205 protein-coding genes, 1 tRNA gene and 1 pseudogene (2 of these 207 only partly in view) are annotated in these 227924 nt (G+C 71.0%); 86 read left to right on the plus strand and 121 right to left on the minus strand.

The features are described 5' to 3' along the window. The 7 genes from FHY03_RS02550 to FHY03_RS02580 form a co-directional block, all read left to right on the plus strand. Positions 1 to 813, plus strand: the 3' portion of a protein-coding gene (locus tag FHY03_RS02550; RefSeq protein WP_183921694.1) for an ATP-binding cassette domain-containing protein. Its footprint begins 102 nt before the window's first position; only the last 813 of its 915 coding nucleotides appear in the window; its start codon lies off the left edge, out of view; its stop codon occupies positions 811 to 813. Further along, positions 810 to 2051 (plus strand): ABC transporter permease, encoded by a 1242-nt coding sequence (locus FHY03_RS02555; RefSeq protein WP_183928548.1) that lies wholly within the window; start codon positions 810 to 812, stop codon positions 2049 to 2051. The genes FHY03_RS02550 and FHY03_RS02555 overlap by 4 nt, the downstream gene beginning before the upstream one ends. Positions 2052 to 2240: 189 nt before the next feature. Further along, the gene (locus tag FHY03_RS02560; protein ID WP_183928550.1) at positions 2241 to 5537 is read left to right on the plus strand and encodes a carboxypeptidase regulatory-like domain-containing protein; all 3297 of its coding nucleotides are present in this window, start codon (positions 2241 to 2243) and stop codon (positions 5535 to 5537) included. 97 nt (positions 5538 to 5634) lie between these two features. After that, complete coding sequence (locus FHY03_RS02565; RefSeq protein ID WP_183921697.1) at positions 5635 to 6813, plus strand: sensor histidine kinase; 1179 nt, start codon at positions 5635 to 5637, stop codon at positions 6811 to 6813. Continuing rightward, on the plus strand, positions 6813 to 7616 hold the full coding sequence (locus FHY03_RS02570; RefSeq protein WP_183921698.1) for a LytTR family DNA-binding domain-containing protein: 804 nt from the start codon (positions 6813 to 6815) through the stop codon (positions 7614 to 7616). The genes FHY03_RS02565 and FHY03_RS02570 overlap by 1 nt, the downstream gene beginning before the upstream one ends. After that, positions 7613 to 8539, plus strand: coding sequence for a rhodanese-related sulfurtransferase (locus FHY03_RS02575; RefSeq protein WP_183928552.1), 927 nt, complete (start codon positions 7613 to 7615; stop codon positions 8537 to 8539). The genes FHY03_RS02570 and FHY03_RS02575 overlap by 4 nt, the downstream gene beginning before the upstream one ends. Positions 8540 to 8759: 220 nt before the next feature. After that, the gene (locus FHY03_RS02580) at positions 8760 to 10622 is read left to right on the plus strand and encodes an ABC-F family ATP-binding cassette domain-containing protein (RefSeq protein WP_183928554.1); all 1863 of its coding nucleotides are present in this window, start codon (positions 8760 to 8762) and stop codon (positions 10620 to 10622) included. 167 nt (positions 10623 to 10789) lie between these two features. Here the strand turns inward: FHY03_RS02580 and FHY03_RS02585 are convergent, their stop codons facing one another. From FHY03_RS02585 to FHY03_RS02600, 4 genes are all read right to left on the minus strand, one after another. Next, positions 10790 to 11062, minus strand: a complete 273-nt coding sequence (locus tag FHY03_RS02585; RefSeq protein ID WP_183921701.1) for a DUF3297 family protein — start codon at positions 11060 to 11062, stop codon at positions 10790 to 10792. A gap of 78 nt (positions 11063 to 11140) precedes the next feature. Further along, positions 11141 to 11527: a hypothetical protein gene (locus FHY03_RS02590; RefSeq protein ID WP_183928556.1), complete on the minus strand. Its 387-nt coding sequence runs from the start codon at positions 11525 to 11527 to the stop codon at positions 11141 to 11143. 157 nt (positions 11528 to 11684) lie between these two features. Further along, a complete protein-coding gene (locus FHY03_RS02595; RefSeq protein WP_260158619.1) occupies positions 11685 to 12140 on the minus strand; it encodes a nucleoside deaminase in 456 nt (151 codons plus the stop codon). A gap of 63 nt (positions 12141 to 12203) precedes the next feature. Further along, positions 12204 to 12425, minus strand: coding sequence for a hypothetical protein (locus FHY03_RS02600; protein ID WP_260158620.1), 222 nt, complete (start codon positions 12423 to 12425; stop codon positions 12204 to 12206). 181 nt (positions 12426 to 12606) lie between these two features. Between FHY03_RS02600 and rpmB the strand changes: the two genes are divergently transcribed. Then, complete coding sequence (gene rpmB / locus FHY03_RS02605; protein ID WP_183921704.1) at positions 12607 to 12903, plus strand: 50S ribosomal protein L28; 297 nt, start codon at positions 12607 to 12609, stop codon at positions 12901 to 12903. Between the two features lie 69 nt (positions 12904 to 12972). Here rpmB and FHY03_RS02610 read toward each other — a convergent pair whose 3' ends face one another. Then, on the minus strand, positions 12973 to 13938 hold the full coding sequence (locus FHY03_RS02610; RefSeq protein ID WP_183928558.1) for an esterase-like activity of phytase family protein: 966 nt from the start codon (positions 13936 to 13938) through the stop codon (positions 12973 to 12975). Positions 13939 to 14088: 150 nt separating this feature from the next. Here FHY03_RS02610 and FHY03_RS02615 point away from each other — a divergent pair, with 150 nt between their 5' ends. Beyond that, a complete protein-coding gene (locus FHY03_RS02615) occupies positions 14089 to 14448 on the plus strand; it encodes a glycine zipper 2TM domain-containing protein (RefSeq protein WP_183921706.1) in 360 nt (119 codons plus the stop codon). A 141-nt stretch (positions 14449 to 14589) separates the two neighbouring features. Here the strand turns inward: FHY03_RS02615 and FHY03_RS02620 are convergent, their stop codons facing one another. Together FHY03_RS02620 and FHY03_RS02625 are read right to left on the minus strand one after the other, a co-directional pair. Continuing rightward, positions 14590 to 14940 carry a hypothetical protein gene (locus tag FHY03_RS02620; RefSeq protein ID WP_311721290.1) on the minus strand — a complete coding sequence of 117 codons (351 nt, stop codon included), beginning with the start codon at positions 14938 to 14940 and terminating at the stop codon, positions 14590 to 14592. Further along, on the minus strand, positions 14940 to 15353 hold the full coding sequence (locus tag FHY03_RS02625) for a hypothetical protein (protein ID WP_183928560.1): 414 nt from the start codon (positions 15351 to 15353) through the stop codon (positions 14940 to 14942). The genes FHY03_RS02620 and FHY03_RS02625 overlap by 1 nt, the downstream gene beginning before the upstream one ends. Positions 15354 to 15509: 156 nt before the next feature. Between FHY03_RS02625 and obgE the strand changes: the two genes are divergently transcribed. The 7 genes from obgE to FHY03_RS02660 are packed head-to-tail and all read left to right on the plus strand — an operon-like array spanning position 15510 to position 22895. Beyond that, complete coding sequence (obgE, locus tag FHY03_RS02630; RefSeq protein WP_183921709.1) at positions 15510 to 16562, plus strand: GTPase ObgE; 1053 nt, start codon at positions 15510 to 15512, stop codon at positions 16560 to 16562. Between the two features lie 49 nt (positions 16563 to 16611). Next, positions 16612 to 17322 carry a Uma2 family endonuclease gene (locus FHY03_RS02635; protein ID WP_260158621.1) on the plus strand — a complete coding sequence of 237 codons (711 nt, stop codon included), beginning with the start codon at positions 16612 to 16614 and terminating at the stop codon, positions 17320 to 17322. A gap of 35 nt (positions 17323 to 17357) precedes the next feature. Then, entirely contained in the window at positions 17358 to 18461 is a 1104-nt protein-coding gene (gene proB, locus FHY03_RS02640; protein ID WP_183921711.1) for a glutamate 5-kinase, read from the plus strand. Further along, positions 18458 to 19363, plus strand: coding sequence for an NAD(P)-dependent oxidoreductase (locus FHY03_RS02645; RefSeq protein ID WP_183928562.1), 906 nt, complete (start codon positions 18458 to 18460; stop codon positions 19361 to 19363). Before proB ends, FHY03_RS02645 begins: the two co-directional genes overlap by 4 nt. A 43-nt stretch (positions 19364 to 19406) precedes the next feature. After that, a complete protein-coding gene (locus tag FHY03_RS02650; RefSeq protein ID WP_183921713.1) occupies positions 19407 to 19649 on the plus strand; it encodes an acyl carrier protein in 243 nt (80 codons plus the stop codon). 5 nt (positions 19650 to 19654) lie between these two features. Next, positions 19655 to 20929, plus strand: a complete 1275-nt coding sequence (spt, locus tag FHY03_RS02655; RefSeq protein WP_183921714.1) for a serine palmitoyltransferase — start codon at positions 19655 to 19657, stop codon at positions 20927 to 20929. A 49-nt stretch (positions 20930 to 20978) separates the two neighbouring features. Further along, complete coding sequence (locus FHY03_RS02660; RefSeq protein ID WP_183928564.1) at positions 20979 to 22895, plus strand: ATP-binding protein; 1917 nt, start codon at positions 20979 to 20981, stop codon at positions 22893 to 22895. 39 nt (positions 22896 to 22934) lie between these two features. Here the strand turns inward: FHY03_RS02660 and FHY03_RS20895 are convergent, their stop codons facing one another. From FHY03_RS20895 to FHY03_RS02670, 3 genes are all read right to left on the minus strand, one after another. Then, positions 22935 to 23063, minus strand: coding sequence for a hypothetical protein (locus FHY03_RS20895; protein WP_260158622.1), 129 nt, complete (start codon positions 23061 to 23063; stop codon positions 22935 to 22937). 6 nt (positions 23064 to 23069) lie between these two features. Continuing rightward, positions 23070 to 23384, minus strand: a complete 315-nt coding sequence (locus tag FHY03_RS02665; RefSeq protein WP_183928566.1) for a hypothetical protein — start codon at positions 23382 to 23384, stop codon at positions 23070 to 23072. 413 nt (positions 23385 to 23797) lie between these two features. Further along, the gene (locus FHY03_RS02670; RefSeq protein WP_183928568.1) at positions 23798 to 25816 is read right to left on the minus strand and encodes a S9 family peptidase; all 2019 of its coding nucleotides are present in this window, start codon (positions 25814 to 25816) and stop codon (positions 23798 to 23800) included. 119 nt (positions 25817 to 25935) lie between these two features. On the opposite strand from FHY03_RS02670, the gene FHY03_RS02675 reads away from it, so the two are divergent. The 5 genes from FHY03_RS02675 (at position 25936) to FHY03_RS02695 (ending at position 31526) form a co-directional block, all read left to right on the plus strand. Further along, on the plus strand, positions 25936 to 27588 hold the full coding sequence (locus tag FHY03_RS02675) for a M28 family peptidase (protein ID WP_183928570.1): 1653 nt from the start codon (positions 25936 to 25938) through the stop codon (positions 27586 to 27588). Between the two features lie 15 nt (positions 27589 to 27603). Next, positions 27604 to 28569 carry an agmatine deiminase family protein gene (locus tag FHY03_RS02680; protein ID WP_183928572.1) on the plus strand — a complete coding sequence of 322 codons (966 nt, stop codon included), beginning with the start codon at positions 27604 to 27606 and terminating at the stop codon, positions 28567 to 28569. 426 nt (positions 28570 to 28995) lie between these two features. Then, positions 28996 to 30324, plus strand: coding sequence for an amidohydrolase family protein (locus tag FHY03_RS02685; protein ID WP_183928574.1), 1329 nt, complete (start codon positions 28996 to 28998; stop codon positions 30322 to 30324). Positions 30325 to 30629: 305 nt separating this feature from the next. After that, the gene (locus tag FHY03_RS02690; RefSeq protein ID WP_132909494.1) at positions 30630 to 30896 is read left to right on the plus strand and encodes a DUF2312 domain-containing protein; all 267 of its coding nucleotides are present in this window, start codon (positions 30630 to 30632) and stop codon (positions 30894 to 30896) included. Positions 30897 to 30995: 99 nt separating this feature from the next. Continuing rightward, positions 30996 to 31526 (plus strand): PilZ domain-containing protein, encoded by a 531-nt coding sequence (locus tag FHY03_RS02695; protein WP_183928576.1) that lies wholly within the window; start codon positions 30996 to 30998, stop codon positions 31524 to 31526. Between the two features lie 239 nt (positions 31527 to 31765). Here the strand turns inward: FHY03_RS02695 and FHY03_RS02700 are convergent, their stop codons facing one another. From FHY03_RS02700 to FHY03_RS02720, 5 genes are all read right to left on the minus strand, one after another. After that, complete coding sequence (locus FHY03_RS02700; RefSeq protein ID WP_183928578.1) at positions 31766 to 33478, minus strand: long-chain fatty acid--CoA ligase; 1713 nt, start codon at positions 33476 to 33478, stop codon at positions 31766 to 31768. 40 nt (positions 33479 to 33518) lie between these two features. Continuing rightward, on the minus strand, positions 33519 to 33734 hold the full coding sequence (locus tag FHY03_RS02705; RefSeq protein WP_183921723.1) for a hypothetical protein: 216 nt from the start codon (positions 33732 to 33734) through the stop codon (positions 33519 to 33521). Positions 33735 to 34167: 433 nt separating this feature from the next. Then, entirely contained in the window at positions 34168 to 35832 is a 1665-nt protein-coding gene (locus tag FHY03_RS02710; protein ID WP_183928580.1) for a diguanylate cyclase, read from the minus strand. A gap of 347 nt (positions 35833 to 36179) precedes the next feature. Further along, positions 36180 to 38507 carry an ATP-dependent Clp protease ATP-binding subunit ClpA gene (gene clpA / locus FHY03_RS02715; RefSeq protein WP_183928582.1) on the minus strand — a complete coding sequence of 776 codons (2328 nt, stop codon included), beginning with the start codon at positions 38505 to 38507 and terminating at the stop codon, positions 36180 to 36182. Between the two features lie 129 nt (positions 38508 to 38636). Then, the gene (locus tag FHY03_RS02720; protein WP_183921726.1) at positions 38637 to 38834 is read right to left on the minus strand and encodes a DUF1192 domain-containing protein; all 198 of its coding nucleotides are present in this window, start codon (positions 38832 to 38834) and stop codon (positions 38637 to 38639) included. Positions 38835 to 38964: 130 nt separating this feature from the next. Here FHY03_RS02720 and FHY03_RS02725 point away from each other — a divergent pair, with 130 nt between their 5' ends. Further along, on the plus strand, positions 38965 to 39966 hold the full coding sequence (locus FHY03_RS02725) for an NAD(P)H-quinone oxidoreductase (protein WP_183921727.1): 1002 nt from the start codon (positions 38965 to 38967) through the stop codon (positions 39964 to 39966). Between the two features lie 158 nt (positions 39967 to 40124). Here the strand turns inward: FHY03_RS02725 and FHY03_RS02730 are convergent, their stop codons facing one another. Beyond that, positions 40125 to 41432 (minus strand): MFS transporter, encoded by a 1308-nt coding sequence (locus FHY03_RS02730; RefSeq protein WP_183928584.1) that lies wholly within the window; start codon positions 41430 to 41432, stop codon positions 40125 to 40127. Between the two features lie 205 nt (positions 41433 to 41637). Further along, positions 41638 to 43128 (minus strand): alginate export family protein, encoded by a 1491-nt coding sequence (locus FHY03_RS02735; RefSeq protein WP_183928586.1) that lies wholly within the window; start codon positions 43126 to 43128, stop codon positions 41638 to 41640. A gap of 182 nt (positions 43129 to 43310) precedes the next feature. Between FHY03_RS02735 and FHY03_RS02740 the strand changes: the two genes are divergently transcribed. Genes FHY03_RS02740 through FHY03_RS02750 form a run of 3 tightly spaced genes read left to right on the plus strand, consistent with a single transcriptional unit; the run spans position 43311 to position 47333 of the window. After that, positions 43311 to 45062: an ATP-binding protein gene (locus tag FHY03_RS02740; protein ID WP_221189951.1), complete on the plus strand. Its 1752-nt coding sequence runs from the start codon at positions 43311 to 43313 to the stop codon at positions 45060 to 45062. Then, positions 45059 to 46366 carry a sigma-54 dependent transcriptional regulator gene (locus FHY03_RS02745; RefSeq protein WP_183928590.1) on the plus strand — a complete coding sequence of 436 codons (1308 nt, stop codon included), beginning with the start codon at positions 45059 to 45061 and terminating at the stop codon, positions 46364 to 46366. The genes FHY03_RS02740 and FHY03_RS02745 overlap by 4 nt, the downstream gene beginning before the upstream one ends. A gap of 10 nt (positions 46367 to 46376) precedes the next feature. Next, entirely contained in the window at positions 46377 to 47333 is a 957-nt protein-coding gene (locus FHY03_RS02750) for a M48 family metallopeptidase (RefSeq protein ID WP_183928592.1), read from the plus strand. A gap of 220 nt (positions 47334 to 47553) precedes the next feature. Here the strand turns inward: FHY03_RS02750 and murA are convergent, their stop codons facing one another. Continuing rightward, positions 47554 to 48837 (minus strand): UDP-N-acetylglucosamine 1-carboxyvinyltransferase, encoded by a 1284-nt coding sequence (murA, locus tag FHY03_RS02755; protein ID WP_183928594.1) that lies wholly within the window; start codon positions 48835 to 48837, stop codon positions 47554 to 47556. Between the two features lie 138 nt (positions 48838 to 48975). Here murA and FHY03_RS02760 point away from each other — a divergent pair, with 138 nt between their 5' ends. Beyond that, positions 48976 to 49716 (plus strand): Crp/Fnr family transcriptional regulator, encoded by a 741-nt coding sequence (locus tag FHY03_RS02760; RefSeq protein WP_311721291.1) that lies wholly within the window; start codon positions 48976 to 48978, stop codon positions 49714 to 49716. A gap of 179 nt (positions 49717 to 49895) precedes the next feature. On the opposite strand, the gene pgmG is transcribed toward FHY03_RS02760, so the two are convergent. The 3 genes from pgmG to FHY03_RS02775 form a co-directional block, all read right to left on the minus strand. Next, entirely contained in the window at positions 49896 to 51272 is a 1377-nt protein-coding gene (pgmG, locus tag FHY03_RS02765) for a phosphoglucomutase/phosphomannomutase PgmG (RefSeq protein WP_183921734.1), read from the minus strand. 13 nt (positions 51273 to 51285) lie between these two features. Continuing rightward, positions 51286 to 51546 carry a J domain-containing protein gene (locus FHY03_RS02770; protein ID WP_183921735.1) on the minus strand — a complete coding sequence of 87 codons (261 nt, stop codon included), beginning with the start codon at positions 51544 to 51546 and terminating at the stop codon, positions 51286 to 51288. 376 nt (positions 51547 to 51922) lie between these two features. After that, positions 51923 to 52738, minus strand: a complete 816-nt coding sequence (locus tag FHY03_RS02775; RefSeq protein ID WP_183928596.1) for a division plane positioning ATPase MipZ — start codon at positions 52736 to 52738, stop codon at positions 51923 to 51925. A 95-nt stretch (positions 52739 to 52833) separates the two neighbouring features. Here FHY03_RS02775 and panC point away from each other — a divergent pair, with 95 nt between their 5' ends. Next, positions 52834 to 53676, plus strand: coding sequence for a pantoate--beta-alanine ligase (panC, locus tag FHY03_RS02780; protein WP_183928598.1), 843 nt, complete (start codon positions 52834 to 52836; stop codon positions 53674 to 53676). Positions 53677 to 53767: 91 nt separating this feature from the next. Beyond that, positions 53768 to 54058 (plus strand): SEL1-like repeat protein, encoded by a 291-nt coding sequence (locus FHY03_RS02785; protein ID WP_183921738.1) that lies wholly within the window; start codon positions 53768 to 53770, stop codon positions 54056 to 54058. Positions 54059 to 54469: 411 nt separating this feature from the next. Here FHY03_RS02785 and topA read toward each other — a convergent pair whose 3' ends face one another. The 3 genes from topA to katG all read right to left on the minus strand — a co-directional run bounded on the left by topA (position 54470) and on the right by katG (position 60685). Beyond that, positions 54470 to 57055: a type I DNA topoisomerase gene (topA, locus tag FHY03_RS02790; protein WP_183928600.1), complete on the minus strand. Its 2586-nt coding sequence runs from the start codon at positions 57053 to 57055 to the stop codon at positions 54470 to 54472. A gap of 224 nt (positions 57056 to 57279) precedes the next feature. After that, complete coding sequence (locus FHY03_RS02795; RefSeq protein WP_183921740.1) at positions 57280 to 58149, minus strand: 3-hydroxybutyryl-CoA dehydrogenase; 870 nt, start codon at positions 58147 to 58149, stop codon at positions 57280 to 57282. Positions 58150 to 58453: 304 nt separating this feature from the next. Beyond that, complete coding sequence (gene katG, locus FHY03_RS02800; protein WP_183928602.1) at positions 58454 to 60685, minus strand: catalase/peroxidase HPI; 2232 nt, start codon at positions 60683 to 60685, stop codon at positions 58454 to 58456. 333 nt (positions 60686 to 61018) lie between these two features. Here katG and otsB point away from each other — a divergent pair, with 333 nt between their 5' ends. From otsB to FHY03_RS02825, 5 genes are all read left to right on the plus strand, one after another. Then, the gene (otsB, locus tag FHY03_RS02805) at positions 61019 to 61774 is read left to right on the plus strand and encodes a trehalose-phosphatase (RefSeq protein WP_183921742.1); all 756 of its coding nucleotides are present in this window, start codon (positions 61019 to 61021) and stop codon (positions 61772 to 61774) included. Continuing rightward, entirely contained in the window at positions 61774 to 63555 is a 1782-nt protein-coding gene (locus FHY03_RS02810; RefSeq protein WP_183921743.1) for a glycoside hydrolase family 15 protein, read from the plus strand. The genes otsB and FHY03_RS02810 overlap by 1 nt, the downstream gene beginning before the upstream one ends. Then, on the plus strand, positions 63552 to 64946 hold the full coding sequence (locus FHY03_RS02815; RefSeq protein ID WP_183921744.1) for a trehalose-6-phosphate synthase: 1395 nt from the start codon (positions 63552 to 63554) through the stop codon (positions 64944 to 64946). The genes FHY03_RS02810 and FHY03_RS02815 overlap by 4 nt, the downstream gene beginning before the upstream one ends. A 104-nt stretch (positions 64947 to 65050) precedes the next feature. Beyond that, on the plus strand, positions 65051 to 66397 hold the full coding sequence (locus tag FHY03_RS02820) for a methyl-accepting chemotaxis protein (protein ID WP_183928604.1): 1347 nt from the start codon (positions 65051 to 65053) through the stop codon (positions 66395 to 66397). A 229-nt stretch (positions 66398 to 66626) separates the two neighbouring features. Continuing rightward, entirely contained in the window at positions 66627 to 66944 is a 318-nt protein-coding gene (locus tag FHY03_RS02825; RefSeq protein WP_183921746.1) for a PilZ domain-containing protein, read from the plus strand. On the opposite strand, the gene FHY03_RS02830 is transcribed toward FHY03_RS02825, so the two are convergent. From FHY03_RS02830 to FHY03_RS02895, 14 genes are all read right to left on the minus strand, one after another. Continuing rightward, entirely contained in the window at positions 66934 to 68694 is a 1761-nt protein-coding gene (locus FHY03_RS02830; RefSeq protein WP_311721292.1) for a glycogen debranching enzyme, read from the minus strand. The two genes, FHY03_RS02825 and FHY03_RS02830, sit on opposite strands and share 11 nt — an antisense overlap. Then, on the minus strand, positions 68691 to 70310 hold the full coding sequence (locus tag FHY03_RS02835; RefSeq protein WP_183928606.1) for an alpha-D-glucose phosphate-specific phosphoglucomutase: 1620 nt from the start codon (positions 70308 to 70310) through the stop codon (positions 68691 to 68693). Before FHY03_RS02835 ends, FHY03_RS02830 begins: the two co-directional genes overlap by 4 nt. Continuing rightward, on the minus strand, positions 70307 to 71881 hold the full coding sequence (gene glgA / locus FHY03_RS02840) for a glycogen synthase GlgA (protein WP_183928608.1): 1575 nt from the start codon (positions 71879 to 71881) through the stop codon (positions 70307 to 70309). The genes FHY03_RS02835 and glgA overlap by 4 nt, the downstream gene beginning before the upstream one ends. Position 71882: 1 nt before the next feature. Next, positions 71883 to 73142: a glucose-1-phosphate adenylyltransferase gene (gene glgC, locus FHY03_RS02845; protein ID WP_183921749.1), complete on the minus strand. Its 1260-nt coding sequence runs from the start codon at positions 73140 to 73142 to the stop codon at positions 71883 to 71885. A gap of 258 nt (positions 73143 to 73400) precedes the next feature. Next, positions 73401 to 75566, minus strand: a complete 2166-nt coding sequence (gene glgB, locus FHY03_RS02850) for a 1,4-alpha-glucan branching protein GlgB (protein WP_183928610.1) — start codon at positions 75564 to 75566, stop codon at positions 73401 to 73403. Continuing rightward, the gene (locus FHY03_RS02855) at positions 75563 to 77986 is read right to left on the minus strand and encodes a glycogen/starch/alpha-glucan phosphorylase (protein ID WP_183928612.1); all 2424 of its coding nucleotides are present in this window, start codon (positions 77984 to 77986) and stop codon (positions 75563 to 75565) included. The genes glgB and FHY03_RS02855 overlap by 4 nt, the downstream gene beginning before the upstream one ends. A 36-nt stretch (positions 77987 to 78022) precedes the next feature. Further along, positions 78023 to 78934 (minus strand): YihY/virulence factor BrkB family protein, encoded by a 912-nt coding sequence (locus FHY03_RS02860; RefSeq protein ID WP_183921752.1) that lies wholly within the window; start codon positions 78932 to 78934, stop codon positions 78023 to 78025. Between the two features lie 284 nt (positions 78935 to 79218). Next, on the minus strand, positions 79219 to 79572 hold the full coding sequence (locus FHY03_RS02865) for an iron-sulfur cluster assembly accessory protein (RefSeq protein WP_183921753.1): 354 nt from the start codon (positions 79570 to 79572) through the stop codon (positions 79219 to 79221). Further along, entirely contained in the window at positions 79572 to 80042 is a 471-nt protein-coding gene (locus FHY03_RS02870) for an SUF system Fe-S cluster assembly protein (RefSeq protein ID WP_183928614.1), read from the minus strand. The genes FHY03_RS02865 and FHY03_RS02870 overlap by 1 nt, the downstream gene beginning before the upstream one ends. Positions 80043 to 80067: 25 nt before the next feature. Further along, positions 80068 to 81288: an aminotransferase class V-fold PLP-dependent enzyme gene (locus tag FHY03_RS02875; RefSeq protein WP_183921755.1), complete on the minus strand. Its 1221-nt coding sequence runs from the start codon at positions 81286 to 81288 to the stop codon at positions 80068 to 80070. A 316-nt stretch (positions 81289 to 81604) separates the two neighbouring features. Next, positions 81605 to 82672 (minus strand): SufD family Fe-S cluster assembly protein, encoded by a 1068-nt coding sequence (locus FHY03_RS02880; RefSeq protein WP_183928616.1) that lies wholly within the window; start codon positions 82670 to 82672, stop codon positions 81605 to 81607. Between the two features lie 229 nt (positions 82673 to 82901). After that, complete coding sequence (sufC, locus tag FHY03_RS02885) at positions 82902 to 83645, minus strand: Fe-S cluster assembly ATPase SufC (protein ID WP_183928618.1); 744 nt, start codon at positions 83643 to 83645, stop codon at positions 82902 to 82904. A 158-nt stretch (positions 83646 to 83803) separates the two neighbouring features. Beyond that, the gene (gene sufB / locus FHY03_RS02890) at positions 83804 to 85267 is read right to left on the minus strand and encodes a Fe-S cluster assembly protein SufB (protein WP_183928620.1); all 1464 of its coding nucleotides are present in this window, start codon (positions 85265 to 85267) and stop codon (positions 83804 to 83806) included. Position 85268: 1 nt separating this feature from the next. Further along, complete coding sequence (locus tag FHY03_RS02895; protein WP_183921759.1) at positions 85269 to 85712, minus strand: SUF system Fe-S cluster assembly regulator; 444 nt, start codon at positions 85710 to 85712, stop codon at positions 85269 to 85271. 298 nt (positions 85713 to 86010) lie between these two features. On the opposite strand from FHY03_RS02895, the gene FHY03_RS02900 reads away from it, so the two are divergent. Then, the gene (locus FHY03_RS02900) at positions 86011 to 87042 is read left to right on the plus strand and encodes a quinone-dependent dihydroorotate dehydrogenase (protein ID WP_183928622.1); all 1032 of its coding nucleotides are present in this window, start codon (positions 86011 to 86013) and stop codon (positions 87040 to 87042) included. Positions 87043 to 87081: 39 nt separating this feature from the next. Here FHY03_RS02900 and FHY03_RS02905 read toward each other — a convergent pair whose 3' ends face one another. Then, entirely contained in the window at positions 87082 to 87657 is a 576-nt protein-coding gene (locus FHY03_RS02905; RefSeq protein WP_183921761.1) for a type 1 glutamine amidotransferase domain-containing protein, read from the minus strand. Between the two features lie 97 nt (positions 87658 to 87754). Between FHY03_RS02905 and FHY03_RS02910 the strand changes: the two genes are divergently transcribed. Next, on the plus strand, positions 87755 to 88798 hold the full coding sequence (locus FHY03_RS02910) for a DNA topoisomerase IB (RefSeq protein WP_183928625.1): 1044 nt from the start codon (positions 87755 to 87757) through the stop codon (positions 88796 to 88798). 1 nt (position 88799) lies between these two features. After that, entirely contained in the window at positions 88800 to 89960 is a 1161-nt protein-coding gene (locus FHY03_RS02915) for a mechanosensitive ion channel family protein (protein WP_183921763.1), read from the plus strand. A gap of 188 nt (positions 89961 to 90148) precedes the next feature. Here FHY03_RS02915 and FHY03_RS02920 read toward each other — a convergent pair whose 3' ends face one another. From FHY03_RS02920 to FHY03_RS02930, 3 genes are all read right to left on the minus strand, one after another. Next, entirely contained in the window at positions 90149 to 92101 is a 1953-nt protein-coding gene (locus FHY03_RS02920) for a beta-N-acetylglucosaminidase domain-containing protein (RefSeq protein WP_183928627.1), read from the minus strand. Between the two features lie 319 nt (positions 92102 to 92420). After that, positions 92421 to 93119, minus strand: coding sequence for a hypothetical protein (locus FHY03_RS02925; protein ID WP_183928629.1), 699 nt, complete (start codon positions 93117 to 93119; stop codon positions 92421 to 92423). Positions 93120 to 93254: 135 nt separating this feature from the next. Continuing rightward, the gene (locus tag FHY03_RS02930) at positions 93255 to 94796 is read right to left on the minus strand and encodes a sodium:proton antiporter (protein ID WP_183928631.1); all 1542 of its coding nucleotides are present in this window, start codon (positions 94794 to 94796) and stop codon (positions 93255 to 93257) included. Positions 94797 to 95217: 421 nt separating this feature from the next. Between FHY03_RS02930 and FHY03_RS02935 the strand changes: the two genes are divergently transcribed. Beyond that, positions 95218 to 98307: a glycosyl hydrolase family 28-related protein gene (locus FHY03_RS02935; RefSeq protein ID WP_183928634.1), complete on the plus strand. Its 3090-nt coding sequence runs from the start codon at positions 95218 to 95220 to the stop codon at positions 98305 to 98307. Positions 98308 to 98346: 39 nt separating this feature from the next. Here the strand turns inward: FHY03_RS02935 and FHY03_RS02940 are convergent, their stop codons facing one another. Next, entirely contained in the window at positions 98347 to 99936 is a 1590-nt protein-coding gene (locus tag FHY03_RS02940) for a sodium/sugar symporter (protein WP_183928636.1), read from the minus strand. A 264-nt stretch (positions 99937 to 100200) separates the two neighbouring features. Here FHY03_RS02940 and FHY03_RS02945 point away from each other — a divergent pair, with 264 nt between their 5' ends. Further along, positions 100201 to 100587 carry a hypothetical protein gene (locus FHY03_RS02945; RefSeq protein WP_260158624.1) on the plus strand — a complete coding sequence of 129 codons (387 nt, stop codon included), beginning with the start codon at positions 100201 to 100203 and terminating at the stop codon, positions 100585 to 100587. A gap of 228 nt (positions 100588 to 100815) precedes the next feature. Here the strand turns inward: FHY03_RS02945 and FHY03_RS02950 are convergent, their stop codons facing one another. From FHY03_RS02950 to FHY03_RS02965, 4 genes are all read right to left on the minus strand, one after another. Continuing rightward, positions 100816 to 102255 (minus strand): MATE family efflux transporter, encoded by a 1440-nt coding sequence (locus FHY03_RS02950; RefSeq protein ID WP_183928640.1) that lies wholly within the window; start codon positions 102253 to 102255, stop codon positions 100816 to 100818. Positions 102256 to 102321: 66 nt separating this feature from the next. After that, the gene (locus FHY03_RS02955) at positions 102322 to 103215 is read right to left on the minus strand and encodes a LysR family transcriptional regulator (protein WP_183928642.1); all 894 of its coding nucleotides are present in this window, start codon (positions 103213 to 103215) and stop codon (positions 102322 to 102324) included. Positions 103216 to 103438: 223 nt separating this feature from the next. Further along, positions 103439 to 104182 carry a TorF family putative porin gene (locus tag FHY03_RS02960; RefSeq protein WP_183921772.1) on the minus strand — a complete coding sequence of 248 codons (744 nt, stop codon included), beginning with the start codon at positions 104180 to 104182 and terminating at the stop codon, positions 103439 to 103441. Beyond that, positions 104183 to 104641, minus strand: a complete 459-nt coding sequence (locus FHY03_RS02965; RefSeq protein WP_183921773.1) for a hypothetical protein — start codon at positions 104639 to 104641, stop codon at positions 104183 to 104185. It lies immediately after the preceding gene. A 187-nt stretch (positions 104642 to 104828) separates the two neighbouring features. Here FHY03_RS02965 and FHY03_RS02970 point away from each other — a divergent pair, with 187 nt between their 5' ends. Further along, positions 104829 to 105278, plus strand: coding sequence for a DUF2721 domain-containing protein (locus tag FHY03_RS02970; protein WP_183921774.1), 450 nt, complete (start codon positions 104829 to 104831; stop codon positions 105276 to 105278). A 370-nt stretch (positions 105279 to 105648) separates the two neighbouring features. On the opposite strand, the gene FHY03_RS02975 is transcribed toward FHY03_RS02970, so the two are convergent. Beyond that, positions 105649 to 106776: a zinc-binding dehydrogenase gene (locus FHY03_RS02975; protein ID WP_183928644.1), complete on the minus strand. Its 1128-nt coding sequence runs from the start codon at positions 106774 to 106776 to the stop codon at positions 105649 to 105651. Positions 106777 to 106872: 96 nt separating this feature from the next. Between FHY03_RS02975 and FHY03_RS02980 the strand changes: the two genes are divergently transcribed. Next, positions 106873 to 107703, plus strand: a complete 831-nt coding sequence (locus FHY03_RS02980) for an arylamine N-acetyltransferase (protein WP_183928646.1) — start codon at positions 106873 to 106875, stop codon at positions 107701 to 107703. A gap of 142 nt (positions 107704 to 107845) precedes the next feature. Here FHY03_RS02980 and FHY03_RS02985 read toward each other — a convergent pair whose 3' ends face one another. Then, positions 107846 to 108835: a TauD/TfdA family dioxygenase gene (locus FHY03_RS02985; protein ID WP_183921777.1), complete on the minus strand. Its 990-nt coding sequence runs from the start codon at positions 108833 to 108835 to the stop codon at positions 107846 to 107848. A 46-nt stretch (positions 108836 to 108881) separates the two neighbouring features. On the opposite strand from FHY03_RS02985, the gene FHY03_RS02990 reads away from it, so the two are divergent. Continuing rightward, the gene (locus FHY03_RS02990; protein ID WP_183928648.1) at positions 108882 to 109832 is read left to right on the plus strand and encodes a hypothetical protein; all 951 of its coding nucleotides are present in this window, start codon (positions 108882 to 108884) and stop codon (positions 109830 to 109832) included. 138 nt (positions 109833 to 109970) lie between these two features. Here FHY03_RS02990 and FHY03_RS02995 read toward each other — a convergent pair whose 3' ends face one another. From FHY03_RS02995 to FHY03_RS20905, 4 genes are all read right to left on the minus strand, one after another. After that, positions 109971 to 111389, minus strand: coding sequence for a glutamate ligase domain-containing protein (locus FHY03_RS02995; protein ID WP_183928650.1), 1419 nt, complete (start codon positions 111387 to 111389; stop codon positions 109971 to 109973). Between the two features lie 68 nt (positions 111390 to 111457). Further along, positions 111458 to 111925: a hypothetical protein gene (locus FHY03_RS03000; protein WP_183928652.1), complete on the minus strand. Its 468-nt coding sequence runs from the start codon at positions 111923 to 111925 to the stop codon at positions 111458 to 111460. A 35-nt stretch (positions 111926 to 111960) separates the two neighbouring features. Continuing rightward, positions 111961 to 112641, minus strand: coding sequence for a hypothetical protein (locus tag FHY03_RS03005; RefSeq protein WP_183928654.1), 681 nt, complete (start codon positions 112639 to 112641; stop codon positions 111961 to 111963). A 108-nt stretch (positions 112642 to 112749) separates the two neighbouring features. Continuing rightward, the gene (locus FHY03_RS20905) at positions 112750 to 112878 is read right to left on the minus strand and encodes a hypothetical protein (protein ID WP_260158625.1); all 129 of its coding nucleotides are present in this window, start codon (positions 112876 to 112878) and stop codon (positions 112750 to 112752) included. A gap of 52 nt (positions 112879 to 112930) precedes the next feature. On the opposite strand from FHY03_RS20905, the gene FHY03_RS03010 reads away from it, so the two are divergent. Further along, positions 112931 to 113746 (plus strand): LD-carboxypeptidase, encoded by an 816-nt coding sequence (locus tag FHY03_RS03010; protein ID WP_183928656.1) that lies wholly within the window; start codon positions 112931 to 112933, stop codon positions 113744 to 113746. Positions 113747 to 114029: 283 nt separating this feature from the next. Here FHY03_RS03010 and groL read toward each other — a convergent pair whose 3' ends face one another. The 5 genes and pseudogenes from groL to FHY03_RS20915 form a co-directional block, all read right to left on the minus strand. Further along, on the minus strand, positions 114030 to 115673 hold the full coding sequence (gene groL, locus FHY03_RS03015) for a chaperonin GroEL (protein ID WP_183921783.1): 1644 nt from the start codon (positions 115671 to 115673) through the stop codon (positions 114030 to 114032). Between the two features lie 55 nt (positions 115674 to 115728). Beyond that, positions 115729 to 116016, minus strand: a complete 288-nt coding sequence (gene groES / locus FHY03_RS03020; protein WP_132909544.1) for a co-chaperone GroES — start codon at positions 116014 to 116016, stop codon at positions 115729 to 115731. Between the two features lie 129 nt (positions 116017 to 116145). After that, positions 116146 to 117561, minus strand: a complete 1416-nt coding sequence (locus FHY03_RS03025) for an MATE family efflux transporter (RefSeq protein ID WP_183928658.1) — start codon at positions 117559 to 117561, stop codon at positions 116146 to 116148. A 292-nt stretch (positions 117562 to 117853) separates the two neighbouring features. Further along, positions 117854 to 119614: a TonB-dependent receptor domain-containing protein gene (locus tag FHY03_RS20910; protein ID WP_311721293.1), complete on the minus strand. Its 1761-nt coding sequence runs from the start codon at positions 119612 to 119614 to the stop codon at positions 117854 to 117856. A 748-nt stretch (positions 119615 to 120362) separates the two neighbouring features. Further along, a pseudogene (locus FHY03_RS20915) lies at positions 120363 to 120848 on the minus strand (TonB-dependent receptor plug domain-containing protein); the annotation flags it as partial. A gap of 366 nt (positions 120849 to 121214) precedes the next feature. On the opposite strand from FHY03_RS20915, the gene sppA reads away from it, so the two are divergent. The 8 genes from sppA to FHY03_RS03070 all read left to right on the plus strand — a co-directional run bounded on the left by sppA (position 121215) and on the right by FHY03_RS03070 (position 129593). Beyond that, positions 121215 to 123092 carry a signal peptide peptidase SppA gene (gene sppA / locus FHY03_RS03035; RefSeq protein WP_183928661.1) on the plus strand — a complete coding sequence of 626 codons (1878 nt, stop codon included), beginning with the start codon at positions 121215 to 121217 and terminating at the stop codon, positions 123090 to 123092. After that, on the plus strand, positions 123092 to 123673 hold the full coding sequence (locus FHY03_RS03040) for a GNAT family N-acetyltransferase (protein WP_183921787.1): 582 nt from the start codon (positions 123092 to 123094) through the stop codon (positions 123671 to 123673). Before sppA ends, FHY03_RS03040 begins: the two co-directional genes overlap by 1 nt. A gap of 162 nt (positions 123674 to 123835) precedes the next feature. Beyond that, positions 123836 to 124276: a DUF805 domain-containing protein gene (locus FHY03_RS03045; protein ID WP_183928663.1), complete on the plus strand. Its 441-nt coding sequence runs from the start codon at positions 123836 to 123838 to the stop codon at positions 124274 to 124276. 226 nt (positions 124277 to 124502) lie between these two features. Continuing rightward, on the plus strand, positions 124503 to 125144 hold the full coding sequence (locus tag FHY03_RS03050; RefSeq protein ID WP_183928665.1) for a TonB-dependent receptor plug domain-containing protein: 642 nt from the start codon (positions 124503 to 124505) through the stop codon (positions 125142 to 125144). Next, positions 125135 to 126841 carry a TonB-dependent receptor gene (locus tag FHY03_RS03055; RefSeq protein ID WP_183928666.1) on the plus strand — a complete coding sequence of 569 codons (1707 nt, stop codon included), beginning with the start codon at positions 125135 to 125137 and terminating at the stop codon, positions 126839 to 126841. The genes FHY03_RS03050 and FHY03_RS03055 overlap by 10 nt, the downstream gene beginning before the upstream one ends. Before the next feature lie 70 nt (positions 126842 to 126911). Then, complete coding sequence (locus tag FHY03_RS03060; protein ID WP_183928668.1) at positions 126912 to 128960, plus strand: carbon starvation CstA family protein; 2049 nt, start codon at positions 126912 to 126914, stop codon at positions 128958 to 128960. Then, a complete protein-coding gene (locus tag FHY03_RS03065; RefSeq protein WP_183921791.1) occupies positions 128957 to 129139 on the plus strand; it encodes a YbdD/YjiX family protein in 183 nt (60 codons plus the stop codon). The genes FHY03_RS03060 and FHY03_RS03065 overlap by 4 nt, the downstream gene beginning before the upstream one ends. 148 nt (positions 129140 to 129287) lie before the next feature. After that, positions 129288 to 129593, plus strand: a complete 306-nt coding sequence (locus tag FHY03_RS03070; RefSeq protein WP_183921792.1) for a helix-turn-helix domain-containing protein — start codon at positions 129288 to 129290, stop codon at positions 129591 to 129593. 199 nt (positions 129594 to 129792) lie between these two features. Here the strand turns inward: FHY03_RS03070 and FHY03_RS03075 are convergent, their stop codons facing one another. From FHY03_RS03075 to FHY03_RS03095, 5 genes are all read right to left on the minus strand, one after another. After that, entirely contained in the window at positions 129793 to 131190 is a 1398-nt protein-coding gene (locus tag FHY03_RS03075) for a Gfo/Idh/MocA family protein (protein ID WP_183921793.1), read from the minus strand. A 358-nt stretch (positions 131191 to 131548) separates the two neighbouring features. After that, complete coding sequence (locus FHY03_RS03080) at positions 131549 to 134011, minus strand: TonB-dependent receptor (RefSeq protein ID WP_183928670.1); 2463 nt, start codon at positions 134009 to 134011, stop codon at positions 131549 to 131551. A 414-nt stretch (positions 134012 to 134425) separates the two neighbouring features. Further along, the gene (locus tag FHY03_RS03085) at positions 134426 to 135445 is read right to left on the minus strand and encodes an SMP-30/gluconolactonase/LRE family protein (RefSeq protein WP_183928672.1); all 1020 of its coding nucleotides are present in this window, start codon (positions 135443 to 135445) and stop codon (positions 134426 to 134428) included. After that, the gene (locus FHY03_RS03090; protein WP_260158626.1) at positions 135442 to 136536 is read right to left on the minus strand and encodes a Gfo/Idh/MocA family protein; all 1095 of its coding nucleotides are present in this window, start codon (positions 136534 to 136536) and stop codon (positions 135442 to 135444) included. Before FHY03_RS03090 ends, FHY03_RS03085 begins: the two co-directional genes overlap by 4 nt. Positions 136537 to 136593: 57 nt before the next feature. Next, entirely contained in the window at positions 136594 to 137028 is a 435-nt protein-coding gene (locus FHY03_RS03095; protein ID WP_183928674.1) for a helix-turn-helix domain-containing protein, read from the minus strand. 55 nt (positions 137029 to 137083) lie between these two features. Here FHY03_RS03095 and FHY03_RS03100 point away from each other — a divergent pair, with 55 nt between their 5' ends. Continuing rightward, the gene (locus FHY03_RS03100) at positions 137084 to 137692 is read left to right on the plus strand and encodes an NAD(P)-dependent oxidoreductase (protein WP_183928676.1); all 609 of its coding nucleotides are present in this window, start codon (positions 137084 to 137086) and stop codon (positions 137690 to 137692) included. 221 nt (positions 137693 to 137913) lie between these two features. On the opposite strand, the gene FHY03_RS03105 is transcribed toward FHY03_RS03100, so the two are convergent. The 4 genes from FHY03_RS03105 to FHY03_RS03120 form a co-directional block, all read right to left on the minus strand. Further along, positions 137914 to 138225, minus strand: coding sequence for a DUF6496 domain-containing protein (locus FHY03_RS03105; protein WP_183928678.1), 312 nt, complete (start codon positions 138223 to 138225; stop codon positions 137914 to 137916). A gap of 233 nt (positions 138226 to 138458) precedes the next feature. Further along, positions 138459 to 139643, minus strand: a complete 1185-nt coding sequence (locus tag FHY03_RS03110; RefSeq protein ID WP_183928680.1) for an acyl-CoA dehydrogenase — start codon at positions 139641 to 139643, stop codon at positions 138459 to 138461. A gap of 7 nt (positions 139644 to 139650) precedes the next feature. After that, on the minus strand, positions 139651 to 141522 hold the full coding sequence (locus FHY03_RS03115) for a PAS domain S-box protein (RefSeq protein ID WP_183921799.1): 1872 nt from the start codon (positions 141520 to 141522) through the stop codon (positions 139651 to 139653). 218 nt (positions 141523 to 141740) lie between these two features. Beyond that, complete coding sequence (locus FHY03_RS03120) at positions 141741 to 144320, minus strand: TonB-dependent receptor (protein ID WP_311721294.1); 2580 nt, start codon at positions 144318 to 144320, stop codon at positions 141741 to 141743. Positions 144321 to 144794: 474 nt separating this feature from the next. On the opposite strand from FHY03_RS03120, the gene FHY03_RS03125 reads away from it, so the two are divergent. Next, complete coding sequence (locus tag FHY03_RS03125) at positions 144795 to 145502, plus strand: phosphatase PAP2 family protein (RefSeq protein ID WP_260158627.1); 708 nt, start codon at positions 144795 to 144797, stop codon at positions 145500 to 145502. Positions 145503 to 145630: 128 nt separating this feature from the next. On the opposite strand, the gene FHY03_RS03130 is transcribed toward FHY03_RS03125, so the two are convergent. Beyond that, positions 145631 to 146464, minus strand: a complete 834-nt coding sequence (locus FHY03_RS03130; protein ID WP_183928684.1) for a CoA ester lyase — start codon at positions 146462 to 146464, stop codon at positions 145631 to 145633. Beyond that, entirely contained in the window at positions 146461 to 147471 is a 1011-nt protein-coding gene (galE, locus tag FHY03_RS03135) for a UDP-glucose 4-epimerase GalE (protein WP_183928686.1), read from the minus strand. Before galE ends, FHY03_RS03130 begins: the two co-directional genes overlap by 4 nt. Positions 147472 to 147538: 67 nt before the next feature. Here galE and msrA point away from each other — a divergent pair, with 67 nt between their 5' ends. Continuing rightward, positions 147539 to 148084, plus strand: coding sequence for a peptide-methionine (S)-S-oxide reductase MsrA (gene msrA, locus FHY03_RS03140; protein ID WP_183928688.1), 546 nt, complete (start codon positions 147539 to 147541; stop codon positions 148082 to 148084). 494 nt (positions 148085 to 148578) lie between these two features. Here msrA and FHY03_RS03145 read toward each other — a convergent pair whose 3' ends face one another. Then, positions 148579 to 149517 (minus strand): L-threonylcarbamoyladenylate synthase, encoded by a 939-nt coding sequence (locus FHY03_RS03145; RefSeq protein ID WP_183928690.1) that lies wholly within the window; start codon positions 149515 to 149517, stop codon positions 148579 to 148581. 36 nt (positions 149518 to 149553) lie between these two features. Here FHY03_RS03145 and FHY03_RS03150 point away from each other — a divergent pair, with 36 nt between their 5' ends. Next, positions 149554 to 151224 (plus strand): acyl-CoA dehydrogenase, encoded by a 1671-nt coding sequence (locus FHY03_RS03150; RefSeq protein WP_183928692.1) that lies wholly within the window; start codon positions 149554 to 149556, stop codon positions 151222 to 151224. A 184-nt stretch (positions 151225 to 151408) separates the two neighbouring features. Here the strand turns inward: FHY03_RS03150 and FHY03_RS03155 are convergent, their stop codons facing one another. Genes FHY03_RS03155 through FHY03_RS03170 form a run of 4 tightly spaced genes read right to left on the minus strand, consistent with a single transcriptional unit; the run spans position 151409 to position 154600 of the window. Further along, on the minus strand, positions 151409 to 151894 hold the full coding sequence (locus tag FHY03_RS03155) for a hypothetical protein (protein ID WP_183928694.1): 486 nt from the start codon (positions 151892 to 151894) through the stop codon (positions 151409 to 151411). A 16-nt stretch (positions 151895 to 151910) separates the two neighbouring features. Beyond that, positions 151911 to 152267, minus strand: coding sequence for a GntR family transcriptional regulator (locus FHY03_RS03160; RefSeq protein WP_183921807.1), 357 nt, complete (start codon positions 152265 to 152267; stop codon positions 151911 to 151913). A 48-nt stretch (positions 152268 to 152315) separates the two neighbouring features. Beyond that, positions 152316 to 153032 (minus strand): SapC family protein, encoded by a 717-nt coding sequence (locus tag FHY03_RS03165; RefSeq protein WP_183928696.1) that lies wholly within the window; start codon positions 153030 to 153032, stop codon positions 152316 to 152318. Then, positions 153029 to 154600 (minus strand): tryptophan halogenase family protein, encoded by a 1572-nt coding sequence (locus FHY03_RS03170; protein WP_183928698.1) that lies wholly within the window; start codon positions 154598 to 154600, stop codon positions 153029 to 153031. Before FHY03_RS03170 ends, FHY03_RS03165 begins: the two co-directional genes overlap by 4 nt. 140 nt (positions 154601 to 154740) lie before the next feature. On the opposite strand from FHY03_RS03170, the gene FHY03_RS03175 reads away from it, so the two are divergent. After that, entirely contained in the window at positions 154741 to 157587 is a 2847-nt protein-coding gene (locus FHY03_RS03175) for a TonB-dependent receptor (RefSeq protein ID WP_183921810.1), read from the plus strand. Between the two features lie 181 nt (positions 157588 to 157768). Here FHY03_RS03175 and fghA read toward each other — a convergent pair whose 3' ends face one another. The 3 genes from fghA to FHY03_RS03190 all read right to left on the minus strand — a co-directional run bounded on the left by fghA (position 157769) and on the right by FHY03_RS03190 (position 160254). Further along, positions 157769 to 158599: an S-formylglutathione hydrolase gene (gene fghA, locus FHY03_RS03180; protein ID WP_183928700.1), complete on the minus strand. Its 831-nt coding sequence runs from the start codon at positions 158597 to 158599 to the stop codon at positions 157769 to 157771. Positions 158600 to 158613: 14 nt separating this feature from the next. Further along, positions 158614 to 158997, minus strand: coding sequence for a VOC family protein (locus FHY03_RS03185; protein WP_183921812.1), 384 nt, complete (start codon positions 158995 to 158997; stop codon positions 158614 to 158616). A gap of 150 nt (positions 158998 to 159147) precedes the next feature. Next, the gene (locus FHY03_RS03190) at positions 159148 to 160254 is read right to left on the minus strand and encodes an S-(hydroxymethyl)glutathione dehydrogenase/class III alcohol dehydrogenase (RefSeq protein ID WP_183921813.1); all 1107 of its coding nucleotides are present in this window, start codon (positions 160252 to 160254) and stop codon (positions 159148 to 159150) included. A gap of 111 nt (positions 160255 to 160365) precedes the next feature. On the opposite strand from FHY03_RS03190, the gene FHY03_RS03195 reads away from it, so the two are divergent. Continuing rightward, positions 160366 to 161511: a CaiB/BaiF CoA-transferase family protein gene (locus tag FHY03_RS03195; protein ID WP_183928702.1), complete on the plus strand. Its 1146-nt coding sequence runs from the start codon at positions 160366 to 160368 to the stop codon at positions 161509 to 161511. A gap of 149 nt (positions 161512 to 161660) precedes the next feature. On the opposite strand, the gene FHY03_RS03200 is transcribed toward FHY03_RS03195, so the two are convergent. From FHY03_RS03200 to FHY03_RS03260, 13 genes are all read right to left on the minus strand, one after another. Then, positions 161661 to 161873: a hypothetical protein gene (locus FHY03_RS03200; RefSeq protein WP_183921815.1), complete on the minus strand. Its 213-nt coding sequence runs from the start codon at positions 161871 to 161873 to the stop codon at positions 161661 to 161663. Continuing rightward, a complete protein-coding gene (locus FHY03_RS03205; RefSeq protein WP_183921816.1) occupies positions 161870 to 162082 on the minus strand; it encodes a hypothetical protein in 213 nt (70 codons plus the stop codon). The genes FHY03_RS03200 and FHY03_RS03205 overlap by 4 nt, the downstream gene beginning before the upstream one ends. Before the next feature lie 102 nt (positions 162083 to 162184). Further along, complete coding sequence (locus tag FHY03_RS03210) at positions 162185 to 163084, minus strand: flagellin (RefSeq protein WP_183921817.1); 900 nt, start codon at positions 163082 to 163084, stop codon at positions 162185 to 162187. 6 nt (positions 163085 to 163090) lie between these two features. After that, on the minus strand, positions 163091 to 164428 hold the full coding sequence (gene flgK, locus FHY03_RS03215) for a flagellar hook-associated protein FlgK (RefSeq protein WP_183928704.1): 1338 nt from the start codon (positions 164426 to 164428) through the stop codon (positions 163091 to 163093). Then, on the minus strand, positions 164425 to 164781 hold the full coding sequence (locus tag FHY03_RS03220) for a rod-binding protein (RefSeq protein ID WP_183921819.1): 357 nt from the start codon (positions 164779 to 164781) through the stop codon (positions 164425 to 164427). The genes flgK and FHY03_RS03220 overlap by 4 nt, the downstream gene beginning before the upstream one ends. Continuing rightward, positions 164781 to 165881: a flagellar basal body P-ring protein FlgI gene (locus tag FHY03_RS03225; RefSeq protein WP_183921820.1), complete on the minus strand. Its 1101-nt coding sequence runs from the start codon at positions 165879 to 165881 to the stop codon at positions 164781 to 164783. The genes FHY03_RS03220 and FHY03_RS03225 overlap by 1 nt, the downstream gene beginning before the upstream one ends. After that, entirely contained in the window at positions 165881 to 166597 is a 717-nt protein-coding gene (locus FHY03_RS03230) for a flagellar basal body L-ring protein FlgH (protein ID WP_183922041.1), read from the minus strand. The genes FHY03_RS03225 and FHY03_RS03230 overlap by 1 nt, the downstream gene beginning before the upstream one ends. A 20-nt stretch (positions 166598 to 166617) precedes the next feature. Continuing rightward, positions 166618 to 167409, minus strand: coding sequence for a flagellar basal-body rod protein FlgG (flgG, locus tag FHY03_RS03235; RefSeq protein WP_183921821.1), 792 nt, complete (start codon positions 167407 to 167409; stop codon positions 166618 to 166620). Positions 167410 to 167423: 14 nt separating this feature from the next. Further along, positions 167424 to 168176 carry a flagellar basal body rod protein FlgF gene (locus FHY03_RS03240; protein WP_183921822.1) on the minus strand — a complete coding sequence of 251 codons (753 nt, stop codon included), beginning with the start codon at positions 168174 to 168176 and terminating at the stop codon, positions 167424 to 167426. Positions 168177 to 168208: 32 nt separating this feature from the next. Beyond that, positions 168209 to 169489 (minus strand): flagellar hook protein FlgE, encoded by a 1281-nt coding sequence (locus FHY03_RS03245; protein WP_183921823.1) that lies wholly within the window; start codon positions 169487 to 169489, stop codon positions 168209 to 168211. Positions 169490 to 169531: 42 nt separating this feature from the next. Further along, positions 169532 to 170254 (minus strand): flagellar hook assembly protein FlgD, encoded by a 723-nt coding sequence (locus tag FHY03_RS03250; protein WP_183921824.1) that lies wholly within the window; start codon positions 170252 to 170254, stop codon positions 169532 to 169534. 2 nt (positions 170255 to 170256) lie between these two features. Beyond that, positions 170257 to 170667, minus strand: coding sequence for a flagellar basal body rod protein FlgC (flgC, locus tag FHY03_RS03255; RefSeq protein WP_132908352.1), 411 nt, complete (start codon positions 170665 to 170667; stop codon positions 170257 to 170259). A 4-nt stretch (positions 170668 to 170671) separates the two neighbouring features. Beyond that, positions 170672 to 171028 (minus strand): flagellar basal body protein, encoded by a 357-nt coding sequence (locus FHY03_RS03260; RefSeq protein WP_132908351.1) that lies wholly within the window; start codon positions 171026 to 171028, stop codon positions 170672 to 170674. Positions 171029 to 171536: 508 nt separating this feature from the next. Between FHY03_RS03260 and FHY03_RS03265 the strand changes: the two genes are divergently transcribed. The 9 genes from FHY03_RS03265 to FHY03_RS03305 all read left to right on the plus strand — a co-directional run bounded on the left by FHY03_RS03265 (position 171537) and on the right by FHY03_RS03305 (position 178111). Next, on the plus strand, positions 171537 to 172250 hold the full coding sequence (locus tag FHY03_RS03265; RefSeq protein ID WP_260158628.1) for a motility protein A: 714 nt from the start codon (positions 171537 to 171539) through the stop codon (positions 172248 to 172250). Beyond that, positions 172247 to 172768: a hypothetical protein gene (locus FHY03_RS03270; RefSeq protein ID WP_260158629.1), complete on the plus strand. Its 522-nt coding sequence runs from the start codon at positions 172247 to 172249 to the stop codon at positions 172766 to 172768. The genes FHY03_RS03265 and FHY03_RS03270 overlap by 4 nt, the downstream gene beginning before the upstream one ends. After that, positions 172765 to 173283, plus strand: a complete 519-nt coding sequence (locus FHY03_RS03275; protein ID WP_183928708.1) for a flagella basal body P-ring formation protein FlgA — start codon at positions 172765 to 172767, stop codon at positions 173281 to 173283. Before FHY03_RS03270 ends, FHY03_RS03275 begins: the two co-directional genes overlap by 4 nt. Before the next feature lie 78 nt (positions 173284 to 173361). After that, positions 173362 to 173658 (plus strand): flagellar biosynthesis anti-sigma factor FlgM, encoded by a 297-nt coding sequence (gene flgM / locus FHY03_RS03280; RefSeq protein ID WP_183921827.1) that lies wholly within the window; start codon positions 173362 to 173364, stop codon positions 173656 to 173658. After that, positions 173645 to 173956: a flagellar protein FlgN gene (locus FHY03_RS03285; protein WP_183921828.1), complete on the plus strand. Its 312-nt coding sequence runs from the start codon at positions 173645 to 173647 to the stop codon at positions 173954 to 173956. The genes flgM and FHY03_RS03285 overlap by 14 nt, the downstream gene beginning before the upstream one ends. A 223-nt stretch (positions 173957 to 174179) precedes the next feature. Continuing rightward, on the plus strand, positions 174180 to 175031 hold the full coding sequence (locus FHY03_RS03290; protein WP_183921829.1) for a lytic transglycosylase domain-containing protein: 852 nt from the start codon (positions 174180 to 174182) through the stop codon (positions 175029 to 175031). A gap of 4 nt (positions 175032 to 175035) precedes the next feature. Then, entirely contained in the window at positions 175036 to 177099 is a 2064-nt protein-coding gene (gene flhA, locus FHY03_RS03295; protein ID WP_183928711.1) for a flagellar biosynthesis protein FlhA, read from the plus strand. Beyond that, the gene (locus tag FHY03_RS03300; protein ID WP_183921831.1) at positions 177096 to 177887 is read left to right on the plus strand and encodes a sigma-70 family RNA polymerase sigma factor; all 792 of its coding nucleotides are present in this window, start codon (positions 177096 to 177098) and stop codon (positions 177885 to 177887) included. Before flhA ends, FHY03_RS03300 begins: the two co-directional genes overlap by 4 nt. Before the next feature lie 71 nt (positions 177888 to 177958). Next, positions 177959 to 178111, plus strand: a complete 153-nt coding sequence (locus FHY03_RS03305) for a hypothetical protein (protein ID WP_183928713.1) — start codon at positions 177959 to 177961, stop codon at positions 178109 to 178111. 301 nt (positions 178112 to 178412) lie between these two features. Here the strand turns inward: FHY03_RS03305 and FHY03_RS03310 are convergent, their stop codons facing one another. Next, positions 178413 to 179240 (minus strand): flagellin, encoded by an 828-nt coding sequence (locus FHY03_RS03310; protein ID WP_183921833.1) that lies wholly within the window; start codon positions 179238 to 179240, stop codon positions 178413 to 178415. Between the two features lie 412 nt (positions 179241 to 179652). Next, positions 179653 to 180477: a flagellin gene (locus FHY03_RS03315; RefSeq protein WP_183928715.1), complete on the minus strand. Its 825-nt coding sequence runs from the start codon at positions 180475 to 180477 to the stop codon at positions 179653 to 179655. 279 nt (positions 180478 to 180756) lie between these two features. Between FHY03_RS03315 and FHY03_RS03320 the strand changes: the two genes are divergently transcribed. The 7 genes from FHY03_RS03320 to FHY03_RS03350 are packed head-to-tail and all read left to right on the plus strand — an operon-like array spanning position 180757 to position 187617. Beyond that, positions 180757 to 182028 carry a sigma-54-dependent Fis family transcriptional regulator gene (locus FHY03_RS03320; protein ID WP_183921835.1) on the plus strand — a complete coding sequence of 424 codons (1272 nt, stop codon included), beginning with the start codon at positions 180757 to 180759 and terminating at the stop codon, positions 182026 to 182028. Further along, complete coding sequence (gene fliE, locus FHY03_RS03325) at positions 182025 to 182381, plus strand: flagellar hook-basal body complex protein FliE (protein WP_183921836.1); 357 nt, start codon at positions 182025 to 182027, stop codon at positions 182379 to 182381. The genes FHY03_RS03320 and fliE overlap by 4 nt, the downstream gene beginning before the upstream one ends. A gap of 1 nt (position 182382) precedes the next feature. After that, a complete protein-coding gene (gene fliF / locus FHY03_RS03330) occupies positions 182383 to 184125 on the plus strand; it encodes a flagellar basal-body MS-ring/collar protein FliF (RefSeq protein ID WP_183928717.1) in 1743 nt (580 codons plus the stop codon). Then, positions 184122 to 185150, plus strand: coding sequence for a flagellar motor switch protein FliG (gene fliG / locus FHY03_RS03335; RefSeq protein ID WP_311721295.1), 1029 nt, complete (start codon positions 184122 to 184124; stop codon positions 185148 to 185150). Before fliF ends, fliG begins: the two co-directional genes overlap by 4 nt. After that, positions 185143 to 185889 (plus strand): flagellar biosynthesis protein FliH, encoded by a 747-nt coding sequence (locus FHY03_RS03340; RefSeq protein ID WP_183928719.1) that lies wholly within the window; start codon positions 185143 to 185145, stop codon positions 185887 to 185889. Before fliG ends, FHY03_RS03340 begins: the two co-directional genes overlap by 8 nt. Beyond that, positions 185883 to 187214: a FliI/YscN family ATPase gene (locus FHY03_RS03345; protein WP_183928721.1), complete on the plus strand. Its 1332-nt coding sequence runs from the start codon at positions 185883 to 185885 to the stop codon at positions 187212 to 187214. Before FHY03_RS03340 ends, FHY03_RS03345 begins: the two co-directional genes overlap by 7 nt. After that, the gene (locus FHY03_RS03350) at positions 187207 to 187617 is read left to right on the plus strand and encodes a hypothetical protein (RefSeq protein ID WP_183928723.1); all 411 of its coding nucleotides are present in this window, start codon (positions 187207 to 187209) and stop codon (positions 187615 to 187617) included. Before FHY03_RS03345 ends, FHY03_RS03350 begins: the two co-directional genes overlap by 8 nt. A gap of 149 nt (positions 187618 to 187766) precedes the next feature. On the opposite strand, the gene FHY03_RS03355 is transcribed toward FHY03_RS03350, so the two are convergent. From FHY03_RS03355 to FHY03_RS03370, 4 genes are all read right to left on the minus strand, one after another. Continuing rightward, positions 187767 to 188084 (minus strand): hypothetical protein, encoded by a 318-nt coding sequence (locus FHY03_RS03355; RefSeq protein ID WP_221189956.1) that lies wholly within the window; start codon positions 188082 to 188084, stop codon positions 187767 to 187769. A 258-nt stretch (positions 188085 to 188342) separates the two neighbouring features. Next, positions 188343 to 188759, minus strand: a complete 417-nt coding sequence (locus FHY03_RS03360; protein WP_183928725.1) for a hypothetical protein — start codon at positions 188757 to 188759, stop codon at positions 188343 to 188345. After that, positions 188759 to 189829 (minus strand): hypothetical protein, encoded by a 1071-nt coding sequence (locus FHY03_RS03365; RefSeq protein WP_183928727.1) that lies wholly within the window; start codon positions 189827 to 189829, stop codon positions 188759 to 188761. Before FHY03_RS03365 ends, FHY03_RS03360 begins: the two co-directional genes overlap by 1 nt. Positions 189830 to 190147: 318 nt before the next feature. Continuing rightward, positions 190148 to 190774 (minus strand): TIGR02281 family clan AA aspartic protease, encoded by a 627-nt coding sequence (locus tag FHY03_RS03370; protein ID WP_183921843.1) that lies wholly within the window; start codon positions 190772 to 190774, stop codon positions 190148 to 190150. Between the two features lie 254 nt (positions 190775 to 191028). Here FHY03_RS03370 and thrS point away from each other — a divergent pair, with 254 nt between their 5' ends. The 5 genes from thrS (at position 191029) to FHY03_RS03395 (ending at position 197503) form a co-directional block, all read left to right on the plus strand. Then, a complete protein-coding gene (gene thrS / locus FHY03_RS03375; RefSeq protein ID WP_183929253.1) occupies positions 191029 to 193014 on the plus strand; it encodes a threonine--tRNA ligase in 1986 nt (661 codons plus the stop codon). 73 nt (positions 193015 to 193087) lie between these two features. After that, positions 193088 to 193426: a hypothetical protein gene (locus FHY03_RS03380; RefSeq protein ID WP_183928729.1), complete on the plus strand. Its 339-nt coding sequence runs from the start codon at positions 193088 to 193090 to the stop codon at positions 193424 to 193426. Between the two features lie 83 nt (positions 193427 to 193509). Next, positions 193510 to 194043, plus strand: coding sequence for a translation initiation factor IF-3 (gene infC / locus FHY03_RS03385; RefSeq protein ID WP_183921845.1), 534 nt, complete (start codon positions 193510 to 193512; stop codon positions 194041 to 194043). Positions 194044 to 194254: 211 nt separating this feature from the next. Beyond that, a complete protein-coding gene (locus FHY03_RS03390) occupies positions 194255 to 197065 on the plus strand; it encodes a TonB-dependent receptor (protein ID WP_183928731.1) in 2811 nt (936 codons plus the stop codon). 249 nt (positions 197066 to 197314) lie between these two features. Next, the gene (locus FHY03_RS03395) at positions 197315 to 197503 is read left to right on the plus strand and encodes a hypothetical protein (RefSeq protein WP_183921847.1); all 189 of its coding nucleotides are present in this window, start codon (positions 197315 to 197317) and stop codon (positions 197501 to 197503) included. A gap of 553 nt (positions 197504 to 198056) precedes the next feature. Here FHY03_RS03395 and FHY03_RS03400 read toward each other — a convergent pair. From FHY03_RS03400 to FHY03_RS03515, 24 genes are all read right to left on the minus strand, one after another. Next, positions 198057 to 199181: an OmpA family protein gene (locus tag FHY03_RS03400; RefSeq protein ID WP_183921848.1), complete on the minus strand. Its 1125-nt coding sequence runs from the start codon at positions 199179 to 199181 to the stop codon at positions 198057 to 198059. A gap of 120 nt (positions 199182 to 199301) precedes the next feature. Then, positions 199302 to 199802, minus strand: a complete 501-nt coding sequence (locus tag FHY03_RS03405; RefSeq protein WP_183928733.1) for a DUF2793 domain-containing protein — start codon at positions 199800 to 199802, stop codon at positions 199302 to 199304. A 166-nt stretch (positions 199803 to 199968) separates the two neighbouring features. Beyond that, positions 199969 to 202068 carry a phage tail protein gene (locus FHY03_RS03410; RefSeq protein WP_183928735.1) on the minus strand — a complete coding sequence of 700 codons (2100 nt, stop codon included), beginning with the start codon at positions 202066 to 202068 and terminating at the stop codon, positions 199969 to 199971. A 332-nt stretch (positions 202069 to 202400) separates the two neighbouring features. Continuing rightward, positions 202401 to 202928 carry a C40 family peptidase gene (locus FHY03_RS03415; RefSeq protein WP_260158630.1) on the minus strand — a complete coding sequence of 176 codons (528 nt, stop codon included), beginning with the start codon at positions 202926 to 202928 and terminating at the stop codon, positions 202401 to 202403. A gap of 110 nt (positions 202929 to 203038) precedes the next feature. After that, the gene (locus tag FHY03_RS03420) at positions 203039 to 203842 is read right to left on the minus strand and encodes a DUF2163 domain-containing protein (protein ID WP_183928737.1); all 804 of its coding nucleotides are present in this window, start codon (positions 203840 to 203842) and stop codon (positions 203039 to 203041) included. After that, a complete protein-coding gene (locus FHY03_RS03425; RefSeq protein ID WP_183928739.1) occupies positions 203839 to 206118 on the minus strand; it encodes a DUF2460 domain-containing protein in 2280 nt (759 codons plus the stop codon). Before FHY03_RS03425 ends, FHY03_RS03420 begins: the two co-directional genes overlap by 4 nt. Continuing rightward, positions 206118 to 206669 carry a tail tape measure protein gene (locus FHY03_RS03430; RefSeq protein WP_183928741.1) on the minus strand — a complete coding sequence of 184 codons (552 nt, stop codon included), beginning with the start codon at positions 206667 to 206669 and terminating at the stop codon, positions 206118 to 206120. The genes FHY03_RS03425 and FHY03_RS03430 overlap by 1 nt, the downstream gene beginning before the upstream one ends. Next, positions 206662 to 206886 carry a phage tail assembly chaperone gene (locus FHY03_RS03435; protein ID WP_260158631.1) on the minus strand — a complete coding sequence of 75 codons (225 nt, stop codon included), beginning with the start codon at positions 206884 to 206886 and terminating at the stop codon, positions 206662 to 206664. The genes FHY03_RS03430 and FHY03_RS03435 overlap by 8 nt, the downstream gene beginning before the upstream one ends. Beyond that, positions 206883 to 207212, minus strand: a complete 330-nt coding sequence (locus tag FHY03_RS03440; protein ID WP_183928743.1) for a GTA-gp10 family protein — start codon at positions 207210 to 207212, stop codon at positions 206883 to 206885. Before FHY03_RS03440 ends, FHY03_RS03435 begins: the two co-directional genes overlap by 4 nt. Next, positions 207209 to 207610 carry a phage major tail protein, TP901-1 family gene (locus tag FHY03_RS03445; RefSeq protein ID WP_183921855.1) on the minus strand — a complete coding sequence of 134 codons (402 nt, stop codon included), beginning with the start codon at positions 207608 to 207610 and terminating at the stop codon, positions 207209 to 207211. Before FHY03_RS03445 ends, FHY03_RS03440 begins: the two co-directional genes overlap by 4 nt. A 346-nt stretch (positions 207611 to 207956) precedes the next feature. After that, the gene (locus tag FHY03_RS03450; protein WP_183921856.1) at positions 207957 to 208355 is read right to left on the minus strand and encodes a DUF3168 domain-containing protein; all 399 of its coding nucleotides are present in this window, start codon (positions 208353 to 208355) and stop codon (positions 207957 to 207959) included. After that, the gene (locus FHY03_RS03455) at positions 208352 to 208540 is read right to left on the minus strand and encodes a hypothetical protein (protein ID WP_183928745.1); all 189 of its coding nucleotides are present in this window, start codon (positions 208538 to 208540) and stop codon (positions 208352 to 208354) included. The genes FHY03_RS03450 and FHY03_RS03455 overlap by 4 nt, the downstream gene beginning before the upstream one ends. Next, positions 208537 to 209052 (minus strand): hypothetical protein, encoded by a 516-nt coding sequence (locus FHY03_RS03460; protein WP_260158632.1) that lies wholly within the window; start codon positions 209050 to 209052, stop codon positions 208537 to 208539. The genes FHY03_RS03455 and FHY03_RS03460 overlap by 4 nt, the downstream gene beginning before the upstream one ends. A gap of 177 nt (positions 209053 to 209229) precedes the next feature. Beyond that, on the minus strand, positions 209230 to 210234 hold the full coding sequence (locus tag FHY03_RS03465; RefSeq protein WP_183928747.1) for a phage major capsid protein: 1005 nt from the start codon (positions 210232 to 210234) through the stop codon (positions 209230 to 209232). 125 nt (positions 210235 to 210359) lie between these two features. Continuing rightward, positions 210360 to 210785 (minus strand): HK97 family phage prohead protease, encoded by a 426-nt coding sequence (locus tag FHY03_RS03470; protein ID WP_183928749.1) that lies wholly within the window; start codon positions 210783 to 210785, stop codon positions 210360 to 210362. Then, positions 210782 to 211114 carry a DUF6127 family protein gene (locus tag FHY03_RS03475; RefSeq protein WP_183921860.1) on the minus strand — a complete coding sequence of 111 codons (333 nt, stop codon included), beginning with the start codon at positions 211112 to 211114 and terminating at the stop codon, positions 210782 to 210784. The genes FHY03_RS03470 and FHY03_RS03475 overlap by 4 nt, the downstream gene beginning before the upstream one ends. Next, positions 211111 to 212199: a phage portal protein gene (locus FHY03_RS03480; protein ID WP_183928751.1), complete on the minus strand. Its 1089-nt coding sequence runs from the start codon at positions 212197 to 212199 to the stop codon at positions 211111 to 211113. Before FHY03_RS03480 ends, FHY03_RS03475 begins: the two co-directional genes overlap by 4 nt. Before the next feature lie 454 nt (positions 212200 to 212653). Continuing rightward, positions 212654 to 213064 carry a low affinity iron permease family protein gene (locus FHY03_RS03485; RefSeq protein WP_183928753.1) on the minus strand — a complete coding sequence of 137 codons (411 nt, stop codon included), beginning with the start codon at positions 213062 to 213064 and terminating at the stop codon, positions 212654 to 212656. Positions 213065 to 213136: 72 nt separating this feature from the next. Continuing rightward, a complete protein-coding gene (locus FHY03_RS03490) occupies positions 213137 to 214444 on the minus strand; it encodes a DNA-packaging protein (protein WP_183928755.1) in 1308 nt (435 codons plus the stop codon). After that, positions 214441 to 215898: a hypothetical protein gene (locus FHY03_RS03495; RefSeq protein WP_183921863.1), complete on the minus strand. Its 1458-nt coding sequence runs from the start codon at positions 215896 to 215898 to the stop codon at positions 214441 to 214443. The genes FHY03_RS03490 and FHY03_RS03495 overlap by 4 nt, the downstream gene beginning before the upstream one ends. 150 nt (positions 215899 to 216048) lie before the next feature. Continuing rightward, positions 216049 to 216321 carry a hypothetical protein gene (locus FHY03_RS03500; protein WP_183921864.1) on the minus strand — a complete coding sequence of 91 codons (273 nt, stop codon included), beginning with the start codon at positions 216319 to 216321 and terminating at the stop codon, positions 216049 to 216051. A 74-nt stretch (positions 216322 to 216395) separates the two neighbouring features. Next, positions 216396 to 216908, minus strand: coding sequence for a hypothetical protein (locus FHY03_RS03505; protein WP_183928757.1), 513 nt, complete (start codon positions 216906 to 216908; stop codon positions 216396 to 216398). Positions 216909 to 217176: 268 nt separating this feature from the next. Then, positions 217177 to 217250: transfer RNA gene (locus FHY03_RS03510), tRNA-Gly, on the minus strand. A gap of 239 nt (positions 217251 to 217489) precedes the next feature. Beyond that, the gene (locus FHY03_RS03515; RefSeq protein WP_183928759.1) at positions 217490 to 218080 is read right to left on the minus strand and encodes an energy transducer TonB; all 591 of its coding nucleotides are present in this window, start codon (positions 218078 to 218080) and stop codon (positions 217490 to 217492) included. 217 nt (positions 218081 to 218297) lie between these two features. On the opposite strand from FHY03_RS03515, the gene FHY03_RS03520 reads away from it, so the two are divergent. The 4 genes from FHY03_RS03520 to FHY03_RS03535 all read left to right on the plus strand — a co-directional run bounded on the left by FHY03_RS03520 (position 218298) and on the right by FHY03_RS03535 (position 223657). Then, on the plus strand, positions 218298 to 220529 hold the full coding sequence (locus FHY03_RS03520; RefSeq protein WP_183928761.1) for a TonB-dependent siderophore receptor: 2232 nt from the start codon (positions 218298 to 218300) through the stop codon (positions 220527 to 220529). A 288-nt stretch (positions 220530 to 220817) separates the two neighbouring features. After that, on the plus strand, positions 220818 to 221297 hold the full coding sequence (locus FHY03_RS03525) for a DUF1440 domain-containing protein (RefSeq protein WP_183928763.1): 480 nt from the start codon (positions 220818 to 220820) through the stop codon (positions 221295 to 221297). A gap of 391 nt (positions 221298 to 221688) precedes the next feature. After that, positions 221689 to 222612, plus strand: coding sequence for a UDP-2,3-diacylglucosamine diphosphatase (locus FHY03_RS03530; RefSeq protein ID WP_183928765.1), 924 nt, complete (start codon positions 221689 to 221691; stop codon positions 222610 to 222612). Between the two features lie 10 nt (positions 222613 to 222622). Next, a complete protein-coding gene (locus FHY03_RS03535) occupies positions 222623 to 223657 on the plus strand; it encodes a glycosyltransferase family 1 protein (protein ID WP_183928767.1) in 1035 nt (344 codons plus the stop codon). A 232-nt stretch (positions 223658 to 223889) separates the two neighbouring features. Here FHY03_RS03535 and FHY03_RS03540 read toward each other — a convergent pair whose 3' ends face one another. Further along, positions 223890 to 224552, minus strand: a complete 663-nt coding sequence (locus FHY03_RS03540) for a cation transporter (RefSeq protein WP_183928769.1) — start codon at positions 224550 to 224552, stop codon at positions 223890 to 223892. 65 nt (positions 224553 to 224617) lie between these two features. On the opposite strand from FHY03_RS03540, the gene FHY03_RS03545 reads away from it, so the two are divergent. From FHY03_RS03545 to rph, 5 genes are all read left to right on the plus strand, one after another. Then, positions 224618 to 225010, plus strand: coding sequence for a helix-turn-helix domain-containing protein (locus FHY03_RS03545; protein WP_183928771.1), 393 nt, complete (start codon positions 224618 to 224620; stop codon positions 225008 to 225010). A gap of 132 nt (positions 225011 to 225142) precedes the next feature. Then, on the plus strand, positions 225143 to 225823 hold the full coding sequence (locus FHY03_RS03550; RefSeq protein ID WP_183921873.1) for a DUF1013 domain-containing protein: 681 nt from the start codon (positions 225143 to 225145) through the stop codon (positions 225821 to 225823). Positions 225824 to 226264: 441 nt separating this feature from the next. Next, positions 226265 to 227035, plus strand: a complete 771-nt coding sequence (locus FHY03_RS03555) for a 3'-5' exonuclease (RefSeq protein ID WP_132909714.1) — start codon at positions 226265 to 226267, stop codon at positions 227033 to 227035. Positions 227036 to 227190: 155 nt separating this feature from the next. Further along, positions 227191 to 227640, plus strand: coding sequence for a TM2 domain-containing protein (locus FHY03_RS03560; RefSeq protein ID WP_183921874.1), 450 nt, complete (start codon positions 227191 to 227193; stop codon positions 227638 to 227640). 200 nt (positions 227641 to 227840) lie between these two features. Next, on the plus strand, positions 227841 to 227924 hold the 5' portion of the coding sequence (gene rph, locus FHY03_RS03565) for a ribonuclease PH (protein ID WP_183921875.1). It continues 630 nt past the right edge of the window; 84 of the gene's 714 nt are visible here — the first part of the coding sequence; its start codon is at positions 227841 to 227843; its stop codon lies beyond the right edge, outside the window.

The raw sequence follows: 227924 nt of genomic DNA on the forward strand, positions 1-227924 counted from the left end.
ATCTACGGCGTGCTCGGCCCCAACGGTGCGGGCAAGACCACGACGTTGCGCATGCTGCTCGGCATCATCGAGCCCGACTCGGGCAAGCGCCGCCTGCTCGGCAGCGACGCCCCGCGCGACGTCGGCGACCGCGTCGGCTATCTGCCCGAGGAGCGCGGGCTGTACCCCTCGATGACCGCGCGCGAGGCGATCGCCTTCATGGGCGCGCTGCGCGGGCTGGAGTGGCGCACCGGCCGCGCGCGCGCCGCCGAGCTGCTCGAGGCGGCCGGGCTGGGCCACGCGATCGACGGCAAGATCCGCAAGCTCTCCAAGGGCATGGCGCAGCTGGTCCAGCTGCTCGGCGCGGTCGTCCACCGCCCAGACCTGCTCGTGCTCGACGAGCCGTTCTCCGGGCTCGACCCGGTCAACCAGGAGCGGCTGGAGGCGCTGATCCGTGCCGAGCAGGCGCGCGGCGCCACCATCCTCTTCTCCACCCACGTCATGCAGCACGCGCAGCGGCTGTGCGACCGGCTCGCGATCATCGCGCGCGGGCAGCGCCGCTTCGAGGGCACCGTCGACGAGGCGCGCGCGCTGCTGCCGCAGCACGTCCATTACGTGCCGCACCGCGCCGACCCGGCGATCGCCGCGCTGCTCCCAGCCGACGCGCGTAGCGACGGCGAGGGCTGGCGCTTCCAGCTCCCGCCCGACGGGATCGAGGCGGTGCTCACCCGGCTGATCGCGGCCGGTCACGGCATCGCCGGCCTGTCGATCGAGCGACCGGGGCTGCACGAGGCCTTCGTGCGAGTCGTCGGCGAGCAGGAGGCGCGCGCGTGACCCAGCTTCGCCGCCATCTCCGCCAGACGCTGACGATCGCGCGCCGCGACTTCGTCGCCACCGTCTTCACCCCGATCTTCCTGCTGTTCCTGTTCGCGCCGCTGATCATGGCGTCGTTCGGCGCGGTCGGCGGCATGGGCGCGGCGAGCGCGTCGGACAGTTCGGCCGCGCGCACCCGACTGGTGGTGCTGCTGCCCGCCGCGACGGCGCGGCGCGTGCTCGACGCCGACGCGCGCTGGCGACCGCTGCTCGCCGGCGACTCGCGCCAGCCGCAGGTCGAGGCGCGCGCTCCCGCCCCCGATCCGGCGCGTCAGGCCGCCGCGGCGCTCGCCGCGGGCGCGCACGGCCACGATACGGTCGACGTCGCCGCGGTGCTCTACGGCCCGCTCGATCGCCCGGCGGTGCTCTACGCCGCGGGCAGCCGCGGCGGCGCGCGCTACCTCGCCGGCCTCGCGCGCGATGCCGCGCTGGCCGAGCGCGCCGGCACCGCGCCCGCGGCGGCGACGCTCACCGCGGTGCAGACCAGCGCGCCGTCGCAGGGCGTGCGCAAGGCGACGGGCTTCTTCGCGGTATTCGGGATCTTCTTCCTCACGCTGTTCCTGTCCGGCCAGGTCGCCGGCACGATGGCCGAGGAGCGCAACAACAAGGTGATCGAGGTGCTCGCCGCCGCGGTGCCGCTGGAGAGCGTGTTCCTGGGCAAGCTGGTCGGCATGTTCGGCGTGGCGGTACTGTTCGTCACCTTCTGGGGCGTGGTGATCAGCCAGCTCGGCGCGCTGCTGCCCGGCGACATCGGCGATTCGCTGCGCACGCTCGCGCCCGCGGTGGGCGGCGGCTGGTTCGCGCTGCTGTTCGGCGGCTATTTCACCATGGCCTATCTGCTGCTCGGCTCGGTCTTCCTCGGCGTCGGCGCGCAGGCGGCGACGATGCGCGAGATCCAGATGCTGTCGCTGCCGATCACGATCATCCAGGTGGCGATGTTCGCGCTCTCCTCGGCGGCGATCTCGCATCCGGGCAGCTGGGTGGCGATGCTCGCCGAGCTGTTCCCGCTGTCCTCGCCGTTCGCGATGGCCGGCCGCGCGGCGAGCGACTCGGCACTGTGGCCGCATGCCGCCGCACTGGCGTGGCAGGCCTTGTGGGTAGCGATCTTCATCACCGTGGGCGCGCGGCTGTTCCGTCGCGGCGTGCTCCAGTCGGGCAGCCCGACGCCGGCGTGGAAGCGGCTGTTCAACCGCCGCTGAGTGGGTGGATCGACACCGTATACGGCATCTTCGCTGTCGCATTTATGCAACGCTCGGCGACAGTGTTGCAGCGCAGGACGAAAGCACTTTCCGCTGTCATGTAAGAGACATAATCGGAGGTCATCGGCGCGCCCAACGACGACGAATTCCGTCGCGCACCAGGCCATGCGCCATAGGGGACATCATCCGATGCGAAACAACCTTCTCGTAGGCGCGGCGCTGGTCGCACTCGTCGCGCCCGCCGCTGCCATGGCGCAGGAAACCACCTCGACGATCCGCGGCACCGTGACGGGCGACGGCGCCCCGGTGGCCGGCGCGACGGTCGAGGTCGTCAACGTCCCCTCGGGCACGCGCTCGACCACCACCACCGACTCGAAGGGCGGCTTCAACGCCACCGGCCTGCGCCCGGGCGGCCCCTATTCGATCACGGTCCGTGCCACCGGCTATGCCGACACCACCGTCACCGACGTGACCACGATCGTCGCGCAGACCTTCGACCTGCCGATCGAGCTGACCGCCGAGGGCACCGACATCGTCGTCACCGCGGCCTCGATCCCGAGCGCGCGCACCGTCAGCCAGGGCCCGGCGACCGTCCTCAACGCGGAGAAGATCGGCACCATCGCCTCGGTCAACCGCGACATCCGCGACCTGATGCGCCGCGACCCGCTCGCCCGCCTCGACGACACGCCCAGCGGCGGCCGTGCGGTCAGCTTCGCCGGCCAGAACGCGCGCTTCAACCGCTTCACCGTCGACGGCGTGCCGATCACCGACAATTTCGGGCTCAACCCGGACGGTCTGCCGAGCCGCCGCTCGCCGATCCCGCTCGACGCGATCGGCCAGTTCCAGACCAAGGTCGCCCCGTATGACGTGCGCGAGGGCAACTTCCAGGGCGGCGTCGTCAACGTCATCCTCAAGTCCGGCACCAACGAGTTCCACGGCACCGGCTTCTACTCCTATTCGGCGGACGAGCTGAGCGGCACCAAGACCAAGGCGGGCCCGGGCGTGCCCACCGGCGAGGTGATCCTGCCCAACTACAAGTATGAGAATTACGGCGCCGAGCTCTCCGGCCCGATCATCAAGGACCGGTTGTTCTTCATGGTCGCGGGCGAGCGCCTGCGCGCGCCGCGCCCGATCGCCGAGGGTCCCAGCGACGCCAACGCCGGCACCACCATCCCCAACCTGTCACTCGCCGACATCAACAACGTCTCGGCGATCGCGCAGTCGCGCTACGGCTATGACACCGGCGGCGTCGTCAGCAGCAACCAGGACAAGGACGACCGCCTCGTCGCGCGGATCGACGCCAATCTGTCGGACACGCAGCGACTGGCGCTGACCTACAGCTACGCCGAGGACTCGATCGTCCTCACCAACAACACCAGCGCCAATCCCAGCTCGCCCAGCCTCGGACTCGCGTCCAACGCCTATCTTCAGGGCAACAAGCTGCACACCGGCGTGATCCAGCTGAACTCGGACTGGTCGGACAGCTTCTCCACGGAGGCGCGCGGCTTCTACAAGAAGTACACGCGCATCCAGGACCCGCTGCAGGGCCGCGGCTTCGCCGAGATGCGCGTCTGCACCGCACCGACGTCGGACCGCGCCAACCCCGGCGCCGCGGGCGCCGGCGCCTCGCTCAACTGCGCGCCGGGCTATGCCACGGTCTCGTTCGGTCCGGACGTGTCGCGCCAGTTCAACGCGCTTAGCACCGAGACTTGGGGCGGTACGCTCCAGGCCCGCGTGACCCGCGAGGGCCATGACCTGCGGATCTTCACCGACATCCAGCACGTCGACGTGTTCAACGCTTTCCTCAGCTCGTCTAGCCCGCGCGCCGGCACCACCGGCTCCTATTATTTCGACTCGCTGGCCGACTTCCAGGCGGGCAACGCGCAGCGCTTCGGCTACACCAACGCGGTGCCGTCGCTCGATCCGAACAACGCCGCGGCGCAGTTCAACTATTGGCAATATGCCTTCGGCGTGCAGGACGTCTGGAGCATCACCCCGACGCTGAACTTCGCCTACGGCATGCGCTACGACCTGTACGGCAGCCACAGCCGCCCGCCGCTGAACGCCACCTTCACCCAGCGCTACGGCTTCACCAACCAGGCGTTCCTGTCCGGCCGCGGGCTGTTCCAGCCGCGCTTCGGGTTCGACTGGAAGCCGGTGCGTGAGATCAGCCTGCGCGGCGGCATCGGCATCTTCGGCGGGGGCGCGCCCGACGTCTACACGTCGAACAGCTTCTCCAACACGGGTATCGCGTCCAACGTGATCGACGTGCGCCAGATCAACAACGGCACGTACGAGGGTACCGGCCTGCCGTCGCAGGCGGTCGGCCAGGCGATCCTGAGCAACGTCAACGGCGGGACGATCCCGACCGCGGCGAACACCTATCTGGCCGGCGGCGTCTCGGCGGCGGCGACCAACGCGGTGGCGCCGAACTTCCGCCTGCCGTCGCAGTGGCGCGGCACGCTGTCGCTCGACTACACGCCGCAGTTCCTCGGCGGCGGCTGGACCTTCGGCGGCGACTTCTTCTGGTCGGACGTGCGCGACCAGGTGTTCTGGACCGACATCCGCTCGGTCCCGACCGCGGCGCGCACCCCCGACGGTCGCGTCCGCTACACCTCGCTGACCACGCCGACGGACACGTTCAACGACATCCTGCTGACCAACACCGGGCGCGGCCGCAGCTACGTCGGCGTCGCGCGGATCAACAAGCAGTTCGACTTCGGTCTCTACCTGGGTGCGAGCTACACTTACCAGAACATCAAGGATCGCACCCCGGCGACTTCGTCGACCGCCGGCTCGAACTATGCCAACGGCGCCTTCCTCGACGCCAATGGCGCGGCCTATGGCACGTCGAACGACGAGGTCCGGCACAACTTCAAATATGACGTGACGTTCGATCACGCCTTCGTCGGCGACTACAAGACGCGCCTGTCGCTGTTCGGCGAGACCCGCATCGGTCGCCCGTACAGCTACACGATGCAGGACACGTCGAGCGGGCGCAGCGCGATCTTCGGCACCACCGGTTCGAACTCGCGCTACCTGATGTACGTGCCGACCGGGATCGACGATCCCCTCGTCACTTATGACAACCCGACCACGGCGGCGACGCTCAACCAGTTCTTCGAGGACTCGGGGCTGGCCAAGTACCGCGGCAAGATCGCACCGCGTAACGCGTTCAACTCCAAGTGGTTCACCCGGATCGACCTGCACGTCGGCCAGGAGGTCCCGACCTTCGTGGGCAACTCGCGCTTCGAGGTGTTCGCGGATATCGAGAACTTCACCAACCTGCTCAACAAGAACTGGGGGCAGATCCGCGAGTATCAGTTCCCCTATACCGCGGTGGCGGCGCGGGTGAGCTGCGTGACGGTGGGCAGCAACACCTGCGCCCAGTATCGCTACGCACTGCCCAACGCGACGCCGAGCGACACGATCTACGCGTCGCAGTCGCTCTACACGATCCGCGTCGGCGCCCGCTTCACCTTCTAAGCTCGCCGCCCGTTTGACCCGACCAGGCCGCCGTCCCAGTCCGGGGCGGCGGCCTTCCTTTTGCGCCAAGCGGTTCGCCGGTGTAGAGGGGGACGCGATGGCGACCTCCGCGACCCATGCGCCCCCCGCGCCTACCGCTTCCGCCCCGCCCCCGACCAGCGCAGCCGCGCCGGTGCGCCAGCTGCCCGCGCGCCAGCTGTTCGTGCGCCCCTTCTTCGAGGACAAGGCTGCCGCCTTCTGGAAGCTCCAGGCGGCGGGCTGGACCGGCTACATGCTGCTGCGCTCGGTCTCGTCGCTGTCGGTCAGCTTCACGCTCAAGTCGATCGTGCCGGTGATCATCGAGTCGATCGTGGGCTACTGCATCACGCTGCTGCTCTCGACGCTGTACGGCTTCTACCGCCGGCTGCCGCGCGTGACGGGCATCATGCTGTCGATCTTCACGCTGTCGGCCGCGACCTTCCTCTACGCCACGCTCGACGCTTTCTCGTTCAGCCTGATCAAGCTCGCCGCGCCGGGCATCGACCTGTCGGTGCTGCTCGCCACGCTGTTCCTCAACTTCACCGTGCTGGCGGGCTGGTCGGCGCTGTATTTCGGCATCAACTTCTACCTGATCGTCGAGGACCAGATCGATCAGATGGAGCATCTCGAGAACCAGGCCTCGAGCGCGCAGCTGGCGATGCTGCGCTACCAGCTCAACCCGCATTTCCTGTTCAACACGCTCAACTCGATCTCGACACTGGTGCTGCTCAAGCAGACCGAGCGCGCCAACGCGATGCTGTCGCGGCTCGCCTCGTTCCTGCGCTACACGCTCGCCAACGAGCCGACCGCGCACGTCACCGTCGCGCAGGAGGTGGAGACGTTGAAGCTGTACCTCGAGATCGAGAAGATGCGCTTCGAGGAGCGGCTGCGCCCCAAGTTCGAGGTCGACGCGGCGGTCGAGAAGGCGCGACTGCCGTCGCTGCTGCTCCAGCCGCTGGTCGAGAATGCGATCAAATATGCCGTCACGCCGCAGGAGGATGGCGCCGAGATCTGCGTCACCGCGCGGCTCGTCGGCGACAGGGTGCTGCTCGGCGTATCCGACACCGGTCCGGGCTTGATGCCGACCAAATCGCGGCCAAGCCTTTCCACCGGCGTCGGCATCGCCAATATCAGGGAACGGCTGGCACAGGCTTACGGGCCTGACCACCGCTTCGATGTGCGGGCCATGCCGACGGGCGGGTTCGGGGTCGAGATCGAGATCCCGTACCAGCGCGACGTACCGAATAGAGAGGTGTGATGACCATTCGTACCATCCTCGTCGACGACGAGCCGCTCGCGATCCAGGGGCTCGAGCTCCGCCTCGCGGCGCACGACGACGTCGAGATCATCGCCAAGTGCCAGAACGGGCGCGAGGCGATCAGCGCGATCAAGACCCACAAGCCCGACCTCGTCTTCCTCGACATTCAGATGCCGGGGTTCGACGGTTTCTCGGTGGTGCAGGGACTGATGGACGTCGAGCCGCCGCTCTTCGTGTTCGTCACGGCCTATTCGGACCACGCGATCCGCGCCTTCGAGGCGCAGGCGACCGATTATCTGATGAAGCCGGTGGAGGAGGCGCGGCTGGCCGACACGCTCGACCGCGTGCGCCAGCGCCTGTCCGAGCGGCAGAGCGTCGGCGAGGCGGAGAAGCTAAAGGAGGTGCTCGCCGAGCATGCGCCGCAGGCGGCCGCTGAGATGGGCGACGGCGGCGGCGACGCGGTCAACGCCAGCCGTTTCGAGAAGATGATCAACATCAAGGATCGCGGCCAGATCTTCCGCGTCGACGTCGACACGATCGAACGGATCGACGCCGCGGGCGATTACATGTGCATCTACACCGGCGACAACACGCTGATCCTGCGCGAGACGATGAAGGATCTCGAGAAAAGGCTCGACCCGCGCCGGTTCCAGCGCATCCACCGCTCGACGATCGTCAACCTCGACCTCGTCAAGCAGGTCAAGCCGCACACCAACGGCGAGTGTTTCCTGGTGCTCGACTCGGGCGCGAGCGTGAAGGTGAGCCGCAGCTACCGCGACGTGGTGGCGCGCTTCGTCCATTGAGCGACGCGCCCGTCCGCGTCGACGCGCTCTACCGTTTCGCGCGGCTCGACGACCCGCACGCGCTGCGTGGCCCGCTGCTGGAGATCGCGCGCGCGGGCGGCGTGCGCGGCACGCTGCTGCTCGCGAGCGAGGGGGTGAACGGCACCGTCGCGGGCACGCCCGCGGCGCTCGACCGGCTGCTCGCGCCGATCCGCGCGCTGCCGGGTGGCGCGCTGTCGCTCAAGCACAGCTGGGCGGACGCCCCGCCATTCCACCGGCTCAAGGTAAAGGTGAAGCGCGAGATCGTCACGATGGGCGAGCCGGTCGACCCGCTCACCGAGTCGGGCCACTATGTCGCGCCGGCCGATTGGAACGCGCTGATCGACGATCCCGCCACGCTCGTGATCGATACGCGCAACGCCTATGAGGTGCGAGTCGGCAGCTTCGCCGGCGCGGTCGACCCGGGCACCGCGAGCTTCGCCGACTTTCCCGCCTGGTTCCGTTCCAACCGCGACACGTTGCTGGCAGGCAAGACGCGCGTGGCGATGTTCTGCACCGGCGGCATCCGCTGCGAGAAGTCGACCGCGCTGCTCAGGCGCGAGGGCATCGAGCAGGTCCACCATCTCGACGGCGGCATCCTGCGCTATCTCGAAGAAGTGCCCGCGGCGGAGAGCCGCTGGTCGGGCGAATGCTTCGTGTTCGACCAGCGCGTCGCGGTCGGTCACGGCCTCACGCCGGGGACGCACCTGCTGTGCCACGCCTGCCGTATGCCGGTGAGCCCGGGCGACCGCGCCTCGCCGCTGTATGTCGAGGGGGTGAGCTGTCCCGCCTGCCACGACTCGCGCGGCGACGCGCAGCGCGCCGGCTACGCCGAGCGCCACCGCCAGCAGCGGCTCGCCGAGGCGCGCGGCGAGGCGCATGTCGGACGTCAGTTCGAGGGGTAAGCGGTGTTCCTGCTCATGCAGGAACCCGGGGTTACTCAGCGACGGGCCCGCGCCCCCGAGGCTCCTGCGTGCGCAGGAGCACGGTACCCGCTCCGCTCCGCCCCGTTAGGGCGTCCCCCCTCTTCCGTCATCCCGGCCTTCGCCGGGATGACGGAAGAGGGGGGAGGTGCCCATCCAACCCACCTTCCCGCCCCCGCCGCGATCGGGTAGACGCGCGCGCATGCTCAACCTCAACGGCATCACCGTGCGCCTCGGCGGGCGCACGATCCTCGACGGCGCGACCGCGGCGCTGCCGCCCGGCAGCCGCGTCGGCCTGATCGGGCGCAACGGCGCGGGCAAGTCGACGCTGGTGCGCGTCATCGCGGGCCAGCTCGAACCCGACGACGGCTCCGCGGACATGCCCAAGGGCGCGCGGCTCGGCTATATCGCGCAGGAGGCGCCCGCGGGCGACGCCACACCCTTCGACACGGTGATCGCCGCCGACCTCGAGCGCGCCGCGCTGATGATCGAGAGCGAGACGTGCGAGGATCCCGACCGGCTCGGCGACGTCTACGAGCGGCTGATCGCGATCGACGCTTATACCGCCCCCGCCCGCGCCGCGCAGATCCTGATCGGCCTCGGCTTCGACGAGGAGATGCAGCAGCGCCCGCTCGACAGCTTCTCGGGCGGGTGGAAGATGCGCGTCGCGCTTGCCGCCCTGCTCTTCTCCCAGCCCGACCTGCTCCTGCTCGACGAGCCGTCGAACCACCTCGATCTCGAGGCGGTGATGTGGCTGGAGGACTTCCTCAAGGGCTATCCCGCGACGATCGTCGTGGTCAGCCACGAGCGCGACTTCCTCAACAACGTCGTCGACCACATCCTTCACCTCCAGGGCGGCAAGATCACGCTGTACCCGGGCGGCTATGACGCGTTCGAGCGCCAGCGCGCCGAGCGCATGGCGCAGCTGGAGGCAGCGCGTGCCAACCAGGCGGCGCAGCGAGAGAAATTGCAGTCGTACATCGCCAAGAACTCGGCCCGCGCGTCGACCGCCAAGCAGGCGCAGAGCCGGCAGAAGATGCTCGCCAAGATGCAGCCGATCGCGGAGATGGCGAACGATCCGACGCTGTCGTTCGGCTTCCCCGATCCGAGCGAGCTGCGTCCGCCGCTGATCACGCTCGATCTCGCCAGCGTGGGTTATAACGCGACCCCGATCCTCAAGCGGCTCAACCTGCGGCTCGATCCGGACGATCGGATCGCGCTGCTCGGGCGCAACGGCAACGGCAAGACCACGCTGGCGCGGCTGCTCGCGGCGCAGCTGACCCCGCTGGAGGGCGCGATGAACGCGACCCCCAAGATGAAGGTCGGCTATTTCACGCAATATCAGGTCGAGGAGCTCGACACCGACGACACGCCGCTCGAGCATATGACGCGCATCATGAAGGGCGCGACGCCCGCCGCGGTGCGCGCGCAGCTCGGCCGCTTCGGCTTCTCGGGCGACAAGGCGACCACCAAGGTGGGCAAGCTCTCCGGCGGCGAGCGCGCGCGGCTGGCGCTGGCACTGATCACGCGCGAGGCGCCGCACCTGCTGATCCTCGACGAGCCCACCAACCACCTCGACGTCGACGCGCGCGAGGCATTGGTGCAGGCGCTCAACGCCTATTCGGGCGCGGTGGTGCTGGTCAGCCACGACCGCCACATGCTCGAACTCACCGCCGACCGGCTGGTGCTGGTCGACGAGGGCACCGCGCGCGAGTTCGACGGCAGCCTCGACGATTACATCGCCTTCGTGCTCAAGGGCGATCCCGCCAAGCCGGGGATGAGCAAGGCCGAGCGCAAGGCCGACAAGAAGGCTGCGGCGGAGCGGCGCGACCGCGACGCCGCCTTGCGCAAGACGGTGCGCGAGCTGGAGGCGGAGATCGCGCGGCTTACCGCGGAGCGCTCTGGCATCGAGCGCGCGATGGCGGACCCGGGCGGCGCAGACCCGCGCTGGCGCGGCAAGCCGATGGGCGAGCTGAGCCGGATGCGCGGCGACGTGCAGGCGGTGCTCGACACGGTCGAGCTGCGCTGGATGGAGGCGAGCGAGACGCTGGAAAGCGCGAACTGAGGGGGCGGCTGGGGTTCAATCCTCCCCTGAAAGGGGAGGTGGCGCGCGTAGCGCGACGGAGGGGTGACCCCGTCGGCGAGCGTCGCTCGGCTCACCACCGGCGACACCCCTCCACCATGCTCTTCGGGCGCGGTCCTCCTCCCCTTGCAGGGGAGGAATGAAGGGGCTTACTCGCCCGCTCCCTCCGCGCCTTCATCCTCGCCGCCGCGCTCGAACCAGGCCTCGACCGGGCCCGTGAGCTTGATCGTCAGCGGACGGCCGTGGCGGTCGACCTTCTTGCCGAGCGCGACGCGAATCCAGCCCTCGGACATGCTGTATTCCTCGACGTCGCGGCGCTCGACGCCCTTGAAGCGGATGCCGACCCCGCGCTGGAGCGCGGCCTGGTCGAAGTGCGGGCTCGACGGGTCGATCGAGAGATGGTCGGGAGGCGTGTCGGTCATGGCGCGGCGCCATGCCGCAATCTGCACGCTCAGGCCAACAAAAAACGGCGCGGGATCGCTCCCGCGCCGCCCGATGGGTCAGTAGCCGTAACCGTAGTAACCGCGCGGCCGATCATAGTCGCGGTAATAACCGCGCGGCTCGTAGTAATAAGCCCGCGGCGGCGGGGCATATTCGCGATAATAGACGCGGGGCGGCGGCGCCGGGTAATAGCCGCGGTCATAATAGCCCCGATCGGCGTAATAGTCGCGGTCGTAGCGGTCATAGTAACGGTCACGGTTGTTGCTCGACGCGATCGCCGCGCCCAGTCCCAGCCCGATCACGCCGCCGATCAGCGCGCCCGCCGCCGTATCACCGCCGCGGTCGCGATGGCGCCAGTAGCGCTGCGCCTGGGCAGGCGCGGCGCTGGTCAGCGCGGTTGCGACCAGCACGGTGGCGAGCCCCGCCTTCTTCCACAGTCCCGACATCTCAAGACCTCCTCAACTCGGTTCGCATGATGGGTCCAACGCAGAGTGATGCGAGCCTGTTGCGGGAGTTAACCGAGCCGCGGTGAACCGTGCCGGAATGTGGCGTTCATCGAGCGTCTAGGTGGCGGGCGTGTTCGGGCAGGCCACGTCCGATCGCTCAGCCCGCGCGCCGCGCCGAGAAGAAGTCGCGGAGCAGCATCGCCGACTCGCCCGCACCGATGCCGGCATAGACTTCCGGGCGATGGTGACAGGTCGGCTGCGCGAAGAAGCGCGGCCCGTGCTCCACCGCGCCGCCCTTGGCGTCGTCCGCGCCAAAATAGAGCCGTGCGACCCGCGCGTGCGCGATCGCGCCAGCGCACATCGCGCAGGGTTCGAGCGTCACCCAGAGGTCGCAATCCTCCAGCCGGTCGCGGCCGAGCGCGCGCGCGGCGGCGCGAATCGCGAGCATCTCGGCATGGGCCGTCGGGTCACAGAGCGCGCGCGGCGCGTTGGCCGCCACGGCGACGACCTGTTCGCCGCACATCACCACGGCCCCCACCGGCACCTCGCCGCGCGCCGCGGCGTCACGCGCGGCGTCGAGCGCCTGACGCATCGCGGGAGGCAGCGGGAACATGCCGGCGCACCTAGCGTGCCGCGCGCTCCTCGACCACCCCGAGCGGCTCGACGCCGCTCAGGGTCAGCGCTGCTCGCCGGGCTTCTGGATGTCCACCTTGGGCACTTCGACCGTCTTGTTCTCGGTGCCGACGCTGACCTTGGCGACGTCCGCCTCGAACTTGGGCGCCTGGCCGCCCTCGAGCCGCGGCAGCTGCGCGGTCTGCGTCTGATCGAACTTGACGAACCCCAGCATCATCGCGGCGAGCAGCACCAGGGCCGCGATCCCCACCAGAGCGAGCAACATGCGCATGTGATATCCTCCCGATCGGTACGTTAGCGCAACAACGCTTGTGCCGCTACAACGCGCCGCCGGGAGCGAGGTTGCCGCTGGCCCGAGTTGGCCGAACGCGTGATCGCTTGACCGATCCGCCGCCGCGGGCTATCGCGCCCCACTTTCCGGGCAACCGATATTCAGGATCGATCACATGTCGCGCATCTGCGAGCTGACCGGCAAGGGCCGGCAGGTGGGGCACAACGTCTCCCACGCCAACAATAAGACCAAGCGCACGTTCCTGCCGAACCTGCAGAACGTCACGCTGCTGTCGGACGCGCTGGAGCGTTCGGTGTCGCTGCGCGTCTCGACCCACGGGCTGCGCTCGGTCGAGCATAACGGCGGGCTGGACAACTGGCTGGTCAAGACCTCGGACGACAAGCTGTCGCTCAAGGCGCGTCGCCTGAAGCGCGATATCGTGAAGAAGCGCGCAGCCGCCGTCGCGGCCTGATCCGCTTCTCCGATCCGATCGATCGCGGCCCGCCGTCCCCGTGACGGCGGGCCGCTTCGCGTGCGCGGCTCAGCCGAGCCAGCGGAACTTGGCGAGCACGGTCGGGCGCCAGCGTGACATGTCATTGTCGGTGACCACCCAGATCATCGTCGCGCCGCGCTCCACCGTCACCGCTATGCCCTCGGCATTCTCCCGCTCCATGATCGGGCTGAGATCGGCCACGATCGGTCCGGCGAGCAGCGCGCCGGGGCGGATCGAGTCGCGCGCGATCCGCACCAGCACCGAGTCGAATCGCAGCGGTGGGAAGTGCCAGCGCCGGTTGAGCACCAGCACATCGCCGTTGGGCAGCACGGCGGCGTCGCTCGGCGCGAAGCCCTCGGGCGGGCGATAGTGTAGCGGTCTGCCATAGTCGCCGGACACGGTCGGATCGCCGTCGAACAATAACGCGTTGCGCGGCTCGATCATGCCCCGCCAGCCTTCCTGGATAACGAGGAAGCGGCCGTCATTGAGCCGTACCAGCGATTCGGGTCCGGTATTGGCGCCCCAATAGCGCATCGGTCGGGGCGCCACTGCGCCCAGCGCGTGTTGAAGGTCGGGGGCGTAGCGCCAGATCGCGTTCACGCGCTCGTAGCCGATCCAGACGACGCCCGTGGTCCGGTCGAGCACCAGCGATTCGCTGTCTCTATCCTCCTTCATCCAGCCGGTACCGGGCCCCTCGCGCAGCGTGACGATCGCGCGCTTGCGAAGGTGCCGGCCCGCGATGCTGAGGCGAAGAAACTGGCCGCCGTCGCTCAGCAGCACCGCCTCGTCACCGCGCAGCGCCAGCGCCGAATAGCCGCCGAAGGCATGGTCATCCGAGCTGAGCGCGAGTGCGCCGACCGGTTGGAGCAGGCCGATCCGTCGTGGCCAACCGCCCGCCGGCGCGAGCCAGCGCGCCCGCACCGTGGCGTCGGGTGACAGGACCGGCAGCCGCGCCTCGCCCGTCCAGCCCGGCACCAGCAGCAGCACCGCGAGCAGGGAGAGGAACCAGCGCATCGCGGCGCTCTACGGGAGGCATGCCGCGGGGGAAAGGAGGATGAACCTTCGATAACGGGCGCATTCAGGGTCGGCTCAACGCGACTCGAGCATAACCGCATCATCGACGGGAAGCCCCGCCGACCGGAACAAGCAAACGGGAGATGACAGATGTTCAAGAATCTCGCTCTGGCTGGCGCCGCGCTCGCGATGGGTACCGCCGCGATCGTGCCGACCGCCGCCGACGCGCAGCGTTACGGCCGCTATGACCGCGACTATCGTGACTATCGCTACGATCGCAGCAGCTACCGCGACTATGACCGCCGCGGCGACTCACGCCGGTACAATTACAACCAGCGCTGCTCGGGCGGCACCACCGGGACGGTGGTTGGCGCGATCGCCGGCGGCCTGCTCGGCCGGGTGATCGACTCGCGCGGTGACCGCACGCTCGGCACGGTGCTGGGCGGTGTCGGCGGCGCGGTCGCGGGCAACGCGATCGAGAAGTCGAACAACCCGCGGTACTGCCGTTAACTTCTTGCGGTTACAGGGGCGGGCGTGGCCGAGCGGCCTCACCGTCCCGACCGCCACGAGTTCCCTCGCGTAGAGTAGGAGGGCGCGGGTCCGGTACCTTCGGGTGCCGGACCCGTAGTCATGTGGCGGGCGACCGCCGCCTCACTGATAATGGCCGAGCCGCTCGAATCCCGAGTTGGTCTTCGCCATCTTCATCAGCTTGCGGATCTGCCCGCGCGCGTGACGGTCGAACTTGCGATCGTCGTAGACGCCGCGCCAGATGAACTCGTCCTTGTCCTGCAGCGCCTTCAGCGCGGCGGTCAGCGAATCCTGGCTGTCGCTCGCCCCACCGCGCAGCAGCGCCGCGCACACCATCTCCTCGGCCGCGGCCTGGTCGCAATCGTCGTGGCCCACGCGGCCGTGGCGTTCGGCGGTGACCTGGTCGGCGCGCGCCGCCTCGATCCGGCGCTCCAGCCAGAGGCGCACCGCAGCTGCGTCCCACACCGCCGCCATCATGCCTCCTCCGCGTCCGCGGCGAGCACCCGCGCGATCTCGTCTTCGCCCAGGCCGAACACCGCGGCGAGTCCGGCGACGCTCGCGCCGCGCGCCGCGAGCGTGCGGATCCGCTCGCCGTCGACCAGCGTAGCATAGCCGCTGACGTCGCGGTCCTGCCGCACCACGTCGCGCCGCCCCGAGCCGCGCTTGCGCTCGGCGGCGGCGCGATGCGGGTCGCGCTCGGCCAGCGCCGCCGCGGCCTCGCGGCGCGAGCGGCGCGCCGCCTCGCGCTCCTGCGCCTGCGCCTCGCGTGCGGCCGCGCGCGACTCGAGCCGTGCCGTCATCGCCTCGGCGCGCATCGCGGCGCGTGCCTCGCTCGACCGGGCGCGCTCCTCGGCGCTCGGTCCGGCGTCGCGGCATTCGCCAGCCATCACTGCTCCGCCCCGGTTCCAGCTGCTGTCGACCAACGTGCGCTCCATCGGCGCCCGATGCGCCGTCGTCTGCTCCTACGGCCAGCCCGGAGCGGCAGGCAACCCGCGCCCACGCGCCTGTCGCTTTCACCGCCACGACGCGGTACGGAGCGCGCCATGCATTTCCTCGATCAGGCAAAGATTTTCGTGCGCTCGGGCGCGGGCGGCCCCGGCGCGGTCAGCTTCCGGCGCGAGAAGTACATCGAATATGGCGGCCCCGACGGCGGCGACGGCGGCAAGGGCGGCGACATCGTCTTCGAGGCGGTCGCCGGGCTGAACACGCTGATCGACTTCCGCTACACCCAGCATTTCCGCGCGCCGCGCGGCACCGGCGGATCGGGCAGCAACCGCACCGGTGGGGGCGGCAAGGACCTCGTCATCAAGGTGCCGGTCGGCACGCAGATCCTCGCCGACGACGAGGAGCGCACGCTGCTGGCCGATCTCACCAAGGTGGGCGAGCGGATCGTGTTCCTGCGCGGCGGGGACGGCGGGCGCGGTAACGCCAGCTACAAGACCTCGACCAACCGCGCGCCGCACCAGCACGGCACCGGCTGGCCCAGCGACGAGGCCTGGGTATGGCTGCGGCTCAAGCTGCTCGCCGACGCGGGGCTGGTGGGCTTGCCCAACGCGGGCAAGTCGACCTTCATCAACCAGGTCACCAACGCCCAGGCCAAGGTGGGCGCCTATGCCTTCACCACGACTCGTCCGCAGCTCGGCGTGGTGCGCCACAAGCAGCGCGAATTCGTCGTCGCCGACATCCCCGGGCTGATCGAGGGCGCCGCCGAGGGCGCGGGCATCGGCGACCGCTTCCTCGGCCATATCGAGCGCTGCCGCGTGCTGCTCCACCTCATCGACGCCAATGACGACGACGTGGCGGAGAGCTACCGCATCGTGCGCGACGAGCTGGCAGCCTATGGCGGCGGGCTCGAGGACAAGCCCGTCGTGGTCGCGCTCAACAAGATCGACACGCTCGACGACGAATTGATCGCGGCGCTGGCGGCGGAGCTGGAGGAAGCGAGCGGCGCCGAGGTGATCCCGCTCTCGGGCGCGAGCGGCGTCGGTGTCGACTGGGCGCTCGACAAGTTGCTCGAGGCGATTCCGACGAGCGGGTCGCCGGTCGACGACGACGGCGAGGAGGAAGCGCTGGAATGGTCGCCGCTGCGGGGGTGAGACGAGGACGGTAGAGGGCATCATACCCTTTCCTGCCGTCATCCCGGACTTGGTCCGGACTCACCAGCCCGCAGGCATCGCCGCACTTGAGTGCGCGGCGCCGTGGATCCCGGACCAAGTCCGGGATGACGGCAGTGGCAGGTCGACTATTCGTGAGGATAACGCGCCGCGCTTACGCCGCTATGATGGTGAGAGTATGTCCGCGGGCATCATGCCAATCTACGCGCCGCTCACGGCCGAGCCCTTCCTCTCGATCGACTTCGGCGAGGAGAAGGCGGAGCTCGACCGCGGCGTCATTCGGATCATCACTGGCGCGACCAAGCGCCATGGCGAAGTGGCCGGCAACGTCCTGACCTTTCTCGCGACCAGCCTACGTGGTTCGGGGTTCGCCGCCTATTCCTCGCAGCTGGCGACACGCATCGGCGACCTTTCGGTACGACGACCCGACGTGGCCGTCTTCCACGGCAAGAGCGACCCGTCCTACGACAACGAGCGCGCCTTCGCCGATCCTTACGTCCTCTTCGAGGTCATCTCCGGCAGCACCGTGCGTACCGATCTCACCGTCAAGCTGGAGGAGTACAGAGCCCTTCCCAGCGTCGACACGATCGTGTTCGTCGACATCGCGGCCGAGCGCCTGCGCGTGCTCCAGCGCACCGGGCCGCGCGCATGGAACGACGTCGCGCATGACTCGCTGCTCGATCTCGCCCTGCCCGCGCTGAACCTCACCCTCCCTCACGCCGAGATCTTCGCGCGCGATTGAGCCCGGCGCACGCGCGCGCTACCGCTCGCCGCGCCATGTCGCTGTTCCCGCCCACCGCCTGCCCGCGCCTGATCGTCAAGATCGGCTCGGCGCTGCTCGTCGACGACGCCGGCGGCGTGCGCCGCGCCTGGCTCGAGACGATTGCCGCCGCCATCGCCGAGCGCGTCGCCGCCGGGCAGCAGGTCGCGGTGGTCTCCTCGGGCGCGATCGCGCTCGGCGCACGCCGGCTCGGTCTCGCCAAGGGCGGGCGCGCCAGCCTGGAGGACGCGCAGGCGGCCGCCGCGACCGGGCAGATCGCGCTCGCCGGCGTGTGGGCCGAGGTGCTCGGCGCGCGCGGGCTGACCGCGGCGCAGATGCTGGTGACACTCGGCGATCTGGAGGAGCGGCGCCGCTACCTAAACGCCGCGGCGACGCTCAACCGCTTGCTCCAGCTCGGCGTCGTGCCCGTGATCAACGAGAACGACTCGGTCGCCACCGAGGAGATCCGCTTCGGCGACAACGACCGGCTCGCCGCGCGCGTGGCGCAAGCCGCGGCGGCGCAGGGCGTGGTGCTGCTCTCCGACGTCGACGGCCTGTACGACCGCAACCCCGCGCTGCCCGGCGCTCAGCACATCGCCCGCGTCGAGCGCATCGACGCCGCGATCGAGGCGATGGCCGATCGCGGCTCGGCCTCGGGCATGGGCTCGGGCGGGATGGTCTCCAAGATCGCGGCGGCGCGGATCGCCAATGCCGCGGGCGCGGCGCTCGCGATCGCCTCGGGGGGCGCCGAGGCGCCGCTGTCGGCCGCGGCGCGGCACACGCTCTTCGTCGCCGAGCGCGCCGCGCCCGCGCGCAAGGCGTGGCTCGCCGGCGGGCTGACCGCGCGCGGCGCGCTCCACGTCGACGCCGGCGCGGCGCGCGCGCTGACCGAGGGTCGCAGCCTGCTCGCCGCCGGGGTGACGCGGGTGGAGGGCGAGTTCGCGCGCGGCGATCTCGTCACCATCGAGGGCCCGGCGGGAACGATCGCGCGCGGCCTCGCCGAATATGACGCCGGCGAGGCGGCGCGACTGCTCGGACGGCGCAGCGACGAGCAGGCGGCGATCCTCGGCTATGCCCCGCGCGCCGCGCTGGTCCACCGCAACCATATGGCGCTGCTGTGATCCTGGCGCTGACCGGCGCGACCGGCTTCGTCGGCGGCGCGCTGCTGCAGCAGGCGCTCGCCGCCGGACACCAAGTGCGCGCGCTGGCGCGGCGGGCGCAGGCGGAGCGGGACGGCGTGACCTGGGTGGCGGGCGCGCTCGACGAGGCGGCGGCAGTCTCGGGGCTGGTGTCGACCGCCGACGCGGTGGTCCATGTCGCCGGCGCGGTGAACGCACCCGACCGCGCCGGCTTCGCCGCTGCCAACATCGAGGGCACGCGAACCGTGGTCGAGGCGGCCAAGGTTTGGGGAGTCGCGCGCTTCGTCCACGTCTCCTCGCTCGCAGCGCGCGAGCCGAGGCTGTCGAATTACGGCTGGTCGAAGGCGGGCGCGGAGGCGGAGGTGGCCGCCAGCGGGCTCGACTGGACGATCGTCCGCCCGCCCGGCGTCTACGGCCCGGGCGACATGGAGCAGCGCGACCTGTTCCGCGCGGCGCGGCGCGGCATGGTGCCCTTGCCCCCCAACGGCCGGCTCTCGATCATCCACGTCGACGACCTCGCGCGGTTGCTGCTGACGCTTGCCGAGCGGCCGGGAACGGGTGCGCACGCCATCTACGAGCCCGCCAGCCCCGACGGCGCGCTGCGCTACACCGAGTTCGCGCGCGCGATCGCCGCCGCGGTCGGTCGCCGCGCGCTGCCGCTGCCGCTGCCCGCCGCGCTGCTCCGCCTCGCCGCGCGCGGCGACGCGCTGTTCCGCGGTTCGGGCGCAAAGCTGACGGCCGACCGCGTGGCTTATATGGTCCACCCCGACTGGACCGCCGATCCGGCCCAGGCGCCCCCGGCCGAGCTGTGGCGCGCGCGGATCGGCGCGGCGGAGGGGCTGGCCGCCACGGCGCGATGGTATCGCGCCCAGGGCCTGCTATAGCGCGGCCCGACATCCGCCGCATTTCAAGGCCACAGCCGAGCCCATGACCGACCGCAGCACGATCCTCGACACGCTCCGCACGCAGATCGAACCCTTCAACAAGAAGGGCATCGAGATCACCGAGGCGACCACCTTCCAGGGCGATCTGGAGTGGGACTCGCTCACCGTCATGGACTTCGTCGCCGCGATCGAGGACGAGTTCGACATCATCATCACGATGAACATGCAGGCCGAGATCGAGACCGTGGGGCAGCTCGCCGACGCGGTCGAGAAGCTGCGGGGCTGAATACGATGACCGAGACCGGCCTCCAGCCCGAGGCGCTGCCCGAGACCGTCGCGCCCGCGCCGACCGCGCACGACCTGTTCGCCAAGTTCGACCCGCTGATCGCCGAGCGCGACAAGCTGATGTCGTCGGGCGTGCGCGATCCCTTCGGCATCGTCATGGAGGAGGTGCGCTCGCCCACCACCGCGGTGATCCGCGGGCAGGAGACGATCCTGCTCGGCACCTACAATTACATGGGCATGACCTTCGACCCCGACGTGATCGCGGCGGGGAAGCGCGCGCTGGAGCAGTTCGGCAGCGGCACCAATGGCAGCCGCATGCTCAACGGCACCTTCCGCGACCATGTCGACGCCGAGGACGCGCTGCGCGAGTTCTACGGCGCCGCGCACGCGATGGTGTTCTCCACCGGCTATCAGGCCAACCTCGGCGTGATCTCGACGATCGCGGGCCGCGGCGAATATGTCATTCTCGACGCCGACAGCCACGCCTCGATCTACGACGGCTGCAAGATGGGCGACGCCGAGATCGTCCGGTTCCGCCACAATTCGGTCGAGGACCTCGACAAGCGGCTCGGCCGTTTGCCCAAGGAGCCGGGCAAGCTGGTCGTGCTCGAGGGCGTCTACTCGATGCTGGGCGACATCGCGCCGCTGCGCGAGATGGTCGCGGTGGCGCGCAAGCACGGCTGCATGGTGCTGGTCGACGAGGCACACTCGATGGGCTTCTTCGGCGAACACGGCCGCGGCGTGTACGAGGAGCTGGGCCTGACGCTCGGCGACGACGTCGATTTCGTGATCGGCACCTTCTCCAAGTCGGTCGGCACCGTCGGCGGCTTCTGCATCTCGAACCATCCCAAGTTCGAGGCGCTACGCCTGTCCTGCCGCCCGTACATCTTCACCGCCTCGCTGCCGCCGTCGGTGGTCGCCACCGCCGCCACCTCGGTGCGCAAGCTGATGCACGCGCACGACAAGCGCGCGCGGCTGTGGGACAATGCGCGGCGGCTGCACGGCGGGCTCAAGACGCTGGGCTTCCGCCTGGGCACCGCGGCGCCCGACTCGGCGATCGTCGCGGTGATCCTGGAGGACCAGGAGCAGGCGGTGGCGATGTGGCAGGGGCTGCTCGAGGCCGGGCTGTACGTCAACGTCGCGCGCCCGCCCGCGACGCCGACGGGCACGTTCCTGCTGCGCTGCTCGATCTGCGCCGAGCACAGCGCCGAACAGATCGACCGCGTGGTCGCGATGTTCGCCGCGGCGGGTCAGCAAGTCGGGGCGATCACGGCGGCCTGAGCCGGGCGTTTTAACCTTTAGTAAGGTAAACGGCGGTAAACCGCCGCCGGTGACCGACGAGGACGCCGAGCGCGGAGGCCCGACCTCCACCTGGGGGACGATCGCCCTGTGGGTGTTGGGCCTGCTGGGCGTCGCGGTGCTCGCCGCGCTGCTGCTGACGCTGCGCGAGGCCAATCATCGCCGCGACGACGCGCTGGCGGCGCAACGCCACAGCTACGACGTGATGATCCTGGTCCGCACGCTGCAGGGCACGATCGCCCGCTCGGAGGCATCGCTGGGCCGCTACGTCATCTCGGGCGACCAGCAGCTCGGGCGGCTCTATTTCGAGGACTGGCGCCGCGCCGACGAGACGATCGACCGGCTCGAGAAGCTGACGCACGACAATGCCGTTCAGTCGCGCCACCTCGGCGAGATCCGCGACGCTTTCCGCGAGCGCGGCGACGAGCTCGCGCTCACCGCGCTGAACACCAACTATCGCAAGAACAACCAGGCGCTGGCGCGCTTCTACCACAGCAGCAAGGCCGACTCGCTGACGCGAATCAACGAAGGGCTCGACGCGCTGGTGGCGCAGGAGCGCGTGCTGCTCGAGGCGCGCACCAGCCACGCCCAGGCCTCGGTGCGGCGATCGAGCATCATCGCCAAGGTGCTCGCCGCCTTCGGGCTGCTGCTGGTGGTCGGGGTGATCTGGCTCGGTTGGGCGGTGGTGTCGGCGCTGTCCGAGCATGCGGTGGCGCGCGCCGAGGCCGACGCGCAGCGCGACCGTGCGGAGGAACTCGCCAGCGCAGTGGCGCAGGCGACCGAGGAGCTGCGCGCGCAGGAGGCGCGCCTGCGCCAGATTCAGAAGATGGAGGCGGTGGGCCAGCTGACCGGCGGCATCGCGCACGACTTCAACAATATGCTCGCGGTGGTGCTGGGCGGGATCGAGCTGGCGCAGCGCGCCGTGACGATCGACCCGAAGACCGCCGCGCGCCATCTCTCGAGCGCGCACGACGGCGCCCAGCGTGCCGCCGCGCTCACCCAGCAGCTGCTCGCCTTCGCGCGCGAGACCGCGATCAACCCCGAGCCGATCGCCGCCGCGCCGCTGTTCGAGGGGCTCGCGGACCTGATCGGGCGAACGCTGGGCGACGGCGTCACGGTCCGGTTCGGCGACGAGAGCGACGGCTGGTGCACGCGCGCCGACCGGGTTCAGCTCGAGAACTCGCTGGTCAACCTCGCGGTCAACGCGCGCGACGCGATGGAGGGGCGCGGCACGCTCACGATTCGCGCGCTGCGCCGCACCGTCGCGAGCGCGGATTACGTCGCGCTCGCGGTGAGCGACACCGGCTGCGGCATGACACCCGACGTGGTCGAGCGCGTGTTCGAGCCCTTCTTCACCACCAAGCCGGTCGGCAAGGGCACGGGTCTGGGGCTGAGCCAGGTCTTCTCCTTCGCGCGCGGACTGGGCGGCGACGTGTCGGTCGACTCGGTGGTGGGGCTCGGCACCACGGTGACGCTGCTGCTGCCGCGCGAGCGCGCGCAACCCACGGCGTCCGCACCGCTGATGCCCGTCAGCGCGGCGCCGGTCGCGCCCGTGCAGAACCCGGCGGGCCTGCACATCCTGGTGGTGGAGGACGACCCACGCGTGTTGCCCGCGACGATGGATGCGCTCAGCGAGCTGGGGCATCATCCCCGCGCGTGTGACGACCCGACCCGCGCCGCCGCACTGCTCGCCGGGATGGACCGGGTCGACCTGATCCTCTCCGACGTGCTGATGCCGACGCTGACGGGCCCCGAGATGGTCGCCGAACTGGCCGCGACCCACGCGCGCGTGCCGGTGCTGTTCGTCACCGGGTTCGCGGGCGGCGCCGACGAGGCGATCGACCTCGGAGGGCACCCGGTGCTGCGCAAGCCGTTCACGCTCGCCGCGCTGGAGCGCGCGGTGGCACAGGCCGCGGCCGCGCGGCGGGAAGCGCGCGCGGCGGCGTAGGGAAGCGAGATCCTGCCCTTGAAGGGGAGCAACCGTCTTTCAGGCGGTCCAAGGCTGATCATGTTTGAGCGTGGCGTTGAGGGTGGTGAAGGGCTTTCGGTTGGCGGCGACGACGCTGAGCTTGGATGGCTTGCCGGCTTCGGCGATGCCCCGTTTGAAGGCCTTCATGACGGGCTAGTGCTGACCGGTCACAAGGGCGGCCATGTAAGCGGCGTCGTGCAGCGGTTTGCGGCCGGCGGTGCGTCGCTGGCCACGGGTGGTGCCGCTCTCGCCGTCGAGCGCGGCGAGCGCGGCGAGCGCGGCGGATTCGTAGTCGCCGCAGGCCTCCAGTCCGACCGCTTCGGACTTCAGCCCCGCCACGTGCCGCACCCAAGCCTGGATACCCTCGTCATCGTTGGAGAAGCTCAACCACTCCTGGCTCGGCCACAGGCGTAGATGGGGCCTGGCCTTGCTCACGTCGCTCCCGACGAACACCGGCTGAGACGTCATCTTTGCTCCCTTCGTCGCGCGTGCGGGGTAGAACCCCTCGCAACCGTGCGGGCTGATGAAGATCCGTCCGGGCCATGCTCCCCTGCGGTCTCGGCAACCTGGATGGTAAAACGCGCTCGCGAACGGCGCGGGGTGGGTCACCGCCTACCCAACCCGCAACCGCCTCTATGCCTCATTCTTGAGATACAAGGCGTCAACGCGTCAGCGCTGACGGAGGGGTTTCGCCGGTCTTGAGTCCACCTGCCCCTCGTCGACCGGCTCATCCGTCCGTGAGCGCTGACGCGCTGCCGTGCGGGGGAGGATCAATCGCACACCGTTTCTGGGAAGGTCCCGGCGCCCAGGAGCGCGGCGCAGAGCCATAGCTGCGAAGGCGCACAGGTCACGATGTACCCCATCTCGCCTCCTCCCCCCCGTCACTTCGCCGCGAAGGCGGCGCGCAGGAAGCCGTCGCTCTTGCGCAGCATCTCGGCGCGTGCGCGGTCGTCGTCGAGCTGGTGGTCCAATCCCTCGTACACCACCAGCATCGAGGCCTTGCCCGCGCCGCGCAGCCTCTTGTCCATCAGCTTCGACTGGCCCACCCCGACGTTGAGGTCGCGGTCGCCGTGGAACAGCAGCACCGGCGCCTTGAAGCGGTCGGCGTGGCGCGCGGGCGAGCCCTTGCCGATATTCTCGCCCGAGCCGATCTGGCGTTCGACCATGGCGTGGTTGCTGAAGCCCTCGCTCTCCTGCTTGGTGCGGCCGAGGTCGGTCACCGGCGCGATCGCCACCACCGCCTTGAACAGGTCGGGGTCGACGACGTTGCTCTGCAACGCGGCATAGCCGCCGTAGGACCAGCCGACGATGCCGAGCTTGGCCGGATCGGCGATCCCCTGCTTGACCAGCCAGCGCCCCGCGTCGCTGACGTCGCCGATCGCCAGCTCCCACGAGCGGAAGCCGTTGTTGGCGAACCAGGCGTCACCGTAGCCGGTCGAGCCGCGGAACTGCGGCTGGAGCACCGCATAGCCCGAGGCGGCGAAGAACTGGACGAGCCAGTCGAAACCCCATTCGTCGCGATAGGCTGGCCCACCGTGCGGCATCACGATCGCGGGCAGCCCCTTGGTCGCGCCGCCGGGTGGCAGCGTGAGATAGGCGGGCACCATCGTGCCGTCCACCGCGGGGAACTTGACCGAGGTCATTTGGCCGAGCGGCACACCCTCCAGCTCGGGACGCGCCGCGATCAGCGGGTCGAGCGTGCGCTTGGCCTTGGTGTAGAGGTAATACATGCCGGGATCGACGTCGCTGCCGGCATAGACCAGCAGCCGGCTCTCGTCCGCGGTGGCACCGACCAGGCCGATCAGCGGCGACTTGGGCAGCGCCTTCGCCAGCTTGGCGGCGAGCGTCTTGTACTCCGGATCGAAATAGTCGGTCTGGCGACGATCGGTCACGTAGGTGGCGCCGATCACGCGCCCGTGCCGCCCGATCCGCGCGATTCCGCCGACATCGACCTCGGGATTGCTCCACACCAGGTTCGCCTTCATCGAACCGTCGAGCGCCACGCTGTAGAGCGCGAGTCGCCCGTCGAGCCGCCGGGTCGCGAACGCCACGTCGCGCGTGCCGTCGACCGCGAGCGGCTCGAGCACGCTGGGGCCGTCCTGGCGCGAGGTGCTGAACGGCTTCCACGCGTCCTGGCCGGTCGCGCGATAGCTGTAGACGGTGTCGCCCTTGAGCTCGCCGTCCTCGCGCCGCGGCATCGTCTCGCGGACGCGGATGTGGCCCTGGCCGTCGGCCAGCCAGTCCTCGGCGTCGGCCACCGGGCGCTCGATCAGCTGCGCCTTGCCCGTGCTGCTGTCGACCAGCTCGACGCCGAGCCCGTCGCGCGACACCGAGCTGGCGTTGAAGCCGTCACCTCGCTCCGGGATGAAGTCGCGCTGCATCAGCACCCAGCCGTCGCCCCCGCGCCAGTCGATCACGTCGCCGTCGAACTGGTTGAGGCGGGTCGCGCCGAGCCGGCTCTTGCGGCCGAGGTACAGCGGGTGGCCGCCGTCGGCGTCGAAGGCGAACAGCCGCGAATAGCCCACCTGCTTGTCGTAATAGTCGGCGACGCCGCGGAACTTGCAGACGAGCCGCGCGGAGGAGGCCCAGCCGCACATCGACGGGGTCAGTCGCTCGCCGTTGCCGAGGTCGACCATCTCCTCGCGCTGCTTCGCGACGTCGATCAACCGCACCGCGCTGCCGCGTCCCGAGGTCGCGCTGATATAGGCGATGTGCGCGCCGTCGGGCGCCAGGCTGACCTGGCCGACATGCTCGCGCGCGCCGAAGCGGCTCGCCAGATCGCCCGTGGTGGGCGCCGCCGGCGCCGACGCGCCGTCCGTCCCTGCCGGCGCCGCGCTCGCGGCCTGGCCGGCGAACCCCGCGAGCAGCGCGCACAGCGCCGCCCCCGTCTTCCCCTTCATCACATCTTCCCCCTGTTCCCCATCACAAATCTATCCGGCGCCGCGCGCGCCGCAAGGCCCGCGTGGACAGCGCTGAGCCAGCTTGGCATGAGGCGCCGGTATCCTCCCGGAGTACGTCCATGCGCCTGCGTCTCTCGTCCCTGTCCCTGCTCGCGCTCGCCGCGGCGAGCGCCGCCGCGGCGCAGACGGTGCCGACCGCGCCGATCGCCGAGCAGACACTCAAAGAGGTGACGAAAGAGTTATCGTCGGACGCGTACGAGGGCCGCGCGCCGGGCACCGCGGGCGAGGAGAAGACGGTCGCCTATCTCGCGAAGCGCTTCGCCGCGGCAGGGCTGAAGCCCGGGAACAAGGGCAGCTGGTTCCAGGACGTGCCGCTGGTCGAGCTGACCGCGCGCAACGTCTCGCCGCTCGTCTTCAAGGGCGCGGGCGCGCCGCTCAGCCTCCAGTACGGGCCGCAGATGGTGGTGGGCAGCCATCGCATTGCCCCAAGCGAGGAGGTGAAGGACAGCGACGTCGTCTTCGTCGGTTACGGCGTCAACGCGCCCGAGAAGGGATGGAACGACTATGCCGGGGTCGACGTGCGCGGCAAGACGGTGCTGATCCTCATCAACGATCCCGACTGGCGCACGCCCACCGTCGGCGGCACCTTCAACGGCCGCGCGATGACCTATTACGGGCGCTGGACCTACAAGTTCGAGGAGGCGGCACGACAGGGCGCCGCGGCCGCGCTGATCGTCCACCAGACCGAACCCGCGGCCTACGGCTGGAACGTGGTTCAGTCGAGCTGGACCGGCGCGCAGCAGGTCGCCGACGCGGCCGACGGCCATGCCGACCAGAGCGCAGCGATCGGCTGGATCCAGTACGACCAGGCGAAGGCGCTGTTCGCGCGCGAGAAGCTCGACTTCGACCAGCTCGCCGCCGCGGCCGCGCGCAAGGGCTTCCGCGCCGTGCCGCTCAAGGGTGTGACCGCCTCGGTGTCGTTCGACGAGACGGTGCGCAAGCACATGTCGCGCAACGTCGTCGGCGTGCTGCCGGGCAAGACCCGCCCCGACGACTACGTCCTCTACAGCGCGCACTGGGACCATCTCGGCCATTGCGAGGCCGCGCCCGACGGCGACGACATCTGCAACGGCGCGATCGACAATGCCAGCGGCACCGCCGCGCTGGTCGCGCTCGCCGAGGCCAACGCCAAGGCCGGGCCGGCGGCGCGCAGCCAGGTCTTCGTCGCGGTGACGGGCGAGGAATCGGGGCTGCTCGGCTCCGAATATTACGCCGCCAACCCGCTCTACCCGCTCGCGCGCACCGTCGGCGGGGTCAATATGGACGCGCTGTCGCTCGCCGGCCCGGCGAAGAACGTGGTGGTGGTCGGCAAGGGCAAGTCCGAGCTCGACGCGTACCTCGACGCGGCGCTCAAGGCGCAGGGACGCTATGCCTCGGACGAGCCCACGCCGGAGAAGGGCTTCTACTATCGCTCCGACCATTTCAGCCTCGCCAAGCGCGGCGTGCCGATGATCTATTTCGACGCGGGCGACGATCTGGTGGCGGGCGGCAAGGCCGCGGGCGCCGCCGCGGCGAAGGACTATGAGGAGCACCGCTACCACGGCCCCAAGGACGAATATGATCCGAACTGGAACTGGGCGGGGACGGTGCGGGACGTGCAGCTCTATTACTCGATCGGTCGCGCGCTGGCCGAGAGCGACGCCTGGCCCAACTGGGTCGCGGGCGACGAGTTCCGCGCGATCCGCGACCGCAGCCGCGCCACCGCGCGCTGAACAGGAGTGACGACCGTGTCCCGTACCCCGCTGCCCGAATGGGCGCCGCACCAGGCGGTGTGGATCGGTTTCCCGAGCCATCCCGAGCTGTGGCAGGACGATCTCGACCAGGCGCGCGACGAGGTCGCCGCCTTCGCGCGCGCGGTCCATGCCGAGGGGCGCGGCGAGCAGGTGCTGCTCGTCGCCGCCGACGCCGAGGCGGCCCCGGCGGCGCGCGCGCTCGCGCCCTTCGCCGAGGTGCTGGTGCAGCCGTTCGGTGACATCTGGCTGCGCGACACCGCCCCGATCGTCGACGGCGACGGGCGCGCGCGCGACTTCCAGTTCAACGGCTGGGGCGGCAAATACGACCTGCCCGGCGACGACGACATCGGCGCGCGGCTGGCGCGCGCGCGCGGGCTGATCGTGCTGCCGTGCGAGTGGGTGCTCGAGGGCGGCGCGATCGACGGCGACGGCACCGGTCTGGTCGTCACCACCGAGCAGTGCCTGCTCAACCCCAACCGCAACCCCGCGCTGACCAAGGAAGCGGTGGAGCGCCGGCTCGCCGCGGACCTGGGCTACACGCGCGTGCTGTGGCTGGGCGACGGGCTGCTCAACGACCATACCGACGGCCATGTCGACAACCTTGCGCGCTTCGTCGGCCCGAACCGGCTGGCGCTGCCGGTCGGCGCGGAGAACGACCCGAACTGGCGCGTCTACCAGGACGCCGCGGCGCGCGCGCGCGCCGCGGGGGTGGAGGTGGTCGAGATCCCCTCGCCCGGCCGCGTGCTACGTGACGAGGAGGTGGTGCCGGCGAGCTACATGAACTTCTACATCGGCAACGCCGCGGTGGTCGTTCCAGTGTACGGCACGCCACAGGATGAGGCGGGCGTCGCCGCCGTGCGCGCGCTCTTCCCCGATCGCGAGGTGGTCGGGCTGCGCGCCGACGCGATCCTGACGGGGGGCGGCAGCTTCCACTGCATCTCGCAGCAGATCCCGGCGTAAGAAGGGGTAGCGGGGCGCGGGAGGAGGCGGAACGAAGCCGGGGGTCGCTCTCTGCTAGCGGGTTACTCCTCCGCCCCTCCCGGCACCTCTCCACCATACTCCCCGCCCGTATCTCTCCGCCATCGCGCCTCTCCGCCCACCGTCCCTCTGCCTTTTGGCTCGTCGCCTCTCGCCCCCCCTCGTCATCCCCGCGCAGGCGGGGATCCATAGACGCTGACGTGGCGGCCCTTGCACGAGCGTCAGCGTGTCTGGATCCCCGCCTTCGCGGGGATGACGTTAGGGGCGTGAGGGGGAGGAACAGGGACGTGGATGGGGGGGAGCATGACCAGGCGGGCACGGAGCAGGCGTCGCCTCTCCCACTCACATCACCCCCGTGACGAACCCCGCGCGGCAGCCTAGCCTCGCCCCACCAAAACAGGGGGCAACATGCCGAGAATACTCGCCGTCACACTCGCACTCGCGCTCGCCGCCGGGGCCGGCGCGCAACAGCCGGCCCCGCCCGCGGCGTCCGCCACGCCCGTACCGACGCTCATCTACGTCCACGCCGGCCAGCTGCTCGACCGGCCCGGCGAGCGCCCGCGCGGTCCCAGCACCGTGATCGTGCGCGACGGCGTGATCGCCGAGGTGCGCGACGGGCTCGTCCCGCCGCCCGCGGGCGCGCGGCTGGTCGACCTGTCGCGTGAATTCGTCCTGCCGGGACTGATCGACATGCACGTCCACCTCTGGGGCATCGGCGGCGACCCGCTGCGCGAGCGGCTGACCCGGCTCAACACCGACTCGGCCGACGACCTGATGACGGCGGTGGTCAACGCGCGCCGCACGCTCGAGGCGGGCTTCACCACCGTGCGCGACCTCGGCGGTGATCCGCGCGGCATCCGCGCGCTGCGTGACGCGGTCGAGCGCGGCGACGTGGTCGGGCCGACGATCGTCAACGCCGGGTCGATGATCTCGGTGACCGGCGGGCACGGGGACGGCGGCAACGGACTCGCCGAGGAATGGGCCGACGCGGTGCACGCGCATCAGATCAACGTCTGCGACGGGCCGGACGACTGCCGCCGCGCGGTGCGCGCGCAGGTCGGGCTGGGCGCCCAGGTGATCAAGTTCGCTGCGACCGGGGGCGTGCTGTCGAACGTCGCCGGCGGGCTCGGCCGCGCGATGACGCCCGAGGAGATGCGCGCCATCGTCGAGACCGCGCACGCGCTGGGGCGCAAGGCCACCGCGCACAGCCACGCCGCCGAGGGCACCAAGGCGGCGCTGGAGGCGGGCGTCGACTCGGTCGAACACGCCAGCTACCTCGACGACGAGACGATCCGGCTGTTCAAGGCGCATAACGCCTATCTGGTGCCGACCGAGATCGCGCCGCTGGCGGCGCTCGCGCAGGCGCGCGCCGGTGCGCTGCCGCCGGCCACCATCCCCAAGGCCGAGGCGGCGGCGGCGGCGCTCCACGCCAACCACAAGAAGGCCTGGGCGGCGGGGGTGAAATTCGCCTTCGGCACCGACAGCGGCGTGTCGCGCCACGGCGACAACGCCACCGAGTTCGCGCACCTCGTCGACCTCGGCATGACCCCGGCGCAGGCGATCCGCAGCGCGACCGTCGCGGCGGCCGACCTGCTCGGCCGCGACGACCTGGGCGTGATCGCGCCGGGCAAGCGCGCCGACCTGATCGCGGTCTCCGGCTCGCCGCTCGACGACGTGCGTCGACTGGAGGCCGTCGACTTCGTCATGCACCGCGGGGTGGTGGCGAAGGGTGGGTGAGCGGAGAGTAAAACCCCTGACCCGTTCGTGCTGAGGAGGCACTGAGCTTGGCGAAGGGCCGTCTCGAAGCACCTGATGCCGCAGACGGTAAAGGCGCTTCGAGACGCGACTTCGACGGGCTCAGCCGCTCCTCAGCGCGAACGGAGCGCCACTCCCTCACTGCGTCCGCACCGCCACACTTGAGCCCGCGCGCGCACCCGGATAGACGCGCCCCCTCACCCGATCAGGGGCGAACCTCGCCGTCCGCCGCAGTGCGATTCGCCTGCGCCCGCGGGCGGCGTCATATTTTCGAGGAAGACAGTGAGATGGCGGAAGAGCGGGGCGAGGGCATGGGCGGCGGTGCGGTCGCGGCGGACGAGCTGCGGCTGCTGATCGAGCGCGCCGAGCGGCTCGAGGAAGAGAAGAAGGGCATCGCCGACGACATCAAGGACGTCTTCGCCGAGGCCAAGAGCCGCGGTTATGACGCCAAGGCGATCCGCCAGATCATGAAGATCCGCAAGCAGAAGCGCGAGGAGTACCAGGAGGAGCAGTCGATCCTCGAGGTGTACATGCAGGCGCTCGGGATGCTCTGATCGCCGAAACGGGTCACGATCGCTGCCGCGTTAACGGCTTCTTCGCGCCGCCGGTGGCATAGCCGCCATCTGGTTCAGCGATGAGGGAATGCGACGACGGTGCTCGCGGCGCTACAATCTGGCTTTCGCCCGCGCGAGGAGCGGATCACGGTCCTGATCCCGTCGCGGATGCGGCTGGGGGCGAAGTGGGTCGACGTCGTCATTCACAACGTTTCGTCGCGCGGGCTGATGGGCGGTTGCGACGAGCCGCCGCAGTCCGGCAGCTATGTCGAGATCCGCCGCGGCACGATCGTGATCGTCGGCCGCGTGCAATGGGCCAAGGGCCGCTTCTTCGGCATCAAGTCGCAGGAGCGGCTGTCGGTCAAGGCGCTGGTCGACGAGCCGCGGCTCGCCAGCCGGCCGCAGCAGAAAGCCGAGCCGGACGCCGGCGAGCGCCGCGCCGAGCGCCGCCTCGCGCACGAGGCGCAGATGGCGCGCCAGGTGGAGCGCTCGCGCGCCTTCGCCTCCGCCTTCCAGTTCATCGTGATGGCACTCGTCGGCGTGACGCTGGCGGTGATCGCGGCGCAGGGCGTCTACGGGCTGCTCTCGCGCCCGGCCGACGCGATCGGCGCGGCGCTCGAGGGGAAGTAGGGAGGCCGACTGGCGCCTGCACACGCTGTGCGGTGCGGACGCGTTCTCGCCGGACGATCGCGTGAAGGGATCAGCAGCGGCACCTGCGCCGACCTCCCACTTGCGTCATCCTGAACTCGTTTCAGGATCTACCGTCCCGCGAACGCCTCGCCTGTTGGGTCAGCGGCACAGTGGATCCTGAAACGAGTTCAGGATGACGGCGGGACGACGTCGACGATCGCGTCGACGGCGCACTCGCCTCAGCTCGGCGTGATCGGCGGCGATGCCATCTCGGCACGGATCTCCGCCACCAGGTCCTTGCGGCTGAGCTTGCCGATCATCGTCTTGGGCAAGGCGGCGCGCACCACCACGCGGTCGACGCGCTCGTGCTTGCCCAACTGCGGGTTGAGCCAGTCGCGCAGCGCCGCGCCGTCGATCGCGCCCGCCTCCTCGGTCAGGGTGACATAGGCGCGCGGCACCTCGCCGCGATAGGTATCGGCCATGCCGATCACCAGCGCCTCGCGCACCGCCGGATGATGGTAGAGGATCGCCTCGATCTGGCTCGGGAAGACCTTGAACCCGCCGACCGCGATCATGTCCTTGAGCCGGTCGACGATGGCGATGAAGCCGTCCGAGTCGATCGTGCCGACGTCGCCGGTGCGCAGCCAGCGCCGCCCCTGCGAGTCGAGCGCGAAGGTGGTCGCGTCGGCGTCGGGACGGTTCCAATAGCCCGCCATGATCTGCGGGCCCAGCGCGACGATCTCGCCGGGCTCGCCCGGCGGCGCCTCGCGCGTGGCATCCTCCTTGTCGACCAGCCGGATGCGGGTCGACGGCAAGGGCTGGCCGATCGTGCCGGGCTTCTGCGGCGGATCATAGGGGTTGGTGGTGAGCACGCCGGTGCTCTCCGACAGGCCATAGCCCTCCACCAGCGTCGAGCCGGTCGCCGCCTCCCAGCGCACCTTCAGCTCGGCGTTGAGCGGCGCGCCGCCCGAGATGCAGACGCGCAGGCTGGTCAGGTCGGTCTTGGCCAGCGAGGGATGGTCGAGCAGCGCCTGGTACATGGTCGGCACGCCCGGCAGCGAGGTCGGTCGCGTCCGCGCGATCGCGGCTAGCGCCTGGCCGGCGTCGAAGCGCGGCAGCAGCACCATCTCGCCGCCGGTCACGATCGTGCGGTTCATCACGCAGGTGTTCGCGAAAACGTGGAACAGCGGCAGCACGCCGAGGATGCGATCGGTCTGGTCCCGGTGCGGGTCGAGGCAGGCCACCTGGCGAGCGTTGGCCGAGACATTGGCATGGGTCAGCATCGCGCCCTTGGGCACGCCGGTGGTGCCGCCGGTGTACTGGATCAGCGCGACGTCGCGCTCGGGCGCGATTGCGGCAGGGGGCAGCGCGCCGTCGTTGGCGATCAGCTGCGAGAAAGCGAGCACGCGCGGGTCGGCCGGGCGCGGCGCCACCTCGCGCCGCTTCAGCAGGCGGTAGGCGACCGACTTGGCGGGTGGCAGCACACCCGCGACCGAGCCGACCACCAGCCGCTCGAGCCCGCTCTTGTCGAGCACCGCCAGCGCGTTGGGCAGCAGCGCGGTGGCGGAGAGGGTGAACAGCAGCCGCGTGCCCGAGTCCTCGACCTGGTGGCAGAGCTCGTCGACGGTGTAGAGCGGCGAGAAGTTGACGACGGTGCAGCCCAGCCGCAGCGCGCCGTGATAGGCCGCGAGATAATGGGGCGTGTTGGGCAGGAACAGCCCGATACGATCGCCCTTGCCATAGCCGAGCGCGGCAAGGCCGGTGGCGACACGCCGCACGCCGTCGGCGAGCTCGTCGTAGCTATAGTGGCGCCCGAGGAAGTCGATCGCGGGGCGCGAGCCGTGCTGGCGTACCGAATCCTCGAACAGGTCGATCATCGATCGCGGCGCGAAGCCGGTGGCCCAGGGCACCGGGTGGCAATAGGCGTCCTGCCAGGCGTGCTCGTCCGTCATTGACATCGCTGTAAGCAACCGCGCCGCCAGCGACAAGCGGTCAGCGTACCAGATATTCTCCGAGCAGGACGACCGCGGCGGCGAGCGGGCGCAGCGCGGGGGCGGCGTCGGCTGTCACGCGCGGCAGATGCGCGCCGTCGGCATGGATCGTGAGCGTGCCGATCATCGGCGTCTCGCGGTGCGCCATGGCGAGCAGCAGCAGCGCCAATCCGCCGATCACGGCGCGGCGGCGACGAAGGTCTGGCGGCTGGGTCATGACAGGACTCGCTGTGGTGTGTGCGGAGCTTAGCGTGGCCGTACCGATGCGGGAAGCGGGGGTGTAAGGAAGCGTCGCGCGCCGGCGCCGGATGAGACGTAGGGTTGCCTGGAGCCGTCATCATGCCAGTACGGCGCCCCCCTCCGCCGTTCCGTCGCCGGGGTTCGCCGAGACGCTCGTCGCTGACCGCGCCCGCTTCCTCCTCCGTCATCCCTGCGAAAGCAGGGATCCAGACGCGTGGAGCGCCGTGAGAAGAACAGAACGTCAGCGTGTCTGGATCCCCGCCTGCGCGGGGATGACGAATGGAGGGGTGAGACAACCGCTTTTCGACAGGTCTTCTGTACGAGGCGCCCAGCTCGGATCAGTCAGGCTCCCGCCCTCCACGCCGCGCCGCGCCACCATGGACCCAGCCCTAGCTGTCTCCAGCTCTCGACTAAGCCGCCGCGGCCCAGCGCACGCGATCGCGACCCGCCGTCTTGGCGGCGTAGAGCGCGTCGTCGGCGCGGCGATACAGTCGCTTCCACTCCGCCTCGGTCGCGATCGTGCCGCGCTCGCTGCCCAGCGAGGCGGTGACGGCGAGATCGAATGGCATCCGGGCCGCGCGCACCGCGCCGAGGATCTGGTCGGGCAGGTCGTCGCGCCCGGCGCCGGTCAGCACCGCGAACTCCTCGCCGCCCACGCGCGCCACCAGCGCGTCGTCGGGCACCACCGCGAGCAGCGCGCGCGCGAAGACGCGCAGCACCTCGTCGCCGCCGTCGTGGCCGAGCGTATCGTTGACCTGCTTGAAATGATCGATGTCGATCAGCACGAGCAGCTGGGGCTCGGCGCGCCCGATCGCCTCGCGCAGGAAGCTGCGGCGGTTCATCAGCCCGGTCAACGGGTCGCTGTCGGCGAGCAGCCGCGCCAGCATCTCCTGCTCGCGCGCGGCGTCCCGCTCCTCCACCACCAGCTTGATGCGCCACGCGATCACCAGCGCGCTGCATGACGCCTCGAGCGCCATCGCCAGCAGGGTCGAATTGTCGATGAAGAAGTTCCAGCGCACCAGCCCCGCCGCCTGCGCGACGCGCAGCCCGGCGAAAGCGAGCGGCGTGCCCCAGGCGAGCATGAACACGCGCGCGTGCGGCGTGTCGGCGCGCCAGCCGCGCCACAGCAGCGGCAGCGCCAGGGCTGCCACCGCGGCGAAGCTGGCGGTCAGCGCGGCGTCGAGCCAGTGCGATGCCCGGGGCATCAGCGTGCAATAGAGCGTCGCGGTCACCAGTACCGCACCGACCGACGACGTCGCCGTGCGCCCGACCCAGCCGGCGAACACGCGCGGGTGGAAGAAGCGCCGCGCGAACAGGATCGCGAAGCTGAGCGCCAGCGCCAGCAGCGCGGTGTTGAGCCGCAGCCGCAGGTTGTTGTCCATGCCCGTGAGCTGGCCGAGCAGCCCGGAGGAGCTGACACCATAGGCCAGCAGGCACAGCACCATCGCGCAATAGGGCGGGTGGAAGCGCTGGCGCAGCGCCGCGCCGAGCGCGAGGTTGGACATCAGCAGCGCCACGCACAGCCCGGCGAAGGCGGCGTAGAAGGCGGCCATCGCCACCTCCATCCGCGTCGACTGCGCCGGCGTCGCGACGCGCGGGTCGATGACGATGCCGCGCGTGACCGGCGCGCCGCGAACATGCCACAGCAGCGCGACGGGCCGCGCGGCATGATCCGGCAGCGCCAGCTCGAACACCGCGCCGAGCTTGAGCCGCTGCCACGCGGTCGCGCTGGTGAAGCCGGTCGAGCGTGTCGTGCCGTCGGCGTAGCGGACGTGGAGCGTCGCGGCGTCCTGCCAGACGCTGGCGGAGCGGATCAGCGAGCCGCGCGCGATCACGGGCAGGCGCGGCGCGAGCACCCAGTAATCGCCCGGTCCGGCGCTCCGCTGGTCGCTGGTGCAATCGAAGCCGCGCGGATCGGCGAGCACCGCGGCGGCACGTTCATGGGGCAGCGCGTGGCGGAAACAGGTCGCGAGCGGCGTCCCCGCCAGCGCCGCGGCCGGGGGCGCGAGCGCGACAAAGGCGCCGAGCAGAGCGAGCGCGCGCGCGATCCAGCGGATGACCGTCCCCCCGTTCATGACAATCGGCGTAACAGGGCCAACCCGAAGGGAAGGTTAACGGCGCGATCATATGTTGCGTGATGCGACGAGAAAAAGCGCGCGTCGCCGCCGCACCTGCCCAGGTCATGTCGGACTGTGTCGCTTCACTGGAGCGGAAGGCAACGGGAGGCAACGTAGCCAGCCGTCGTAAAGGGTGTTCCCCGGCGGAGGCCGGGGCCGAGCCGGGGACGGTCATGGCTCTCACCACCACCTTCCCACCCGGACCTCGGCCTTCGCCGGGGAACAATGTTCCATGCGAGGAGAGTGTCACCTCTCTGGACGGCGGCGGGGAACGCTCGTCCCCCGCCCCCTCGTCAGCCCTCGCCTCAGCCCGCCTCGACCGGCGCGGCCTTACCGCCCTTCTTCTTGCCCGGCTTCTTCGGCGCGGCGGGCTCGATCGCGAAGGAGAGCGCGCCCTCCTTCAGCTTCACCGTCACCTCGCCGCCGTGGACCAATTTGCCGAACAGCAGTTCCTCGGCGAGCGGCTGCTTGATCTTCTCCTGGATCAGGCGACCCATCGGACGCGCGCCGTACAGCTTGTCATAGCCCTTGTCGGTCAGCCACTTCTTGGCCTCGTCGTCGAGCTTGATGTGGACGTCGCGGTCGGCCAGCTGGAGCTCCAGCTGGAGGATGAACTTGTCCACCACGCGCGCCACCACCTCGGGCGGCAGGTAGCCGAACGGCACGATCGCATCGAGCCGGTTGCGGAACTCGGGCGTGAACATCTTCTGCACCGCCTGCTCGTCCTCGCCCTCGCGGGTGAGGTTGCCGAAGCCGACCGTCTCGCGCGCCATGTCCGCCGCGCCCGCGTTGGTCGTCATGATCAGGATGACGTTGCGGAAGTCGACGGTCTTGCCGTGCTGGTCGGTGAGCCGCCCGTTGTCCATCACCTGCAAGAGGATGTTGAACAGATCGGGGTGCGCCTTCTCGATCTCGTCGAGCAGCAGCACGCAGTGCGGGTTCTGGTCGACCGCGTCGGTCAGCAGGCCGCCCTGGTCGAAGCCGACATAGCCCGGGGGCGCACCGATCAGCCGGCTGACCGAGTGGCGCTCCATATACTCGCTCATGTCGAAGCGCTGGAGCGGGATGCCCAGGATGGTCGAGAGCTGCTTGGCCACCTCGGTCTTGCCGACGCCGGTCGGGCCGGAGAAGAGATAGTTGCCGATCGGCTTCTCCGGCTCGCGCAGCCCCGCGCGCGCCAATTTGATCGCCGACGACAGCTTCTCGATCGCGGCATTCTGGCCGAACACCACGCGCTTCAGGTCGGTCTCGAGCGTCTCGAGCTGCTTCTTGTCGTCGGTCGACACGCTCTTCGGCGGGATCCGCGCCATCGTCGCGATCACCGCCTCGATCTCCTTGGCGGTGATCGTCTTCTTGCGCTTCGACGGCGGCACCAGCATCTGCATCGCGCCGACCTCGTCGATCACGTCGATCGCCTTGTCGGGCAGCTTGCGGTCGTTGATGTAGCGCGCGCTCAGCTCCACCGCCGACTTGATCGCGTCGGGCGTGTACTTGACCGAGTGATGGTCCTCGAACGCCGAGCGCAGGCCTGCGAGGATCTTGATCGTGTCCTCGATCGAGGGCTCGTTGACGTCGATCTTCTGGAAGCGCCGCAGCAGCGCGCGGTCCTTCTCGAAGTGGTTGCGGAACTCCTTGTAGGTGGTCGAGCCGATGCAGCGGATCGTGCCGCCGGACAGCGCCGGCTTGAGCAGGTTGGACGCGTCCATCGCGCCGCCGCTGGTCGCGCCCGCGCCGATCACGGTGTGGATCTCGTCGATGAAGAGCACCGCGTCGGGCAGCTTCTCCAGCTCGTTGACCACCGCCTTGAGCCGCTCCTCGAAGTCACCGCGGTAGCGGGTGCCGGCGAGCAGCGCGCCCATGTCGAGCGAGTAGATCACCGCGGGCTTGAGCACCTCGGGTACGTCGCCCTCGACGATCTTGCGCGCCAGCCCCTCCGCGATCGCTGTCTTCCCGACGCCGGGATCGCCGACATAGAGCGGGTTGTTCTTGGAACGCCGGCACAGGATCTGCACCGTGCGGTCCACCTCTGCCATGCGGCCGATCAGCGGGTCGACCTTGCCGACCTTCGCTTTCTCGTTGAGGTCGACGGTGAACTGCTTGAGCGCGCTCTCGCCCTTCTTGCCCGACGTGTCCGCCTTCTCCTTCTTCTCCTCCTCGGCCGCGCCCTTCACGCTGGTGGCCTCGGGGGTGGCGGCGCCCTTGCCGACGCCGTGGCTGATGAAGCTGACCGCGTCGAGGCGGCTCATGTCCTGCTGCTGGAGGAAATAGACCGCGTAGCTCTCGCGCTCGGAGAAGAGCGCGACCAGCACGTTGGCGCCGGTCACCTCGTCGCGGCCGGACGACTGGACGTGCAGGATCGCGCGCTGTACGACGCGCTGGAAGCCCGAGGTGGGCGACGGGTCGGTCGTGGCGTCGACGCGCAGCGCGCCGAGCTCGGTGTCGAGGTAATGCGCGACCGTGGTCTTGAGCTCGCCGAGGTCGACGCCGCACGCGGACATCACCTGGCTGGCGTGCTCGTCGTCGATCAGCGCGAGCAGCAGGTGCTCCAGCGTGGCATATTCATGGCGGCGCGAGGAAGCGGCCTCGAGCGCCTTGTGCAGCGTGGTCTCGAGAGCGCTGGCGAATGAGGGCATCAGATTACTCCTAGCGAGCCGCGTGAGGACACGCGGCCCATCGTCACGAATGTCGTGATTGATTGGCCCCGCATCAAGCGCTGGCCTCCGCACCGGGAGCGATCGTTCGCCAGCCCAGTGCGCCAGCGTTCATCGCTTGAATAGCGCGTCCGCGCTTGCGCGATGGTTAACGGCCCCGTCTATTTTGCGCCGGACCCGCGCGATCTCGCCCTCCAGCGCGTCGGCGCGCGCCTCCAGCTCGATGACCGAAAGTCGGTCGAGATCCTCGCGCAGCAGCGCGGCGAGCGGGTCGTCCCGCTGCGGGCCGAGGATGTCGTCTAGGTCCATGTGCGGATCGTCCTACCGGGGCGGCGCGGAGTCAAGCCGCGGCGAACCCGAGTGTGGCGTGCGCGTTGACGCCCTCGCCGCGCCGGCCATAAGGCGGGGAAGACGCCAGAATGAAAGGGTTGCCCTAGCGATGACCGACCTGCCCGAGGTGATGCTGGCGATCGATCCCGCGGAGTCCGGCGGCCCGGAGGTCCTGGTGCCGGTCGAGCGCGCGGTGCCGCGACCGGGCGCGGGCGAGCTGCTGGTGCGAGTCGCCGCGGCGGGGGTCAACCGTCCCGACGTGCTGCAGCGCCAGGGCAACTATCCCCCGCCCCCCGGCGCGCCGAGCGTGCTCGGGCTCGAGCTGGCGGGCGAGGTGGTGGCGCTCGGCGACGGCGTGGAGCCGGTGCTGCTCGGCCAGCCGGTCTGCGCGCTCGTCGCGGGCGGCGCTTACGCCGACTATGCGCTGGTGCCCGCGGGCCAGGCGCTGCCCGTGCCCGAGGCGCTGTCGATGACCGAGGCGGCGGCGCTGCCCGAGACGCTCTACACGGTATGGACCAACCTCTTCGAGCGTGCCTTCGCGATGGAGGGCGACACCGTGCTGGTGCACGGCGGCACCAGCGGCATCGGCACGATGGCGATCACGCTCTCCAACCTCTTCGGGCTGGAGATCATCGTTACCGTCGGCTCGGACGAGAAGGCCGCGGCGGCGCGGCGGCTCGGCGCCGACCATGCGATCAACTATCGCTCGGAGGATTTCGTCGCGCGCGTCCGCGACATCACCGAGGGGCGCGGCTGCGCGGCGGTGCTCGACATGGTGGGCGGCGACTATGTGCCGCGCAACCTCCAGTGCCTCGCCGAGGACGGCCGCCACGTCTCGATCGCGGTGCAGCGCGGCGCCAACGCGACCGTGCCGTTGTTCGAGATCATGCGGCGGCGGCTGACGCTGACCGGCTCGACGCTGCGCGCGCGCGACGCCGGCTTCAAGGCGCTGGTCACCGACGAGATCGCGCGCACGGTGTGGCCCTTCGCCGCGGCGGGCAAGCTCAAGCCGGTGATGGACCGCAGCTTCCCGCTGGCGGAGGCCGCCGAGGCGCACCGGCGGATGGAGAGCGGCGACCATATCGGCAAGATCGTGCTGACGATGGGGTGAGCGGCCCTTAGGTCCTCCCCGCATGGCGGGGAGGGGGACCAGCCGAAGGCTGGTGGAGGGGGGCGTCCGCATACGAGGCGGTGCGTTCGCGGAGATCCCCCTCCACCACTCGCCTACGGCGAGCGGTCCCCCTCCCCGTACCGGGGAGGATCTTGCCCTCAATCCTCCGCGATCAGGCTCGCCTTGCCCGTGTCGCGCATGCGCAGGTAGACCAGCAGCGACACGCCGATCATCACCGTGACGTACCAATAGAAGCCCTGCTCCCAGCCGTGCTGCTTGAAGCTCAGCGCGACATATTCCGCCGTTCCGCCGAAGATCGTGTTGGCCAGCGCGTAGGGCAGCGCCACCCCCAGCGCGCGGATGTGCGCGGGGAACAGCTCCGCCTTCACCACCGCGTTGATCGAGGTATAGCCGGTAACGATCACCAGCGCCGCCATCACCAGCAGCCCCGCGACGGTCGCGTCGCGCGTGTGCTCCAGCGCGGAGAAGATCGGATAGGTGAACAGCACGCCCGCCACGCCGAACGCGACCATCAGCGGCTTGCGCCCGATCCGGTCGGACAGCCCGCCCGCGACCGGCTGGAGCAGCATGAAGGCGAACAAGGTCACCGCGTTGATCTGGGTCGCGGTCTCCTTGGAGAAGCCCGAGGTGTTGACCAGAAACTTCTGCATGTAGATCGAGTAAGCGTAGAAGGCGAGCGTGCCCCCGGCGGTGAGCAGCATCACCAGCGCCGTCTCGCGCGGATGGCGGCGCAGCAGCGTGCCGAAGCCCGACTTGGGCGCGTCGCTCGCCTTGACCTTCTCGAAACTCTGCGTCTCGGCCAGCCCGCGGCGCAGCCAGAACACCACCAGCGCCAGCACCGCGCCAATCGCGAAGGGGATGCGCCAACCCCAGCTGGTCAGCGCCTGCTCGCTCATCACCGATTGCAGCACCACCAGCAGCAGGATCGCGAGCAGCTGCCCCGAGATCAGCGTGACATACTGGAATGACGAGAAGAAGCCGCGCCGCTCCTTGCCCGCCATCTCGGACAGATAGGTCGCGCTGGCGCCATATTCGCCGCCGACCGACAGCCCCTGCATCAGCCGCGCCAGCACCAGCAGCGCGGGCGCGCCATAGCCGATCGTCTCGATGCCGGGGGAGCAGGCGATGATCAGCGAGCCGGTGCACATCAGCGTCACCGACAAGGTCAGCCCCGCCTTGCGCCCGCGGCGATCGGCGTAGATGCCCATGATCCACGCGCCGATCGGGCGCATCACGAAGCCCACCGCGAACACCGCCGCCGCGCTCAGCAGCTGCGCGGTCGGATCGTCCTTGGGAAAGAAATGCCTGACGAAATAGAGCGTGAACGCGGAATAGACGTACCAGTCGAACCACTCGACCAGGTTACCGGTCGAGCCGCCGATAATCGACTTGAGCCGGCCGGCGACGGGGGCGGCCTCGGGGGCGGTGGGCGGCGCGACGGCCATGGCGTCTCTCCTCATCGTGTGTACGTTATCGCGTCGGTGGTGGAGGCGCCAACAATCCTCCCGCTTGGCGGGGAGGGGGACCGCCGCGCGCCAGCGCGGTGGTGGAGGGGGCTCCCCGCGAAGTGCAGCGCCTGCGGAAGCCCCCCTCCACCAGCCTGCGGCTGGTCCCCCTCCCCGTGCCGGGGAGGATCGTCGAACTGCCCCATCAGAACCGCAGGCTCAGCCACGCTGCGAGGAAGTCCGAGCTATTATACCCCGCCCGCGTCAGCGCGTCCTTGGCGATCAGATGCTCGTAGCGCCCGGTGACGCTCACCCGCGGCGTCACCGCCCAGATCGCCTGGAAGCGCATCAGGTCGGCGATGCGCCTCCCCGCCACGTCCTGCGTGCCGGCGAAGGCGGCGCCCGAGGCGCGGTACACCGCGTCCTTCTCCGTCGCGCGCCACGCCATCGTGTACTCGCCCGTGACGCGCAGCGCCTTGACCGGGCTGAACGAGACGTTGGGCGAGACCGACATCAGGTTGGTCGGCGTCAGAAACAGCTGGTAGCTGTAGTAGATGTTGTTGCCGTAGAGCCCGCTCGCGGTGCGCAGCGTGCCGCCGTCATAGGCGCCCCCGCCGCTGGCATAGTCGAGGTGGACCCCGACCCGCGGCGCGCTCGCCGCCTTGCCGAGGCGGTAGGTCTGCGCGACGAAGGCCTGCCACGCGCTGATCGGGCGATCCCCGAACGTGCCGCCCTGATGGTTCACGGTCCAGTCGACCGTGACCGGCCCGGCGTCGCCGTAGAGGTGGAGGCCGTAGAACATCCGCTCCTCGCGCGCGACCGTGCCGTTCCAGCTCGCCGCGCGGTTGCGCAGCCGCCAGACGAAGGGGTCGAAGAACAGCTTGGAGCCGCCGAGGAAATCGCTCGGCACCGCATAGCCGAAAGTGACGCCGCTGAAGCGCCGCGCGCCGTCGGTGCGGTCGTCGCTCAGCTGCTGCTGGCCGTAGGCGATGTAGCGCAGGTCGAACACGTCGGCGCGCACGCGCCGGCCGCGCGCATAGGCGCGGACGCCGTCGAGCACGAAGTGGAGCGTGGGATCGTCGCGCACCGAGGTGAGCAGGTTGGGCCCGTCGGAGAATTCCTGCCGCCCGGCGCGCACGCCCACGGACGCGCCGCCGATCGTGCCATAGACCTCGCCGAAGCCCTGCGACAGCGTCAGCGCGTTGCGCAGGTTGCCCGCGGGCGTGCCGATGTTGACGCCGTCCACCCGCGCCTTGGCGAGCTCGCCGAAGACGCGGACATGCTCGCCGAGGTGGAGGTCGGCGCCGGCGAAGACGCGCAGCCGCTCCTGCCGCTGCGCCGCGCGGTCGCGCAGGTCGGGGTTGGTGGTCGCCTGGACGCGGTAGCGGAGCTCGCCCGAGAGCGAGAGATAGACCGAGCCGTCCTCAGTCAGCGGCAGATACTTGAGCCGGTCGAGCGGGTCGTCGCGCTGGTCCGCATCGGCCATCGCGCGCCAGTCCTCGGCCCAGCGCGAGACGTTGTACTTGCCCTGCGCGGTGCCCTCGCCGATCCCGGCAGCGGGGTATTCCGACGCGATCGGCGTCGCGGGCGCGGCCTTGCCGCCGCCCACGGGAGCGCCCGCCTGCGCGCCCGCGGGCGCCGCCGCCAAAAGCGCGGGGGCGAGCAGCGCGCTCGACATCAGTGAAACTCGTATCATGACCTCTCCACGGGCTGGCGGCTCGACCCGGCGTGACGGCGGCCGTCGCTCTCGCGGCCATCGTACGTCGCCGCGACCGGGCGGGCGAAAACACGCTCATCCTAGGATTTCCGCGGCTCTGGGCACGACGAGGCGCGGGTTTCCGCATGGTCTCGGCGACCCCGATGCGGTATCCCGCACGCGTGTTCCCACCGCGTCGCCCCGGTCTGCTGCTCGCCGCGCTCGCGGTCGTGCTGCTCGGCGCGCTGTTCTATCTCGCCGCGGCGCACGTGACGCGGCAGCGCGCGCTCGACCGGGTGGAGGACGAGGCGCTGCGCACCGCGCGCCAGCAGGCGCGGCTGATCGACAGCGAGCTCGCCAAGTTCCGCCTGCTGCCGATCGTGCTGAGCGAATATGGCGACCTGCGCGACGCGCTGGTGCAGGGCGCCGCCTCCCGCGCGGCGACGCGGCTCGACGACAAGCTCGCCTCGCTCGCGCGGCGCACCGGCGCGCCGGTGATCTACGCGATCGACTCGCGCGGCCTCACCGTCTCCGCGTCCAACGCCGCCGGCGCGCAGAGCTTCGTCGGCCACGACTACCGCTTCCGCCCCTATTTCCAGCAGGCGATGCGCGACGGCGCGGCGGAGCATTTCGCGCTCGGCAACGTCAGCGGGCGGCCCGGGCTGTTCATGGCGCGGCGGATCGACGGCGCCGCGGAGCCGCTCGGCGTCGTGGTGGTGAAGGTCGAGTTCGACGCGATCACGCGCGCCTGGGCCAATGATCCCGGCGAGACCCTGCTCGCCGACGAGCGCGGCATCGTGCTCGCCGCGACCGACCCGCGCGCCGCGCTCCACGTGCTCGCGCCGCTGCCCCCCGCGACGCTCGCCGCGATCCGCCGCACCGGCCAGTTCCTCGATCGCCCGCTCGCGCCGACCCGCTACCGCCTCGCCGGCAGCGACGCCGTCGCGCCCGATGGCGCGCCGCTGCGCCTCACCGCGGTGCCCGCGGCACATGCGGGCTGGCGGCTGCTCCATCTCGTGCCCGTCACGCGCGCGCTGCGCGACGCCGCCAATCTCGCGCGACTCGCCACCGCCACCGCGGTGCTGCTGATGGCGCTGGTCGCGGCGCTGTGGCTGTGGCGGACCAGCCGGATCGCGCGCGCCACGGCGGATCGCGCCCGGCTCGAGCAGGCGGTGGCGGCGCGCACCGCCGAGCTCAGCGCGGCGATGGCGCGGCGCGAGGACGCCGACCGCCGCTTCCGCGCCGCGCGCGAGGAGCTGGCACAGGCCAACCGGCTCGCCTCGCTCGGCTCGATCACCGCGGGGCTAGCGCATGAGATCAACCAGCCGGTGGCGACGATCCGCACGCTCGCCGAGAACGCGCGCCACCATCTCGCGCAGCAGCGCACCGAGCGCGTCGCCGCCAACCTCGACAGCGCAGTGGCGCTGACCGAGCGGATCGGCACGATCACGCAGGAGATGCGTCGCTTCGCCCGCCGCGGCAGCGGCACCGCGGGACCGATCGCGCTCGACGACGTGATCGACGGCACGCGGCTGCTGGTGGGCGACCGCCTGCGCGCCGCGCGCGTGGCGCTCGACTGGCCCCCGCCGGGACAGCCGAACGTGTTCGCCGGACGCGTGCGGCTCGAACAGGTGCTGGTCAATCTGATCAACAACGCGGTCGACGCGCTCGCCGGGCGCGCCGACCCGCGCGTCGCGCTGACCGTGACGACGAGGGAGGAGTGGGTGGAGCTGACCGTGGCGGACAACGGGCCGGGGATCGACCCGGCGCTGGGCGACGAGGTGTTCAGCCCCTTCGTCACGGGGCGCCCCGACGGGCTCGGGCTCGGGCTCGGCATCGCGCGCGACATCATCGCGCAGTTCGACGGCACGCTGCGGATCGTTCCCTCGCCGCTCGGCGGCGCGGCGTTCCGCGCGACGGTGCGACGCGCATGAGCGAGTCACCGCTCCGCGTCGTGCTGATCGACGACGACGATGGCCTGCGCACCGCGCTGGCCGACAGCTTCGCGATCGCCGGCATCGACGTCGAGCCGTATGGCGACGCGCGCGCAGCGCTGGCGCAGCTCGACGCCGATTTCCGCGGCATCGTCGTCAGCGACATCCGCATGCCCAGGATGGACGGCCATGCGCTGTTCGAGGAGGTGGCGGCGCGCGATCCCGAGCTGCCGGTGATCCTGATGACCGGCCACGGCGACATCGCGATGGCGGTGGCCGCGCTCAAGCAGGGCGCGTTCGACTTCATCGCCAAGCCCTTCGCCGCCGACCATCTGATCGCCAGCGCGCGCCGCGCGCTCGAGATGCGCCGGCTGGTGCTGGAGAACCGCCGGCTGCGCGTCGCCGCGGCCGAGGCCGAGACGCATTACCCGCTGATCGGCGACACGCCCGCGATGGTGCGGCTGCGCGACACGATCCGCCAGCTCGCCGACGTCGACGTCGACGTGCTGGTCGAGGGCGAGACCGGCACGGGCAAGGAGCTGGTCGCGCTGCTGCTGCACCGCTGGAGTCACCGTCGCGCGCGCCAGTTCGTCGCCGTCGACTGCGCCGCTTTGCCCGACGCGGTGGCGGACGAGGCGCTGTTCGGCAGCCGCGCCCAGCCCGGCCGGGTCGCCGACGCCGACCGCGGCACGCTCTTCCTCGACGAGATCGACAGCATGTCGCCCGCGCTCCAGGGCAAGCTGCTGCGCGTGGTCGAGGAGCGCGAGCTGCCCCAGCCCGGCGGCGCGCCGCGCGTGGTCAACCTGCGCGTCGTCGCCGCGGCCAAGACCGATCTCGCCGCCGCGGTGGCCGAGGGACGGTTCCGCGCCGATCTGCTCTACCGGCTGGAGACGGTGCGGCTGCGCATCCCGCCGCTGCGCGAGCGCCGCGCCGACGTGCCGCTGCTGTTCGCCTATTTCCTCGGCGAGGCGGCGGAGCGGTTCGGGCGGGAGCGGCCCAACATCGACCCCGCGGTAGAGGCGCGGCTCGTCGCCGACGACTGGACCGGCAACGTCCGCGAGCTGCGCAACTATGCCACGCGCGTCGTGCTCGGGGTGGCGGAGGGGACGCCGAGCGCGGCCGACCAGCTGCCGCTCGCCGAGCGCGTCGACCGTTTCGAGGCGGCGACGATCCGCGCCGCGCTCGACCGGGTGCGCGGCGACGTCGGCGCCGCCGCCGCCGAGCTTCAGCTCCCGCGCCGCAGCCTCTATGACAGACTACAGCGTCACGGCATCGAGCCGGCGGCGTTCCGCCAGCGCGAGTGATCCTGCCCCGATGCGTCTCCTGTTCCTGTTCGCTTCCCTTCTCCCCGCCGCGCTGCTCGCCGCCGTTCCCGCCGCGGCCGAGCCGACATTGCTCGAGGTCGACCAACGGCTCGCCGCGATCGCGTGGCGGCTGACGACGGCCAACGCGCCCTTGTGCCGCGACCAGCAGCCGGTGATCGGCGCCACCCTCCACGCCGCCGACCAATATCCCCCCGCGTTGCGTGCCGCCTTCGCCGCGCCGGTGGCGGTCGAGCTGGTGGTGCCGGCCGCCCCGGCGGCGACCGCGGGGGTGGCGGCCGATGACGGGCTGATCGCGATCGACGGCACCGCGGTCGCGGCGCCGGCCGGCGGTGACTCGACGACGAGCGTGACTCGCGATGCGGCGCAAGCGCTGCTCGCGTCGCGCCCCCCGACCGCACCGCTCGCGCTGACGCTCCGCCGTGCCGGCGCCGAGCGGTCGGTGACCGTGCAGCCGCGGGTGGGCTGCCGCGTCGAGTTCGAGGTGCTCGCGGGCAACAAGCTTGGTGCCTCGTCCGACGGTCGCGTGGTGCAGGTCGGCGGGAGATTGTTCGAGCTGTTCGGCGACGATCAGGTAGCGGTGGTGGTCGCGCACGAGCTGGCCCACGCCATCCTGCGCCACCGCGCGCGGCTGGAGGCGGCCGGCGTTAAGTGGGGGCTGTTCGCCGAACTGGGTCGCAACGGCCGGCTGTTCCGCCAGACCGAGACCGAGGCCGATCTGCTCGGCGCCTATCTGCTCCGCAACGCGGGCTGGGACCCGCAGCTGGCGGTGCGCTTCTGGCGCGAGGAGGGCGGCAAGATCGACGGCGGCTTCTTCCGCAGCCGCACCCACCCGTCCGCCAAGGCGCGCGCCGACGCGATCGCGACCGAGCTGGCGACGATGCCCGCGAACGCGCCGCTGCCCTATGCACCGCCGCTGCTGGCGAAGCGCGACGCGCCGCTGGGGTGAGCGACGGAGGGCGGGCGGATGGCGCGACAGGTGAGGGGATGCGCCTCCTGCCTCTGCCGTCATCCCGGACTTGTTCCGGGATCCACTCGTCCGCGAGCGGAACGCCTTCCGAGTACGCGGACCGGTGGATTCCGGAACAGGTCCGGGATGACGGCGCGGGTTTGAGGATACGGGAGAAAGACTCAGAGAAAGCGCGCGAGGACGCGCGCCCGCCGCCTTATCACCCCCCCGAGTCGCGCTCGATATCGGCCCCCACCGCCGACAGCTTCTCCTCGAGCCGCTCATAGCCGCGGTCGAGGTGGTAGACGCGCGCGACGCTGGTCTCGCCCTCCGCCACCAGCCCGGCGATGATCAGGCTCATCGACGCGCGCAGGTCGGTCGCCATCACCGGCGCTCCGACCAGGCGATCGACCCCCTTCACCACCGCGGTGCGGCCGTGCACCTGGATGTCCGCCCCCATCCGCGCCAGCTCGGGCACGTGCATGTAGCGGTTCTCGAAGATCGTCTCGGTCAGCACGCTGGCGCCCTCGGCCTTGCACAGCATCGCCATGAACTGCGCCTGCATGTCGGTCGCGAAGCCCGGGTAAGGTGCGGTGGAGAGCGTCAGCGGCGCCAGCTTGCCCTCGCTCGTCACCACGATCGAGTCGCGCCGCTCCTCGATCCCCACGCCCGCCGCGCGCAGCGCGTCCAGCGTCGCGCCCATGTCGGCGGCGTTGACGTTGGCGAGCTCGACCGTGCCGCCGGTCACCGCCGCGGCACAGGCGTAGCTGCCTGCCTCGATCCGGTCGGGCATCACGCCATACGTGGCGCCGTGCAGCTCGGCGACGCCCTCGATCTCGAGCGTCTCGGTGCCGATCCCCTCGATACGCGCGCCCATCGCGACGAGGCAGCGGCACAGGTCGACGATCTCGGGCTCGCGCGCGGCGTTCTCGATGCGGCTGCTGCCCCGCGCGGTCACCGCCGCCATCAGAACGTTCTCGGTCGCGCCCACCGACACGATCGGGAAGGTGTAGCGCCCGCCCTCGAGGCGGCCGCCCGGCGCGGTGGCGGTGACATAGCCGGCCGACATCTCCAGCTCGGCGCCGATCGCCTGGAGCGCCTTGAGGTGCAGGTCGATCGGGCGATTGCCGATGGCGCAGCCGCCCGGCAGCGAGACCCGCGCCTGCCCCGCGCGCGCCAGGATCGGGCCGAGCACCAGGATCGAGGCGCGCATCTTGCGCACGATGTCATAGGGCGCCTCGGTCGAGCTGAGCTGGCCGGCGCGGATCGTCATCACGCGGCCGAAATCCTCCGGCCGGCTGCCCTCGATCGTGGTCGAGGCGCCGAGCTGGTTGAGCAGATGGCCGAAGCCGTCGACGTCGGCGAGCCGCGGCAGGTTGCGCAGCGTCAGCGGCTCGTCGGTGAGCAGGGCGCAGGGCATCAGCGTCAGCGCGGCGTTCTTGGCGCCGGAGATGGGAAGACGACCGTTCAGGCGGTTACCGCCGCGGATAAGAATGCGATCCATCGCCCCGCTCTATCGAAGCCCCGCGCGGTCGCCAAGGATGAGCGAACATGGTGACCCCCGCGTGCGCTTGATCGGTTTTAATGCACGTTGGTCGATTGCCCGCGTAACGAACGCACAGATCAAGGGGATATCCACCGGGTGCCAGCGCGTAGCCTCGCCGACAGGATCGGCGACATGATAATCCTCACCGCGCCCGAGCGCGCGGCGCTAGACCAGCTGGGTGAGCGCGAGCGCACCGTCCGCAAGGGGATGACGCTGGTGCGGGAGAATGAACGCTCCACCGAGCTGTTCGCGCTGAAGAGCGGCATGCTGATCGCCTATGTTTTGCTGGACGACGGCAGCCGGCAGATCCTGCGCTTCATCTTCCCCGGCGACCTCACCGGCATGGCGGTGATCGCCTTTGGCAAGGCGCCGCACGCGCTCCTCGCGCTGGCGGACAGCGTGGTGGTGCCGATCGACCGCACGCAGGTAGCCGACATCGTCTTCCGCTTCCCCCGCGTCGCGCTGGCGCTCGCCGCGCTCGAGCAGGTCGAGCGCGCGACGCTGACCGATCGTCTCGCCGGTTTGGGTCGGATGTCGGCGCGCGCGCGCGTCGCGGCGGTGCTGCTCGACCTGCGCGACCGCATCCGCCGCCAGGACGAGAACACTGGCGACACCTTCGCGCTGGGGCTGACGCAGGAGGAGATCGGCGACGCCACCGGTCTCACCGCGGTGCACGTCAACCGCATGCTGCGCCAGCTCGAGGAGCAGGGACTGATCGCGCGCTCGGGCGGCCGGGTGACGCTGCTCGACGAAGCGCGGCTGATGCGCAGCGCCAACCACGTCGACCGGCTCGCCGCGGTCGACCTGAGCTGGTTGCCAGGGCCGAGCGGGGGGTAGCGCGGCGGCGGCGACGCTCGCTTGCCAGCTCTCTGCCGTCATCCTGAACTGGTTTCAGGATCCACTGTGCCGCGCGTTCAACGACCGTCGCGCTCGCAAAACAGTGGATGCTGACCCAAGTTCAGCATGACGTCAGCGAACGGAGCGAGGCCGTCTCGTCATAGTCCCCGCGCGTCGCGCTACCGCCGCACCCCGCTCGCCGCCAGCTCCGCGTCGATCGCCGCCACCAGCCGCGCCAGCCCCGCCTCGTCGCGCGCCTCGGCGCGCAGGGTCAGCGCCGCCTGAGTATTCGACGCGCGCAGCAGCCACCAGCCGTCGTCGACCGACACGCGCACGCCGTCGGTACGATCGACGCGCGCGGCAGCGGCGTCGAGCCGCGCCGCCACCTCGGCCACCACTGCGAGCTTGCGCGCCTCGTCGACCGGGACGCGCCACTCGGGCGTGGTGCAGCGCGGCGGCAGCGCGGCGCGCAGGTCCGCGAGCGGCTGACCCGCGCGCCGCACCGCGCGCAGCAGCCGCACCGCCGCGTACAGCGCGTCGTCGAAGCCGTAATAGCCGTGCGCGAAGAAGATGTGGCCCGACAGCTCGCCCGCGAGCGGCGCGCCCACCTCCTTCATCTTCGACTTCATCTCGCTATGGCCGGTGCGCCACATCAGCGCCTTGCCGCCCAGCGCGGCGATGCGGTCGAACAATGCGTCGCTCGATTTCACGTCGGCGACGATCGTCGCGCCGGGCAGCTCCTCGAGCAAGGGCGCGGCGAGCAGCGCGAGGATCTCGTCGCCCCACAGCACACGGCCCGCGGCGTCGACCGCGCCGATCCGGTCGCCGTCGCCGTCGAAGGCGAAGCCGAGGTCGAGCCTCTCGCGCGCGATCAGCGCCTTGAGGTCGGCGAGATTGGCCTCGACCGTCGGGTCGGGGTGATGGTGGGGGAAGTTGCCGTCGATCTCGCAGAACAGCAGGTGGTGCTCCCCCGGCAGGCGCGCGGTGAGCGCGCGCACCACCTCGCCCGCCGCGCCGCTGCCCGCGTCCCAGCCGACGCGGAGCGGCCGTCCCTCGCCGCGCTCCGGATCGCCCGCGAGCAGCCGGTCGACATAATCGGCGCGAACATCGCGCTCGCTCACCCTGCCCTGCCCGCTGGTCCAGTCGCCCGCCGCGGCGAGGCGCGCCAGGTCGGTGATGTCGTCGCCGAAGAAGCTGTCGCCACGGAGCACCAGCTTGAAACCGTTGTCGTCGCGCGGGTTGTGGCTGCCGGTCACCTGCACCCCGCCGTCGACCCCGAGCGTCGCCGCGGCATAATAGAGCATCGGCGATGGTCCCAGCCCGACCCGCACCACGTCGACGCCGCCCTCGCTCAAACCGCGCACAAGCGCCGCCTCGAGCGCGGGCGAGTGGGTGCGCCCGTCGTAACCGACCGCGACGCTGGTCCCGCCGGCGCGCCGCAGCCGCGTGGCGAAGCTGCGGCCGACGGCATAGGCGTCCGCGTCCGACAGGTTGGTGCCGACGGTGCCGCGCACGTCATATTCGCGCAGGATCACGGGGTCGAAGCGGTGGCTCATGCCGGCGATCCCGTCAGTCGCGGCGCAGGCGCGCGAGCAGCGTGTCGCGCGCGGCGTTGGCCTGGCGCGCGCGCTCGGGCGAGCCGCCGCGGTCCGGGTGGATCTCGGAGATGAGGCGACGATGCGCGGCACGGATCGCCGCCTCGTCGGCGTCGTGCGTGACGCCGAGCAGCGCCCGCGCCTCGGCCAGCGGCGAGCGCTGACGCTTGGGCGCCGGGCGGAGGAAGCGCCAGGCGGCGTAGACGATCGCGAGGAGGAGGAGCCACTTCAGCATAAGCGTGAGTCGGCGCCGGCGAGTGTCCAGTCCGGGCGGCAGGGTGCGAGGACCACCGATGACCCCGCCCTGCTCCCCCGCGAGGCGTCATCCTGAACTCGTTTCAGGATCGACCCGTCCGTGACTTCCGCCGCATCTGAGTACGCGGCACAGTGGTGCACGCGCGAGATCGTGTCCCCCGGAAACGATCTTGGCTCACCGGGGGTGAGCCAAAGCGCGTACACGAGACAAGTTCGGGATGACGGGGGGTGGTTGGAGAAGGCGCTCGCCTCATACGCCACGTGCTCCTGCGCACGCAGGAGCCTAGGGTCACGCAGCGTAGCGGTCGGCGCTCTGGGTTCCTGTCTCAGCAGGAACACGGCCTCTTCCCGCCCCCTCACGCGAACAGCGGCATCGTGGACTCGGGCAATGCCAGCGCGGCCATCATCTCGCGCAGCTCCTGGCGCGCGGCGACGTGGCTCAGCCCCATCCCGCCGAACGCCTTGGCGTCGAGCAGCGTCAGCCCCTTGGGAAAGAGCTCGCGGTAGATCACGCGCTCGCCCAGGCCCGGGATGATGCGGAAGCCGACGCGCCGGGCGAGCTGGTCGAGCGCCTCCGACACGCGGCGCATGTTGCGCGCCTCCAGATATTGCAGGCGGTTGCGCAGCACGACCCAGTCGATCGTGGTGCCGTCCTCGCGCGCGCGCGCCTTGCGCGCGTCCCAGATCAGCTCGGAGTAGAAGCTCGGCCGGGTGACCTTGTAGGTCTCGGGATCGACCTGTCCGATCAGGTCGAAGTCGACGAAACTGTCGTTCATCGGCGTCACCAGCGTGTTCGACAGCGCCGCCGCGAGCCGCGCCGCGGGGTCGTCGCGACCGGGCGTGTCGATCACCAGGAAGTCGTAGCCGTCGGTGAAGCGCTGGTAGAGCTCGGCGAAGATGCCGTCGGCGCGGCCGTCACCCGTGGCGTGATCGGGCAGCGGCAGGTCGATCGCCGAGCGCTGCACCGTCGACTCGCGGTTCTCGAGATAGCGGCCGAGCGTGCGCTGGCGATGGTCGAGGTCGATGCAGGCGACGCGCGCGCCCTTCGCCGCGAGCGCGATCGCGACATGGACCGCGGTGGTGCTCTTGCCCGTCCCGCCCTTCTCGTTGGCGAAGACGATGACGTGCGTGCGCCCGCCCGGCGCCCCCGCGCCCGGGCTCTCGTCGTGCACGCCTGCAACGGTATCGGACAATTCGTCGCATCCCTGATTGATCGCGGTTCGTCGCGACCATAGAACCCGACGCCGCGAGTTTCGAGGGGTAACGGGTGGAGATATATCGGGAGCTCGCCGGGCTCCGCGCGGCGCTGGAAGCGGCGCGCGCGAGCGGCCGCGAGGTGGCGCTGGTGCCGACCATGGGGGCGCTGCACGCCGGCCATATCGCGCTGGTCGAGGCGGCGCGCCGGCCGGGCACGACGGTGGTGGCGTCGATCTTCGTCAATCCGCGCCAGTTCGGCGCGGGCGAGGACCTGTCGCGCTACCCGCGCAAGGAGACCAGCGACATCGCCATGCTGGGTGAGGCGGGCTGCGACCTGCTGTGGCTGCCGCCGGTGGAGCAGATGTACCCCGACGGCTTCGCCACGACCGTCTCGGTCAGCGGGGTGAGCGAGGGGCTCGACGGCGCGGCGCGGCCGGGCCATTTCGACGGCGTCGCCACCGTCGTCGCCAAGCTGTTCAACCAGGTACGCCCGACGCGCGCCTATTTCGGCGAGAAGGACTTCCAGCAGCTCGCCGTGGTGCGCCGCTTGGTGGCCGACCTCGACTTCGACGTCGAGATCACCGGCGTGCCGACCCAGCGCGAGGACGACGGGCTCGCGCTCTCGTCGCGCAACGTCTACCTCTCACCCGAGGAGCGCCAGAAGGCGGTGGCGCTGCCGCGCGCGCTTGGCATCGCGGCCCGCGCGATCCGCGGCGGCACCGACTCGGCCAAGGCGCTCGACGACGCCACCGCGACGCTGACCGCGGCGGGGTTCGAGGTCGACTATGTCGCGCTGGTCGACGCCGAGACGCTCTCGCCCGAACCGGCGGCGGGTCGGCGGCGGCAACTGCTCGCGGCGGCCCGGCTCGGCAACACGCGGCTGATCGACAATCTCGCGGTCGATCCTGGATAAGTTCGACTGAAGTCGCATTAACCGATTAACCAATTAGAGACTCGAATCAGCGAAAACACCCTCATTCCAAGGATTAGAGGGGTAGTCCGAGATGCTGACCGATTTCGAGGGCGCGCTGCTCGCCCGCCGTACCGCCGAGGCGACCCGCGGCAACGAGGACGCCGCTTATGACCTGGGCGTGGCCTATTCGACCGGCACCGCCGGCGCGACGCTCGACCTGATCGAGGCGCACAAGTGGTTCAACCTCGCCGCCGCACGCGGCCATGAGGCGGCCGCCGCGGCGCGGGCCGAGGTGGCCGAGGACATGACCGCGCGCGAGATCGCGACAGCGCAGCGCGCCGCGCGCGACGTGCTCGCGCTGGGTACCCGCCGCGCCGCCTGAGCCACGCTGACCCGAGGCACCCGGTCGATAACGGCGCCGCGGCGACAGGCGTGATGCTCCTCCCCTGCCCTCTGCCGTCATCCTGAGCTCGTCTCAGGATCCACGGTCCCGCCTACCCAGCGGCGCGAGGAGAGCGCGGACGGGTGGATCCTGAAACGAGTTCAGGATGACGAATCGCGAGGTTGTGAGCCCTCTCAATCCTCCCCGGCACGGGGAGGTGGCAGCGCGAAGCGCTGACGGGAGGGGGCGCGCCGCGAGCGAGCCGGGTCGTGCGGGGCGAGCCCCCTCCACCACTCGCCTTCGGCGAGCGTGAGGGCTTTGGCTTGCCCCCGGCAAGCCAAGATGGTGTCCGGGGGACACCATCTCGCCCTCGCGCCCCCTCCCCGCCTAGCGGGGAGGATCGGAGCGCTCCTACTTCTTCGCCGCCGCCTTCTCCGCCGGCGCCTTCTTGGCGGCAGCCTTTTTGGCCGGCGCCTTCGCGGCCCCCGCCTCCTTCGCCGCGGCCGGCTTCTTCGCCGACGCCTTCTTCTTGACCGGCTTCTTCGCCGGTGCCGCGGCGGCGCGGTCGTCGATCAGCTGCGCTGCCTCCTCCAGCGTCAGCTGATCGGGCGCGATCGTCTTGGGCAGGGTCGCGTTGGTGGTGCCATCCGTCACATAGGGCCCATAGCGCCCCTCCATCAGCCGCAGCTCGGCCTCGGTCCGCGGGTGCGCGCCGAGCACCTTGAGCGGCGCCCGCGCCGCGCCGCGCTGCGGCCGCCCGCCTCCCGCCGCCGCCTCGGCGAGCTTCACCACCGCGGCGTTCATGCCGGTCTCGAACACCTCGGCGGTCGATTGCAGCCGCGCATACTTGCCCTCGTGCACCAGGTACGGGCCGTAGCGCCCGATGCTGGCGGCGATGTCCTTGCCCGTCTCCGGGTGCTGGCCGATCACGCGCGGCAGGTGGAGCAGCTTGAGCGCCATCTCCAGGTCGAGCTCGCCGATGTCCTTGGGGATCGAGGCGCGTTTCGCGTCCTTGCCGTCGCCGAGCTGAATGTACGGGCCGAAGCGCCCGGATTTGCGCTCGACCGGCAGCCCTGTCTCGGGATCGTGGCCGAGCTGCTCGGGGGTCGCGTCCTCGGTCGCCTCGCCGCCCTGCGCGAAGCGGCGCGTGAACTTGCACTCGGGATAGTTGCTGCACGCGATGAACGCGCCGAACTTGCCGCCGCGCAGCGCCAGGCTGCCGACATGGCATGCCGGGCACAGCCGCGGGTCGGTACCGTCGGCCTTGTCGGGGAAGAGATAGGGCGCGAGGAACTGGTCGAGCTGCGCGGTGACCTCGCTCGGCTTCTGCTCCATCACCTCGGCGGTACGCGGCTTGAAGTCGCGCCAGAACGCCTCGAGCACCGCCTGCCACTGCGCGCGCCCGCCCGAGACGTCGTCCAGCTCCTCCTCGAGGCCCGCGGTGAAATCATAGCCGACGTAGCGCTCGAAGAAGCGCTCGAGGAAGGCGGTCACCAGTCGGCCGCTCTCCTCGGCGAAGAAGCGGTTCTTCTCGACGCGGACGTAGGCACGGTCCTTGAGCGTCTTGATGATCGAGGCATAGGTCGAGGGCCGGCCGATCCCCAGCTCCTCCATGCGCTTGACCAGCGACGCCTCGGAGAAGCGCGGCGGCGGCTGGGTGAAATGCTGCTCGGCCTCGACACCCTTCTTGGCGGGCGAGTCGCCCTCGCGCAGCCGCGGCAGGCGCCGGGCGTCCTCGTCCTGGCTATCATCTTGCCCCTCCTCGTAGAGCGCGAGATAGCCGGGGAAGAGCACCACCTGCCCGGTGGCGCGCAGCACGTGGCGCCCGGTGCCGTCGGCGAGCTCCACCGTCGTGCGCTCCATCCGCGCCGAGGCCATCTGGCTCGCCAGCGCGCGCTTCCACACCAGGTCGTACAGCCGCGCGTGGTCGCCCGAGCCGACGCGGTCGCGCGAGAAGTCGGTCGGGCGGATCGCCTCGTGCGCTTCCTGCGCGTTCTTCGCCTTGGTCTGGTACATCCGCGGCGTGTCGGGGACGTAGCCGCCGTCGTAGCGCGCGGCGATCGCGGCGCGCGCGGCGGAGATGGCGCTGCCGTCCATCTGCACGCCGTCGGTCCGCATATAGGTGATCGCACCGTCCTCGTAGAGCTGCTGCGCGATCCGCATCGTGTGGTCGGCGGAGAAGCCGAGCTTGCGCGCCGCCTCCTGCTGCAGCGTCGAGGTGGTGAAGGGCGGCGGCGGATTACGCGTCGCCGGCTTGGTCTCGACCGACTGGACCGAGAAGTTGCCGGCCTCGACGTCGGCCTTGGCGCGCAGCGCGTCGCCCTCGTTGCCGATCGAGAGCCGGTCGAGCTTCCTGCCCTCCCATTGCACCAGCCGCGCGACGAAGGGCGTGCCGTCGTGCTCGAGGTTCGCCGTGACCGACCAATATTCCTGCGCGCGGAACGCCTCGATCTCGCGCTCGCGCGAGACGATCAGCCGCAGCGCGACCGACTGGACGCGCCCCGCCGACTTGGCGCCGGGCAGCTTGCGCCACAGCACCGGCGAGAGCGTGAAGCCGACGAGATAGTCGAGCGCGCGGCGCGCGCGATAGGCGTCGATCAGGTCGGTATCGAGCTGGCGCGGGTTGGCCATCGCCTGCGTCACCGCGGGCTTGGTGATCGCGTTGAAGGTGACTCGCTGGACGTCCTTGGGTAGCACCTTGCGCTTGGCCAGCACCTCCTGCACGTGCCACGAGATCGCCTCGCCCTCGCGATCCGGATCGGTCGCGAGGATCAGCCGGTCGGCGCCCTTGGCGAGATCGGCGATCGCCTTGAGCTGCTTGGCCTTGTCCGCGTAATTCTCCCATTCCATCGCGAACCCCTCGTCGGGGTTCACCGACCCGTCGCGCGGCGGCAGGTCGCGGATATGGCCGTAGCTCGCGAGCACGCGATAGTCGGAGCCGAGGTACTTTTCGATGGTCTTCGCCTTGGCGGGCGATTCGACGATGACGAGCTGCATAAGCGGTCGGTAGCGGTCCTTACGTGTACGCGCGAGGGTGGGTGGCCGGAACGGGCACGTCAAGCGAGGGGTAAATCCTCCCCGGCACGGGGAGGGGGACCGCCGGCCGCAGGCCGGTGGTGGAGGGGGCTCTCCGCACACGAATCCGGCTCGTATGCGGAAGCCCCCCTCGACCATCGCTGCGCGATGGTCCCCCTCCCCGTGCCGGGAAGGATCTTAGCGTCTCACCGCGTCGGCACCGGCGTCTCGCCGCCGTAATCGTAGAAACCGCGGCCGCTCTTGCGCCCGTACCAGCCCGCCTCGACGTACTTCACCAGCAGCGGCGCGGGGCGGAACTTGGGATCGCCGGTGCCCTCGAACAGCACGCGCGTGATCTCCAGGCAGGTGTCGAGCCCGATGAAGTCGGCCAGCGTCAGCGGCCCCATCGGATGGTTGAGCCCGAGCTGGCAGGCGGCGTCGATGTCGGGGATCGTCGCGACGCCCTCGCCCAGCGCGAACACCGCCTCGTTGATGTACGGCATCAGCACGCGGTTGACGATGAAGCCCGGCGCGTCGCTGGCGTGGACCACGCGCTTGCCCAGCCGCGCGGCGAAACGCTCGATCGCGGCGACGGTGGCGTCCGCGGTGGCGAGGCCGCGGATCACCTCGATCAGCCCCATGACCGGGACGGGATTGAAGAAGTGGACGCCGATGAAGCGCGCCGCGTCGGGCGCCGCCTGCGCCAGCCGCGTGATCGGGATCGACGAGGTGTTGGTCGCCAGGATCGCGTCCGCGCCCAGCACCTCGCCGACGCCGGCGAAGATCGCGCGCTTGATCTCCTCGCGCTCGGTCGCCGCCTCGATCACCAGCGCGCAGTCGGCCATCGCGTCATAGCCGGCCACCGGCTCGATCCGCGCGAGCGTGGCGTCGCGCGCGGTGGCGTCGATCTTCTCCTTGGCGACGTCGCGGTCCAGCCGCTTGGCGACGCCGTCGCGTCCCTTGGCGGCGCGCGCCTGATCGACGTCGGCGAGCAGCACGTGCGCGCCCGCCGCGGCGGCGACCTGCGCGATCCCCGCCCCCATCTGCCCCGCGCCGATCACGCCGATCCTGTCCATGTCCGTCTCCCGTGCGGCGCGTGCGCCTCTCATGCCGGCGACGGCTCGGCGGCCGCCGCTTCTCGGCGAGCGCTGTAGCGGGCCGGGAGTGGGAGGTGAAGCGGCGCGGCGTACCATGCCGCCGCTTCTGCTAAGGTGAAGCCGGACCGTGCTCCGGCGAACGCCGGAGCCCAGGGTTGCAGGGACGACGCTCGTGGCCCTGGGCTCCTGCTTGCGCAGGAGCACGGTAGCGACACAAAGGACTGGATCAGGTTATCACGGAAGACGCGACCCCGCCGACGTAGAGCGGGGTCGCGCCGTCAGCTCAGGCGGACAGCTTCTGGCTGAACGCGTCGGCCGGCTTGAGCTGGTCGATGCGATCGGCGTTCATCACCTTGTCCCACGCCTTGACGAAGTCGCGGACCATCTTCTCCTTCGAGTCCGACTGGGCATAGACCTCGGCCTGGGCGCGCAGCTCGGACTGCGAGCCGAAGATCAGGTCGACGCGGGTGGCGGTCCAGGTCGGCGCCTTGGTCTTGCGGTTCAGGCCCTGGAAGCGGTTGTTCGACTCGGTCGCGACCCACTCATTCTCCATCGTCAGCAGGTTGACGAAGAAGTCGTTGCTCAGCACGCCGACGCGGTCGGTGAACACGCCCTCCTTGGCGCCGAAGGCGTTGGCGCCGAGCACGCGCAGCCCGCCGACCAGCACGGTCATCTCCGGCGCGGTCAGCCGCATCAGCTGTGCCTTGTCGACCAGCGCCTCCTCCGGAGCCATGAAGGCGCCGTCCCAGTAATAGTTGCGGAAGCCGTCGGCCATCGGCTTGAGCGCCTGGAACGAGTGGGCGTCGGTCCACTCCTCGCTGGCGTCCATGCGGCCGGGGGTGAACGGCACCTCGACGTCGACGCCGCCGTCACGCGCCGCCTTCTCGACCGCAGCGGTGCCCGCCAGCACGATCAGGTCGGCGATCGACACCTTCTTGCCGCCGGTGGCAGCGGCGTCGAACTCGGCCTTGACCTGCTCCAGCTTGGGCAGGACCTGCGCCAGCAGCGCGGGATCGTTGACGTCCCAGTCCTTCTGCGGCGCGAAGCGGACCCGCGCGCCATTGGCACCGCCGCGCTTGTCCGAGCCGCGGAAGGTCGAGGCCGAGGCCCAGGCCACCGACACCAGCTGCGGCACGGTGAAGCCGAGCCCAAGCAGCTTGGACTTGAGCTCGGCGATCTCGCCCGCCTCGATCACGGGATGGTCGAGCGCCGGGATCGGGTCCTGCCAGATCAGCACCTCCTGCGGCACGAGCTTGCCGAGGTAGCGCTCGCGCGGCCCCATGTCGCGGTGGGTCAGCTTGAACCAGGCGCGCGCGAAGGCATCGGCGAACTCGTCCGGGTTCTCGAGGAAGCGGCGCGAGATCTTCTCATAGGCGGGGTCCGCTCGGAGCGCGATGTCCGAGGTGAGCATCGTCGGGCGGTGCTTCCTGTTCGGATCGAACGCGTCGGGCACGTCCTCGGGGGCGTCCTTGGCGATCCACTGGTGCGCGCCCGCGGGGCTCTTGGTCAGCTCCCATTCGAAGCCGAACAGATTCTCGAAATAGCGGTTCGACCATTGCGTCGGCGTCTGGCTCCACGTCACCTCGAGCCCTGAGGTGATCGCGTGCGCGCCGACGCCGCTCTCGAACTTGCTGCGCCAGCCGAGCCCCTGGTCCTCGATCACCGCGCCCTCGGGCTCCGCACCGATGAACGACGGGTCTCCCGCGCCGTGCGTCTTGCCGAAGGTGTGGCCGCCCGCGATCAGCGCGACCGTCTCCTCGTCGTTCATCGCCATGCGGCCGAACGTCTCGCGGATGTCGTGCGCCGAGCGCGCCGGGTCGGGCTCGCCGTTGGGCCCCTCGGGGTTGACGTAGATGAGGCCCATCTGCACCGCGCCGAGCCCGGGGTGGAGCTGGCGCTCGCCCGAGTAGCGCTCGTCGCCGAGCCACGTGCCCTCGGGGCCCCAGAACAGCTCCTCGGGCTCCCAGGTGTCGGCGCGGCCGCCGGCGAAGCCGAAGGTCTTGAACCCCATCGACTCGAGCGCGGCATTGCCGACGAGCACGAACAGGTCGGCCCAGCTCAGCGCGTTGCCGTACTTCTGCTTGATCGGCCACAGCAGGCGGCGGCCCTTGTCGAGGCTGGCATTGTCGGGCCAGGAGTTGAGCGGAGCGAAGCGCTGCTGCCCGCCGCCCGCGCCGCCGCGCCCGTCGGTGATGCGATAGGTGCCCGCCGAATGCCAGGCGAGCCGGATGAACAGGCCGCCGTAGTGGCCGAAGTCCGCGGGCCACCAGTCCTGCGAGTCGGTCATCAGCGCCTTGAGATCGGCCATCACCGCGTCGAGATCGAGCGTCGCGAACGCCGCGGCATAGTCGAAGTCGGCGCCGAGCGGGTTGGAGCGCGGCGAATGCTGGTTGAGCGCGGTGAGGCTGAGCCCCTCCGGCCACCATTCGCGATTGCCCTGGCGCTTCGAGCGATTGCCCCCGCCGTGCCCGACCACCGGGCAGCCGCCGCCTACTTCGCCCGTCTTCGCGTCCATGCTCGCTCTCCTCAGTCGTGGCCCGCGCGCTCGTGCGCGGCGGTACGCCACCGTTAATGGCGGGATAGGACGTTCCGATGACGCGAGTAAAATCGATTAAAGGCGTGACTTTGACGGAGTGGGTCGATCAGTGACGCAGTCCTCCCCGCATGGCGGGGAGGTGGCAGCGCGAAGCGCTGACGGAGGGGGCTCTCCACCAACGCTTCGGCTCGTGTGCGGCGAGCCCCCTCCACCACCGGCCTGCGGCCGGCGGTCCCCCTCCCCGTGCCGGGGAGGAATTTGCGCCCCCGCACCCCATTGCATCGCCCCGCACATGCCGTCACCACGCGCGGCATGACCGCGCTCTCGCCCCCGCCCGCCGACCTGCTCGACGGCGCCAGCCTCTTCCTCGACTTCGACGGCACCCTGGTCGAGATCGCCGATACCCCCGACGCGGTCGCGGTCGCGCCGCACGTGCCGTCGCTGCTCGCACGCCTCATCGACGCGCTCGACGGGCGCGTCGCGATCGTCAGCGGGCGGCCGGTGGCGGAGGTGCGTGCCCTGCTCGCCCCCGCACTGCTCACCGTCGCCGGCAGCCACGGGCTGGAGATCGCGGGCGCCGACGGCGGCTGCTACGCCCCCGAGCGTCCGCCCGCGCTCGACCAGGCGCTCGCCGCCGCGCGCGCTCTCGCCGCGCAGCACCCCGGCGTGCTGATCGAGGACAAGCCCTTCGGCGTCGGCCTCCACTATCGTCAGGCTACCGACGCGCAGGCCGCAGTCACCGCGCTCGCCGACGAACTCGCCGCGACGCACGGTCTCATGGTGCAGCACGGCAAGATGGTGGCCGAGCTGCGCCTGCGCGGGCGCGACAAGGGCAGCGCGGTGGACCTGCTGATGGCGGAACCCGCGCGGCGCCACACGCGTCCTGTGTTCATGGGGGACGACGTGACCGACGAGGCGGGCTTCGCCGCCGCGCGTGCCCTGGGCGGCGCGGGCGTGCTCGTGGGCCCGGCGCGCGACACCGCCGCCGCCTATCGGCTCGACGACGTCGCCGCCGCGCTCGCCTGGCTCGCCGCTGCCTGTCCCTCCCCTCACCCGACGGAGACATGATGACCAACCTCGACCTGTGGCCGATCGGCAATTGCCAGGTGAGCGCGCTGGTGGACCGGCAGGGGCGCTTCGTCTGGGGCTGCGTGCCGCGCGTCGACGGTGACCCGCTCTTCTCGTCGCTGCTCGGCGGCGAGGCGCCCGACAGCGGCTATTGGGGCATCGAGATCGAGGACAGCGTCTCGGTCGAGCAGGAATATATCCGCAACACCCCGATCCTGGTCACGCGCCACGTGGACAGCCACGGCGGCGCGATCGAGGTGATCGACTTCTGTCCGCGCTTCCAGCGCGAGGGGCGCACCTATCGCCCGGTCGGCTACGCACGGATCATCCGCCCCGTCGCGGGCAGCCCGCGCGTGCGGGTGAAGCTGCGCCCCACCTGCGGCTGGGGCGGCGGCTGCCGCGAGCAGATCGGCGGCTCCAACCACCTGCGGCTGCTGCTCGACACGATCGCGCTGCGGCTCACCACTACCGCGCCGATCGCGATGGTGCAGGGCGAGCACGCCTTCCGCGTCGAGCGCCCGCTCCACTTCTTCCTCGGGCCGGACGAGAGCTTCCAGGGCGATCTCGCCAGCACCGTCGACCTGATGCTCTACCGCACCACGCAGGAGTGGCAGGGCTGGGTGCGCGGGCTCGCCGTGCCGCTGGAGTGGCAGGAGACGGTGATCCGCTGCGCGATCACGCTCAAACTGTGCCAGCACGAGGAGACCGGCGCGATCGTCGCGGCGCTGACCACCTCGGTGCCCGAGCACGCCGGGTCGCAGCGCAACTGGGACTATCGTTACTGCTGGATCCGCGACGCTTATTACACCGTGCAGGCGCTCAACCGGCTCGGCGCCCTCGACGTGCTGGAGGGCTATCTCGGCTACCTCCGCAACATCGTCGACGCGGCGCGCGGCGGGCATATCCAGCCGCTGTACGGCGTGCTCGGCGAGGCCGAGCTGCCGGAGCGGATCGAGGAGCAGCTCGCCGGCTATCGCGGCATGGGGCCGGTGCGCGTCGGCAACCAGGCGGCCGAGCAGATCCAGCACGACGCCTATGGCCAGATCGTGCTCTGCTCGGTCCACGCCTTCTTCGACCATCGCCTGTTCCGGCTGAGCGGCGTCGAGGATTTCGAGGCGCTGGAGCGAGTCGGCGAGCGCGCCTGGGCCTATTACGACCAGCCCGACGCGGGCCTGTGGGAGCTGCGCACGCGCCAGAGCGTCCACACCTATTCCAGCGCGATGTGCTGGGCGGCGTGCGACCGGCTCGCCAACGCCGCCGAGCGGCTCGGGCTGGCCGAGCGCCAGGCGGTCTGGGCCGAGCGCGCGCAGGTGATCCGCGACCGCATCGAGAGCGCCGCCTGGCGCGAGGAGACGCGGCGCATGTCCGCCACCTTCGCGGGCGACGACCTCGACGCCAGCGTGCTCCAGCTGCTCGACCTGCGCTTCCTCGAGGCGGACGACCCGCGCTTCCTCGACACGCTCTCCGCGATCGAGACGGGCCTGCGGCGCGGCTCGACCATGTTGCGCTACGACACCGAGGACGATTTCGGCCTGCCCGAGACCGCCTTCAACGTCTGTACCTTCTGGCTGATCGAGGCGCTGTACCTCACCGGGCGCAGCGACGAGGCACGCGCCCTGTTCGAGGAAATGCTGACTCGCTGCACCGCGGCCGGGCTGCTCTCCGAGGACATCGATCCCCACAGTGGGGAACTGTGGGGCAACTATCCGCAGACCTATTCGCTGGTCGGCATGATCAATTGCGCCGCCATGCTGAGCAAACCGTGGAGTAGTATCCGTTGAGTCGACTGATCGTCATCTCGAACCGTGTCACCGCTCCAAAGGGCTCGACCTCGGGCGCGCAGGGCGGGCTGGCGGTGGCGATGGCGGCGGCGCTGCGCGACCGCGGCGGGCTGTGGTTCGGCTGGTCGGGCGAGCAGACCGACCATTTCACCGGCCACATCAACTTCCAGCGCAACCAGGGCGTGACCACCGCGACGGTCGACCTGGAGGAGCAGGACGTCCAAGAATATTACGACGGCTACGCCAACCGCACGCTGTGGCCGCTGTTCCACTATCGCATCGACCTGGCGGAATATGAGCGCGAGTTCGCCGGCGGCTACCAGCGCACCAACCAGCGTTTCGCCGACACCGTCCGCCCGCTGATCGAGCCCGACGACCTGGTGTGGATCCAGGACTATCACATGTTCCCGCTCGGCGCCGAGCTGCGCCAGCGCGGCTGCCGCAACAAGATCGGCTTCTTCCTCCACATTCCCTGGCCGCCGCGCCGGCTGCTCGGCACCCTGCCCAACGCGCAGGAGCTGGTGGAGACCTTGTTCGCCTACGACCTGATCGGCTTCCACACCGCGGAGTGGCTCGACTCGTTCCGCGACTTCGCGGTGCACGACATGGGCGCCACCGTCGACGAGGACGGCATCGCCCGGCTGGGCGACCGCTGCGTCAAGCTGGTCGCCTGCCCGATCGGGATCGACGCCGCCGAGTTCGCCGAGATGTCGAAGGGCGTCGCGGCGCGGCTCGCCTATCGGCGCATGCGCGACAGCGCGACCGGACGCGACATGATCGTCGGCGTCGACCGGCTCGACTATTCCAAGGGACTGGAGGAGCGCTTCCTCGGCTATGAGCGCTTCCTGATCGAGCATCCCGAGGAGCGCAAGGAGGTGTTCCTCCTCCAGGTGGCGCCGCCGAGCCGCGTCTCCGTGGAAAGCTACCAGCGCATCCGCACCTCGCTCGAGCAGATCTCGGGGCGAATCAACGGCGAATATGCCGACGTCGACTGGGTGCCGATCCGCTACGTCAACCAGGGCTATCCGCGCGACCAGCTCGCCGGCATCTACCGCGCCGCCAAGATCGGACTGGTGACCCCGCTGCGCGACGGCATGAACCTGGTGGCGAAGGAATATGTCGCCGCGCAGGACCCGGCCGACCCCGGCGTGCTGGTGCTGTCGCGCTTCGCCGGCGCGGCCGAGCAGATGCCCGAGGCGCTGCTGGTGAACCCGTATAGCGCGGAGGAGGTGTCCGACGCGATCTGGCAGGCGCTGCGCATGCCGCGCGACGAGCGCGTGCGCCGCTGGGAGGCGCTGATGGAAGGCGTCCAGTCGCAGGACGTGACCTGGTGGGCGAGCGAGTTCCTCGGCGCGCTGGAGCGGGTCGAGATGAAGGAGCGAGCGGCGTAGCGCCACCGACGCGATTCTCCTCCCCACCCCGGGTCAGACACGCCGCTGCACCGCGCGCCGCTGCACTAGGATAGTGAAAGGGGTCGGGAGGGGGCAGCATCAACGTGCGCAGCTGGACATCGGGCCGTCGCGGCCAATCCACCGCCGAACTCTATTTCGAGGCGTCGCCTGAGGCGATCTACATCGTGCAGGACGGCCGTTACGTCGACTGCAATCCGGCCACGCTCCGCCTGTTCGGCCGCACGCGCGAGGAATTCATCGGTCAGCCGCTGGGGCTCACCTCGCCCGAGCTGCAGGCCGACGGCGAGCCGACCAAGGCCGCGGTCGGCGCGCTCATGAAGGAGGCGCAGCGCGCCGGCGTGGCCCGCATGCCGTTCCGCGGATTGCGCAAGGACGGAACGCAATTCCCGGCGCTCGTTTCGCTCTTCCTGGCCCAGCGCCACGGCCGACCGGCGATGATCGTGACCTGCATCGACATCAGCGAGATCGACGCGCTGATCGGCGCGATCACGGCCGGCCTCGCGCGGCTGGCCGGCGGCGACCTCAGCCAGCCGATCGCGACCGCGCTGTCGGAGCGCTACGAGCCGGTACGCGCCGCGTATAACCAGGTGCTGGTCGATCTCCGCGCGATCGTAACCGCGGTGCGCGAGCGGGCCGGCGCGATCGAGGCGGAGACGCAGGTGATCCGCGCCGGCGCCGAGTCGCTCGCCGAGCGGACTGAGCGCCAGGCCGCCGCGCTGGAGCAGAGCGCCGCCGCCTTGCAGGAGCTCACCCGCGATGTCGCCGCCGCGGCGGAGGACGGCACGCGCGCCGATCAGCTCGCCGCGGAGGCGAGCGCGGCGGCCGCGGCGAGCGGCGACGTGGCGCAACGCGCGATCGCGGCGATGCACGGCATCGAGCGCAGCGGCGCCGAGATCGGCGAGATCATCGCGCTGATCGACGGCATCGCCTTCCAGACCAACCTGCTCGCGCTCAACGCGGGCGTGGAGGCGGCGCGTGCGGGCGACGCCGGCCGCGGTTTCGCGGTGGTGGCGGAGGAGGTGCGCGCACTGGCGCAGCGCTCGGCCGAGGCCGCGCGTGAGGTGAAGGCGCGCGTCGGCGCGGTCGGGGGCGAGATCGCCACGGGGGTGCGGCTGGTCGGCGAGACCGACGCCGCGCTGCGCCACATCCTGACGCGCGTGGACGACGCCCGCGCGCTGGTCGCGCGCGTCGCCGACAGCGGGCGCAAGCAGGCGGCGGGGCTCGGGCAGGTCAATGCCGCGGTGAGCGAGATGAGCCGGATGACGCAGGACAATGCCGCGATGGCGCAGCAGACCGACGCCGCCTCGATCGACCTGGCCGAGCGCGCCGCCGACCTCGGCCACCAGCTCGCGCGCTTCCGGCTCGAACGCGCGGCGCGACCCTCGCCTGCCCCACCGCGGCGCGCGACCCTGACGCGCCACGGGAGCTGAGGTTCGCCGCAGCGCGCGATCGGCCGCGACATCACGGGCGATCATGCCAGCGCTTGGCTGCTCGAAGCGGTGCCGCTGCCGCCCCGCCATGTGCCGCCGGTGGAGCACGCGCTGCTCCGGCTCGGCGGGCGTCACCCGCTCCACACCTTTCGCCGCGTTCATCCCGCCTTACCGATCGTTAACCAGCAGATGCTACCTTCCGTCCCGACACCAAGGGGGGATGTTCCGCGTGGCCTCGCAGCCCAGTATCGACAACCGGCGCGACCCGCGCTTCAGCACCGAGTGCCGCGCGATGGCGCGCGTCGCGATCTCGGTCACCATCCTCGACGTCTCGGCGAACGGGCTGCGCGCGCGCATCTCTTTGCCGCTCGCCGTCGGGACCTTGCTCAAATTGTCGCTGCCGGGGGGCAGCGAGCATCACGCGCGGATCGCCTGGAACGACGGTGACGTGTTCGGCTGCGAGTTCATGAAGACGCTGAACTCGCACGAGTTGCGCCGAGTCGTCGAGGCGAGCAGCAACGCCGCACCGGTCGCGATCAGCGGCTGAGCGGGGTCGCGCGTAGCTCGACCTGCCGCGCCGTCCGGTCGACGCGGACGGTGAACTCCGGCAGCCGCAGCTCGACACCGTCGGCGCCCTCCCAGTCGGCGTCGCGCATCGGCGCGCCGTCGAGCCGATACCAGCGCGCATCGTGCCGTAGCGTCGGATCGCGCAGCGCGGGTAGCGCGCGACGCCGTGCCGCCAGCGCGGCGACGACATCCTCCAGCGCGACGTCGCGTCCCGCCCAGTCGAGCCAAATGGTGGCGTTGTCCTGCGCATAGGCGTTGTTGTTACCGCGCTGGGTGCGGCCGAACTCGTCGCCCGCGGTGAGCATGATGGTACCACGGGTGGCGAACAGCGTTGCCAGCAGCGCGCGCGCGTCGGCGGCACGCCGCGCCCGTACCGCGGGATCGTCACTCGCACCCTCGACGCCGTTGTTCCACGCGATCTCGCCGCCGTGGCCGTCGCGATTGTCCTCGCCGTTGGCGAGGTTGTGGCGCTCGGCGTGCGCGACGAGGTCGGCGAGCGTGAAGCCGTCGTGCGCGGCGACGAAGCTTACCCCGCGCGTGCGCTCGGCGCCGAACACGTCGCTCGATCCCGACAGCCGCGTCGCCAGCGCCCCCGCGCCGCCGTCGCCGCGCCAGAAACGGCGCACGTCGTCGCGGTAGCGGTCGTTCCACTCCCACCAGCCTTCCGGAAAGGCGCCGAGCTGGTAGCCACCCGGCCCGGTGTCCCATGGCTCGGCGATCATCACGCGGTCGTGGAGCAGCGGGTCGGCGGCGATCTCGGCGAAGATCGGCGCGTCGGCGGCGAAGCCGGGGCCGCGCGCCATCACCGTGGCGAGATCGAAGCGGAAGCCGTCCACCCCCGCTTGTGCGACGAAGTGGCGCAGCGAGTCGCACACCAGCGCGCGCACCCAGCCCCGCGCGAAATCGAGCGTGTTGCCCGTGCCGGTATCGTTGATCAGCGTGCCGTCCGGCGCGCGCGCATAAGCGCTGTCGTCGAGCCCGCGCAGCGACAGCGTCGGGCCGAGCCGGTCGCTCTCGCCAGTGTGGTTGAAGACCAGGTCGAGGATCGTGCCGATCCCCGCCGCGCGCAGCGCCGCGACCGTGGCGCGCAGCTCGCGCATGCCGCCGGGCACCAGCCGCGGGTCGAGCGCCATCGGCGCCCCTGGGTTGTAGCCCCAGGCGTTGCGCAGCCCGAGCGGCGGCAGGTGGCGCTCGTCGATCCAAGCGGTGATCGGCATCAGCTCGACCGCGTCGACCCCGATCTTGCGCAGGTGCGCGATCACCGCGGGGTGCGCCAGCGCCGCGACGGTGCCGCGCTGCGCCGCGGGCACCTCGGGATGCAGCATGGTGAAGCCGCGGACGTTGATCTCGTAGATCAGCCCGCCCGCACGCGTGAGCGGCGGCAGATCGCGCGGCGGCAGCGGCGCGCGCACGATCGCCTTGGGCACCAGCGAGGCGGTGTCGGCGCCGTACGCGGCCAGCCGCGGATCGTAGGCGAAGGCTCGGTCGAGCTCGGTCGCGTGCGGGTCGACGAGCAGCTTGGCCACGTCGAACGGCGCGTCGCCCTCGGCGCGGAAGCCGTAGCGCACACCCTCGCCGACGCCGGTGACGTGGACGCGCCAGTCCTCACCGTCGCGCGCCATCGCGACGCGCTGTTCCTGCTCGCCGTCGAACAGGCACAGCCACAGCGCCGCCGCGGCGGGCGCGCGCACCGCGAAGGTGACGCCGCCCGCCTCGATCGTCGCGGTCACGTCACGACGTCGGGGCGCTCGCGGCCGGTGTGCTGGCGGATCGCGGCGAGCTGCTCGGCCGCGGCGACGATGTCGGCGAGCATGTCGGCGGTCTCGGCGTCGAGGTCGCCGCCCGCGGGCTCGTAGCGCTCGAGGTAGACGCGCAGCGTCGCGCCGCTGGTGCCCGTGCCAGAGAGACGGAAGACGACACGGCTGCCGCCCTCGAAAAGCACGCGCACGCCCTGGTTGCGGCTGGTCGAACCGTCGGTCGGGTCCTCATAGGCGAAGTCGTCGGCCTCGGCGATCGTCAGCCCGGCGACGCTCGTTCCCGGCAGTGTCGCCAGCTTGCCGCGCAGCTCGCGCATCAGCGTGTCCGCGGCGGCGCTGTCGACGCCCTCATAGTCGTGGCGCGCGTAATAGTTGCGGCCGTAGGTGGCCCAATGCGCGCGCGCGATCTGGTCGACGCTCTTGCCCGTCGCCGCCAGGATGTTGAGCCACAGCAGCACCGCCCACAGCCCGTCCTTCTCGCGGACATGGTCGCTGCCGGTGCCCGCGCTCTCCTCGCCGCAGATCGTCGCCATGCCCGCGTCGAGCAGGTTGCCGAAGAACTTCCAGCCGGTCGGCGTCTCATAGGCGGGGATGCCGAGCTTCTCGGCGACGCGGTCGGCCGCGGCGCTGGTCGGCATCGAGCGCGCGATGCCCTTGAGCCCGTCCTTGTACCCCGGCGCGAGATGCGCGTTGGCGGCGAGCATCGCGAGGCTGTCCGAGGGCGTGACGAAGCGGTTGCGCCCGATGATCAGGTTGCGGTCGCCGTCGCCGTCCGAGGCCGCGCCGAAGTCGGGCGCGTCGGCGGACATCATCAGCTCGTACAGCTCATGCGCGTGGACGAGGTTGGGGTCGGGATGATGGCCGCCGAAATCCTCCAGCGGCGTACCGTTGCGCACCGTGCCCGGCGCGAAGCCGAGCCGGCGCTCGAGGATCTCGATCGCGTACGGCCCGGTCACCGCGCTCATCGCGTCGAACGCCACCGTCAGCCCGGCGGAGCGGATCGCGGCGAAGTCGAACAGCTGCTCCATCTGCGCGGCATAGTCGGCGACGGGGTCGATCACCTCGACCGCCATGCCCTCCACCGTGACCTCGCCGAGCGTGTCGAGGTCGATGTCGGCGCTGTCGGCGGCGTGCCACTCGCTGAGCGACACCGTGCGCGCGTGGATCGCCTCGGTCACCTTTTCGGGCGCTGGGCCGCCGTTCGCGACATTGTACTTGATCCCGAAGTCCTCGTCGGGGCCGCCGGGATTGTGGCTCGCCGACAGCACCAGCCCGCCGAGCGCGCCGCGCTGGCGGATCACGTTCGAGGCGGCGGGGGTCGAGAGGATGCCGCCCTGCCCCACCACGACGCGTGCGAAGCCCGCGGCCGCGGCCATGCGGATCGCCTTCTGGATCACGACCCGGTTGAGGTAGCGACCGTCGCCGCCGATCACGAGCGTCGCGCCCTGCTTGCCCTCGACCACGTCAAACACCGACTGGATGAAGTTCTCGGCGTAGTTCGGCTGCTCGAACACGCGCACCTTCTTGCGCAGCCCCGAGGTGCCGGGCTTCTGGTCGTCGAACGGCGTGGTAGCGGTGGTGACGATCATGCGGCGAGCAGCTCCCTGTACAATGACGCGTAACGGCGACCGCTCGTCGCCCATGAGAAATCGGCCGCCATGCCGGCGCGCTGGATCTGCTCCCAGCGCTCGGCATCGGCGTAGAGGTCGGTCGCCAGTGCGATCGCACCCACCAGTGACTCGTAGGTGACGGTATCGAACTGAATACCCGTGGCAACACCGGCCGCGAGCGCGGCGGCATTGGCGTGGATCACGGTGTCGGCGAGCCCGCCGGTGCGCGCCACCACGGGGACGCAGCCATAGGCGAGGCCGTAGAGCTGGGTCAGTCCGCACGGCTCGAAGCGCGACGGGATCAGGATCGCGTCGCTGCCCGCCTGGAGCAGGTGCGACAGCGCCTCGTCATAGCCGAGCCGCACGCCGATCTGGCCGGGGAAGCGCTCGGCGGCGTCGCGGAAGGCCTGTTCGAGCCAGGCGTCGCCCGAGCCGAGCAGCGCGAGCCGCGCGCCGCGCTCGACCAGTGCAGGGATCGCGTCGGCGAGCACGTCCATCCCCTTCTGCCACGTCAGCCGGCTGACGACGCAGAAGATCGGGCCGTCACCGGCGTCGAGGTCGAAGGCCTCCTCCACCGCGCGCTTGTTGGTGACGCGGCGGGCGAGCGTGGCGGCATCGTAGCGCGCCGGCAGCGACGGGTCGGCGGACGGCGACCACACCGCGGTGTCGATGCCGTTGACGATCCCGCTGACGCGGCGCTGGCGCGTGCGCATCAGCCCCTCCAGCCCCATGCCGAAATCGGGCGAGAGGATCTCGCGCGCGTAGGTCGGGCTCACCGTGGTGATCGCGTCGGCGGACTCGAGCCCCGCCTTGAGGTAGCCGACGCCGCCATAATATTCGACACCGTCGACCGCGAAGGCGTGCGCGGGCAACGCCAGCGAGGCGAAGATGCCGGCGTCATAGCGCCCCTGGAAGGCGATGTTGTGAATCGTCATCACCGTGCGCGGCACGTCCGCCGCGGGCGGCGCGAAGCGGAGATAGGCCGGCGCCAGCCCGGACTGCCAGTCGTGCGCGTGGAGCACGTCGAAGCGCTCGCTCCCCACCGCGCCACCCGCCACGTCCGCCGCGGCGCGCGCGAAGGCGGCGAAGCGGCGCCAGTTGTCGTCCCAGTCGCGCGCGGCCGGGTCGCCGTACGGCCCGCCCTCACGCGCGAAATAGCCGGGCGCGTCGAGCACGAGCAGGCGATGTCCCGCGATCTCGCCCTCGAGCAGCTGCGCCGGCGCGCCGAGAAGGTCCGGCCAGCGGTGCAGCGGCGCGCCCCATCCGTGACTCACCTCGCCTGAACCATCGAGCTCCTGCGCACGCAGGAGCCCAGGGCCGCGCTCGTCACCCTTGTGACTCTGGGCTCCGGCGTTCGCCGGAGCACGCGCACGCTTGACGGCATCAGCCTCCAGCGCGGCGAGGACTCGCGGATAGCCCGGCAGGAAGGTGGTCACGTCGACGCCATGCGGCGCGAGCGCGGCGGGCAGCGCGCCGACCACGTCGCCCAGCCCCCCGGTCTTCACCAGCGGATAGGCCTCGGACGCGACCGAGAGGACCGAGAGCGCCATGTCAGCCGAGGCGATCGATCATCGGCTGGGTGATCAGGCAGACGCCCTTCTCGGTGCGGCGGAACCGATGGGCGTCAAGCTCCGGATCCTCGCCGACGATCAGCCCGTCGGGGATGATCACACCGCGATCGAGCACCACCTTGCTCAGCTGGGCGCCGCGGCCGATGTGACAATGCGGCAGCACCACCGCCTCGTCCAGCGACGAGAAGCTGTGCGCCCGCACCCCGGTCGACACCAAGCTGCGATGCACGTTCGAGCCCGAGATGATCGTGTCGCCCGCGATCAGGCTCGACACCGCCTGGCCGCGCCGCCCCTCGATATCGTGGACGAACTTGGCCGGCGGGGTCAGCTCGGAATAGGTCCACAGCGGCCACTCGCGATCGTAGAGGTCGAGCTGCGGCACGACGTCGGTGAGGTCGATGCTCGCTTCCCAATAAGCGTCCACCGTGCCGACGTCGCGCCAATAGGCCGCGGGCTCGTCGGGCGAGCGGACGCAGCTGGCGGAGAAGCGGTGCGCATAGGCGTTGCCGTTCTTGACCAGGTACGGGATGATGTCCTTGCCGAAGTCGCGCGCCGACCCTTCCGTCGCTGCGTCGCGACGCAGCTGGTCGATCAGCAGCCGCGTGTGGAACACGTAGATGCCGAGGCTGGCGAGCGCGCGATCGGGCTGGCCCGGGATCGAGGGCGGATCGGCGGGCTTCTCGACGAAATCGATGATGCGATCCTGCTCGTCGACGTGCATTACGCCGAACGCGCTGGCCTCGTGCCGCGGCACCTCGAGGCACGCCACGGTGACGTCGGCACCGCTGTCGCAGTGCTGGCGCAGCATGATCTCATAGTCCATCTTGTAGATGTGATCGCCCGCCAGGATCACCATGAACTCGGGCGCGATGTCCTGGATGATGTCGATGTTCTGATAGACCGCGTCGGCGGTGCCCTCGTACCATTGAAACTCGCTGATCCGCTGCGAGGCGGGCAGGATGTCGAAGCTCTCGTTGCGCTCGGGGCGGAGGAAGTTCCATCCACGCTGCAGGTGGCGGATCAGCGAATGCGCCTTGTACTGTGTCGCGACGCCGATCCGCCGGATGCCCGAGTTGATCGCGTTGGACAGCGCGAAATCGATGATCCGGCTCTTGCCGCCGAAATAGACGGCTGGTTTCGCTCGCGTATCGGTAAGTTCCTTGAGGCGGCTCCCGCGACCGCCGGCCAGAACATAGGCCATGGCGTCGCGTGCCAGCGGCTGACCTCTGCGTTCGTCCACGTCAGACTCCTCCCTGTATCGTCTTTACTGCCGCGCGTCGGCCGGTTAGGTTCGGAACGCTCGAGCAGATTCCGCGTTGCTCAGTCAGTGATGGCGTATCAAGGAACGACAATGATAAGAGAGGATCTGCAATGGATCGCGCATATCCGTATCGTTCGCCCGACGGTCTGATCCGCGGGTTGATGACGGCCATTATTCCCTCGATCCTGGCCTGGGCCATGATCATCGCGGTGCTCACGCGGCTCTTCTGAGCGCTGCTCACCCTTCGAACTCCAGCATCACGGTCGCCAGCGGCGGCAGGGTAACGTCAGCATAGCCCGCCGCCGCGACGACGCCACCGAGATTGCCGAGCCCCGATCCCCAATATTCCTGCGCGTCCGAGTTGATCAGCTCGCGCCAGCGCCCTTCGAGCGGCAGCGGCACGCGATAGGGCATCCGCGCCACTGGCGTCATGTTGACGATCACCGCCACCGGCGGCGCACCGGGCGCACGCCGCAGCCAGGCGAACACCGAGTTCTCCGCGTCATCGCCGATCAGCCACTCGAACCCCTCGGGCTCGCAGTCGCGGGCATGCAGCGCGCGGTGCTCGCGGTAGACCTTGTTGAGATCGCGCACGAGCTTGCGCACGCCGTCGTGCGCGGATGAGTTGGTCAGCCCCCAGTCGAGCGCGCGCTCCTCGCTCCATTCCTGGCGCTGTGCGAACTCCTGCCCCATGAACAGCAGCTTCTTGCCGGGATAGCCCCACATCATCGCGTAATAGGCGCGCAGGTTGGCGAACTTCTGCCAGTCGTCGCCGGCCATCTTGGTGAGCATCGAACCCTTGCCATGCACCACCTCGTCGTGGCTGATCGGCAGGACGAAATTCTCGCTGAAGGCGTAGACCAGCCCGAAGGTGATATTGTGGTGGTGGTGGCGGCGGTGGATCGGGTCGCGCGCCATGTACTGGAGCGTGTCGTGCATCCAGCCCATGTTCCACTTGAAGCCGAAGCCGAGCGCGCTGGCGGCGCCCTCGTCATAGGCGGGCGTGGTCACGCCGGGCCAGCTGGTCGATTCCTCCGCGACGGTGATCACGCCGGGGTGGCGCGCGTAGACCGCCTTGTTGGTGGCACGCAGGAACTCCACCGCTTCCCAGTTCTCGCGCCCGCCCTCTGTGTTGGGGATCCACTCGCCGGCCTTGCGCGAATAGTCGCGGTACAGCATCGACGCCACCGCATCGACGCGCAGCCCGTCGACATGGTAGCGCTCGGCCCAGAACAAAGCGTTGTTGACCAGAAACGCGGAGACCTCGCGCCGCCCGAAATTGTAGATCGCGGTGTTCCAGTCGGGGTGATAGCCGAGCCGCGGGTCCTGGTGCTCGTACAAAGCGGTGCCGTCGAAATGCGCGAGCCCGTGCGCGTCGGTCGGGAAGTGCGCGGGCACCCAGTCGAGCAGCACGCCCAGCCCGGCGCGGTGCGCGCCGTCGACGAAGCGCGCGAACCCCTCATGGTCGCCGAAGCGCGCGCTCGGCGCGAACAGGCCGGTGGTCTGATAGCCCCAGCTCGGATCATAGGGATGTTCCGAGATCGGCATGAACTCGATGTGCGTGAAGCCCATCGCCACGGCATAGGGGATCAGCCGCTCGGCAAGCTCGTCCCAGCTGAGATACCAGCCGTTCTCGTCGCGGTCCCAGCTGCCCGCGTGGACCTCGTAGATGCTGATCGGCACGCGCCGCGGGTCGACCGAGGCCCAGGCGTCGCGGTGCGCCGCATCGCCCCATTCATGGGTCGGCGGCGCGGTGGTGAGCGAGGCGGTCTTGGGGCGCAGCTCGGCGGCGAAGGCGTACGGGTCGGCCTTGAGCGGCTGCATCACGCCGTCCGGCCCGGTGATGGCGTATTTGTAGGCGCGCCCGGCGCCGATATCGGGGAGGAAGATTTCCCACACGCCGGTGTCGGCGCGCAGCCGCATGCCATGGCGGCGCGCGTCCCAGTCGTTGAAGTCCCCCACCAAGGCGACGCGCCGCGCGTTGGGCGCCCATACCGCGAAATGCACGCCGTCGGCGCCCTCGTGGTGGAGCAGGTGCGCGCCGAGCTTGTCGTAGAGGCGGAAGTGCGTCCCCTCGTTCATCAGCAGGTCGTCGACCGGGCCGAGCACGGGACCGAAGCTGTACGGATCGGTCACCCACCATTCCGCCCCGCCGCCGCGCGCGCGGTAGCGCAGCGGCTGGGGATCGCCCTCGATCACGCCCTCGAACAGGCCGCGGTCATCGACGCGGTCGAGCATACCGAGCGGCGCGCCCGCGAGCGTGTGCGGCTCGGCGCTCTCCGCGCCCGGGATCCAGGCGCGCGCGAACGTGCCACCCGGTCCGGCATGCGCGCCAAGCAACGCGAAGGGATCGGCGCTGGTGCCGTCGAGCAGCGCGTCGATCGCTGCCGCCGGCGGCCTCACAGCACGCCCCAGATCTCGCGCGCATACTCGCCGATCGTTCGATCGGACGAGAACCAGCCCATGTTGGCGGTGTTGCGGATCGCGCTGCGCTGCCACCCATCGCGATCGCCCCAGCGGCGGTCGACCTCGCGCTGCGCGGCGGCATAGGCGTCGAAGTCGGCCGCGACCATGAACCAGTCGTGGTCGTACAGGCCGTTCATGAGATCGCGGTAGCGGTTCGGGTCATCCGGGGAAAACACGCCAGAGGCGATCGCGTTCACCGCCTGCGCCAGCTCCGCCGAATTTTCGATCACCGCGCGCGGCGAATACCCACCTGCGCGCTTCGCTGCTACCTCCTCCGCGGTCATCCCGAAGATCACGATGTTGTCGGCGCCGACATGGTCGCGGATCTCGATATTGGCGCCGTCGAGCGTGCCGATCGTCAGAGCACCGTTAAGCGCGAACTTCATGTTACCCGTGCCCGAGGCCTCCATGCCCGCGGTGGAGATCTGCTCGGAGAGATCGGCCGCCGGCACCATCCGCTCGGCGAGGCTGACGTTGTAATTGGGCAGGAATGCCACCTTGAGCAGCCCGCCGATGCTGGGATCGCCGTTGATCCGCCGCGCCACGTCGTTGGCCAGCTTGATGATCAGCTTGGCGTTGACGTAGCTCGACGCCGCCTTGCCCGCGAACAGCTTCACGCGCGGGGTCCAGTCGCGCTCGGGATGGCTGCGGATCTGGTCGTACAGCGCCACCGTCTCGACCAGATTGAGCAGCTGGCGTTTGTATTCGTGGATGCGTTTGATCTGGACGTCGAAGATCGCGTCGGGATCGAGCCGCAGCCCGATCGTGTCGCGGACATGCTCGGCCAGCGCGACCTTGTTGGCGCGCTTCACCGCGGCGAACTTCTCGCGGAATCCCGCGTCCTCGGCAAAGGGGGCGAGCGCGGGCAGTTTCTGCGCGTCGTCGGTGAACTCCGGCCCGATCGCCTCCGTGATCAATGCGGTCAACGCGGGGTTGCAGCCCTGCAGCCAGCGCCGCGGCGTGATGCCGTTGGTCTTGTTGTTGATCCGGTCGGGATAGAGGCGGTGGAGGTCGGCGAAGACGGTCGACTTCATCAGCTGCGTGTGCAGCGCCGCCACGCCGTTCACGCTGTGCGCGCCCGCGAAGGCGAGGTTGGCCATCCGCACGCGGCGCTCGCCGCCCTCGTCGATCAGGCTGATCGCGGCGATGGCGCGGTCGTCTATCCCCTCGGCGGCGCGCGCCTCGCGCAGCAGCTTGGCGTTGATCGCGTAGACCAATTGCATGTGGCGCGGCAGCAGCCGCTCGAACAGCGGCAGCGGCCAGCTCTCCAGCGCCTCGGGCAGCAAGGTGTGGTTGGTGTAGCCGAAGGTGGCGCGGGTGATCGCCCAGGCCGCATCCATGTCGAGCTCGTGGTGATCGACCAGCAGCCGCATCAGCTCGGCCACCGCCACCGCGGGATGGGTGTCGTTGAGCTGAATCGCGGCGCGATCGGGCAGCGTGCGGATGTCGCCGAAATACTGGATGTGGCGGCGAACGATGTCCTGGATCGACGCCGAGGAGAAGAAATATTCCTGGCGCAGCCGCAGCTCCTGCCCGGCCGCGGTGGAGTCGTTGGGGTAGAGCACGCGCACCAGGCTGTCGGCGCGGAGCTGGTCCGCCATCGCGCCCTCGAAGTCGCCGCGGTTGAAGGCATCGAGCTTGAACGGGTCGAGGCTGCGCGCGGTCCACAGCCGCAGCGTGTTGACGCGCTTGCCGCGCCAGCCGACCACGGGCGTATCGACCGCGACCGCCTCGACCGCCTCGCCGGGCTGCCAGTGGACACGGCCGGCCTCGTCGCCGGTCACCTCGCCGCCGAAGCCGACGAAATAGGCGCTCTCGCGCCGCTCGAACTCCCAGGGATTGCCATGCGCCAGCCAGGTCTCGGGCAGCTCGACCTGCCAGCCGTCGTCGATGCGCTGGCGGAACATGCCGTTCACGTAGCGGATGCCGTAGCCGTAGGCGGGCAGGTCGAGCGTCGCCAGGCTCTCCATGAAACAGGCCGCGAGCCGCCCCAGGCCGCCGTTGCCGAGGGCGGCGTCGGGCTCCAGCTCCTCGAGCGCGCCGAGATCGACGCCGAGCTGGCGCAACGCCGCACCGACTTCATCGCGGTGACGCAGGTTGGCGAGCGTGTCGCGCAGCAGCCGACCGATCAGGAACTCGAGGCTGAGATAATAGACCCGCTTGGCGCCAGCGGCGTGCGCCTGCTTAGTGGAGGCCATCCAGCGCTCGATGATCTCGTTGCGCAGCGTGAGGATCGTCGCCTCGAGCCAGTCGTGCGGGCGCGCGGCGCGCTCGTCCTTGCCGATGCGGTGGACGAGCGTGTCGATGATGGCGAGCGCGAGCGGCCCGCGCTCGCTGACGTCGGTGGTCGCGGTCAAGTGTCTGGCCCCCGGGCGATGATGTCGGTGCCGACCCTAACCGCGCGGCGCCGCGGTGGCTATGTCCGAGATGGCGGGATGATCGGGCCGTCCGCGATAGGCCTGCACGTCGAGCGCGGCGCCGAGCAGGAAGGCGTAGACGCTGATCCACAGCCAGGTCAGCACCACGATGATCGCGCTCAGCGAGCCGTAGGTCGCGCCGTAATTGCCGAAATTGGCGACGTAGAGGCTGAACCCGACGTTGGCGAGCAACCACACCGCGGTGGCCACCACCGTGCCCGGCGTCGCCCAGCGCAGCCGCGCGCGCGGGCGATAGGGACCGAAGCGGAACAGCAGCGACGCGCCGGTGATCACCAGCAGTGCGAGCGCGAGATAGGTCGCGATCCGGATCACCACCAGCACCACCGCGGGGAACCACGGGATCAGCGTGCCGATGAACGCGGCGAGCGCGCTCGCGGCGATGCCGGTCAGCACCAGCACGACGCCGGCGAGCACGATCGCGAAGGAGGTCAGCGTCCAGGTCACGAAGCTGCGCTTGTCCTTCACCTCATAGGCGACGTTCAGCGCGGTCATCATCGAGGTCGCGGCCTTGCTGCCGCCGTACAGCGCGATGGCCAGCGCAAGGATGATGCCTAGCCCCTTCTTGCCCTGCGAGCCCGAGACGACCGTGTCGAGCTGCTGGCCGATCAGCACCGCCACATCGCGCGGGAAAGCGGCGAACAGCGCGCGGATGTCCTCCTGCACCGTCTGAGCGTCCGCGAACAGGCCGTAGCCGAGCACCGTCACCGCGAGGATCGGCGCGATCGAGGAGATGATGTAGAAGGCGGCTCCGGCCGCGATCAGCCCGAGATTATCGGCGTCCGAGGCGGTGTAGGCGCGCTTCAGCTGGCCCCACCAGTCGGCGCGGAAGGAGCGCCACAGGTCGGCGGAGGAAAGGTCGACTCGCATTATACCGGGCAACGCCGCAGCGCGGCGGAGGGTCCGTGGAGAAATGTTGCGCGAGGTGAAGGGGTTGAAGGGTTACCTCTGCACAGCCGCCGGTCGCCTGAGGACCACACACCCCTTTCGACCTCCGGCGTGCCCCTTACCGTACGTCATCCCCGCGGAGGCGGGGATCCATAGGCGCGAACGTCGCGCCTCATGACCAGACGTCAGCGTGTCTGGATTCCCGCCTTCGCGGGAATGACGGAGGAAGAGGAGCGGGAGCGATCACTGTCGTGTCCCCCAGCCCCTCACACCGTGAAGCTCTCCCCGCAGCCGCACGCGCCCTTCGCGTTGGGATTGTTGAACACGAACCCCGCGGTGAAATCGTCCTCGACCCAGTCCATCGTCGAGCCGATCAGGTACAGCAGCGACGCGCCGTCGACGAACAGCACCCCGCCCGGCGTCTCGATCCGCTCGTCCATCGCGCTCGCCGCCTCGACGTAATCGACCGAATAGGCCAGCCCCGAGCAGCCGCGCCGCGGCGTCGAAAGCTTCACGCCGACCGCGCCTTCCGGGGCCTTGCCCATCAGCTCGGCGATCCGCGCCTCGGCGCTCGCCGTCAGGTTCAGCGCCGCGGGGCGCGCACGCAGGGTGGTGGCCATCACAGCATCCCCAGTTCGAGCTTGGCGTCGTCGGACATCTTCTGCGGGTCCCAGGGCGGATCCCACACCAGGTTGACGTCGGCGAAGGCGATGCCCGGCACGGCGGCGACGCGCATCTCCACCTCGCCCGGCATCGACTCGGCGACCGGGCAGTTCGGCGTCGTCAGCGTCATGGTCACCGTCGCCTGGCCGGAGTCGGTCACCTCGACGGCGTAGATCAGACCCAGGTCGTAGATGTTGACCGGGATCTCGGGGTCGTAGATCTCCTTGAGCGCGTCGATCACGCCCTCATAGAGCGCGCCGCCGGGCTCGTGCGGCGCCTCGCCGCCGGCGGGCTGCTGCGCCAGGAAGCCGGCGAGATAGTCACGCTGCCGCCCCTCCCCGCCTGCAGGCTCGACCGCGTCGGACACCTTGGCGCGCGGCGGCGCCTGCACCGTCTCGACTTCCTCGACCTTGATCGGGTCGCTCATCGTCCCTCGTCCCTATCCAAAACCGTCATCCGAAGATCCGGGCCACGCGCTCGATCCCCGCGGCGAGCGCGGCGACGTCGTCCGGGCCGTTGTACACGCCGAAGCTGGCGCGCGCGGTCGCCTCGACCTTCAGCGCCGCCATCAGCGGCTGCGCGCAATGATGGCCGGCGCGGATCGCCACCTTCGACTCGTCCAAGATGGTGCCGATGTCGTGCGGATGCACCCCCTCCATCGCGAAGGAGACGATCCCGGCGCTGTCCGCCGGCCCGAGCACGCGCACCGAGTTGATGCGGCCGAGCGCCTCACGCGCCTGCGCCACCAGCGCGGTCTCGTGCGCGTGGATGCGCTCGAGCCCGATCCCCTGCACATAGTCGATCGCCGCGGCCAGCCCGAGCGCGCCGACGATGTGCGGCGTCCCCGCCTCGAACCGCGTCGGCGCGGGGGCGTAGGTGGTGCGCTCGAACGACACGCGATCGATCATCGAGCCGCCGCCCTGGTAGGGCGGCATCGCGTCGAGCAGCGCGCGCCGGCCCCACAGCACGCCGATCCCGGTCGGGCCGTACAGCTTGTGCCCGGAGAAGACGTAGAAGTCGCAGCCGAGCGCGCGCACGTCGACCGGCAGCCGCGCCACCGCCTGGCAGCCGTCAATCAGGATCGTCGCGCCGACCGCGTGCGCGAGTTCGCTCGCGCCGCGCACGTCGAGTACCGAGCCAAGCACGTTGGAGACGTGCGCGAGCGCGACGAGCTTGTGCTCGGGGCGGAGCATCCGTGCCATGGCGTCGAGGTCGATGCGCTGGTCGGCGGTGAGCGGGACGACGTCGATCGCGGCGCCGACCCGCTCGGCCACCATCTGCCACGGCACGATGTTGCTGTGGTGCTCGAGCGTGGAGAGCAGGATGCGGTCGCCGGCTTTCAGCGTCGTGCCCGCGAACGACTGGGCGACGAGGTTGATCGCCTCGGTGGCGCCGCGGACGAAGACGATCTCGTCGGGCGTAGCGTTGACGAAGCGCGCGACGGTCTCGCGCGCCGCCTCATAGGCCAGGGTCATGTCGGCGGAGCGCTGGTACACGCCGCGGTGGACGGTGGCGTAATCGGTGTCGTAACCGCGCGTGATCGCGTCGATCACCGCGCGCGGCTTCTGCGCCGTGGCGGCGGTGTCGAGATAGGCCCAGCCGGCGGGGATGGCGGGAAAATCCGCGACGACGTCGAGCGGGCGCGCGGCGGGATCGGCGGTCAGGACGGTCATGCGCGCTCCCCAATGTTGAGTAAGTTGAGTCGGGAGGAGGGTGTGGGGCGGCGGGGGACCGACGCCCGCCACTTCTCTGCCGTCACCCCGGACTTGATCCGGGGTCCATGGTTCCGCGCACGCATCAGCCGCTGGGTACACGGAGAGATGGATACCGGATCAAGTCCGGGATGACGGGCGGGGGTGAGCCGGTCCAGCTCGCCCCCGCCAATATTGCGAATGTTGAGTCGCCCGCGCCCCACGCGCGCGTCGGTGTTCGAGGAGCCGGGAGTTGTCACCACCGCCTCATCGCACCGGGCTCGCGCGTAGGACAGGGTCACAGCGCGCGCTCCAGCCACGCGGCAGCGTCGGCCGCGAACGCCTCCCGTACCGTCTCGTCGGCGATGCGGTCGAGCGCGTCCGCCACGAAGGCGTGCGTCAGCAGCGCCTTGGCGCGCGCCGCCGGGATGCCGCGGCTCTCCATGTAGAAGAGCGCGCGCGCGTCGAGTTCGCCCACGGTCGCGCCGTGCGCGCATTTCACGTCGTCGGCGAAGATCTCCAGCTCGGGCTTGAGGTTCACCGTCGCGGTGCGGTGGAGCAGCAGCCCGCGCAGCGACTGCTCGCCGTCGGTCTTCTGCGCGTGGCGCGCCACCTCCACCGCCGCGGCGAGGCTCGCCTGCGACTGGTCCGCCGCGACCGCGCGCCACAATTGGTGCGACTGGCCGTTGGGCTCGGCGTGGCGCACGCGCACCGCGCATTCCTGCTGGAGCCGGTCGCGGGTGAGCAACGCACCGCCGAACTCGGCGTAACCGCCCTCGCCCGCCAGCGTCAGCGCGGCGTCGACGCGCGCGCCCTGGTCGCCCGCGGCGAGCACGGTGCCGTTGAAGCTCGCCGCCTGGCCGAGCACGATCTCGTCGCGCAGCGAGACGAAGCCCGCCGCCTGGGTCAGCCGCACCGCGCGCGACAGCCGCGCGCCGCGCCCCAGCCGGACGCTGGTGAAGCGGTTCGACCAGCCCGCGCCCACGAACGTCTCGACCAGCTGCGCGACCGCGTCGTCGCCCAGCTCGATCGCGGCGCCGAGATGGTTCTCCGCACCGGTGGCGACATGGACGACCTGGACCGGGTCGGCGACCGCCTGCGCATCGAGCGTGAGCGTCCAGCCGCGCGCGGCGCGCCGGCCGAGCGCGTGGTCGCTCGGGGCGATCGCGCCGACGCTGACGCGGTGGAGCTCGCTCGCACCTTCGTCGAGCTCACCGTCAACGAACAGGAGCTTGGCGCCGGGCAGGTCGAGGAACTGCGCGTCGGGGCGCGCGACCGGCGCGAGCGCGGCGGCCGCGGCGATCCCGCCGAGATCGGCCCAGCGCCATGCCTCCTCGCGATTGGAGGGAAGGTCGAGCACGCTCATGCGGCGGCTCCCATGTGATTCGGTTCACGCGAAGACGCGAAGACGCGAAGAGGTTCGCACGCGGAGGCGCGGAGACGCGGAGGCTTTGCGCCCCGTCGCGCCAGCGCCGCCGCATCACATCGCGTATGGTGATGAGGGCGCGCTGCCACGCGCGCGACACCTCCGCGTCTCCGCGCCTCCGCGTGAACCATCTTCTTCGCGTCTTCGCGGCTTCGCGTGAACAACATCATCACGCCGCCACCTCGGCATAGCCCTCGCGCTCGAGCTGCTGCGCCAGCTCCGGGCCGCCCGATCGCGTGATGCGCCCGTCCGCCAGCACGTGGACGCGGTCAGGCCGGACATAATCGAGAAGCCGCTGATAGTGGGTGATCAGCAGCACCGCCTTGTCCGGCTGGCGCATGATGCGGTTGATGCCGTCGCCGACCACGCGCAGCGCATCGATGTCGAGGCCCGAGTCGGTCTCGTCGAGGATCGCGAACCTGGGGTCGATGATCCCCATCTGCACCATCTCGTTGCGCTTCTTCTCGCCGCCCGAGAAGCCGACGTTGACCGGACGCTTGAGCATGTCCTGCTGGAGCCCGAGTGCGTCGGCCTGCGCGCGCGCCACCTTGAGGAACTCCGCGCCCGACAACGGCTTCTCCCCGCGGACCGCGCGCTGCGCGTTGAGGCTCTCGCGCAGGAACTGGACGTTGGACACGCCCGGGATCTCGACCGGATATTGGAAGCCGAGGAACACGCCCGCGGCGGCGCGCTCGTGCGGCTCCTTGTCGAGCAGGTCCTCGCCGTTGAACGTGACCGAGCCCGCGGTCACCTCATAGCCGGGCCGCCCGCCGAGGACGTAGCCGAGCGTCGACTTGCCTGCGCCGTTGGGCCCCATGATCGCGTGGATCTCGCCCGCGTCCACCTGGAGCGTGAGGCCCTTAAGGATCGGCTTGCCGTCGATCTCGGCATGAAGGTTGTCAATCGTGAGCATCGTCATTCCTGAAGCCCCTCCCCTGCAGGGAGGCCGTTGCCTATTCCATCGTCAACCCGGACGTGTTCCGGGATCGACCCTTCCGCCAACCTACCGACCGTCAGGCGCGCCGACGGCTGGCACCCGGAACAGGCCCGGGGTGACGGAAGGACGAAACGTTACCCCACGCTCCCCTCGAGCGAGATCCCGAGCAGCTTCTGCGCCTCGACCGCGAACTCCATCGGCAGCTGCTGCAGCACCTCGCGCGCGAAGCCGTTGACGATCAGCGCCACCGCGGCCTCGGCGTCGAGCCCGCGCGACATCGCGTAGAATAGCTGATCCTCGCTGATCTTCGAGGTCGTCGCCTCATGCTCGATCTGCGCCGAGGGGTTGCGCACCTCGATGTACGGCACGGTGTGCGCGCCGCACTGGTCCGACAGCAGCAGCGAGTCGCACTGAGTGAAGTTGCGCACGCCCTCCGCGGTCGGCGCGACGCGCACCAGCCCGCGATAGGTATTGTCCGACCGCCCCGCCGAGATGCCCTTCGACACGATCGTCGAGCGCGAGCCCTTGCCGAGGTGGATCATCTTGGTGCCGGTATCGGCCTGCTGGCGGTTGTTGGTCACCGCCACCGAGTAGAACTCGCCGACGCTGTTCTCGCCCGCGAGCACGCAGCTCGGGTACTTCCAGGTGATCGCAGAGCCGGTCTCGACCTGGGTCCAGCTCACCTTGCTGTTCCTGCCCTGGCAGAGCGCGCGCTTGGTGACGAAGTTGTAGATGCCGCCGACGCCGTTCTCGTCGCCGGGATACCAGTTCTGCACGGTCGAATATTTGATCTCGGCGTCGTCGAGCGCGACCAGCTCGACCACCGCGGCGTGGAGCTGGTTCTCGTCGCGCATCGGCGCGGTGCAGCCCTCGAGATAACTGACATACGCGCCCTTGTCGGCGACGATCAGCGTGCGCTCGAACTGGCCGGTATTCTCGGCGTTGATGCGGAAATAAGTGGAGAGCTCCATCGGGCAGCGCACGCCCTCGGGCACGTAGACGAAGGTGCCGTCTGAGAAGACCGCCGAGTTGAGCGTCGCGAAGTAATTGTCGCGCTGCGGCACGACCTTGCCCAGCCACTTGCGGACGAGGTCAGGGTATTCGCGGATCGCCTCGCTGATCGACAGGAAGATCACCCCCGCCGCCTTGAGCTCCTCGCGGAAGGTGGTCGCGACCGAGACCGAGTCGAACACCGCGTCGACCGCGACCTTGCGCGCGCCCTCGACCCCCGCGAGCACTTCCTGCTCCTTGATCGGGATGCCGAGCTTCTCGTAGGTGCGACGGATCTCGGGGTCGAGCTCGTCGAGCGACGCGATCGTCTTCTTCTGCTTGGGCTCGGCGTAGTAGTACGCGTCCTGATAGTCGATCGGCGGCACGTTGAGCTTGGCCCAGTCGGGCGCCTGCATCGTCTGCCACAGGCGGAACGCCTTGAGCCGCCAGTCGAGCATCCACTCGGGCTCGTTCTTCTTGGCGCTGATATAGCGGACGGTATCCTCGCTCAGCCCCTTGGGCGCGAAGTCCTGCTCGATGTCGGTGGCGAAGCCCCACTCATACTTCTTGGCGACGGCCGCATGGGCCTCGGCGTTCTTCGTGGCCATGTTATGCCTCAACCTTCATCTGTTCGGGCGCGGGCGTGGGCGCGGCGGCGAGCGACGCCAGCGTCACCCCCGCGAGCGCGCCGCGCACCGCCTGATTGACCGCGTTCCAGTGCGGCTTGACGCGGCAATTGCCCTCGATCGCGCAGTCGTGCTCGGCGGCGTCGACGCAGGCGGTGAGCGCGATCGGCCCCTCCACCGCCTCGACCACGTCCGCCAGCGTGATCATCGCGGGCGGGCGCGCCAGCCGGATCCCGCCGCCGGTGCCACGCGTGCTGTCGATCAGCCCCGCCGCCGCGAGCCGGCTGACCAGCTTCTGCGCAGTGGGCAGCGGCACGCCGGTCTCCTCGGCGAGCGACGTGGCGTTCATCCGCGCCAGCCCGCCGCAGTGGCGCGCGGCGGCGGTGAGCAGCACCACGGCATAATCGGTCAGGCTCGAGAGGCGCATCGTTCCCAGCTAAGCAGTTGCGATCGACTCTCAAATCGGAGTAGATCGTTCCGATTGGCATGTGGCCGCCCTTCGGCGCGAAATCAACCGCGCGGGTTCGCGCCGGGCGCAAAAAAAGGGCCCGGCAGAGGCTGCCGGGCCCTTGAGGAAAGAACTTCCGTTCGGAAGCCCTTCGGGTCGCAGTCGCGTTATGCACACGACTCGTCGCGGAAGGATTGGATAGATTCATCTCGCTCAAGTCGAATCTTTACAATTCGTACGGCTTGATCTCGCCTCGGGAGGGGACGACAGACGCGATATGGCGATCTCCTCCCTCCTCCACCGCGCCACGTTGGCGCTGCCGCCCGAGCGCGCGCACGACGTCGCGCTCGGCGCCCTAGCGCGCTGGGGCACGCTGGGCGGGCCGCTGGGTAGCGCGATGCCGCGGCTGCCGACGCGCGTCGTCGGGATCGATTTCCCCAACCCGGTCGGGCTCGCCGCCGGGCTCGACAAGGACGCGCGCGCGATCGCCGGGCTGATGCGGCTCGGCTTCGGCTCGGTCGAGGTCGGCACGCTCACGCCGCGCGCGCAGCCCGGCAACCCGCGCCCGCGGCTGTTCCGGCTGGCCGAGGACCGCGCGATCATCAACCGCATGGGCTTCAACAACGGCGGGCTCGCCGCGGGCGTGGCGCGCGCCGCGGCGGCGCGGCGCTACGGTGGCGTGCTCGGGATCAACGTCGGCGCCAACAAGGACGCGGCCGACCGCGTCGCCGACTATGTCGCGGGGGTGAGCGCCGCGGCGCCGGTGGCGGACTATGTCACGATCAACGTCAGCTCGCCCAACACGCCGGGGCTGCGCGACCTGCAGCACGGCGCCGCGCTGGCCGAGCTGCTCGCCGCCTGCGTCGCCGCGCGCGGCGCCACGCCGCTGTTCCTCAAGGTGGCGCCCGATCTCGAGACGGCGCTGGTCGACTCGATCGCGCGCGCCGCGCTCGACGCGGGCGTGGACGCGCTGATCGTGAGCAACACCACGGTGAGCCGCCCGCCCTTGCGGAGCGCACACGCGGGCGAGGCCGGCGGGCTGTCGGGCGCACCGCTGCGGTCGCTCGCAGCCGAGCGGCTCGCCGACTTCCGCCGCGCCACGGGTGGCGCCCTGCCGTTGATCGCGGCCGGCGGGATCGACAGCGGGGCGGAGGCCTATGCGCGGATCCGCGCCGGGGCGAGCCTGGTGCAGGTCTATACCGCGCTGATCTACGACGGGCCGGGGCTGCCGCGGCGGATCGTGTCCGAGCTGGCGGCGTGCCTCGCGCGCGACGGCTTCGCGAGCGTGGTCGAGGCGGTGGGGGCGTAACCTACAATCCTCCCCTTGCAGGGGAGGATCTTGAGACCCTTACGCCTCCTCTTCCTCCTCCTCGTCGGCGCCGAGCTCCTCGGTCAGCGCAGCGAGGATCGCCTTGTTGAAGGCGGGGATGTCGTCGGGCTTGCGGCTGGTGATGAGATTGTCGTCGACCACGACCTCCTCGTCGACCACCTCGCCGCCGGCATTCTCCAGGTCGGTGCGGATCGACTCGAAGCCGGTCAGCCGGCGCCCGTCGATCACGTCGGCCTCGGCGAGCAGCCAGGGCGCGTGGCAGATCGCCGCGACGATCTTGTCCTCGTCCATGAAATCCTGGACGATCTGCACCGCCTTGGCCTCGACGCGCAGCTTGTCCGGGTTGGCGACGCCGCCCGGCAGCACCAGCGCGTCGTAGTCGTCGACCTCGACCTCGTCGAGCGTGAGGTCGGGCGTGGCGGTCTCGGCCTGGTTGATGTCCTGCTTCATGCCCTGGATCGGGTCGCGCTTGATCGAGGCGAGCGTCACGGTGACGCCGGCGGCTTCCAGCGCCTGACGCGGCTCGAACAGCTCCACCGTCTCGAAGCCGTCGGCGGCGAGCATCAGCACGCGGGCTTGCGACAGGTCGGCCATGGGAAATCTCCTGATACGTGTCGGTTCGACGCGGTCCCAACCCCGCCGCCGCACGCCCGTTCCGGAACGATGCGGCAGCCCGCGCATTTCCCGCGACATGAGCGTAGAAGCGGAGCGCACGACCGGAAACGGCTGCCACATCGTCTATTTCGACGACGGTGAGCCCGGTATCACGCGCAAGAAAACGCGGCACGGCGCCTGGGCCTATTACGATTCCGACGGCGCGCGCATCTCCGACCGCGACGAGATCGACCGGCTCAACGCGATCGGCCTGCCCCCTGCCTATACCGACGCCTGGTTCTGCCCGGACCCGACCGGGCATATCCAGGCGGTCGGCTGGGACGAGAAGGGGCGCAAGCAATATCGCTACCATCTCGACTACCGCGCGCAGCAGGAGGCGGCCAAATACGACCTCTGCGCCCCGTTCGGCCGCGCGCTGACGAAGCTGCGCGCGCGCGTCGAGGCCGATCTCGATAAACGCACGCACAGCAAGGAGCGCACCGTCGCCGCCATCGTCAAACTGCTCGACATGGCGGCACTGCGCATCGGCAACGAGACCTACGCCAAGACCAACAAGAGCTACGGCCTGACCACGCTGCGTGACCGCCACGCGCAGATCAAGGGCAGCACGCTGGCGCTCCAGTACAAGGCCAAGTCGGGCAAGACCCGCAAGCTGCGCATCACCGACGGCAGCCTCGCGCGCTTCGTCAAGAAGTGCCAGGACCTGCCCGGACAAAAGCTGTTCCAATACGTCGGGGACGACGGCGCGCCGCATGCGGTGACCTCGTCGGACGTCAACGCCTATCTCCGCGAGGCGATGGGCGACGGCTTCACCGCCAAGCATTTCCGCACCTGGGGCGCAAGCGTCGTGGCGTTCGAGGCGCTGGTCGAGGCGCCCGCGCCGATCGGGCTCAAGACGATGCTCGAGCCGGTGGTCGAGCGGCTCGGCAACACCCCCGCGATTGCGCGCAAATCCTACGTGCATCCCGCGCTGATCGAGCTCGGCAAGGACAAAGCCGCGCAGGCGGCGTTCCGGCAGACGCTGCGGCTACCGCGCGCCAGCCAGTATCTGACCCGCACCGAACGCGGGCTGATCGCCTTCCTGGAGCAAACCGGTGCGTGCGAGTTGAAGGCGGCCTGAGATGAGTGACACCAAGGCGGCCGCGACCAAGCCGGCCGCGTCGATCGACGCCGGCCGCGTCGGCGACCAGCTTCAGGCGCTGCTCGGCGCGAGCGTCACCTGGCTGCAGGAGCATTGGCTGCAGATCCTGATTGCGCTCGGCATCGGCGTGGCGCTCGCGCTGCTGCTGTTCTGGCTACGTGCGTTCGGTCCGCGGCTGGCGCGGCGCAGCGCCTCGGGCAAGGGCTGGTCGGCGGTGCTGGGGCGCGCGGTGGAGCGCACCAACGCCTTCTTCATCGTCATGCTCTCGGCGCGGCTGGTGAGCGGCTATGCCGCCACCCCGCCCGAGCTGGACGCGACGATCGCCTTCCTGTTCAAGGTGGCGGTCACCTTCCAGGGCGCGATCTGGGCGCGCGAGCTGATCCTCGGCGCGATCGAGCATCGCACCCGCGGCGAACATTACACCGGCGAGGCGCTGATGAGCGCGATGGGGCTGATCCGCCTCCTCGTCAGCGTCGCGGTGTTCGCGATCGCGCTGGTGGTGGTGCTCGACAATCTCGGGGTCAACGTCACCGGGCTGGTGGCGGGGCTCGGCGTCGGCGGCATCGCGATCGGTCTCGCCGCGCAGGGCATCTTCGCCGACCTGTTCGCCGCGCTGGCGATCATCTTCGACCGCCCGTTCCGCCGCGGCGACAAGGTCAGCTACGGCACCACCAGCGGCGTGATCGAGTCGATCGGGCTGAAATCGACGCGGATCCGCTCCTTTACCGGCGAGCTGCGGATCATCTCGAACCGCAACCTGCTCGACAAGGAGATCCAGAACACCTCGCTGCGCGATCACGTCCGCGTGTCCTACACGATCGGCGTCACCTACGAGACACCGCCCGACACGCTGGCGCGCGTGCCCGCGATCCTGACCGAGCTGGTCGAGGCCGAGGGCGCCAAGGTGGCGCGGTGCGGCTTCGAGACGTTCGGCGCCTCGAGCCTCGACTATGCGCTCCAGGTCGACACGCCGGGGGACGACTGGGCCACCGCGCACGCCACGCGCGACCGGCTGATGGTGGCGATCATGCGGCGCTTCGCCGACGAGAAGATCGGCATCGCCTACCCCACGCAGACCACCTACACCGCCGCACCCGACGGGACGCTGGTGATGCCCTATGCGGAAGTGGCGCGAGGCTGAGGAAGCCTCCTCTCCAATCCTCCCCTGCAAGGGGAGGTGGCGCGCGCAGCGCAACGGAGGGGTGTCGCCAGGGGTGAGTCTATCGAGGCTCACGAGCGGCAACACCCCTCCGTCAGGCCTACGGCCTGCCACCTCCCCTTGCAGGGGAGGATTTCGTCGGCATCGTCCGGACTAACGGCACGCGGCCCTCAGTCCCGCGCCCGCGCCGCGCCCACCAGCCCCGGCGCATCCGCGACGAAGCGGTCGAGCACGCCATCCGCCACCTTCACCGTGCCGTCGAACCTCGTCGCGCCGGGGATCGTCTTCACCGCCGCCGCCTGTGCCGCCAGTTGCCCCGCCGCGGCGAAGTCGCGTGATGCGGCAGCGCTGCGGTCGAGCGCCGCGCCCAGTCCGGCCGCGGTGAGCTGGAGCGCGCGGCCCCACAGAGCGGTCGCCTCGAGCCACGGCGCCGCCTGCGCCGCGAAGCCGAGGTCGATCACGCCGGCACGGATCGTGTCGGGCGCGGCCGCCAGCGCGTCGGCGCGCGCCGCCAGCGCCGCGATCGCCTCGCGCCGCGCCGCATCGTCGCCGTCGGCCAGCGCGAAGCGGACGCCGTCGAGCAGCGCCTTGAGCCGCGGCGCCTGCTCCTGCCACGGCTGGCTGCCGAAGGTGGGGGCGAGATGCTGTGTGTCGAAGAAGTCGAGCAGCGCCGCCGCGGTGCGCGCGTCACTACCCGACAGCGCGTCCGCGGCGAAGCGCCAGCCCTGCGACGGGTCGTAGCCGCGGTCGTTCCACGCGAACGCCGCGACGCCCGCCACCGCGACGCGGCTGGGCGCCTCCTGGTTCATCGGGTTGGAGAGGATGCCGCTCAGCTCGCCCGCGAGCCCCGCCTCGCGCCGCGCATACGGGGCCAGCAGCAGCCGGCCGGTGGTCTGGGCGTAATCGTTGACCGGGTAATTGTCCCACAACAGCGTCTTGCGCCCGAACGCCGTGGTCGCGGTCTTGGCGTCGCCGATCGAGATCGCGGGCGGCACCACGTCGGTGCCGGTCCATTGCACCACCACGCGCGGGTCGAGTTCCTGCCGCAGCGCGGCCTTGTAGGGCGTTTCCTTGGCGTCGTAATATTCGGTCGGCACCATGATCAGCGGCGGCGCGGCGCGGTCCTTCGCGATCAGGTCGCGCTGCACCGCGTTGAGCAGCCGCGCCTGCGCCGTGCCAGCGGCGGCCGCCCCCGAGGCGCCGAACGCGGCCTCGTCCTTCGCGCAGTTCCACTTCTTATACTCGATGTCGTCGAGCGCGACGTAGAAGCTGCGCACGCCGATGCCGCGCAGCGCGTCGAACTTGCGCTCCAGCGCGGCGGCGTCGGCGGGGTCGGAGAAGCACACCGTCGGCCCCGGCGAGATGGCATAGACGAAATTGACGTGATCGCGCTTCGCCGCCGCGGCCAGCGTGCCCAGCTCGGCCAGCGTCGCCGCCGGATAGGGCTCGCGCCAGCGGTCGCGCGCATAAGGGTCGTCTTTGGGGCTGTAGACGTAGGTGTTCGCCTTGACGCTCGCGAGGAAGTCGAGGTGACGGATCCGGTCCTCCTGCGTCCAGGGCTTGCCGTAGAAGCCCTCGATCGTGCCGCGGATCGGCATGGCAGGATGGTCCTGGATCACCAGCCCCGGCACCTCGCCGCGGCGCGCGAGCTGGTGCAAGGTCTGCGCGGCGTGGAACAGCCCGTCGGCATCGTGCCCGGCGAGCGCGATCAGCCCGCCGCCCGCCGCGTCGGGGCGCGCGACGAGCGTGTAGCCCTCCGGCCGGTCGTCGGCAGAGGCGCCCGCGCGCGCGAGCGAGTCGCGCACCGCGACGGCGTCGCTCGTCCCGACGACGACGTGGAGCGCTGCGAGCGTGGCGGGCAGCCGGTTCGCGATGGTGACCTGGGTGACGCCCGCGGCGGTGAGCGCGGCGCGTACCAGCGCCACCGTCTCCGGCGCGGTGCCGGGCGCGACCACCAGCACCGCGGCGCGGTCGAGCGCGACGCGGCCGCCGGTCAGCGCCATCGACGTGGGCGCGGGAAAGATCGCGGGGAGCGTCGGCACCTGCGCCGAGGCGGACGTCACCGCGGTGCCGGCGAGCGCGGCGGCGAGCCACAGGGGGCGAGGGGTCCGCGTGCGTGTCATGTCGCGCTCCGGTATCATGTTGGTATTATGATTGTCTGGGTAGAAGGCGCGGCGCGGCTTCGCAAGCGGGGGTGTGGCAGCCCCGTTGCCGCGTCAGCGCGATGGGAGCGGCTGGTAAGGCGTCCTCTCCCCAACCCTCTGCCGTCATCCTGAGCTTGTCTCAAGATCCACCGGCCCGCGAGCGCCGCCGCCAGATCTCGCGCGGCACGGTGGATCCTGAAAGGAGGTCAGGATGACCCCAGCGTAGAGGGGTAACGCCTCACAGCCGCGGTCGGCGTTTGGAGCGCGGCCGCGGCAACCCGATCCGCGAAGCCGACGCCTACCCCGCGGTCCCGGCGACCGCCCGCGGCGGCGGCGGCGCGGTCGCGGCCGCGACGGTGGCGGGGACGAGCTGGCCGGCGCGCCAGCGGTCATAGGCGGCGAAGAAGTCGGTGAACGGCCGCTCCAGCGCCGCCAGCCGCTCCGCCGCGAAGCCCGGCAGCGTCGCCGCCGGCACCGTCGCCATCGCGCCCAGCGTGTCCGCCGCGCCGGCGCAGAAGGCGTCGCGCGCCAAGTCCTGCGCAAAGAAATTATAGAGCCGGGTCATCTGGTCGTCGAACCGGTCCTGCCAGTCGCCACCACCGGCGCGATACTCGGCCTGGAGCGTCGCCTGCGCGCTGGCGAACTCGACCTTCCGCGCGGCGAGCATCGCATTGTACTGCGCGATGATCGTCGCCTCCTGCGCGCCGCGGCAGGCGAGCGCGGCGACGTTGAGCGCGCTGCGCAGGTGCCACACCGCCCCCGCGCCGCTGAGCGCGCGGTTGGGCGTGGGGTAGCTGCCGTCGGGCAGGCGCGCCGGGACGTTCATCCCCGGCCGTGCGCCAGTTGGGAGCGGCGCGGGCACCATCGCGACGACGGGTGGTGGCGCGGCCGCCGCGGTCGGCGGCGGCGCGGCGTGGCGTGAGCAACCCGCGAGCAGCACGGCGATGAACAGCGCCCAAGTGATCGATGCGGCGGGCGCGCTCTGCTGGAAACGCACGGTCGGGCCCCTTCTGTTGTGTCCCCGCTTCGATCGTACGCCCGTACCGCGGCGGCGCCCACGGCAGCACGACCCGCCCGCCCGCGCTTCGCGCCCAACCGAGTCGCTTTCGCGCCAGGGCGAGTCGCGCGCCGCTCATGCCTCCTCGATGCGGCGCTCCTCCTCGGTGCGCAGGCTCATCTCGGTGAAGTCGAGCTCCTCCTGCAGCACCAGAAAAGAGTCGGCGCCCACCTCCTGCGCCTCGCGCAGTTCCTCGAGCCGCTCGCGCTGGCACGCCACCGCGGCGAGGCCGAGCTGGCGCTTCTCCTCGCCCGCGCGCGCGTCGCCGCCGGCCCGCATCGCGTCGCGCTTGGTCGCGAGGCCGTAGCGCCAGTGGTCCGCCGCCGCACCCGGCGCGTCGCCGATCCGCGCCAGCGCCGCCTCCGCCATCGCGACACGCGCGCGCGCCAGCTCCTCGCCCAGCCCGTCGTCGCCGTCGAGCCCGAGCCAGCGCACCAGCGGCGCCAGCGTCATCCCCTGCACCACCAGCGTCGCGAGCACGACCGCGAAGGCGGTGAGCACGATCAGGTCGCGCTGCGGGAAATGGCCTGGCAGCGCGAAGGCGGTGGCGAGCGTGACGATGCCGCGCATGCCGCACCAGCCCACCACCACGCTCTGCGCCAGCCCCGTGGCGGGATAGTCGCCGCGCAGCTTGGGAAAGTGGAAGGCGAGCCGGTTGTAGATCAGCACCCAGGCCATGCGCACGACGATCAGGCAGGCCACCACCGCGGCGGCGAACACCGCCGCCTCGCGCAGCCGCTCGGGTGCCATGCCGCCCACGATCGTGCGCGCCTGGAAGCCCATCAGCAGGAAGGCGAGCACGTTGAGCAGGAACACCGCCGTCTCCCAAACCGCGAAATCGTGCAGCCGCGCGCGCGGCGGCGTCACCAGCCCGGCCGAGCGCGCGATCGTCATGGCGAAGGTGACGAGGCACAGCACCGCCGACAGGCCCAGCCGCTCGGCCACCAGCCAGGCGGCGAAGCCCGAGACAAACTGGAAGATGTTGCCGCTCAGCGTGCCCCAGACCAGCGGCTGGATGCGGCGAATCGCCAGCGCGAGCAGGTAGCCGAGCAGCACCCCGCCGGGGACTGCGACGCCGACGCGCAGCGCCAGCCCGCCGTCGATCCCGCCATGGCTCTCCACCAGGATCGCGGCGGTGTAGAGCAGCAGCGCGGAGGCGTCGTTGAGCAGGCTCTCGCCCTTGAGCACCGCGACGGTGCGGCGCGGCATCCTGACGCTGCCCGAGATCGCGGTGGCCGCGGCGGCGTCAGGCGGGGCGACGATCGCGCCGAGCGCGAGCGCGGCATAGACCGGCAGCCCGGCGAGCGCGACGCCGAGCCAGGTCACCGCCCCCGCGCTCAGCAGCACCGCCACCAGCGCCAGCGCGGTGAGCGGCCGCCACAGCCGCATCACCGTGCCGACGGGAAAGTCGAACGCGGCGTCGATCAGGATCGGCGCGATGAACAGGGCGAGCGCGGTGTGCGGGTCGAGCGCGATCGTCGGCGCGCCGGGCAGCCAGGCGAGCGCCACGCCCGCGGCGGCGAGCAGCGCGGGATAGGGGATGCTGGTACGGCGCGCGAGCTGGAGCAGCAGCACCGCGACGCCGAGCAGCGCGAGCAGGCTCTCGAAGAAGGTCACGGCGCGCTCCCCTGCCGCGCCGGCTCCCGCGGCGCGCGTCCGCAGCATGGCCGATCGCGCGCGACGGCGCCAGCGGATGGTGGCTGGCTTCCACATAGGCGAGACCGGCACGTAGCGCTCCGGCCGCGAGATCGTCGCCGTGCGATACTCATTGAACAAGCGCCCGAAGGGGGCCACCCCCGCCCTCACTGGCGTCATCCTGAGCTCGTCTCTGGATCCACGATTCCACCAGCGCCACCGGCACCTGGGATCGCGGCAGGGTGGATCCTGAGACAAGCTCAGGATGACGGGGGCAGGCGGCGGCGTTGTGAGCCATCGTTTCCAATCGCGACCTTCGTCGCAATTCCTTCCTTGCCGTCCGTCACTTACACTCAGGAAGCCGGGTCGCACGCCGCGCGGGCGGCGAGGAGAGGCCACCGACATGTCCGCCCATCGCCTGCTCGCCCCTCTCCTGCTCGCCCCGCTCCTGCTCGCGGCGCTTGCCGCCCCCGCCGCTGCGGCACCGGCGCGCGGCGTCTCCGCCTTCGTCACCGCGCCGCTCGACCCGCGCGCCACCATGGTGCGAGGCGTCGGCGACGGTCGCGCCGACGACAGCGCCGCGCTCCAGCAGGCGATCGACGCCGCGGCCGACCAGGGCGGCGGCGGCATCGTCTTCCTGCCGCAGGGCCGTTACCGCATCACGCGCACGATCTTCCTGTGGCCGGGCGTGCGGCTGTTCGGCGTCGGCGCGCGGCGGCCGGTGATCGCGCTCGGTGCCGACTCGCCGGGTTTCCAGAAGGGCGTCGCGCACATGATCGTCTTCGCCGGCGCGCGCCGCTCGGGCGCGGGCGGGCGCAGCGAGGGCGGGCGCGTCGGCGCCGCGCCGCCGCGCCGCATCCCTTTCCCCGTCGCGGGCAGCGTGCCGTTCGACCCCGCCATCGCCGACGCCAATCCCGGCACCTTCTACTCCGCCATCAGCAACGTCGACGTCGCGGTCGGCAAGGGCAACCCGGCCACTGCGGCGATCCGCTTCCACGCCGCGCAGCACGCGTATCTCAGCCACATGGACTTCGACCTCGGCCCCGCGCTGGCGGGCCTGTACCAGGTCGCCAATGTCGCGCGCGACCTGCATTTCCGTGGCGGCCGCTACGGCATCCTCGCCGAGAAGCCCTCGCCGGCCTGGCCGTTCACCTTGATCGACTCGAGCTTCGCCGGCCAGCGCGACGCCGCGATCCGCGAGCATGAGGCGGGGCTGACGCTGGTCAACGTGGCATTCCGCGACACGCCTGTCGGCGTCGAGATCGATCGCGGCTACGGCGACTGGTTGTTCGGCCAGGACGTGCGTTTCGAGAACGTGTCGCGCGCGGGCGTGATCGTCTCCAACGAGAACAACGCCTACACGCAGGTGACGTTCGAGAACGCGCTGGCACGCCGCACCCCGGTGTTCGCGCGCTTGCGCGACAGCGGCACCGAGCGGCGCGGCGCCGGCCCCAGCTATCGCGTGACCAGCTTCAGCCACGGCCTCGCCGTCGACGGCTATGCCACGATGGGCACGCCGCGCACCACGATGGCGGCCGAGCGGCTCGCCGCGCTGCCACCGCGCCGCGCCGACGCGATCCGCGCGCTGCCCGCGACGCGCGAGTGGTTCAACGCGCGCGACGCCGGCGCCAAGGGCGATGACCGGAGCGACGACACCGCGGCGCTGCAGCGCGCGATCGATGCGCACCGCACCGTCTACCTGCCCGCCGGCCGCTACGTGGTGAGCGACACGCTGCGGCTGCGGCGCGACAGCGTGCTGGTCGCGCTCCACCCCAATCTCACCCAAATCCTGTTGCGCGAGAACACCCCCGCCTATCAGGGCATCGGCGCGCCCAAAGCGCTGCTGGCGAGCGCCGACGGCGGCGACGCGATCGTCAGCGGCGTCGGCCTCGCCACCGGCGGGATCAACCCACGCGCCACCGCCCTGCTATGGACCGCGGGGGCTGACTCGCTGGTCGACGACGTCAAGTTCCAGGGTGGCCACGGCACCGATCTCGCCGGCGGGGTGCGCTTCAACCCCTATAACGCCAACGCCACGGGCGACGCCGATCCGGCCAAGCGCTGGGACGCGCAATATCCCAGCCTTTGGGTGACGCGCGGCGGCGGCGGCACCTTCAATGGCCTGTGGACGCCCAACACCTACGCCCAGGCGGGGCTGTACGTCTCCGACACGACCGCGCCCGGGCGCGTGTACCAGATGTCGTCCGAGCACCACGGCCGCGTCGAGATCGCGCTGAACCGCGTGGCGAACTGGCAGTTGATCGCGCCGCAGACGGAGGAGGAGGGCGGCGAGAGCCGCGACGCGGTCGCGCTCGAGATCCGCGACTCGCACGATATCCTCGTCGCCAATCTCCACGCCTATCGCGTCACCCGTACCGCCAAGGCGCTGCCCGCGGCGGTGACGCTGTACGGCGCACGCGACATCCGCTTCCGCAACATACACGTCAACGCCGAGAGCGGGCTGGCGACCTGCGACGAGAACGGCTGCGCCACCTTCCTGCGCGCCAACAAATTCCCGTACGAGAACGCGATCGTCGACGTGAGCGGCGGCGCGCAGGTGCGCGAGCGCGAGTTCGCCGCCTTCGACGTGCCGGCGAGCACGACGCCAGCCGCGCCCGCGGCGGCGAATGCGGCCGGGGGCACGGTCGAGAAGCTCGCCGGCGGCTTCGACGCGGCGGGCGGCGGCACGATCGCGCCCGACGGCACGCTCTATTTCGTCGACCGCCTCCAGCAGCGCATCTACCGCTGGTCGGCGGCGCGCGGACTCGGCATCGAGCGCGACACCACGCTCGACGCGGTCAGCCTCGCCGCCGACGACGCGGGCGACCTGCTGGTGCTCTCGGCGGCGGGGCGCGACGGCACCGTCTCGTCCTTCCGCCCCGGCACGAGCGAGCTGGCGCTCGACGTGATCGCGCCCACGCCCGTCGCGACGGGCACGTCGCGCGTGCTGCTGCCGGGCGCCTGGTGGGTCAACGGCGAGTTCCGCGACCAGTACGATCCGGCGACCGACCGCTTCACCACGCTCGGACAGCTGTTCGCGCGGGACGTCGCCACCGCCCCGGCACGCGCGTCGGTCGCACCCGATGGCACGCTCGCGCTGCCGGCGTGGCGCGTGTTCCAGCAGGGTCCGCCCGACTTCCGCGCGCGGCGCTTCTCGCACGCGCTCGACGGCTACGGCCTGGTCGCGGCGCGCGTGGGCGAGCGCAGCTACGTCAGCAACGCCTCGGAGGCGCGCACCTACAGCGCGCTCGTCGGCGCCGGCGGCGCGCTGACCGACCTGCGCGTGTTCGCCGAGCGCGGCGGCGAGAGCGTCGTCGCCGACGCGCGCGGGCGCGTGTACGTCGCCAATGGGCAGGTGTTCGTCTACGGCGCTGACGGGGCAGCGCTCGGCCGGATCGACGTGCCCGAGCGCCCGCTCCAGCTGCTGCTCAGCCGCGACGGCACCGCGCTCTACGTGCTGACGCACCACTCGCTGTACCGCGCGCGGCTCTGAGCCGCGGCGTGTTCCTGCGCGTGCACGAGCGCGCCGCGCTCACCAGAAGGTCGCGTACAGCGCCACCAGGATCAGCACGAGCGCCAGCGCGCCAACGTTGAACGCCGCGCTGGTGGCGTAGCGCACGTCGCCGGTGACGATCGTGTCGCGGTCGTCGCGCCGCGGCGTCGCCAGCGAGGCGCCCACCGCCAGCGCCAGCGCGATCAGGAACACCAGCCCCATCCGGTCCATGAACGGCAGCCCGGGCAGCAGCAGCTTGAACCCCCAGGACAGCAGCACCGAGGCGACCGCGGCGATGATCGCGCCGGCCTCGTTGGCGCGCTTCCAGAACAGGCCGAGCAGGAAGATCACGGTGATGCCCGGCGTGAAGAAGCCGGTGAACTCCTGGATGAACTGGAACGCCTGCTCGGAGGATCCGACCAGCGGGCGCGCGGTGAGGATCGCGATCACCGTCGCCACCATCGCGGCGACGCGCCCGACCAGCACCAGTCGCGAATCGTCGACCGCGCCATCCTCCGCCGCGGACGGGCGGCGCTTGAACTTGGCCCAGACGTCGAGCGTGAAGATGGTCGCGATCGAGTTGATCTTGGAGGCGGTGGAGGCGATGATCGCCGCCACCAGCGCGGCGAAGACGAGGCCGAGCAGCCCGGTCGGCAGCAGCCGCATCATCGTCGGATAGGCCTCGTCGGGCTTGGCCAGCCCGGGCGCGAGCACCACCGCGGCGATGCCGGGCAGCACGATGATGATCGGCATCAGCAGCTTGAGGAAGGACGCGAACAGCACGCCCTTCTGCGCCTCGGCCAGCGACTTGGCCGCGAGCGCGCGCTGGATGATGTACTGGTTGAAACCCCAGTAGCTGAGGTTGGCGATCCACATCCCGCCGATCAGCACCGACAGGCCGGGCAGGTCCATGTAATGCGGGTTGTCGCGCGACAGGATCATCTCGAAATGGCCGGGCAGCTCGCGGGTCAGCCGCGCGAAGCCCGCGGCGAGACCGGCGCCCTGCCCCAGCTCGCCGAGCGTGAGATAGGCGATGATCAGCCCGCCGAGCACCAGCAGCGTCACCTGCACGATGTCGGTCAGCGCCACCGCCTTCAACCCGCCCTTGAGCTGGTACAGCAACGCGAAGGCGCCGAGCACCACCAGCGCGATATTCTGGTCGACCCCCGCCACCTTGGTCACCGCAATCGAGCCGAGCCAGATGATGCTGGTGAGATTCACGAAGACGTACAGCGCCAGCCAGAACAGCGCCATCAGCGTCCGGATCGAGGGGCCGTAGCGCCGCTCGAGGAACTGCGGCATCGTGTAGATCTCGTTGCGCAGGAAGATCGGCAGGAAGAACTTGCCGACGATCAGCAGCGTCAGCGCCGCCATCCACTCGTAGGAGGCGATCGCGAGCCCGATGGCATAGCCCGAGCCCGACATGCCGACGATCTGCTCGGCCGAGATATTGGCCGCGATCAGGCTGGCGCCGATCGCCCACCACGGCAGGTTCTTGGAGGCGAGGAAATAGTCGGTGGTGTTCTTCGGCCCGGCGCCCGCCTTGTCGCGGCTGACCCATTGCGCCAGCGCGAAGATGAAGATGGCGTAGGCGACGACCACCAAGACGTCGATCGTGGCAAGCTGCACCCGTGTCTCTCCCATCCGCCGCGCATCGCGTGTCGCGCGCACTTGTAGATCGCGGCGGTCGCCTGTCCACCCGTGTCATGGGCGGGCATTTTTTCGCGACAAAGGTTGCGGCGCCGACACATGCCGCAATCCTGCGATGCGGCGTGCCCGCCACCACGGGGCCGAGGTCGCGGCGTTCCCGTGCTGTCCGCACCTCGCGTCGCCCGTTTCTCCTCCCGGTGGGCGGGCGGCGCCTTACTCGACCGCGGCGGGGAGGAGACGATGATGACCCTTCTGCTCGCCGCGGTCCTTCTGGCCGGCACCGCACCGGAGGCCGCCGTGCCGCCACCGCCGCAGCGCGTCCGCAGCGTCGCGCTCGCGCCCGGCGAGGCATGCCCCAGGCCCGCCGGCGACGAGGTGGTGGTGTGCGCCCCGCTCGACGAACCCTATCGCATCCCCAAGCCGCTGCGCCGTGCCGAGATCGCCGCGAAGAACCAGAGCTGGGTCAACCGCGTCGCCACCATGGACGAGGTCGGTCGGGTCGCCGGCGGGCTGCCGGACACCTGCTCCGCGGTCGGCACCGGCGGGCAGACCGGCTGCACCCAGTCGATGATGCGCGCCTGGGCCGCGGATCGCCGCCAGCTCGCGCGCGAGAGCGCGGCGGTGCCGTGAGGGCATGAATGCGCGGCAGGCGCAGTGGAGCGGTCCGAGCGCGACGCCCTCCCCTCCCCCTAAGCGTCATCCTGAGCTTGTCTCAGGATCCACCGTGCCGCGAGCGCCCCCGCCGGCGTGAGCGCGGACGGGTAGATCCTGAAACGAGTGCAGGATGACGCAAGCGGATGAGGCGGCCGCAGCCATCGGCGCTCTGGGATCAAGCCGTGCGCCGGACCCGCCCTCCTCTCACCCCACCGGTATCGACTTGGCGGTGGGCTCGGCGTGCGCCAGCGCCTTCTCCTCGGTCTCGTGCGGCGTCGCGGGCAATCGGCCGCGGCGCCAACCACCGTGGAGGTAGAAGCCGATCATCAGCAGCATCGAGCCGACCGAGCCGGCCGGAAAGCTCCACCAGATCGCGTCCGCGCCCCAGCGCGGCGACAGCCCCGCCGCCATGCCCAGCCGCAGCGGGAACATCGCGACGGCCAGGATCACCAACGGCCCGATCACCGCACCGTTGGCGCGCACCGTGGCGGACAGCACCATCGACACGCCGAACAGCACGAAGCTCCATCCGGCGATGAGGTTGATCCGCGCCGCGATGTCGACCGCGCCGCCGTCCTGCCCGAGGAACAGCCACAGCACGTGGCGGTCGAGCAGCGTCAGCAGCGCGACCAGCCCGCCGGTCAGCGCCAGGTTGGTGAGGATGCCGGTGCGCGTGATCCGCCCGACCCGATCCCACCGCCCCGCGCCGATATTCTGCGCCGCCATCGCGCTCACCGCCGCGCCCACCGCCATCGCGGGCATCTGCACGTAGGTCCACAATTGGTTCGCCGCGCCGTAAGCGGCGGTGGTGGCGGTGCCGTGGCGGTTGACCAGCCCGATCATCGCCAGCGCCGAGGTGGAGACCACCAGCATCTGCAATCCCATTGGGATACCCTTGGCGACGATCGTGCGCAGCAGCGCGGGATCGGGCAGGACGTAGCGCCACTCCGCCCCGCGCAGCCGCACCGGCAGGTCGCGGCGGTAGATATAGCCGAGCAGCGCGAGCAGCGAGACGCTGTTGGCGAGCAGCGTTGCCAGCGCCGAGCCCTCGATCCCCAGCGCCGGCAGCGGCCCCACCCCCCGGATCAGCAGCGGGTTGAGCACCACGTCGATGGCCGAGCCCAGCGCCATGAACTTGAGCGGGGTGATCGAGTCGCCGGTGCCGCGCAGCGCCATCGTCAGCAGCACCGAGAGGAAGCCCGGCGGCATCGCGACGAAGATCACGCGCAGATAGGCGAGCGCGAGCGGGTAGACCTCCGAGGGCGTGGCGAGCGCGCGCAGGATCGCGGGCGCGGCGAACCAGCCGACCAGCAGCGTCACCACCGACACGCCCGCGAACAGCCCGAGCGAGGTGCCGAGCACGCGCCGCACCGCGTCGAGATCGCGCCGCCCCATGTTCTGGCCGATCAGGATCGTCGCCGCCATGCCGAAGCCGAACACCGCGGCGATCAGCAGGAACATGATGATGTTGGCGTTGGTGGTCGCGGCCAGCGCGCGCTCGCCGAGGAATTGCCCGATCCAGATCGCGTTGATCGAGCCATTGAGCGACTGGAGCACGCTCGAGCCGAGCGTCGGCAGCGCGAACAGCAGCAACGTGCGCCCGATCGGCCCGGCGGTGAGGTCGCGCTGCGGCGGTCGCGCCATCGGTCCTGCTCCTCCCCTTGCCCCGCGACGGCTGTAGAGGCTTATCGTGCCGTGCGATAGCGGGCGTCAGTCGGCGAGAAAGGCGGCGAGCTCCTCTGCGCTGCCGGTCGGGAAAGCGGCGCGGAGATGGTCCAGGAAGGCGGCGACGCGCGCGCTCAGCAGCCGCCGCGTCGGGTAGAGCGCCCATAATCGGATCGGGGCGGCGTCGAGCTCGCCCCACAGCGCCAGCCGCCCCGCGGCGAGGTCACGCGCGACGAGCGAGATCGGCAGCCGCGCCGCGCCGACGCCCGCCAGCGCGGCGTCGCGCACCATCACCAGCGAGGACAGGCCGAGCACCGGCGCCACCGCGACGCTTCCCGCCACGCCGCCGGGGCGCAGCCGCCACTCGGCTCCCTCACCCACGGCGCCGCGCACCACCGCGGGGGCGCGCTCACCCGCTTCGGGCGGCGCCACGCCGGGCGCGGCGACCGCCACCAGCCGGTCGCGCAGGAAGGGGCGCCCAACCAACGCGGCGTCGGGCGCCGGGTCGACGCGGATGACGAGGTCATAGCCCTCCTCGACCAGGTCAACCGCGCGATCCTCGCTGGTCACCTCGAGCCGCACCTCGGGGTGCGCCAGCGCGAACCCGGCCGCCAGCCGCCCCATCGCGGTCTGCGAGAAGAGCAGGGGCGCGCTCACCTTGAGCCGCCCGCGCGGTGACCGGCCGCCCGCCGCCACCGCGGCGGCGGTCTCGTCCAGCTCGGTGAGCAGCGCGGCGGTGCGCTCGTACAGCGCACGCCCTTCCTCGGTCAGCTTGAGCGCGCGTGCGCCGCGCTCGAACAGCCGCAGGTCGAGCGCCGCCTCCAGCTCGGCGACGCGGCGTGACAAGGTCGCCTTGGGCCGCCCCGCGGCGCGCGCGGCGCGGCCGACACCGCCGTGGCGGGCGACCAGGGTGAAGTCGGCGAGGGCGAGCAGGTCCATGTGCCTCCCGGCGCGGTGTCTGATCTTCCCCTGCAAGGGGAGGTGGCAGCGCGTCAGCGCTGACGGAGGGGTGTCGCCGGTCGTGAGTCCAGCGTCACTCCTTGGCCGGGTCACCCCTCCGTCAGGCCTGCGGCCTGCCACCTCCCCTTGCAGGGGAGGATCAATCCAATTTGTCGCTTAACCTCTTACCGCCGAAGAGCCCGCCCGCGATACCGCACAGCGCTCAGAAGCCGATCGATGCCCGCGCCGCGATCCGGTCACCGGCATGGTCGAGCGCCGCATAGGGCGAGATCACCACCGCGTCGTCGCTGATGTCGGTGCCGGTATAGACCAGCGCGAGCGTCACCGGGCCGGTAATGTGCTCGAGCCCCACCGACCAGTCGCGGTAGCTGCCGGTCGGCCGCAGCCGCGCCGCGCGGACCGGATCGTCGACGCTGCCCGAGGAGCGGCCGAGGCTGGCGGCGAGCGTCCAGGGGGTGGCCGGGATGCCGACGCGCCCGCGCACGCCGAGATAGAGATTGTCGCCGCCGATCGCGCTCTGCGACGGCGCGTAACGCGCCTCCGCGCCTGCCTCGATCGGGCCGAGCGTGTAGCTGGCGCCGGCGCCGAGCTCACCATAGTCGAGCGCCCCGCCCGCGCCGGTGAACAGATGCCCCGTGACGAAGCCGTCGAGCCGGAAGCCGCCGGCGAGCCTGCTATAGCCGAGCGTCGGCTCGATCACCGCGTCGGCGCCGCCGTGGCGCGGGTCGCCGCGCGTGCCGGTGACCCGCGCGCCCAGGTCGATGCCGGAGGGCAGGTCGATCCGCGCCCAGGCGGCGGGAGCGAGCTGCGAGTCGCTCCAGCTCAGCCCGCGCCGGCGCTCGTCGGTCGCGACCTCGACGCCGGCGTGCGGCGCGACCTGCGCCGCCGCCGGGGAAACGAGGGCGGCGCCGGTCAGCGCCGCCAGCAGGAAGGGACGCTGCCGCACTCAGCCGCGCACCCGGTCATGCGCCGCGTCGAGCTCGGCGACCAGCGAGTCCTGGTCGCGCGCGGCGACGGCGAGCAGATGCTCGCGCATCGTGCCGCTGCGCGCCGCGACGTCCTGCGCGATCGCGTCCTTCTGCGTGGAGCACCAGCCGGGGCGCGAGCCGGTCAGCGGCTTCTCGGCGCTGACGGTGCGCGCCAGCACGTGGCCGGCGGGATGACGCGCCTCGCGCTGCACCGCGACCGAGGCCTGCCAGGCGCAGCGCAGCGCGCTGGGCCGGCCCGGCGCGCCGACCGCGCCGACCTGGCGGTGAGTCACGCTGACGTCGCTGCGATAGGTCACGTCGACGCGCTGCCCGCGATGATCGAGCTGGACCTGATGGGCCGTGTCAGGGGCGGCGGCGGGCACCGGCTCGGTCGCGGTGAGCGCCAGGGCGAGCCCGGCGACGAGGGGAACGTACATAGTCTTCTCCTTGCGCTGCCCCGGGCCATGCTGCCCGGTGGCATCACCGAGATGAGGGCGTGTGCGCCCGCTTCAACGAAGCCGGGCGCGGGCGCAATGATTCATCACAGGCGATACGGCCAATGTTGCTGGCGTCGGGTCGGAGCGACAGTTGTGCGCGCCGCGGCGGCGCGGCACAGTCCTCGCGATGCCCTATGCTCCCGCTCTGCCCACCATCGCCGAGGCGATCCAGGCCTCGCTCAGCCCCGTCTTCATGCTCACCGGCATCGGCGCGCTGCTCAACGTGCTGACCGGGCGGCTGGCGCGCGTGATCGATCGCGCGCGCGTGCTGGAGGAGCGTCACCCCGCGCTCCAGCGCGATGACCGCACCCGCGCCGCCGCCGAGCTGCGTCGGCTGGCGCGGCGCATGAAGGTGATCAACGCCTCGCTGTTCCTGGCGGTGGCGAGCGCGGTAGCGACCTGCACCGTGGTGGCGATGCTCTTCGTCGGCGCGCTGACCCGCTATCATATCGGCCAGTGGGTGGCGTTCAGTTTCATCCTGGCGATGTCGCTGCTGATCGCCGCCTTCGTCGCCTTCATGGTGGAGGTGCGGCTGTCGATCCACGCGATCCGGGTGCGCGACGAACTGCTGCGGTAGGGAAGCCGGCCCGTCCGCCCTTCTACCGTCATCCCGGACTTGAGCCGGGATCCATCGCGCCGCGCACGCCGTCGTTCGAGGAAGCGCGCACGCGTTAAGCGCGCCGCCGATCGCGCTTTCGGCTCCAAGGATGGCGCCTGCGGAAGCATGGATCCCAGATCGAGTGCGGGATGACGGGTGGTTCGGGGCGCTGAGCGCACCTTCCCGCCGCGCACCTCCCCGATGAACCGGCGTCATCCCGAGCTCGTCTCAGGATCCACCGTCCCGCACACCCCCCGGCACTTGAGTGTGCGGCCGGGTGGATCCCGAAACAAGTTCGGGATGACGGCGGTACTTAAGGCGCGGGGCCTCGCCGCCGCGCCCCGCCGCCTCATCGCGTTGGGTCGATCAGATACTTTTCTCCGGTCGCCTTGCGCTCATAGGCGCGCAGCACGTCGGGATCGAGCGCCTCGGCCAGGCCGATCGTGCGGGTGTAGCGACTGGCGAAGGTGGTGGTCAGCTCGTCGACCACGCGCTGGCGCATCCGCGCCACCGTCTCGCGCCCGGCCTTCTGCAGCCACGGCGTCAGCAGGAAGCCCGAGACGCTCCACTGGAAGCCGAACGCCAGCCGGTTGAGCGTCGTCGGCGCGGTGTCGAGCGCGCCGTAGATGTACAGCTGCTTGAACACGGTCGAGCCGTAGCGGCTGTACTCGGTGGCGCGGCGGTTGGCGGCCTGCTCCATCGCCTGGACAATGTCGCTGCCGAGCGTGCCGCCGCCGAGCGCGTCGAACGCGATTGTCGCGCCGGTCTCCGCGATCGCGTCGGCGAGACGGCGGCGGAAGTCCTCGGCGCGGCTGTCGAGCACGTGGGCGGCGCCGATATCGCGCAGCAGCGCCGCCTGCGCCTCGCTGCGCACCACGTTGACCAGCGGAACGCCGTCGGCGAGGCAGATCTTCTGAAGCATCTGCCCGAGGTTCGACGCCGCCGCGGTGTGAACGATCGCGCTATGCCCCTCCTGCCGCGACGTCTCGACGAAGCTGAGCGCGGTCAGCGGGTTGACGAACATCGCCGCGCCGTCCGCCGCGCTGGCACCGTCGGGCAGCGGCACCACGTCGCGCGCGCGCAGTTTGCGATACTGGGCGTACATCGCGCCGCCCATCATCCCGACCGTGCGCCCCACCAGCGCCTGCGCCTCCGGACCCGCGGCGATGACCGTGCCCGCGCCCTCGTTGCCGACCGGCAGCGACTGGCCGAGCCGCGCGCGCACGCCGCCGATCCGCTCGCGCGGCACCTGGAAGCGCAGCTCGGGCCGCTCCGCGCTGCCGCCGCGCGCCAGCGTGGCGACGTCCGCCGGGCCGAGCAGCAGCCCGAGATCGGAGGGGTTGATCGGCGCCGCCTCGACGCGGACGATCAGTTCGTCGCCCTGCGGCGGCGACAGTGTCACCGGTTCGAGCGACAATGTCAGCGTGCCGCCCTCGTCCACGGTCGAGCGCAGTTCCAGCCCGGTCACCTCGTCCATCCTCGCCTCCTGTCCTGTCAGAGGCCGGGGATGCCGGTGCAAAGGTTTGCGGTCAAATCCGTTCTCATCCGCGCGCGGCTGAGGTAGCGCGGCAGCATGTTCGACCTCGACGCCTATCTCGCCCGCATCGAGCTGCCGGCGCGCCCCACCCGCGACGCCGCGGGGCTGGCGCGGCTCCAGCTCGCGCACCGGCTCACCATCCCGTTCGAGAATCTCGACGTGCGGCTCGGCCGCGCGATCGCGATCGACGGCGATTCCGTCGCGGCCAAGCTCGTCGCCTCGCGCCGCGGCGGCTATTGCTTCGAGCACAACCGGCTGCTGCTCGACGCGCTCGCCGCCCTGGAGATGACGGCGCGCCCGCTGCTCGCGCGCGTGTGGCTCGGCGCCGAGGCGACCCCGCCGCGCAACCACGCGCTGTCGCTGGTGACGATCGACGGCGCCGAGTGGATCGCCGACACCGGCTTCGGCGCGAGCTACGCGCCGGTTATGCCGCTGGTCGCCGACCAGGAGGCGACCGCGCCCGACGGCGCGCGCTTCCGGCTGGCGCGCGAGGACGACGGCGGCTGGCTGCTGTTGCGCGACGGCGATCCGGTCAGCACCGACGGGCGCACCGCGGCGGGGTGGAACGGCACGAGCTGGCAGCCGCAGTACAGCTTCACCACCGAGGCGGTGCACGACAGCGACCTGGCGATGAGCAACCACTGGGCGATGAGTGCGCCGGCGAGCCGCTTCACCCAGCGCGCGGTGGTGAGCATCGTGCTGCCGCACGGCTTCGCCGCGCTGACCGACCGCGCCTACCGCCGCCGCGCCGCCGGCAACACCGCCGCGGGCGAGATCACCGACCCGCGCGTCTATCGCATGCGGCTCAGCCTGATGTTCGGGATCGACCTGGCGAAGGAGGAAGTGGCGGCGCTCGGGCTGTTCTGAGGGGGGCTTTTCTCGTCATCCCGGCCCTGAGCCGGGATCCATGGTGCCACGAGCGCCTCAGTGGTGGTGTATGCGGCGCGATGGATCCCGGCTCAAGGCCGGGATGACGGTAGAGAGTGCGGGCCCCACCCTCGCGCCGCCCCTATCGCATCCCCTGCTCGCGCAGCCGCGGGTGATCGGGCGGCAGCGGCGGGGCGAAATCCTCGCGGCGCCAGATCGCGTCGGCCGGCTCCTCGGGATCGGGCCGCGCGAAATCGACGTAGCCGAAATAGGTCGCGATCAGCCGCTCCCCGGGATCGGTGATCGCGGTGCGGCCGTGCAGGAAGCGCGTGTTGTCGAGCATCAGCACGTCGCCGTTCCGCCACTCGACCGGTACCATCAGCCGGTCACCGACCGCCTTGATCGCCTGCAGCCACGCCTCGGGCACCGGGCGCCCGTCGTCGAGCACGGGATGGTCCGGCCGGTTGTTGTTGAAGCGCGCGAACAGCAGGAAATTGCCGAAGGCGGGCGCGTCGGCGAACATCGGCCGGTGCAGCGCCGGGCGCGAGAAGAAGCGCACGATCGTGCCGTCGGGGAAACGCCGGAACTGATAGGGGCAGGCGGACGGCGGCGCCGCAAGCTGCGAGTCGCTCGGTGTCTCGGTGCCGAGCCAGTAGCGCAGCAGCGAGGGCCAGACCGGCTTGATGTACAGCAGCCGGCGGTGCAGCAGCCCGGCGCGCACCGCCTCGGGCAGTTCGCGCGCCAGCGCGACGCCGTCGCAGATCGTCGTCTGCCCGCCGCGGGTCGGTGCTGAGAGGCAGGCGAAGAAGGCGGCGTCGGGCTTCCACGGCTCGCGCGACAGCTCGGGGTGGAGCGCGAAGGCGCCGGTGCCGCCGTCGACGGTGTGGATGTTGGCGGCGGGATCGATCGGCTTGCGGCCGGGACTCTCGTTGACCACGGCGGTGCGGCAGAAACGCTTGGCGAAGTGGCGGAACGAGTCGACGTCGGCGCCGAAGCCGCGGAACAGCAGCGCGCCGTGCGTGCGATACAGGTCGACGACCTCGTCGCGGTCGAGCGCGGCGAGCCGCTCGGCGTCCTCGGCCACGATCAGGACATGAGGGCGGCCCGGCCCCGGCAGCGTGATATCCGGCATAACTTACTGGATTAGCGAGGAGCGACCGTCGGCGCTATAGCGTGCCATGGCCCTGACGCTCGCCGACCTGTACGCCTCGCCCGACCATTATCTCCAGCGCTTCGAGCGCGACGCGGCGGTGTTCGTGCCGATGGACCGCGCCGCCTATCACCGCTCGATCTTCCTCGACGCGCGGATCGCCCCGGCGGCGCCGCAGGAGATGCGGCTGCCGGTGGCGATGCTGCGCGATCCGCCCGCGCCGCGCGCGACCGCCTGGATCTTCCATGTCGCGCACTGCGGCTCGACGCTGCTGGCGCGCGCGCTCGACTCTGTCGAGGGCGGGTTGGTGCTGCGCGAGCCGCAGGCGCTGCGCCAGACCGCGCTCGCGCCCGACCCGGCGCGGCTGGCGCTGGTCGGGGCGATGCTGGGCCGGCGCTACCGCGACGACGCGCCGACGCTGGTCAAGGCCAACGTGCCCGTCAATTTCCTGCTGCCCGCGCTGGCGGCGGCGCAACCGGAGGCGCGCGCGATCCTGCTCTACTTCCCGCTGCGCGACTATGCGCTCGCGATCCTGCGCAGCGACACGCACCGCGCGTGGCTGCGGCGCGTCACAACCGACTTGGCGCCGCACCTCGGCGACCTCGCGGGCGCACCCGACGCGGTTCGGGCGGCGCGGCTGTGGTCGGCGCAGATGACGCGCTTCGCGGCAGCGCTGGCAGCGTGGCCGAACGCCCGCTCGCTCGACGCCGAGCGCTTCTTCGCCGCGCCGAGGGAGGTGCTCGTCGCGGCGGCGCGGCAGCTGGCGCTGCCGCTGGAGGGCAAGTGGCTGGAGGACGTGGCAGCGGGAGAGCTGTTCGCGACCTACTCGAAGAACCCGGCGCAGGCCTTCGACAATGCGGCACGCGTGGCCCGCCGGGCGGCGCTGGAGCGCGAGCTCGCGGCGGAGCTGGCGCTGGCGGAGGCGAGCGCGGGCGACCGGGCGGACGCGCGCGCGGTGGCGGCGGCGGCGCTGGGGTAAGCTACTGAGATCCTCCCCGGCACGGGGAGGGGGACCGCGCCGCGAAGCGGCGTGGTGGAGGGGGGCTTCCACAAGCGCTGCGCCAGGTGGAGAGCCACTCGCCTGCGGCAGCGGTCCCCCTTCCCTTGCGGGGAGGATCTAGCCGCCCCGCCCGTCCAGCATCGCCACCATCTCCGCCGCGAGCAGCGACAGCGTGTCGTCGCGCGCGCCCATCACCACGATCCGGTCCCCCGGCCGCGCCACCGCGACGCAGTGCGCCGCCGCGCTCGCGCGATCGGGGATGTGGATCGCCTGCCGCCCCGCCACGCCCACGTCGCGCACCACGTCGGCGCTGGTCACCTCGCGCGTCACCGTGCCGCCCTGGTAGACCGGGTCGGGCAGCACCAGCAGGTCGTCTGCCGCCAGTCGCCCCGCGAACATCGCCGCCAGCTCGACGCGCATCACCTTGAGCGGGCCGTAGCCGTGCGGCTGGAACAGCACGATCAGCCGACCGGGAAAGGCGTGGAGCGTGTCGAGCGTCGCGGCGATCTTGTCGGGATTGTGCCCGAAGTCGTCGATCACCGTCACGCCCGCGGCGCTGCCGACGAGATCGAAGCGGCGGCGCAGGCCCTCGAACCGCTCCACCCCCGCCACTGCGGCGTCGAGCGAGACCCCCGCCGCCAGCGCCGCGCCGATCGCCGCCAGCGCGTTGGCAACGTTGTGGCGCCCCGGCACCTGCAGCGCCACCGCTCGGCGCTCGTCGCGGTGGTGAAGCGTGAAGCGCGCGGCGAACGGGGCCTCCTCGACCCCGTCGGCGTACAGGTCCGCGCCCGCGTCGCGCAGCGAGAAGCGAGCCACGCGCGCGGGCGGCAGGCGCAGCGCCAGCGTCGCGGCGTCGGCATTGTCGGCGTTGACCACGGCGTGGTGCGCCTTGGCGAGGAAGTCGCCGAACAGCGCGTTGAGCTCGTCGAGCGACTTGTGATCGAGGCTGACGTTGTTCAGCACCGCCACCTGCGGCGCGTAGAGCGCGATCGAGCCGTCGCTCTCGTCGACCTCGCTCACATAGGCGTCGCCCTGCCCCACCAGCGCGCTGGCGAAGGGGCGGTCGGCGCGCGCGACATGCTTCATCACCGCGCCGTTCATCACCGTCGGGTCGCGCCCGGCAGCGCCGAGGATCGCGGCGATCATGCCGGTGACGGTCGACTTGCCGCTCGTCCCCGCCACGCCGATCGGCAGCGCGCTGGCGTTGAACAGCCGCGCGTTGAGCTCGGCGCGCGACAGCCGCCGGCAGCCGAGCCGCGCCGCCGCGACCATGTCGGCCACGGTTTCCTCCACCGCGGCGGAGGCGACCACGATCTGCTCGGGCGCGGTGACGCCGCTGCCGTCCTGCGCGAAGAGATCGATGCCGAGCGCGCGCAGCGCCTCGAACTTGGCGGGGACACGGCCCTGGTCGAGCCCGCGGTCGCTGCCCGCGACGGTCGCACCGCGCCCGCGCAGGATCATCGCCAGCGGCATCATCCCCGATCCGCCGATACCCACCAGAAAGAAACGCTGGTCCGCCACGTTGCCGTCATGCATGGCGCCGGGCTATCCGCCTTCACCGGGCGGGTGGCAAGCGGGAGTGTCGGGACTTCGCCGTGCGACGCTCAGAATTGCTGTCCGGTCGAGCGGACACCCGCCAAGAGCGCGCGAGTTGCGGCACAGGGTGGTCCCAAGAGAATGTCACCGCTGAGATGCCACCGTGCGCCGCCGGCGGACCGGTCGTCGCCGATGAGCCGCACTACCCGCACCCCGCCAACAAGCCCGCCGAGATAATACCAGACGATTGTCTCGTGCCGTCCCATATAGGCGCGGAGGAACTGCCGCTCCGGCGGGCTCGTCGCCGCGGCTACATCGTTGAGTCGAAAAGGAGCGTCCCTCTCCGCGATGCGCAGATGCTGACGCGCGAACTCATCCGCAATCGCCGGCGCCGCGTTTAGCCGCTCGACCCGCCTGTATTGCTTGCCTAGACGGCAGGTAGGAAGGGTAAGCGAGGGAGGACGGCGCACGACTTCGATGCCGCCTTGCGTCAGCGCCAACGACACCAGCGGGAGCGCGGCAATAAGATTAAGCATGAGCCGTCCTTCAACGTTCTAATTACTTGGATCGGTTAACCACAGCTCTGATCCCCCCGCGAGATCGAATAGGTTGTAGAGGCAATCGAGTCAGTGTTCGTATATTTTCCATCACCATGCGTGGTTCGGCCTGCCTCAAACTTAGTGCCAAAGTAGCCGTTATATCCGGTGGCAATCTTGTTCGCCTTATCGATTGCATCCATTTCGGGAGATCCGGGCAAAGCGGCATGACATATCTCGTGCGCCAGCGCCAGAACCGCGGGAACAGACTTAGTCACTCCATTTTCATCCCAGCTAGGGTAAGAAAAGGGATCCCACGACACAGTGTTGTTTTGAGTGTCAAACAGATCCTGTTTGCCACCATCCGCCGTATCAATCCTGATTAGATTAAAGGCTGCGTTGTTTGAGTGCGCCTGGTCGATCACCTGCCTGGCGGTTGCCGAGCCTTCATAAAGCTTGTTCATTGCGTCGTCGAACCCGCTCTTCGCCGGCTGACACCATGTACGACCGCTTACTTTGAATGTCGGCGGCGTGGGTGTACCGCCGCCGATGATGATCGGTGTGCCGACGTCAGCGGCGGGTGGCGGGTTCTTCCCGACGACCACGACTTCGGGCCCGGGCTCGGTGCCTTCCTCGCATGGCTGACCATCTGGCTGCGGACACGGACCGGCTCCGGCTGTGTGATACACCAATTCCGCAGTATCTACCTCAGTCATCACTATGCCTCGCTCACTTGATGAGGCTGACGCAATTGTACATTGTTGGATGACGATTTCACTTATATCTGCGATTAGGAAACCGTTGACTACGCCATCACGGCATTTTCAGAGTGATAATCTCTTCCGTTCGACGGTCGCGCCGCGCCCGCGCAGGATCATCGCCAGCGGCATCATCCCCGATCCGCCGATACCCACCAGAAAGAAACGCTGGTCCGCCACGTTGCCGTCATGCATGGCGCCGGGCTATCCGCCTTCACCGGGCGGGTGGCAAGCGGGAGTGTGCGCGATGCGGATCGGAGTGCTGGCGGCGAGCAGCGTCGCCAACCCGGACGTGATCGCGCCGGTCTCGGCCTTCGCCGCGCTCGCCTTCCCCGAGATCGATCTGGTCTTCCACCCGCAATGCTACGCGCACGACGGGCATTTCGCCGGCTCGGATGCGGTGCGCGCCGCCGCCTTCCTCGAGTACGCCAACGATCCCGCCTTCGACGGCATCTGGTTCCTGCGCGGCGGCTATGGCTCGAACCGGTTGCTCGCGACGATCATGCCGCAGCTGGGCGAGGCGGCGCGGCGCAAGACCTATCTCGGCTATTCCGACGTCGGCTTTCTGCTCGGCGCGCTCTACGCGCGGCGGATCGGCCATCCGGTGCACGGGCCGATGGCGAGCGATATCCGGCGCCACGGTGGCGACGCGACGGTGGCGCGCGCGCTCGGCTGGTTCGCGCGGCGCGACCGCGCCGGGCTGGAGCCGGGGCTCGACGGCCGTCCCGCGGCGGCGTTCAACCTCTCGATCCTCGCCGCGCTGGTCGGCACGCCCTACCTCCCCGACCTCGCCGACCATGTGCTGATCGTCGAGGAGGTGTCCGAGGCGATGTACGCGATCGACCGCATGCTGTTCACGCTCGGCAACGCCACCCAGCTGCGCAGCCTGGCGGGCGTACGGCTCGGCGCGGTGACCGCGGTGAAGGAGAACGACCCCGCCTGGGGCGAGCCGCTCGACGGGATGATGACGCGCTGGTGCGGCGAGCTGGGGGTGCCGTATCTCGGCCGCGCCGAGGTGGGGCACACGCAGACGAACCGGGTGGTGCCGTTCGGGGTGGCGTGAGGGGCGGTCATCGTTGATCCACCTCATTCCCTCTTCCTGTTCCCCGGCGAAGGCCGGGGCCCAGATGGGGGACGCGAGTAAATCCCACTACGGCCCTCCCGACTGGGCCCCGGCCTTGGCCGGGGAACAGGTGATGCGATAAAGCGCAACGCCCCTGCCCCCATACGACAACACCCGGGCAGCGCATACTGCCCGGGTGTCGCTCGTCTCGTGCGAGACGGATCGGCGGACCGACCGTGACTGGCCCCGCCCCGGCCTGAGCCGGCGCGGGACCGTCAGCGGCTTAGAAGTCCATGCCGCCCATGCCGCCCATGCCGCCGCCGGCGGGCATGGCCGGAGCCTTGTCCTCGGGCAGCTCCGAGACGGTCGCCTCGGTGGTGATCAGCAGGCCCGCCACCGACGCGGCGTTCTGCAGCGCGGTGCGCACCACCTTGGTCGGGTCGATCACGCCGGCCTGGACCAGGTTCTCGTAGGTGTCGGTCGCGGCGTTGAAGCCGAGCGAGGTGTCGTTGCCGTCGAGCAGCTTGCCCGAGACCACCGCACCGTCGTGACCGGCGTTCTGCGCGATCTGGCGGACCAGCGAGGTCAGCGACTTGCGGACGATGTCGACGCCGCGCGTCTGGTCGTCGTTCTCGCCGTTGAGACCGTCGAGCGCCTTGGTCGCGTACAGCAGCGCGGTGCCGCCGCCCGGGACGATGCCTTCCTCGACTGCGGCGCGGGTCGCATGCAGCGCGTCGTCGACGCGATCCTTGCGCTCCTTCACCTCGACCTCGGTCGAACCGCCGACCTTGATCACCGCCACGCCGCCGGCCAGCTTGGCCAGGCGCTCCTGGAGCTTCTCGCGGTCATAGTCCGAGGTGGTCACCTCGATCTGCTGGCGGATCGCCTCGGTGCGGCCCTTGATCGACTCGGCATCACCCGCACCGTCGACGATGGTGGTGTTGTCCTTGTCGATCGACACGCGCTTGGCGGTGCCGAGCATGCCGAGCGTGACGCTCTCGAGCTTGATGCCGAGATCCTCGCTGACGACCTCGCCCTTGGTCAGGATCGCGATGTCCTCGAGCATCGCCTTGCGGCGATCGCCGAAGCCCGGCGCCTTGACGGCCGCGACCTTGAGGCCGCCGCGCAGCTTGTTCACCACGAGCGTGGCGAGCGCCTCGCCCTCGATGTCCTCGGCGATGATCAGCAGCGGACGGCCCGACTGCACCACCGCCTCGAGGATCGGCAGCATCGCCTGAAGCGACGACAGCTTCTTCTCGTGGATCAGGATGTACGGGTCGTTGAGCTCGACCGACATCTTCTCCGGGTTGGTGATGAAGTACGGCGACAGATAGCCGCGGTCGAACTGCATGCCCTCGACGACGTCCAGCTCGAACTCGAGGCCCTTGGCCTCCTCGACGGTGATGACACCTTCCTTGCCGACCTTCTCCATCGCCTCGGCGATCTTCTCGCCGACCTCACGGTCGCCGTTGGCCGAGATGATGCCGACCTGCGCGACTTCCTGCGAGCCCGAGACGGGCTTGGAGCGCGCCTGGAGATCGGCGACGACCTTGGTCACCGCCAGGTCGATGCCGCGCTTCAGGTCCATCGGGTTCATGCCGGCCGCGACCGACTTCATGCCCTCGCGGACGATCGCCTGCGCCAGCACGGTGGCGGTGGTGGTGCCGTCACCCGCGATGTCGTTGGTCTTCGAGGCCACTTCGCGCACCATCTGCGCGCCCATGTTCTCGAACTTGTCCTTGAGCTCGATCTCCTTGGCGACCGACACACCGTCCTTGGTGATGCGGGGCGCGCCGAAGCTCTTGTCGATCACGACGTTGCGGCCCTTCGGCCCCAGCGTGACCTTCACCGCGTCGGCGAGGATGTCGACGCCGCGCAGGATGCGCTCGCGCGCGTCGCGGCCGAATTTCACGTCCTTGGCTGCCATGTGGCTACCCTTTCAGATGAACGATTGTTGATAACGTTGAGTTGCCGGGACGGTCTCAGGCGATGACGCCGAGGATGTCCGACTCCTTCATGATCAGCAGGTCCTCGCCGTTGACCTTGACCTCGGTGCCCGACCACTTGCCGAACAGGATGCGGTCGCCGGCCTTGACGTCGAGCGGGGTGACCTTGCCGTCCTCGGCCTTGACACCGGTGCCGGCGGCGACGACCTCGCCCTCCTGCGGCTTCTCCTTGGCGGTGTCCGGGATGATGATCCCGCCGGCCGTCTTCTCTTCCGCCTCAACGCGGCGGACGAGAACGCGGTCGTGCAACGGACGAAAGTTCATTGCTCTTACCTCTCTAAAGGTATGTGACAGTTGTTTGGCACTCCCGTGGGGCGAGTGCCAGCGCCCCGCATATGTGGGGCGTGCCCGCGGCGGTCAACCGGGGTTGCGCGATTTTTCGGGAACCGTGCGTCAGGCCGTGCGTGCGGCCGGGTCAGGCAGCAGGCCGAGCCGCGCGCGCACCGACCAGCGCCAGATCAGCAGCGCCGAGACGACGCCGAGCCCGGCGGCGAGCCCCCACCAGATGCCGATCGCGCCCCAGCCAAAGGTGAAGCCGAGCAGCGCGGCGATGCCGAAGCCGATCACCCAATAGCCGAACACCTGGATCATCATCGGCACGCGCGTGTCCTGCACGCCGCGCAGCACGCCGGCGGCGACCGCCTGCGCGCCGTCGACCAGCTGGAACACCGCGGCGACGCCGAGCAGTTCGACCGCGAGCGCGGCCACCGCCACCTCGCGCGCCGGATCGACATAGGCGCGCACCAGCACCCCCGGCACCGCCCAGAGGATCGAGGCGCTGACGACCATCACCGCGATGCCGGACACGGTCGCGACCCCGCCCGCGCGCCCGACCCAGCGCGGGTCGGCGGCGCCATAGGCCAAGCCGACGCGGATCGTCGCCGCCTGCGCCAGCCCGAACGGGACCTGGAAGGCGACCGCGGCGATGTTGAGGGCGACCGCGTGCGCGTCGATCGCGGTGACCGAGATCAGCCCCATCAGCAGCGCGGCGCCGCCGAACAGGCCGCCCTCCGCCATCCAGCCGAGCGCGATCGGCGCGCCGAGCTTGGCGATCTCGATCATCCGCGGCCATTCGGTGCGCCACCAATTGCCGAACAGGTGGAAGCGGCGCAGCCGGCGATCGGTCGACAGGATCACCGCGTAGCTCGCCGCGGTGGCGAGCGAGGTGAGCAGGCTCGCGATCGCGGCGCCCTCCAGCCCCAGCGCGGGGAAGCCGGCGTTGCCGAAGACGAGGCACCAGTTGGCGGTGACCGCGACGCCGAGCGCGAGCAAGGTCACCACCAGCGCCCAGCCCGGCCGCCCGAGCGCGGCGGCGGTGAGCCGCATCAGCGCCGCCGCCACCGCGAAGGGCGCGGCGAGCGAGAGCAAGCGGCAGAAGCTGCCCGCGCGCGCCGCCACTGCGGCGTCCTGCCCGGCGAGGCGCAGGATCGGCTCGGCGAGGTTGAGCAGCGCGATCACCACCAGCGAACCCGCCGCGGCGAGCCACAAAGCCATGCGGAACGAGCGCCGCACCTGCCGCACCGCGCCGATGCGGCGCCCGAGCGCGGCAGCGATCAGCGGCTCGGCCGCGCCGACCAGCCCGACCAGCGCGAAGGCGAGCAGGTTGAACAGGAACACGCCCAGCGTGGCGGCGGCGAACTCGACCGGCCCGAGCCGCGCGACGAACACGACGTCGATCGCGAACACCGCCATCTGGAGCAGGTTGGCGCCGACCAGCGGCCCCGCCAGCGCGGCGAGTGCGCGCAGCTCGCGCTGCCACGTGGCGGGCGCCCGCTCGGTCAGTGGGTGGAGGGTGGCGGCACCATGCATCGCGGCGTGCCGTAGAGGAGATTGTGCCGCGGTGCACGCGGGTGTTCGCCGGGGCGCGGCGACGGGCGCGGCGGCAGCCTCGCGGCTGCGCTTCGAGACGAAGCTTCGGCGAGCTCAGCCCCTCCTCAGCGCGAACGGAAGGCGACCGATCCGCCACCGTTCGTGCTCTCTTCAGCGCGAACGGAAGCGACCGATCCGCCACCGTTCGTGCTGAGGAGCCACTGAGCCCGTCGAAGTGGCGTCTCGAAGCGGGGCCGCTACCGTGACAGCGGCTACTCTCCGCCGCGCGCCCTCAGAAACGCACGCTCGCGCCCGCGCTGAAGTTGCGCCCGACCAGCCCGGCATAATGCCAGCTGCTCAGGTAGTTCGGATTGCTGCCGTAGGCCGCCGACGCGAGCGGCGCGCGTGCGTCGGTGACGTTCTCCACGTTCAGGAAGAAGCGCAGCTGGTCGTTCACGGTCACGCCCGCGTTCAGGTCGACGTAGAGGAACGGCCGCACATAGCATTGCGTGCCGACGTCACCGCCCTTGTTGATCGGTGCCAGCGTATGCTGGCACGAGAGGTCGATCACGCCGCCCACGGGCGCGATGCGATCGGCCGCGACCTGCTTGATCCGGCCCACATAATAGGTCGTCGTCGCGAGCGAGAAGGCGCCGACCTCCAGCGCGTTCTGCCAATTGCCGCGGATCCGCGGCGTGCCGCTGCCCGACGACAGCTCATATGGTCCGAGCGTCCCTGCGTAACGCTGCACCACGCCATCGGGCGTCACCAGGTCGAGCCGGAGCACGCGGGTGGCGTCGAGACGCTCGATCAGGCGGACGCCGGACGCCAGCCGGATCCGCGCGTTGGCCTGCACGTCGAGGCCCGAGCTCACCTCGTCGTTGGCGTTGACGTATGGCACGTCGAACACGAGCAGACGCGGCAGGGCCTCGGGGTTGGCCGGGTCGGGCGCGTCGACGACGTTGCAGGCGTATCCCTTGGCCACCCTGGCAAGCGCATCGCAGCCGGCGGCCTTGTTGGGCTGGCTGTAATAGGCCGCTATCGCCTCGCTCCGGCGCGGGCCACTGACGATCAGGTTCGACTTCTTGATGTGATAGTAATCGACGGTCAGGTCGAGCCAGCGCGCGGGCTTGATGATGGTGCCGAACGTAAGACTCCGCGAGACCTCCGGCAGGATGTCAGGATTGCCCCTCGCCCCGCTGCCGATGCTGTAGCTGGTGCCATAACTCGCGTTGCCGGCATGCGCCGCGACGAAGCTCGCCGGCGGAGAGAAGGTCGAGAAGCCGGCATAGCTGCTGAGCGGATTGTTCTCGGCGAACGTCGGCGCGCGAAATCCCTGCGAGTATGTGGCGCGAAACGCGATCGGCTCGACCGGCGTGAGCTTGGCGCCGAGCTTGGGCGAGAAATGACCGTAGCCCTGCGAGTAATGGTCGTACCGGCCGGACAGATCGACATCGAGGCCGCGCGTGAACGGTGCGTTCACCTCGAAGAAGCCCGCGCTCACGGTCTGGCGGCCCTGGGCCGAGGAGGTGTTCAGCCCGTAGTAGCTCTGGTCCGCGTTCTGGCTGCGATTCATCAGCGTCTCGCGGCGCAGCTGGAAGCCGGCGCCGACGTTGAGGTCGCCGCCGCCCAGCGCCGTCACCGCCTTGATGAGCGATCCGCCGACCGTCGCCACGGTCGAGGAGGACGGCGTGATGCGGTCGGGCGAGACCTGCGCCCGCGCCGCCGCGCTGTTCTGCTCCGGATGGACGAAGTCATAGGCGCCGGTGTTGATCGCGCTCAGCAAGCCCCGGATGCTGATCGCACCATGCTGCGTGAGGTTGAAATTGTCGCGCGCGTAGACGCCGTTGAGGCGGAAGCTGAGGCCCTCTCCCAACGTCCCCGAGATACCGGCGGTGGCGCGGAACACGTCGACGTAGCGCTCGCTCGCGCCCGGGATGTCGCCGAACAGGTAATAGATGCGCGCGGCCCCCTCGCCGGGGTGGTCGGCATAAGCGGCGGCGTAGGGATTGTTCGGGTTCAGCCTCCGGTCGGCCGCGACGGCGCAGTTCACCCCGGCCGCGCAGACATAGACCGGCAGCACGATCCCCGGATTGTTCGACGCGATCGTGGGGGGAGCCGCCGAACGGCTGGATCTGGCGGATCGCGGACGGCGCGCCGGTGATGCTCAGGTCAGAGTGCGAATAGCTGCCGCTCGCGAACATCTCGAGCCGATCGCCCAGCCGCGCGGTGAGCCGGCCGGTGGTCGAGTAACGCTGCTGGCGCGGCTGGATGATCGAATAATCGTCGACGAGGTTGTGCGCGCAGCCGACGCCCTGCGCGTCCTTCTCGGTCGAGGTGAAGGTACCGTGCGGGCAGCCGTTCGGATCGAGCAGCTGATATTGTTTGGTGAGTGGCGCTCCGGCCCGGCCGGTGAGCGGATCGTTGAGATCGCTCTGCGTCACCCGCGTGACCACCGCCTGGGGGTTCGCGGCAGTCAAAGAGTCGTCGTTGCGGTTGCGATCGGCCAGGCCGCTCGGACGGAGATCGAGCGTGTTGAAGGGGTAACCGCGCGAGTGATTGGTGATGAAACCGTCGGACGTGTACTCGCTGTTAAGGTAGAAGTTGAAGCCCTGCTCCTTATAGTCGCCGAACCCCGCGGTCAGCGTGGCGCGATAATGCGAGCCGTCGCCGTGCGCGGTGGTGCCGGCCTGGACCGAACCGTCGATGCCCTGGACGTTCTTCCGGCTGATCAGGTTGACCACGCCGCCGATCGCGTCCGCGCCGTACGTGGAGGAGGCGCCGTCCTTCAGCACCTCGATATGGTCGACGGTGCTGAGCGGGATCGAGTTGAGGTCGACATAGGCGTTGTGCCCGTCGTCGTTGAGCGGGAAGTTGGCCGAGCGCAGCCCGTCGATCAGTATCACCGTCGAGGACACGCCGAGACCGCGCAGCGACACCGCGGCGCCCCCGGCCGAGAAGCCGTTGCGAAAGCCGGTCGAGATCGAGCCCGCGCCGTCGGCCGACACCGAGCGGATCGCTTCCTGCGCGGTGGTGATGTTGGCGCGCTCGAGTGTCGCCGCGGTCAGCACCGTGGCCGGCGAGATCAAGGTCGTGTTCGAGTCGCGGAACAGGGTACCCGTCACGACGATCTCGTTGCGCGGCTCGAAGGGCGCTCCGGACTGCCGCTGGTCGATGTCCGGCGCCGCGGCGTCCTTCGTCTGTGCGGAGGCGGCGACCGCGGTCAGCACCGCGACGGTGGAGATGCCATGTAATACCGTCGTGCGCGCGGACTTGACCAACATCATCGAATTCTGCCCCTGTAGACCCCCGCGTGCCGCGCCGTTGCTGGTCCGCAGCGCATGCTCACCCGCCTGCGGCGCGACATCGCCGTCACTGCAAAGCCGTGACTTGAGTGCTCCTTAGGAGCGGCATGGCGGGCGGCGCCGATCGGATACGGAAATTTTCGAGCGGCAGCGCTGGAACAGTCGCGACCGCGGTCGTGGCGGCTCGTGCCTGCCGAGACGAGGCCGCGACGGTGCCGGCTCGCTCCTCCGCGTGACCGAAGCTGGGAGGTCAGGCGTTCTGGGCAACCCAAAGCGTATTGCTCACTTGATACACGCCGGGCTAGGCTGGACGCCGCGCGACTCTCCCGCGAGAAGGTGATAATCACGATGAAACTGGTGCGCGGCGCCTGGAAGCTGCTGGTGGGCATCAAGGACGCGCTGGTGCTCGCGGCGATGCTGCTGTTCTTCGCTCTGCTGTTCGCCGCGCTCAACGCGCGCTCGCGCCCCGGCGCGATCAAGGACGGCGCCTTGCTGCTCGCGCTCGACGGCCCGATCGTCGAGCAGCCGGAGGAGATCCAGCCCACCGCGCTGCTCAGCGGTCAGCAGATCGGCAAGCAATATCGCCTGCGCGACCTGCTGCGCGCGATCGACTCGGCGGCCCAGGACGACCGCGTCAAGGCGATCGTGCTCGATCTCGACAAGTTCGGCGGCGGCTATCCGGCGTCGCTCGGCGAAGTGCAGGACGCGCTGCTGCGCGCGCGCAAGGCGGGCAAGCCGGTGCTGGCCTATGCCACCGCTTACACCGACGCGGGCTATCGCCTCGCCTCGGCGGCGAGCGAGATCTGGATGAACCCGCTGGGCGGGACGATCTTTGCCGGCCCGGGCGGCAGCCAGCTCTACTACAAGGGGCTGCTCGACAAGATCGGGGTCAACGCGCACGTCTATCGTGTCGGCAAGTTCAAGTCGGCGGTGGAGCCCTATACCCGCACCGACCAGAGCCCGGAGGCGCGCGCCGCCAGCCAGGAACTGTACGGCACGCTCTTCCAGCAGTGGCGCGAGTCGATCGCGAGCGCGCGGCCCAAGGCGCAGGTGGCGCCGTGGCTGGCGCAGCCGGCGCAGCTCGTCCAGCAGGCGCAGGGCGATGTCGCCCAGGCCAATGTCGCCACCGGGCTGGTCGACAAGCTCGGCGACCGCGTCGCCTTCGGCCGCCGCGTCGCGCAGCTCGCCGGCGGGGACGACGGCAAGCCCGCGGGCTGGTTCCGCACGATCAAATATCAGCCCTATGTCGACGCCGCGCCGCTGCCCAAGACCGGTCAGATCGGCGTGCTCACCGTCGCGGGCGAGATCGTCGACGGCGAGGCGCAGCCCGGCACCGCCGGGGGCGACACGATCGCCAAGCTGCTCTATCAGGGCATGATCGACAACAAGCTCAAGGCTTTGGTGCTGCGCGTCGACTCGCCGGGCGGGTCGGTGCTGGCCTCGGAGAAGATCCGGCTGGCGGTGCTGGAGGCCAAGCGCCGCGGCCTGCCGGTGGTGGTGTCGATGGGCGGGCTCGCCGCCTCGGGCGGCTATTGGGTGTCGACCCCGGGCGACGTAATCTTCGCCGAGCCCGGCACGATCACCGGCTCGATCGGCATCTTCGGCATCATTCCCACGTTCGAGAACACGCTCGCCAAGATCGGCCTCTCGGCGGACGGAGTTAAGACCACGCCGCTGTCGGGCCAGCCCGACCTGCTCGCCGGCACCACGCCGCAGCTCGACGCGGTGGTGCAGTCGGGCATCGAGCACGGCTATCGCGAGTTCCTGACGCGCGTGTCGCAGTCGCGCCGGCTGCCCGTCGAGCGGGTCAACGAGATCGGCCAGGGTCGCGTCTGGGTCGGCGGGATCGCGCACCAGCTCAAGCTGGTCGACCGCTTCGGCGGGCTCGACGCCGCGGTGAGGGAGGCGGCGCGTCGCGCCAAGCTCGACCAGGACAAGCCGCCGGTGGTCTATCTCGACAAGAAACCGGGCTTCGCCGCGCAGATCGCGCAGCAGCTGGCCAGCCAGGAGGACGACGACGACGCCGGCGCTCCCGCCGACGCGGTCGGCCAGCTGGCGTGGCAGCGTCAGCAGGCGTTCGCGGTCGCGCTCGGCGACGCGCAGCGGATGCTGACCGGCGCGACCGTGCGCGCGCAATGCCTCGAGTGCGCCGGGCTCGGCCCGGTGCGCGCCAGCGCGGCGGACCGGACCTTGCTCCAGCTCGTGCTCGCCAAGGTGGGGCTGTAATGCCGCCCGGCCCGATCGCGATCCGCGCCGCCACTGCCGACGACGCCGCCGCGATCGCTGCGATCTACGCGCCCTATGTGCTGCAGGGTACGGTCTCGTTCGAGAGTGAGGCGCCCGACGCCGCGGCGATGCGCGACCGCATCCTCGAGTGGGACGGCTATTACCCCTGGATGGTCGCGGTCTCGCGCGGCGAGGACGGCGGCGAGCGCGGGCTGCTCGCCTACGCTTATGCCACGCGCTTCCGCGACCGTCCGGCCTATCGCTACGTCGTCGAGACCTCGATCTACGCCGCCGGCGCGACGCAGCGGCAGGGCGTCGGCCGGTTGCTGTACGAGGCGCTGGTCGACACACTGCGCGCGCAGGGTTTCACCCAGGCGATCGGTGTGATCGCGCTGCCCAACGACGCCTCGATCACGCTGCACGAGGCGGTCGGCTTCCGACGTGCCGGCGTGTACCGCGAGGTCGGCTACAAGCAGGGACGCTGGATCGACGTCGGTTTGTGGCAGTGCGCGCTCAACGAGTCGGCCATCCCGCCGATCGAGCCGCGCGCCTTCCGCGACGTGGGCGTGCGACGCGACTGAGCGACGGGGCGTGTGACAGCTGAGTGAGTCGGTTCACGCGCTCGGGCGCCGCGCCCATCGCCGCCCGCCAGAACGGGCCACTGCCCCGCTCGACATCGCCGCCCTACCCCGCCCCCACGCTAAGTTTCCCCTACGGCGCAGGCGCGTCGAGGGAGGCGAGCGATGGAGCATCTCACCCGGCCGTGGCGGCTCTACGGCGAGCTCGCCGGGCGCGCGACGCGGCGCGAGCTGTTCGGTTTCGACCTCACGCTGCTCGCCGCGCTGGCGCTCGCCTGGCACGCGCCCGATCTCGCCGCGCCCTGGCTCGGCGCGCTCGACCTGCGCCCCGAGATGGCGCGAGGCGGCGTGCTGCTCGCGGCGCTGGGCTTCGTGCTGCTGTTCGGTGCCGCGCCGGGCGTCGCGGTGCACGCGCGCCGGTTGCATGACGCCGATCGCTCGGGCTGGTGGCTGCTTGTCCCGGTGGCGGCCCCGCTGCTGCTGCTGCCGGGCACGCGCGGCCCCAACCGCCACGGCGCCGACCCGCGCGGATCGGAGCGCGCCGCGCCTGCGCCGGACAGCGCGCCCGAGCCGCTCCGCGCGGCCGCCGCAGCCGCGGCGACCTGAGGACAACAGCCTCGTGCCCGGCGGAGGCCGAAACCCCGATACGGCGAGGTCGGGGCTCAGGTCGCTACCGTTTCCCACCCAGGCTCCAACCTCTGCAGGGCACGAGCTGCGCGGGCCATGCCCGCCCGAGCAGAGCGGATAACCCAAGACGGCGAACCGCCTCGCCCGGTCACCCGACTGTCGCCGAGCAGGCCTAGCTCCCGCGCCGGCAACCGGGGTGTGGACCATGACCATCTTCTACCGTTACGATGCCTTTCTCCTGTCGATCGCCGGGGCCCTGCTCTGCGCGCCCGCCGCGGCGCAGACGCTGCCGCCCGCTCCTTTACCCACCGGCGATACCGCGACCGACCCCGCCCCCGCGCTCGGCGAGGTGATCGTGACCGCGCAGCGCCGCCGCACCGACCTGCAAGAAACCCCCATCGCGGTGTCGGTGCTCGACTCGACCGCGCTGCGCGATCGCCACGTCCAGTCGCTCGGCGACCTGCGCGACGGCGCGATCCCGTCGCTGCGGGTCGCGCCCTTCTACTCGCGCACTTCTGCGCTGATCGTGAACATACGCGGCGTCGGCGTGCTCGCCGACAGCAACCAGCCCGCGCGCGACCAGGGCGTCGGCGTCTATGTCGACGGCGTCTATCTCGGCCGCGCGCAGGGTCTCGGCACCGCTTTGTACGACGTCGCCAGCCTGGAGGTGCTAAACGGGCCGCAGGGTACGCTGTTCGGCCGCAACACCGAGGGCGGCGCGGTCAACATCGTCACCCGCGCGCCGAGCGGCGAACTGAAGCTGCGCGCCGGCGCGGGGATCGGCGATGCGGGCGCGTACAGCGGCGAGGTCCACCTCGACCTGCCCGCGCTGCCGGCGTGGCGGTGAAGCTCGACGGGCTCGTCACCGCACGCGGCGGACTGGTGCGCAACCCGCTGACCGGCCAGACGCCGTTCGACTTCTACGACCGCCGCGGCGCGCACCTCGCGGCGCTGTGGCACCCGGTCGAGGGGCTCAGCGCGGACTATGCGTTCGACACCGCCTATGACGGCTCCTCCCCGCTCTACTACCAGACGGTCACCACCGACACGAAGCCGCAGGCGCCGGCGCAGCCGATCACGCCGCGCCGGGTCCGGGTCGCCGCCGTCGGCGTGCCGCAGCAGGACAGCGTCGGCCGTACCCACGGACACCGCCTCACGCTCGACTGGCAGGCCGCGCCTGGGCTGGAGCTCAAGTCGATCAGCGCGTCGCGTGCCATGACCCAGTCGCAATATGACAACGGCTCGGCGACCAAGTCGGTGTTCGCGCCGCGCAGCGCCTTCGCGCGCTACAGCCTGGCGGCGTTCGATCAGCGCCAGTGGAGCCAGGAGGTGCAGCTGATCGGCGAGACGCCGCAGCTCCACTATCTCGCCGGCGCACTCTATTTTCGCGAGCGGGTCGGCGATCAGGCGCAGGCGTTCAACACGATGCGCTGGAACGAGCGGGGCACCGCCGCCACCCTGCTCTCGCTGACGCCCGCGACGCAGCCGATCGACCGCGCCAGCCGGGTCACCGCCGAGAGCCTCGGCGCCTTCGGCCACGCCACATGGACGCCGCCGCTGGCCGACGCGTGGCTGCATCTCACCGGCGGGCTACGCTGGTCGCGCGACGCCAAGGCGGGCAGCCTCTACATCGTCAACAACAGGACGCCGAGCGTCAACGGCGTGGTGGCACCGCGCGGGCTCGACGCGCGCTGGTCGCGCCTCGACCCGATGGTGACGCTCGCCGCTGACGCCGGGCCCGACCTCCACGCCTACGCCAAGTGGAGCACCGGCTATCGCTCGGGCGGCGCCAACTCGCGCTCGCTCACGTACGCGCCCTTCGCGCCGGAGAGCGTCTCGGTGTGGGAGCTCGGCACCAAGAGCGAGTGGTTCGATCGCCGCGCGCGGCTCAACCTGGCGGTCTATGCCGGCAGCTACGCCGGCATCCAGGTCGATTTCACCGCCAAGTACCTGCAGAAGGATCAGGCCGGTCGCGTGCTGGAGTCGACGCGTACCACCACCGAGACCTTCAACGCCCCCGGTCGCGGCCGGCTGCGCGGTGCCGAGGCCGATCTCACGCTCGCACCGACGACGGGGCTGACGCTCACCGCCTCTTATGCGCGCACCGACCTGCGTATCCCGCCGACCGCCAACCCGTTCCCGCAGACCGACGGTCTGGTGGTGACGACGCCGGTGCGGCTCTACCCGGTCTGCACGCCGCGCGACGCGATCAGCGGCGCGTTCGACTATAACGCCGACGTGCCCGGCGGGACGCTGCGCGCGCATTTGGATGCCAACGCCGACTCGGGCTTCTACGCCAACTACAACGATCCGGAGCGTGACCGGCGCCAGCCGCGCGGCGCCGCCGACGTGGTGGTGAATGGCCGCGTCGCGCTGACCGACGTCGCCGTCTCGCCCGGCGCCGCGGTCGAGCTGGCGCTGTGGAGCCGCAACCTATTCGACGAGCAGCACCTGTTCTATCGCGAATATACCAGGCTGGTGGGAACCGGCGGCTTCTTCAACGAGCGCCGCACGATCGGGCTGGAGCTGGGGCTGCGCTTCTGACACGTGCCCCGTTGATCGCGCCGGGCCTGAGCGCGCATAGCGGGAGCGTGAGAGCGGGGAGCGAGCGACGATGACCAGGCACCTACCATGGATCCTGCTCGCGCTCGCCGGCGCCGCCTGCCTCGGCGTGGTCGCGTCGGTGCGCGGCGAGCCGGTCAACGCGCTGTGGATCGTCGCCGCGGCGCTCTGCGTGTACCTCGTCGCCTACCGCTATTACGCCCGCTACATCGCGCGCGTCGTCGTCGGGGTCGACCCGGCGCGCGCCACGCCGGCCGTGCGCCGCGCCGACGGGCTCGACTATGTCGCGACCGACCGGCGCGTGCTCTTCGGCCACCATTTCGCGGCGATCGCGGGCGCGGGGCCGCTGGTCGGGCCGGTGCTCGCCGCGCAGATGGGCTATCTGCCGGGGACCCTGTGGATCCTCGCCGGCGTGGTGCTGGCCGGCGCGGTGCAGGACTTCATGGTGCTGTTCATCTCGATGCGGCGCGACGGGCGCTCGCTCGGCGAGCTGATCCGAATGGAGATGGGCGCGGTGCCGGGCACGATCGCGCTCGTCGGCGCCTTCATGATCATGGTGATCATCCTCGCGGTGCTCGCGCTGATCGTCGTGCGCGCGCTGGCGGAGAGCCCCTGGGGGCTGTTCACCGTGGTCGCCACCGTGCCGCTCGCCATGGTGATGGGTGGCTACACGCGCTGGTTGCGACCGGGCGCGATCGGCGAGGTGTCGGTGATCGGCGTCGTCGGGCTCGTCGCGGCGATCCTGCTCGGCCAGTCGGTCGCGGCGAGCGCGAGCCTCGCGCCGTGGTTCACGCTGACGCCGGTGGCGCTATGCGTCGGGCTGATCGGCTACGGCGCGGTGGCGTCGCTGCTGCCGGTGTGGCTGCTGCTGGCGCCGCGCGACTATCTCTCGACCTTCCTCAAGATCGGCGCGATCGCGGCGCTGGCGGTCGGCATCGTGCTGCTGGCGCCACCGCTGCGCATGCCCGCACTCACCGACTTCGCCGCCACGGGCCGCGGGCCGGTCTGGGCCGGGCCGCTGTTCCCCTTCCTGTTCATCACCATCGCGTGCGGCGCGGTGTCGGGCTTCCACGCGCTGATCGCCAGTGGCACCACGCCCAAGCTGATCGCGAGCGAGGGCGACGCCGCCTTCATCGGCTATGGCGCGATGCTGATGGAGAGCGCGGTGGCGATCATGGCGCTGGTCGCGGCGTGCATCCTCGATCCCGGCATCTATTTCGCGATGAACGCCCCCGCCGCGATCACCGCGGGCGATCCCGCCACCGCCGCCGCGGCGGTGACCGGGATGGGCTTCCCCGTATCGCCCGAGACGCTGACCGAGACCGCGCGCCAGGTCGGTGAGACCACGATCATCAGCCGCGCCGGCGGCGCGCCGACGCTGGCGGTGGCGATGGCCGAGATCTTCTCGCACGCGATCGGCGGCCCCGCGATGAAGGCCTTCTGGTATCATTTCGCGATCCTGTTCGAGGCGCTCTTCATCCTCACCGCGGTCGATGCGGGCACGCGCGCAGGACGCTTCATGCTGCAGGACCTGCTCGCGCTGGCGGTGCCGCGCTTCGGGGATACGCGCGGCTTCGTGCCCGGGCTGGTCGCGACGCTGCTGTGCGTCGGCGCCTGGGGCTTCTTCCTCTACCAGGGGGTGACCGACCCGCTGGGCGGCGTGAACACCTTGTGGCCGCTGTTCGGCATCTCCAACCAGATGCTCGCCGCGGTGGCGCTGCTGCTCGCCACCGTGGTGCTGTTCCGCATGAAACGCGCGCGCTACGCCGCGGTGACGGTGCTGCCCGCGACCTGGCTGGTGCTGTGCACCGGCACCGCCGGTCTGATGAAGCTGGCGCACCCCGATCCCGCGATCGGCTTCCTGGCGCACGCGCGCCGCTTCGCCGTCGCCGCCGCGCGGGGCGAGGTGCTCAAGCCCGCCAAGACGCTCGCCGAGATGCACCGGATCGTGCTCAACGACCGGATCGACGCGGCGCTGTGCGCGCTGTTCCTCGCGGTGGTGGCGGCGATCCTGGTCTACGCGGTGCGCACCTGCCTGGCGGTACGGCGGCTCGACCGGCCGAGCGTCAGCGAGATCCCGCCGGCGGGAGCGACCGCGTGAGCGCGCTGTGGCGCCGGCTGGCGCAGACCGCACGGCTGATGGTCGGCCAGCCCGACTATGACGCCTATCGACGCCACCTCGCCGAGCATCATCCCGGGCGCGAGGCGATGACGCGCGCGCAGTTCTTCCGCGAGCGCGAGGCGGCGCGCTACCGCGGCGGCGGTGGTCGCTGCTGCTGAGCGGCGGCTCGCCTCCGCCCCCCAGACCTGAACTTCACGTGAAATGGTGATTAATAGCGCGTTGATCTGACGTATGGCACGGCTTAACCTGATGGCCGGCTATAGACGCGCCCCATGGGGCCGTTCCGGTGCGGTGACAGGTGCTCGAATGAGTGTTCCGGACTGGCAGATCAGCGGCACGATGGCCGCGGCACAGCGCGACGCGATCCTGGCGGCGCTGCTCGCCACCGATAACAATCTGACCCATGCGGCGCAGCGGCTGCGCATCGGGCGAACCACGCTCTACCGGCTGATCAAGTCGTACGATATCCTCCTGACCGAGCGCGTGCCGCGCCGTCGCGTCACCGCGGCGGGCGCGCCACGCGCGGTGGACGGGCGCGACGGCGCGGCGTCGCGCGTGATCCTGGTGGACGGGGCGTGGTACCTCGTCCCCGGCGCGGCGCAGGCATCGTGAGGGCGACGTGAGGGAGCGAGAATAGATCCTCCCCTGGAAGGGGAGGTGGCGCGCGTAGCGCGACGGAGGGGTGTCGCCGTCGGCGAAGCGCGCTGGACTCACCAACGGCGTCACCCTTCCGTCAGGCCTTCGGCCTGCCACCTCCCCTTCCAGGGGAGGATTGTTCAACGGTCTTTCCGGCGAGGCCCACTCCCCCCCCTCAGATCGTCCAACCGCTCCGATAGTCACGCGTCAGCAGCGTGTTCGCCTCCGCCGCGTCGGTGATCCGAGCGGCGTTGCCGTCGTACGTGATCGGCCGACCGGCACGCAGCGCAACCATGCCCAGGAGCATCGTCTCGTTGAGCGTGGTGGCATAAGCGAACGGGCACGACGCCTGCGTCTCGCCGCGGATCGCAGCGAGCCAGTTGCGCTCATGCCCCTGCAGCCCGCCCTCGATCCGCGGCAGCGAGCGCGGCACCGCCGCAGCGCGCTCGGCCGCGCCGGCGCCGAACACCACCGGCTTCTCGCCATAGGTCTCGTGCATCAGCATGCCCTGATCGCCGACGTAGAGCACGCCGCCGTCGGGCGTCATCGTCACCTCGGCGGGCAGGTCGTGCGGCGTCGGCGGCATCAGCCCGCCGTCGTACCAGGTGAGCTTGATCGGCCCGCCCTTGGCGTTGCCGAACTCGAAGAAGGTCAGCCCCGCCAGCGGCCAGCTGCCCGGCTGCGCCGGCTGGTCGCGCGACGCCCAGCGCGAGTGGCGCGTCTCCACCCGCGTCGGCAGGCCGGGCTCGAGCGCCCACACCGGGAAGTCGAGCAGGTGCGCGCCCATGTCGCCCAGCGCGCCGGTACCGAACGGGGTCCACCCACGCCAGTTGAAGTGGGCGTAATCAGGGTTGTAGCCCCAGTCGACCGAGGCCGGCCCGAGCCACAGGTCCCAGTCGAGGCTGGCGGGCTTGGCCACCGGATCGGGGCGCGCGATGCCCTGCGGCCAGATCGGGCGGTTGGTCCAGGCATGGACCTCGCGCACGTTGCCGATGGCGCCGCCGCGCAGCAGCTCGACCACGCGGCGACCGTCGTCGCCCGAGTGGCCCTGGTTGCCCATCTGCGTGACCAGCTTGGGGTTCTTGCGCGCCAGCTCGGCCAGCATGCGACTCTCCGCGACCGTATAGGTCAGCGGCTTCTGGACATAGACGTGGAGCCCGCGCTCCATCGCCATCTTGGCCGCGACCGCGTGATGGTGGTCGGGCGTGGCGATCAGGACCGCCTCGATGTCCTTCCGCTTGTCGAACAGCTTGCGATAGTCGCTGAAATGCTCGGCCTTGTCATAGGCGGCGCGCAGCGCGACGCGCTCGGGGTTGGTGTTGCCGTCGCGGCCGAGCAGCGACTTGGCGACATGGTCGAAATCGACGTCGCACGCTGCGACGATATTCTCGCCGGTCAGCCGCGAGGCGTTGGCGGCGCCCATGCCGCCCGCGCCGATCACCGCGATGTTGATCTTGTCGCCCGCCTTGCGGCGCCGCGCCGCCTGCGCGACGCCCGGCAGCGCCCCTGCCATCGCCGTGGCCGCCGCCCCGGCCAGCCACGTGCGGCGGCTGATCCCCTCGCTGATCGTCATCGTCTCTCCTTCGCGTGCGTCGTTGCAGAGGCTTGCGCGCTCACCGCCTTCGTCCCGCGCTCCGGGCTGAGCTCCGAGAGTCGCGCCATTCGAAAGCAATTATCTTATTGTATGCGGCACGTAAGGGAGCGGGGCAAGCCGATACGTTAGCGGCTCTGACGTATGGCGGCGGCAGGAGATCCGCTTTTGCCACGGGCGGACATCCCACCTTCTACCGTCATCCCGGACGTGTTCCGGGATCCACTCCTCCGCGAGCACAACGACGTCAGCATGAGCGGCACCGTGGATCCCGGAACAAGTCCGGGATGACGGGAGAGAGTGGCGCGGTTTGCCTTCCGAAGGGGAGTGACGCCCCCCCTCAGAAGCTCAGCGCCGCGCTGAAGCGGAGCGAGCGGCCGAGGATCGGGCGCGCCAGCACCGGCCCGGTCCCCTGCGAGCCGATGATGCGCGGGTTGCCCTCGGTCAGCCCGATCTCGTTGGTGAGGTTGTTGCCCGTCACCTGCAGCCGGATCCGCTCCGCCACCTCGACCGACACGCCCGCGTCGAGCTGGTAGAAGCGCGGCAGCAGCTGCTGGTTCTCGGGGTCGGAGAAGCGGTCGCCGGTATATTGCAGCGTCGCGAACAGCGACGGCCGCAGGCTCCCCACCGGCAGCTCGTAGGACGGCGTCACGCGCCACATCCAGCGCGGCTGGCGCTGCACGCGATTGCCGGTGTTGTCGATCGCGCCGCCGCCGGTGAAGAAGTCCTGGTAGGTGCCGTCGAGGAACGTCCCGGCCGCCGCCAGGCTGAAGCCCGCGAACGGGCGCAGCGCGCCCTCCAGCTCGACGCCGGTCGCCTTGGCGCCGCCGACCTGGCTCAGCGCGACGTTGTTGATCAGCTGCGTCGTCGCCAGCCCGTCGAACTTGTTGTGGAACACGGTGGCGTAGAGGTTGAGCCACGGCATCGAGACCTTGAGACCACCCTCGTAGGTGTCGACCTTGGCGACGATCGTCAGCCCCTCGCGCAGGTTGTCGAACTGCGGGAAGCTGTGGCCGCGGCTGTAGCGCGCGAACACGCCGACCTGCGACGTGAAGTCGTAGTTGGCACCCGCGGTCCACGACCAGCGCCCCTCGCGGAACGGGTCGAGCGCGCGGCGCTCGCCGAACACGTTGACCGCATTGTCGTACAGCGTGTTGGGGTTGCCATCGAGGTTGACCTGGGTCGCCGCCGGGGTGCGCAAATTGCCGTCGACGATATGCTTCTGGTAGCGCAGGCCGCCGTCGACGCGCAGCTGCGATGTGATCTGCAGCTCGTCGACCGCGTAGAAGGCGAGGTCCGACCCCTTGTAATAAGCGTCGACCAGGAAGCCGTCGCCGCTGGTGAAGCCGTTCTGCGTCGCGGTGCGCCCGCCGTTGAGCGTCAGGTTGAGCAGCCGCGCGCGCGGCTCGGCGGTGAGCAGCACCTGGTTGCCCAGCGCCCATTGGTCGCGCGTGGTGTAATCGGCGTAGTAGAAGCCGCCGGTCAGCTTGTTGCCGCCGGCCTTCCACTCCAGCGCGGTGTCGGCGACGAAGGAGGTGATCTTCTTCTGCACGCTCCAGATGCCCGCGCGCATCACCTGCGTGTCCGTGCCCGAGGCGACCGCGCCGCCGCCATTGACGAAGCTGAGCGAGGCGACGGTCGAGCCCGCGCCGCCGAGCGCGGTTGCCATCGCCGAGGCGGCGGTGGGCGGACCGTCGGGGACGAGCCCGACCGTGTCGGCGCGCCCGCCGAGATAGCTCATCCGCTCGCGCACGCGCAGGCCGTCCGCCACCTCATAGTCGAAGGTGATGCCGGTGTTGATCACGTCGGCGCCGCGGCCGTTCTCGAGGTTGACGGTGTTGCCCTGGACGTTGCGCGTCAGCCGCGTCTCCGGCCCGAGCAAGGTGCCGGTGCCCGCGTCGAAGCCGGGATAGGCGCTGATCTTGCGCCCGTCCTGGATCACCGGGATCGGCAGCAGCCACTGGCCGCGATCGTTGAGGTAGCGCGCATAGACCTCGACCGAGCCGCGCCCCTCGAAATCATGGTGGATGTTGGCGGTGACCTGACCGCCCTTCTCGGCGCGGAAGCCTGGGTCGCGGATGCCGTTGCCCTGCGCGTAGAAGCCGCCGATCATGAAGCCGGTGTTCTCGCCGAGCGGGCCCGACACCCAGGCGTCGCCGCGTGCCTCGTCATAGTCGGTGTAGGAGAATTTGGCGAGGCCGTGGAGCGCGCTGCCGCCGGTGCGCGGCACGACGTTGACGGTCAGGCCGGGCTGGCCGTTGGAGAAGAGCGAGCCGGTGCCGCCGCGCACCGCCTCGACCCGCTGCACCGTCTCGTCGAGCCGGATCAGCTGCGAGTTCTCGAGGAAGGACAGGGTCGAGGGCGGGAAGATCGGCACGCCGCCGAGCTGGAAGGTCACGAATTGCGCGTCGCCGCCCGAGGGGTAGCCGCGCACGAAGATATTGGCGCCGTTCTGCCCGCCCGAGCTCTCCGCCATCACGCCGGGGACGGTGCGGAGCAGGTCGGCGGTGCTGTTGGGCGCGGCGCGCTCGATCGCGTCGTCGCTGAGCGTGGTGACCGCGAAGGCGGCGTCCTGCCGCCGCGTGCCGCCGCCGGCGGTGCCGACGACGATGATATCATCGCCGGTCGGGGCGGTGGTGTCGACGATGCCCGTATCGGGCTGCGAGCGCTGCGCGGTGTCCTGGGCGGGGTCAGGCGTGACGCCGGGTGCGGCGCCGGTCTGGGCGAGCGCGGGCGCGGCGAGCAGCGTCATCGCGACGGTGGCGGCGCCGCTGAGCAGCCGTGTGGCGTGGGTGGACCGCATGCTTCTTCTCCCTCTGCTGCGGCGCTCGGGTGGCGCCGTTAACCATGCATGTAGGTCGCGCGCGGACTCGTGTCGACACGCGGCGGGCTGCGGTGGATCGTTGATCTGGGAGGGTTGCTTCCGCGCCACAGTGCGGCGAGCGGCGTGCTCCCTCGCTCGAGACAGCGCGTCTGGACCCCCGCCTTCGCGAGGATGACGGAATTAAGTGCGCGGGGATGACGAACTAAATTCGCGGGGATGACGGATCGAAGTGGTAAGATCCGTCGCCTATCTCCTCCGTCATCCCCGCGCAGGCGGGGATCCAGACGCGCAGGTGGCGCGATCATAGGCACGATTGCCGGACGCTGAGGCTACCTTCCGCGGCGATAGGCAGCGCGCGTAGCCCGGCTCCCCCCGCGCGAATGAGCGCCCCGATCACCCCACCAGCGCGACGCGGCAGATGCGGTCCGACGCCGTCAGGAACAGGCTGCGCCCGCCCTCGCCGACGCAGGCGTTGGCGATCGGCTTGCCGTTGCCGATGATGCCGAGTGGCTCGCCCGCTGGGCTCAGCACGTGCATGCCGCCCGGCCCGCTGACGAACAGGTGGCCTGCCGCCGCGACGTCCATCCCGTCGGGCGCGCCGGCCCAGCCCTTCGCCTTGTCCGCGCGCATGTCGCTGAACACGCGCGATCCCGTCGGCCGGCCGCGCGCGTCGAGCGCATAGGCCCAGACCAGCGGCGCGGCGTCGTCCGAGCAGGACAGGTACAAAGTCCGCTCGTCGGGCGAGAGGCCGACGCCGTTGGGGAAGCGCCGCGCGCCGTCGAGCAGCGTCACCGTGCCGTCGGGATCGAGCCGGTACAGCCCCATCACGTCGAGCTCGCGCAGCGGCGAGTCGGGGCCGGCGGCGAAGCCGTAGGTCGGGTCGGTGAAGTAGATCGCCCCCGAGCGCGCCACGACCACGTCGTTGGGGCTATTGAAGCGCTTGCCGCGATAGCGCTCGGCCAGCACCGTCCGCTTCTTGGTCGCGAGGTCGACGCGGACGATCGCGCGCGTGCCGCTGTCCGCGACGATCAGCCGGCCCTGGCGATCGAGCGCGAGCCCGTTGGCGCCGGCCTCGCGGATCGCGGGCGGGATCGGCGTCTGCAGGCCCGCCGGATCGAGGAACGGCCGCGCGCCGTCGCGGCGCGACCAGCGGTGGACGACGTTCGCGGGTACGTCGGAGAAGAGCAGATAGTCGCCCTTCGCGACCCACACCGGCCCCTCGGCCCAGCGATAGCCGGTGGCGAGCGTCTCGATCGTCGCGCCGCGCGGGATGATCGCGTCGAGCCGCGGGTCGAGCCGCAGCACCCCCATCGGCGGCGGCTCGGCCGCGCGCGCGGCGCTCGCGAGCAGCGCCCCCGCGCCCAGTCCCGCGCCCAGTCCCGCCAGCGCCGCGCGCCGGGTGAGGACCGTCATACCAGCCGCACGCGCTGGCCCTCGCGCGCCGAGCGGTAGATCGCCTCGATCACGCGCAGGTCGGCGAGCCCCTCCTCGCCGCCGGTCAGCGGCTCCTTGTCGTCGAGGATGCACTCGGCGAGATGGTCGAGCTGTCCGGCGTGCTGCGCCTTGCCCGCGGGCGGGTCGCGCGGTTCGGTGCGGCCGTCGCGGTTGATCCGCATCTTCTGCCCCTCGTACGAGGTGGCGGGCTCGAGCTCGATCCAGCCCTTGGTGCCGGTGACGCGATAGGCGTTGTGGTTGGAATTGTAGCTCGACACGCAGGTCGCCTCGATCCCCGAGGGAAAGCGCAGCAGGAAGGAGATCTTGTCCTCCACCGTGCGGAAGCGCGGGTCGGAGCGGTCGGTCGACTCGATCGCGCTGACCTCGACCGGGTTCTCGCCGGCGAGATAGCGCGCCGCGTTGAGGCTGTAGATGCCGATGTCCATCAGCGAGCCGCCGCCCGACAGCGGGCGGTCGAGCCGCCACTGGTTGGGCTGGATGGTGAAGCCGTGCTCCGAGGTGATGATCTGCGTCTTGCCGACGAAGCCGCTCTGCGCCAGCTGGATCGCGAGCATGTTGTGCGGCTGGAAGCGCGAGCGATAGCCGATCATCAGCTTGCGCTTGGCGGCGCGGCAGGCGTCGATCATCGTCTGGCATTCCGCTACCGAGACCGCCATCGGCTTCTCGCACATCACGTGCTTGCCCGCCTTGGCGGCGCGCACGACATATTCGGCGTGCATCGAATTGGGCAGGATGACGTAGACCACGTCGATGTCGGGATTGTCGCGGATCGTGTCGAAGGTGGCATAGCTGTAGCGGTGCGTCTTCGGAATGTTGTACTGCGCACCGAACTTCTCGAGCTTGGCGGGCGTGCCGCTGACCAGTGCGACCAGGCGCGAGTGGTCGCATTCGGCGAACTTGGACATGATCAGCTCGGCGTAGCGGCCCAGCCCGACCACGGCATAGCCGATCTTGCGGTCGCGCGACGGCGCGGCGCAGGCGCCGCTCGCGGCGGCAGCGAGCCCCATCCCGAGCCCGGCGATGATGGTGCGGCGGTCGGCCTCGCGCATGTCCCTCTCCCTCTGCTGTCGACGCTTTCGGCGCCGTGGACCAGAGGGTTAACAGTATCATTCGGAGAGCGCTACCATCTCCGCCGCGGCCTCGTCGCGCGTGTCGTAGCGCGCCTGCGCCGCCGCGACCGCGCCCATCCGCGTCTCGGCCCAGTCGATCATCTGGCGCAGCGCGCCGAGCAGCTCGCGCCCGAGCGGCGTGACGCGATAAACCACCTTGATCGGCACGCTGGCCTCGACCTCGCGAGTCACCAGCCCGTCGCGCTCGAGCGAGCGCAGCGTCTGGCTCAGCATCTTCTGCGACACGCCCGCGACGCGGCGCTTGAGCTCGCTGAAGCGGCGCGGCGAGTCGCCGAGCAGCAGCAGGATCAGCACGCTCCATTTGTCGCCGACCCGGTCGAGCAGGCGCCGCGTCGGGCAGTCGGCGGCGTAAGCGTCACCGCGCGCGGTATCGCCGAGGTGACCAGGTGAGGCGGAAGTGCCGTCTTGCATGGTGCCTCGCCCTAGCCAAGTAGGTCACCGTTGGAAACCATCCACGGAGGGCGAGATGAAGGTAGCGGTGCTGGGCGCGAGCGGTCGCGCGGGCAGGGAGATCACGCGCGAGCTGGCGCGGCGCGGCCATCAGGTCACCGCAATCGCGCGCCATCCTGAGGCGATCCCCGCGGCCGACGGCGTCACCGCGGTGGCGGGTGACGCACGCGACGCCGACGCGCTGGCCGGGCTGGTCCGCGGCCACGACGCGGTGATCAGCGCGCTCCACTTCGACGTCACCGCGGAGACGCTGCTGGGCGCGCTCCGCACCGCCGGCGTGGCGCGGCTGCTGGTCACCGGTGGCGCGGCGAGCCTGCGCACCGCCGACGGCGGCCGGCTGATCGATTCGCCCGATTTCCCGGCGGCGTGGCGCGACATGGCGATGGGCGGGGTCCGCTTCCTCGACGCGTTGCGCACGGTGGAGGACATCGACTGGACCTTCTTCTCGCCGGCCGCGCTGATCGAGGAGGGGCCGCGCACCGGCCGCTTCCGGCTCGGCGGCGACGAGCTGGTGGTCGACGAGGAGGGGCAGAGTCGGATCAGCTTCGCCGACTATGCGATCGCGATGGTCGACGAGCTGGAGCAGCACCGCCACCCGCGCGCACGCTTCACCGCGGCCTATTGAGGGGGGCGGCCGCAGCTCTCAGAGTTGCGGCGCCCGTCAGTGGGTATGCTGCCGCCGCTTCCCCCTTCCGTCATCCCGGACTTGTTCCGGGATCCACTCTTCCGCGCACTCCTGGACGGCGGCTCTCGCGGCGGAGTGGATCCCGGAACAAGTCCGGGATGACGGCGATGTGTATGTCGGGGGGTGGGAAGCGGCGCGACAGCGCGGGCAACCCGGCGCCTTCAACCGAGCGCCTTCTCCAGCTGAGCCTTGCTCATCGTCGAGCGGCCCGGCACGTCCGCCTTCTTCGCGCGCTCGTACAGATCGGCCTTGCTCGGCCCCTGCCCGCGCTCGCGCCGCTCCGCTTCGCCCTTTCGGCGCCTGTTCTGCGCAGGGGTCTGGTGGTTCGACGCGCCGGCCTCGCTCAGCCCGATCGCGATCGCCTGTTGGCGACTGCTGACCTTGCGTCCCGCGCTGGTCTCCAGCTCGCCTTCCGCGAACTCGTGCATGACGCGCTCGACCGTCTCCTGCTGCGCCTTGCTCTGCTTCGCCATTTCACACGCTCCTGACGCGATGCGAGCGACAACCGGGGTGAAGCGCGCGAAGTTCCGAGATCCTCCCCGCTCGCGGGGAGGGGGACCATGCAAAGCATGGTGGAGGGGGGGCTCCACGAACGCTGCGCTGAGTGAGACGCACCGCCATCAGCGCTGCGCGACGCGGAGAGCCCCCTCCACCACCGCGCTACGCGCGGCGGTCCCCCTCCCCGTGCCGGGGAGGATTCGCGCTCTCAGAAGGCCGCGATGCCGGTGATCGCCCGTCCGAGGATCAGCGCGTGGACGTCGTGCGCGCCCTCATAGGTGTTGACCGTCTCGAGGTTCATCAGATGGCGCATCACCTGATACTCGCCCGAGATGCCGTTGCCGCCGTGCATGTCGCGCGCCGCGCGCGCGACGTCGAGCGCCTTGCCGACGTTGTTGCGCTTGACCAGCGAGACCATCTCGGGCGCGAACCGGCCCTCGTCCATCAGCCGCCCGACGCGCAGGCTCGCCTGCAGCCCGAGCGCGATCTCGGTCTCCATGTCGGCCAGCTTCTTCTGGAACAGCTGGCGCCCGGCGAGCGGCGTGCCGAACTGCCGGCGGTCGAGCCCGTATTGGCGCGCGGCGTGGAAGCAATATTCCGCCGCGCCCAGCGCGCCCCAGCTGATCCCGAAGCGCGCGCGATTGAGACAGCCGAACGGCCCCTTCAGCCCCGCCACGTTCGGCAGCAGCGCGTCCTCGCCGACCTCGACCTCGTCCATCATCACCATCCCGGTGATCGAGGCGCGCAAGCTCAATTTGCCCTCGATCTTGGGCGTGGCGAGCCCCTTCGCGCCCTTCTCCAGCACGAAGCCGCGGATCGCGCCGTCGTGCGCGTCGCTCTTGGCCCAGATCACGAACACGTCCGCGATCGGGCTGTTCGAGATCCACGTCTTGGCGCCCGAGAGCACGTAGCCGCCGTCCACCTTGCGCGCGCGCGTCGTCATGCCGCCGGGGTCCGAGCCGGCGTCGGGCTCGGTGAGGCCGAAGCAGCCGATCAGCTCGCCGCGCGCCAGCCCGGGCAGCCAGCGATGGCGCTGCTCCTCCGAGCCATAGGCGTAGATCGGGTACATCACGAGGCTCGACTGCACGCTCATCATCGAGCGATACCCTGAGTCGATCCGCTCCACCTCGCGCGCCACCAGCCCATAGGCGACATAGGAGGCGCCGACGCCGCCATATTCCTCCGGGATGGTCGGGCCGAGCAGCCCCAGCGCCCCCATCTCGCGGAAGATCGCGGGATCGGTGTGCTCGTTGGCGAACGCCTCGACGATGCGCGGCGCGAGCTTGTCCTCCGCGTACGCACGCGCGGTGTCGCGTACCATCCGCTCGTCCTCGCTCAGCTGATCGTCGAGCAGGAACGGGTCTGCCCAGTCGAACCGGCCCATCTGGGTCATGCGGTGTTCAATCCTCTCCGATGTCGTGCCCGGCGCGGCCGGTCTCTGGCTCCGGCTCTAGCGCAGCGCGCGCGGTTTCGGAACCGCGCGAGGCGGGCAGCGCGATCTCGCAATGGACGCCGTCGTCGCGCAGCGCGAAGCGGGTGCGCGCGCCGAGCTGATAGGGCAAGGCATGCTCGATCAGCTCGCGCCCATAGCCGCCGCCCGGCGCCGGCGCGTCGGCGACGGGATCGCGCGCGACCCCGCTCTCGTGCCAGGTGACGTGCAGCATCGGCGAGCCCCCGTCCGCCGCGACTCGCCAGTCCAGCGCCAGCCGCCCGCCCCGCGGCGACAGCGCGCCATATTTGAGTGCGTTGGTGGCGAGTTCGTGGAGCGCGAGCGCGAAGGTCTGCACCGTGCTGGAGCGCAGCCGCACGCCGACCGGCCCGGTCATGGTCACCCGTCCCGAGCCGAGCCAGTCGGCGCCGCCGAGCGACTCGAGCTCGCTCCGCGCCAGCTCGTCGAAGGTGATGCGATCCCCCTCGCTGAGCCGCGCGAGCAGCCCGTTGACCCGCGCCAGCGCGCGCAGCCGGTCATCGAACCGGCCGGCGAAATCGTCGAGCGAGGCGCTGCTCGCGATCAGCTGGTTCGACAGGCCGCGGACGACGCCGAGCAGGTTACGCGTCCGGTGCTGCAGCTCGGCGACGAGCACCTCGAGCCGGTCCGAGCTCGCCTTGGCCGCGGTGGCATCCTCGCTGATCCCGCCGATGCGGTGGACCCGGCCCTCGCCGTCGCGGATCGGGAAAGCGGTGTCACGCACCCAGCGCACCGCGCCGTCGGCGGCACGGCGGATACGGAACTCGGCGGTGACGGTCGCGCCCGCGCGGACGCGGCGCACCGCGTCGATCGCGCCGGCGCGGTCGGCGGGCAGGATCAGCCGCGCGACGCGGCGCAGGTCGTCGCGGCCGCCGACCGTCGCCAACGGCAGGCCGTACAGGCGCTCGAAGGCGGGGCTGGCATATTCGATGCGCAGGTCGCGCGCGTCGCGCACCCACAAAGCGTCGGCCGACGCGGCGCCGAACTGCCGGAAGCGCGCCTCGCTCTCGCGCAGCGCCGCCTCGGCGCGCTTGCGCGCAGTAAGATCGATCGTGACGACCAGCAGCGAGCGCGCCGGATCGCCCGGCGCACCGAGCGGGGTGATGCTGCTGTTCGCCCAGACGCTGGTGCCGTCGGAGCGATGGTAGCATTTGTCGAGCGTGGCGGTGCGCCCGCTCGCCAGCGCGCGTTCCACTGCGGCGACGGAGGGGGCGAGATAGGCCGGCTGGGTCACGTCGGCGACGCCGAGGCGCAGCAGCTCGGCCTCGTTGCGGCCGAGCAGACGACACAGCTCCTGGTTGACGCGCAGGAAACGTCCCTGCTGGTCGACCTCGGACAGGCCGACCGAGGCGGCGGAGAAGATCGCGCGCAGCCGCGCTTCCGCCGCGGCACGCTCGATGTCGCGGCCGCGCTCGGCCGTGACGTCGCGTTGCACGCCGATCCAGCCCTCGATCGCACCCGCGGCGTCGCGGATCGGGTCGATCGTCCAGTCGACGACGTAGCGCGTGCCGTCCTTGCGATAGTTGACCGCCTCGCCGGCATAGCCGCGGCCGGCGCGCAGCGCGTCCCGGAGCGCGGCGAGCACCGCGCGATCGGTCTCGGGGCCCTGGAGGATCCGCGGCGTCGCCCCGAGCAGTTCGTGCTCGGCATAGCCGGTCAGCGCACACATCGCCGCGTTGACGAAGCGGATCACCGGCCCCGGGCGCTCGACCTCGGGTCCGGTGACGACGATGGCGTGCCCCGCCGCCATCGCGGCGCGGCGGAACCAGCGGGCGTCCTCCTCCTCGTGCGGCGATCCGGTCATCGCGCCGGTCTACCGGGCGTTATGCCCCACCGCCAGCGAGTTGACGGCGTCGCGGTACGCTCTGCGCGACGATGACGGTCGCCGCGCCCGGATCACCGCGCGCCGGACCGGGCGTCGCGGGCGGACCGGGGTGCCGCGCCGGCCGCCCCTCTTCCCGGCGTCATCCTGAACTCGTTTCAGGATGGCATTGCAGGGGATGACTGACGCTGCACCGCCCCTCAGAACTTCGCGCCCAGCCGCAGCCCGATCGTGCGCGGGGTGATCGGCACGGCATAGGGCCGCTGGTAGCAGGAGCCGCATTGGACGAAGCGGGCGATCTGGCCGCGCTCGTCCCACAGGTTACGCGCGAACAGCTCGAGCGTGTATTTGCCCCAGTCCGCTCCCAGCGCGAGATTGCCCGTGGTGTAGGCGGGCAGCCGGCCGATCTCCGCCGACGGATTGGCGAGACGGCCGGTGCCGACCTCCTCGACGCTGAGCCGGATGTCCGACGCCGCCGAGCTCTGGTGCGCCACCAGCCCCTGAAGGTAGGCCTTCGCCGCGCCGATGGGGACGGTGTAGCGCGCGGTCGCGCTCAGCTTGAAGCGCGGCGTGATCGGCAGGCGCCGGCCCGCCGCGGCGACCACGTCGCTGCCGTCGCCGATGCAGGTGACCGTCCGGCACAGATCGGTGCGTGTCTTGGCGTCGGTATAGGCGCCCGAGGCGGTGAAGGAGAGCGGCCCGGCGCTGACGTTGGCGTCCATCTCGATGCCGCGGATGCGCGCGTCGGGGCCGTTCTGGATCACGGTGAAGCTGTTCTCGCCCAGGAAGGCGAACTGGAACTGGTCCCAGTCCTGCTGGTACACCGCGCCGTTGATGCGCAACCGCCCGTCGAGCCAGGTCGTCTTCCAGCCGAGCTCGTAGTTGGTGAGGAAGTCGGCGTCATAGTCGCCGACGTCGCCGCGCCGGTTGATCCCGCCGGGCCGGAAGCCCTTCGACCAGGTCGCGTAGAGCAGCAACAGGTCGGTCGGCTTCCACGTCGCGTTGAAGCGGTAGGTCACGCCCTGGCCATCGGCGCGCTTGGGCACCACCGTGTTGCCCTTGACCACGCCGAGGTTGGCGCAGGGGATACCGCCGACATCCTTGGTCGTCAGGAAGGCGCTGGTGTCGCCGCCGTTAAGATAGGCGTCGCGCAGTGTGCCGCCGCCGGCGAGATAGCAGCTCGCCACGCCGGTGCGCGAGCTGCCCGCGGCGTTGAACGGCGAGGCCGTATAGGGCCGGCCGTCCTCGGGATCGACGCCGGGATTGCGGCCGAAGCCGAAGAAGCCGACGAGCGAATTGTCGTAGATGAAGGCGCGCCCGCCCGCGGTCAGCGTCAGCCGCGGCGTGAGGTCGTAGCTCGCCTCGCCGAACACCGCGTAATCCTTGTCGACGCGGTGCTGGCGGGTCAGCCACAGCGTGCCGGTATAGCCGTTGACCGACACGTCCGGGCCCAGGTTGGGGATCTGATAGTCCTGGAAGATCAGGTTGCTCTGCCGCTGGTAGAAGCCACCCGCGACGATCCGGAAGGGCTGGTCCGCGGGCGAGGCGACGCGCAGCTCTTGGCTGGTCTTCTTGAAATGGTCGCGCCCGACGACGCGCTGGCGTGGGTCGACGGTGTTGCCGGCGGCGTCCTGGTAGTAGAAATAGCCCGCCAGCCCGCCGACCGACGAGTAGAGCGAGTCATAGGCTTCCGAGTAATCGGTATAGTCGGTCGACTGCTCGGCGCGGCGGTCGAGATAGGCGCCGGCATAGGTCACGTCCCAGTTGCCGAGCTGCCCCTCGATCGTCAGCGCCGCCTGGGCGAAGCGATCCTTGCGATATTCGGGGTAGAAATGCTGCACCTCGAGGTCGCCGACCTTCGGGTCGAAGGCGTAGCTGCCGTGGCTGCGCTGTTCCTGGTAGAGGAAGGTCGGCGTCGCGGTCCAATTGTCGTCGAGGTCGATCTTGAGCGCGGCGCGGCCGCCATAGGTCTCGGTGTCGTTATAGTCCTTCTCGACGAACTGGTCGTTGGTGACGGTGATGCCGCCGGGCTGGGGCAGGAAGCTGCGCGTGCCGGGCACGTTGTCGATGAAGCCGGCGTCGCGCTGGTAGAAGCCGACCACGCGCAGCGCCATGCGCTCGCTGATCGGGATGTTGAGCATCCCCTCGGTGGTATAGCCGATCCCGCCCGAGCGGACGCTGTTCACCTCGCCGTCGACGCGGCCGTAGAAGCCGGCGGTGTCGGGCTTGTTGGTGATGATGCGGATCGTCCCCGCCTCGCTCGACGCGCCGTAGAGCGTGCCCTGCGGGCCGGCGAGGCTCTCGATCCGCGCGACGTCGTAGATGTGGATGTCGAGCGTGCCGCCGATCGTGGTGACGGGCTGCTCGTCGAGATAGGTGCCGACCGAGGGCAGCGAGCCCGAGTGGTTGCCGTCGCCGCCCGAGGCGACGCCGCGCATGTAGACGGTGGTGACGCCGGGCTGCGACGACTGGAACGCCACCGATGGCAGCAGCTGAGTATATTCGTTGAAGTTCGAGACGTTGAGCTGATCCAGCCGGCGCGTGCCGATGGCCTGGATGCTGATCGGCACGTTCTGGATGTTCTCGTCGCGCTTCTGCGCGGTGACGATGATGTCGCCGTCGGTGGTGCTGCTGTTCTGCGGCACGTCGGCCTGGGTGGTCTGGCCCGAGCCGGTCGGCGCGGCGGCGACCTGGTCGGACGCCGTGCCCTGAGCCGCCGCCGGGGACGCGATCGCGGCCGACGCGAGAAGCTGCACCAGCACGCGACGTTTGAAGCTCACCACCACAATGCCCCCATTGTTGCGACTGTATCACGGGCATGCTGCGCTGCGGCGGGTGGCTTCGTCAATCGGGGGCGGCGACCGGTTGCGACATTTTGTTGCCGCGGCGATGCTGCGGGTGGGGCGCATCGCATGGTAATCGCTGGTGTAAGCGACACTAAGGGTCGGCGGCGCGCGGGCGACCGGGCTTTCGCGGTACCCCCGTCATCCCTGCGGAGGCAGGGATCCAGACGCGCGGACCTTCGTGAAAGAGCCGGCACGTCGGCGTGTATGGATCCCCGCCTCCGCGGGGATGACGGACGAAATTGGGCGATACGTCGCGGGCGAGAGGACAATGGTGTGAGCGCCCCGTCACACCTGCGCCGTCAGCAACCCAGCCTGATCCATGTCGCTGTAGCCAGCGCGGTCTTTCCCCTCGGGCGAATTTCGCCTCCTCCACGCAGCGCCCGCACCGCTCGCTCGTTGTCGCCGACCATGCAGACGATGATCGACCGCGCCGTTCCCGCCGAGGAGCCACGCGAGGCCCCGCCCGCCCCGCCCGTCCTGTGGATCGCGCTCGGCCTCGCCGGGCTGGTCGGCGTGGCGCTGCTCGCGCGGCTGGTCGCGGGCGGTGCGCCGCTCGCCTGGGATCGCGCGATCATGCTCGCGCTGCGCGTGCCCGGCGACCCGGCGCAGCCGATCGGCCCGCGCTGGCTGCACGCCGCACTGATCGACGTCACCGCGCTGGGCAGCGGCACGGTGCTGACGCTGGTGGTGGCGGGGACGATCGGGCTGCTGCTGGTGCGGCGGCTGTGGCTCACCGCGGCGCTGATCGCGGCGGCGACGATCAGCGGCTCGATCATCGCGGCGCAGGCGAAATACTGGGTCGGCCGGCCGCGGCCCGAGCTGGTCGACCATCTCGTCCAGGTCACCGGTCTCAGCTTCCCGAGCGGGCACGCCACCAACAGCGCGCTGGTGTATCTCACGCTCGCCGGGCTGGTGGCGCAGGTGGCGGACGGTCGCGCGGTGCGCAGCTACATCTTCGCGATCGCGACCCTGCTGACCGGATCGATCGGGGTGAGCCGCGTGTACCTCGGCGTGCACTGGCCGTCGGACGTGCTGGCAGGCTGGTGCGCCGGCACCGGATGGGCGGCGCTGTGGTGGTGGCTCGGCGCGACGCTGCGGCGTTCGCTGGCGCGTTAGCCGTCGATCCAGCGACGCGTTCTCGTGCTCCGGCGGACGCCGGAGCCCGGGTTCACGAGCGTGACGGGCGTGGCTCTGGGCTCCCGCGTCCGAAGGAGCACCGCGATCTCGGCGACGAGGTTCGCGCGCTAGTCCGCGCGCGCCGCCGCGAGCAGCCGCCGCGCCGCGGCCAGGTGCGGCGCGTCGACCATGCGGCCGTCGAGCTGGAGCGCGCCCGCGCCCGGATTGGTTTCGAACAGCGCGACCACGCGCCGCGCCGCCGCGAGCTCTGCCTCGCTCGGCGTGAACGCGGCGTTGATCACCGCCACCTGCGCGGGATGGATCGCCATCATGCCCGTGAAGCCGTCGCGCCGGCCACGCGCGGCATAGGCGCCGAGCCCGTCGAGGTCGCGGAAGTCGGGATAGACCGTCTCGATCGCGGGCACCCCGGCGGCGTGCGCGGCGAAGAGCGCGAGCGCGCGCACCACCCTGTACGGATCGGTATAGCCGCCGTCGGCCTCGCGCGACGACGACGCCCCGATCGCCGCGGGCAAGTCCTCCGCGCCCCAGGTCAGCCCCGCCAGCCCGGCGCCGTCATAGTCGCCGAGCGCGAAGACCGCGCGCGGCGTCTCGGTCGCGATAGGCAGCACCGGATAGTCGCCCGGCAGCGCCTCGCGGAGCGCGGCCACGGTGGCGCGCCCCTCCGCCTTGGGCAGCACCACGCCGATCAGCGGCGCGCCCGCCAACGCGGCGACGTCGGCGGCGAACGCCTCGGTCGCGACCGGGTTGACCCGCACCAGCAGCGCCGGCCCGCCCGGCGCCCGCTCGATCAACCTCCGCACCGCGTCGCGCGCCGCCGGCTTGGCGGCGGGCGCGACCGAATCCTCCAGGTCGAGGATCAGCGCGTCGGCGCCGAGCCCGAGCGCTTTCTCCATCCGCTCCGGGCGGTCGCCCGGCACGAACAGGAGCGAGCGCCACGTCACCGCGCGCGTTCGGCCAGCTGCCGCTCCCACGCCAGCGCGTCGCGGACGATCCCTTCCAGGTCGTCGCGGCGCGGCGCCCATTCGATCGTGCGCAGGATGGCGGCGTTGTCCGCGACCAGCTCGGCCGGGTCGCCCGCGCGGCGACCCTCCAGCCGGCGCTCGATCGGGTGGTTGGTGACGCGGTCGACCGCGTCGAGCACCTCGAGCACCGAGAAGCCGCGGCCGTAGCCGCAGTTGAGCGTGTGGCTCTCGCCCGGCCGGTCGACCAGCAGCTTGAGCGCGGCGACATGCGCCTCGGCGAGGTCGCTGACGTGGATATAGTCGCGCACCCCGGTGCCGTCGCTGGTCGGGAAGTCGGTGCCGTAGACCGACACCGCGGCGCGCTTGCCCGTCGCCGCCTCGACCGCGATCTTGATCAGGTGGGTCGCGCCGACGGTCGACTGGCCGCTGCGCCCCTGCGGGTCCGCGCCGGCGACGTTGAAATAGCGCAGGCAGCAGTGATTCATCGGATGCGCCGCCGAGACGTCCTTGAGCATATGCTCGGTCATCAGCTTGGACATGCCGTAGGGATTGATCGGCACCTTGGGGTCGTTCTCGGCGACGGGAACGCGCTCGGGCGTGCCATAGGTTGCCGCGGTCGACGAGAAGATGAAGTGCGGCACGCCCTCGGCCACCGCGCTCTCGATCAGGCTGCGCGTCGCCGCGGTGTTGTTGCGATAATATTTGAGCGGGTCGATGACCGACTCGGGCACCACGACCGAGCCGGCGAAATGCATGATCGCGCGGACGTTGTGCTCGCGGATCACGTCGCGCACGCGCGCGTCCTCGACCGCGACGTTGACGAAGGCGGCGCGCGGGTCGACCGCCCAGTCGAAGCCGGTGACGAGATTGTCGATGACGACCACGTCATAGCCCGAGTCGAGCAGCGCGAGCACGGCGTGGCTGCCGATATAGCCGGCACCGCCGGTCACCATCACCTTGCCGTCGAGCGTCGCGTCCTGCGTCATGCCTGTCTCCCGTGCCGTTGCCGCCGCCTAGCGGCTTCCTACATGACACGCAAAGGAGACGCTTTTCATGACGGAATATGCGACGCTGGCGGGTGGCTGCTTCTGGTGCACCGAGGCGGTGTTCAAGGACGTGATCGGGGTCGAGAGCGTCGAGAGCGGCTATATCGGCGGCCACGTCCCCGACCCGACCTACAAGCAGGTGTGCGGCGGCGACACCGGCCACGCCGAGGCGATCCGCGTCGGCTTCGACCCCGCGCAGGTGAGCTACGCCGACCTGCTCGATATCTTCTTCGCCACGCACGACCCGACGCAGCTCAACCGCCAGGGCAATGACGTCGGCACGCAGTACCGCTCGGCGATATTCCCCGAGACGGTGATGCAGGAGGAGCAGGCCAACCAGGCGATCGCGCGTGCGCAGGAGACGGTCCCGGGCAAGATCGTGACCACGATCGAGGAGTTCGGCGACTGGTACCCCGCCGAGGGCTATCACCAGGACTATTGGGAGACCTCTGGCCGGTCGAACCCCTATTGCTTGGCGGTGATCCCCCCCAAGCTGCAGAAGCTGCGCAAGAGCTTCGCCGCGCGCAGCAAGGCGAGCGCGCCGGCGGCGTAAGAGTGGGGTGGCCGGCCTGGATTCAGGAGGTGGCCGGGTGCGCCGGCCACCGATCTGCTGGCCGCGCTCCCTTCCTCCGTTTCCTCCGTCATCCCGGACGTGTCCCGGGATTCACTCGTCCACGGGAGCAACGTAGCCTGAGTACGCGGAACGCTGGATCCCGGAACAAGTCCGGGAGGACGAAGCGGGTGTGGGGGCTTCGTCGCGGACATCACGTCATCCTCGCCTCGCGCCGGGAGCCGGTATGGGCACTCCATCATGCCCTTCCCGTCATCCCGGACCTGGTCCGGGATCCACTCGTCCGCGTGAGCAACGCCATCTGAGTACGCGGCACGCTGGATCCCGGACCAGGTCCGGGATGACGGAGGCGACGCGCCTGGCAAGACATCTTCCCTCATGCCACCCATGCTCCTGCGCACGCAGGAGACCCGGGTGACACGCGATCCGCTCGCCGCCTTGGGTTCCTGCATCCAAAGAAGACACCGCGCCGCCGCCTAACGCCGCGCCGCGCGCCGCAGTCGGTCGTTGATCGCCACGCCCACGCCCGCCTCGGGCACCGGCGCCACCGCGATCCGCGCGCGCGCGCTCGCGTCGGCGCGGTGCAGCGCATCGAACAGCCGCGCCGCCGCCTCGACCGGGTCGCCCGTCGCCGACAACGTGTCGTCGCCCGCGACCGCGCCATAGCCGATCAGCCACTCGTCCGCGTCCGCGGTCATCGCCGCCAGCCGCAGCGGCTTGCGCGGCGCGTAGTGGGTCGCGAGCTGCCCCGGCGCGCTGACGTGCGCGGTCGTGCCCGGCGCGACCGCCAGCACCTCGCCCAGCCTCTCCGCGGTGACCGGGCCGGGGCGCAGGATCGTCCGCCCCGCGACGATCGTCGACTCCACCCCCGCCTCGGTCGCGCCGTCGTCGAGGATCAGCGGCACCGCCGCGCCGAGGCTCGCCGCGACGTGCTCGGCGCGGGTCGGGCTGATCGCGTTGCTCGTATTGGCGGAGGGCGCCGCCAGCGGCGCGCCGCTCGCCGCCAGCAGCGCGCGCATCGCGCGGTGCGCCGGCACGCGCAGCGCGATCGTGTCGAGCCCGGCGGTGACGAGCGAGGCCACTCCCGCCCCCCCGCTCGCCTGCCCACGCAGCGGCAGCACCAGCGTCAGCGGCCCCGGCCAGAAGCGCGCCGCCAGCGCGCGCGCGTCGTCGTCGAACACCGCCAGCCGCTCCGCCGCGGCGAGGTCGAGCACGTGGACGATCAGCGGGTTGAAGCTGGGCCGTCCTTTGGCGGCGTAGATCCGCGCCACGGCGGCCGAATCACGCGCGTCGGCGGCGAGGCCGTAGACCGTCTCGGTCGGCACCGCGACGATCCCGCCGGCGCGGATCGCCGCCGCCGCGGCCGCGACCGCGGCCGTGCCGTAGCGTCGGATCTCGGGGAGTTGAGCGCTCATCGCACCGGGTATAGCGAGGGCGCACAGGAGAGAGAAATGACCTTCGTCCCCGCCATCGCCGATCAGCGCTTCGTCCTCGATCACGTCGTCGTGCTCGACGAGATCGCGCGGCACGAGCGCTTCGCCGCCGCCAGCGCCGACACGGTCGAGGCGGTGCTCGAGGGCATCGGCGCGTTCGCGGAAGGCGAATGGGCGCCGCTCGCCATCGCAGGCGACCGCGTCGGCGCGCGCTGGACCCCGGAAGGCGTGGTCATGCCCGAGGGCTATCGCGCCGCCTACCAGGCCTATGTCGAGGGTGGCTGGGGCACGATCGGGGTCGACGAGCGCTGGGGCGGCCAGGGCCTGCCCTTCGTCGTCCAGGCCGCGGTGCTGGAGACGCTCGGCACCGCCAACATGGGCTTCGCGCTCGCGCCGATCCTCACCGTGGGCGCGATCGAGGCGCTGGCGCACCACGGCACGCCCGAGCAGCAGGCGACCTACCTGCCCAAGCTCGCCAGCGGCGAATGGACGGGCACGATGAACCTCACCGAGCCGCAGGCGGGCAGCGACGTCGGCGCGCTGCGCACCACCGCGACACCGCGTGGGGATGGCACGTACCTGATCAACGGGACCAAGATCTTCATCAGCTTCGGCGACCACGATCTCGCCGACAACATCGTCCATCTCGTGCTGGCGCGCACGCCCGATGCGCCCGCGGGGACGCGCGGCATCTCGCTGTTCCTCGTCCCCAAGGTACGGCTCGACGGTGCGCCCAACGACGTGCGCGCGGTGTCGATCGAACATAAGCTGGGGCTCCACGCCTCGCCCACCTGCGTGCTGTCGTTCGGCGACAACGGCGACTGCGTCGGCGAGCTGATCGGCCCCGAATATGGCGGGATGCGCGCGATGTTCACGATGATGAATAACGCGCGCCTTAACGTCGGCGTCCAGGGCGTGCAGGTGGCCGAGGGCGCGACGCAGAAGGCCGCGGCCTACGCGCGCGACCGTGTCCAGGGCGCGCGCGACGGCGCCCCCGCGGCGATCATCGAGCATGCCGACGTGCGCCGCATGCTGCTGCGGATGAAGGCGCAGACGATGGCGGCGCGCGCTCTGGTCTATTACGCCTGCGGCCAGGTCGACCGCGCCACGCTGGGCGACGCCAAGGCGCGCGAGCGGCTCGAGATGATGACCCCGCTCGCCAAGGCGCATGCCACCGATCTCGGCAACGAGGTGGCCAGCCTGGGCGTGCAGGTCCACGGCGGGATGGGCTATGTCGAGGAGACCGGCGCGGCGCAGTTCTTCCGCGACGCGCGGATCACCCCGATCTACGAGGGAACGAACGGGATCCAGGCGGCCGACCTGGTCGGGCGCAAGCTGTCGCTCGCCAACGGCGGCGCCTTCGCCGACCTGATCGCGGACCTGCGCCGCGACGCGCGCCATCCCGCGCTGGTGCGGCTGGTCGACGCCTGCGAGGCGGTCGGGCGGCGGCTGCAGGGCGCGAGCGCGGACGACCGCCAGGCGGCGAGCTATCCCTTCCTGACGATGCTGTCGGTGGCCTCATGCGGCTGGCTGATGGAGCGCCAGGCGGCGGTGTCCACGGCCGACGCGGTGAAGCGCGCGGCCTGCGCCTTCTACCTCGACCAGATCGTGCCCGAGGCGCTCGGGCTGGAAGCCGCGGCGAACGCGAGCGCGGAAGTGCTGTACGCGCTGCCGGCGGGAGCATTCTAAGGGGCTCGAGTTCGCGTAAAAATGAAAGACGCGCTTCGCCTCTTCCTAGCTCAACCCCGGCGCAGGCCGGCGCCCAGTTGGTGGACGTCCATGAGACTCACCCCGGCCTTCCCGCCTGGGCCCCGGCCTGCGCCGGGGCACGGGCGTCGACTCCGCGGAGCGACCTCAGCCCCAGGCGGCCCGCTCACTCCCCCGACGGGCACCCGCTCGCCGGGTTCGGTCCCGCGCCCGCGGGATACCAGCGCGCCACCTTGCGGTCCTCGTCGTAGTAGCAGACCGCGCCCGAGCCACCGTCGGGGGTCAGCGCGATCGCCCAATTGTGCGGCCCGCAATTGTGCGGTTCGCAGCCATAGGAGAGCACGCGCCCCTCGACCTCGGCGATCGGCGTGGCGGTGACGTCGGTGTCGAGCACGCGCGCGCGCACCGCCGCGTCGGACACCGCTCCCGCCACCGCCGCGCGCACCGCCGGGTCAGCGAGGAAGCTGCCGCCCCCCTCCACCGCGTCGGTCGGATAGTGGCCGACGTAGCGCGCCAGCGCGGCGACCGGCGTGGCAGCGACGCTGGGCGACGCGCTCGGCGTCGCGGCGGGCGCCGCATTGGTGGGCTGGTCGGGCTGCTGCTGGCAGGCGGCGAGCGCGGCAAAGGCCGCGAGGGAGATCAGGCGTCGCATCACGCCGGACAACGCCTCAGCCGGCGACTCGTTCGAGCAGGTCGGTCGCGTCGAGCCCGAGCAGGTCGATCCGCTCGCGGATACGCGGCCACTGGTGCGCGACGAAATCCTCGCGCTCGGCGCGGCGCAGTCGCTCCGCCGCCCCCGCCAGCACGAACATGCCGACGCCGCGGCGCACCTCGACATAGCCGTCGTCCTGGAAGCTCTGATAGGCCTTGGCGACGGTGAGCGGGTTGGCGCCATGCTCGGCGGCGAGCGCGCGCACCGAGGGGAGCTGGTCGCCGGCGGCATAGTCGCCGCGCAGGATCGCCGCGGCGATCGTGCCGCGTAGCCGGAGATAGACCGGCGAGTCGTCGCTGCTCAGCGCTGCCATGCTGCGTTAATACACTATATAACGTGTTTGTCGAGCCGAGCCGCGCGGTCAGTCGTCCCGCGGCAGCTCCCCCGCGACGATCCGAGCGTCCGGATGTGCGGCATCGTGGAGCTGGCGCAGCCGCTCGAGCTGGTGGCGCGAGGCGGCGATCACCGCCGCCGCGGCGAGCGACGCGTCGCGGTGGAGCGCCACCACCGCCGCCGCGTCCAGCGCGGCGAGCGCCTCCTCGTCGATCGTGTAGAGCCCGTCGAGCGCGTGCTCGCGTGCGTCGGCGCGGCGCAGCACCAGCCGCCACGGCCGCAGCAGCCGGTGCTTCGCGAACGCCTCCGCCAGCGCGTGCGCCGCCGCGACATCCTCGACCAGCCGCCGCAACGCGTCGCGCAGTTCAAGCACCAAAGGCGTCGCCGCGCCGCCCTCCACCAGAGCCGCGCCGCGCGCACCCAGCGACGCGTCGGCGGGGTCGATCGCGAGCCCGCTGCCGCCCTCGGCGAGGCGGAAGGCGCCGAGCAGCACCGCCTGCGGCATGTAGGTGGCGTGGAAGCCGCCCGCGCCGGCGAAGAGGTTGTCGCCGCCCAGCGCCATCAGCGCGACCAGGTTGAAGCGGCCAGTGCCGCCGTCCTTGGCGAAGCACAGGGGCATGTCGCATGCCGCCACCGCGATCTCGCCGCGCCCGAGCTGCGCGATCGCCCGCCCCCGCCCCGCCGCCGCCGCGTCGAAGCGCAGCGCACCGTGGCGCGCGGGATCGAGCGCGACCGGTGGGCTCATACCGCCTGCAACCCGTGCTCGCGCACCGCGCGGATCAGGTCGCGGTGGCGCGGCAGCCGCTGCATCGCCTCGGCGCGCGCGCGTTCGGCGCGGGCGAGGTGGCGCCGCGCCAGCGCGCTCTCGGGCGCGGCCGGGTCGACCCGCGCGTAGTGCGCGTCGAAGCGCATGCCGTGGAGCACATATTGGTAGCTCGGCCAGGAGAAGACCTCGCGCGCGTGCTCGAAGTCCTGCGGTGCGGGCGGCTGCGTGCGCCACAGCTCCAGCCGCTCCGCCAGACCGTCGGGCCAGGTCGCGGGCGAGGCATTGTCGCGCCAGAAGTCGGTGTCGGTGCGCTTGGTGATCGCGTAGTGAAGCTTGAGGAACTCGATGATGCGCGCCCAATGGTGCGTGAAGGCGGCGTTGAACTGGCGCGCGGCGACGCGCATCGCGCCGCGCGTGCGCGGCAGCCGGTCGGCGATCGCGTCCATCGACGCCTCGATCAGCATCAGCGCCGAGGCCTCGAGCGGCTCGATGAACCCCGCCGACAGCCCGACCGCGACGACATTGTTCTGCCAGAAACGCTCGCGGTGCCCGCCGTCGATCGTGATCCGGCGCGCGGTGAGCGAGTCGGCGGCGGGGCCGACATAGCGGCGCAGCGCCGCCTCGGCCTCGTCGTCGCCGATATGCGCGCTGCTGTAGACATGGCCGACGCCGCGGCGGGTCCACAGCCCGATGTCCCAGATCCACCCCGCCGCCTGCGCGGTGGAGACGGTGTGGCAGGTGATCGGCGCGTCCTCGCTGTCGTACGGCACCTGGAGCGCGATGGCGCGGTCGGCGAACAGCACGTCGCCGCAGCGCCGGAACGGGACCTCGTACACGCCGCCGATCAGCAGCGCGGCGAAGCCGGTGCAGTCGACGAAGAGATCGCCCGCGATCGCGGCGCCGTCGGCGAGCACCAGTGCGGTGACGTCGCCGCCCTCGGCCTGCTCGACACGAGCGACGTCGCCGAGCACGTGGCGCACGCCGAGCCGCTCGACCGCGTGCTCGCGCAGCAGCGTGGCAAACTTGCCCGCGTCGAGATGATAGGCGTAATTCGCCTGGCCGACCCACTCGGGCGTGGTGATCGACTTGGGCGCGAGCCCGGCGTCGCAGAGCGTCGCTTGGAAGTCGACCCAGGTGGCGAAGTCCGCCGCCTCCGGCGCGCCCGACTGGGCGAGCCAGTGCGGCGCGAGGTCGAGCTCGGTCGCGCCCGCTGGCGGGTTGAGCGGGTGGTAATAGCCCTCGCCCGGCGAATCATCGGTCCAGCCGGCGAAACGCGCACCCTGTTTGAACGCCGCGTCGCAGCCGCGGACGAAGTCGGTCTCGGAGATCCCGATCTTTGCCAAGGTGTTGCGCATCGTCGGCCAGGTGCCCTCGCCGACCCCGACGGTGGGGATGCGGGCGGACTCCACCAGCGTCACCGCGACGCCGCTGCGCGTGCGCTGCGCCTGGGCGGCGAGTCGACACGCCGCGATCCATCCTGCCGAGCCGCCGCCGACCACTACCACTTCAGTCACGGGCGCGTCGTCATGCCGTTGATTTGGCGACATTATCCCTCTCGAACCTCTCCACTGCGACGTCTTCGCGTCGTTTACGTAATCGATCCCACTTGTATTTGTCAGATATATCCGTGAGACTGTTTTCGACAGCACACGCATAACAAGTGTGGCTGCGATAGGGGAGGATGACGGTGGCGACCAGCTTTCGGCAAGTGACGGCGCGTGCTTTTCTTTTCTCGGGCGGCATGGGATGCGCGATCGGCGCGCTGATCGCCGCGACACCGGTGCTGGCGCAGGAGGCGCCGCCCGCGGTCTCCGCCCCGCCCGGCCAGGCCGACGCCGACGGCACGGCGGGTGACATCGTCGTCACCGGCATCCGCGGCAGCATCGCCTCCTCCGCCGCGCAGAAGCGCGACGCGGTCGGCATCCTCGACGCGATCTCCTCGGAGGACCTCGGCAAGTTCCCGGACGCGAACGTCGCCGAGTCGCTCCAGCGCATCCCCGGCGTCGCGATCGACCGCACCAACGGCGAGGGCGCGCAGGTCAGCGTGCGCGGCCTGGGGCCGGCGTTCAACACGGTGCTGTTCAACGGCCGCAGCTTCGCCAGCGACAATTACAACCGCGCCTTCTCGTTCGACCTGATCCCGGCCGAGCTGATCAGCGGCGCGCAGGTGTACAAAACCGCGCAGGCGCCGCTGCAGGGCGGCGGCATCGGCGCGACGATCAACGTGCAGACGCCGCGCCCGCTCGCGCTCAAGGGCTTCAAGGTGATCGCCACCGGCAAGGCCTTGTACGAGAAGAACAGCGACAAGTTCACGCCGCAGGGCTTCGGGTTGATCAGCAACACCTTCGCCGACGGCACGATCGGCCTGCTCGCCTCGGTCTCGTACCAGCGCCGCATCGCGCAGATCGCCTCGGTCAGCAACGACGGCTATCTGCCCAACAGCTCGGTCGGGCCGAACAGCAACCCGATCGCGACCAACGTGTATGCGCCGCGCAACTTCGACGTGAACACCGCGCGCGACGACCGCACCCGCCTCGGCGCGACGGTGGTGGCGCAATATCAGCCCACCGACGAGCTGACCTTCACGCTCGACGGCCTGTACAACAAGTTCAAGAGCGACTCGAAGACGCGCGCGCTCGGTGCCTGGTTCGAGCCGACCAGCTACACCGCGGCGACGATCGACGACAATCGTACCGTCACCTCGCTCACCACCAACGGCAACGCCGATTTCATCTCCTCCGGCGCGCTGCGCGAGACGACGACCTGGGAGGGCGGCTTCAACGCCGAGTGGAACCCGGCCAACAACTTCAAGATGGTGATCGACGCGTCCTACTCGCGCGCCAAGAACGCGGGCGGCGGCGGCTCCTATTTCACCGTGATCGGGACGCCCACGCCTTATTCCTTCACCCAGGCGGACGGGAACGGCATCCCCACGGTCAACGGCTTCGCCGACGGCGTGCTCACCAACCCGGCGCTCGGCCGCACCCATATCGCGGGGATCAACGGCAACGACGTCACCGAGAAGGTGCAGGAATATCGCTGGAACAACGAGTGGAAGCCCGCGCTGGGCGTGCTTCAGACGGTGCGCTTCGGCCTGATGAGCACGACACGCGACAAGACCAACGTCGCGGTCACCTCGGGCGACGACGTCGGCTGCGTCTATTGCGGCTATCCGACGCTGGCCGACTCGTCGCTGCTGTCGCCCTTCACGGTGAAGGGGCTGGGCGCGCCGAGCGGCTCGGTGCCGACCACCTTCCTCACCTATGACGCGTTCAAATACCTCAACTTCCTGGCGAGCCCGGCGGCGACCTCGGCGCTCGACGCCAAGTATAATCTCGCACCGGGCACGACCGCGGCGCGCTACGCCGCGACCAACGGCTATGCCGTCGCGCCCCAGCCGGGCACCCGCGTGAAGGAGACGGTGTGGGCGAGCTACGCCGACGTCGACTTCTCGGGTGAACTCGGCAGCATGCCGTGGCTGGTCAACGTCGGCGCGCGCTACGAATATACCGAGCTGACCTCGTCGGGCAGCCAGCGCCAGCTGGTCGACCTCACCCCGACCCAGGGCAACCCGCCGACCGATCCGACCATCTACGTCGGCGTCTTCGCGAGCCCGACCGGCACGCCGATCTCGCAGAAATCGTCGTACAGCAACTTCCTGCCCGCGCTCAACGCGCGGCTCAACTTCACGCAGGAGCTGCAGGTCCGCTTCGCCGCCTACAAGACGCTGACCCGCCCGGCGATCGGCGACCTCGCGCCGAGCCTCGACATCGGCACGCTGCGCCCGGCCACGCTCACCGCGAGCGGCGGCAACCCCAATCTCAAGCCATACCAGGCGAAGAACCTCGATTTGTCGCTCGAATGGTATCCGACGCGGACGACCACGCTGTCGGCGGCGGTGTTCTACAAGAAGGTGGACGATTTCATCATCCAGCTGTTCGGCGACGAACTGTTCCCGATCCGCAATGCGGGCAACGCGCAGGGCGTCGGGCTGCCGGTGGGTGGCCTGATCGTCGACCAGAACACCGCGCGCTTCAGCGTGCGGCGGCCGCGCAACGCCCAGTCGCTCGACATCAAGGGGCTCGAGCTCAACCTGGTGCACACGTTCGACTGGCTGCCGGGCGTGCTGAGCGGCTTCGGCGTCCAGGCCAATGCCACCTTCGTCAGCACCAACCGCGACTTCGACGTCAGCCAGGTGGGCCAGTCGTTCGCCGCGGAGGGGATCGGCAACTCGCAGAATGCCACCGTCTTCTACGAGAAGTACGGCATCTCGGCGCGCATCGCCTATAACCGCCGCGAGCGCTTCCTGCGCGAGCTCGCCGGCGGCGCGGGCAACGAGCCGATCTTCGTGCGCGACTATGGCCAGTTCGACGGCAGTGTCGCGGTGAACGTGACGCCTTACGCCCAGGTGTTCGTGGAGGGCACCAACCTGTTCAACGCCAAATATTACACCACCGGCCGCTTCGATAACCAGCTGCTGCAATACCAGAACTTCGGGCCGCGCTACGACGCCGGCGTGCGCTTCTCGTTCTGATCGCCGCGGCCCCGCGCCGGTCCTCGCGAGGGGGCGGGGTTGCCTACCTTCTCGGAATGAGTCCCTCCCCGTCAGGGAAGGGGTTGGGGTGGGGCTTCTCCGCAGACGCTACGTTCGTGGGAACGCCCCACCCCGATCCTCCCCTGACGGGGAGGAGGACGGCGTCCGGCGTCGGCGCTGCTCAGCCCCTCAGCCGCGCCGCGTGCCAGTCGAGCTGCTCGCCCATGAACGTCGACACGAACAGGTACGAATGGTCGTAGCCCGCGCGCATCCGCAGCTCGAGCGGGATGCCCGCCGCCGCGCAGGCGCGCGCGAGCAGTTCCGGGCGGAGCTGCTCGGCGAGGAAGGCGTCGGCCTCGCCTTGGTCGACCAGCAGCTCGGGCACGCGCGCGCCGTCCTCGATCAGCGCGACCGCGTCGTGGCGGCGCTTCGCCGCGGCGTCGTCGCCGAGGTAGCGGTCGAGCGCCTCGCCCCAGGGCACCTGCGTCGGCGCGACGATCGGCGCGAAGGCGGATACCGCGCGGTAGCGGCCTGGGTGACGCAGCGCCGCGGTCAACGCGCCGTGCCCGCCCATCGAATGGCCCATGATCGACTGGCGCGCCGCATCGACTGGGAATTCGGCCTCGATTAGCGCGGGCAGCTCCGCGGTGACATAGGACCACATGCGGTAATGCGTCGACCAGGGCGCCGCGGTGGCGTCGACGTAGAAGCCGGCACCCTTGGCGAAGTCCCAGCGGTCCTCGTCGGGCACCTCGTCGCCGCGCGGACTGGTGTCGGGCGCGACGAAGATCAGACCGTGGCGTGCGCAGCGCGCGCGATATTCGCCCTTGTCGGTGACGTTGGCGTGGGTACAGGTCAGCCCGGAGAGGTACCAGACGACCGGCAGCGTCGCGCCCGGCGCGTGATCGGGGACGTAGACCGAGAAGGTCATGTCGGTGCCGGTCGCGCCGCTGCGGTGGCGGTAGACGCCCTGCGTGCCGCCATGCGCGCGCGCGGTCGAGACGGTCTCCATGCTTCCTCCTCCGCTCAGGCGACGCGATGGGTCGCGCAGACCTTGTTGCCCGCGGGGTCGCGCAGATAGGCGAGGTACAGCTCGCGCCCGCCGGTGACGTGGCGCACGCCCGGCGGCGCCTCGATCGCGGTACCGCCGCTGGCGACACCAGCGGCGTGCCACGCCTCGACCTGCTCGGGCGAGGTCGCGCGGAACCCGAGCGTCCCGCCGTTGGCGTGGCTGGCGGGCTGGCCGTCGATCGGGCGCGTGACCAGGAAGCGGCCGCCGTCGTGCGCGTAGACCAACCGTCCCCACTCGTCGATCACGCCCGGCGCCGCGCCGAGCGCCCCCAGCGTCGCGTCGTAGAAGGTCTGGGCGGCGGCGATGTCGTCTGCGCCGAGCATGACGTGGCTGAACATGATCTCTCTCCTAAACTCCTCCCCGCTTGGCGGGGAGGGGGACCGCCGCGCGCAGCGCGGTGGTGGAAGGGGCTCGCCACGCAGCGCAGCGCTCGCGGAGAACCCCCTCCACCAGCCTGCGGCTGGTCCCCCTCCCCGTGCCGGAGAGGATTAATAAACCACCACGCTGCGGATGCTCTCGCCGGCGTGCATCAGGTCGAAGCCCTTGTTAATCTCGTCGAGGCTGAGCCGGTGCGTGATCATCGGGTCGATCTGGATCATCCCGTCCATGTACCAGTCGACGATCTTGGGCACGTCGGTGCGCCCGCGCGCGCCGCCGAAGGCGGTGCCCTTCCACACTCGCCCGGTGACGAGCTGGAACGGGCGCGTCGCGATCTCCTTGCCCGCCTCGGCGACGCCGATCACGATCGACTCGCCCCAGCCGCGGTGCGCGCTCTCCAGCGCCTGGCGCATCACCACGGTGTTGCCGGTGCAGTCGAACGTATAGTCGCCGCCGCCGTCGGTCATGGCGATCAGGTGCGGGACGAGGTCGCCCACGTCGCGCGGGTTGACGAAGTCGGTCATGCCGAAGCGGCGGCCCCAGTCCTCGCGGTCGGGGTTGATGTCGACGCCGATGATGCGGTGCGCGCCGGCCAGCCTGGCGCCCTGGATCACGTTGAGCCCGATTCCGCCGAGCCCGAACACGATCACGGTCGCGCCCGGCTCGACCTTGGCAGTGTTGACCACCGCGCCCACCCCGGTGGTGACGCCGCAGCCGATGTAGCAGCTGGTGTCGAACGGCGCGTCGGGGCGGATCTTGGCGACCGCGATCTCGGGCAGCACGGTGAAGTTGGAGAAGGTCGAGCAGCCCATGTAATGGTAGATCGGCTGGCCCTTGTAGCTGAAGCGGGTGGTGCCGTCGGGCATCAGCCCCTTGCCCTGGGTCGCGCGGATCGCGGTGCACAGGTTGGTTTTCTGGCTGAGGCACGACTTACACTGGCGGCATTCGGGCGTGTAGAGCGGGATGACGTGGTCGCCCGGCACCACGCTGGTGACGCCCGCGCCCACCTCGCGCACCACGCCGCAGCCCTCGTGGCCGAGCACGCTGGGGAACAGCCCCTCGCTGTCGAGCCCGTCGAGCGTATAGGCGTCGGTGTGGCAGATGCCGGTGGCCATGATCTCGACCAGCACCTCGCCGGCCTTCGGTCCCTCCAGGTCGAGCTCGACGATCTCGAGCGGCCGCTTGGCCTCGAACGCGACGGCGGCGCGGGTCTTCATGGGGCGGCCTCTCTGTCTCAAGGATGGGCTGCGTCTCTATGCCGCGGGCGCGGCGGCTTCAACCGTCGTGGCACCCTTCTGCACCGCGCCGCGCGTCGCTACACCGCTGGGATGACCGACACTCCCCGCCCCCTCGCCGGCCTGCGCGTGCTCGAGCTGGCGCGCATCCTCGCCGGCCCCTGGGCGGGGCAGCTGCTCGCCGATCTCGGCGCCGACGTGATCAAGGTCGAGCGCCCCGGCGAGGGCGACGACACGCGCCACTGGGGGCCACCCTTCGTCCGCGGCCCCGACGGCAGCGACCTGTCGGCGGCCTATTACCATGCCTGCAACCGCGGCAAGCGCTCGGTCGCGATCGACATCGCCACGTCTGAAGGCCAGGCGCGCGTCGCCGCGCTCGCCGCCGGGGCCGACGTGGTGATCGAGAATTACAAGCTCGGCGGCCTCGTCAAATACGGGCTCGACGCGGCGACGCTGCGCGCGCGCCACCCGCGGCTGATCGTGTGCTCGATCACCGGCTTCGGCCAGACCGGCCCCTACGCCGCGCGTGCCGGCTACGACTTCATCGTCCAGGGCATGGGCGGGATGATGTCGATCACCGGCGAGCCCGACGGCCCGCCGCAGAAGACCGGCGTCGCCACCGCCGACCTGTTCACCGGCGTCTACGCCACCGTCGCGATCCTCGCCGGGCTGCACGCGCGCGATCGCACCGGCGCAGGCACGCACATCGACATGGCGCTGCTCGACACACAGGTCGGCGTGCTGGCGAACCAGGCGCTCAACTGGATGGTCGGCGGCGCGGTGCCGAGGCGGATGGGCAACGGCCACGCCAATCTCGCGCCGTACCAGAGCTTCCCGACCAGCGACGGCGACCTGATCGTGGCGGTGGGCAACGATCGCCAATTCGCGCGGCTGTGCGCGGTGCTCGCGATCCCGACGCTGGCGGAGGACGCGCGCTTCGCCACCAATCCGGCGCGCGTGGCGAACCGCGCCGCGTTGCTGCCGGTCCTGATCGAGCGGACGCTGACCTGGACGAGCGCCGCGCTGCTCGCCGCGCTGGAAGCGGCGGGGGTGCCGGTCGGGCCGGTCAATCGCATCGACGAGGTGTTCGCCGACCCGCAGGTGGTCGCGCGCGGCATGCGACTGCTGGTGCAGGGACTGCCGGGGCTGGCGACGCCGATCGTGCTCGACGGCACGCGGGCGGTCGCGGAGCGGGCGAGCCCACGGCTGGGCGAGCATGACGGCGCCGAATGGGGGTGAGCTCTCAATCCTCCCAGCGAGCGGGGAGGGGGGACCAGCCGAAGGCTGGTGGAGGGGGGCTTCCGCAGGCGCTGCGCTGCGGGGAAAGCCCCCTCCACCACTCGCCTGCGGCGAGCGGTCCCCCTCCCCGCTCGCAGGGAGGATTGGCGTTACGCCCGCGGCGGCACGCCCGCGCGGGTCGCGCGGTGGCGGTCATAGGCCTTTTTCGCCACATAGGCGCCGCCCAGTGCCATGCCGAGCGGCCCCATCCGGGTCACCGCGCGGGTCGCCAGCGCGCCGACCATCGCGCCGCCGACGCCGCCGCGACCGTCGCGCCGGTCGAGTTCGCGCCCGAGCAGCGCGCCGATGATGGTCCTGATCATGCCTTCACCCTTTCCGAGATGGTGTCGCCGAGCGTCTCCAGCCCCTTCAGCACGCCCCAGCCGACCGCGTAGGTGAACGCGACGGGCAGGACGAGCTTGAGGACGTTGGCGGTGATCGCGCCGTAGAGCGCCCCGTCCGCAGCGCTGTCGTCGCCGGACATGGCGTCGATCGCGCCGCCGATCAGCGCGCCGATGGTGGTAGCACCCATGTGGATTGACCCTCGTCGTTGCGCTGCATCAATGCTGCGGGACGACGGCGGTTCCTCCGCGCTCTTACGTGCTCCTGCGCATGCAGGAGTACGAGGCCGTGATCAGCGCAGGTAGGTGAACAGCGACAGCTGCGACAGCTTGGAGAAGCTCGCCTGGGTCGCCGACAGGATCGTCATCGTCTTGGACAGCTCGGTGTACGCCTGGGTGACGTCGGTGTCCTCCAGTGTCGAGCGCAGCTCGGCGCGGTCGACGCTGGCGTTGGTCAGCAGGTTCTGCTGGAGATCGACCCGCGCCGCGCGCGCGCCAACCGAGGCCTGTACGGTCGAGACCTGATCGCTCGCGGTCTTGAGCGAGTCGATCGCGGCGCGTGCCTTCTCGCCGGTCGGCTCGCCCGCCTGCAACGCGGTGGCCAGCGCCGACAGCATCGCCAGCGTGTCGCCCTTGCCCGAGGTGAAGATCCGCGCCGCGGTCTCGGTCGGCTGGATCGACAGGCCGTTCTCGCCGATCGGCACCTCCGACAGGCTGGGCGCGGTATTGTAGGTGAAGGTGCCGTCCTTGTTGTCGATCACCGCGGGCGTTCCCGCCGCGCTGCCGAACAGCGGCTGGCCGCGCAGGTCGTTGGTGTTGCCGAGCGAGACCAGCGTCGCGATCACCGACTGGAGCTGGTCGCCGATCACCTTGCGATCCGACGCGCCGAGCGTGTCGGTGGCGGCGTTGTTCACCAGCTCGGTGGCGCGCTGCATCTGCTCCGTGATCGAGCCCATCGTACCGTCGGCCTGCTTGAGCAGCGAGCCGGCGAGATCGAGGTTGGTCTTGAACGCGCCCGCATCGGCGTCCTTGCGGTCGAACTCGGCGAGCTGCTGCGCCACCGCGACATTCTCGGACGGCGAGCTGATCTTCTTGCCGGTGGCGATCTGGGTCTGCAGCTTGGTCGCGGTCGTCATCAGCGCGCCCATCCGGGCGGCGGAGCGATCGTATAGGAGGTTGCTGGAGATCTGCATGGCGGCTTACCTGATCTCGAGGATCGACTGGAAGGTCTCGCGCGCGACCTGGATCACGCGGCTGGACGCCTGATAGGCCTGCTGGAAGCGGACGAGATCGACCGCCTCCGAGTCGAGGTTGACCCCCGAGGCCTCGGACCGCGCGGTCACCGCGCCGTCGTAGATCGCGGTCTGCGCGTCGCCCACCAGCCGGCGCTGCTTCAGAGTCGCGGCATTGTCGGTGGTGAGCGCCTGGACCTTGCTCTCGAACTGGTTGCCGGTGCGCAGCGCGGCGAGCGCGGCGAGGTTGGACGAGTCGCGCACGCCCCCGCCGGTCTTGGCCGCGGCAATCTGGCTGCCGTCGGTCAGCGCGACCGAGAAGTCGGCCGGGTCGCTGGTGTTGGCGAAGAAGGGCTTGCCCTGCGCGCCGGTGAGATCCTGCCCCTGCTTCTGCAGGTCGTTGACGCTGGTGGTGAGATCGGCGGCGATCGCGCCGAGCTGGTCGCGCGTGGCGGCGATCCGCTGCGCGCCCTCGACCATGCCCGCCAGCGCGCCGCCCTCGGGATTGGCCTGGACCGCGACGCCGCTCGGCTTGAGCACGTTGAGCACCGCGTTGCCGCCGGTGCGCGCGTAGCTCATCTCGCTCGCCTCTTTCGGATCGACCAGCACAGGGCCGTTGCTGGCGCCGGCGCGCACGGTGGCGCGGCCGAAATCGTCGACCTGGACGTTGACCTCGGTCAGCGCACTCATCTGCTGGAGCAGGTCGTCGCGCTGGTCGGCCAGCCCCGCCACCGCGGCCGAGCCCGGCTGCGACTTGACGATGCCCTGGTTGACCTTGAGCAGCGCCTGGCTCAGCCGGTTGAGCTCGCCCACCGTCTGCTGCGCCTTGGTGTCGAGCTCGGCCATGCCGTCGTCGAGTGCCTTGGCGGTGACCTTGAACGAGTCGGCCAGCGTCGCGGCGCTGCCCAGCATGCCGGCGCGCAGCGCGCTCGAGGTCGGCTCGGCCTGGAGCGCGGTGCTCGCCGCGAAGAAGCCGGTCAGGTTGGTCGACAGTGCGCCGCCGGTCATCGCGCCCTCGATCCGCTCGAGCCAGACCGTGCTCGCCTCGGTCTTCTTGGCGTCCGAGCTGGCGCTGCGCACCGAGGCCTCGAGATAGGGGCTGCTGTTGCGCGCGATCCCGTCGACCACCGCGCCCATGCCGTTGAGCGACGAGTTCCAGCCGTTGCTGGTCTGCACCTCGCGGATCGTCGCGCTGCGCCGCACGTAGGACGCGTTGCCGGCGTTGGCGATGTTCTCCGACGTCGTCGTCAGCGCGGTCTGGTACGCGCGGACGCCCGAAGCGCCGATGGAGAGCAGATCACTCATTCCACCGGCGTGCCATGATTCCCGTTAAGATCAGGTTGAGATTGCGCGAGGAACTTGCTCATCGCGGCGCCGATGCCGATCGGTTTGTGGGTCGCCATCTCCTGCACCACCTTCTGGTCCGACATGTCGCGGAAGGTGGTGAGCGCCTTGCTGTCGAACAGTGGGTCGGCGAGTTTGGCCTGGCGCATCGACTTCAGCATCATGCCGGTGAACACCGATTCGAACTGCTGCGCGGCCTTGTCGAGGTTGGCCTTGGTCGCGGTGCGGCTGAGCCCGGTGTCGAGCCCGGTCTTGCCGGTGATCGCGACGCCCCCAACACTCGCAGGGATCCCGTTGACCGGTGAGTCGCCCATCAGAGCACCACCAGCTCGGCCTTGAGCGCGCCGGCCTCCTTGAGCGCCTCGAGGATCGCGACCAGGTCCGCGGGGCTCGCGCCGATGGCGTTCACCGCCTTCACCACGTCGGCCAGCTTGGGGCCGGGCGCGAGCAGGAACATCGGCTTCTTCTCCTCCGAGACCTGGACGTTGGAGCGGTTCTCCAGCGCGGTCTGGCCCTGGCTGAGCGGCGCGGGCTGGCTGATGCGCTGGTTCTCGTCGATGCGGACGGTGAGCTTGCCGTGCGTCACCGCCGCCGCGCCGACGCGCACCGCCGAGTTGATCACCACCGTGCCGGTGCGCGCGTTGACGATCACCTTGGCGGGCGGCTCGGCCGAGGCGACGTCGAGGTTCTCGATCTCGCTCATCAGCGTGGCGCGCACGTCCGCGCCGGTCGGCGCGCGCACCGCCACGGATACCGCGTCGATCGCCTGCGCGGTGCCGGCGCCGAACTTGCGGTTGATCGAGGCGGCGACGTTCTGCGCGGTGGTGAAGTCGGCGCGCTGGAGGTTGTAGGTGACGAAGGGCGTGTCGGCGAAGCCGGTCGCGACCGCGCGCTCCACGGTCGCGCCCTCGGGGATGCGGCCAGTCGAGGGGATGTTGACGACGATCTTGGAGCCGTCCGCGCCCTCGGCGCCGAGCCCGCCGACCGCGAGATTGCCCTGCGCCATGGCGTAGACCTGCCCGTCGGCGCCGAGCAGCGGCGTCAGCACCAGGCTGCCGCCGCGCAAGCTCTTGGCCTTGCCCATCGAGGCGACGGTGATGTCGATCCGCTGCCCGGGCTTGGCGAAGGCAGGCAGCTCGGCGGTGATCAGCACCACCGCGGCGTTCTTGAGGCCGGGGTTGACGCCCGCGGGCAGCTGGAGCCCGAAGCGCGACGCCACCGCCTTCACCGACTGGACGGTATATTCGAGATTGTCGTCGCCGGTGCCGGGCAGGCCGACCACGACGCCGTAGCCGGTCAGCTGGTTGGCGCGGATGCCCTGGAAGCCGCCGAGATCCTTGATCCGGTCGGCGTGGGCAGGGCCGGCGAGCGCGGCGGCGAGCGCGGCGAGCGCGAGGAGCAGCTGGCGGATCATCAGAACGGGCTCACGACCTGAAAGAAGCGGGACAGCCAGCCCTGCCGGCTGGACCGTGCGACGTCGCCCTTGCCGGTATAGGCGATCTGCGCGTCGGCGACGCGGGTGGAGGGCACGCGATTGTCACGGTCGACGTCGGCGGTACGGACGATGCCCTTGATCTGGACGAACTCGTCGCCACGGTTGAGCGTCACGCGCTTCTGCCCGCGCACCAGCATCGTGCCGTTGGGGTAGACTTCGGCGACGGTGACCGAGACCTCGCCCGAGAGCGAGTTGGCCTGGTCCGCGGTGCCGCTGCCGTTGAAGCCGCGCTTGCCACTCGAGCCCACGTCGGTGCCGCTGACGATCCCGCCGAGCGGGCCGGTCGACGGCGGGGTGAGCGAGAAGCTGCCGTCCGAGGCGAGCTTGGACGAGGACGACTTGGAGGCGGCGGTGCGCTCCACCAGCACGATTGTCAGCGGGTCGCCGACGCGGCGCGCGCGCCACCCCTCGTAGAGCGCGGCATAGCCGTCGGCGACCTGGAAGATCGACCCGTTGGCGGCGGGCGGCGCGGGCGGCTGGGCGGGTGCGTGCACCGCAGAGAAATCCTCCGCCGGCTTCTTCTTGAGCACCTTGCCGAGAAGCCCGGCATGCGCGGGCGCGGGCACCAGCGCGGCGGCGGCGAGCGCGCCGAGCGCGGCGTTTAGGGCGACCCGCGCGCGGCGGCGGAGAGACATGGTCGAGGTCATCGCCGAGTCTATGACAGATTTTGGTTAACGTATTTCAGCATGTCGTCGGTCGCCGAGATCATCTTCGAGTTGACCTCATAGGCGCGCTGGGTCTCGATCATGTCGACCAGCTCTTCCACGACGTTGACGTTGCTCGCCTCCAGCGTGCCCTGGCGGACGCGGCCGCGACCGTCCTCGCCCGGCACGCCGAGGTTGGCGGCGCCGCTGGCGGCGCTCTCGGTGAGGAAATTGTCGCCCGTCGCGGTCAGCCCCGCCGGGTTGGGAAAGCTGGCGACCTGGATCTGGCCGAGGTTCTGCGCCTGGTCCTGCCCCGGCACGGTGGCCGAGACGGTGCCGTCGAGCCCGATCGTGATCTGCGTGGCGTTGGCGGGCACGGTGATGCCCGGCATCACCTGATAGCCCTGACTGGTGATCAGCAGCCCCTCGGGCGAGCGCGAGAAATTGCCCGCGCGCGTGTAGCCGAGCTGGCCGCCGGGCATCTGCACCTGAAAATAGCCGTCACCGTCGAGCGCGAGGTCGAGGCTGTTGCCGGTCTGGTTCATCGAGCCCTGCGTCTCGGTGCGCGACGTGCCCTGCACGCGCACGCCGGTGCCGAGGTTGAGCCCGGTGGCGTATTTGCTCTCCGCGGTCGACTGCGCGCCAGCGGCGGTGACGACCTGGTACGACAGCGTCTCGAACGAGGCGCGGTCGCGCTTGAAGCCGGTGGTGCTGACGTTGGCGAGGTTGTTCGAGATCACTCGCATGCGCGTGTCCTGGGCGTCGAGCCCGGTACGCGCGATGTGCATGGCGGACGTGGTCATGGTCTAATCCTTCCTCAGCCCGGCAGGCGCATCACCGATGCGCTCGACTCGTCCATGGATTTGGCCTCCTTGAGCAGGTTGGCCTGGAGCTCGTAGCTGCGCTGGTTCTCGATCATGTCGACCAGCGCCTCGGTCATGTTGACGTTCGATCCCTCGAGCGCGCCCGCGGTGACCTTGCCGTCGAGGTTCTCGGGCAGCGTGCCGCCGCCGCGCACGTGGAGCAGGTTGTCGAGCCCCTTCACCGTGTCGGACCCGGCCGAGGAGACCAGCTTGAGCCGGTCGATCACCTGCGGCTGCCCGCTCTTGTCGCCCTGCGGCACGATCGAGACCGAGCCGTCCGAGCCGATCGACACCGACTCATAGGGCGGCAGCGTGATCGGGCCGCTCGATCCCATCACCAGGAAGCCGTCGCCGGTCTGGAGCGTGCCCGATTCGGAGACGGTGAAGTCGCCGCGGCGGCTGTATGCCTCGCTGCCGTCGGCACCCTGGACGGTGAGCCAGGTGTCGCGGTCGCCCAGCGCGACGTCGAGCGGGCGACCGGTCTGCTGCATCGCGCCCGGCGCGCGGTCGGCATCGCGCACCTCCTCCGAGGTGGGCGCGCGCGCCGACAGCTGCGACGTGCCGTCGGAGAGGATGATGCGGTCGAACGAGACGCGGTCGGCGCGGAAGCCGGTGGTGGACGCGTTCGCCATGTTGTTGGCGATCGCGGCCTGCGCCTGCATGTGCGCGCGCAGGCCCGTCGCCGCGGTGTAGACCAGCTTGTCCACTTACATCCTCTCCTAGAACCCCGCCCCCGTGCTTACGCGCGGATGTTGAGGATCGACTGCGAGACCTGAGTCGCCGTATCCAGGGCCTTGGCGTTCGCCTGGAAGTTGCGCTGTGCCGCAATAAGGTTAACAAGCTCTTCGGTGATATCGACGTTGGAGCCCTCGAGCTGGCCCGACTTCAGGCTGCCGAAGCCCTCCGCCGCGGCGAAGCCGAGCGTCGCCTTCCCCGAGATGCCGGTCGCCTGCCAATAGTTGCTGCCGGCCTGGCGCAGCCCGGTCGGCGCCGAGAACTTGGCGATCGCCACCTTGCCCAGCGGCACGATGTCCGAGTTCGAGTAGCTCGCCTTGATGATGCCCGCGTCGTCGACGGTGATGCCGACCAGCTGGCCGACCGCGACGCCGTCCTGCGTGCGTGCGCTCACCGCCGCCGCCGCCGCGGTCTGGGTCGAGCCGGTGAGGTCGAGCGAGATGCCCTGCGCCGCGGCGCCCGAGGCGGGGATGAAATCCTCGAACTGGATCGTCTGCGCGCCCGTCAGCGCGCCCTTGGTGTCGTACACCTGGGTGATCGGGCCGGCCGAGGTCTGGCCCTGCGGCGTCAGCATCTGGTCGCCGACGTAGGTGAAGACCTGCCACGTGCCGGTGTTCGGCGGCGTCGCGGCGGGCTCGCCCTCCTTGGTGCGGACGTAATAGCTCGTCATCGTCATCGGGTTGCCGTTGGCGTCGTAGATGCGCGTGGCGACCGAGTTGTTGTACGTCGTCGTGTCGGTGCGCTTGAACGCGGCCGGGTCCTTCACCGTCGCGGTGGACGGGATCTGCACCTTGGTGGCGACGTTGTTGGTCATCTTCGGGGTGCCGCTGGTCGGCTGGATCTGCAGGTTGGTCAGCGACTTGTCGCCGGTCGCCGTGACGTTGCCGTCGTTGTCGACGGGGTAGACCATCAGGTAGCTGCCCTGCGCGTCGATCACGTTGCGGCTCTCGTCCACGGTGAAGGCGCCGGTGCGGGTATAGTTGACCTGGTCCGACAGGCCGGTCGACTTCACCACGAAGAAGCCCTCGCCCAGGATCTGCATGTCGAGCGCGCTCTTGGTCTGGTTCGACGAGCCGTCGCTGAACTGCTGCACCGTGCCCTTCACCGACACGCCCGAACCGACCATCTTGCGCGGGTCGGTCGACACGTTCGACGAGATCACGTCGGCGAAGGCGGTGCGGCTCTTCTTGAAACCGTTGGTGGAGACGTTGGCGAGGTTGTGGCTGATGACCGACATGTCGGTCTGCATGGCCTGGAGACCGGAGAGCGAGGTGAAGAAGGACATGGTGCGTGCTCCTGGGGAAAGCGGGACGAGGGAAAGAAGGGGTTAGGCGACCTTGCGGACCGCGGACGGGTCGACCGTGCCGAGCCCGGTGACGTTGAGGACGGGCGCGCCGCCGGCGGGCAGGCTGGCGGATTCCACCGGCGCCCAGACGAGCGAGGTGGCGTCGACCAGGGCCGAGCCCTTCGCCGCCTCGACAGAGACGGTGTAGGGACCGTTCTCGATCTTGTTGCCGGCGTCGTCCTTGCCGTCCCAGCTGTAGCTGGCCTCGCCCGCCGCCTGGGCGCCGAGCTGGATGTTCTTGACGACTCGGCCGTCCTTGTCGGCGATCGAGACGTCGACGTCGGTCGCGTCGCCGGCCAGCTCGACAGCGCCGGCGATCCCGCCCGAGGTGCGCTCATAGGCGGTCGTGCCAGCGGTCAGCACGGTGCGGCCGACATAGCCCATCGCGTCGGTGGCAGTGGTGGAGTTGAGCCGCCCGCTGATGCCCGACAGCGTCTGGTTCATCTCGCTGATGCCCGCGACCGACGAGAATTGCGCCATCTGCGCGACCATCTGCGTGTTGTCGACCGGGTTGAACGGGTCCTGATAGGCCAGCTGTGCGGTCATCAGCGCGATGAAGTCCTTCTGACCCAGCGTCGACTTGCCGGTGGTGGCGCTGACGCCCGCGGCGGTGGTGGTGTTCGAGCGCGCCACGCCGGCCGAGGCGAAGATCGCGTCCTGCGTGGCCTTGTCGGTGGCGGAGGTGTTGGCGGTGATGCTGGTCATGATCAGCGGCCCATCTTGAGGGTGTCGAGGATCAGCGTCTTGGCGGTCTGCATGACCTCGACGTTGTTCTGGTAGGTGCGCGCGGTCTCCATCATGTCGACCAGCTCGCGCGACTCATCGACCGCGGCGTCGAAGACGTAGCCGTCCTTGTTCGCCATCGGGCTGCCGGGATCGTAGCGCTTGGTCGGCGCCTCGCCGGCGGTGACGATCTGCTGCACGTCGGTGGTGGAGAGCCCGCTGGCCGCGTCGAAGCTGGTGCGGAACACCGGCTTCATCGTCTTGTAGGCGGCCTCCTCCGAGCCCGCGACGCCGCCCGCGTTGGCGAGGTTGGAGGCGGTGGTGTTCATCCGGGTCAGCTGCGCCGACATCGCGCGGCCGGCGACCTGGAAGATGGTGAGCGGGGAGCCGGACATCGTCTTACTCCCCCTTCAGCGCGCGCGTGATCTGGCCGATGCGCCCGTTGAGGAACGAGAGCGTCGTCTGATACTGGACCGCGTTCTCGGCGAAGGCGGTCTGCTCGGTGGAGAGCTCCACCGTATTGCCGTCCATCGAGGGCTGGGTCGGCACGCGATACTTCAGCGCGTCGCCGACACCGTCCGCGCCGCGCTGCTCGACCGCACCGAGCGCGGCCTGGAAGTCGATGTCGCGGGCCTTGAAATTGGGCGTGGACGCGTTGGCGATGTTCGACGCGAGCACGCCCATGCGCTGGCTGCGCACCTCCAGGGCTGCTCCGTGAACTCCGAACAAACTCTCAGCCACTGGCCGAACCTCCATGCGAGACGGGGATCGCCCGTCGCCTTCGCGGGAATGTCAGCAAGCCGCGTGCCAATTGCTTCGTGCGGGGCGGATCGGGGGCCGGGGGGTGCGGAGCGGCAAGGGCTTGCCGGTTGCCGGCGCGGTTTGCCGGCAAACGGCGCTGACGGGTGGTCGCCGGATAGCTGCTGGACCGGTGGCCAGGAGCTCGCAGGACCGCGAACGCTACCGTGCTCGGCGAAGGCCGGAGCCCAGGTGGGAAGGCGGTGGTGAGACCCACGCAGGTCCGCGCAACTGGCCCCCGGCCTCCGCCGGGGCACGAGCGGAGTGGGGCTCTCCTCACTCCCCCCTCCTTCCTTCATGCTGAACTCGTCTCAGGATGACGCTAGTGGAGGGGGTGAGCGCCACTGCCGCCTTCCCACCTGGCCCCCGGCGTGCGCCGGAGCGGTAGAGGATGAAGCGCCGACCTCCTCACGATCGCGCACCGAACTGGCCCGCCCCTTGCAACGACGCGGGCATGACTCCCGGCATGTTCCTCGACCCCGCCGCGCTCGCGATCGTATTCGGCGGCACCGCGCTCGCCGCGGCGCTTCGAACTCCCGCGCGCGACCTCGGCCGCGCTTTGCTCGCGCTGCGCGTGCTGCCGCGCCGCCGCTTCCGCGCCGACACACGGCTCGACCAGATCGCCGCGCTCAGCCGCATCGCCGCGCGTCACGGCGTCCACGCGCTCGACCGCAGCGTGATCCACGACGGCGACGTCGCCGCCGCGGTGGCACTGATCGTCGACGGCGCGCAGCCGGACGCGGTGGTCGCCGCGCTCGATACCGCGCGGCGCGCCCGCATCGAGCGCCACCGCCTCGTCACCGACTGCTGGACCGGCGTCGCCGAGGCCGCGCCGGCGCTCGGCATGGTCGGCACCTTGGTCGGGCTGGTCGCGATGTTCACGCGGATGAGCGACCCGGGCGCGATCGGCGCGGCGATGGCGGTCGCGCTGCTCGCTACCTTATATGGCGCGCTGCTCGCCAACCTCGTCGCCATGCCGATCGCCACCCGTCTGCGCGCCGCCGCACGGGCCGAGGCGCTCGAGCGCGCGCGCCTCGTCGCTCCGCTGGCCGAGCTCGCCGCGCGCGAGGCGCCGCGCGTGCGCGCCGGCGCGCGGCTCCACCCCGCGCCCGAGCCCGTCGCCGTCGCGGGCGACGCGGCCGAGGACGCCGACATCGTCTCGCACGAGCGGGCAGCATGAGCGACGACGATCTGCTCGCCGACGAGGCGCCCGCGCGCGCGCTGTGGCTGATGACGCTGGCCGATCTCGCCTTGCTGCTCGTCGGCTTCTTCGTGCTGCTCCAGGCCAACCAGCAGCTCGACCCGCGCGCGCTCGCGGCCGGGCTGGCGGAGGGCTTCGGCGCCGAGGCGCCCGCCGCGATGCCGGTGGCGAGCTACGGCGTGAGCGGCTTCGCGCCGGGCAGCGCGACGCCCCCCGGCACGCCCGCCGCGCTCGCCGCCTGGGCGCGTGCCGAGCTGCGCGACCCGCGCGTGAGCCTCACCGTCACCGGCGCGACCGACGGCACCGCCGCGGACGTCGACCCGCGCTCGCGCAGCGCCACCCTCCTCGCCGCCGATCGCGCGCGCGCGGTTGCCGCGGCGCTGGCCACCGCGGGCGTGCCCGACGCGCGGCTCGGCCTCGCCACCGCGGTGCGCCCCGGCCGCCGCCAGGTACTCGTCACGCTCGCGTTCGCGGGCGAACAAGGGAAAAAGCCATGATCGCCGCCCTTCTTCTCGCCGCCGCCGCCACCGGCGCCGGCTTCCAGGACACCGAAGCGCTCGACCGCGCCGTCGCCGCCTTCACCGCGCGCCCGATCGGCAGCGAGGGCGGCGCGCGCGCCCCGGTCGACGCGCGGCTGCGGCTCGCCGCCTGCCCGATGGTGGCGATGTCGTGGCGCACCGAGGCGCATGACGCCGTAGTGATCGCCTGCGCCGGCCCGTCGTGGCGGCTGTTCGTCCCCGTGATCGCGCCGCCACGTGCCGCCGGTGCGGTGGCGCCGCGTACCGCCGCGGCCGCCGCGATGCCGGTACGCGCGGACCCGGTGATCCGCCGCGGTGACGCGGTGACGATCGAGGCGGGCAGCGACGGCTTCGCGATCACGCGCGAGGGCGTCGCGATCGCCGACGCCGCCCCCGGCGCGCGCGTGATGATCAAGGTGGACGACGCGCCCCGCCCGGTGCAGGCGGTGGCGGTCGAGGCGGGGCGCGCGACGCTGCCCGGCTGGCCCGAATGAGCGGCGATAAAAAAGTGCTAAAGTCGCGCCACAGCCTGTCGTTTTTCCCGATGTCCACGGGGACCGACAGGTGCAGAGATGGTGGAAGCGGTAGGAACATCGACGATCAAGGCGAACGACCTGCGGGTCGCCGGCGTGACGCGCGTCAGCGCGCCGATGCCGGCCGCCGCCCCGGTCGCCAGCAGCGCGACGACCGCGACCGTGGCGCCGCAGACGCTCGCCAAGTCGCTCGCGGCGGAGCCGCCGGTCGACGGGGATCGCGTGCAGCAGATCAAGACCGCGATCGCCAACGGCACCTTCCCGCTCTCGCCCGCGACCATCGCGGACCAGTTCATCGCACTTCGTTTCGACTGGATGGCCAATGAACAGGCGTGACGCGCTGGTGCGCGTGATCGACATGCTCCACGCCGAGATCGCGGCGTTGAAGGCCAACGACATGGCCGGGCTGGAGCGCGCCACCGGCAACAAGCTGCGCGCGATCGAGACGCTCCGGTCGCTCGGCGACGGCCCGGCCGATGCCGAGCTGCGCGGGCTGGTCGAGGAGGCCGACCGGCTCAACGACACCTGCCGCATCTACGTCAACCTGATGGCGGCAAATGTCCGCCGCCGCCTGCAACTTCTTTCCGGCCAGGGCGGCGGCGCCTACGGCCGCGCGGGCTTGGCTTACGCGTAAGGGGGAAGGACCCGACTGCGCTTCGATCCCCCCCTGCAAGGGGAGGTGGCAGGCCGCAGGCCTGACGGAGGGGTGTCCCCGGCGGTGAGGGACCGCGACCTAACCGGCCGCGACACCCCTCCGTCAGCGCTGACGCGCTGCCACCTCCCCTTGCAGGGGGGATCGTTGATACCCTGCGGCCCTGCGACGCTCCATCTGGCACGCCTCTTGCTTCACGCAGGGCATGACCGTCTCCGCGCTCACCCCGGCCACCGGCCGCGTTACCTCCGCGATCCAGCGCGCGGCGCAGCGCACCGGCGTCGACTTCAACTATCTCCTTGGCCAGGCCAAGATCGAGAGCGGGCTCAACGCCAGCGCGCGCGCCAGCACCTCCTCCGCCTCGGGCCTGTACCAGTTCGTCGAGCAGAGCTGGCTCGCGGTGGTGAAGAAGCACGGCAGCGAGCATGGCCTGGGCTGGGCGGCGGACAGCATCCAGCAGTCGGGCGGGCGCTTCACCGTCAGCGGCGGCAACCGCGCCGCGGTGCTGGGGCTGCGCAACGATCCCGAGGTCGCCTCGCTGATGGCGGCCGAGCATGCCAGCGACAACAAGGACGCGATCGAGGCGTCGACCGGCCGCACGGCGACCGGCACCGACCTCTATATGGCGCACTTCCTCGGGCTGGGCGGCGCGCGCACCTTCCTCTCGGCGATGCAGAACAACCCCGAGCGCAGCGCCGCCTCGCTCTTCCCCGCCGCCGCGCGCGCCAATCGCGGCGTCTTCTTCGACAGCGACGGCTCCGCACGCTCGCTCGGCGAGGTGTACCAGCGCTTCGCCGGCAAGCTGGGCGACGGCGCCGCCCCGGTCGGCGCGGCCTCGCCGTCCGACCGGCTGCAGTTCGCCGCGCAGGCGCTGGCGATGGGCGACGAGAACACCGTCGTCACCGGCGCGGGCGAGAGCGCGACCGACGCGCTCGCCTGGGCCAAATCGACGCTCGGCCAGATCAAGGGCAGCCAGGCGCAGCAGGCCAGCCTGCTCCGGCCGACCCCCGCCAACGCGCGGCTCGCCTACATGATGCTCGCACGGATGGGGAACTGATCCGATGAAGCTGCTCAGCCACGCGCGCCAGGCCGCGCTGCCCTTCGCGATCCTGCTGCTCGTCGTTCTCATGGTGGTGCCGATCCCGGCCTTCATGCTGGACGTGTTCTTCATCATGAACATCACGATCAGCCTCGCGGTGCTGATGGTGGCGCTCAACGCCGAGAAGCCGCTCGACTTCTCGTCCTTCCCGACGGTGCTGCTGTTCGCGACGCTGTTCCGGCTCGGCCTCAACGTCGCCTCGACGCGCATCGTGCTGGTTCACGGCCACACCGGCTCGGCCGCGGCGGGGCATGTGATCGAGGCGTTCGGCTCGTTCGTGATCGGCGGCGACTATGTCGTCGGCCTGTTCGTCTTCGCGATCATCGTCATCATCAACCTGATCGTGGTCACCAAGGGCGCCGGCCGCGTCTCCGAGGTGTCGGCGCGCTTCACGCTCGACGCGCTGCCCGGCAAGCAGATGGCGATCGACGCCGACCTCAACGCGGGCCTGATCACCCCCGACGACGCCAAGAAGCGCCGCGTCGAGGTCGCCACCGAGGCCGACTTCTACGGCTCGATGGACGGTTCGTCCAAGTTCGTGAAGGGTGACGCGGTCGCCGGCCTGCTGATCCTCGCCGCCAATATCGTCGGCGGTCTGATCCTCGGCCCGGTCAGCCACGGGCTGACCATCGCCAAGGCGGCGCAGAGCTACACCATGCTGGCGATCGGCGACGCGCTGGTGGCGCAGGTGCCCGCGCTGCTGCTCTCGATCGCCGCCGCCTCGATCGTCACCCGCGTCAGCTCGGACAAGGACCTCGCCGGCCAGATCGGCGGCCAGTTCGGCTCGGCGCGCACCTGGGCGCCGGTGGCGGTGATCCTGACCTTGCTCGGGCTGCTGCCCGGCATGCCGCACTTCGTCATCCTGCCGCTCGCCGCCACCGCCGGCTTCGCCGCGTGGAAGCTCCACCAGAACGCCAAGCGCCCGCAGATCGTCGAGGCTCCGGTTCAGGTCGAGCAGCCCGATCCGTCGAAGATCGGCTGGGACGAGGTGACCGAGGCGATGATGGTCAACCTCGACGTCGGCTACGGCCTGGTGCCGCTGGTGGACGAGCGCCGCGGCGCGCCGCTGATGAGCCGCCTCACCGGCGTGCGCCGCCAGCTGAGCAAGGAGCTGGGCTTCGTGGTGCCGCAGGTGCGCGTGCGCGACGACATCAACCTCGCACCCTACACCTATCGCGTGATGCTCGGCGGCGTGTGCGTCGGCGAGGACCAGGTCTCGCCCGACGAGATGCTCGCGCTCGACACCGGCCAGGGCTTCGGCGAGCTGATCGGCAAGAAGGCCAAGGACCCGACCTTCGGGCTCGACGCCACCTGGATCTCGCCGGGCGACGCCGATGCCGCGACCGGTCAGGGCTATCTCGTGGTCGACGCCGGCACGGTGATGGCGACGCATCTCAACCACGCGCTCGGCGCCAACGCCGCCGACCTGCTCGGCGCGGACGAGGTGCAGTCGCTGCTCGACGGGCTCAAGGAGCGCGCGCCGCAGCTGGTCGCCGCGCTGGCGCCACTGCCGCAGACCGCCCTGGTGGCGGTGCTCAAGGGGCTGCTGTCCGAGGGCATCCAGCTGCGCGAGTTCCGCCGCATCGCCGCCGCGATCTCGATGGCCGCGCAGAAGACGCACGATCCGGTCGAGCTGATCGAGCTGATCCGCCCCGAGCTGGGCCCGCTGATCATCGCCAAGCTGGCCGGCGTGCGCGAGCCGCTGCGCGTCATGACGCTCGAGGGCGGGCTGGAGCAATTGCTCGGCCAGGGGCTGCGCAGCGATCCCAGCCGCCAGGTGATCGAGCCCGAGCTCGGCCGCCGCATCGTCGACGCGCTCCAGGATGCGGCGCAGCCGCTGATGGCCGAGGCCAAGCCGTTCGCGCTCGTCGTGCAGCCCGCGATCCGCGTCGCCGTCCGCAAACTCATCCGCACCGTTCTTCCGGATACCCCTGTCATGAGCTTCTTCGAAGTGCCCGAGGACAAGGCCGTCGAGGTCGTCGCGATCATCGGCGGCCAGCACCAGCCGCAGGCGCTGGCGGCATGAGCGCCGAGCCGATGCGCGGCGCCTTCGCCGCTGCCCAGCCCGCGATCGCCCCGGCCTCTTCCTCGGCGCCCGCCGCGATGACCGCGCCGCTGACCTACTCGCGTCCGCGCAAGCGCGACGAGAACGCGCTGGTGCAGCAGCACCTGCCGCTCGTCCGCCGGCTGGCGTGGCACGTCCACGGCTCGGTCTCGACCGCGATCGAGGTGGAGGACCTGGTCCAGGTCGGGCTGGTCGCGCTGGTCGAGGCGGTTGCCGCCTTCGAGGACCGCGGCCAGGTGACGCTCAAGCAATATCTCGTGACGCGGCTGCGCGGCGCGATGATCGACGAGCTGCGCCGCCACGCCGCGATGACGCGCGGCGCGATCCGCCGCAAGCGCGAGTATGCCCGCGCGGTCAACCAGCTGAGCCACGAATATGGCCGCGCGCCGACCGACCGCGAGGTCGCCGCCAAGCTGGAGGTGACGCCGGAGAAGCTGCGCACCGACTATGCCGCCGCCGAGGCGGTGCGTTACGAGTCGATCGACGAGGTCTATGCCGACGACCAGCCGTGGTTCGCCAGCGACACGCCCGACGCCTTCGAGCAGCTGTCCGAGGCGCAGACGCGCGACCGGCTGATCGCCGCGATCGCCTCGCTGCCCGAGCGCGAGCAGATGGTGATCCAGCTTTACCACGTCGAGGAGCTCAACCTCGAGGAGATCGGCCAGGTGCTCGGCGTCGGCGCCGCGCGCGTGTGCCAGATCAAGTCGAGCGCGCACGCGCGGCTGAAGAAGGCGATGACGCGCGGCTGAGGCGGGATCGCGGCGGGATCCGGGCGTGGGCGCGGGCGTTGCCCCGCGATCATGCCCGAGAGGAGCCGCCCATGACCGACCCACGCCAGCCCGACCCCGCCGCCGCCCCGCTTCTTGAGCCCGAGCGCGACCGCGACGCCCCCGCCGACCCGAGCGTCGACCAGCTCCCGGAAGGCGAGCCGGAGGACAATCCCGACGACTTCACCGTCCAGGGCGGGGAGTGAGGGGGCGCCAGCCCGTTTGAGCCACCTAAGATCCTCCCCGCTCGCGGGGAGGGGGACCATGCGCAGCATGGTGGAGGGGGGCTTCCGCAAGCGGTGCGCTGCGTGGGGAACCCCCTCCACCACCGGCCTTCGGCCGGTGGTCCCCCTCCCCGCGAGCGGAGAGGATTTTTCCCGTCGCGTGCTCTCCACCAACGAGAACCCCCGCCAGCCACGCTGACGGGGGTCCCGCGGTCCACTGAGCTCATCCCGGCGCCGGCCCCGCCATGTTCGGGGGCGAGGGGCCGGCGACGGGCGTCGGCGATTAGCCGAGCAGCTTCATCACGCCCTGCTGCGACTGGTTGGCCTGCGCCAGCATCGCGGTGGAGGCCTGGTTGAGGATCTGCGACTTCGCCAGCGCGGTGGTCTCGGTCGAGAAGTCGGCGTCCTCGATGCGGCTGCGCGCGTCGGTGAGATTGGTGACGTTCGCCGTCGCGTTGTTCACCGCCGACTCGAGCCGGTTCTGCGCCGAACCCAGCGAGGCGCGCGCGCTCGAGACCTGCGCGATCGCGGTGTCATACTGGTCCAGCGTCGCGTTGTTGGCGGCGGTGGCGTCGGCGAAGCTCAGGTCGGTCACCGTCTTCAGGCCACCCGCGGCGGTGAAGTCGACCGACTTCAGCGTGACCTTGTCGCCCGAGTTCGCGCCGGTCTGGATGTCGAAGCCGGTCGCCGCGGTCGAGTCGAACAGCTTCTTGCCGTTGAACGCGGTGGTGGTGACGATCGAGCTGATCTGGTCCTTGAGCGCCAACTGCTCGGCGCGGATCGACGAGACGTCGGCCGCGGCATAGGTGCCGTTGCTCGCCTGCACGGTCAGCTCGCGCATGCGCTGCAGCATGTTCGAGACCTCGCCCAGCGCGCCTTCCGCGGTCTGCGCCATCGAGATGCCGTCGTTGGCGTTGCGGATGCCCTGGCTCATGCCGCGGATCTGCGACGTCATCGAGTTGCTGATCGCCAGACCGGCGGCGTCGTCCTTGGCCGAGTTGATGCGCTTGCCGGTCGACAGGCGCTCCATCGAGACCGACAACGCCTTGTTGGCGCTGTTCGAGGCGGCGGTGGCGCGCAGCGCCGAGGTGTTCGAGTTGATCACGGTCATGGGACTATCTCCATCTGCCCGGCCCGCTCGCCGCCCCCGAATACGCAGGTGGCCGTGCCGTCTCCCCTACAAACGACCGATCCGGCGGGAGATTTAGCGTTTTCGAGGCGGTACCCATAAATCCTCCCCGGCACGGGGAGGGGGACCGCTCGCCGGAGGCGAGTGGTGGAGGGGGTTCTCCGCACACGCACCGGCCCGTATGCGGAAGCTCCCCTCCACCACCGCGCTGCGCGCGGCGGTCCCCCTCCCCGCCATGCGGGGAGGATCTACCTTTCCGCTTAGCTCGCGACCGAGTTCAAAACGCGAAACCCCCGCCAGCATCGCTGACGGGGGTTCCGTATCTCCACTCATCTCACTCCGGCGCCGGCCCCGCCTTGTTCGGGGGCGAGGGGCCGGCGGCGGGCGTCGGCGATTAGCCGAGCAGCTTCATCACGCCCTGCTGCGACTGGTTGGCCTGCGCCAGCATCGCGGTGGAGGCCTGGTTGAGGATCTGCGACTTGGCGAGCGCGGTGGTCTCGGTCGAGAAGTCGGCGTCCTCGATGCGGCTGCGCGCGTCGGTGAGGTTGGTGACGTTCGCCGTCGCGTTGTTCACCGCCGACTCGAGCCGGTTCTGCGCCGAACCCAGCGAGGCGCGCGCACCCGACACCTCGGCGATCGCCGCATCATAGTCGTCGAGCGAGGCGCTGGTGGAGGCGTCGGCGAACGTCTTGGTGGTGACGATGTTCAGCTTGGACGCGGCGTCGCCGAAGTTGACCGACTGCAGCTTCACGGTGTCGCCGCTGTTCGCGCCGGTCTGAATGTCGAAGCCGGTCGCTGCCGCCGCGTCGAACAGCTTCTTGCCGTTGAACGCCGTGGTGGTGACGATCGAGCTGATCTGCGCCTTCAGCGCCGACTGCTCCGAGCGGATCGAGTCGGTGTCGGTCGACGAATAGGTGCCGTTGGCGGCCTGGACGGTCAGCTCGCGCATGCGCTGCAGCATGTTCGAGACCTCGCCCAGCGCGCCTTCCGCGGTCTGCGCCATCGAGATGCCGTCGTTCGAGTTGCGGATGCCCTGGCTCATGCCGCGGATCTGCGACGTCATCGAGTTGCTGATCGCCAGACCGGCGGCGTCGTCCTTCGCCGAGTTGATGCGCTTGCCGGTCGACAGGCGCTCCATCGAGACCGACAGGGCCTTGTTGGCGCTGTTCGAGGCGGTGGTGGCGCGCAGCGCCGAGGTGTTCGAGTTGATCACGGTCATGGCAAAATCTCCGTCTGCTCGGCCCGTCCCGCCGCCCCCGAATGAGCAGGTGGCCGCGCCGTCACCGCCTCAAACGACCGTGCCCGACGGAGCTTTAGCGAAATTCTTTGACCCGCACCGGCGAGGCCCCGACCCTGCCCCGAGCCCCTCCCCTACGTACGCGCGCGCGTGACGCGGACGCTCGCGCCCCCGGAAAAAACCTGCCGGTCGCCGGCAATTATACTCCGCGTTAACCACTGGCGGCGCATTCAAGCCTTCGAGATTCGAGGGATATTTCCGATGCGTTCGATCATGCCGTCAGCCAGTGTGGAGCGCGAGCACCTGACGCTCGTGTCCTCGCTGCGCGCGCAGGGCTTCGCCATCCAGCCCGCCGCCGCCCGGCCGCAGGCGGGGGTGAGCTACCTCGTCGCCGCCGGCGAGCCGATCCCGGCGCCGGCGCGCACGCTGATCGTCGGCAGCGGCCAGCGCGAGGTGCTCCCGTTCCGCGACGGTCAGCCCGCGCGCATCGCCTACGGCCACGAGGACGCCACCGTCGGCAACGCCTTCGCCCGCGCGCTGATCGGCGGCCCCGAGCTGCCGACCGCCGCCGACCCCGAGTCGCTCGCGCTGCTGGCGCTGGCCGAGCGCGTCGCCCAGGCCGACATCACCGTGCTGATCAACGGCCCGACCGGGACCGGCAAGGAAGTGCTGGCGCGCACCATCCACCTCCAGTCGGAGCGGCGCGACGGCCCGTTCATCGCGATCAACTGCGCCGCGCTTCCCGAGACCATGCTCGAGGCGATGCTGTTCGGCCACCAGAAGGGCAGCTTCACCGGCGCCTCCTCGGGCGGCGACGGCTTCTTCCGCGCCGCCAACGGCGGGACTTTGCTGCTCGACGAGGTCGCCGAGATGCCGCTCAACCTCCAGGCCAAGCTGCTGCGCGTGCTGCAGGAGCGCGAGGTGGTGCCGATCGGCGCGACCATGCCGCAGCCGGTCGACGTGCGCGTCATCGCCTGCGCCAACCGCGACCTCCAGGAGGAGGTGGCGGCGGGCCGCTTCCGCGCCGACCTCTACTACCGCCTGTCGGTCTTCCCGCTCACCACCAAGGCGCTGGCCGAGCGCGCGCAGGACATCCCCGCGCTCGCCGCGACGATGATCCTGCGCCACGCCGGCAACCGTCCGGTGGTGCCGTGGCCGAGCGACGAGGCGATCGCGACGCTGGTCGCGCACGACTGGCCCGGCAACGTCCGCGAGCTCGAGAACGTGATCCAGCGCGCGCTGCTGTTCTGCGGCGGCGACACGATCGAGGCGGCGCACATCGTGTTCGACCGCCCGAGCGCGCCGCGCCTCGCGCCCGTCGCGCAGCCGGTCGACGACGCCACGCTGGGCCAGGTGGTCCAGCTCTCCGAGTTCGCCGCGATCCGCGAGACGCTGGCGGCGTGCGGCGGCAGCCGGATCGAGACCGCCAAGCGGCTCGGCATCTCCGAGCGGACGTTGCGCTACCGTCTCGCCAAGGCGCGCGAGCAGGGTGACGATCTCGCGTCCGGCACGCAGCGGGCGATCTCGGCATGAGCGCGGTGGGAGGCGTCGGCGGCATCGACCGCGTCATGGCGCTGCGCGCGCAGATCCTCGAGCGCAACGCCGCGCTGAGCCGCGCCGGTGCCGCCGCCCCGGCCGCCGCGCCGCAGAGCGCCTCGGCCAACGCGACCAGCTTCGCCGACACGATGCAGACCGCGCTCGCCAAGGTGAACGACGGCCAGCAGAAGGCCTCGGCGCTGAGCGAGTCCTACGAGCGCGGCGAGACCGTCGACATCGCCAAGGTCATGCTGGCGCGCCAGGAGGCCTCGGTCGGCTTCGAGGCGACGCTGCAGGTCCGCAACAAGATCCTGTCCGCCTACAAGGACATCATGAGCATGCCGGTCTGATATGAGCAACGCTCTCACCCCCTCGCCGCAGAACCCCGCCGCGATCACGCTGGTGCCGGAGAAGTTCGCCAACCCGCTGCGCCAGATCCAGGGCGTGTTCGCGCAGCCCGCGGTGCGCCGCGCCGGCCCGATGGCGCTGATGGTCGGTCTGATCGGCGCCGCCGGCCTGGCCTGGTCGGCGCTGTCGACCCCGCCGCAGAAGGTGCTGTTCTCCGGTCTGCCCGACTCGGACAAGGCCGCGGTGACCAGCGCGCTCAGCGCCGCCAACATCACCAGCCACGTCGATTCCTCGTCGGACGCGCTGACCGTCAACGAGGAGGATTTCAGCAAGGCGCGGATGCTGCTCGCCGGCCAAGGCCTGCCCAAGGCGGCGCCGGGCGGCTACGCGATCCTCGACCAGCTGCCGATGGGCGTCAGCCGCGCGGTCGAGGGCGAGCGGCTGCGCCAGGCGCGCGAGACCGAGCTCGCCCGCTCGATCCAGGAGATCGACTCGGTCGCCGAGGCGCGTGTCCACCTCGCCATGCCCGAGGCCAGCGTGTTCGTGCGCGACAATGCCGCGCCCTCCGCCTCGGTGGTGCTCAAGCTACAGGGCGGGCGCTCGCTGAGCGACGCGCAGGTCAGCTCGATCGTCAACCTGGTCGCCTCGTCGGTGCCGGGGATGAAGCCCGATTCGGTCACCGTGGTCGACCAGCTCGGCGGCCTGCTCACCAAGTCGGGCGACGGTGCCGACGCCGCCAACGACAAGCGCATCGAGTTCCAGCGCCGCGTCGAGGACAAGTATCGCCAGCAGCTGATCCAGCTGCTCACCCCGCTGGTCGGTGCGGGGAATTTCACCGCCGAGGTGCAGGCCGACGTCAACCTCGACGAGACCAGCGCGACGCGCGAGAGCTATGACAAGGACGGCCGCCTGCGCGCCGAGACCGGCAACTGGACCGGCAACATGGCGAGCGGCCAGGCGCCCGCGGGCATCCCCGGCGCGCTGAGCAACACGCCGCCGCCGGCCTCGCAGCTGTCGACGCCGCAGCCCGCCACCGGCGCGCCCGGCACCCCGCAGCCACAGCCCGTGGCCGGCGGGCCCGCGCCCGACCCGGCCAAGCAGACCGACTCGTTCCAGCGCGCCTATGACCTCAACAAGGAGGTCTCGGTCACCCGCGCGGCGCCGGGCAACATCAAGCGCCTGTCGGTCGCGGTGCTGCTGCGCGACCCGGAGAAGGGCAAGCGCAACGCGATGGAGATCAACCAGATCAACGATCTGGTAAAGAGCGCGGTGGGCTTCGACCAGACCCGCAACGACAATGTCACGGTGATCAGCCGCAAGTTCGCCGACGCCACCGACGCGAACGACGCGCCCAAGTGGTACGACAATGCCTGGCTGCCGGTGCTGGCGCGCAACGTCACCGCGCTGATCATCGCGCTGCTGGTGCTGCTGCTCGGCGTGCGCCCGATCGCCAAGGCGCTGATGAAGAAGCGCGAGGACGCCAGCCCCGCGGCGCTCGCGGCGCAGGCCTCCACCTCGGGTGCCCCGCTGCTCGGCGAGGACGGCCAGCCGCTGGTCGGCGCCGACGGGCAGCCGCTGATGGGCGAGGCCGGCATCGCGGTGGCGCCGCCGGTCAGCCTCGACCAGATCGAGACCAGCCGCAGCTACGAGGAGCGGATCGGCGCGGTGCGCGGCTTCACCCGCGACAATCCCGCGCGCGCGGCGCTGGCGGTGCGTGACATGATCACCGCCGAGGCCAAGTCGTGAGCGCGGTCGCCGCTGCCCCGCGCACCTTCACCGGCGTCGAGCGCGCCGCGGTGCTGATGATGCTCGTCGGGGAGGAGGAAGCCGCCGCGATCCTCCAGAAGCTCGATCCCGAGGAAGTCCGCAAATTGGGCAGCGCGATGTTCGCGGTGGCCGACGTCAGCGAGCAGGAGGTGGAGCTGGTGCTCGACGATTTCGTCGGGCGCGCGCGCGAGCGCACCGGCATCACCTTCAACCCCGGTCCCAAGGTGGAGGCCGTGATGACCCGCGCGCTCGGCCGCGAGAAGGCCGAGAGCGTGCTGGCGCAGATCACCCCGCCCGAGGCGGTGTGCGAGATCGACCTGCTCGACTGGCTCGACGCCAGCGAGATCGCGACGATGCTCGACAAGGAACACCCGCAGATCGCCGCGGTGCTGATCGCCAACCTCGACCCCGCGGTCGGCGGCCAGGTGCTCGAGCTGCTGCCCGAGGCGGTCCAGCCCGACATCCTCCACCGCATCGCCAAGCTCGGCCCGATCACGCCCGAGGCGGTCGAGACGCTGCGCACGCTGATCGCGTCGCGCAGCGGCGGCGGCGGCAGCGGCGGCGGCCCGGTCGGCGGGCTCCAGCTCGGCGGCGCGCGCGAGGCGGCCAAGATCCTGCAGGGCGCGCGCAAGGCGACCGAGCAGCGCGTCATGCCCAAGCTGCTCAAGATGGACCGCGACATCGCGCGCCAGATCGAGGAGGCGATGTTCGTCTTCGACAATCTGCTGGAGCTCGACGACAAGTCGCTGGGCACGCTGATCCGCAACGTCGACGGCGACACGCTGACGCGCGCGCTCAAGGGCGTGGACGAGGCGGCGCGCAACCGCATCCTCGGCTGCATGTCGGCGCGCGCCGCCGACGGCATCCGCGACGACATGGAGGCGCGCGGCCCGATGAAGCTGAGCGAGGTGCTCGAGGCGCAGAAGGTGATCATCCAGATCGCGCGCAACCTCGCCAAGGACGGTACGATCAACATGGGGGCAGGTGACGACGATTATGTCTGAGGCGACGTTCGTCATCGGGCTGCCGGCACGTGCCGACGCGGCCGCCACCACGCGCGCGCGCGCGCAGTCCGAGTCCACCGGCGGCTTCACCCCCGCCGACCTGATCGCGCGGATCGAGCAGGCGTTCGGCGCGCGCCCGCCCGAGACGGCCGCAACCGCCGAGCAGCCGCGCCATTTCGCGCCGGCCGATCCGGCGAGCGACCCGACCGCGGGCTGGGACATGCTCGACCCCGCGGGGCAGCCGCTGCCCTGCCTCGAGCAGGTCGAGGCCGCGCGCTCGGAGGGTTATGAGGAGGGCTTCGCCGCCGCTACCCACGCCGCGCAGGCCGAGGCGGCGCGCGACCGCGCCTTGCTCGACGGCGTCGCCGCGCAGCTGCGCGGCGGCGGCGCGATCGACCGCGCCGCACTGGCCGAGACGCTGCGCCGTACCGTGCTGACGCTCGTCACCGCGGTGGTGGGCGAGACCGGCGTCTCCGGCCCGCTGCTCGCCGCGCGCGTCGAGGCCGCGGTCGACCTGCTCGCCGACGCGAGCGAGTCGGCGATGCTGCGGGTCAACCCGGAGGACGTCGCGCTGCTCGCCGGGTTGCTGCCCGACACGATCTTCCCGGTCGGCGACGCCGCGGTGGCGCGCGGCAGCTTCGTCATGGAAGCGGCCTCGACGATCGTCGAGGACGGCCCCGCGCTGTGGATGGAGCAGCTGACGGCGGCGATCGAGCGCGCGGCGGTGCCCGCGTGCTGAACCGCTTCGCCGACGATTACCTCGCCACGCTGGCCGAGGCCGCGCCGCGCTTCGCCGCCAAGGTCTCGGGGCGGCTGTCGTCCTACGACGGGCTGCTGATGGAGGCGGTGGGGCTGTCGCTGCCGGTCGGCACCGTGTGCCGCATCGGCGCCGCGGGCACCGCGCAGGTCGAGGCCGAGGTGATCGGCTTCCGCAACGGCCGCACGCTGATGATGAACCTGGGCGGCCCCGCCGCGCTGCTGCCCAACGCGCCGGTGCGCCCGCTCGGCCCGCCGGGCGAGGCCGAGGTCGGCGCAGCGCTGCTGGGGCGCGTGGTCGACGGCTCGGGCGTCCCGATCGACGGGCTCGGCCCGATCCGCGGCGCCGGACGCTGGCCGCTCGCGGGGCACATGCAGTCGCCGCTCGACCGCGGTCGCGTGCTCGCCCCGCTCGACGTCGGCGTGCGCGCGATCAACGGGCTGCTCACCGTCGGCCAGGGCCAGCGCGTCGGCATCATGGCGGGCTCGGGCGTCGGCAAGTCGGTGCTGCTCGGCATGATGGTGCGCGCGGCGCAGGCCGACGTGATCGTGATCGGGCTGATCGGCGAGCGCTCGCGCGAGGTCGCCGATTTCCTCGAGACCAAGGTGGCGGGCGAGGCGCGGCAGCGCGCGGTGGTCGTGGCGGTGCCCGCCAACCACTCGCCGGTGCTGCGCATCCGCGGCGCGCTGCGCGCCACCGCGATCGCCGAAGCCTTTCGCGCCGAGGGCAAGAAGGTGCTGCTGATCATCGACTCGCTCACCCGCGTGGCGCACGCCGGGCGCGAGATCGGGCTGGCGCTGGGCGAGCCCGCCTCGGCGCGCGGCTATCCGCCCTCCGCCATCGCGATGCTGCCCAACCTGCTGGAGCGTGCCGGCTCGGACGTGAACACCGGCGGCTCGATCACCGGCATCTACACCGTGCTGGCCGACGGCGACGACGGCAACGATCCCGTGGTCGACTCGGCGCGCTCGATCCTCGACGGGCATATCGTGCTGAGCCGCGCGATGGCGGAGCGCGCGGTCTATCCCGCGATCGACGTCTCCAAGTCGATCAGCCGCGTGATGAACGACATCGTGCCCGCCGAGCACCAGCAGGCCGCGCGCGCGCTGCGCCGCCATCTCGCCACCTACGAGGAGAACCGCGACCTGGTGCTGATGGGCGCCTATCGCTCGGGCAGCGACGCCGCGATCGACAATGCCATCGCCTATTACCCCGCGATCACCGAGTTCATCCGCCAGGAGACGTCGCAGGTGGTGCCGCTGGCGGACGCCGCGGCCGAGCTGGTCGGCGTGTTCGGCGATGGCTGACGCCGCGCGGCTCAAGCGGCTGCACCGCGTGCGCACGCTCCAGCTCGGGCTGGCGCGCGCCGACGAGGCGCGCGCGCGGGCGCAGCTGACGAGCGAGACTCAGCTGGCGCACCGCATCGGCCAGCTGGTCGACGCGGTGGCGCCGGTGCCGACCGCGGCGACCGGCGCGGTCAACCTCGCCGCCGCGGCGCATTTCCGCGAGCGGCTGCAGCGCTCGGCCGAGGCGGCGGTGAACCGCGTCCGCATGGCCGAGCAGCACGCCGAGCGCAGCGGCGAGGTCACCCGATCGGCCAGGCGCGACCAGAATGCGGTGGAGAAGCTGATCGACCGCCGGCGCGCCGAGGACGTGCGCGCCGAGATGAAGGCGCTGGAGGACGCGCCCGCGCCGGTGCCGCGGCGGTAGGGGGCGGCAAAGGGCGGCGTAGTGCCTCCTGTTCCCCGGCGCAGGCCGGGACCCAGGTGGGGAGGTGCCTGTGGAAGGCACCGCGGGCCGTCCAACTCGCCCCTCCTCCAGCTACCGGTTCCCGACCGATCGCCGGCGCTCGTCGCGCGTCAGTCGCCGCTCACCTCGCCCAGGTCATCCTTCAGCTTCGCCCTGACCCGTCGGCGCCGAGCGTCCCTGATCAGGTCGCTGATCTCGTCGAGCAGCACGATCCCCTCTTCGGCTTGCCCCGTCTTCATATCGGGATCGGCTTCGAACAGCGCCTTGGCCCGCGCGGACATGTCGATCGCCTTGGCGTAATTGTCCTCGCCCCGCTTCTCTCGCACGAGCTCCAGGCCATTGTTCAACTCATAGAAGTCCGCCTCGAGGAACGTTTCCGGAAAGTAGCCGGTTTTCTTTTTGAACTTTCTGGAGACGTGCAATACCATCGCCCCGAGCTGGTCGTAAATCTCACCAAGCGTTTCTGGATATATGGCCTCGGCTTAGTGATAGAACTGCTAAAGAAGTAATCTTCTTCCTCCGCGTCGTTCATTCTGCAGCTTCCCTCCGGGAGGCATTACCCCTCCTGCGTTGCCCTGACAATCGCGACTGCAAATGGCAAACCCCCGTAGCGCGAGATCTTTAAACCTGCCGGTCGGACGTGCCGTCCATTCGGCATCCCGCCAGCCGCTCGCCACAGCAGACCGTCAGTCGCCGGTCACCTCGCCGTCATCGTCCTTGAGACCGCTCTCGTAGCGGTGGCGTCGCACCGCGTTGATCAGCTGATCGATCTCGTCGAGCAGCCGATTGCCTTCCCTCGTCTTCTCGCTGCCAATATCTGGTGCTTGTAAAAACAACGCCTTCGCGCGGCCTGACAGCTCGATTGCCTTGCCGTGAACATCCTCCCCGAGCTTCTCGCGCATACGGTCTAGGCCACTATTAAGCTCGAAAAAGTTCGACTCGAGGCTCGTGTCTGGAAAATACCCGGTCGTGTCTTTGAAGTGAGGCGATTTGAGCATCATCGATCCAAGCTGATCCTCGATCTCGCTCAGCGCTTGCGGCACATAAGGCTGAGGATTGGTAATAGAGCTTCTATAAACAATATTCTCTTCTTCCTCGATCATCACTTTGCCCTCCTTATGATGTAACTACCGCCTTCCTGCTGAGGCCTGACGATGACAACCGCAGAAGGCCTCGACCTACCCTCAAAGAATTGACGCACCTGACTGTCACTCATCCTTTTTTCTGACAGCGAAACATCAAAAAATACATCACCGATGCGAAGATCAGGAATACGAAAGCCCGATCCTTCGCTTAGATACTCTCTTCTGTTTACGGCGATCTGCGCACCTCCGGACGTTACCACTCCAGCGGCGTTGAACCGTCGTCTTAAGCCCCTACGGACTTCTTGATCGATAAAATTGCCTAAGGCCTCCCGCTCGTGAAGCCGGACCGGCAGAGCAGAAGCCGCAAGTCTCGCACTACCGTCGACATAGGCGTCATCAGCGATCTGCTGCATTGTTCGGACAGCCTCGACTCGCAACGGCCCAAGATCACCTTTGACACGCATCATAACAACAGCCCGATTGAAGCGAAGGTCATCGATGAGGCGTCGCTGACCCGCCTCGGTGGACGGGAACTGGAACGATTGGTAAACGAAGTTCGGATCCAGCGCCTTAATGTCCGCGAGAATCTTGTCCGCCTGCGCGCGCATGAGGGCGGTACGGATCTCTGCGCCAGGGCCTGTTATGTTCAGGAAGCCGTCCAACGGCGCCAGCAAGGCACCGGCCGGCGTGTCACGCAGGATCGGCAGCTCATCCAGCGTCATCGGATCCTCGAAGGCGCGGATGTTGCCGCCGCGCGTCTCGGGCGGCTCCGGCGCGCCGATCGGGATCAGCGTCGGCCCCGGCTCACCCGGCCGGTAGACGCCGTCCGAGCGGACGACGCCGCCGCCCTCTCCCGCGCCGCCGCCGCCCTCACCTACTCGTTCCGACGGTCCGTCGCGCGCCGCCGCCTCGCCGCCCGGCCCGGACGTGAAGCGACCGTCGCGCGGGTCGTGCCAGGGGTTGAACTTCAGCTCGACGCCGTCGTCGCGGTGGGTCGGGATCCGCCCCGTCCGTATCCAGATCGAGAATAAGCGCCGTCGTTCAGCGGGGCTCACCCCCGCCGGTATCCATGCCCGCTCCATGTTCATCGTGCCGCCCCGCTCTGCTGACGCGGCGAGAACATCTGAGCAACATTCTCCAACAAGGCAATCGACGATGACGCGCGATCGCCGCGGTGGGTCAGCGTGGGGAAGGGGACGGCGCGAGCCTAGGCGGTCGGTGTGTCGAGGGGCGGTTTCCCCCACACCGTCGCCCCGGCGGAGGCCGGGGCTCAGATGGGTAGGCCGTCGTGGGACTTACTGACGTCCCCCAACTGGACCCCGGCTTCCGCCGGGGTGACGGTCAGTGTTGGGCGACAGGGACCATTCTCACCGTCGAATCACCGCCCGCCTCCGCCTCCGCCCCCCCTACGCCTCCTGAGGGTGGTGCGGCGTGAGGATCAGCGTGCGTCCCTCGACCCGCCACGCGCTCAGCCGCGACAGGAAGTTCATCCCCACCACGTCGACGTCGCCGAAGGCGGGCGACACCACCACCGCGAGGTCGCGCGCTACCACGTTGCCGAAGCGCAGCTCGGCGAGCGCCCCCGTGTCGGCGCGGATCGTGCCGTTGGCGGTCTTGAGCAGCAGCGGGAAGGTCGCCGGCCGCACCTCCACCCCCGCCGCCGCCGCGGTAGCGGGCGACAGCGCGGTGATCGTTGCGCCGCTGTCGACCAGCAGCCGCCGCTCCACCGTCGCCCCCGGCGGGCCGAGCCGCGCGCGCACGTAGAAATGACCGTCGGGGCTCATCTTGACCCGCGTCTCGCTGCCCGAGACCTGCTGGCTCTCGACGTCGAGCGCGGCGGCGACGCGGCCGAGCCAGGGGTCGAAGCGCTCGCGCTCCACCATCACCGTATAGAGCAGCACCGCCAGCCCGCCCCACACCGCCAGGCTCACCAAGGTGCGCAGCAGCGGCACGCGCCGCGCCACGATCGCCGCCACCAGCAGGGCGCCGAGCAGCAGGTAGAAATGCGGGTTGGCCGAGACGTCCACGGGCATCCACAGGATATAGGGACGCGCCCGCCGCGGATAAGCCCAAGCTGGCGCCGCGCCGCGCGCGCCGCTATATCGGCGCCATCATGCGCACGGCCCGGCTCACTACTAGCATCCCGGCGCGGCCCACGGCCGGCGCGCGCGTCACCCGCTGACGCGCCCCGCCGCCCGCGCCACGCCGGGCAGGCTCCCCCTTTTCGTCGCTCCACGCGCGCCTTAGGGCGTGCCCCACGGTTCTCGCAGGAAGATACTCCATGGACATGCTCTCGATCACGCTGCCCGACGGTTCGGTCCGCGAGGTGGAGCCGGGCACCACGCCCGCGGCGATCGCCGCCGCGATCGGGCCCGGGCTGGCCAAGGCCGCGATCGCGGCGCGAGTCGACGGCGAGCTGCGCGACCTCTCGCGCCCGCTGACGCAGGATTCAACGCTGGCGCTGGTGACGCAGCGCGACGAGGCCGAGGCGCTCGAGCTGGCGCGGCACGATCTGGCGCACGTGCTCGCCGAGGCGGTGCAGCATCTCTTCCCGGGCACGCAGATCACCTTCGGCCCCGCCACCGACGACGGCTTCTACTACGACTTCGCGCCGAAGGAGCGCCCGTTCACCGACGAGGACCTGCCCGCGATCGAGGAGGAGATGCGCCGCATCATCGCGCGCAACGAGCCGTTCACGCGCGAGGTATGGACGCGCGAGCAGCTGATCGAGACGTGGCAGCGGCAGGGCGAGACCTTCAAGGCCGAATGGGCCGCCGAGCTGCCCGATCACGAGGAGCTGACGATCTATCGCCAGGGCCAGTGGCTCGACATGTGCCGCGGCCCGCACATGCCCACGACCGGGCGGCTCGACCCGCAGGCGTTCAAGCTGACGCGCGTCTCGGGCGCATATTGGCGCGGCGACCAGAAGAACGCGATGCTCAGCCGCATCTACGGCACCGGCTGGCTCAACAAGAAGCAGCTCGACGCGCACCTCCACATGCTGGAGGAGGCGGCCAAGCGCGACCATCGCCGCATCGGCCAGGACATGGACCTGTTCCACCTCCAGGCCGAGGCGCAGGGTTCGGTGTTCTGGCACCCCAAGGGCTTCGTGCTGTGGCGCCAGCTCGAGGCCTATATGCGCCGCCGTCTCGACGCCGCCGATTACGCCGAGGTGAAGACGCCGCAGCTGATGGACTCGCGCCAGTGGGAGCAGTCGGGCCACTGGGGCAAGTATCGCGAGAACATGTTCGTCGTCCCCGACGAGATCCCCAACGTTGAGGAAGAGGGGCCGGTGCTGTCGGGCGAGGGCGACCTGATGGCGCTCAAGCCGATGAACTGCCCGGCGCACGTGCTGATCTTCAAGCAGGGCATCAAGAGCTACCGCGACCTGCCGATCCGCATGGCCGAGTTCGGCTGCTGCCACCGCAACGAGCCGCACGGCGCGCTCCACGGCATCATGCGCGTGCGCCAGTTCACCCAGGACGACGCGCATATCTTCGTGCGCGAGGACCAGCTGGTCGAGGAAGTGCGCAAGTTCTGCGAGCTGCTCGACAGCGTCTACCGCGACCTCGGCTTCGAGGATTATGCGGTGAAGCTGGCGCTGCGCCCCGACAAGCGCTTCGGCGACGACGCGATGTGGGACACGTCCGAGCAGGAGCTGCGCGACGCGGTGCATGCCTCGGGGCTGTCGGACGCGATCAAGGCGAGGTTCGAGGAGCTGCCCGGCGAGGGCGCCTTCTACGCCCCCAAGCTCGAGTTCCACCTCACCGACGCGATCGGGCGGACGTGGCAGGTCGGCACGATCCAGTCGGACCGCGTGCTGCCCGAGCGGCTGGACGCCAGCTACGTCGGCGAGGACGGCCAGCGCCACCGCCCGGTGATGCTCCACCGCGCGATCCTCGGCACGTTCGAGCGCTTCATCGGCATCCTGATCGAGCACCACGCCGGGCGCTTCCCGCTGTGGCTGGCACCGGTGCAGGCGGTGGTGGCGACGATCGTCTCCGACGCGGACGATTACGCCGCCGAGGTGGCGGCGGCGCTGCGCGCGGCCGGGATCCGGGTGGAGACCGACACGCGCAACGAGAAGATCAACTACAAGGTGCGCGAGCATTCGGTGGCGAAGGTGCCGGTGCTGCTGGTGGTCGGCAAGCGCGAGGCGGAGGAGCGCAAGGTCGCGCTGCGCCGGCTCGGCAGCCAGGCGCAGGAGGCGCTGACGCTCGAGGAGGCGGTGGCGATGCTGCGCGGGGAGGCGACTCCGCCCGACCTGCGCTGAGGCGGGCGGGCACGGGCTGACCCGTGTGGGGGTGTTGGTTGGAGCAGCCGTTCCGATCTTGGGAGAAACGTCGATGCGCTCCGCCCTTCTGCTCCTCCTGCCACTCCTCCTCGCCGCTCCCGCCGCGGCGCAGCGTCCCGGACCGATCGCGCCGAAGCCACGCCCCGACTCGGGCGTGGCGCCCGATCTCTCCACCACGCGCGACAGCATCACGCGCGAGCGGCGCGCCGGTCGCCTGTCCCGCGGGGATGCCCGCCGCGCCGAGGCCGAGGTGGACGTCAACGCCGCGATCGGCGCGCGCTACGCCGCCGGCGGGGGCCTGTCCGACTCGGCGCGCGCCGAGATCGACAACCGCGATCGCGCCACGCGCAGCCTGCTCGACGCCCCCGCGCACCGCCAGCCGCCGCGATGACTCGCCGCCCCTTCTAAAAGCGCGCATTCTCCCTTATATTGGCCGGCAGAACAGCCAACGGAGATTTACCTATACCTCCCCCCATGATGCGCCGGCCGATGCAGGCGCCTCCGATGAACGGGCCCCGCTTCAACGAGTGGATCCAGAGCCCCAAGGTCCGCGTGATCGACCACGAGGGCGAGAACCTCGGCGTGATGTACACGCGCGAGGCGATGGAGCAGGCGCGCGAGGTCGGGCTCGATCTCGTCGAGGTGTCGCCCAACGCTGATCCGCCCGTCGCCAAGTTCCTCGACGTCGGCAAGTTCAAGTACGAGGCGCAGAAAAAGGCGAACCTCGCACGCAAGTCGCAGAAGACGCAGGAGATCAAAGAGATCAAGATGCGTCCCAACATCGACGATCACGATTACGACACCAAGATGAAGAAGGTGGCGGAGTTCATCGGCGAGGGCGACAAGGTCAAGGTCACGATGCGCTTCCGCGGCCGCGAGCTGAGCCACGGCCAGCTCGGCATGAACGTGCTCCAGCGCGTCGCCGAGCAGGTCGCCGAGGTCGCTAAGGTCGAGGCCTATCCGCGCATGGAAGGCCGGCAGATGCTGATGGTGCTCGCGCCCAAGTGAGCCGATCGGGCCGCGGCCACGCGCCGCGGCCCGCCTGCATTCCGTAGCGTCGCGCCGCCGCGGCGTTGCGCGCGCTCCACACCCGATATTGAAAATCACCACGCCGGGCACGAAAGCGCTAGACGAACCTTAGGCGTGCGCTAATCTCTCCCCAATACCGAACCTTCGAAAACGAGGGTCGGGATAACAGGACCTTGGGAGAGGGACCGCCATGCGACTGAGCAACATCCTCTTGTCGTCGGCCGCGATGATCGTCGCGGCGCCCGCGCTGGCACAGCAGGCCAGCCCGGTGACCAGCAATGCCGCCGTCGACGGGCAGAGCGACACCGCATCGAACCAGGCCGGCGACACGCGCGAGCTCAACGCCAACGACATCGTCGTCACCGCCACCCGCCGCTCCGAGCGGCTCGCCGACGTGCCGATCTCGATCAACGCGGTGAGCCAGCAGGCACTGCAGAATTCGGGCGCGACCGATATCCGTCAGATGGCGCAGCTCGCCCCCTCGCTCAACGTCTCCTCCACCGGATCGGAGGCCAACGCCTCGGCGCGCGTCCGCGGCGTCGGCACGGTCGGCGACAACCCCGGGCTGGAGAGCTCGGTGGCGGTGTTCATCGACGGCGTCTACCGCAGCCGCACCGGCTCGGGCCTCAACGACCTCGGCGAGGTCGACCGGATCGAGGTGCTGCGCGGGCCGCAGGGCACGCTGTCGGGGCGCAACTCCTCGGCGGGCGCGATCAACATCTACACCAAGGCGCCGTCGTTCGACTTCGGCGGCTATGCCGAGGGCACCTACGGCAATTACGACTTCTGGCGCGCGGCAGGGGCGCTGACCGGCCCGATCATCAAGGACGTGCTCGCCTTTCGCGTCGACGGCGTGTGGCAGAAGCGCGACGGCTTCTACCAGGACGTCGCCAACGACACCGATTTCAACAACCGTGACCGCTATTTCGTCCGCGGCCAACTGCTGCTCGAGCCCTCGTCCAATTTCTCGCTGCGGCTAATCGGCGACTACACCCGCCGCGACGAGAAATGCTGCGGCGCGGTCTATGTCGACACGCGCGAGAAGATCGACCCCACGCCCGGCACCCCCGGCGACTATGCCATCAACCCGGCCGGTAACCGTATCGTCAGCGTGATGACCTCGCTCGCCGCGCTGCGCGGTTATCCCGCGGGCTCGGTCTTCCCGAGCGGGAGCGACCCGTACAGCCGCCGCATCGCCAACACGCCGGGGCGCGCCTATTCGAACGTGACCAAGGACTATGGCGGCTCGGGCCAGATCGACTGGAACCTGGGCGGCGCCTCGCTCACCTCGATCACCGCCTATCGCGAGTACAAGTCGGACGGCGCGAGCGACATCGACTATAACGTGCTCGACATCGGCTATCGTCCGAACGACGGCAACAACTACCGCCAGTTCCACACCTTCACCCAAGAGTTGCGGCTCAACGGCGAGGCCTTCGGCGACCGGCTCAACTGGTTGATCGGCGGCTTCTACAGCAAGGAAGACCTGCAGGTCGTCGACAACCTCAAGTTCGGCCGCGACTATGGTGCCTTCGCGGCGTGCCGCATCGTTGCCACGATCAACCCCAATGCCGCGCTGCGCAACCCCGCCAATCCCGGCTGCCTCAGCGCCGCCGGCACCGCGATCCTCTCGGGGCAGGTGCCCGGGACGACCCCGGCGTTCGGCGCCGCGACGCCGCTGCTGCTCGCCAACATCCGCCTGCTGGGCACGCTCAACGACCTCGGCACCACGCGCGACGTCTACAACCAGGACAGCCAGAGCTTCGCGCTGTTCACGCATAACATCTTCAAGCTGAGCGACACGCTCTCGCTCACCGGCGGCCTGCGCTGGACGCACGAGCGCAAGAAGTTCGATGCCAGCTTCGGCAACAACAACACCGTCTGCCCGCAGATCCAGACCCTGCTCGGCGCCGGCCCCGCGGGCAACCTCTTCAACAACGCGCAACTCGCCGCGCTCACCCGCGGCATCGCCACGCTCGCCTGCACCGGCAACAGCTCGGCCGCGCTCAACGGCCGCCAGATCGCGGACGATTTCAGCGAGAGCCAGTTCACCGGCACCGCGGTGCTGAGCTGGAAACCGAGCGACCGGCTGATGACCTATGCCAGCTACTCGCGCGGCTACAAGGCGGGCGGCTACAACCTCGACCGCTCCGACCTGGGCGACGCCTATAATCCCGCGACGATCGCCAATATCGACGCGGGGCGGCTGCGCTTCGATCCGGAGACGGTCAACGCCTATGAGGTCGGCTTTAAATATTCGAGCCGCACCTTCACCTTCAATGCCGCGGCGTTCCGCTCGGAGTTCAAGAACTTCCAGCTCAACACCTTCAACGGCACCAACTATGTCGTCGAGAATATCGGCTCCTGCTCGGAAAGCCTGAACGGTGCCGACCGCGACTCCAGCGCGACGACCGGCGTCTGCACCGGCGACGTCAAGTACGGCGTGCGCAGCCAGGGCGTCGAGCTGGAGGCCGGGATCTATCCGGTCGAGCATCTCGCCTTCGCGATGGGCTATACGCTGGCCGAGACCAAATATCGCCGCAATCTGGTCGGCTCGGACGCGGGCGCGGCGCTCGACCCGGCGTTGTTCCTGCTCTCGGGCGCACAGATCTCGAACGCACCGCGGAACGTGATCACGACGTCGCTGAGCTGGACGCCGCCGATCGGTGACAGTGGGATGAGCGCGTTGTTCTACGTCGATCAGCGCACGTCGTCGGACTATAACACTGGCTCGGATCTGTTCGCCGAGAAGATCCAGGACGGCTTCACCTTGGTCAACGCGCGCGTCGGGCTGCGCGGGCGCGACGAGCGCTGGGCGGTCGAGGTCTGGGCACAGAACCTGCTCAACACCGATTATCAGCAGGTGGCGTTCAACACGCCGTTCCAGGGCGCGGGCAGCCTCGAGCAGGTGCGCAGCTTCGGCGGCGTCGGCAATCAACTGTTCTCGTCGTTCCTGGCCGAGCCGCGCACCTATGGCGTGACTCTGCGCACCCGCTTCTGATCCATGCTCGACTTGGCGCCACCGCCCCGCGCGGTGGCGTCCGCGGCTCGATCCGTCGCTCGACTCGCTCGTCCCACGGCGTTCTTGTCGAATCTATTAACCTTATCTTCGTCGAATTGGGTTAATGATCTGCCGCGAACATCGGCGAATCGGTTCTGACTAGGGGCTTCTTGCGATAGAATAAATCAGCAAGATCGCCCGAGCGCCCGTGGGGGTGAAATGATGAACGTGGACGTTCTCGGCCAATCCATGGCCGAGCAGCTCGAACAGATCCTCTGGACCGCGCGCAGCGCGGGCAGCAGCCTCATCGTCTCGCGGAGCCAGCACCCCGACACGATCGGAATGATGATGCGCGAGGGGCTCGTGCGCGAACGTCTCGGCCATCTCGTGCTCACCCCCAAGGGCCACGCCCGCCGCCGCAAGTGCGCGCCTTATTGAGGAGAGACATCGCGGCTGACGTGTCTGGCGGCAGCGGCGCTCCTCGTCGGCGCTGCAGACTGACACCTTCGCTCGGCGACATCATCGCGAGGGAACTCGACCTGCGCGCCGCGTCAGTGTGTTCCGGCGAATGCCGGCACCCCGGACCAAGCAGAGCAATGCTGGATCAGGCGCGACATCCTCGGCCTCTGCGTGCGCAGGAGTACAGAACAGCGATAGCGGGATACCGCGTGGCCCTTACCAGCAGGAGCGACCCACGCGCCTCTGCGGTCGTTTCGTTCGAGCATCACGCTCGACGGCGCCGGGAATCCGCCTGTCGCGCCTGACCGCCCGAGGACTGGTGGTATCCGGTAGCCGCGACGCTCGCCACGTGGAGGGCGACGGCTCGTTGCGCGCAAGGGCCTGCTCAAGGGACCATGTCGCCGGTCCTCTTCACCGCAACGACCGGTCGGAACAACAGGACGTAGCGGACTGGCGCCTAGCCCTGATCTTAACGAAAAAGGGAGGCCGGCTCGCGCCGACCTCCCCATCTCGTTCGCCGTAGCGATCGACCTTACTGGCCCGCACCCGGACCGTAGGTGATCTCCACGCGGCGGTTCTGCACCTCGCGGACACCGTCGGCGGTGTCGACGCGCGGGCGGCTCTCGCCGAACGCCTCGGTGCTGATCACGTTCTCCGGGATCGCCTTCGAGGTCAGGTACGCCTTGACCGAGTCCGCGCGGCGCTGCGACAGCCCCACGTTGTACTTGGCCGAACCCGAACGGTCGGCGTGACCCGCCAGCATGACCTGCGCGTTCTGGCAGTTCTGATACTGGGTGACGGCGTTGTCGAGGATCGACGCGGCCTCCGGGGTGATGTCCGACTTGTCCCACTCGAAGAACACGATGAACGGACCCGGCGAGCAGACCACCTCAGGCGGCGGCGGCGGCGGCGGGGGCGGAGGCGGCGGCGGCGGCGGCGGCGGCGGCGGCGGCGGAGCAGCCTCCTCCGGTGCGCCGAAGTTGTAGGTCACGCCGCCGAGCAGGCTGTGCGACCGGAAGCGACCGTCGTACGAGCTGCCGCGCGCGTCGAACAGCTCGACGTTGTCCGCGTTGAAGAAGCGATACTTCAGCGAGACGTCGAGGTGATCGCTGAGCGGCGCGCGGATACCCGCGAGCGCCTGCCAGGCGAACACCGTGTCCGAGTCGTCGAGCAGCGTGTACGAGTTGCTCGGGTTCAGGCGCGCCTGGACCCGCGCCACGCCGGCGCCGCCGCCGACGAAGCCCTGCAGGCCGTCGTCCTCACCGAAGTCGAGCAGACCGTTGACCATGAAGCTCAGCGCCGAGGTGCGGCCGCCGACATTGTCATAGGTGCCCGCCGGCAGCTGCGCGGTGCCGCTGATCGGCACGCCAGCGGTGGTCCGGAAGCTGTCGACCGACGCGCGACGGTAGCCGACCTCGGTCTCGAGGCGGAACGCGCCGAAGTCATAACCGATGATCCCGTCGACGTCCCAGCCGTACTTGGAATCCGTCGTACCGGTGCCGGTCAGCGAGGTGGTCGAGCCAGCGATATCCCAATCGATATCCTCGACGATCATCGCGCCGCCTTCCACGCCTACGTACCACGCCTTGTCGCGCGCGAGCGCGGGCGTGGCGAGGGCGGTGGAGGCAAGCGCCATGATCATGGCAAGCTTACGCATCATAATCCCCTTTCCATGGTGTCACTACGGACAGCGCAAACTCACTATCGGCTAGTTGGTTTCCGAACAAGCTGACAAATCCCGAGTGCTGTTGCGCGATTACAACACCACCGCCGATGCTCACGACGCGATAAGTCCGTGTGCACGCAGTGCTGCCAGGATGTTGGCGAGACAGGCGCGCGCCACTTGGTCGCCCTCGCCTTGCCCCGGATCGGCGATCGCGGCCGCGCGCGCGCCGACCACCTGCTGCCCGTCGACCAGCACGCGCGCGGCGCGCATGACGCCGCTCTCCCACCCCGCGGCGGTGTAGGCGAGGACGCACTGGCGCGCTCGGTCCCAGGCGCGCAGCCCCTCGCGCGGCGCGACGAACTGCCAGCCCGCGCCGGTCCATCCGGTGAACGCGCCCGCCTGCCCCGCCCAGGCGCCGCGCGGCGCGGCGCCGACGATCCAGCACTGCCCCGGCAGCGGCGCCTCGGGTGGCGCGTCGACGCCGCTCGCCTCCACCGCGCAGCACAGCGCGAGGTCGATCAGCGCGAGCGCCTCGTTGTGCGTCTCCTCCTTGTGCGCCTGGCCGCTCACCAGCAGCGGCAGCGCCAGCCGCGCGGTCGTGTCGTCGCTCATCGAACGTCTCCTGCTTGCCTTGTGGTGGCCGAGCGGTGCTGACGCGAAGCCGGGACGAGCCGGCGCCCGCGCTCCAGCGCCGTCGCATCGAGGCCGTGAGGGGCGCCAGCCGACGGGCCGCGCGCACCCCCGCTGCGCCGCCGCCGCCCTGCGCGATCACACCTTCTTACCCTCTCAGCACCAGCTCCGCCGCGCGCGAGAGCGCCAGCGTGCCCTGTTGCCGAACCGCCACGCGGCGCACGCCGTGCCCCGCCGGCAGCAGCAGCGCCGGCGCCGCCACCGTGACTCGGCGCACGTCGTCGAGCGTCACGACATACAGCTCGCGCTCCTCCCCGAGCGGCACCGGGGCCTCGTCCCAGCGCCAGCCATATCGGCTGCGGCGCACCCAGCGCAGCAGCGTCGCCCCGTCCGCCGTGGCGCGCGCGCGCAGGTGCACCGGCGCGGGCGGTGCCAGCGCGCTGCCGTCGAGCACGCGCTCGGCGCCCACCGGCGCGGCGTCGCCCGCCCACGCGGCGAGCAGGCGCAGCGTGTCGCCCGCGCGCGCGCCCGGCGGCGCCACAACGACGCTGCTCGCGCGCTCCACCAGCACGAAGCGCGCGCCCGCGGGCCAGGCCGCCGCCGCGGTGCCGCGGCGCGCGCGCAGCAGCGTGGCGAGGCGCCAGCGCCGCGGCGCGAGCTGGCGCGCGTCGGCGAACTGCACCAGCTCGTCGCCGACCAGGGCGAGGTTGGCACCGCGGTCGAGCGCGCGCGGGCCGCACGATTCCAGCGCCATGTCGTCATGCGCGAGCAGCAGCTCGATCGTGTTGGCGCGGTCCACCAGCGTCCCCGGCGCGTGCGCGAGCGGCGACGCCAGCGCGCCGATCACCGCCGCCGGCGCGGTGTCGCCCGCCGCGCTCCAGCTCGCCCCGGCGTCGTCGCTCACCAGCAGCGCGGCGCGGCGCCAGCCCGGCGCGGTGCCCGCGGTGAACACCGTCACGCCTTCTACCGCGGGCGCGGTGTCGTCGAGCGGCGGCAGCTCGGCGAGCTCGAGCAGGGTCGCGCCGACCGCGACGTCGGGCGCGCACCGCGCCGCTCCCGCGTCGGCCGGCGCCGCCTCGATGGGCGCATCGTCGAGCGCGGCGAGCTCGAGCGTCACCGCGTGCTGCTCGTAGCGCGCGCGCGTCACCCGCCACACCGCCGCCTCGCCGTCGATCCGCACCGCGACGCCGGGCCGCGCCGCCAGCGCGCGCGCGTCGAGCGTCACCGTGCACGACACGCGCGCGCGCTCGGCGCGACGCAGCGTGTCGCGCGCCAGCGCGGCGGCGCGCGCGGCGGAGACCGTCGCGGGCAGCTCCACCGTCTCCTCGCGCCAGCCCGCGCCGCCGCGCCGCGCGTGCTGGGCGCCGACCTGATAGTCGCGCGCGGCGTCGTAATACGCCACCGTCACGGCGCGCGGCGCGGTCTCGACCGGGCGGCGCAGCGTCGCGCGCGCGATCGGGTCGTCGAGGGCGAGCGTCGCGTCGCAGCGGTCGGCGAGCGCGACCCCGCCGGGCACCGCGACGAACCAGCCGCCGGTGAGGCTCGCCAGCGGCGCCAGCGCGCCCGCGACGCTATCGCCGCTGGCGGCATAGCCGTCGACGGTGGCGTCGGGGCCGGGGCCGACGATGGCGCCAGCCCCGATCGCGCGCGCGACGTCGCCGACGCGCACCGGCGCCGCGTCGGCGACCACCTCGAATGACAGCATCGGTACGCGCCCGCCGAAGTCGGCGAGCTGAAGCTGCTCGAACACCGCATAGGCGATGCCGCGGAACGCGGGCGCGTCGGGCGCGTGCGCGGCGATCAGCGGGTCGGGCAGCTGGTCCTCGGTACCATGGTAGAGGCGGAAGTCGGTAGCGCTCTTCCAGTCGCCCGCGGCACCGCGCAGCAGCTGGCCGTCGGCCCAGATGCGCCGCACGTCGACGATCGCGCGCGCCGACAGCGCCACCGCGAAGGACGCGGTGTAGCCCGCGCCCCCGCCGCGCCCGCTCTTGCCGTGCGCGGCGTGAGCGGCGGGGGCGGGTTCGGTCGACCACAGCAGGGTGCCGCCCACCCGGGTCACGCCGAACAGCAGCGGCAGCGGCGTGGCGTAGGCGGCGCTCTGCACGCGCGGCTCGGCCAGCCGCGGCCCGGCGCGGTGGCGCGGCGCGAACAGCACACGGTCGAGCTGGTGCCCGAGCAGCCCGCCGATCGCGCCGCCGATCGGCCCGCCGACCGCGCGGCCGAGCGTGGAGAGGACGAGCGTGGCCATGCGGGTGCGTCTCCATGGTGATGCGGTTGGCGCGCGACGTTGGGGGCGCCTCGTGCCCCGGCGAAGGCCGGGGCCCAGCTGGGAAGGCCGGCGTGAGGTTCGCGGACGTTACCCAGCTGGACCGCGGCGTCCGCCGGGGTGGTCGCTCACGGGACCGGAACCGCGCGACCTCGCTCGCCGGGCGGATCCCGGACGAAGCGCCGCTCCCGGCGCTCTGTCCCGGCGGACAGCGGGTGGGTCGATGGCGGCGGAACGCCTCGGCCTGCCAGCATCGTCCCCCACCTGAGCCCCGGCCTTTGCCGGGGAACCCTGTCGCGTGCGACCAGCCCCGCTCACCCGCGCCAGCGCCACGCCGCCACCAGCGGCCACGGCGCCTCGCCCGGGCGCTCCACCACGCGGCCGGCGACGTTGTCGGCGTGGAGGAGGCCGCGCTCGGCTCGCAGCGCGAGGTGGAGCTGCGCCGGCGAGACGCGCAGCAGCAGCACGTCGCCCGGCCGCGCGCCGTCGCACGCGACCAGCCCGGGCGGCAGCGCGAGCGGCGGCAGCGTGCCGCGGCGCAGGCGATAGTCGCGCGGCAGCGTCACCTCGGCCCCGGCGCGCGCGAGCGCCACCGCGACCAGCCCGACGCAGTCGAGCCCGAGCGCCGGGTCACGCCCCTGCGCGCGGAAGCGCACGCCGATCAGCGAGCGCGCGGCGGCGAGGACGCAAGATCCTCCCCGCGAGCGGGGAGGTGGCAGCGCGAAGCGCTGACGGAGGGGGGCTTCCGCAAGCGGGCCGGCGCGAGTGCGGAAGCCCCCCTCCGCGACTGCGCTGCGCGCGGCGGTTCCCAGCATCGGGTTGACCATGTCCTGCATGGTCAAGGATCGTCCGGCGGACGACTCGACCCGACGCTCCGTGCCGGGGAGGATTGAGGAGGTCTCGATCCCGCGAGGATCTCCCTCTGCGCCGATCTCCGCCACGCCAGCTCCCCTCACCCCGCCGGATAGCGCGTCAGCAGGTCGTTCCCTGGCACATAGGGCTCGCCGCGGAAGTTGACCGAATTGCCGAACCGCCCCGCGCAGGACGCGAGCCTCTTGTCGCAGCCCTCCACAAGCTCCACCAGCGTCCCCGCCGCCACCGCGTGCGGCGGCGCTTCGTCCAGCGTCACGCCCACGCCCGCGGAGGTCGCCACCGCGCTCACCAGCCCGGCGTTGCCGCCGCCGAACCAGCGCAGCACGCCCCCCGCAAAGGCCCCCGCCACCGGCTCCGCCGCGTCGAGCGTCACCGCCACTCCCTCCGCCGCGACCACGCGCGCGAAGCGCCGCCGCTCCGCCATCATCACGCGGCAACGGCGGTCGCCCAGCTCGGCGCGGCAGGTCGGGGCGGTGAGTTCCACCGCGGGGCGGTCGAGCCGCGCCTGCGCGCCGCTCAGCTCGGCGGTGAAGTCGCGGTCGCGCGCGGTCACGGCGCCGATCCGCCCCTCGCCGAGCGGGAGCGGCGCGGCACCCGGATCGCTCCAGTCGATCGCCAAGCAGACCACGCGCGCGCCGTCCCAGCGCCCGTCGGCAAGGTCGCGCGCGGTGATCGCCGCGGCGGTGAAGGCGCCCTCCGCCGCCATCGTGTCGGCGTCGAGCCCGCTGCCCAGCGCCACCGCGGAGGGCGTCATCCGCGGCGCGGCGCGATACACCAGCCCGTCGATGACGAGGTCGCGGTCGTGCGCGGTCAGCGCCAGCGTGACGCCGTCGCGCCGCTCGAGCCGCCAGCACAGCGCCAGCGCCAGCACCCGGTCGCTCATGCCTCGCGCAGCTCCACCAGCGGCACGCTGTGTGCGCTGCCTGCCAGATAGGTGGCGCGCGCGACGCTCAGCCGGTCCTCGGCGAAGCGCACCGGCACGTCGAAGTCGAACGACGCGGTCACCGCCGCGCCGGCCGCGGGCGCGTCGTCGAGCACGATCATGCCGAGCGGCTCGAGCGTGAACGCCGCGGTCGCCGCCCCCGCCACTGCGACGCGCAAGCTCCCCGCCACCGGCCGCGTGATCCGCCGCGTCGCCGCGCCGTAGCGCGTCACCAGCGCGAAGCGCCGCGTCGCGCCGTCGCCGTGCCCCAGCACGACCTCGCGCGCCTGCCAGTCGAACGGGTCGCGCAGCCGGAAGCCGCGCGCCGGCCCCTGGCGCGCGCGATAGAAAGCGAGCAGCAGCGCGATATCGGCCTCGCTGCGCACGCCGGGGCCGACATCGTAGCGCGTGCGCGCCTCGGCCCAGGCGACGTTGCGGGTCTCGTGCCCGCCCGCGCTGGTCGTCACCGCGGTGGAGAAGCCCGGCGCCACCTCGGCCTCGCGCCCCAGCGCGAGCGGGAACAGCACGTCGTCGAACGCGTCCATGTCATCCTCCCCCTGCCAGTAGACCAGCCCGTCGCGCAGCACCTGCGGCAGCGCCCAGAGGTAGCGCGCCGCCACGCCGCGCCGCCGCGCCGCCGCTGCCGCGGCGAGGATCGGCGCCCATTCGCCGCTGTCGTCGGCGCGCAGCACGAAGCCGGCGAGATACTCCTGCCGCTCCGCCGGGTAGCCGAGCGTCGCGCCCACCAGCGCGGCACCGCGCTCGCTCGCGCCGGTCGCGCCCGCGGTGACCCAGTCGTAATCCTCGAGCTGGAGCCGGTCGAAGGCGGGCGCGGCCCAGTCGCTCGGCAGGTTGAGCCGCCGCGCGCCCGGCATGGCGGGATCGAGCAGGGTCGGCAGGTAGATCAGCAGATAGGTCACGCACTCCGGCCAGTCGCCGCACACCGCCGCCACCAGCGCGGCGGTGGAGCGCGCCAGCGCGGCGGCGGCGCGGTCGAGCGTCGCGAGCTGCGCGGCGTCGAACGCGCCACGCAGCGAGGGAACCGCCACCGGCTGGAGCGCGGCGCGCGCGCTCGCGTCGTAGAGGCAGGGTCGCGCGTCGGCGGTGATCCACCACCACGGCTCGCCGACCTGGAAGCGCGGTACCAGCCCTGCGCCCACGCCGATCGCGACGAAGGCGCGCGCCACCGCGTGCAGATAGTCCATCGCGCCCGCGTGGGTCGGCGACAGCAGCGTCGAGGGTGGGTCCCAGCCGGTCAGCGCGGGGGCGCCATCGGCGGCGCGCTGTTTCCAGTCGTCCCAGCAATGCCGGTCGAGCAGCTCGTAGGAGAGCGACCAGATCAGCTCATAGCCGAGCCGCGCCGCGCGCCGCGCCAGATCGGCGTGCCAGGCGGCGCAGGGCGCGTTGAGCGTGCCGCCGCGGCGGCTCACCAGCCAGCGCGTGTCCGCGCCACCGCCCACCGCCTCGAGCCGGAAATAGTGGCTCATCCCGACATAATGGTCGATCGCGCCGCGATAGCCGAGCTGGAGCGCGTTGCGCAGCAGCCGCGCCGGGGTGAGGTGGTAATGGTCGTCGTAGCCGCTCGCCACGCGCAGGTCGTGCGCGGGCACCACCACGTCGCCGATCGCCAGCACCGCGCCCGCGCCGTCGACGGTGATGCCGCTGAGCTCGGCCCAGCCCTCCGCCGGCGTGTCGAGCGGCGCGGCGGCGTGGTCGTAGCCGGGCGCGACCAGCGAGACGAACAGGCGGTCGATGTCGCCGGCCCAGACCGGGTCGCGGTCGGCGGGCAGCGCGAAGCCGGCGTCGAGCGCGGCGAAGTCGAGCGTCACCTCGGCGTCCTCGGGCGCGCCCTCGGCGTAGTTCCACAGCCGCACGTACCAGGCGCGCGCCTGCCCGGCGGCGTCGCGCCCCTCGATCGTCAGCGTCGGCCCGTCGACCTGGTCGAGCGCGCGCACCCCCGCCGAGCGCCAGCGGAAGCGCAGCCGGCAGGCGCGATAGTCGCGCGCGGTGTCGTAGCCGAGCAACGGATGGTCGTGGCGGTCGAGGCTCTCCCAGATGATCCCGGCGAGATCATCGCGGCGGTAGAAGACCGCGTCGACGCGCAGCACGTCGGGCGCGGGGTTGGTCGCCGCCGCCATCATCGGGCGCGGGAAGTTGACCGTCCAGTAGCGCGGGTCGAAGCGGGTGAGCCAGTCGGTCGCCTGCTCGGCGCGCTGCGTGGCGAGCCAATAGGGCATCACTCCGCCTCCTCGAGCGCGGCGCGCACCGCGCGCGCCACCTGCCGTGCCGATCGCTCCAGCGCGCGCGGCGCCTCGCCCGCGTGCGCGTTGACCGTGATGGCGAGCCGCAGGTCGCCGCGGCGCGATGGCGCCGCGGTCTCGCGCAGCAGGTCGATCCCACCGGCGCTTCGCTGGATCGGGAAGGACGGCATCGGCGCGCCACGCTCGCGCCCGCCGCCCCCGCCGTGGCCCAGTCCGAACAGCCCGCCGAGCAATCCGGTGAGCAGCCCGGTCGCGCCGCCGCCGCCGGTGACGCTGGCGACGCCATCGCGCAGCGCCGCGCGCGCCACCGCGTCCATCGCCCCCATCGTCACGCCGCGCAGCTCGTCCAGCCCAAGCTTGCCCTTGCGCACCGCCTCGAGCAGCGCGTGCTCCAGCCCGCGCCCGGCGCGCGCGGCGCCGAGCGCGAACGGGCCCTCGACCTGGCCGCGCATCGTGTCGAGGTCGCGCGCGAACCCGGCGGTGTCGGCGCGCACGCCGATCACCAGCCGCTCGATCTCCTCATCCATCGGGGAACATCTCCTGCAAGCGCGCGCGCAGCGCGGCGCCGGGGGGCGGGGGTCGCTCGGGCGCGAGCGCTTCGCCCGGCGCGGCGAGCTCGGCGGGCGTGGCGCGCCAGAATTCGTCCGGGCGCCAGCCGAGCGCGAGCGCGGCCAGCCCGGCGAGCCGCGTCGCCGCCGCCGCGAAGGTGGCGTCGGCCATCTCGTCGCTCTCAGGCGCGCTCATCGTCCCGCGAGCACCTGGCGCAGCAGCGCGTGGAACGCCGGCGTGGCGGCGGCGAGCCCGCGGGCCACCAGCGCGTCGCCGAGCGCGTCGCGCGTCAGCGCCGCGGGCCAGTCGTGGCGGCAGTGCCAGAACAGCGCCGCCAGCTCGGCCAGCGCGAGCTGCCCCGCCGCGGCGCGCTCGACCAGCGCGAACAGCGGCCCCAGCTCCTGCTCGGCGGCGACCAGCGCGGCGAAGCTCGGGCGCAGCACCAAGGTCTCCCCCGCGACGCGGATCGCCGCCTCGCCCCTCGCGGGATTGGCGGGCGCGGGGTTCGCGGCCGCGCTCATGCCGCCACCACCGCGCCCGAGCTCTCCAGCGCCAGCGTGTAGCTGCGCTCGCCGTTGTAATCGCCGGCATAGTCGAGCTTGGTGACGAGGAAGCGCCCGGCCAGCGCCTCGCCGCTCTCGAAGGTGAGCCGATAGTCGTCGAGCGTTCCCGCCAGCGCGCTGGCGCGCACGCGCGCCTCCGCGGCGGAGCCGGTGAAGATCCCCGCCGCGGCGACGCTGACCGAGCGCACGCCCGCGCCGGAGAGCAGTTCGCGCCAGCCGCCCGAATCCTTGTTGGTGATCGCGACCGCCTCGCCGTTGACGCTGAGCTGCGTGGTGCGCAGCCCCGCGACGGTGCGATGGCCGCCCGCGCCGTCCGCCACCTTGAGCAGGAACGCGCTGCCTCTCTCCGCTGCCATGTCGGTTCTCCTGGTTGATGATGTGATCCGCGGCGGCCAATCCCGTGATCCGCGTTCTATTCCCGTCATCCCCGCGAGGGCGGGGATCCAGACACGCTGACGCGCCGGCTCCTTCGTGGACATCGGCGCCGAAACCCAGGCCGCTGAGCACGCGGGAAGAAGGCAGAGCCGTCCGCGCCGCTCTTCGATCGTGAGACCCGCGCGTCTGGATCCCCGCCTTCGCGGGGATGACGGAGGGAGCAAGGATGACGGAAAGAGGAGGAACGATGGAGGGAGGCGGTCGTGCTCGGCGGCGACACGCGAGTGTCGCTGGTCTCGACCACGCCGAGCGCCAGCGCCGCCCTCCTCACCCCGCCCGCAGCATCCTTACGCGGACGTCGACCAGCGCGGCCCAGCGCGCCGGCGCCTCCGCCACCAGCGCGAGCCGCACCGGGGCGACGCTCACCACCTGCCACGCGCCCGCGCGCGCCGGCAACGCGAGCAACGCCGCCTCCGCCGCCGCCGCGAGCCGCTCGGCGCGCGCGCCGTTCTCGCCCTCGTCGCGGATCGTCACGCCCAGCCGCAGCTCGCGCCCGTCGTGCGTCTTGCTGCCCCAGTCGGTCGCGGCGAGCTCGCGCAGCAGCGCATAGGGCACCGCCGCGCGCGGCGCGCTGCCGTCGAACACGCGCGTCACGCCGATGTCGCGCAGCGCCGCCAGCGCCGCCGCGCGCAGCGCCGCGGAGGCGCCCTCCGCCGCGCCGCTCACGCGCGCCACCAGCCGAGCCGCGGGTCGGCGAGCCAGCGCCGCACCAGCCCGCGCCCGCTCACCGCGACGCCCTCGTCGACGAGCTCGACCCGCGCGCCGGGCAGCAGCGCGCGCAGCCGCGCCGCGACGCGCGTGCGGGCCGCGGCGACGTGACGCGCGGCGATCCGCTCCACCGCGCCGCTCACGCGCGCGCCTCCGCGGCCAGCCGCAGCGTCCGGTGCGGTCGCCACAGCGCGGTCACCGCGGCGGGCAGCGGCGTCGCGCCGCCGCGATCGGCGAAGAGATAGGCCGCGAGCAGCACCGCGCCGTGGCGCAGCGCGGGCGGCAGCCCGGCCCAGTCGCCCGCCAGCCCGGCGGTGAAGGTGATCTCGACCGGCGCGGCGGTGCGGACCCAGCCGGTGCCCTGCTCGTCGATGTCGACCATCGCCGCGGCAGGCGCCTCGACGTGGCGCACCGGGCGCGCGGGCAGCGGCTGCCACGCGGCGCGCGCGGGCAGCGCCGCGACCAGCGCGCGCGCGATCAGCACCTGGCCGAGGAACAGCTCGGCGGCGCCGAGCGCGGTCTCGACCAGCGCGAGCGCGAGCGCGTCGTCATCGGTGGCGGCGGCGCGCAGCTCGGCGCGCAGCGCGGCGAGCGAGGCGGCGCGATCGGCCTCGCCCAGCGCCACCGTGCCGGGCGCGCCGCTGAGGATCGGCATGACGGGTCTCCTGATGTGGGTAGAACTAGATCCTCCCCGGCACGGGGAGGGGGACCATGCGAAGCTTGGTGGAGGGGGCTGTCCACTCACGCGCCGGTGAGTTAGCGGAGAGCCCCCTCCACCACCCGGCTGCGCCGGGCGGTCCCCCTCCCCGCCGTGCGGGGAGGAGTTAGCTCCTCACTTCTCCACGAACTTAAGCAGCTTGATCGCGTCGCTGTCGCTCACGCAGCCGGCCACGCGGCGGGTCGCGTAGAAGGTGACGAAGGGCTTGTTGCTGTACGGGTCGCGCAGCACCGCGGTGTCGCCGCGATCGGCGATCAGATAGCCGAGCCGGAAGTTGCCGAACGCGATCGAGGCGCTGCCCGCCGCCACGTCGGGCATGTCCTCCGCCTCCACCACGGGATAGCCGAGCAGCGTGGCGGGCTGCGCCGCCGCCAGCCCGGGCTGCCACAGGAACTGGCCGTCGCGCGTCTTCACCTTGCGCACCTGCGCGGCGGTGGCGGCGTTCATCACGAAGCACGCGCCCTGCCGATAGGGCGCGCGCAGCGCCTGGACGAGGTCGATCAGCCGCTCGCCCGGATCCCCCGCGAACGCCCCGGCCGCGCCGCTGGCGAGATATTGCAGCGTGCCGAATGCGCGCGCGCCGTCCGCCTCCGCGCTGGCGGGCGAGGTCAGGAAGCCGCGCGGCCGCCCCACCCCGCTGCCGCTCACGAAGGCGGCGCCCTCCGCCTTGGCGAACTCGGTCGCGATCTCGCCGGCGAGCCACGCCTCGCTGTCGAACAGCGCGTCGTCGAGCATCGCCTGGCTCGCGCTGGGGTTGGCGTAGAGCTCGCCGCCGGGCGGGACCAGCTCGTGGAAGGTCGGCGTCGCGGTGACGGGGCGCGGATCGGTCTCGCCGGCCCAGCCGGCGGGCGTGCCGCCGCTGGTGATCAGCTTGCGATAGCCCGCGCTGCCGACCTGCACCACGTTGGCGATGGCGCGGATCGGGCTGAGGCCGACGAGCTGCGCGTCGATCGTGGCATCGAGCTGGGTCGGGATCGCCACCCCGCCCTGCTCCCCGGTGGTGCCGGTGAAGGCCTTGGTCTCCAGCGTGGCGCCGGTGCGGAGATAGCGCGCGAAGGCCTCGTCGCCCTCGGGCCGTGCGCCCTCCAGCAGCGGGCGCGCGTCGACGGTGTCGGTCATGGTCGGTCTCCTTCTTGGGGTGAGTGAGGCTGTGATGGAGCCGTCGCGCTCGTGAGCACGGGCGGCAGCGTCGAGCGACGACGGGGACGCTGAGACGGTCGCTCCCCCGCGTCCTCGCGGGAGCGTCACGACGGCGCCGTGCCGAGCGTGCCGGACGTGAGCGCGGGCGGGTCGCCCGCCCACCAGTCGACCAATGCCCCGGGCTGCATCGGCACCGCGACGAGGCTGACCTCGACCAGCTCGGCCGCGACGATCGCGCGGTGCGCGCCCTGGCGCACGGTCCGCGCGCGATACGCCACCGAGAAGCCCGGCAACGCGCCGCCGCGCACCGCGCGCGCCACCGCCGCGTCGTCGACCCGCGCTGCCACCAGCAGCCCGCGCGCGTCCGGCTCGAGCCGCAGCAGCGCCCCCACCGGCGCGCCGCGATGCTGGCACAGCAGCGGCACGAGGCGCGGGGCGGCGCCGAACACGCCCGCGCGCAGCACGTCGCCGGCGCGATCGACGCGGTCCCACAACGCAGCATAGCCGCCGCAGCGGAAACCGCCGCTCACTTGCCGTCCCCGCCGAGGTCGACGCCGAGCCGCATCGCCAGCCCGAGCAGCAGCAGCGCGCCGAGCGTCCGCGTCACCCAGCCGAGCAGCGCGCGCCACGCCGAGCGCTTCGCCGCGCGCCACGTCTGGAGCAGCTCGCGCAGCGCGGCGACGTCGCCCGCCGCGCCCGCGTCGGCGAGCCCGAGCCGGGTGAGCGCGCGCGTCGCGCCCAGTTCGCCGGCCTGCTCGGCCACCGCGCGCAGCCCCGCCGGGTCGGCGCCTTCCGCCGCCAGCTGGGCGAGCAGCTGCGCCAGCACCGCGGCGCTGCCCTCGTCGTGCGCCGCGCTCATTGCCAGTCCACCATCGCGCGCTTCTCCTCGGGCGTGAGGAAGTCCGCCGCCGCCGCCATCCGCCACAGCCGCTCGCGGTCCTCGGCCAGCGCGGGCACGCGGTCGAGGTCGACCCGCACCGTCGCGTCGCCGCACCAGCGCGCCAGCCCGGCGGCGAGCCCGGTGAGGATCGCGTCGGCGAGCGGCAGCACGGTCAGCCGCCACAAGGCGCGATTGGCCTCGGCGTAATTGGCATGGGTCGAGTCGCCGGGCAGGCCGAGCAGCATCGGCGGCACCCCGAAGGCCAGCGCGATCTCGCGCGCCGCCGCCGCCTTGGTGCCCGCGAAGTCCATGTCGGCCGGGGTGAGGCTGAGGGGTTGCCACGTCAGCCCGCCTTCCAGCAGCAGCGGCCGGCCGGCGTTGCTCGCGCCGGCGAAGCCCGCGTCCATCTCGTCGCGCAACCGGCGGAACTGGTCGGGCGAGAGCGCCGCGCCGTCGCGCGCGTCATACACCAGCGCGCCCGAGGGCCGCGCGGCATTGTCGAGCAGCGCCTTGCTCCACGCCGCCGCGGCATTGTGGATCGCCACCGCGGGCGCGGCGGCGCCGAGGCAGCCCAGGCCGTAATGGTCGTCGAGCGGATGGAAGCGACGCAGGTGGATCACCGCCTCGGGCGCGAGCCGGGTGGCGCGCGCGCCGACGCGGTAGAGGAAGGCGGCGGGCCAGCCGTCGGCGCCGAGCTCGACGCTCACCCGCTCGGGGCGCAGCGGGTAGAGCGCGGCGAGTGTGCCATCGGCGTCGCGCAGCGGCTGGACGAAGGCGTTGCCGTGGAGCAGCAGCTGCGCCGCGACGGTCTCGAGCAGCCCGGGCGCGGCGATCAGCCCGCGCAGCCCGTCGTCGTCGCAGGCGAGCGGCGCGCTGGCGACGCTCTCGGCGACGAGCCGCACCGCGCGCTGCGCGATGGCGTTGCCGCAATAGCCCGCGCGCACCTGCGCCTCATAGCCCTGCGGCCAGGCGGCGGGCGGCGGCGGCGCGGCGATGCCCGACGCGCGCGCGAGCGGCGGCCGCGCCGCCGCGGGGGCGGGCGCGGTCTTGCGGAACCAGGCCATGCAAGGGTCTCCTCGATTGGTGGTGTCGGCGGTGTCGGCGGGCGGCGGTGGTGACCGCGCCGAAAGCGGGCCGTGGGACGGGTGCGGCAAGCGGCGACGTCGGCGGCACGGGGCGCGCGCCAAGCCCATCCGACCGGCATGTCGCGGCCGTTCGCACCACGCCAACCCGACCGGCACTCCCGCCCGAACCTCGACCGTCCTCCCCCGACCGTCATCCCCGCGCCGACCGCGACCGTCACCCGCGCCCCCACCTCAACCGTCATCCCCGCGCAGGCGGGGATCCAGACGCGTGGACCGTCAAGGAAGCCGCCACGTCAGCGTGTATGGATCCCTGCCTTCGCAGGGATGACGAAGGAGCGGTCATAGCGACGTCAGGCGAGCCACGGTCAACGCGGCGCAGGTCCTGTTCCCGCCGTGACCGACGCAGAGGAGAACCGCGCCCGCGCGTCGCTACCTACCGCCGCTTCAGCAGCGTCTCCACGCTGTCGTCGACGGTGCCGACCTTGCCCGGCTCGTGCCCCGCCTCCTTCTCCAGCGCGGCGCGGATCGCCTCGATCTGGCGGTCGGTCATATGCTCGATGCCGATGAACTCGCCGCGCGCCTGGTCGAGCGCGCGGATGATCTCGTCGAGCTTGGCCTGCACCGCCGCGGCGTCGCGGTTCTGCGAGTTCTGGATCACGAACACCATCAGGAAGGTCACCAGCGAGGTGCCGGTGTTGATGATCAGCTGCCACGTGTCCGACCAGCCAAAGATCGGCCCCGTCACCGCCCAGGCGAGGATCGTGACCAGCGCCAGCGCGAACGTCACCGGCTGGCCCGAGGCAGACGCGATCCGGGTCGCGAGCGCGGCGAAGACACGTTCCATCCTCCGCGCATCCTGCCACCGCGCCGCGCGCCCGGCCTTAGCGTGGATCAAGCCGCCCGACGCCGCTCACCCTCACAGCACGCGCACCCGCACCGCGCCGCCCTCGCCCAGCAGCAGCGCGGTGAGCGCCCAGACGCAGGCGTCGGCGCGGTCGGGCGAGCGGCCCGGACCCTCGTAGCCGCCGCCCGCGACCAGCCCGGCGAGCTCGTCCTCCAGCGCAGGGAAGGCGCGCGCGTGCCATACCCGCCCGGTCTCGTAGAGCGCCGCCACCGGCTCGGCGCGCGCCGCCTTGCCGCGCGTGGCGTGGACCAGCCGCAGCGGCAAAGCGGCGTCGGCGGCGCGCAGCACCTGCGCCACCATCTCGCCGCCCTGGTTGGCCTCGGCCACCACGCGCTCGGCGGCGTGGCGCGCGGCGCAGGCGGCGACCGCGCGCGCCCAGCGCTCGGGGCTGGCGCCGGTCACGCTCGCGTCTTCCAGCACATAGCCGTGGCCGTCGCGCCCCAGCCCGGCGGCGACGATGCCGCAGGCGTCGCCGTCGCTGCCCGCGGGCGGGTCGACCCCCACCACCACGCGCACCAGCACCGGCACCGCGGCGGCGCGCTGGCGCTCGAGCAGCGCGCGCGGCCAGAGCGCGCCGGCGACGTCCTCGATCAGCTCGCCGTCGAGCTCCTGCCGGCCGAGCCGGGTCGCGCCGTACTGCGCCGCGACCGCCGCGACGAAGGCGTGCGGCAGATGCGGGTTGTCGCGCGTGCGCCCGCGCGTCACCGCGGTGTCGGGCGCGGCGGCGAGGCGGCGCAGCAGCGCGGTGGCGCGCGGCGTCGTCGTCACCAGCGTGCGCGGCGACTCGCCGAGCCGCAGCCCCAGCATCAGATTGTCCCAGGCGGCGGCGCCGCGCCATTTGCCGAGCTCGTCGGCCCAGGCGAGATGATGCTCGGGGCCGCGCAGCCCCTCGGGTGCGGCGGCGGAATAGACTTGCGCCACCGCGCCGCCATCGAAGCGCAGCTCGCCCAGGCTCGGCCGCCACACCGCACCGCCGGCGTACCGCGCCACCGCGAGCAGCCCGCTCGGCCCCTCCACCATCACGCGCCGCGCGTCCTCCTCGGTGGCGCCGACCAGCGCGATCCGCGCCTCCGGCCGCGCGCGCGCCATCGCGGCGACCCACTCGGCGCCGGCGCGGGTCTTGCCGAAGCCGCGCCCGGCCTGGATCAGCCACACGCGCCAGTCGCCGTCCGGCGCGAGCTGCCCCGGATGCGCCCAGCTCGCCCAGTCGGCGACGAGCGCGCCGCGGGTCGCCTCGTCCAGCGTCTCGAACACCGGCGCGGCGTCGGCGGGATCGAACCGACGCAGCGCGCGTAGCGAGCGCGTGAGCGGCGCGGTCATGCCCACACCCGCGGGCGCGGCGCGGCGCTGACGCCGTGGGGCGGCGCTGCAGCCGGGCAGGCGGAACGGCGCGCACCGTCGCGGGCGTCGAACCCGGCTGGCGGAATGTCGGGGACGGCGGCACCGACCGCGACGGGCGGCGCCGCTCGCAGCGGCGCGACCGAACCGAGCGGGCGGACGGGGATATTGACGGCGGAGCGGTTCTCCCGTTCTTCCGACGCGCTCGACCGCTTGGGCCGCGCTTCGTGCGTCGCCGAGCAGATCGCGGTGACGGACGGGTCCGCGGCTGTGGGCCACCCGGCGTTCGGCGAAGCCTCGTGAACGTGTCCGCGTCGATCGTCGGACGGATCCTGTTCCCGCGGCGGGATCGTCCCGTCGTGCTCCCGCGCTTGCGCGAGCCCGGGAGGGTTGGACGTCGCCCGTCGGCGGTCTGCTTGACCCTCGCCTCCCGCGTGCGCCGGAAGACCATGGAGGGAAGGAGCGGCAGCGACGCTGTCGCAGAGCGCTCGTGGCGGCGGCGCCCCAGGATCGAGCAGGATCGCCACTTGCGGCGCTCGAGGCTCCTGCGCCCCCGCGGGGGCGGCAGAACAGGATGAGTCCGGCGTCGACTCGGAGGCGATGGCAGCAACACTGTCCGTGGCCGGAGCGGCGCGCGCATCGGAGCCTGTGCCCCTGCCCGCCGCGTCCGTGTCGACGCGCGGGTCGGAACCGGCCCTTTCGGCGGCGCCGGCGCCTGCGCTCGAGGCCACCGCGTCCGCGCCGACGTCCGCGTCGCGGTCGGCGGGGACGGCGACCGCTTCCTCCCGCTCGTCCCAGTCCGCCGCCGCGGCGCGCTCGACCGCGTCGACCTCGGCGGCCGCCGCGGGCGACACCGGGGCGCGACGGACACGCGGGGTGACGCCGGCATAGAGCTTCAGCCGGCGCGCCAGCTCGGCCCCGGCGGGACCGAGCGGGTCACGCTGGCGGCGCGCCGCGCGCGGCGGCGCGACCGGCACGGCGCCGGCGGCGGCGGCGCGGTGGCGGTCGAGCAGCGCCAGCGCGGCGGCGAGATCGAGCGGCGTCTCGCGCTCGAGCAGGTCGCGCAGCGCCTCCGCCTCGAGCCGCTCATACCCGATCGCGAGCGCGTCGCGCCAGGCGGCGGCGAAGCGCGCGTTGCGCCGCCGCAGCGCATAGGCCGAGACGAGCGCGACGCCGACCGCCGCCGCGGCGCGCGCCGGACAGCCGAGCATGGCGAGCTGGTCGAGAAAGAACGCGCGGGTGACGGCGTCGAGCGGGGCCGCGCGCACCGCGCCGCCGGGCACGAACGGTTCGGAGGCGGCGGCTGAGGGCGCCGCGCGACCGCCGGCCGAGCGGGCGGCGCCGCCGAGCGCGAACGTCGCGGCCTCGCCCCCTGCTGCGCGGGCGTCGGGCGCACGCGCGCGCGTCCCCGCCCCGTCCGAGCGTTCGCCCCGCATCGCCGATCTCCCGCTGAAACGCGAACGGGCCGGCGCGGCGGGAGCCTCGCCCCCGAACCGCCCGGCCCGACTCACATCATCTCGATGTTCATGCTTTGTACGCGAACAGCGTCGCGCTGTCAAGTGTCGTCTCGCCGCCGGCGGCGCCGCTCAGCCGAGCGCGCGCCCGGTGCCGGGGCTGATCGACAGGCGGCGCCCGCTGAGCGTCTCGACCTGGAGCGAGTCGCCGTCGCGCTCCACCGCGACGAAACGGTCGGGCTCGGCCGCGGGCGGCAGCTCGCCGCGCCACACCACGCGCCCGGCGCGATCGAGGCAGACGAGGTTGCGCGCGCGCGCGTCATCCTCGGCGGCGGGGGCGTAAAGCACCACGCGCCGCCCGCCCCCGATCGCGATGCTGCGCGCGACTCGCGCTGGCTCGGGCATCGGCCGCTCTCCTGTTACGCGCGGAGATACGCGGGCGCGCGCGCGACGGATGCAGGGGGGCTTACGGGAACCTGTCAGGTCTCTCGATGAAAGACCCGCCTGAAGACGATCGGTGTCGAGAGATGCGGGACGATCATGGTGGTCTCTTCCTCCAGATCCCGACCGACGGTGCGATAGGTGGTCGTCCGACCGCTGTCCTCGCCGCGGAACCTTATGGAGAGCGCGTCACCATCCCTTCTTGCCGATACCTGAAAGACAAGAACGTCGGTCAGCTTCCACGTGACCGGCTCTTCACCGATCCAGAGGGTGATGGGTGCCTTGGCATCATAAGCGATCCCGATCCGATCCCCTGCGGTCGATATTCTGATCCGGGATACGGCAACAGACTTGCGCAGCCTCATGCGAGCGGTGATCCGTGTCGAGTTGGGAAGGCCCTCGGTCGCGCTGTCGATCGCCTCGAAGGCGTGGTCGCTCCGTAGGTCTCCACCATAGATGCCCGACGCCACGCCCTGCGCTGGGCTCGCGGCGCCTGAGCCACAGCCCAGGAAGGCAGCGCCGACCGCGGCTGACACAATCCACTGACGCATCTCGCACTCCTCGGATCCCGCTGTCGGGCTCGACGGTTGTGGTGGCACTTGAGGCTAGCACACGGTCCTCTTGCGTCATACGGGATCGAGGACCTGGCTCCGGTTGCCGAGCACGTGAGCTGGCGAAGAGCTGTCCTGTAGGGGGAGCTGAGCATCACTGCCCGATGTTTCGATCGGCGAACTCGGAAGCGGAGCGGCCGCTCCTCGCGATACTCGGACAGTTCGCCCGGTGGATCAGCTCTCGCCGCCGCGACGCTCCACTCCAGGGTGGAGCGGGTAACGGGAATCGAACCCGTGTATTCAGCTTGGAAGGCTGCTGCACTACCATTGTGCTATACCCGCATACCCGCGGGAAAGCGCCGCTTTCTGGCTTTCCCCACCGGCCGTTCCAACGTCCGCCACGCTGGCTTTCCAGCATCCCGCCGGATGGAACGAGCGGCGTCATACCCAGCCGCCGGCAGCGGCACAAGCCGTCCCATGACGGCCGGGCCGCCGATACCGAGCGGCGTCACCCCAGCACACCGGGCGGTGCCGGACCACGCCCTGCCGCGCGGCGCGGCGGGACGTGGCCGAGCGGGCGATCAGCTCGCCGCCGCCCCGATCATGACGACCGCGGCGAGCCGCTCCGGTCCGGCCGTCGCGCGCGCGAGGCGGATCTCCCTGCGCAGCAATGTCAGCTTGTTCCTGTAGTCGAGGTAATCAGAGGCGAAGATGATATTGGCCTGGACCGTCGGGGCCGCACCCGCGCCCCACGCGAGCGCGGGGAGCTCGCCTAACCGGCCGATCGCACGCAGCGCGACTCGGTCCAACCGACGGTCCTTCGAGGTCCGCGCGAGGGTGGGGGCCACGGGCCGATGGCGCTCGTCCAGCGTGAACCGGACCGACACGATGCCGCCCGACGCGGGATCGTTCGTCCACAGCGGCTCGTGTTGTCGCAGCAGCTCCGCCTCGAGCCGCCGCGTCACCGCGGCGGCCCAGCGTTCGCGTGGCAGCTGGTCTCCCCTCACCGTCACCTCTCCCTGCGGCGGCTGCGCCGGGGCGGTCGACGGGAACGACGCACAGACCGCGGCGATCACTATCGAACAATGCTTCATGACGATCTCCAGTTCATGGATGATCGGCCAGGACGCGCGACCAGTTTCTGCGTGAACTCTAGACGCCTTGGTCGACAAGAAGCGGCGGTCGCTACGATCCCGCTCCTCTGCCCTTATAGCACGCCGGCGAGCACGATGAAAGAGAGTCCGGATCGGACCTTTCTGGCAGGATCGGTGTCGCTTTTCCTGACGCAGATGGGCGGACGCCCGCGCTCGCGACGGCTCCAACACTCGTGACAAGCTATTGATACTCGTTCGCACAAGCGATAGAGCCCAGATCGGAAGGGGTTCTCACATGCATTATCGTCTCGTCCGCGCCTTGCTCGCCGCCAGCGCGCTCTGCCCGCTCCCGGCGCTCGCCGCCGCGCCCGACTCGCCGCTCGTCCCCGCCGCGACCGACGCCGCCGTCGACTCCGCCGCCACCACCGCCGCCCCCGACCAGCAGCAGGTCGGCGACGACGTCGTCGTCACCGGGGTGCAGACGCGCGACATCGCCTCCTCCGCCACCAAGAGCAGCGCGCCGCTGGCGCAGACGCCGCAGTCGGTCAGCGTCGTCACCGCCGCGGACATCGCCGGGCTCGGGCTGCAGAACCTCAACCAGGCGCTGCGCTTCGTCGCCGGCGTCACGCCCGAGACGCGCGGCTCCAGCGCGGAGGTGTACGACCAGTTCAAGCTGCGCGGCTTCGACGCCGCGGTGTTCCTCGACGGGCTGCGCCAGTTCGGCAGCCCGACCGGCTATGTCTCGCCCCAGGTCGACGTGTCGCGGCTCGACCGGTTCGAGGTGCTCAAGGGGCCCGCCTCGGTGCTCTACGGCCAGTCCTCGCCGGGCGGGCTGGTGGCGCAGTCGAGCAAGCTGCCGGTCGACGCGCCGCTCTACGGCGCGGTCGCGGCGAGCTACGGCACCTTCGACCTCTACCGCGTCGACGCCGACATCGGCGGGCGCGCGGGCGAGAACGTGCTGTGGCGCGTCTACGGCAGCGTCAACGGCGCCGACACGCAGCAGCGCTTCAGCCGGCGCGAGCGCCAGACCATCTCGGGCGCGGTGACGCTCGGCGCGGGCGGCGCCACCACGCTGACGCTGCTGGGCAATTACTCGCACGATCCGCACAACGGCGCCTATGGCGTGTTCCCCGCGCTCGGCACGCTGATCGACAATCCCAACGGCCGGCTGTCGACTCGCTTCGACGGCGGCGAGGCGGGCAACCGCTGGCGCCGCGAGCAGGCGTCGGGCACCTATATCTTCCGCCACGACTTCGGCGGCGGATGGAGCTTCCGCGCCTCGGGCCGCTACCAGAACGTCACCGCGCGGCTGGGCTTGATCTACGTCAGCGGCGCGCCCGCGGACGCGGGGCTGCGCGTCTACAATCGCGCCTCCTATGCCACCGACGAGGAGCTCGACAACTGGACCTATGACAACCAGCTCAGCGGCGCCTTCCGCACCGGCCCGATCGAGCACCAGCTGCTGATCGGCGTCGACCGCCAGGTGGCGCACTCGACCGAGCTCTACGCCTTCGGCAGCGCGCCGGCGCTGGACGTCTATCAGCCGGTCTACGGCACGGTCGCGACGCCGCAGACCCCCGCGACGGTCCCCACCCCGTTCGGCGGCAATTACGACACGCGCCAGCGCCAGCAGGGCGTGTACGCGCAGGACCAGCTCTCGCTCGGCGCGCTGCGCGTGACGCTCGGCGGGCGGCAGGACTGGGCCTATGCGCGCGAGCGCACCCAGTCCGGGTCGACGCAACGCGACGAGAAGTTCACGTGGCGCGCCGCCGCGCTGTACACGCTGCCGTTCGGGCTGGCGCCGTACGTGAGCTATTCCACCTCGTTCCAGCCGCAGAGCGGCCAGGTGCTACGCGACGACGGCACGCCCGGCCTGCCCGACCCGTCGCTCGGCAAGCAGATCGAGGCGGGCGCCAAGTTCAGCGTGCCCGGCACGCCGATCCTGCTCAGCGCCGCCTGGTTCCGCATCGACCAGACCAACGTGCTGACCTCCACACCCGATTTCACCGTGTCGCGGCAGACCGGCGAGGTGCGCTCCACCGGCGTCGAGCTGGAGGGCTTCGCGCCGCTCGGCCACGGCTTCACGGTGCGCGGCGCCTTCAGCCACCAGCGCGTGCGCGTGACGAGCGACCCGCAGGATCCGTCGCGCGTCGGCCGCGGGCTGGAGACGGTCGGGCGCGGCGGCACCTCGGTCAACCTCGACTGGACCGCGCCCGGCGGCCCCTTCACCGGCCTGACGCTGGGCGGCGCGCTGCGCCACGCCGACGAGGCCTATGCCGGCGTCTATACGCCGAGCTTCGGCGAGGCGGCGGCGGGCCCGCGCAACAGCCCGGGCTATACCGTCTACGACGCGCTGGTGCGCTACGACCTCGGCGCCGCGGCGCCGGGGCTGCGTGGGCTGAGCCTGGCTGTCAACGCCACCAACATCTTCGACAAGAGCTATCTCACCTCCTGCTTCGCCAATTACCAATGGTGCTGGTACGGCAACCGCCGCACCGTGCAGGCGACGCTGGGGTGGAAGTTCTGACGGACTGAGTCATCAGGCGCTGAGATCCTCCCCGCACGGCGGGGAGGGGGACCGCCGCGCGCAGCGCGGTGGTGGAGGGGGGTGGCCGCGCAGCGCAGCGTTGGCAGGGGAGCCTCATCCACGAGGCGCTGCGCTCGCGGAAAGCCCCCTCCACCAGCCTGCGGCTGGTCCCCCTCCCCGCTTGGCGGGGAGGATTGAGTCCTCTCCGCCAAGCGGGGAGGATCGCACCTGCCCGCACCCGCTCCCCGCCCTCGCGCGTTGCGCCCTCCGCCACCATCGGAGACCCTCATGCGCTCGCTCCTCACCACCGTCGCGATCGGCCTCGGCGCCGGGCTTGTCGCCTCCTTCGCGATGGACCGGTTTCAGGCGGCCGCCGCCCCCGCGCTGGGGCAGAGCGGCGGCAACGACGATCCCGCCACGGTCAAGGCCGCCGACAGCGTCAGCCAGGTCGTCGAGGGGCGGCCGGTGACGCAGAAGCACCGCCGGCTCGCGGGGGGCGCGATGCACTATGGCGTCGGCGCCGCGCTCGGGATCGGCTATGTCGCCGCGGCGGAACGCTGGCCCGAGACCGCGACCGGCTTCGGCCTGCCGTTCGGCGCGATGACGATGCTGCTGCTCGACGACCTGCTCGTCCCCGCCGCTGGCTGGGGGCCGTGGCCCGAGGCGGAGGCGAAGGGCAATCTCTACACGCTGGCGTCGCACCTCGTCTTCGCCGCCACGGTGGAGGGTGTCCGCCGCGGCACCGACGCGCTGCTCGACCGCGACTGAGCGGGCGGACGGGCGGGCGAGACCGCGGCCAGATCCTGAAGGTGCGAGGCCGCGTCTTCGGCCTCTCCGTGCGATGTTCCCGCCCCACGCCACGCCGTTCGTGCTGGGGAGGCGCTGAGCCTGTCGGAGCGCCGTCTCGAAGCACATGCCGTCCCGCTTGTGGCGCCGCTTCGAGACTGAGCTTCGACGAGCTCAGCCGCTCCTCAGCGCGAACGGAAACGGGAGGATGCGAGCGGACGCCGCCCTCACCCGCCCCCACATCGGGTCGCCGCGCCCCCGCGCTACCTCGCCGTGACGCCGAACCGTCACGTCCGCGTCACCCCAGCGTCAAGCCGCGGAGACATGCGCGTAACACAGGCGGCGTAGAACGGGGCAGCGAGGGAGGGCTGCCATGCCGACGACGGTTCACTCGATCAGCGCGCTCACCGCGGGCCTGCCGCTGGGCGACATCGCCGATCTGTTCGACGCCGAGGGGCGGCCTCATCGGCCCGAGCACGTCACCGGCGCGCGCCGCCGCTACCGCACCGTGTGGATCAGCGACGTGCATCTCGGCACGCGCGGCTGCAACGCCGACATGCTGATCGACTTCCTCGACCATGTCGACAGCGCGACCATGTACCTGGTCGGCGACATCATCGACGGCTGGCAGCTCAAGAAGCGCTTCTACTGGCCCGCCGCGCACAATGACGTGATCTGGCGGCTGATGAAGCGCGCGCGCCGCGGCACGCGGATGGTCTATATCCCGGGCAACCACGACGAGATGTTCCGCCAGTTCGCCGGGCTCGACTTCGGCGGCATCCAGATCCGCCGCAAGGCGATCCACGAGACCGCCGACGGCCGCCGCCTGCTGGTGCTCCACGGCGACGAGTTCGACGCGATCACCTTGTCGCACCGCTGGCTCGCGCATGTCGGCGACGCGGCGTACACGATGCTGATGGCGCTCAACCGCTGGGTCAGCGCGGTGCGGCGACGCTGGGGCATGCCGTATTGGTCGCTCAGCAAGCACGCCAAGGCCAAGGTGAAGAACGCGGTGGCGTTCATCTCACGCTTCGAGGAGATCGTCGCCGAGGCGGCGGGCAGCCGCGGCGTGCAGGGCGTGGTGTGCGGCCATATCCACACCGCCGAGATGCGCGAGATCGCGGGCGTGGCCTATTACAACGACGGCGACTGGGTCGAGGGCTGCACCGCGCTGGTCGAGCATCACGACGGGCGGATGGAGATCCTCGACTGGGGCGAGGAGATGCGCCGGCGCGAGCAGCGCCCCGCGGTCGCGCTCGCCGCCCCGGTGCCCGCGCGCGCGGCGCTCGCCGCCTGAGCCGCGCGCGATGCGGATCGCGATCGTCACCGATGCCTGGGCGCCGCAGGTCAACGGCGTGGTGCGCACGCTGGAGGCGGTGATCGCCGAGCTGCGCGCGGGCGGGCACGAGGTGCTGGTGGTCTCGCCGAGCGGCGCGCCGTCGCTGCCCTGCCCGACCTATCCCGAGATCCGGCTCGCGCTGATGACCCCCGCGGCGGTGGGGCGGCGGATCACGGCGTTCGGCGCGGAGGCGGTGCATATCGCCACCGAGGGCCCGCTCGGCCTCTCGGCGCGGCGCTGGTGCCGCGCCCGGCGCCTGCCCTTCACCACCGCCTATCACACGCAATTCCCGGACTATGTCGCGGCGCGCACCGGCGCGGACCCGGAATGGGTGTGGCGCTACGTGCGCTGGTTCCACGATCCCGCGGCGGCGGTGCTCGTCTCCACCGCCACGATCGAGCGCACGCTGCGCACGCACGGGCTGACGCGGGTGAAGCGCTGGGGCCGCGGCGTCGGCCCGGCGTTCCGGCCCGAGGGCGCGGTGGCGCCGCGGATGGCGGCGGCGCGGGCGGCGGGCGGCGCGCCGGTGCTGCTCCACGTCGGCCGCGTCGCGGTGGAGAAGAACGTCGAGGCCTTCCTCGCCGCCGACGCGCCCGGCACGAAGGTGGTGGTGGGCGACGGCCCGGCGCGCGCCGCGCTCGAGCGCCGCTTCCCCGACGCCTTGTTCCTCGGCACGCTGTTCGGCGACGACCTCGCCGCGGCCTATCGCGCCGCCGACGTGCTGGTCTTCCCGAGCCGCACCGACACGTTCGGGCTGGTGATGATCGAGGCGCTGGCGTGCGGCACGCCGGTGGCGGCCTATCCGGTGCCCGGCCCAGTCGACGTGCTGGCCGCCGCCACCGGCGCGATGGCGGAGCGGCTGGAAGAGGCGATCGCGCGCGCGCTGACGCTCGACCGCGCCGCCTGCGCGGCGGCGGGGGCGGGCTTCACCTGGGCGGCGAGCGCGCGCCAGTTCCTCGACGCACTCGCGCCGTTCGGGGCGACGCTGCGGATGGTGGCGTAAGGTTCGATCCATCGACGCTGAAGCGTGTCGCGGCCACGCCGGAGCCCAGCGCTGCGAGAACGGCGTTCGCGGCACTGGACTGCTGCTGGGGCAGGCGCTGTCTCGGGTATCGAACGTGGCGGATCATGCTCCGGGCGAGCCGAGCGCGACGAGCCTATCGCCTATGGCTCCCCGCACGGCGCGGGCGGGTCGCCTCCGACCGCGCCGACGTCACCGCGCCTCCGTGCCGCCGTCACGCGGTCTCGCCGACCTTCGCGTCCGTCGCCGGCACGGACCGATCCTCGCGCAGCTCGGTGAGCGCCTGTCGCATGATCTGCCCGCCACCGGACAGCCCCAGCCCGGCGAGGATCGCCGCGACGGCGATGTCGGGCCAGGCCGTCCGCGTGCCGAACACGCCGAGCGCGGCCGCAACCACCGCGACGTTGCCGATCGCGTCGTTGCGCGAGCAGATCCACACCGAGCGGCGGTTGGCCTCGCCGTGGCGGTGGCGCCAGAGCAGTGCGGCGCAGAGCAGGTTGGCCACCAGCGCGAGCGCGCCGATCGCGCCCATCGTCTCGGCCTTCGGCAGCGTGCCGCGGAGCGCCATCCAGACGGTGCTGCCGAGGATCCAGGCGCCGAGCAGCAGCAGCGAGCCGCCCTTCGCCAGCGCCGCCCGCGCCCGCCAACGCGGCGCCGATCCCGCGACTCCCAGGCTGATCGCGTAATTCGCGGTGTCGCCGAGGAAGTCGAGCGCGTCCGCCCTGAGCGACACCGATCCCGCCGAGACCCCGGCCGCGATCTCGATCATGAACATGCCGGCGTTGAGCGCCAGCGCGATCCACAGCGCACGCCGCCACGGCCGGTCGTCCTGCCGCACCGCCGCCACCGCACATCCGCCGCAACAACCGCCCGCCATGTCGTCACCTCGTCTTCGTCCGGTGACGCTCCATCTAGGGTCTGTAGCAGCTACAGGGTCAAGCCATGTCCTACACGATCGGCGCGCTGGGCAAGGCCACCGACACCACGGTCGAGACGGTGCGTTACTATGAGCGGATCGGGCTCCTGCCGCGGCCGCCGCGCAGCGCCGGCAATTATCGCATCTACGGCACGGGAGCGCTCGGCCGCCTCTCCTTCATCCGCCGCGCGCGCGCGCTCGGCTTCTCGCTCGACCAGGTCCGCGCGCTGCTCGGCCTCGCCGACGACCGACGCAACGATTGCGCCGGGATCGACCGGATCGCGGACGAGCATCTGCGCGAGGTGGAACGGAAGATCGCCGATCTCATCGCACTGCGCCGCGAGCTCAAGGCCGTGATCGAGTCGTGCGGCGGCGGCACCGTCGCCGACTGTCGCATCATCGAGGCGCTCGCACCCTAGCGGGCTCGCCCGTCGCCACCTGGGGCCCGCCTCCACGCCCGCTTGCCCTCGCGCGCGCCAGGCACTAAGTCGTTCGGCAACAGGCGGCCGCTCCGGGAAGGGGCGGCCCTTTGCATTTATGGAGTATTCCGCATGGCCCAGCCGCTCATGCCCCACGCCACCGCTTCCTGGCTGGTCGACAACACCTCGCTCTCGTTCGAGCAGATCGCCGACTTCTGCGGGCTGCACATCCTCGAGGTCCAGGCGATCGCGGACGACACCGCCGCCACCAAGCTGACCGGGCGCGACCCCGTCCGCGCGCACGAGGTGACCCAGGAAGAGATCGACAAGGCGCAGGCCAGCCCCGCCTATCGCATGAAGATGACCAAGGGCCCCGACCAGGTACGCCGCACCAAGGGTCCGCGCTACACGCCGGTCAGCAAGCGCCAGGACAAGCCCGACGGCATCGCCTGGATCATCCGCAACCACCCCGAGATCAGCGACGGCGCGATCAGCAACCTGATCGGCACGACGCGCACCACCATCGCCGCGATCCGCGACCGCAGTCACTGGAACATCGGCAACATCACGCCGAAGGATCCGGTGACGCTCGGCCTCACCACGCAGCGCGAGCTCGACGCGGCGGTGGCCAAGGCGGCCAAGGCGGCGGGGATCGAGCAGCAGGCCAACGACCCGCGGCTCGACGGCGACCGCGAGGCGCTGATCGCCTCGCTCCGCGCCGAGCGCGAGCAGGCCGCACGCGACGCCGAGGCGGCCGAGGCGGGCGAGCTGCGCGGCCCGGTGTCGCCGTTCGAGGACCCGTTCCGCCGCTGAGTTGAGGCGGCAGGCCGGCGCGGTGATCCGGAGCGCTGCGCCCGCCGCCCCGCACCGGCGTCGCTGGTACCAAGGCGCTCACCGCTCCCCCCGTGCCGTCATCCTGAACTCGTTTCAGGATCCACTCGTCCGCACGCGCCCCCGCGAGTGCGTTCGACCTACCTCTTCCCGACTGTCAGCATGCTCCGGCGAACGCCGGAGCGCAGGGCCACCGATTTCAGCACGCGCGCACGGGTTAGCGCGGAGCGATCAGCCATCAGCAAGACGCGCGGCTGCCGCGGCGACGGACATGCTCGCGGCACCGTCGCTCGTGGCCATTACCGCCGGGATGCGCTGCCCGGTGGATCCTGGGACGAGCTCAGGATGACGGCAGGGGCAAGGGACATGCCCTCCCACCTCACGCTGGCAATCCCCCCGCCGCCGCCCCACATAGCGCGGCACATGAGCTACGCCCGTCGCCCGCAGCCGCAGATCGTCCGCGTCATCGACCTCGAGACCACCGGCTCCGCCCCGCCCGCGCACGCGGTGTGCGAGGTCGGCTGGCAGGACGTCGCGCTCGGCGCGGACGGGCGGTGGGAGCTGTACGGCGAGGGCGGCAACATCCTCGTCAACCCCGGCCGGCCGATGCCCGCGATCACCCAGGCGGTGCACCATATCCGCGACGAGGACGTCGCCGACGCGCCGTGGTGGCATGACGTCGCGCGGCAGGTGCTCGATCCCTATCCGCGCCGCGTCGCGCTGGCGGCGCACCGCTCGGCCTTCGAGGAGCAGTTCTGCACCCCCGCGCTGACCCATGGCGCCGACTGGATCTGCACCTGGAAGTGCGCGCTGCGGCTGTGGCCCGACAGCCCGAGCTTCTCCAACCAGGTACTGCGCTACTGGCGCAAGCCCGCCGGGCTGGAACATGAGCGAGGCCTGCCCGCGCACCGTGCCTTCCCCGACGCCTATGTCACCGCGCATCACCTGCGCGACCAGCTCAACGAGGCCTCGGTCGCGCAGCTGATCCAGTGGACCAGCGAGCCCGGGCTGCTGCCGCGCGTCCGCTACGGCCCCGACCGCGGCAAGGAGTGGCGCGAGATCGAGGAGGAGAGCCTGGTCAAGTTCCTCACCGACCGCGACCCCGACGTGCGCTACACCGCCGAGACCGAGATGGCGCGACGCCGCGGCGGCGGCCATGTCGGCCGCATGACGCCGCAGGAACTGCTGCTGTAGGTTCCTCCTCCCGTGCTCCTGCGCTCGCGAGCTCGGGGCCACGAAGCGCGCGCGGCGCGGGAGCACGACGCGGGTGGGACAGTGCCCCCCCCGGCTCCTCCCTTGCCTTTCGCGCGCGGCTGCGGGAACACCGGCGCGACACGACGGAGTCACGGATGCGCGGGCAGATACTCGGGGTCGACGTACGCAGCGGCGACGGGCTGGTCGCGGGCGAGGACGGCGAACGCTACACCTTCGCGCCCGAGGACTGGGCGCAGCACGGCGAGCCGATGCGCGGGCAGCTGGTCGACTTCGAGGCGGCGGCCGGGCGCGCGCGCAACGTCTTCCCGGTGCCGGTCGCGCCGGCCGCCGCGGCGCTGCCCGCCGCCGCTGCGCCGGCGCCGACCACCGACCGCAACAGATATATCGCCGCGGTACTGGCCTTCCTGTTCGGCATCTTCGGCATCCACCGCTTCTATCTCGGCCGGGTCACCTCGGGGATCATCATGGCGGTGCTGACCTTCACCGTGATCGGCGCGCTGGTGACGGTGCCGCTCTCGATCGTCGACATGGTGCGCTACCTCGTGATGTCCGACCGCGACTTCGCCGCGCGTTACGGGCGGTAGCGATAGGGCGGAAGAGCGGAGTTCTCCCGCCCCTTCAGGGGAGCGCCGGGGTGGGGCGCTTCCTCAAGCGAAGCATCCGCGGCGAGGCCCCACCCCGCCCTCCCCCGAAGGGGAGGGAGTTCTTCCCCTCCCCGCAACCCGCTGGCGCGGCGGCGGCAACGCGGCTAGGGCCGGCACCGTCCGAGCTTGAGGAGAGTTTCATGCGCCCCAGCGGCCGCACCCCCGACCAGATGCGCGCGATCACGATCGAGCCGCGCTTCACGCGCCACGCCGAGGGATCGGTG

This window comes from Sphingomonas sp. BK345, assembly GCF_014193845.1.
GTDB lineage: Bacteria > Pseudomonadota > Alphaproteobacteria > Sphingomonadales > Sphingomonadaceae > Sphingomonas.

Coding starts and splice junctions, on each gene's coding strand:
- FHY03_RS03290 (WP_183921829.1), top strand. CDS start 174,180: ATGACCGTCTCCGCGCTCACCCCGGCCACCGGCCGCGTTACCTCCGCG.
- FHY03_RS03145 (WP_183928690.1), bottom strand. CDS start 149,517: ATGAGCGCTCAACTCCCCGAGATCCGACGCTACGGCACGGCCGCGGTC.
- FHY03_RS03005 (WP_183928654.1), bottom strand. CDS start 112,641: ATGACTGAGGTAGATACTGCGGAATTGGTGTATCACACAGCCGGAGCC.
- FHY03_RS03095 (WP_183928674.1), bottom strand. CDS start 137,028: ATGCAAGACGGCACTTCCGCCTCACCTGGTCACCTCGGCGATACCGCG.
- obgE (WP_183921709.1), top strand. CDS start 15,510: ATGCATTTCCTCGATCAGGCAAAGATTTTCGTGCGCTCGGGCGCGGGC.
- FHY03_RS02590 (WP_183928556.1), bottom strand. CDS start 11,527: ATGTCGGGACTGTGGAAGAAGGCGGGGCTCGCCACCGTGCTGGTCGCA.
- FHY03_RS03355 (WP_221189956.1), bottom strand. CDS start 188,084: ATGGTATTGCACGTCTCCAGAAAGTTCAAAAAGAAAACCGGCTACTTT.
- FHY03_RS03460 (WP_260158632.1), bottom strand. CDS start 209,052: ATGCCGATCCTCAGCGGCGCGCCCGGCACGGTGGCGCTGGGCGAGGCC.
- FHY03_RS03210 (WP_183921817.1), bottom strand. CDS start 163,084: ATGCAGATCTCCAGCAACCTCCTATACGATCGCTCCGCCGCCCGGATG.
- FHY03_RS03360 (WP_183928725.1), bottom strand. CDS start 188,759: ATGATCGAGGAAGAAGAGAATATTGTTTATAGAAGCTCTATTACCAAT.
- FHY03_RS03025 (WP_183928658.1), bottom strand. CDS start 117,561: ATGCATGGTGCCGCCACCCTCCACCCACTGACCGAGCGGGCGCCCGCC.
- glgA (WP_183928608.1), bottom strand. CDS start 71,881: ATGGCGCTCTCGGTCCTCTCGGTCGCGTCCGAGGCCTATCCGCTGGTG.
- FHY03_RS02685 (WP_183928574.1), top strand. CDS start 28,996: ATGCCGAGAATACTCGCCGTCACACTCGCACTCGCGCTCGCCGCCGGG.
- FHY03_RS03100 (WP_183928676.1), top strand. CDS start 137,084: ATGAAGGTAGCGGTGCTGGGCGCGAGCGGTCGCGCGGGCAGGGAGATC.
- FHY03_RS02895 (WP_183921759.1), bottom strand. CDS start 85,712: ATGCGCCTCTCGAGCCTGACCGATTATGCCGTGGTGCTGCTCACCGCC.
- FHY03_RS03090 (WP_260158626.1), bottom strand. CDS start 136,536: ATGCGCGAGGCCGACCGCCGCACCATCATCGCCGGGCTCGGGATGGGG.
- fliE (WP_183921836.1), top strand. CDS start 182,025: ATGAGCGCGGTGGGAGGCGTCGGCGGCATCGACCGCGTCATGGCGCTG.
- FHY03_RS03155 (WP_183928694.1), bottom strand. CDS start 151,894: ATGCGACGCCTGATCTCCCTCGCGGCCTTTGCCGCGCTCGCCGCCTGC.
- FHY03_RS03315 (WP_183928715.1), bottom strand. CDS start 180,477: ATGACCGTGATCAACTCGAACACCTCGGCGCTGCGCGCCACCACCGCC.
- FHY03_RS02975 (WP_183928644.1), bottom strand. CDS start 106,776: ATGGACGAGGTGACCGGGCTGGAACTGCGCTCGACCGTGGACGAGGGC.
- proB (WP_183921711.1), top strand. CDS start 17,358: ATGTCGCTGTTCCCGCCCACCGCCTGCCCGCGCCTGATCGTCAAGATC.
- FHY03_RS03270 (WP_260158629.1), top strand. CDS start 172,247: ATGAGCGACGACGATCTGCTCGCCGACGAGGCGCCCGCGCGCGCGCTG.
- FHY03_RS03435 (WP_260158631.1), bottom strand. CDS start 206,886: ATGAGCGCGCCTGAGAGCGACGAGATGGCCGACGCCACCTTCGCGGCG.
- FHY03_RS02750 (WP_183928592.1), top strand. CDS start 46,377: ATGCGTCTCCTGTTCCTGTTCGCTTCCCTTCTCCCCGCCGCGCTGCTC.
- flgG (WP_183921821.1), bottom strand. CDS start 167,409: ATGACCACGTCCGCCATGCACATCGCGCGTACCGGGCTCGACGCCCAG.
- FHY03_RS02880 (WP_183928616.1), bottom strand. CDS start 82,672: ATGAGCGTGCTCGACCTTCCCTCCAATCGCGAGGAGGCATGGCGCTGG.
- murA (WP_183928594.1), bottom strand. CDS start 48,837: ATGGATCGCATTCTTATCCGCGGCGGTAACCGCCTGAACGGTCGTCTT.
- FHY03_RS03410 (WP_183928735.1), bottom strand. CDS start 202,068: ATGGCCACGCTCGTCCTCTCCACGCTCGGCCGCGCGGTCGGCGGGCCG.
- katG (WP_183928602.1), bottom strand. CDS start 60,685: ATGGACGCGAAGACGGGCGAAGTAGGCGGCGGCTGCCCGGTGGTCGGG.
- FHY03_RS03555 (WP_132909714.1), top strand. CDS start 226,265: ATGAGCTACGCCCGTCGCCCGCAGCCGCAGATCGTCCGCGTCATCGAC.
- FHY03_RS02580 (WP_183928554.1), top strand. CDS start 8,760: ATGCTCAACCTCAACGGCATCACCGTGCGCCTCGGCGGGCGCACGATC.
- FHY03_RS03080 (WP_183928670.1), bottom strand. CDS start 134,011: ATGCGGTCCACCCACGCCACACGGCTGCTCAGCGGCGCCGCCACCGTC.
- FHY03_RS02700 (WP_183928578.1), bottom strand. CDS start 33,478: ATGACGGACGAGCACGCCTGGCAGGACGCCTATTGCCACCCGGTGCCC.
- FHY03_RS02910 (WP_183928625.1), top strand. CDS start 87,755: ATGAGCGTAGAAGCGGAGCGCACGACCGGAAACGGCTGCCACATCGTC.
- FHY03_RS03010 (WP_183928656.1), top strand. CDS start 112,931: ATGCGGATCGGAGTGCTGGCGGCGAGCAGCGTCGCCAACCCGGACGTG.
- infC (WP_183921845.1), top strand. CDS start 193,510: ATGATGCGCCGGCCGATGCAGGCGCCTCCGATGAACGGGCCCCGCTTC.
- FHY03_RS02900 (WP_183928622.1), top strand. CDS start 86,011: ATGGCGATCTCCTCCCTCCTCCACCGCGCCACGTTGGCGCTGCCGCCC.
- FHY03_RS03220 (WP_183921819.1), bottom strand. CDS start 164,781: ATGGGCGACTCACCGGTCAACGGGATCCCTGCGAGTGTTGGGGGCGTC.
- FHY03_RS03405 (WP_183928733.1), bottom strand. CDS start 199,802: ATGAGCGACGACACGACCGCGCGGCTGGCGCTGCCGCTGCTGGTGAGC.
- FHY03_RS02795 (WP_183921740.1), bottom strand. CDS start 58,149: ATGGACAGGATCGGCGTGATCGGCGCGGGGCAGATGGGGGCGGGGATC.
- FHY03_RS02585 (WP_183921701.1), bottom strand. CDS start 11,062: ATGACCGACACGCCTCCCGACCATCTCTCGATCGACCCGTCGAGCCCG.
- FHY03_RS02920 (WP_183928627.1), bottom strand. CDS start 92,101: ATGACACGCACGCGGACCCCTCGCCCCCTGTGGCTCGCCGCCGCGCTC.
- FHY03_RS03050 (WP_183928665.1), top strand. CDS start 124,503: ATGACCATCTTCTACCGTTACGATGCCTTTCTCCTGTCGATCGCCGGG.
- FHY03_RS03225 (WP_183921820.1), bottom strand. CDS start 165,881: ATGATCCGCCAGCTGCTCCTCGCGCTCGCCGCGCTCGCCGCCGCGCTC.
- FHY03_RS03525 (WP_183928763.1), top strand. CDS start 220,818: ATGCGCTCGCTCCTCACCACCGTCGCGATCGGCCTCGGCGCCGGGCTT.
- FHY03_RS03520 (WP_183928761.1), top strand. CDS start 218,298: ATGCATTATCGTCTCGTCCGCGCCTTGCTCGCCGCCAGCGCGCTCTGC.
- fghA (WP_183928700.1), bottom strand. CDS start 158,599: ATGGAGACCGTCTCGACCGCGCGCGCGCATGGCGGCACGCAGGGCGTC.
- FHY03_RS03185 (WP_183921812.1), bottom strand. CDS start 158,997: ATGTTCAGCCACGTCATGCTCGGCGCAGACGACATCGCCGCCGCCCAG.
- FHY03_RS02725 (WP_183921727.1), top strand. CDS start 38,965: ATGACCGACCTGCCCGAGGTGATGCTGGCGATCGATCCCGCGGAGTCC.
- FHY03_RS03205 (WP_183921816.1), bottom strand. CDS start 162,082: ATGGGTGCTACCACCATCGGCGCGCTGATCGGCGGCGCGATCGACGCC.
- FHY03_RS03000 (WP_183928652.1), bottom strand. CDS start 111,925: ATGCTTAATCTTATTGCCGCGCTCCCGCTGGTGTCGTTGGCGCTGACG.
- pgmG (WP_183921734.1), bottom strand. CDS start 51,272: ATGAGCCACCGCTTCGACCCCGTGATCCTGCGCGAATATGACGTGCGC.
- FHY03_RS03400 (WP_183921848.1), bottom strand. CDS start 199,181: ATGCGTAAGCTTGCCATGATCATGGCGCTTGCCTCCACCGCCCTCGCC.
- FHY03_RS02905 (WP_183921761.1), bottom strand. CDS start 87,657: ATGGCCGACCTGTCGCAAGCCCGCGTGCTGATGCTCGCCGCCGACGGC.
- FHY03_RS02810 (WP_183921743.1), top strand. CDS start 61,774: ATGACCAACCTCGACCTGTGGCCGATCGGCAATTGCCAGGTGAGCGCG.
- FHY03_RS02720 (WP_183921726.1), bottom strand. CDS start 38,834: ATGGACCTAGACGACATCCTCGGCCCGCAGCGGGACGACCCGCTCGCC.
- FHY03_RS03285 (WP_183921828.1), top strand. CDS start 173,645: ATGAACAGGCGTGACGCGCTGGTGCGCGTGATCGACATGCTCCACGCC.
- FHY03_RS02995 (WP_183928650.1), bottom strand. CDS start 111,389: ATGCATGACGGCAACGTGGCGGACCAGCGTTTCTTTCTGGTGGGTATC.
- FHY03_RS02615 (WP_183921706.1), top strand. CDS start 14,089: ATGTTCAAGAATCTCGCTCTGGCTGGCGCCGCGCTCGCGATGGGTACC.
- FHY03_RS03045 (WP_183928663.1), top strand. CDS start 123,836: ATGGAGCATCTCACCCGGCCGTGGCGGCTCTACGGCGAGCTCGCCGGG.
- FHY03_RS03190 (WP_183921813.1), bottom strand. CDS start 160,254: ATGAAGACCCGCGCCGCCGTCGCGTTCGAGGCCAAGCGGCCGCTCGAG.
- FHY03_RS03495 (WP_183921863.1), bottom strand. CDS start 215,898: ATGCGGGGCGAACGCTCGGACGGGGCGGGGACGCGCGCGCGTGCGCCC.
- FHY03_RS03490 (WP_183928755.1), bottom strand. CDS start 214,444: ATGACCGCGCCGCTCACGCGCTCGCTACGCGCGCTGCGTCGGTTCGAT.
- FHY03_RS03230 (WP_183922041.1), bottom strand. CDS start 166,597: ATGTCTCTCCGCCGCCGCGCGCGGGTCGCCCTAAACGCCGCGCTCGGC.
- FHY03_RS03245 (WP_183921823.1), bottom strand. CDS start 169,489: ATGTCCTTCTTCACCTCGCTCTCCGGTCTCCAGGCCATGCAGACCGAC.
- FHY03_RS02980 (WP_183928646.1), top strand. CDS start 106,873: ATGTTCGACCTCGACGCCTATCTCGCCCGCATCGAGCTGCCGGCGCGC.
- FHY03_RS03395 (WP_183921847.1), top strand. CDS start 197,315: ATGGCCGAGCAGCTCGAACAGATCCTCTGGACCGCGCGCAGCGCGGGC.
- FHY03_RS02865 (WP_183921753.1), bottom strand. CDS start 79,572: ATGGCCACCACCCTGCGTGCGCGCCCCGCGGCGCTGAACCTGACGGCG.
- FHY03_RS03365 (WP_183928727.1), bottom strand. CDS start 189,829: ATGAACATGGAGCGGGCATGGATACCGGCGGGGGTGAGCCCCGCTGAA.
- FHY03_RS02860 (WP_183921752.1), bottom strand. CDS start 78,934: ATGCGAGTCGACCTTTCCTCCGCCGACCTGTGGCGCTCCTTCCGCGCC.
- FHY03_RS02570 (WP_183921698.1), top strand. CDS start 6,813: ATGACCATTCGTACCATCCTCGTCGACGACGAGCCGCTCGCGATCCAG.
- FHY03_RS02665 (WP_183928566.1), bottom strand. CDS start 23,384: ATGACGTCTCAGCCGGTGTTCGTCGGGAGCGACGTGAGCAAGGCCAGG.
- FHY03_RS02625 (WP_183928560.1), bottom strand. CDS start 15,353: ATGGCTGGCGAATGCCGCGACGCCGGACCGAGCGCCGAGGAGCGCGCC.
- FHY03_RS03310 (WP_183921833.1), bottom strand. CDS start 179,240: ATGACCGTGATCAACTCGAACACCTCGGCGCTGCGCGCCACCGCCGCC.
- FHY03_RS02745 (WP_183928590.1), top strand. CDS start 45,059: ATGAGCGAGTCACCGCTCCGCGTCGTGCTGATCGACGACGACGATGGC.
- FHY03_RS03070 (WP_183921792.1), top strand. CDS start 129,288: ATGAGTGTTCCGGACTGGCAGATCAGCGGCACGATGGCCGCGGCACAG.
- FHY03_RS03440 (WP_183928743.1), bottom strand. CDS start 207,212: ATGAGCGCGGCCGCGAACCCCGCGCCCGCCAATCCCGCGAGGGGCGAG.
- FHY03_RS02675 (WP_183928570.1), top strand. CDS start 25,936: ATGCGCCTGCGTCTCTCGTCCCTGTCCCTGCTCGCGCTCGCCGCGGCG.
- FHY03_RS02870 (WP_183928614.1), bottom strand. CDS start 80,042: ATGAGCGACCCGATCAAGGTCGAGGAAGTCGAGACGGTGCAGGCGCCG.
- FHY03_RS02965 (WP_183921773.1), bottom strand. CDS start 104,641: ATGTACGTTCCCCTCGTCGCCGGGCTCGCCCTGGCGCTCACCGCGACC.
- FHY03_RS03075 (WP_183921793.1), bottom strand. CDS start 131,190: ATGACGATCAGCGAGGGGATCAGCCGCCGCACGTGGCTGGCCGGGGCG.
- FHY03_RS03300 (WP_183921831.1), top strand. CDS start 177,096: ATGAGCGCCGAGCCGATGCGCGGCGCCTTCGCCGCTGCCCAGCCCGCG.
- FHY03_RS02990 (WP_183928648.1), top strand. CDS start 108,882: ATGGCCCTGACGCTCGCCGACCTGTACGCCTCGCCCGACCATTATCTC.
- FHY03_RS02945 (WP_260158624.1), top strand. CDS start 100,201: ATGACCCTTCTGCTCGCCGCGGTCCTTCTGGCCGGCACCGCACCGGAG.
- FHY03_RS03105 (WP_183928678.1), bottom strand. CDS start 138,225: ATGGCGAAGCAGAGCAAGGCGCAGCAGGAGACGGTCGAGCGCGTCATG.
- FHY03_RS03265 (WP_260158628.1), top strand. CDS start 171,537: ATGTTCCTCGACCCCGCCGCGCTCGCGATCGTATTCGGCGGCACCGCG.
- FHY03_RS03150 (WP_183928692.1), top strand. CDS start 149,554: ATGACCTTCGTCCCCGCCATCGCCGATCAGCGCTTCGTCCTCGATCAC.
- FHY03_RS03125 (WP_260158627.1), top strand. CDS start 144,795: ATGCAGACGATGATCGACCGCGCCGTTCCCGCCGAGGAGCCACGCGAG.
- FHY03_RS03250 (WP_183921824.1), bottom strand. CDS start 170,254: ATGACCAGCATCACCGCCAACACCTCCGCCACCGACAAGGCCACGCAG.
- FHY03_RS02705 (WP_183921723.1), bottom strand. CDS start 33,734: ATGACCCAGCCGCCAGACCTTCGTCGCCGCCGCGCCGTGATCGGCGGA.
- FHY03_RS03480 (WP_183928751.1), bottom strand. CDS start 212,199: ATGGCCTGGTTCCGCAAGACCGCGCCCGCCCCCGCGGCGGCGCGGCCG.
- FHY03_RS03425 (WP_183928739.1), bottom strand. CDS start 206,118: ATGCCCTATTGGCTCGCCACGCAGCGCGCCGAGCAGGCGACCGACTGG.
- spt (WP_183921714.1), top strand. CDS start 19,655: ATGACCGAGACCGGCCTCCAGCCCGAGGCGCTGCCCGAGACCGTCGCG.
- FHY03_RS02785 (WP_183921738.1), top strand. CDS start 53,768: ATGCTGACCGATTTCGAGGGCGCGCTGCTCGCCCGCCGTACCGCCGAG.
- FHY03_RS02690 (WP_132909494.1), top strand. CDS start 30,630: ATGGCGGAAGAGCGGGGCGAGGGCATGGGCGGCGGTGCGGTCGCGGCG.
- FHY03_RS03420 (WP_183928737.1), bottom strand. CDS start 203,842: ATGAGCGACCGGGTGCTGGCGCTGGCGCTGTGCTGGCGGCTCGAGCGG.
- clpA (WP_183928582.1), bottom strand. CDS start 38,507: ATGCCCTCATTCGCCAGCGCTCTCGAGACCACGCTGCACAAGGCGCTC.
- groES (WP_132909544.1), bottom strand. CDS start 116,016: ATGAACTTTCGTCCGTTGCACGACCGCGTTCTCGTCCGCCGCGTTGAG.
- FHY03_RS03115 (WP_183921799.1), bottom strand. CDS start 141,522: ATGACCGGATCGCCGCACGAGGAGGAGGACGCCCGCTGGTTCCGCCGC.
- FHY03_RS02875 (WP_183921755.1), bottom strand. CDS start 81,288: ATGACCGTCCTGACCGCCGATCCCGCCGCGCGCCCGCTCGACGTCGTC.
- FHY03_RS02950 (WP_183928640.1), bottom strand. CDS start 102,255: ATGGCGCGACCGCCGCAGCGCGACCTCACCGCCGGGCCGATCGGGCGC.
- FHY03_RS02600 (WP_260158620.1), bottom strand. CDS start 12,425: ATGTTGCTCGCTCTGGTGGGGATCGCGGCCCTGGTGCTGCTCGCCGCG.
- otsB (WP_183921742.1), top strand. CDS start 61,019: ATGACCGCGCTCTCGCCCCCGCCCGCCGACCTGCTCGACGGCGCCAGC.
- flgC (WP_132908352.1), bottom strand. CDS start 170,667: ATGTCCGGCTCCCCGCTCACCATCTTCCAGGTCGCCGGCCGCGCGATG.
- FHY03_RS03340 (WP_183928719.1), top strand. CDS start 185,143: ATGTCTGAGGCGACGTTCGTCATCGGGCTGCCGGCACGTGCCGACGCG.
- FHY03_RS03260 (WP_132908351.1), bottom strand. CDS start 171,028: ATGGAGGTTCGGCCAGTGGCTGAGAGTTTGTTCGGAGTTCACGGAGCA.
- FHY03_RS03085 (WP_183928672.1), bottom strand. CDS start 135,445: ATGACGGTCCTCACCCGGCGCGCGGCGCTGGCGGGACTGGGCGCGGGA.
- FHY03_RS02985 (WP_183921777.1), bottom strand. CDS start 108,835: ATGCCGGATATCACGCTGCCGGGGCCGGGCCGCCCTCATGTCCTGATC.
- rpmB (WP_183921704.1), top strand. CDS start 12,607: ATGTCGCGCATCTGCGAGCTGACCGGCAAGGGCCGGCAGGTGGGGCAC.
- FHY03_RS02565 (WP_183921697.1), top strand. CDS start 5,635: ATGGCGACCTCCGCGACCCATGCGCCCCCCGCGCCTACCGCTTCCGCC.
- FHY03_RS03550 (WP_183921873.1), top strand. CDS start 225,143: ATGGCCCAGCCGCTCATGCCCCACGCCACCGCTTCCTGGCTGGTCGAC.
- groL (WP_183921783.1), bottom strand. CDS start 115,673: ATGGCAGCCAAGGACGTGAAATTCGGCCGCGACGCGCGCGAGCGCATC.
- FHY03_RS03060 (WP_183928668.1), top strand. CDS start 126,912: ATGACCAGGCACCTACCATGGATCCTGCTCGCGCTCGCCGGCGCCGCC.
- FHY03_RS02730 (WP_183928584.1), bottom strand. CDS start 41,432: ATGGCCGTCGCGCCGCCCACCGCCCCCGAGGCCGCCCCCGTCGCCGGC.
- FHY03_RS20905 (WP_260158625.1), bottom strand. CDS start 112,878: ATGCATGACGGCAACGTGGCGGACCAGCGTTTCTTTCTGGTGGGTATC.
- fliF (WP_183928717.1), top strand. CDS start 182,383: ATGAGCAACGCTCTCACCCCCTCGCCGCAGAACCCCGCCGCGATCACG.
- FHY03_RS02915 (WP_183921763.1), top strand. CDS start 88,800: ATGAGTGACACCAAGGCGGCCGCGACCAAGCCGGCCGCGTCGATCGAC.
- FHY03_RS03430 (WP_183928741.1), bottom strand. CDS start 206,669: ATGGATGAGGAGATCGAGCGGCTGGTGATCGGCGTGCGCGCCGACACC.
- FHY03_RS02735 (WP_183928586.1), bottom strand. CDS start 43,128: ATGATACGAGTTTCACTGATGTCGAGCGCGCTGCTCGCCCCCGCGCTT.
- FHY03_RS03465 (WP_183928747.1), bottom strand. CDS start 210,234: ATGACCGACACCGTCGACGCGCGCCCGCTGCTGGAGGGCGCACGGCCC.
- FHY03_RS02560 (WP_183928550.1), top strand. CDS start 2,241: ATGCGAAACAACCTTCTCGTAGGCGCGGCGCTGGTCGCACTCGTCGCG.
- FHY03_RS02955 (WP_183928642.1), bottom strand. CDS start 103,215: ATGGACCTGCTCGCCCTCGCCGACTTCACCCTGGTCGCCCGCCACGGC.
- FHY03_RS03445 (WP_183921855.1), bottom strand. CDS start 207,610: ATGGCAGCGGAGAGAGGCAGCGCGTTCCTGCTCAAGGTGGCGGACGGC.
- thrS (WP_183929253.1), top strand. CDS start 191,029: ATGCTCTCGATCACGCTGCCCGACGGTTCGGTCCGCGAGGTGGAGCCG.
- FHY03_RS03160 (WP_183921807.1), bottom strand. CDS start 152,267: ATGGCAGCGCTGAGCAGCGACGACTCGCCGGTCTATCTCCGGCTACGC.
- FHY03_RS03195 (WP_183928702.1), top strand. CDS start 160,366: ATGACCGACACTCCCCGCCCCCTCGCCGGCCTGCGCGTGCTCGAGCTG.
- FHY03_RS02710 (WP_183928580.1), bottom strand. CDS start 35,832: ATGAACGGGGGGACGGTCATCCGCTGGATCGCGCGCGCGCTCGCTCTG.
- FHY03_RS03475 (WP_183921860.1), bottom strand. CDS start 211,114: ATGAGCGCGGCGCACGACGAGGGCAGCGCCGCGGTGCTGGCGCAGCTG.
- galE (WP_183928686.1), bottom strand. CDS start 147,471: ATGACGCAGGACGCGACGCTCGACGGCAAGGTGATGGTGACCGGCGGT.
- FHY03_RS03165 (WP_183928696.1), bottom strand. CDS start 153,032: ATGAGCCCACCGGTCGCGCTCGATCCCGCGCGCCACGGTGCGCTGCGC.
- FHY03_RS03535 (WP_183928767.1), top strand. CDS start 222,623: ATGCGGATCGCGATCGTCACCGATGCCTGGGCGCCGCAGGTCAACGGC.
- sppA (WP_183928661.1), top strand. CDS start 121,215: ATGAAACTGGTGCGCGGCGCCTGGAAGCTGCTGGTGGGCATCAAGGAC.
- FHY03_RS03040 (WP_183921787.1), top strand. CDS start 123,092: ATGCCGCCCGGCCCGATCGCGATCCGCGCCGCCACTGCCGACGACGCC.
- FHY03_RS03370 (WP_183921843.1), bottom strand. CDS start 190,774: ATGCCCGTGGACGTCTCGGCCAACCCGCATTTCTACCTGCTGCTCGGC.
- FHY03_RS02595 (WP_260158619.1), bottom strand. CDS start 12,140: ATGTTCCCGCTGCCTCCCGCGATGCGTCAGGCGCTCGACGCCGCGCGT.
- FHY03_RS03545 (WP_183928771.1), top strand. CDS start 224,618: ATGTCCTACACGATCGGCGCGCTGGGCAAGGCCACCGACACCACGGTC.
- FHY03_RS03500 (WP_183921864.1), bottom strand. CDS start 216,321: ATGCCCGAGCCAGCGCGAGTCGCGCGCAGCATCGCGATCGGGGGCGGG.
- FHY03_RS03170 (WP_183928698.1), bottom strand. CDS start 154,600: ATGTCGCCAAATCAACGGCATGACGACGCGCCCGTGACTGAAGTGGTA.
- flgM (WP_183921827.1), top strand. CDS start 173,362: ATGGTGGAAGCGGTAGGAACATCGACGATCAAGGCGAACGACCTGCGG.
- FHY03_RS03350 (WP_183928723.1), top strand. CDS start 187,207: ATGGCTGACGCCGCGCGGCTCAAGCGGCTGCACCGCGTGCGCACGCTC.
- FHY03_RS03380 (WP_183928729.1), top strand. CDS start 193,088: ATGCGCTCCGCCCTTCTGCTCCTCCTGCCACTCCTCCTCGCCGCTCCC.
- FHY03_RS02970 (WP_183921774.1), top strand. CDS start 104,829: ATGCCCTATGCTCCCGCTCTGCCCACCATCGCCGAGGCGATCCAGGCC.
- sufB (WP_183928620.1), bottom strand. CDS start 85,267: ATGGCCACGAAGAACGCCGAGGCCCATGCGGCCGTCGCCAAGAAGTAT.
- FHY03_RS02935 (WP_183928634.1), top strand. CDS start 95,218: ATGTCCGCCCATCGCCTGCTCGCCCCTCTCCTGCTCGCCCCGCTCCTG.
- FHY03_RS02670 (WP_183928568.1), bottom strand. CDS start 25,816: ATGAAGGGGAAGACGGGGGCGGCGCTGTGCGCGCTGCTCGCGGGGTTC.
- topA (WP_183928600.1), bottom strand. CDS start 57,055: ATGCAGCTCGTCATCGTCGAATCGCCCGCCAAGGCGAAGACCATCGAA.
- FHY03_RS03505 (WP_183928757.1), bottom strand. CDS start 216,908: ATGCGTCAGTGGATTGTGTCAGCCGCGGTCGGCGCTGCCTTCCTGGGC.
- FHY03_RS03200 (WP_183921815.1), bottom strand. CDS start 161,873: ATGATCAGGACCATCATCGGCGCGCTGCTCGGGCGCGAACTCGACCGG.
- FHY03_RS03320 (WP_183921835.1), top strand. CDS start 180,757: ATGCGTTCGATCATGCCGTCAGCCAGTGTGGAGCGCGAGCACCTGACG.
- FHY03_RS02770 (WP_183921735.1), bottom strand. CDS start 51,546: ATGCTGAAGTGGCTCCTCCTCCTCGCGATCGTCTACGCCGCCTGGCGC.
- FHY03_RS20895 (WP_260158622.1), bottom strand. CDS start 23,063: ATGAAGGCCTTCAAACGGGGCATCGCCGAAGCCGGCAAGCCATCCAAG.
- FHY03_RS02620 (WP_311721290.1), bottom strand. CDS start 14,940: ATGGCGGCGGTGTGGGACGCAGCTGCGGTGCGCCTCTGGCTGGAGCGC.
- FHY03_RS02835 (WP_183928606.1), bottom strand. CDS start 70,310: ATGATCGTCACCACCGCTACCACGCCGTTCGACGACCAGAAGCCCGGC.
- FHY03_RS03275 (WP_183928708.1), top strand. CDS start 172,765: ATGATCGCCGCCCTTCTTCTCGCCGCCGCCGCCACCGGCGCCGGCTTC.
- FHY03_RS02610 (WP_183928558.1), bottom strand. CDS start 13,938: ATGCGCTGGTTCCTCTCCCTGCTCGCGGTGCTGCTGCTGGTGCCGGGC.
- FHY03_RS03390 (WP_183928731.1), top strand. CDS start 194,255: ATGCGACTGAGCAACATCCTCTTGTCGTCGGCCGCGATGATCGTCGCG.
- flgK (WP_183928704.1), bottom strand. CDS start 164,428: ATGAGTGATCTGCTCTCCATCGGCGCTTCGGGCGTCCGCGCGTACCAG.
- FHY03_RS03110 (WP_183928680.1), bottom strand. CDS start 139,643: ATGACCCAGATGGGCCGGTTCGACTGGGCAGACCCGTTCCTGCTCGAC.
- FHY03_RS03530 (WP_183928765.1), top strand. CDS start 221,689: ATGCCGACGACGGTTCACTCGATCAGCGCGCTCACCGCGGGCCTGCCG.
- FHY03_RS03305 (WP_183928713.1), top strand. CDS start 177,959: ATGACCGACCCACGCCAGCCCGACCCCGCCGCCGCCCCGCTTCTTGAG.
- FHY03_RS02650 (WP_183921713.1), top strand. CDS start 19,407: ATGACCGACCGCAGCACGATCCTCGACACGCTCCGCACGCAGATCGAA.
- FHY03_RS03540 (WP_183928769.1), bottom strand. CDS start 224,552: ATGGCGGGCGGTTGTTGCGGCGGATGTGCGGTGGCGGCGGTGCGGCAG.
- sufC (WP_183928618.1), bottom strand. CDS start 83,645: ATGCTCACGATTGACAACCTTCATGCCGAGATCGACGGCAAGCCGATC.
- flhA (WP_183928711.1), top strand. CDS start 175,036: ATGAAGCTGCTCAGCCACGCGCGCCAGGCCGCGCTGCCCTTCGCGATC.
- FHY03_RS03560 (WP_183921874.1), top strand. CDS start 227,191: ATGCGCGGGCAGATACTCGGGGTCGACGTACGCAGCGGCGACGGGCTG.
- FHY03_RS03485 (WP_183928753.1), bottom strand. CDS start 213,064: ATGGAACGTGTCTTCGCCGCGCTCGCGACCCGGATCGCGTCTGCCTCG.
- msrA (WP_183928688.1), top strand. CDS start 147,539: ATGACGGAATATGCGACGCTGGCGGGTGGCTGCTTCTGGTGCACCGAG.